Raw genomic sequence first — 216,892 nt, 5'->3', positions numbered from 1 at the left:
TTGTCCGGAACGGCTCGCGCGGCGGGCGAGTTACGCCCCTGAGCAAGGGACGGACCCTCAAATGCAAGTTCGCGAGGACAGGATTTACGAGGAAGCCAGCGCGCTCTGGCGCGAGCTCTTCAACGAGCCGCCGCCGATCCGCGCGGACGGCGCCATGATGCTCGACGTGATCATGAAGAGCCTCCCGGAGAAGGGCTACGAACGTCTGGCGTCGCCCTACCTGCGGCCGTCGACCATCGCAGGCCCGAATATAGATCCCGCTAGCGCCTAGCCGCGCTGCGGGCCGCGGGCTTGGGCGCCGGCTTCGGCACGGGCTTCGGCCGTGGCTTGGTCGCCCTCGAGGCGGGCCTCGGCTCCGGCGCGGGTTCCGCCGCCTCGCCGGCCTTGACCAGCTCGCGCAGCATGGACACCAGCGACTGTCGCTTGGACGCCTCGCCGAGCATCTTCAGGAGCCGCTGGTCGGCGCGCGCCATCTTCGGGCCGGCATCGTCCAGTACGCGCCGGCCGGCCGGCGTCAGGCGCACGGCGTTAGCACGCGCGTCGGCGGCGGAGCGTTCGCGGGCGAGCAGGCCCCGGGCGATCATGCGGGCGGCCATGTCCGCCAGCGTCGAGCGGTCGATGCCGGTCACCCGCACCAGGTCGCTCTGGTTGGCGCCCTCGTAGTCGGCGACCGCCGCCAGCAGGGCGAACTGCCGCTGGGTGATCGAGCCGGGCCCGAATTCCTGCGCATACACGTCAAGCGCGAGTTGCTGCGCACGATGCAGCAACTGGCTTGGCGAGCGATCCAGTGCTCCGACACCGCCTTTGGACGACTTGGCCCTGGCCATCGATCTAGCTCCCACCCGAGTCCCGAGTATAACGCCGTTCCCCGAATCAGCGGCGCCCATTCGGGGGTAGTCGACTGATGTCGGCCGATCGACACTATTCCGACGGCGGAGGCGGGAGTTCGTCCGCCTTCATGTACTTCATAAGTAGGGGCACTTGTGTCAGCGCAAAGGCGACGGTGAGCGCCTGCAGGCCGAAAGATCGGAACAGGACCCAGTTGGCCTCGCTCTGGGTCCGCCACACCAATTCGTTGAGCGCCGCGAGCGACCAGTAGAACAGGCCGAAGCGCAGCATGAGCTTGCGCCAGGCGTCGTCGGGCAGCACCAGCGCGTCGCCCACCACGGCCTTGATGGGGTTCTTCTTCAGCAGCAGCCCGCCCAGCAGGATCGCGCCGAGGGTGAAGTTCAGCACCGTCGGCTTCACCTTCAGGATCCGCGGGTCGTGGAAGATCAGGGTCAGCCCGCCGAAGATCACCCCCATGGCGCCCACGAAGATCGGCAGCGGCGCCCAGCGGCGCTCCACCACCCGGCCCACGATGACCGCCACCAGCGAGATCGCCACCAGGAAGCCGGAGGCCAGCATGAAATCGCGGCCGAAGCCGAAGTAGACCACCGCGAACCCGATCGGTGCCGAGTAGTCGACGAACCAGCGGACCCACTTGCGCTTGTTTGCGGGAGTCGGGCCGCTCATCGGATCGGCTCCGCCAGCCCGACGAGGCTGCGCGCAAAGGCCCGCGCATTGAACGGCTGCAGGTCCTCGATCCCCTCGCCGACGCCCACCAGCTTGATGGGACTGTCCGAGGCCTGGGCCACCGGCACCAGCACCCCGCCGCGGGCGGTGCCGTCCAGCTTGGTCATGACGATGCCCGAGACCCCGATCTGGTTGCCGAAGATGTTCTCCTGAGCGAGCGCGTTGCGGCCCACGGTGGCGTCCAGCACCAGCAGCGTCTCGTGCGGCGCCTCGGGGTCGAGCTTCTTGACCACCCGGATGATCTTCAGGAGCTCGTCCATCAGCCCCTGCTTGTTCTGCAGCCGCCCGGCGGTGTCGATCAGCACCACGTCATAGCCCTCGGCCTTCGCCCGCTCCACGGCGTCGTAGGCGAGCCCCGCCGCGTCCGAGCCGGTCGGCCTCGACATAAAATCGGCCCTGGCCCGGTCGGCCCACACGTGCAGCTGCTCAACGGCTGCCGCCCGGAAGGTGTCGCCCGCCACCACCAGCACCTTTGCCCCGCGGGCGGTGAGGTCGGCGGCGATCTTGCCGAGCGTGGTGGTCTTGCCCGACCCGTTCACCCCGATGAACAGCACGACGTACGGCTTCGGACCCGACAGCGGATCGAAGTCGCCCTCGCGCTGGGCCAGCTCCTCGCCGATGGCTTGGGCGAGCGCAGCCTTGATCTCGGCCTCGTCCACGTCCTTGCCGAACTTCTCCTCAGCGAAGCGCTCGGTGATGCGCGCGGCGGAGTGCGGGCCCAGGTCGGCCTCGATCAGCATCTCCTCCAGCTCGTCGAGCTTGGCCTGGTCGAGCGGCGCCTTGGCGACGAACACCGTGGCGATCTGGTCGCCCATCTGCTTGGAGGAGCGCGACAGGCCCTCGGTGAGGCGCTGGAACCAGCCGCGTTTGGGTTCGCTCATGGGCGGGGCTTCTAACGGCGAGTTTGCGTCCCGTCACGTGCAGCTTACAGCAGGGGCATGGACGGGCTCGCCGCCACCCTGCTGGTTCTTGACTACGCGGCCGTGGCCGTGTTCGCCGTCGCCGGCGCCCTGGCGGCGGCCCGCCGCAAGCACGACATCATCACCTTCGGATTCTTCGCCGCGGTGACCGGGGTGGGCGGCGGCACCCTGCGCGACCTGCTGATCGGCTCGCCGGTCTTCTGGGTGCACCAGCCCACCTATCTGGTCGTCTGCCTGGCGGCAGCCGTCGCGATCTGGCTCTCGGGCTGGGGCCGGGCGCGCGGCCGCCTGCTCCTGTGGTTCGACGCTGTGGGGCTCTCCGCCTACGCGGTGGTCGGCGCGCTGAAGGCGCTGTCCCTGGGCGCCCCGCCGCTCTCCGCCATCGTGATGGGCGTGCTCACCGCCACCTTCGGCGGGGTGCTGCGCGACGTGCTCGCCAACGAGCCGTCGGTGCTGCTCAGGCGCGAGCTCTACGTGACGGCGGCGCTGGTTGGGGCGGCCGTATTCGTCGCCCTGGTGGCCCTGGGCCTGCCGTTCATCGCGGCGGGCGCGGCCGGGTTCCTCACCGCCTTCGTGGTCAGGGGCGGGGCGATCCTGTTCGGCTGGTCGCTGCCGGGCTTTCCGGGCCGAGCGCCGCCCGACCCCTAGGCTTGCGGCGGCCAGGCCTGCGTCTCGTGGTCCGGGTGCTGGTAGGAGACGATGCCGGTGGTGTCGTAGCTCAGCCGGCGTTCCGGGACGGTGGCCAGCTCGTCCACCCACGGCAGGCGCGCGTCGCGCGAGAACTGCCCCGTAGGCTTGAAGGGAGCCGGATCGTCCAGCGAGCCAATCGCGAGATCGACCACACCGGGGACCGCCTCGAAGGTGAGCTGGGTGCCGCACGCTCGGCAGAAACCGCGGCGGACCTTGTTGGAGCTCTGGAACCGCGCCGGCTCGCCGCGGGTCCAGACCACCTCGTGGGCCTTCGCCGAGACGTAGGCGCCGTAGAAGCCGCCGGACGCCTTCTGGCACATCCGGCAGTGGCATATCCCGGGACCGGTCAGCTCTCCGTCCACGCGATACCGCACCGCGCCGCACTGGCACCCGCCCGTAAGGCTCATTCCGCCGCCTCCAGCACCTCCGCGCGGGCGAGCGCGCGCCGTCCGTCATGGCCCGTGACCCGGAGCGCCGCCACCTCGCCCACGGCGGCCTCGCCCTCGAAGGCCACCTCCGTGAAATCCTCGGCGCGCGCCAGCCCCGGGCGCTCCACCAGGCCGTAGATCGTGCGCCCGACCTGACGCTCCAGGTGGCGCGCCAGGGCGGCCTCGCCCGCCGCGCGCAAGCGCGCCGCACGGGCCTTCACCACCGTTTTCGCCACCGGCGGCATGCGCGCCGCAGGCGTCCCTGGCCGCGGGCTGAACGGGAAGACGTGCAGGAACGCCAACCCCGCCTCTTCGACGAGGCGCAGGGTGTTCTCGAACATCTCGTCGGTCTCGGTCGGGAAGCCGGCGATCAGGTCGGCGCCGAAGGCGGTGTCCGGCCGCACGGCCCGGACCTGGTCGACGAGGCGCAGGGCGTCGGCGCGGCTGTGCCGCCGCTTCATGCGCTTCAGGATCATGTCGTCGCCAGCCTGCAGGCTGAGGTGCAGGTAGGGCATCAGCCTGGGCTCCTCGGCCAGGCAGCGCATCAGGTCCGGGTCAATCTCGGCCGCGTCGATGGAGGATAGCCGCAGCCGCGGCAGCTCCGGGACCAGCTTCAGGATCCGCGCGACGAGCTGGCCCAGCGTCGGCTGGCCCGGCAGGTCGGCGCCCCAGCTGGTGACGTCGACGCCGGTCAGCACCACCTCGCGGTAGCCCTGCGCCGCCAGCCGCCGGACCTGCTCCACCACCTCGCCCGCCGCGGCCGAGCGGGAGTTCCCGCGGCCGTAGGGGATGATGCAGAAGGTGCAGCGGTGGTCGCAGCCGTTCTGCACCTCCACGTAGGCCCGCGCCCGGTCCTTCAGCCCGTCGATCAGGTGCCCGGCGGTCTCGCGCACGCTCATGATGTCGTTGACGCGCACCCGCGCCGGCTCGGCTTGGGGCGAATAGGCGCCCGGCGCGGCCTTCTCGGCGTTGCCCAGGACGAGGTCCACCTCGGCCATGCCGGCGAAGGCGGCGGGGTCCACCTGGGCCGCGCAGCCGGTGACGATGAGCTTGGCGCCCGGCCGCTCGCGGCGGGCCTTGCGGATCGCTTGGCGCGCCTGGCGCACCGCCTCGTTGGTCACTGCGCAGGTGTTGAACACCACCGCGTCCGACAGCCCGTCCTCTGCCGCCCGCGCGCGAATGACCTCGCTCTCGTAGGCGTTCAGTCGGCAGCCGAATGTGACGATGTCGACATTGTCCGGCCGGCTCACCATCCCAGCACCACCACGGCGACGTGGGCCATCAGCGCCAGGACGCCCACGAAGTTGATCGTGAAGACCATTCCCCGCAGCCGGACATTGTCCGTCAGCGTCTGCACCAGGGTGTGGATCACCCGCCCGACCAGGAACAGCCAGGCCGCGGCCACGTCGACGCCGGTCACCTCGCCCCGCCAGAGCAGGAACAGGGCGGCGAAGTACGCGAACAGCGGCGCCTCGAACTGGTTGGACAGGTTGCGGGCGATGCGCGCGGCGGCTGGCGGATCGCCATCCACGCGCGCAAAATCGACATAGGCCGCCTGCCCCTGGCGCACCGCAACCCTCCGCGCGGCGGTCAAGGCCACGTAGAGCGCGAGCACCAGACCGAAGTGCAGCAGGAGGGGCGTCAGGAGGGCCGCGGTCACGGGAGCTCTCCCGCAAAATCGACCGCGGCCGGGCCCGTCATGATTACGTGGTCGTCGTGGCGCCAGGCGACGAACAGCTCGCCGCCATCGAGTTCCAGGGTGGCGGCGCGGTCGGTGAGGCCACGGCGGGCAGCGGCGACCAGGGCCGCGCAGGCGCCGGTGCCGCAGGCCTTGGTGAGGCCCGCGCCCCGCTCCCAGACCCGCAGCCGGATGCGGTCGCGGCCCTTCACCTGGGCGAAGCCGACGTTGACCCCCTCCGGAAACATGTCGAGGCGCTCAACCACAGGCCCAACCATCTCGACCGGCGCCGTCTCGATGTCCGGCACGAAGAACACTACGTGAGGATTGCCCATCGAGACCGCCGCGGGGGGCTCCAGCCTATCGAAGTCCGATCCGGCGACATTCAGGCCCAGAAGGTTGGTGTCGTGCTCTTCCGCCAGCGGGATCTCGCTCCACGCGAGCCGGGGCTTGCCCATGTCGACGCTGACCAGCCGCTCCCCGGCGCGGGTGGCGACCAGCCGGCCGGCCTTGGTCTCGATCACCGCCTCGTCCTTGCCGCTGGCCTGCATCACCAGCCAGCCGACACAGCGGGTCCCGTTCCCGCAGGCCGAGACCTCCTCGCCATCGGCGTTCCAGAAGCGCACGCGGGCGTCCACGCCCTCCCCAGGCTCCACCGCGATGAGCTGGTCGCAGCCGATCCCGGCCGCGCGGTCGGCGATCGCGCGCACCTCCTCCGCGCTGGGCGCGAAGGGCTGGCTGCGGGTCTCGACCACGACGAAGTCGTTGCCGAGCCCGTTCATCTTGAGGAACGGACGTCCCATGGGCGCGGACATATAGGCGGAAACGGCCCCGAACGCTAAGACGCGAGGCATGAAGCCGCTCCTCCGCGCCCTCGCCGCCTTTGCGCTCCTCGCCTCCGCCGCCTCCGCCCAGCCGATCCAGGACGATCCATTCCTGTGGCTCGAGGAGGTGGACGGCGCCCGCGCCATGCAGTGGGTGGAGGGCCAGAACGCAAGGTCCGCCGCCAAGCTGGAGCGCGACCCCCGCTATGCCCCGATGCTGGCGCAGGCGCGCGCGATCTTCACCGCCAAGGACCGCATCCCCACGCCTCACTCCCGGGCCGGCGGCATCGACAACCTGTGGCAGGACGAGACCAACACCCACGGCCTGTGGCGGCACACGACCGAGGCCTCTTACCGCAAGGCGGCGCCGGCCTGGCGCGTGCTGCTCGATCTGGACGCGCTGTCGAAGGCCGAGAGCCGCAACTGGATCTGGAAGGGCGCCACCTGCCTGAAGCCTGCGGAGACCACCTGCCTGGTGCGCCTCTCCAACGGCGGGGGCGACGCCGTCGACATTCGCGAGTTCGACGCCGCCGCGGGCCGGTTCGTGGACGCCGGCTTCCGGTTCGGCGAGGGCAAGCAGTACGTCGACTGGCTGGACCGCGACACCCTGGTGGTCGAGCGCGCCTGGACGCCCGAAGAGGTCACAACCTCCGGCTATCCGTTCGTGATGAAGACGGTGCGCCGCGACGGCGCCGTCCGCGAGCTGTTCCGCGGCCAGCAGACCGACGTCGGCGTCAACCACGTGCTGCTGCGCGGCGACGCCGGCCGGGTGGACGGCCTGCTGGCCGCCCGCGGGGTCAGCTTCTTCGAGACCGAGTACTTCCTGCTGGGCGACGGCGCGCCGCAGCGCATCCCCCTGCCCCTGAAGGCGCAGCAGCAGGACTACGTGGACGGCCAGGTGGTGTTTACGCTGCAGGAGGCCTGGGGCGGATTCCAGGCCGGCGCGCTGATCGCCTACGACCTCGCCGAGCTGAAGCGGGGACCCGCCGCCGCCAAGCCGCGGCTGATCTTCCAGCCCGGCCCGCGCCAGGCGATCCAGCAGGTCGCCGCCACGGACGGCAAGCTGGTGGTCGTGCTGCTGGAGGACGTGAAAGGCGCGGTCGACGCGTGGGACTATGCCGCCGGCCGCTGGTCCGCGAAGCGCCTGCCGCTGCCGAAGGACGCCAATGTCACCCTGGTCGACACGGCTTCCAAGGACGACGAGCTGTTCGTCACGGTGGAGGGCTTCCTGGAGCCCACCAGCCTCTGGCTTGCCGACGCGGCATCCGGGCAAGCGGCCAAGGTGAAGGCCCTGCCCCCACGCTTCGGCGCCTCGACCCACATCGTCGAGCAGTTCTGGGCGACCTCGTCCGACGGCGCGAAGATCCCCTACTTCGTGGTGCGCCCGAAGGCGGCCAAGCTCGACGGTTCGATCCCCACCCTGATGTACGGATACGGCGGCTTCGAGGTGGCCAAGCCGCCGATCTACATGCCCGAGGCCGGCAAGCTCTGGATGGAGCGCGGCGGCGCCTATGTCATCGCCAACATCCGCGGCGGCGGCGAGTTCGGTCCGGCCTGGCACCAGTCGGTGTTGCGGGAGAAGCGCCAGCTGTCGTTCGACGACTTCGCGGCGGTGGCCAGGGACCTGTTCGCGCGCAAGATCACCTCCCCGCGACGGCTCGGCATCTACGGCCGCTCCAATGGCGGCGTGCTGACCACCGTCTCCATGACCCAGCATCCTGAGCTCTGGAACGCGATCGTCATCGAGAGCCCGCTGATCGACATGCTGCGCTACCACAAGCTCTCTGCGGGCGCGTCGTGGGTGGGGGAGTACGGCGATCCGGACGTGCCCGCCGACCGGGCCTTCATCGCCAAATACTCCGCCTACCAGAACCTGAAGCCCGGCGTGCGCTACCCGGAGGTCTACATCACCACCAACACCCGGGACGACCGGGTGCATCCGGGCCATGCGCGCAAGTTCGCGGCGCGGCTGGAGGCGATGGGGATCCCCTACCTCTATTACGAGCAGACCTTCGGCGGCCACGCCAACGACGCCGACCCGGAGCTCAACGCGCGGCGCTGGGCGCGCCACTACGTCTACCTGGCCCAGAAGCTGATGGACTAGCCCGCCTTCGCGGCCACGTCCTCGGCCGGCTCGAGCACCTGTTCGATGGCGCCGATCAGCTGCGGCAGCTGGATGGGCTTAGGCGCCAGGCCATCCATGCCGGCGGCGGTGTATTCGGCCACCTGATGGGCCATGGCGTTGGCGGTGAGCGCCACGATCGGGGTGCGGACCAACCCCCTCGCCGCCTCCTCGCGGCGGATCTCGCGCGTGGCGGCCAGCCCGTCCATCTCGGGCATCTGGATGTCCATCAGGACGACGTCCCAGCGACCCTTGCGCCACGCCTCCACGGCCTCGCGGCCGTTCTCCACGAAGGTGGCGAACAGGCCGATCTGCTCCAGCAGCGTCTGCAAGACGAGGCGATTGGTGGGGTTGTCCTCGGCGGCCAGGATGCGCAGGCCGGCGTCCGTCTCCTTCGGCTTGCGCTTCGGCCTGGCCTTGGCAGGCTTGGCGGCCATGCGGGTCGAGGCGGCCTTGGCGGGCTTCACGGCGCCCTGCGCCACCGGCAGATTGATCCGCGCCGTGAAGGTGGAGCCCACGCCCATCGCCGACTCGACGCTGATGTCGCCGCCCATCAGGCGGGCGAGGGCGCGGGAGATGGACAGGCCCAGCCCCGAGCCGCCGTAGCGGCGGGTGGTCGTGGCGTCGGCCTGGGTGAAGCGCTCGAACAAGGTGGCCAGCACCTCCGGCGCGATGCCGGCGCCACTGTCGGTGACCTCGATCACCAGCTCGTCGCCGTTGGCGCTGATGTGCAGGCCCACGCGGCCTTCGCCGGTGAACTTCACCGCGTTGGAGAGCAGGTTGTAGACGATCTGGCGCACGCGCACCGGGTCGCCGCGGCGCAGGCCCTTGGCGGCGTCGGAGACCCAGACCTTCAGGCGCACGCCCTTGGCCTGGCAGATCGGGGCGAAGGCGGCGCCGGCCTGGTCGGCGAGCTCGGCCACGTCGACGAGCCCGTCCTCCAGCTCCAGCCGGTTGGACTCGATCTTGGAGATGTCCAGCAGGTCATTCAGCAGCATCAGGAGCACCTCGCCGGACTGGCGGATGACGTCCAGGCGCTCCTTCTGCTTCGCCGGCAGGGCCTCGGCCTCCATGGCCTGGGCCATGCCCAGCACGCCGTTCAGGGGCGTGCGGATCTCGTGGCTCATGGTGGCCAGGAAGTCGCTCTTGGCCTTGTTGGCCTGGTCGGCGCGCAGGCGGTCGGACTTCGCCTGGTGGAGCGCCTTGCGCAGGGCGGCCGAGGCGCGGTCGTGGCTGCGCACCGAGACCATCAGGTGGCCGATGTAGAGCAGGCCGCCGAGGAAGACGAAGACCATGGCGCCCATGTCGGCGGCCGGATCGAACCGGATGGCGGAGAGCGGCAGGCCCGCGATGGTCAGCACGAAGGGGATCATCGCCGCCACCAGGGCGCGGCGCTCGTGCTGGCCCTGTAGCGCGATGTTGATCATGCCGCCGACCAGGACGATCAGGGCGAACAGCTTGCCCTCAAGGCCGCCGGCGTACCAGCAGTAGGGGGCGATTGCCGCGAAGGCTGCGGCGCTGAGGGCGATGCTCGCCAGGTAGGCGGCCTCGTAGCCGCGCGACGGGACGAGCTCGGGATCCCGCCGCGCCCGCTGGCCGACGGCGATGCTGAGGAACTGCGCGGCCATCACGCCAACCCACCAGACGAGCGGCCCGAGCCCGTCCGTGGCGTAGCAGGCGGCGACGGTGATGAAGACCGCCAGGGCCGTGCGAGCCTTGACGTCCCGCGCCCGCGCAACAGCGATCTCGTGATAGTTGGCGCTCTTCGGCATGCCCGCCCTCAAGGGAGGCATGTTGACCAACCTGAGTTAAGATAACGCTGCGATATCCAAGTATTTGAGCAACTTAGGATGGGCGTCGGCGCAATCGCCAGTTGCCCCTCAGGTCTTTTCGACCGCGGCGGCGGTGTCGTCGATCATGGCGACGATCCGGTCGATCTCCTCCGGGGTGGCGGCGCGGCCGCCCAGGCGATGGCGCAGCGCCATGGAGAGATTGGCCATGGCGCGCTCGATGCGCGGACGGCTGGCCTCAGAGCTGGACGCGGCCTCTTCCATGCGGGCGAAGACGGCCTCGACGGCGGTGCGGTTCTTGTCCAGCGCCTCGCGGCCCTGGTCGGTGATCTCGTAGAGCTTGCGGCCGGTATCGCCACCGGCGGGACGGGCGAACCCCTCGTCCTCGAGCAGTGCGAGCGTGGGGTAGATGACCCCGGCGCTAGGCCTGTAGGCGCCGCCGGTACGCTCCTCGAGCGCCTTGATCAGCTCGTAGCCGTGGCGCGGCTGCTGCTCGAGCAGCGCCAGGATCACGAAGCGAAGGTCGCCGTGCTCCAGGAGCCGGCCGATCCGGCCGCGACCGCGGCCGCGCGGCGGCCCGCCCCAGGCGTGACGGCTGCGGCATTCCCTGTGATGGCGGAACATGTGGTGCATGGTTCGATCCTATTTCGATATGTCTAATCTTTAGATATATCGAACCCAAGTTCGTCGCAACGGCAATATCGATACGCTCTAAATATAGCGGCTAGAGGTCCTTGAGCGTGTCGGCGAGCAGCCGGCCCTCGACCCCGCGGTTGGAGCCGGCGCGCCAGGCGACGACGATCTCGCGGCTCGGATGCTCCGCGTCGATCGGGCGGACCACGACGTGTGCGGCCTCGGTGAGGCCGGCGGTGATCGCCATCTTCGGCAGAAAGGTTACGCCCAGGCCGGAGCCCACCATCTGCACGAGCGTAGGAAGGGACGTGGCCGCGAACGCCGGATCTTCGCCCGGCGGAGCCCGGGGCGGCTTCAGCCCGCAGGCGGCCAGCGCGTGCTCGCGCAGGCAATGGCCGTCCTCCAGCAGGATCAGCCCCTCGCGCTGAAGGTCCTCGGGCGGCGCCTTCTTCAGCTTCGCCAGCGGGTGGTCGGCGGGCAGGGCGGCGACCAGCTCGTCGTCGGTGACGTGCGCCCACTGCAGCCCCGTCATGTCGTAGGGCAGGGCGATCAGCGCCGCATCCAGCTGGCCGGCCTTGAGCGCGGAGATCAGCCGGTGCGTGAGGTCCTCGCGCAGGAACAGCTTCAGCCGCGGGAAGCGTTCGCGAAGCAGCCGCAGGGCCTTGGGCAGCAGGAAGGGCGCGATGGTGGGGATCACGCCCAGCCGGAAACGGCCGGTGAGCGGCTGGCCCGCATTCTTCGCCGCCTCCACCAGCTCCTCGGCCTCGTTGAGGATGGTGGTCGCGCGCCGGAGCGCCTCTTCGCCGACGGCCGTCAGGATCACCCCTGAGCGCGCACGATCGACAACCGCCGCGCCCAGGATCCGCTCCAGCTCCTGTATGCCGGCCGAGAGCGTCGGCTGCGTCACGTGGGCGGCCTCCGCCGCCCGGCCGAAACTGCCCTGCTCGGCCAGGAGCTTCAGGTACTGGAGCTGGCGGATGGTGGGGAGCATCGAAGGTTAGTAAATAGGATACGTCTATCGCAAACTCAAACCCAATCGATTTGATTGCTGGACCCCCGGGCCCTATCTACCTGTCCGAGCGGACGAGACGGGAGCCTGCTTCCGCCCCGTCCGCGGGACTTTCAGCTTCAAGGAGAGATCAATGCTCGGCGTTGGCGAAACCCTGCCGGACTTCAAGGTCGTGGGCGTGAAGCCCAAGTTCATGCGTCACGAGGAGAACGGCGAGAGCGCCTTCGAGACGATCACCAAGGACAGCTTCCCGGGCAAGTGGAAGGTCATCTTCTTCTACCCGAAGGACTTCACCTTCGTCTGCCCGACGGAGATCGCGGAGTTCGCCCGGCTGAACCCGCAGTTCGAAGAGCGCGACACCGTCGTGCTCGGCGGCTCGACGGACAACGAGCACTCCAAGCTCGGCTGGCGTCGCGAGCACCCGGACCTGAACCAGCTCGGCATCTGGAACTTCGCGGACAACTCCGGGAAGTTCGCCCGGGCCCTGGGCGTGCTGAACGAGGATGAAGGCGTCGCCCTGCGCGCCACCTTCGTGGTCGATCCCGACAACACCGTCCAGCATGTCTACGTGACCAACCTCAACGTCGGCCGCAATCCGCAGGATACGCTTCGCGTCCTCGACGCCCTGCAGACCGACGAACTCTGCCCCTGCAACCGTGCGGTGGGCGGCGACACCCTGAAGGCGGCTTAACACACCTCCGCTTTCAGCCATCCGGGAGGGGCGCTTCCTCCCCCCTAGAGCGACCCTCCCGGACACCTTCTTCTTCGAGAATTGGAGCGACCCATGTCTCTCGACGCCCTGCGCGAGACCTTGCCCGCCTATGCCAAGGATCTGAGCCTCAACCTCTCGAGCCTGGCCAACGAGACCACGCTGTCGGACCAGCAGAAGTGGGGCGCGTTCGTGGCTTCCGCCCACGCCGTGGGCCAGCGGTCGGTGGTCAATGCGGTGGAGTCCGCCGCGACGGCCGCCGGGCTGGCGCCGGAAGCGCTGAACGGCGCGAAGGCGGCCGCGGCGATCATGGGCATGAACAACGTCTACTACCGCTCGCTGCACCTGCTCTCGAACCCGGAGTACCGCACCCTGCGCGCCGGGCTGCGGATGAACGTCATCGCCAACCCCGGCGTCGAGAAGGTCGACTTCGAACTGTGGTGCACCGCAGTGTCGGCGATCAACGGCTGCGGCATGTGCCTCGACAGCCACGAGGCCGAGCTGAAGAAGCACGGCGTGCCCGCCCTGCAGATCCAGGCGGCCCTGCGCATCGCCGCGGTGGTCAACGCCGTCAGCCGCGTGCTGCAGGCGGAGGGCGGCGCCGAGGACTAATCCGGCTTGCCGGTCTCCACGCTCTTCTTCAGCCGGGCGAGCTGCTCGCCCAGCACCTGATCGACAGGGGCGGCGAAGGTCTCGGCCAGGCCGCCCTTGGCGTAGCCGCCGACGTTGTAGGTCAGGGTCAGCGTCGTGCCCTGGCCTTCCGGCTTCAGAACGAAGGCCATGTGCCCGCTCGCGCCGGTGAACTGCAGAGGGCCGAGCGCACCGAACAGGCGCAGCTGCGTGTCCTCCTCGGCATAGACGATGGTCATGTGCCGGACCGCCCCGCGCTTCAGCTTCTCGCAGAAGCAGCCGTCGCCATCCATCGACAGGTTCTTCGCATCGCCCGACCAGGTGTGGCCGCTGCTCCACCACCGGTAGGGCCGCATCACCGCGTCCCACACCTTCGCCGGAGGCGCCGCCACCTGGGTGGTGAGCGTCACCTGGAAGCCCGCCGGCGAGCGGTCGGTCACCGCCGCGTTCGCAGCGCCGGCGATGGCCAGCGCCGCCGCGGCGGCCGAGATCGCGAGTTTCATGAAAAAGTCCCCTAAGCCTTCTCGAAGCTTAGCGGGCCTCCCCAGAAGGCCTCAACCAGGCTGTGCTGCGCGCCCGGCTGGCCGGTGGTGAGAAATCTGCGGACGGCGCCGGTCCCGGGGCTAAACTCCGGATGCCGCTCGAAATAGCGCTGCAGCGCGTCGGCCGTCGCCTCCGGCTGGTGGATCACCGGCAAGCCGGCGGGCAGCGCCTCGCGGAACAGGTCGGCCACATATTCATAGTGGGTGCAGCCGAGGATCGCCCGGTCCGGCGAACGCCCGATGCGCTTGGTCAACGCCTGCACATGGCCCTCGATCACCGCCTTCAGCTCCTCGCGGCTCGCGCCGGCCTCGATCATCCGGGCCAGCTCCGGGCAGGGCTCGGAGAACACCGCGACGTCGCCGCGGCGCTTGTCGACCTCGATCTCGTAGACACGGGAGTTGGTCGTGGCCGGGGTGGAGAAGACGCCGATGATCTCCACCTTCTCGATCTTCTCTCCGAGGTCCTCGGGCTCGTGCTCCCAGGGCAGGCCGGTGGCCGCCTCGATGGTCGGCACCACGATGCCCAGCACGTTCACCGGACGTCCGATCTGCTTGCGGTAACCCGGCAGCCAGGTCTGCTGCAGCCGCCGCAGCGCGACGCTCGCCGCGGTGTTGCAGGCCAGGACGACCACGTCGCAGCCTTCGGCGAACAGCCGCTCGCAGCCGGCCCGGGTGAGCGCCACGATCTCCTCGCCGGTCTTGCCGCCGTAGGGGGCGTTGGCCTGGTCGGCCAGGTACACGAAGTCCGCCTGCGGGAACCGTTCCACCAGCCTGTGGTGGACGGTGAGGCCGCCCACGCCGGAATCGAAGACGCCGATCGACATGGCCTCGTGCTTAGCGAGCGGCCGGTCGGCGCGCAAAGCCAATCGCCAGAAGCCGGCATACCGGCGGATTTTACCGCCCGATCAGGTGACGTTCAGCATGCATCTGCCTAAGGTCCCCGCCGACCTGATCGCCTCTTCCGGAGACCCTATGCACCGGCGCACGTTTCTTGCCGCCACCTCCGCCGCCACCGCGGCCTCGATGCTTCCCCTGAACGCCTTGGCCCAGCCCTCCTTGAACCCGCTGCTGCAGCCCTGGACCGGGCCTTTCGGCGGCGTGCCCGCCTTCGACAAGGTCCGGGTCGAGCACTTCAAGCCGGCGCTCGAAGCCGCCATGGCCGAGGAGCTGCGCGAGATCGAGACTATCGCCGACAACCCGGCCCCGCCGACCTTCGAGAACACCATCGCGGCGATGGAGCGCGCCGGCCGCACCGGCAACCGCGTCAGCACGGTCTACGGCGTCTGGGGCGGAACCCTGTCGACGCCCGCCCTGCGCGCGGTCGAGAAGGAGATGCAGCCGAAGCTGTCGGCCCACTCCGACAAGATCCTGCAGAACGCCCGGCTCTTCCGGCGCATCGAGGCGGTCTACAACGACCGCGCGCGCCTCACGCCCGAGCAGCAGCGGCTGACCTGGCTGAACTGGAACCGCTTCGTCCGCGCCGGCGCCAAGCTCTCCCCCGAGGCCAAGGCCCGCGTCGCCGCTATCAACGAGGAGCTGGCCGGCGCCTTCACGACCTTCAGCCAGAACCTGCTGCACGACGAGAACGAGTACGACCTCTACCTGAAGGAGGCCGACCTGGCGGGCCTACCCGCCGACGTGCGCGCCGCCATGGGCGCGGCGGCTGCGGAGAAGAAGCGGCCCGGCGAGTTCGTCATCGTCAACACCCGCTCTTCCGTTGACCCGTTCCTCACCTATTCATCGCGTCGCGACCTGCGGGAGAAGGTCTGGCGGACCTTCTACAACCGCGGCGACAACGGCGACGCCTACGACAACAACGCGGTGATCAGGAGAATCCTGAAGCTCCGCGCGGAGCGGGCGAAGCTCCTGGGCTTCAAGACCCACGCCCACTGGCGCCTGCAGGACAACTCAATGGCCCAGACGCCGGAGGCCACCATGGAGCTGATGATGCGCGTGTGGCCCGCGGCCATCGCCCGCGTCCGCGAGGAGGTGGCCGAGATGCAGGCCATCGCCGACAAGGAGGGCGCGAAGATCAGGATCGCACCGTGGGACTACCGCTACTACGCCGAGAAGGTCCGGGCCGCGCGCTACGACCTCGATATGAATGCGGTGAAGCCGTACATGCAGCTGGAGAAGCTGCGCGAGGGCATGTTCTGGGCCGCCGGCCAGCTCTACGGCTTCAGCTTCCACCCCGTGACCAACGTGCCCGTGCAGCATCCGGACGTCCGCGTCTGGGAGGTGAAGCGCGGGCCCGACCATGTGGGGCTCTGGTACTTCGATCCCTATGCGCGGACCGGCAAACGGTCCGGAGCCTGGATGAACGCCTACCGCGCCCAGGAGACCTTCGACGGCAGGATCACGACGATCGTCTCGAACAACTCCAACTTCGTGAAGGGTGCGCCCGGACAGCCGGTGCTGATCTCCTGGGACGACGCCTCGACCATGTTCCACGAGTTCGGCCACGCCCTGCACGGGCTGAACTCCAAGGTCGCCTACCCGTCGCTGTCGGGAACGCGGGTGTTCCGCGACTACGTGGAGTTCCCCTCGCAGATCAACGAGGCCTGGCTGGCGACGCCGGAGGTGCTCAACCGCTTCGCCCTGCACCACCAGACCGGCAAGCCGATCCCGCGCGAGCTGGTGGAGAAGATCGAGAAGGCCTCCACCTTCCGCCAGGGCTTCGACGTGACCGAGTACCTGGCCTCGGCGCTCATCGACATGAAGCTGCACCTGGCCGGCGACGCCGACATCGACCCCGACGCCTTCGAGCGCGAGGAGCTGACCAAGCTCGGCATGCCCGCAGAGCTGCCGATGCGCCACCGCACCCCGCAGTTCGGGCACATCTTCGCCTCCGACGGCTACTCGGCGGGCTACTACTCCTACCTGTGGTCGGAGGTGATGGCGCTGGACGCGGTCGAGGCGTTCCGCGAGGCGCCGAAGGGGCTCTACGACAAGGCCGTGGCCAAGCGGCTCCACGACAACGTCATGAGCGTCGGCAACTCCATCGACCCGCGCGAAGGCTACCGCCGCTTCCGCGGCCGCGAGCCGGACGTGAAGGCCTACCTGCGCGACAAGGGCTTCCCGACCTGAACCCCTCTGCGATGGGAGGGGCCTCTACTCCGCCGGCTCCGCCTGCTTCTTCGGCTGCGGCACCAGGCGCAGGTAGGGCTTCAGCGTCTTCCAGCCGCCGGGGAAGCGGGTCTTCGCCTCCTCGTCCGACACCGCCGGGACGATGATGCAGTCCTCGCCGTCCTTCCAGTTCACCGGGGTGGCGACCTTGTGCTCGGCGGTGAGCTGGCAGCTGTCGAGCAGCCGCAGCACCTCGTCGAAGTTGCGGCCGGTGCTCATCGGATAGGACAGCGTCGCCTTCACGATCTTGTCCGGCCCGATCACATAGACCGTGCGCACGGTGGCGTTGGTGGCCGCCGTGCGGCCCTGCGAGGTCTCGCCCGCGTCGCCCGGCAGCATGTCGTAGAGCTTGGCGACCTTCAGGTCGTGGTCGCCGATCAGCGGATAGTTGGGCGTATGCCCCGTGCACTCGCCGATGTCCGACAGCCAGCGGGTGTGGTCGTCGACGGGGTCCACCGACAGACCGATCACCTTGGTGTTCCGCTTCGCGAAATCCGGCTCCAGCCTGGCCAGGTAACCGAGCTCGGTCGTGCAGACCGGCGTGAAGTCCTTCGGGTGCGAGAACAGCACGCCCCAGCTGTCGCCCAGCCACTCGTGGAAGCGGATGCGGCCCTTGGTGGTCTCGGCCTCGAAATCGGGAGCCTTGTCGCCAATGCGAAGTGTCATGCGTCTACCCTCTGCCCTAGCTGGCCCTTGGACGGGGATTATCCGCCCGCCGGGGCCCCCACTCAAGCAAAGAGGGCGCTCAAGCGGAGACGGCGGAACGGCGCTCCACCCGCTCGCGCCACAGCGCCAGCAGCGGCGTCACCGCGATCTCCATGGAGAGCGGGAAGTAGTCGCCGGCGTCGCCGCCCTGCTGCACCACCGCGGCCAGGCGGGCCAGGCCGCCCATCACCACGATCGCTGCGAGCGGGCGGAAGGTGGCTCCCCGCCGCTCCACGGTCGGGACCATGGCCCAGAAGGTGAGGCCGATGCCCAGCAGCAGGCCGGACAGATAGCGGAAGTGGCTGTTGTCGCTCATCCGCCCCAAGGCGCCCATCAGGCCGCCGTAGACGGGCACGATCCCGCCGACGGCGATCGCAAGCTGCAGAAGCCGGCGCTCCAGGGCCGGGCTCAAGCGAAGAGGTCGGCTTGCGCCGCGGCCTTGGCGCCTTCGATGGCGAGCAGCTTCAGCTTGGTGTTGACGCCGCCTCGGGCGGAGAAGCCGCCGGGCCTGCCGCCCGCGGCCGTCACCCGGTGGCAGGGCACCACGATCGGCCAGGGGTTCTTGCCCAAGGCCTGGCCCACGTCGCGGGCCAGCAGCTTGTCGCCGAGCTGCTCGGCGATCTCGCCGTACGTCAGGGTCTCGCCGGGCGGGATGGCGCGGGCGATCTCGTAGACCCGTGCGTGGAACGCCGGCGTGCGCGACAGGTCCAGCGGCGCGGCCGTCAGGTCCGCCTTCTCGCCGCGCATGAGCGCGCAGATGCCCTCGACGGTCGGGGCAAGCTCCGACGGAAGCGGCGCCTCCACGGCCTCCGGAAAGCGGCGCAGGAAGCCGCGACGGGCGACCTCGGCGTCGCGCTCCGGCAGGTGGACGGCGACGAGGCCGGCCTCGGCCCAGGCGACGCCGGCGAACCCGATGGCGGTCTCGAAAAGGGCGTAGCTGATCATTGCTGGAAGATAGCGCCGTTCGCCCTTGGCTGCTGGCGGTTTTCGGACCTACTGCGCGAGGGCCGCGGCCGGCGCGACCTCCAGCGGCATGCGCAGGGTGAAGACCGTCTCGCCCTCGCTCGAGGCCGCGTCGAGGCGCCCGTCGTGGGCGCGGGCAATCTCCGAGGCGATGTAAAGACCAAGCCCCAGCCCCTCGCGGCGGCCGCCGATGATCGCCCGCGCGAACGGCTGGAAAAGCTTCGCGCGCGCCGCCTCGGGGATCGGCTCGCCCGCGTTGGCCACCGAGAGCTGCAGGACGTCTTCGGCCACGAGGGCCTTCACGCGGATCGGCGCCTGGTCCGAGCCATGGCTGATGGCGTTGGCGATCAGGTTGGAGAGCAGCTGCGCCAGGCGGCGTCCGTCGGCGACGAGCGTCCTGTCCAGGCTGATCTCCGACACGATCTCCACGTCCGGATGGGCCACTCGGAGCTCCTCGACCACCTGCTCCAGGGCCTCGCCGAGGTTGGCCTCGGGCTTGCGCTCCAGCACGAACCCTCCGCCCAGCCGCCCGCGCGCCAGGTCCAGCACATTGTCGATCAGGCCGGCCATACGCACCACGCTCACGTGCATGGCGTCCACCAGCGCGTTGGCCCGAGCGTCCAGCGGCGTCTTGCGCAGCAGCCGCGTGCCGGCGTCGATGGAGGCCAGCGGATTGCGCAGGTCATGGCCGAGCACGGCGATGAACTGCTCGCGCAGCTCCGCCGCCTCCCGCTGGTCGAGCAGGGCGGCCTCGCTGCGGGCGATCCGCTGCTCGGCGTCAAGGTGAGCGGCGACCAGCTCAGCGAAGAGCTCGAACATCGCCTTGACATGGGTGTCCTTCAGGCGCGCCGGCCGCGGATCGATGGCGCAGAGCGTGCCGAAGAACTCTCCGTTGAGGCGGATCGGCACCGAGATGTAGCTTTGGAAGCCGTACCGGGCTGGCGTGTGGTGGGCGCGGAAGGCCGGGTCCTCGGCGACGTGCTCGATGATCACCGCGCGGCCCGAGTCGCGGATCTCGTCGCAGATGGTGGTCGCCACCTCGAGCTCGCCGCCGGGCTTCAGCCCGAAGTCGATCTCGTCGCGCACCGCGCAGGCGACCCAGCGGTCCTCCGTCACCCGGGCGACGGCCGCGAAGCCCATGCCCGTGGTGCGGCAGATCACGTCGAGCATCCGCGGCACCGCCTCGATCCGCGCGATGGCGGCGATGTCGGCTTCGATGGAGGTCGGCAAGGGCAGGCTCCGGGGTGACGATGGCCCCATTGATCCAGATAAGCGCCGCTTTCCGGGCGGAGTCACGTCACGTGTTTGGAACGAGGATATGCAACTCGGGCCGTCACCACACCCTCGGCATCCAGCCTTGGGCCGAGGACCCGAGAGACCGACCTTACGGGCACACCCGGTGCTTCGGGGTGGCGGGGACAGGCCGGCCCATGACGAAGGGCAGGAAAGCTAGGCGGCGGTCTGCGGCTTGAATCTCATGGCGGCCAGTCTGCCTGCCTCTCCAGGTCACTCAAGGACGCGCGAAGCGCGCCGCGGCGCGGCCGGCCGGCGGCCGGTCCTTGACTGACCTGGAGAGGCAGGCTCGCATCTGACCATGAGGTTAAAGGACGGGAAGCGTCTGACGATGCCCGACGGGTGGAGCGTATTCCAGCTGGCCCTGTTCGCGGGCTTTGCCTTCTTTGGTCTTCGGGGATTCTATTTCCTCTTCCGAACAATGGACGGGCGGCGCGCCCGCAATCCTCCCGCGCTTCGCTTGTTTCTCTTTCCATTCTTCGTTTCAGAGGATCTGCTCACGTCGGACGGCCGCCGCGCCTACGGCAAGTTCCAGCAGTCTTGGGGGGCGATGTTCTTGTGTTGGGTGCTCGCGCTGATCACGACCGCCTGGCGCTGATTTCTTGACCTGATCCATCCACAGGCGCATAAGCGCGCCCTTCCGGCCTGATCTCGGTCAGCGCCCTCTACCGCCACGACCCCCAGGCCTTATCTGGGACGAGGGCGGCGAGGCCCCCCGTCGACGCAATCGTCCACGGGGGTCGACTGCGTTTGGGCCATAGGAGTGACTGTTTGTTCGACGCGCTTACAGAGCGGCTGTCAGCCACGTTCGACCGCCTCGGCGGCAAGGGCGTCCTGTCCGAGAAGGACGTGGACGAGGCCCTGCGCGAGGTGCGCATCGCCTTGCTCGAGGCCGACGTCGCCCTGCCGGTCGTCCGCGAGTTCATCGCCAAGGCCAAGGAGCGCGCCACCGGCGAGGCGGTGATCCGCTCGGTGCGTCCGGCCGACCAGGTGGTGAAGATCACCTACGACGGCCTGGTGGAGATGCTGGGCGGCGAGGGCGAGCCCGTGGGGCTGAACCTCTCGCTGAACCCGCCGACCGTCATCCTGATGAGCGGCCTGCAGGGCTCGGGCAAGACCACCACCGCCGGCAAGCTGGCGCTCCGCCTGCAGCGCGAGCGCAAGAAGGTCCTGCTGGCCTCGCTCGACACCCGGCGGCCCGCCGCCATGGAACAGCTGGCCATGCTGGCCAAGCAGGCGCAGGTGGACTCCCTGCCGATCGTGGCCGGCCAGGCCGCGCCCGACATCGCGCGGCGGGCGCTCTCGTCGGCCCGCCTGCAGGGCTACGACGTCGTCATCCTCGACACCGCCGGCCGCACCACCATCGACGAGCAGATGATGGCCGAGGCCGCGGAGATCGCGCGGATCTCCAACCCGTCGGAGACCCTGCTGGTCGCCGACGCGCTCACCGGCCAGGACGCGGTGCGCACCGCCAAGGCCTTCCACGAGCGACTGCCGCTCACCGGCCTGGTGCTGACGCGGGCCGACGGCGATGGGCGCGGCGGCGCCGCGCTCTCCATGCGCGCGGTCACCGGCCTGCCGATCAAGTTCCTCGGCGTGTCCGAGAAGATCGACGGCCTGGACGCCTTCGACGCCCGCCGCGTGGCCGGCCGCATCCTGGGCCAGGGCGACGTGGTCGCCCTCGTCGAGAAGGCCGCCGCCGACATCGACCACGCCAAGGCCGAGGCCATGGCGCGGAAGCTGGCCAAGGGCCAGTTCGACCTGGACATGATGGCCGAGCAGCTCGCCCAGATGAAGCGGATGGGCGGCATGGACGGGCTGATGGGCCTGCTGCCCGGCGTCCAGAAGATGAAGAAGCAGATCGCCGAGAGCGGGGTCACCGACAAGATGGTCGACCGCCAGGCCGCGATCATCAACTCCATGACCAAGGCCGAGCGGAAGAAGCCCGACATCCTGCAGGCCTCCCGCAAGCGACGCATCGCCGCCGGCGCCGGGGTCGACGTCGCCGAGGTCAACCGGCTGCTGAAGCAGCATCGCCAGATGGCCGACGCCTTTAAGATGATGAGCAAGGGCGGCGGCAAGGGCTTCGCCCAGATGGCCCAGATGCTGGGCGGCGGCGGCCAGAACCCGCTGAAGGCGCTGGGCGGCGGCAAGATGCCATCGGAGGCCGAGATCCAGGAGGCCGTCCAGAAGATGCAGGGCGGCGGAATGAAATTACCCGGCCTGGGCGGCGGCATGCCCCCGGGCTTCAACCCCTTCAAGAAATGAACGCAAGGACCGAACTGAAATGCTGAAGATCCGTCTCGCCCGTGGCGGCGCCAAGAAGCGCCCCTACTACTCGATCGTCGTCGCCGACAGCCACTCGCCCCGCGACGGCCGCTTCATCGAGAAGGTCGGCGCGTACAACCCGCTGCTCAAGAAGGACGACCCCAACCGCGTGGTCCTCAAGCTCGAGCGCATCCAGGAGTGGATCAGCAAGGGCGCCCAGCCCACCGACCGCGTCGCCCGCGAGCTGTCCAAGCAGGGCGTGGTGACCTGGACCCCGGGCAACAACCCGAACAAGGGCCAGCCGGGCAAGAAGGCCCAGGAGCGGGCCGAAGAGCGCGCCCAGCGCGAAGCCGACCGCAAGGCCGCCGAGGAAGAAGCCGCTGCGGCCGCCGCCGCGGCTCCGCCGGTGGAAGAGGCTCCGGCCGAGGAAGCTGCTGCGGCTGAAGTGGCCCCGGCCGCCGAGGCCGCCGCCGAAGAAGCCCCCGCCGCTGAGGAAGCGCCGGCTGCCGAAGCCGCTGCGGAGGAAGCTCCGGCCGCCGAAGCCGCGCCCGCCGAAGAGGCCGCCCCTGCCGCCGAAGAGCCCGCCGCCGAGGCTGCTCCGGAAGGCGACGACAAGGCCGAAGGCTAAGACGAACCGGGGGTGGCTGACCGGCTCATCCTCGTCGGCCGCGTCGCGGGCGCCTTCGGCGTCCGCGGCGAGGTCCGCATCACGAGCTACACGGCCGAGCCTGCGGCCTTGCTCGACTACAAGACCCTGCAGCGCGAGGACGGCTCGCCTGGCCTCACCCTCACCTCCGGCCGCCCGGCCAAGGGCGGCCTGGTCGTGCGCGCGACCGAGGTGGAGACCCGCGAGCAGGCCGAGGCGCTTCGGGGCCTCAAGCTCTTCATCCCCCGCGAGGCCCTGCCCGAGCCGGAGGAGGACGAGTTCTACGTCACCGACCTGATCGGCCTCGACGTGGTCACGACCGAGGGCGAGGCCCTGGGCAAGGTCCGCACCGTCCACGACTTCGGCGCCGGCGACCTCCTGGAGATCCAGCCCCCGACCGGCGCCAGCTGGTGGCTGCCGTTCACCCGCGAGGCTGTGCCCGAGGTGCGGATCGCCGAGGGGAAGGTGATCGCCGTCCGCCCGGAAGAGACCGAGTAACCCTCTCCCAAGGGGAGAGGGCAGGGTGAGGGCGGCTCCGCCTGTCCGTTACGCGGCGAGGGGCCGGCAAGCCGCGGGCCCTCGGCCCCTTATCTGAGTTGCGGCGCGTCAGCGCCGCCCTCTCCCCTACCCCTCTCCCTTCGGGCGAGGGGCGCGCATCCGCATCAGGCCTTCCTGGGCGACGCTGGCGACCAGCGTCCCGTCCCTCCGGTAGATGCTGCCGCGGATGAAGCCGCGCCCGCCGGACGCGCTCGGGCTGTCCTGTGAATACAGGTGCCACTCGTTGAAGTTGGTCGGCCTGTGGAACCACATGGCGTGGTCGAGGCTGGCGGACTGGAAGCCCGGCGTCTGCCAGTGGACCTTGTGCGGCCGCATGCCGGTGGACAGCAGGTTCATGTCGCTGGCGTAGGCCATGACCACCTGGTGCATGTGGGGATCCTCGCCGATCGGCTCCTTGGCGCGGAACCAGGTCTGGCTCACCGGCTCCTTGGGCCCATCGAGGAAGTAGCTGCGGGCGTCGGTCGAGCGCATCTCGATCGGCCGTGGCCGCGACATCCACTTCTCGGCTTCCTTGCGGGCGGCCTCAGGCGCGGTCTTCAGCGCCTCGCGCTGCATTTCGGCCTCGTCGGGCAGGTCGTCAGGGCCCGGCCCCTCCGGCATCGGCGCCTGGTGCTCGAAGCCCTCCTCCTCCGTCATGAACGAGGCGGCGAGGTTGAAGATCTGCTGGCCGTGCTGGATGGCCACCACCCGCCGGGTGGTGAAGCTGCCCCCGTCGCGGCTCCGGTCCACGTCGAAGATGATCGGCACGGTCGGGTCGCCCGGCCGGATGAAGTAGCAGTGCAGGGAGTGGCAGACCCGGGCCTCCACCGTCTCGTAGGCCGCCAGGAGCGACTGGGCGATCACCTGACCGCCGAAGATCCGGCCGGGCGAGTTGTCCGGCGTCGTCCCGCGGAACAGGTTCACCTCGATGCGCTCGAGGCCGAGGGTGTCGACGAGATTCTGGCGTTCGCTCATGCGGATTTCCTTGGAGACGGCGCCCCTTACGCGTCAGGCCTGCACGGGGCAAGCGCACCTTGGGCGCATGCCTCGCCGCAGCTCCCCGCCCAGCGTCCTGATCGTCGCCTCCCTTCTCTGGCTGACCCTGACCGCGGCCGCCCTGGCGGCGGACGTCTGGCTCGGGCTCTGGATGATCGTGCTGTTTCCCGCCCTGGCCTTCGCCTGGGTGGGTCTCGTCGCCGTCAGCTTCTGGCGCACGCTGGCCGATGGGCGCCGGGACGCCCTGCTGACGGGCGTCGGCCTGGTGGTCGTGGCGGCGGCCCTGGTGGCCTGGGGCGGCCAGTTGGGGACCATCGGGGTCCGCCTGCGGTTCATGCTTCATCGCGCCGAGTACGAAGCGGTGACCGCGCAGGTCTCGGCCGGGGCCCGGCCGCGGGCGTCCGTCGGCTACCAGGTGGATCCCGGCCCGCCGCCGCGGGTCGCCTTCGTCTGGGACGGCCTCGGCGACAACTGGAACGGCGTCGTCTGGGACCCGAGCGGCGTCGTCGCCACCGCCCGCGGCTGGGGCGAGCGGCCCGGCGACTACACGGCCTCTCCGGAAGCCAAGAAGCTGTTCGGCGGCGACCTGGTGGGCTGCACGCACCTGCGCGGCGCCTGGTACCACTGCGGCTTCACGTGAGGCTCAGAAGTAGTCGGCCAGCTTCAGGGTGCGGCGGCTGCCGTCGTCGAGGGTCAGCTCCGCCGTCTGGCCGGCTGGGCCGTAAATCCAGCGCGACAGCTCGCTGCCCGCGTAGGTGCGGTCCGCCTTCTGGCCGTTCACCGCCACGATTCGGTCCCCGACCCGCCAGCCCGCCGCCTGCGCCGGGCTCCCGGCGGCCACGTGGGTGACGCGGATGTGGTCCATGGCCGGCGCGACGGAGAGGCCCGCCCGGTTCTTGCGGAACGGCCGCTCGGCGGCGCCGGGGATCGGCCGCAGCCACAGGCGCTCGCCAGGGAAGTCGATGGTCACCTCGAAGCGGCTGAGGATCTCCAGGCCGACGTTGGCGGGGGCGTGGGTGGCGAGGCCCCGGGTGGCGACGCCCACCACGCGGTCGAACCGGACGCCGCCGACGCTCACCCGGTCGAAGCTCGCGATCAGGCTTTCGCGCGCGCCGTCGGCGCCCACCGAAAGCTGGGTGGAGGTCGGCCGCGTCCTGAGCAGTCCCTGGCGCTCGGCGAAATCGCGGTCGAGAAGCAGGGCGCCGGAGTTGCCCAGGTCGAGGATCGCCTCCGTTTTCAGGCCCTCGATGCTGATCGGGAAGCTGCGCAGGGCGCCCGAGGGCCGCAGCCGCAGCGGTCGCTGGCGCGGCGGCCGGAACTCCGCCCTGGGCGTGAACGAGATTTCCCGGGAGCCGAAATCGATGTCCACCACCGCATCCTGGAAGGCCTCGCGGCCGAGGATCACCTGCACCGGGCGCGGCACCACGGCGGCCACGTCCGAGAGATCCATCACCGCCACGCGACGCACCGGCAGGCCCACGTCGCCGATCTTCACCTGGGCCTGGGACAGCCGCACGCCCGTGACGGTTCCGGCCACGCCCTGGGCGGTGACGGTCTGGCCGAGCGGCAGCCCGATCTGGCGTGCGAAGGCCGCATCCACGATGGTCGCGCTGGCGCCGGAATCCAGCCAGGCCTCGGCGCGGTGGCCGTTGATGGTGATGGGGAAGAGGATCTGCCGCTCGGCCAGGAACTCGAAGGCGACGGTGTGCGCCTTGGCCGGCGCGACGGTGGGCGCCCGGACCTGGGCGGAGGCCGGCGCCGGCGCGAGCGCCAGGGCGAGGACGGCGAAAAGGGCGGCGAAGCGTCTCATCGAACCTGGGAGTTAGCGCGACAGGCTCCGCTTGACGAGGCGGCGGCAAGTCGCCCCTAGGAGGCCATGTCCTTCGACGCGACCGTCCTGACCATGTTCCCCGAGGCCTTCCCCGGCCCGTTGGGCGTGTCGCTGATCGGCACGGCCTGGCGCGAGCAGGGGCTGTGGGCGCTGGAAACGGTGGACATTCGGGCCTTTTCCACGGATAAGCGCGGCTTCCTCGACGACACCCCTGCGGGGGGTGGTCCTGGACAGGTGCTGCGGGCGGACGTGATCGCCTCCGCGCTCGACAGCGTGGAGCGGCGCGACCGGCCGCTTTTGTACATGAGCGCCAGGGGACGCCCCCTCTCCCAGGCGCGGGCGCGTGAGTGGGCCGAAGGGCCCGGGCTGATCGTCCTGTGCGGTCGGTTCGAGGGGGTGGACCAGCGGGTGCTCGACGCCCGCGGGTTCGAGGAGGTCAGCGTCGGAGACGCGGTCCTGGCCGGTGGCGAGGCGGCGGCGATGGTGGTGATCGAGGCGTGCGTACGGCTTGTCCCCGGTGTGTTGGGGCAGGCGCAGAGCTTGAGTGAAGAAAGCTTCGAGGACGGGCTCCTCGAGCATCCGCAGTACACGAGGCCGCGGACGTTCGAAGGGCTGGACATCCCCGAGGTGCTGCTGTCCGGCAACCACGCGGCGATCGCCAGGTGGCGCAGGGAACAGCGGGAGCTGACCACGCGGGAGCGGCGTCCGGACCTCTGGGCGCGGGACTCCGCCAATCAACAGGCAAAGGGCGAGTAAAGCCCAGTAAGGATGAAGACCATGAACGTGATCGAACAACTCCAGAAGGAAGAGCTCGACCGGCTCGCCCGCAAGATCCCGGAATTCCAGCCCGGCGACACCGTGCGCGTGAACGTGCGCATCAAGGAAGGCGAGCGCGAGCGGGTCCAGGCCTACGAGGGCGTCTGCATCGCCCGCGCCGGCAAGGGCATCGACGAGAGCTTCACCGTCCGCAAGATCTCCTTCGGCGAAGGCGTGGAGCGCCTGTTCCCGGTGCACTCGCCGATGATCGAGTCCATCGAGGTGAAGCGCCGCGGCGTCGTCCGCCGCGCCAAGCTCTACTACCTGCGCGACCGCCGCGGTAAGTCGGCCCGCATCGCCGAGCGCCAGATGTCCGCCGCGGCCAAGGACGAACCCTCCGAGACCCCGGAAGCCTGAGGCTTTCCGACCTCACGGAATTCGAGCGGCGGCCCAACGGGCCGCCGTTTTCGTTTCAGCCGGCCTCCGCCGCGTAGGCCGTCAGGCTGGCGGCCAGGTGGTCGAACATCAGGCGCATGCGGCGCGAGCCCTTCAGGTTCTCGTGCATGCAGATCCAGATATCCATGCGGAAGGCGAAGGTCCCCGTCAGCACCGGGACGAGGCCCGAGCGGCGGCCGACCTGGTGCTGGCACACGCCGATGCCGAAGCCGGCGCGGATGGCGGCCAGCGCCGCGGCGTCGTTGTCGGTGCGCAGGGAGAACAGGTCGCGGGTGATCGCCCGGCCGATGTCGAGCCCCGGCGCCGTCGGCGGCTGGGCGCGGTCGAAGCCCACCAGGGTGTGGGTCTGAACCTCGTCGAGCGACTGCGGCGTGCCGTGCCGCGCCAGGTAGTCGGGGCTGGCGTAGAACCCGAAGCCGACGTCGCCGACCTTCTTCGCCACCAGGGAGTTCTGGGTCGGCCGGGCCATCCGGACGGCGACGTCCGCCTCCCGTCTCGTGAGGTCCTCCACCCGGTTCGAGACGGTGAGCTCGACGTCGATGGTCGGGTGCTGCTCGCGAAAGTCGGTGAGGATCGAGGGCAGGACCTCGACGCCCAGGATCTCGGCCGCGGTGACCCGCACCACCCCGCCGCCGCCGTCGGCGCTCTGCGAGACGTCGCGGATGGCGGCATTGGCGGCGGCGGCCATGTCCTCCAGGTGGGGCTTCAGCGCCAGCGCCAGATCGGTGGGCTGCAGGCCGCGCGGCGAGCGCAGGAACAGCGGCGCGCCGAGCTGGCGCTCCAGGCTGTCGATGTGGCGCCCGAGCGTCGGCTGGGTCAGCCGCCGCGACTTGGCCGCCGCCGAGAGCGTGCCGGCGGCGAGCACCGCGTGCAGGCTCTGGAACAGGTCCCAGTCGGCGTCAGGCATGCGCCACTCTTTATCTCAAGAGCTTGGCCGTGGGCAGAAAATTGCTGCAACCGCACCTGAAATGCGGCGTCGCAGCACTAGACGTGCGCGGGGGCCCGCCCCTACATGGCCGCCATGCCCGGCAAGACGCTCTACGACAAGATCTGGGACGCCCACTTGGTCGCCGAAGAGGGCGGCGAGGCGATCCTCTATATCGACCTGCACCTGATCCACGAGGTGACGACCCCGCAGGCCTTCGCAGGCCTCCGCGCCAACGGCCGTCCGGTCCGTCGCCCCGACCGCACCCTGGCGGTCGCCGACCACAACGTGCCCACCGAAGGCCAGCGCCTGGGCGTCGGCGCCGTCGCCGACGAGGAGGCGCGGCTGCAGCTCCAGACCCTGGAGCGCAACGTGAAGGACGCCGGCATCGAGTTCTTCCCGATGGGCGACATCCGCAACGGCATCGTCCACGTGGTGGGGCCCGAGCAGGGCCGCACCCAGCCGGGCATGACCATCGTCTGCGGCGACAGCCATACCTCCACGCACGGCGCCTTCGGGGCGCTGGCCCAGGGGATCGGCACCTCCGAGGTCGAGCACGTCCTGGCCACCCAGACCCTGCGCCAGAAGAAGTCGAAGAACATGCGGGTGACCATCGAGGGCGAGCCCGCTCCGGGCGTCGGCGCCAAGGACTTCGCGCTCGCGGTGATCGGGGCGATCGGCACCGCCGGCGGCACGGGCTATGTCATCGAATATGCCGGCTCGGCGATCCGCGGCCTTTCCATGGAAGGGCGCATGACGCTCTGCAACCTGACCATCGAGGCCGGCGCCAGGGCGGGGCTGGTGGCGCCGGACGAGACCACCTTCGAGTACCTGCGTGGCCGTCCCGCCGCGCCGAAGGGCGGGGCCTGGGAGATGGCGCTCGCCTACTGGAAGGGCTTCTACTCGGAAGAGGACGCCTATTGGGACCGCGAGATCCTGATCGACGCCGCCGAGATCCCCCCGCTGGTCACCTGGGGCACCAGCCCGGAGGACGTGGTCGCGGTATCTGACCTCGTGCCCTCCCCTGAGGGCTTCCCGACGCCGGACAAGCGCGCCGCCGCCGAACGCGCGCTCGAGTACATGGGGCTGCAGCCCGGCCAGCCGATCACCGACGCCAGGGTCGACGTGGTGTTCATCGGCTCCTGCACCAACAGCCGCATCGAGGACCTGCGCGCCGCCGCGAAGGTGGTCGAGGGCCGCAAGGTCGCCGAGCACGTGCGCGCCATGGTCGTCCCGGGCTCGGGCCTGGTGAAGGAGCAGGCGGAGGCGGAAGGCCTCGACGTCGTCTTCATCACTGCCGGGTTCGAGTGGCGCGAGCCGGGCTGCTCCATGTGCCTGGGCATGAACCCCGACCGGCTGAAGCCGGGCGAGCGCTGCGCGTCGACCTCCAACCGCAACTTCGAGGGCCGCCAGGGCCGGGGTGGACGCACACACCTGATGAGCCCGCCCATGGCCGCGGCGGCGGCGGTCGCCGGCCACATCGCCGACGTCCGGGATTTCCTCTGATGATCAGCGGCCTGGACCACGTCGCCGTCGCCGTTCGCGACTTCGACGCGGTCGCCGACGGCTACCGCCGCCTGCTGGGCGTCGAGCCGGAGCTGGAGCCGGGCGATGGCGCAGTGCGGGCGTGGTTCCGCTTCCCTAACATGGCCCTGGAGGTGATCGGGCCCGACGGTGAGGGCGCGGCGGGCGACCGGGTCAGGGCCCAGCTGGAGGCCAGTGGCGACGGCGTCTGGATCGTCGCCTTCGCGGTCGAGGACGTCGACGCCGCCGCGCGGCTGGCGGAACGGCGCGGGCTTTCGGTCGCCGTCCGCACCCCGCGGGCCGCCCTCATCGACGTCGCCGGCGTCCGGGTCTCGCTGATCGCAGACGGCAATGCGAGATCAGGCGCCGCCGGCGCGGTCGCGGCTCTCGACCACGTGGTGATCCGCACGCCCGACATCGACCGCGCCGTGGCCAACTACGGCGGACGGCTCGGGCTCGACCTGCGCCTCGACCGCGCCAACGAGGCCTGGGGTGCGCGGCAGCTGTTCTTCCGCTGCGGCGACGCGGTGGTTGAATTCGGCGCCAGCTTGAAGCACCCGCCGTCGGACGGCCCCGACAGCTTCGGCGGCCTGGCCTGGCGGGTCACCGATCCCGACGCGGCGCACGCGGCGATGGCGGCCGCTGGATTCGACGTCTCCCAAGTCCGCACCGGCCGCAAACCTGGCACCAAGGTCTTCACCGTCCGCGACGCGCCGGCCGGCGTGCCCACCCTGATGCTCAGCGCCGAACCTGCGAAGGAGCCCGCCTGATGGAAGCCTTCACCCGACTGGACGCCAAGGTCGCCCCGCTGCCGATGGCCAACATCGACACCGACCAGATCATCCCCAAGCAGTTCCTCAAGACGGTGGAGCGGGAGGGGCTGGCGCGGGGGCTGTTCTACGATTTCCGCTTCGATGAAGGCGGGAACGAGAAGCCGGACTTCGTGCTGAACCGGCCGGAGTACAAGGGCGCAGGCGTGCTGGTGGCGGGCGACAACTTCGGCTGCGGCAGCTCGCGCGAGCACGCGCCCTGGGCGCTGATCGACTTCGGCATCCGCTGCGTAGTGTCCACCAGCTTCGCCGACATCTTCTACAACAACTGCTTCCAGAACGGCCTCCTCCCCGTGGTGCTCAAGCCTGAGGAGGTGCAGCAGTTGATGGACGAGGCCCGCGGCGGCAACCACGTGGTCAGCGTCGACCTGGAGGCCCAGACGGTCGTCTCCCCGTCCGGCGCGACCTTCCGCTTCGACATCGACCCGAAGCGCAAGGAGAAGATGCTGAAGGGGCTTGACGCCATTGGCGAGACGCTGACCCGCGCCGTCGACATCGACGTCTTCGAGTCCAAGCGCGCGCTGGCCCAGCCTTGGATGGAAGAGGCGTGAGCGTCATCATCGCCGGCACGGTGCGCGTGCCGCCGCAGAACATCGCGACGTTCAAGCCGCACATGGAGAAGATGCTGGCCGCCTCGCGCGCCGAGGACGGCTGCGTCGCCTATTCCTACGCGGTGGACGTGGAGGACCCGGGCCTGATCCGGGTCTTCGAGGCCTGGCGCGACCAGGCGGCGCTGGATGCCCACTTCAAGACCGCGCACCTGGCCGAGTGGCGCGCCGCCTGGCCGGAGTTCGGGGTTTCCGACCGAAGGCTCTTCGCCTACGAGGTCGCCTCCGAACGACCGCTCTAGACGGGGGCCCAACGTGACCGACCTGCTTCTCCTGCCCGGCGACGGCATTGGGCCCGAGGTGACGGCGGAGGTCCGCCGTGTTGCCGAGCGCCTGTGCCCGGACCTGACGCTCGACGAGCGGCCGTTCGGCGGCAAGAGCTACGATATCGCCGGTAGTCCGCTGACCGAGGAGACCCTGGCGGAGGCGAAGGCGGCCAAGGCGGTGCTGATGGGCGCCGTGGGGGGCCCGAAGTGGGCCTCTGTCCCGCGCGACAAACGGCCGGAGGCGGGGCTGCTCGGCCTGCGCGCCGGCATGGGCGTATTCGCCAACCTGCGGCCCGCGCTCTGCTTCCAGCCGCTCGCCGACGCCTCGACCCTGAAACGCGAGGTGGTCGAAGGCCTCGACATCATGATCGTGCGCGAGCTGACCGGCGGCATCTATTTCGGCAGCCCGCGCGGCATCGAAGTGCTCACGGCCGGCGGCAAGCGCGCGGTGGACACCCAGGTCTACACCACCGCCGAGATCGAGCGGGTGGGCCGGGTCGCCTTCGAGCTGGCCCGCGGCCGGCGCAACAAGGTGACCTCCTGCGAGAAGTCCAACGTGATGGATTCCGGCCTGCTCTGGCGCGAGGTGGTCACCGAGCTGCACAAGGCGGAGTACGCCGACGTCACGCTCGAGCACATGCTGGCGGACAACGCCGCCATGCAGCTGGTGAAGAACCCCCGCCAGTTCGACGTGATCCTCACCGACAACCTGTTCGGCGACATCCTGTCCGACGAGGCGGCCCAGCTCACCGGCTCGCTCGGCATGCTGCCGTCGGCGGCGCTGGGGGCGCCCGGCGCGCCGGGGCTCTACGAGCCGATCCACGGCTCGGCGCCGGACATCGCCGGGCAGGGCGTCGCCAATCCGCTGGCGGCGATCCTGTCGTTCGAAATGGCCCTGCGCTGGTCGCTGGGCCGCGCCGACCTCGCCGACCGGCTGTTCGCCGCCGTGAACCGGGCGCTGGAACAGGGCGCGCGCACGCCCGACCTTGGCGGTAAGCTCGGCACCCGCGAGATGGGCGACGCCGTTCTGGCTGCCCTCTAGGGGAGGCGCCAGATGGCCCAATGGCTGGTGAAGTCCGAGCCGGACACCTACAGCTTCGAGGACCTGCAGAAGGACGGGAAGACCGTCTGGGACGGCGTGCGCAACAACGCCGCCGCCCTGCACCTCAAGGCTATGAAGGCCGGCGAGGAGGTGCTGTTCTACCACTCCGGCGAGGGCAAGTCCGTGGTGGGCGTCGCAAAGGTCGTGAAGGCGGCGTTCCCCGACGCCAGCGATCTCACCGGGCGGTTCGTGGCGGTGGAGCTTGCGCCGGTGCGGCCCGTGAAGCGGCCGGTCACGCTCGCCGAGATGAAGGCAGAGCCGGCGCTGGCGGGCCTGGAGATGATCCGCCAGTCGCGCCTCTCGGTATCGCCGGTGAAGCCGGACGAATGGGCGGCGATCCTGCAGATGGCCGGCGGCTAGCTGCGCGCTCCCGCCGCACCCGCGGAAAGCCCCTGTTAACCGCAATTGCGTCTACGGTTCAGCTGAGAACCCGCGTTCCCCACCCACCGCCAGACCCCAAGCCCCCCGCCCCATGGCGCTCGATCCCGCCTCCCGGTCCCGATACAACCTCGAGAACGCCGCGGTGATGCTCGTGGACGACACGCCGATGGGCATGGCGATCCTCGTGCAGATCGTCACTGGCCTGGGCGCCAAGAAGCTGTTCCGCTGCGACTCCGTCGAGATGGCCCAGCAGGTGGCCGCCAAGCACGAGATCGACCTGGCCATCGTCGACGGCATGGCCGAGGGCAAGGGCTACGACTTCGTCAAGTGGATGCGCACCACCTGCCAGGAGCCGAACTGCTACACCCCGGTGCTGCTGACCACGGCCCACACGCCCGCCAGCCACGTGGTCCGCGCCCGCGACTGCGGCGGCCACATCATCGTCAAGAAGCCCTTCGCCCCGATCGTCATGCTCGAGCGGATCATCTGGATGGCGAAGGAGGGCCGCCCCTTCCTGTTCTCCGAGAACTACGTGGGTCCGGACCGGCGCTTCCGCGACGACGGGCCGCCGGACGGCGTCGGCCGGCGGCGCGAGGACAAGGTCGGCCAGGCCGCGGCCGCCGCGGTGGAGGTCGTCGACGAGCACAAGCAGAAGGCCGCGTCATGAGTGAAAGCGTACGCTTCGTCTTCCCGAAGCCGAAGCTGGCCAAGCTGCTGCAGCAACCCGGCGGCCTGCCCGTCGCCGAAGCCCTTGAGCGCGCCCAGAACAACCTGGAGGCCATCAAGCCCACCTGCCTGGCCGAGCTCCAGGCGTTGCTCGAGCTGACCGAAGCGCGCTTCGAAGCCATGGGCGGCGAGTTCGAAGAGGCCCCCCTGGCCGAGCTCTACGCCATCGCCGTGCGCGGCATCGGGGGCGGCGAGGTGTGCGGCACGCCCGGCGTCGACCAGGCGCTCACCAGCCTCTGCGACCTGCTCGACAACCTGCGCACCAGCCAGCGCTACGACCGCGCCGCCATCGGGGTGCATGTGCAGGCCTGGCGCCTGCTGCTGGCGCCGGAGAACTCGCTGGAGGCCTCGCGCGTCGTGGTCGAAGGCCTGCGCAAGGTCAGCGCCCGTTACGCCGCCTAGGGCTCCACCGTCATCTGGGTCTGGGTGACGAGGGCCAGCAGCTTGCCCTCGGGCGCGGTGATGCGCGTCTGCCAGACGCTGGAGCGCCGGCCGATGTGCAGCGGCGTCGCCTCCCCGAAGACTACCGTGCCCACCTTGGCCGAGCCCATGAAGTTGGTCTTGGATTCCAGCGTCGTGGTCCGCGCGCCCGCGGGCAGGTTCAGGAAGCCGCCGATCGCGCCCAGGGTGTCGGCAAAGGCCATGTAGGCGCCGCCGTGCAGGATGCCGCCGGCGGTGCACAGGTCATCGCGCACCTGCATTCGCCCGCGCACCCGCTGCTTCGTCCGCTCCAGGATCTCCACCCCCATCAGCGTGGGGAACGGCGTGCCGGGCGGCAGGACCTCTTCGTTCGACATGAACCCTCTCCCTGCCCTCTCCTGCGGGAGAGAGTTGCGTTGCGGCGGCCGGCCCCCATCTCCGACGCTTGGAGGCGCGCTGATGGCCGCATCAGCATCCCTCGCCTTGCTTCGGGACCCGCCGGAGAGTAACCGGACGCTCCCCAGCTATTTAGGAGAATACCGATGGGTTACCGGGTGGCCGTAGTCGGCGCCACGGGCAATGTGGGCCGCGAGATGCTGAACATCCTCGAGGAAGTGAACTTCCCCGTGGAGAAGATTCACGCGATCGCGTCGCGCAAATCCATTGGCCTGGAAGTCGCCTTCGGCGAGCAGATCATCAAGTGCGAGGACATCGAGCAGTTCGACTTCTCGACGGTCGACCTCGTGCTGATGTCGGTGAGCGGCGCCTTCTCCAAGGAGTGGGCCCCGAAGATCGGCGCGGCCGGCGCGATCGTGATCGACAACTCGTCGGCCTGGCGCATGGACCCCGACGTCCCGCTCGTCGTGCCGGAGGTGAACCCCGACGACGTGGAGTGGGCGGACCGCAAGAACATCATCGCGAACCCGAACTGCTCGACGGCCCAGCTGGTGGTGGCGCTGAAGCCGCTGCATGACCTCGCCCGCATCAAGCGGGTGGTCGTGGCGACCTACCAGTCGGTCTCGGGCGCGGGCAAGGAAGGCATGGACGAGCTGTTCGACCAGACGAAGAACGTCTTCGTGCTCGGGGCCACGCCGCCCAACAAGTTCCCCAAGCAGATCGCCTTCAACGTCATCCCCTTCATCGGCTCCTTCCGCGACGACGGCTTCACCGACGAGGAAGCCAAGATGTGGAACGAGACGCACAAGATGATCGACCCGGAGATCAAGCTCACGGTCACCTGCGTGCGCGTGCCCGTGATGGTCGGGCACTCGGAAGCCGTGAACATCGAGTTCCACGATCCAATCGACGAGGACGAGGCGCGCGACCTGCTGCGCGAAAGCCCCGGCCTGATCGTCATCGATAAGCGCGACGAGAAGGGCTACATGACGCCTAAGGAGGCCCAGGGCGAGTTCCCGGTCTTCGTCTCGCGCATCCGCAAGGACCCGACGGTCGAGAACGGCCTGTCCCTGTGGGTCGTCGCCGACAACCTGCGCAAGGGCGCGGCGCTGAACGCCGTGCAGATCGCCGAGCTGCTCCACGCCCGCGGCCTGATCCGCCAGAAGCAGCTGGCCTAGGCCTTATGGCGACGTCTTCAGCGCAAGGCGGTGAAGCCCGCCTCGCGCTGGGCGCCGCCGTCGGCTGCTATCTCATCTGGGGCTTCGTGCCCCTCTACTTCCAGGCGCTGGGCCGCATGGGCGTGGGCCCCTGGGAGATCCTCGCCCAGCGCATCGTCTGGTCCATCCCGGCGGCCGCCGTCTTCGTCCTGCTCGCCAAGCAGGGCCGCCAGGTGCTGCGGGTTCTCCGCCAGCCGAAGGTGCTGGCGTGGCTGGCGCTCTCGTCGGTGCTGATCGCCGCCAACTGGGTGGTCTTCATCTGGGCAGTGACATCCAACCGGCTGCTGGAGACCAGCCTCGGCTACTACATCAATCCGCTGGTGAGCATGGCCGCCGGCGCGCTGCTGTTCCGCGAGCGCATCGACCGGATCGGCGCTGTGGCCATCGCCCTCGCCCTGGTCGGCGTCTGCGTCCAGACTGCCGCGCTGGGACACCTGCCGTGGGTGTCGCTGGTGCTGGCGCTCAGCTTCGGCGGCTACGGCGTGGTCAGGAAGCAGGTGGCCGCCGACGCCCAGACCGGGCTGTTGGTGGAGACCCTGATCGTCGGTGTTGTCGCGGCCGCCTACATCGCCTGGCTGCAGGCGCAGGGTCAGGGCCACTTCGGCGACCCGCTCACCGCCGCCTGGCTGATCGGCTCCGGCCCGGTCACCGCCGTCCCCCTGGTGCTGTTCTCCTGGGCCGCGCGTCGCATCCCGCTCTCCTACATGGGTTTCCTGCAGTTCATGTCGCCCACCATCAGCTTCGCCATAGGCCTGGCGCAGGGCGAGCCGTTCACGCCGCTGCGGGCGCTCTCCTTCGTGTTCATCTGGGGCGGTGCGGCCGTGTTCATCTATGCGGCCTGGCGCCGCTCGCGCTCCGTGGCGCGCGCGGAAGAGATCATCGAGGCACCGGCCGAGTAGCCGCTCGTCGCGCGGCTTCGCACGTTAGCCGCAGGCCCTTCTCGGCCGCGCCACGGCCGCGCTTAGCTGGCGTCATGATCGCATTGCTCCTGCTGGCCATGACGGCCGACCCTTCGCAGATGGACCGGGTCTTCGCCCGCGAGACCCTGCAGGTCGCCCCGCGGGTCCACCTGATCCACAAGCCGGCCGTCACCGACCCCCCCTTCGAGGGCAACGTCACGGTGATCGAGCAGCGGGACGGCCTGGTGCTGGTGGACGCCGGCGGCGCGCCGCCCTCTGGGCGCGCGGTGGTCGCGCAGGTGCGCAAGCTCTCGAGGAAGCCGGTGAAGTGGATCGTCTACACCCACTATCACGGCGACCATAACCTCGGGGCCGGCGAGGTCCTGAAGGCTTGGCCGCAGGCGGTGGTCGTCTCGACCGCCAAGACCCGGGAGAACATGACCGGCGCGCCGATGGCCTATGTGGCGGGCTACGCAAAATCCTACGGCGACATGGCCGACCTCGCGGCGACCCAGGCTGCGGACGCCAAGCTGCCGGAGGCCCTGCGCGCCGGCTGGCGGCGCACGGCCGCCGCGGGACCCGGCATGATCGCGGGCTACAGCGGCATGGCTGCCGTCCCCGCGAGCCGCACCTTTACCAACCGGTTCTACATCGCCGACGCCGACGCACCCGTGGAGGTGATGTTCCTGGGCCGCGGCAACACCGATGGAGACGCCGTGGTGTGGCTGCCGAAGCAGAAGGTGCTGGCCTCCGGCGACCTCGTGGTGGCGCCCATCCCCTATGCCGCCCACACCTATCCCGGCGAGTGGATCGCCACGCTCAAGAAGCTGCAGGCTATCGACTTCCAGGTCCTGATCCCCGGCCACGGCGCGCCGCAGGGCGACCGCGCCTATGTCGGCAAGCTGATCGCCGCGCTGGAGACGGTCCGCGGCCAGGTCGCGCCGTTGAAGGACCTGCCTCTGGCGGAGGTGAGGAAGCGCGTGAACCTGACGTCCGTCAAAGCGGGCTTCACCGGCGACGACCCCTGGCTCGGATTCCTCATCGATGCGGTCTTCACCGGCGACCTGATCTCCAACGCCTGGAGGGAGGCGCGCGGTGAGCACGTCGTGCAGGGGAAGAGCTAGTGTCTAGTCGTCAGACGAGTCTAGCCTCGGGCTCGGACAGGAGGGCAGATGGCTGCCACTTTCTTGGTGCTTGCGGCCGTCATGGCCGCGGAGCCAGCAGCGGCGGGAAAGCTGGAATGGCTGAGCCGCCCGCGGGCCCGTGACATCGCCGAGTGCATCCCCGGCGTTCTTCCTCGTGGCGACCATGCCATTCAGCTTCATTGCGTGACCGCACCTGGTGACCGGCTGGAGAACTGCCGCGTCGAGGCTGCGACTGGGAAGGTTCACCCGAAGGTGGAGCGCGCAGCCCTCTGCTCGGCCAAGTACTTCAGGATGCGTGCGACGGACCGCGATGGCCAAGTGGTCTTGGGCGCACCGGCATCGGTGCCGCTCAATTTTTCGCGACCCTAGAGCGCGGCGTAGGCCGCCTCGATAAGCCGCTTCGGACGTTCGTCGCCCATCAACTGGGTGGACTGCTTGTTCATGACATAGGCGCCGCCGAGCCTCCGCTCCGGGTCGGCGAAGGCGCAGGAGCCGCCCCAGCCGGAGTGGCCGAAGGTCTCGTTGCCCGGACCCCAGGGATGCTCGACCTCGTTACGCATGAAGCCGGCGCCCCAGCTCATCACAAACGGCAGCACCAGATCCTGCCCGCGGATGCGCTCACGCGTCGCCTGGGCGATCAGTGCGGGCGACAGGATCTCCTCGCCGTCCAGCCAGCCGCCATCCGCCAGCGCGCCCATCAGCCGGGCCAACCCCTCGGCGGTGGCGTGGCCGTTGGTCGACGGGATCTCCATTGACCGCCACTCCGCCGGGCTCTTGCCGGCGGCCGCCGACCAGGGCGTCAGGAAGGCGGCCTTGGTGGGTTCGTTGATCTCGCCGAAGTTCGGCAGAGCGCTCGGCCGCTGGATCTCGGCCACGCGGCCGTGCTCGGCCTCGGGGAGGCCGATCCAGACGTCGAGGCCGAGCGGTCCGGACAGGTCCTCGCGCAGCGCGGTCCCCATGCTGCGGCTGTCGACGCGCCGGAAGATTTCGCCGCTAATGTAGCCCACGGTGATCGGGTGATAGCCGCTGGCCGTCCCCACCGGCCACATCGGGGCCATGGCGGCGAGCTTGGCGCAGATGCGGTCCCAGTCGAACCACTCCACCGGCTCCATCGGCTCCGGGAATCCGGGCAGGCCCGCCTGGTGCGAGATCGCCTGCTCGATCGTGACCGCGGGCTTCCCGGCCTGGCCAAACTCCGGCCAGACGGAAGCGACGGTCTGGCCATAGTCAAGCCGGCCCTGGTCGACGAGGCGCGCGATCATCAGGCTGGCGACGGCCTTGGTCGTGGAGAACACGGTGGCAAGGGTCTTCTCGTCGAATGGCCGAGTGCGCTTGCGGTCCGCGAAGCCGCCCCACAGGTCGACCACCGTCTCGCCGGCCTCCACCAAGGTGAAGCGCGCGCCCAGCTCCTCGCCGGCTTCGAAGCTCCTGGCGAAGGCGTCCTTCACGGCGGCGAAGCGCGGCTGGGCGTGACCCTGAAGCTCGATCTTCACACCGTCGCCCTTTCCTCGAAGCCTTCGCTGCTGTCGTCCTCAGCCGGCGCACGGATGACGGCGCTCACCTCCGCAGCGCGAGGGCCTTGCCGGCACAACTCAGCCAACCGCTCGATGACGTCCGCCTCACCGATCGCCAGCAGCTCCACCGAGCCGTCGCCGAGGTTGCGGACCCAGCCACACAGCCCCAGCCGGCGCGCGGCGCCGACCGCCCACCAGCGGTAGCCGACGCCCTGCACGCGGCCTTCGATGCGGAAGCTCTCTGCGCGCCTCACAGGCGCTCTATACGCACCTCGGCGGTCGGACGCACCAGCCGCTGCCCGAGCGCCACGATCGGCAGCTCCGGCGCGTTCCAGGCATGGCCCGCCTTCACCGTCTCGGCGGCGGCGCGAGCCGCGCGTTCGGCGGCGGCGAGCGGATCCAGCCCCTCCACGAGCCCCGCCCCGAAGCTGGCGGTCACCAGGTCGCCGGTGCCGTTGGGCGCCTGGTCGAGCCTAGGGTGTGCGAACAGGGTGGCGCGGCTCTCGTCCACATAGAGCAGGCCGATCTCATCGGGGCCAGCGGGCGCGGAACTCACCAGCGCCTTGCGTCCGGTGGCGCGCACGGCGTCCACGATATCGTCCAGGCTGCGGAGGTCGCGGCTGGCCAGGTGGCCGAGCTCCCACACGTTGGGCGTGATCCAGTCCGCCAGTGGGACCAGCCGTTCGGCGACCGCCGCGGCGACCTCCGGCTTCACGTAGAGCCCGCGCGGCGCATCGCCCATGATCGGGTCCACCACCACCACCGGCTTGCCCGAGAAGGCGCCGTCCCGTTCAGCCTGACGCACGCGCTCCAGCACGCCGGCGGCGATCTCCACCTGCTCCGGCAGGGAGAAATGGCCGGTGATGACGAGGTCCACGAGGCCGAACAGCGCGTCGGCCTCGATGTCGCCGAGCATGCGGCGGAAGATGTCCGGCGGCGTCACCTCGCCCTCCCCGCCCTTCGCAGGGCTGCGGCCGAACATGACGGTGGGGGCCAGGACGGGGTCGATCTTGTGCGCCGCCAGCACGTACTGCTGCGCGGCCCCGCCGATGCGCGAGGCGGACACGAAGGATGACATGATCAGGGCGAGCGGCACGACCGGAAGCTTTATCCCGGCCGCGCCCTCAACCCAATGTGGTTCGCTCCCGACGGGAAACGAAACCTAGTAGCGGTAGTGCTCGGGCTTGAACGGACCCTGCGGCGTCACGCCGATGTAGTCCGCCTGCTCCTTGGAGAGCTTGGTCAGCTTCGCGCCCAGCTTGTCGAGGTGCAGCATGGCCACCTTCTCGTCGAGGTGCTTGGGCAGGGTGTAGACCTTGGTCTCGTACTTGGCGCCGTTCTGCCAGAGCTCGATCTGGGCGAGGGTCTGGTTGGTGAAGGACGCGCTCATCACGAAGCTGGGGTGGCCGGTGGCGTTGCCGAGGTTCACGAGGCGGCCTTCCGACAGGACGATGATCTTCTTGCCGTCCGGGAATTCCACGTGGTGGACCTGGTCCTTGATCTTGTCCCACTTGAAATTGCGCAGGCCCGCGATCTGGATCTCGGAATCGAAGTGGCCGATGTTGGCCACAATGGCGTTGTTCTTCATCGCCCGCATGTGATCGACGGTGAGCACGTCCTTGTTGCCCGTGGCGGTGACGAAGATGTCCGCCTTGTCGGCGACGTCCTCGACCGTGACGACCTCATAGCCTTCCATGGCCGCCTGCAGGGCGCAGATCGGGTCCACTTCGGTGACCATCACCCGCGCGCCCCCGTTCCGCAGCGAGGCCGCCGAGCCCTTGCCCACGTCGCCGTAGCCGAGGACCACCGCGACCTTGCCCGAGAGCATCACGTCGGTGCCGCGGCGGATGGCGTCCACCAGGCTCTCCCGGCAGCCGTAGAGGTTGTCGAACTTCGACTTCGTCACGCTGTCGTTGACGTTGATCGCCGGGAACGGCAGCTCGCCGCGCTCGGCCATCTGGTAGAGGCGGTGCACGCCCGTGGTGGTCTCTTCGGAGACGCCGCGGCAGGCGTCACGGATGGCGGTGTAGAAGCCGGGCTTCTCCTTCAGGTAGCGCTTCATCACCTCGTAGAGCGCTTCCTCTTCCTCGTTCTGCGGCTTGTTCAGGATCGAGGGATCCTTCTCGGCCTTGGGGCCCAGCACGCAGAGCAGGGTGGCGTCGCCGCCGTCGTCGAGGATCAGGTTCGGGTACCCGCCGTCGGACCACTCGAAGATCCTGTGGGCGTATTCCCAGTACTCGATCAGGGTCTCGCCCTTGATGGCGAACACCGGCGTGCCCTTCACGGCGATGGCCGCGGCGGCATGGTCCTGCGTGGAGAAGATGTTGCAGGAGGCCCAGCGCACGTCGGCGCCCAGCGCCTGCAAGGTCTCGATCAGCACCGCGGTCTGGATGGTCATGTGCAGGGAGCCGGCGATGCGGGCGCCCTTCAGCGGCTGGTCCTTGCCGAACTCGGCGCGCACGGCCATCAGGCCGGGCATCTCGGTCTCGGCGATCTCGATCTCCTTGCGGCCCCAGTCGGCCAGGGAGATGTCCTTCACGACGTAGTCGGTCATCGGTCTCTCGGATTCTCGGATTTCGGTCGCGGCTCTATAGCGGCGGGCGGGCGCCGCCGCAACGATCATATAAAGAAATCTTTATATCAAGACTTGAGGAGCGCGCGCCCCTGCGACGACTTGCTCTCGAAGGATAGCTTCAAGGGCGCGGCCCGGCGCAGCTCGCGGGCGAGCGCGAAGAGCGCCTTGCGTGGCCCGGACTTCAGCTCCAGCTCAAGCTCGCTTATCGGGCGGGTGCGCCCTTCGGCCTCTACCTCGCCGAGGTCAGCGGCGAGCTCGATCTCGGCGCCCTCGTAGCGCACCAGCCGCTGGCGGCGCGTGATCCGCACCTCCAGCGTCGGCGTCAGCGTCGCGCGCTGCGGCTCAGACAGGAGCTCCGGCAACGGGCCGAAGGTGGGATCGAAGAATTCCACCGGCGCCTCGTGCTCCTCACGGCTGACGCCCTTGCCGCGCTTCAGCGTCTGCACCCGGCAGCCGTCCCACTCGCGAATCCGCAGGCTCGCCCCGGCGCGCGCGAGCGCCCCGTCCGGCGTGTCGAAATAGACGCTGGTCAGGTGGCGGGTCTCGTCCTCGCCGGCCGGCGCGGCGGCGAGCACCACGGCCATGTCGGCCGGCGCGCACAGGAACTTCAGCTCGATCTCGCGAGAGCCGCTCATGTTCCGCGCTCCTGCCGTCCCAGGCCGATGCGTAACTAGCAGGTCCATCGAAAGGCGCCAGCGGCCTGTCGGCTCGGCCCTAGCTTAACCGTCCTCGGGGTCCTATCTCGGAGGCGCGGAGGGGCGCACTTGCAGCCGATCATATCCATCGAGGGCCTGTCGAAGACCTATGCCGGCGGCTTCCAGGCGCTGAAAAGCGTCGACCTGGACATCCGCCGCGGCGAGATCTTCGCCCTGCTGGGCCCGAACGGCGCCGGCAAGACGACGCTGATCAGCATCGTCTGCGGGATCGTGAACCCAACCGGCGGGAAGGTGACCGCCGACGGCCACGACATCCAGCGCGACTACCGCGCCGCCCGCACCAAGATCGGGCTGGTGCCGCAGGAGCTCTCCACCGACGCCTTCGAGACCGTCTGGGCGACGGTGAAGTTCTCCCGCGGGCTGTTCGGCAGGCCGCCGAACAACGCCTACCTGGAGAAGGTGCTGAAGGACCTCAGCCTCTGGGACAAGAAGGACGCCAAGATCATGCAGCTCTCGGGCGGCATGAAGCGGCGGGTGATGATCGCCAAGGCGCTCTCCCACGAGCCCTCGATCCTGTTCCTCGACGAGCCCACCGCCGGCGTCGACGTCGAGTTGCGGCGCGACATGTGGGAGATGGTCCGGGGCCTGCGCGAGAGCGGCGTGACCATCATCCTGACCACCCACTACATCGAGGAGGCCGAGGAGATGGCCGACCGGATCGGCGTGATCTCCAAGGGCGAGCTCATCGTGGTGGAGGAGAAGACCGCGCTCATGCAGAAGCTGGGGCGCAAGCAGCTGACGCTGTCGCTGCAGGAGCCGCTGGCCGCCGTGCCGGCCGACCTGACCGGCTACCAGCTGGAGCTGGCCGCCGACGGCCATGAGCTCGTTTACACCTTCGACGCCCAGGCCGAGCACACCGGCATCGCCGAGCTGCTGCGCGAGCTCTCGAAGCGCGGCGTCGACTTCAAGGACCTGAAGACCGACCAGAGCTCGCTGGAGGAGATCTTCGTCAGCCTGGTGAGGAGCCGCCCATGAACCTCCACGCGGTCCAGGCCATCTACCGCTTCGAGATGGCGCGCACCTTCCGCACAATCGTGCAGTCGATCGCGGCGCCGGTGATCACCACCTCGCTCTATTTCATCGTGTTCGGCTCGGCGATCGGCTCGCGGATGCAGAGCATCGACGGGGTGAGCTACGGGGCCTTCATCATCCCGGGCCTGATCATGCTGTCGATCCTGACGGAGAGCATCTCCAACGGCTCGTTCGGCATCTACATGCCCAAGTGGTCGGGGACGATCTACGAGCTGCTCTCGGCGCCGGTCTCGGCGGTGGAGATCGTGCTGGGCTATGTGGGCGCGGCGGCGACCAAGTCGGTGCTTATCGGCACGATCATCCTGATCACGGCGCGGCTGTTCGTGGACTTCTCCATCGCCCACCCGCTGGCCATGCTGGCCTTCCTGGTGCTGACCTCGGCGACCTTCAGCCTGTTTGGCTTCCTCACGGGCATCTGGGCCGACGGCTTCGAGAAGCTGTCGATCATCCCGATGCTGGTGATCACGCCGCTGACCTTCCTGGGCGGCAGCTTCTATTCGATCAGCATGCTGCCGCCGGTCTGGCAGAAGATCGCCCTGTTCAACCCGGTGGTCTATCTGGTGAGCGGCTTCCGCTGGAGCTTCTACGGGGTCTCCGACGTGGACGTGGGCATCAGCCTGGCCGCCACCCTGGGCTTCCTCGCCGTCTGCCTGGCGGCGGTCTGGTGGATCTTCCGCACCGGCTGGCGCCTGAAGACCTGAGCGGATGAGGAACGTCCTCTTCGTGTGCTCGGCCAACCGGCTCCGAAGCCCGACTGCCGAGCAGGTCTTCGCAGACTACCGCGGCATCGAGGTCGCCTCGGCGGGACTGGACGCCAGTTGCGGGAACCCGGTCTCGTCCGAGGCTCTCGAATGGGCGGACATCGTGTTCGTGATGGAGCGCGCCCACAGGAACAAACTCTCCAAGCGGTTCAAAGAACACCTGAAGAAAGCCAGGGTGATCTGCCTGAACATTCCGGACGAGTACGAATTGATGGACCCGCAACTGGTCGCCCTACTGAAGGCGCGGGTCACCCCGCACCTACCCTAGGCTACTCGTCCTCCTCGAAGCGGCCCTGAACCAGGGCCGTGAGCGCCTCGATGGCTTCGGCGGCCTGAGGCCCCTCCGCTTCGATGTCGATGCAGCAGCCGGGGCTGGCGGCGAGCATCATCAGGCCCATGATCGAACGGGCGTCGACGGTCTGGCCGTCTTTGGTGACCCGGACCTCCGCGTCGTAAGTGGCCGCCATCTTCACGAACTTGGCCGAGGCGCGCGCATGCAGGCCGCGCTTGTTGATGATCTCGACGGTGCGGGAGACCTGTTCGCTCACTTTTCCCCAGCGAGCACGTAGGAGGCGACGGAGATGTACTTGCGGCCGGCCTCCTGGGCGCAGGCCACGGCGTCCTCGAGAGTCTGGCGACTGCGCACGGAGGCAAGCTTGATCAGCATCGGCAGGTTCAGCCCGGCGATCACCTCGGCGCGGGTCTGCTCCATCACCGAGATGGCGAGGTTGGAGGGGGTGCCGCCAAACATGTCCGTCAGCAGGATCACGCCGGAGCCGGTCTCGACCCGGGCGCAGGCCTCGAGGATGTCCTTGCGGCGGCGTTCCATGTCGTCCTCGGGCCCGATGCAGATGGACTCGACCGCAGCCTGCGGCCCCACCACGTGCTCCATGGCGAAGACGAACTCCTCCGCCAGCCGCCCGTGCGTCACGATCACGAGCCCGATCATGCGAACTGTCTCAAGGGGGATCCCCACCCGGCCCGCAACATCCCGCGGGCGGGCCTAAATACGCCTGTTGGCCGCCCCGTCAAAGCGTGCGAGCGCGTGACTCAGTTTCGCAGGCGCGGAGGGCTCGCGGGGATCGAGATCGATCGCCGGCAGGGTGACGTCCAGGATGGTCTCGGTCCGGGGATCGGGGAGGCGCTCAGGCGCGGCGCAGCGGACCACCAGCGCCACTTCGCACAGGGGCAGGGGGTCGAGCCGGACGACGTCCAGCCCGCGCACCTCCAGGAGGCCGGCGAGCGTGTCGGGCGCGCGGCCGAACAGGCGGCCGCCCGAAGTCCAGAGCACCACCCGGTCGTCGGCGACGAGGCGGTATCCGAGGGACAGCGCCCGGATCGCCAGGTCGCTCTTGCCCGCGCCGGACGGGCCTTGGATCAGCACGCCGCGCCATGAGCCATTCGCGCGCGCCGCGATGAGACCGGCGTGGCGGATCATGTACCGGCGGCGGGCAGGACGAGGATGAAGCTGGCGCCCACGATCTTGCCCCCCCGATCCACCCGGTTCGCGGCTCGCAGGGTGCCGCCGTGCGCCTCTGCGATTTGCCGGGCGATGGAGAGCCCCAGGCCCGAGTTGCCCCCGAACGCCGCGCCCTTGGGCCGCGAGGTGTAGAACCGCTCGAAGACGGTCTCCAGGTTCTCCGGCGGGATGCCGGGGCCCTCGTCGGAGACGGTGGCCACCACCTCGTCGCGATGGCGGGCGAGCGCCACCACCACCTCCTTGTCGGCGGGCGAGAAGGAGCGGGCGTTGTCGATGAGGTTGCGGAAGATCTGCGACAGCGGGCCCTCGCGGCCGTTCACCGTCATCGGCATCATGCCGCCGGAGCTCTCCAGGCGCACCCCCACCTCGCCGGGCTTCATCGTCGCCTGGTACAGCGCCACCACGTCGGTCATCAGCCGCTCTAGGTCGATGGGCTTGGGCGAGTCGCGGGAGAGCTCGGCGTCCAGGCGCGAGGCGTTGGAGATGTCGGTGACCAGCCGGTCCAGGCGCTGCACGTCGTTCTTCAAGATCTTCAGCAGCCGGTCGCGGGCGGCGGCGTCCTTCACCAGGTCCAGGGTCTCGACGGCGGAGCGGAGCGAAGTCAGCGGATTGCGGATCTCGTGCGCCACGTCGGCGGCGAAGCGCTCGATGGCGTCCATCCGCTCGGAGAGCGCATGGGTCATGTCCTGCAGCGATCGGGTGAGGTCTCCGAGCTCGTCCTCGCGGCCCGCCAGGTCGGGCAGGCTGATGGCCCGGGCGCGCGACATGCGCACCCGGTCGGCGGCGCGGGCGAGCCTGAGCACCGGCTGGGCCACCAGGGTGTTCAGCAGCAGGCTCGACAGCAAGGTCACCCCGATGGCGATCAGGATGAAGGGGATCAGGGCCATGCGCTCGCGGGCGATGATCTCGTCCACGTCGCGGGCTTCGAGCGTCAGCACTCCCAGCACCGCCTGCACGTGCTGGATGGGGATGGAGACCGAGACCACCCGCTCGCCGTCGTCGCCGCGGCGCATCCCCGTCGGCCGGCCGCCGCGCATGGCGGCCTGCACCTCCTCGGCCAGCTCCTTGCGGGCGTCGGCGGGCGTGGGCTTGCCCCGGCCGGGCAGGTCCAGCTTCAGAGCGCCCTGCTCCTCGCGCGGGCGGGCCGGCGGCAGCTCGCGCTGCTCGACGCGGTCGGCGACCCAGTCGGAGTCGGCGATCACCCGCCCCTCCTTGTCGAACAGGCGCGCGCGCTGGTTCTGCGGGTTGGCGAGCATCTGCAGCAGCAGGCTCGCGTAGGTCGCATCCATCGCCGGCTCCGGCTCGCCAACCGTGGCGGCCTGGTCGATGATGGTGGCGATCAGCTCCCCTTGCGTAGTCAGGCTGTCGATCCGCGCCTCCACCAGGCCGCGGCGCAGCTCGTTGAGGATCAGGGCCCCGCTGATCAGGATCGCCAGGCCAAGCACATTCAGCGCGATGATCAGCCGGCCCAGCCGCGTGCCCGGCAGGCGCAGCCTCAGGCCGCGCCGCTCCCCCCGCTCGGACGGCCGCTCGGCCGCGGCGGGCTCAGCTCTCGCGGTATCGGTAGCCGACGCCATAGAGGGTTTCGATAGCGTCGAACTCGGGGTCCACGTCCCTGAACTTCTTGCGCATGCGCTTGATGTGGCTGTCGATGGTGCGGTCGTCGACATAGACCTGGTCGTCGTAGGCCGCGTCCATGAGGTTGTCGCGGCTCTTTACGAAGCCGGGCCGCTGGGCGAGCGACTGCAGCAGCAGGAACTCGGTGACCGTCAGCTTCACAGGCCGGCCTTCCCACAGACAGTCGTGGCGGGCGGGGTCCAGGGTGAGCTTGCCCCGTTTTATGGCGCGCGAGCCTTCGGCGCCTGCGACCGCAGGCGCCCCGGGGACCGGCTCCTCGCCGTCGATCCCGGCCCGCCGCAGCACGGCCTTCACCCGCTCGATGAGCAGGCGCTGGCTGAACGGCTTGTGGATGTAGTCGTCGGCGCCCAGGTTGAAGCCGAGGATCTCGTCGATCTCCTCGTCCTTGGACGTCAGGATGATCACCGGCAGGTCGGAGGTCCGGCGCAGGCGGCGCAGCACCTCCATCCCGTCCATCCGCGGCATCTTCACGTCGAGGATGGCGAGGTCCGGCGGATCGTTCTCCAGCGCCGCCAGACCAGCCGCGCCGTCGTAGTAGGCCTTGATTGTGTGGCCGTGGCTCTCAAGGGCGAGGCTCACGGACGTGACGATGTTCTCGTCGTCGTCCACCAGGGTGATCTTGGCCATCGGGGTTTCGAAGTCTCCTCCGGAAGAAGGGTCAAGCTAGTCGTCGCCGTCCGTGGCCTCAATGGGGCGACCGCCTACGACCCCGCCGCGAGGCAACGCGCCCTTAAGTTGTTTGGGGCACAGTTCCGCGGCTCTCCAGGGGAAGTAAATGGATAACGGGCGCGTACATTTCGAGGTTTTTGTCCGGAAAAATCCCTCTTCGCCCTGGAAGCTGGAGATGGCCACCGACAGGCGTGACCTGGCGGTCAGCACCGCCGAGGAGCTCCTGAAGGAGGGCCAGGTCGCCTCCGCCAAGGTGACCAAGGAGACCCTGGACATCGAGACAGGCGAGTTCGCCACCGTCACCGTCTTCCGCGGCGGCGCCGAAGAAGCCCCCAAGAAGCGCCGCGCCACCGAAATGCCGGCGGAGCCCCTCTGCGTCACGGCGGAGGACCTCTATTCGATCCATGCGCGGACCCGCATCGGCGAGTTGCTCGAGGACTGGCTGATGCGCAAGAAGGCGACGCCCTTCGAGCTGCTGCACCGCCCGGACCTCGTGGAGCAGCTGGAAGCCGCGGGCAGCGAGCTGCAACACGCCGTCCAGAAGGTCGCGGTTCCGGAAGCCACGGCGCGCGGCCTTAACACCCACGAGCTTATGCGCGTGTTCCACCGGCTCGTGGACCGCGCCATCGACCGCCTGCGCTCCAGCCACAAGAAGGGGCTGGTCCCCTCGATCCGCCAAACCTCCGACTTCCCGGCCGCCGCCCAGCGGCTCGTCGGCCAGCCCGACGCCGCCTTCCTGCTGGGCTCCGCCGTCGCCGTGGCGATCGCGGACGGCAAGGACTGGACCGAGAAGCTCAACCACCTGCTGGACCTGGCGGACGCTGCGCCCGCCGAGGCCGGCCCTGCCCGCAATCTCGCCATGACCGTGCTGGAGCAGCCGCTGGCCGAAATCCTCGGCTCCCGCGCCGGCCTGGACGGCATCGTCGGCAAGAGCGCCCACCTGGGCGGCTCCCTGGCCGCCCTGACCCGCTTGGCCGCAGCCGAGGCGGTGGAGCTGCTGATCAAGGTCGAGCGCTCGGTGTCGCGCGTGATGCCGGAGTTCTCGCCGGAGGCCCAGCGCCTCGGCAGATGGCTGGCGTCGGAGGACTTTAACGAGGTCCGCACCGCGCTCGGCAAGCGCATCGTGGCCGAGCTGAACGGGCCGCGTCGCCTTTGCCCCGGCGACGCCGAGACCGAGATTCACGTGCTGCGGGCGCTCGCCATGTCGCTGACCGCCGCGGCCGGCAAGCTCCTGGCGGCCGAGGACGTGGCCGCCGCCTTCTCCGTACGCTCCAAGATGCTGATCGCCGGCGATTTCGTGGAAGCCTACCTCGGCCCGGGTAAGACCGCCCGCGAGGAGGCCGAGGCTCTGGTCTGGCTGGCCGAGAATGTCATCGGCGCCGCCAACAAGCGCCACGCGGCCCGCTGGCTGCACGCCGTCATCGTCAACCTGCGCTTCGAGAAGGAGGCGCTCGGCAACCTTGAGACGCCCCCCGTGCGTCTGCAGGGCCTGGCCGCGCTGCACCGCGCCGTCGGCCGCTGCGGCCTGGCGCCGGAGGACTCCGGCCCGGTCCGGGACTACCTGGGCGAGCTGGGCGGCCGCATCGAGGCCGAGGCCCGGCTGATCGCCGCCCTGGCTGCAGCCAGCGCTCCGGCGGTCCAGAAGCTTTCCTACCTGCTCCGCCTCGCCAGCGGCGAGACCGCCCCGCCGGGGCCTGCGGCCGATCGTGCGCGCAACGAGGCGCTGAAGCTGGTCCGCGACGACGGCCTGCGCGCCGAGCTTTCCAAGGACGCCGCCCAGATGGAGGCCGTGCGCGAGCTCATCCATAGCGCCGGCCTGGCGGCCTAGACCCAGATGGACCCGCTCGTCCACTACGAGGTCTTCATTCGCACGAGCCCGACGTCACGTTGGGCCCTGGAGATCGCGACCGATCAGCCGCACATCGCGCTCTCGACGGCCGAGGACCTGGTGAAGAGCGGCCGCGTGGCCGGAGCCATGGTCACCAAGGAGACCTTCAACGAGAAGAACTGCACCTTCCAGTCCGAGACCCTGTTCAAGGAGGCGGTGGAGGGCGCCACGCGCAAGGCGACGCTGGGAGACTGGGACCCACTCTGCGGCAGCCCGGACGACCTCTACACCGATCGCGCCCGCGAGCGCATCGCCGGTCTGATCGAGAGTTGGCTGGCGCGCAACCACGTCACCCCCTTCGAGCTGCTGCACAATGCCGGCGTGGTCGAGCAGCTGGAGGCCGCCAGCACCGAGCTGCAGCACGCCATCCAGAAATTCGCCATCGCCGAGGTGCAGATCCGCGGAGGCGTCACCCACGAGATGATCCGACGGGTGCAGGGCCTGCTGGCCGGGGCCGGCAGCCGGCTGCGGCGCCACGCACAAGCCGGCGTCGTCAAGGCCGAGCCCGGCGGCTTCGGCGCCCTGGCCATCTCGCTGGCTGGCAAGCCCGAGGACGAGTTCCTGCTGGGCCTGTCGGTCGCCGCCGCCAGCGCGGGCGCCGGATCGTGGCGCGAAAAGGCGAAGATCCTGCTCGACCTGCTGCAGGCCGCACCCGTGGAAGGCCCCGGCCGCGACCTGGCCCTGTCCGTCCTCGACCAGCCGCTGGCCGAGATGCTGACCTCCAGCGCCGCCTTACAGGCCCTGGTGGGCGATTGCGACGACCTCGGCGGGGCGCTTATCGCGCTGGCCCGCCTGATCATTCCCGAGGCCGTCGAACAGGCTGCGGAAACCGACCCGCAGATACGCCGCGTCATCCCGCAGCTCTCGGCCGAGGCCGCCCGCCTGGCCGCCCTGCTGACCGCGGACGAGCTCAAGAGGGCCCGCGCCGCGGCCGCGAAGCGGGTGCTCGGCGACCTGCACGGCCACAAGCGGCTGCGGCCGTCCAATGCCGCGGACGAGATCATGGTGCTTCGCGCACTGGCCATGTCGCTGACCGCGGCGGCCGGGGCCCTGCTGCCCGAGGAGGACCTGCTGGCGGCGCTGGGTTCGCGCTCGCGCACCCTGCTCTCCAGCGACTTCCTCGACGCCTACCTGGGCGAAGGCCGCTCGGCCCGGCACGAGGCGGAATCCCTGCTCTGGTTGGCGCAGAACGTCATCGGCACGGCCAACAAGCGGCGCGCCGCGCGTCTCCTGCAAGGTTCGGTCTTCGGCCTGAAGTTCGAGACAGAGACGCTCGCCGCCGCTCAGGGGCCCGCGGCGCAGCTTGCCAGCCTCGCCGCCCTGCAAAGGGCGGTGGCCGCCAGCAGCCTCCCGCGCGCCGACGCCAACGCCATCGAACAGAAGCTGGGGCAGCTCGGCGGCAAGCTGGAGGCCAAGGCCAACCTGGTGGCCGCTCTGGTCCGCTCGAACGTCTCGGCGGTCCAGAAGCTCACCTATCTGCTGCGGCTCGCCGCCGGCGAGACGGCGCCGCTGGGCCTCGCCTCCGACCGCGCCCGCACCGAAGCCATGAAGCTCGTGCGCGAAGACGAGCTCCGCGCCGAGCTTTCACGCGACGAGGGGCAGGTAGCCGTGGTCAGGGACCTGATCCAGCAGGCCGGCCTGGCGGCCTAGAGCCCCAGCGCCTCTTTCAGCGCCGCGACCACCGTCGCCACGTCCTCGTCGGCCATGCCCGGATAGAGCGGCAGGGTCAGGCAGCGCGCGTACCAGGCTTCTGCGCCCGGCAGCTCCAGGGGGCCGTAACGCGCCCTATAGTACGGCTGGCGGTGGACCGGGATGTAGTGGACCTGGCTGCCGACGCCGCGCGCCTTCAAGGCCTCGACCACCTCGAGCCGGGTGCGTCCCGCGGCCTGGAAGTCGATCAGCACGGTCATCAGGTGCAGGACGGGGTCGCTCCAGCCTGGCGAGGCGGCGGGCCTGACCAGCGGCGCCAGCGGCGCCAGCGCGGTTTCGTACCGCTTTGCGATCTCGCGCCGGCGCGCGGCGAACCTCGGGAGCTTGGCCAGCTGCGAGAGGCCTAGCGCGCAGAGGATGTCCGGCAGGCGGTAGTTGAAGCCGGGCTCCGGCATCTCGTACCACCAGGGCTCGCAGCCCTGCGGCCGCACCATGCCGTGGCTGCGCATCACCCTCAGCCGTTCGGCAATCGCCGGATCGCTGGTGGTGACCATTCCACCCTCGCCGGTGGCGATGGTCTTCACCGGGTGGAAGGAGAAGGTCGCCATGGCCGAATGGCGCACATCGCCGACAGTCTCCGTCTGATTGCCGAAAGTCATCGTCGTTCCGAGCGCGTGGGGCGCGTCCTCGACGAGCACGGCCCCGGCGTCGCGGGCGACCCCCGCCAGACCCGGCAAGTCGCAGGCGTCGCCGCGCAGGTGGACCGGCAGAACGGCGCGCACCTTGCCGACACCAGGGCGGCGCAGGGCGTCCCGCAGGGCGTCGGGCGTCATCAGCCCGGTGTCCGGGTCAACGTCGGCGAAGATCACCTCGCCGCCGACGTAGCGAGCGCAGTTGGCCGTCGCCAGGAAGGTGATTGAGGGGACCACCACGTGCTCGTCCGGCTGCAGGTCGAGCGCCAGCATGGCCAGGTGCAGGGCCGCGGTGCCGTTGGCGCAGGCCACGGCGTGCTTGGCCCCCACCGCCTCCGCGAAGGCGGCTTCGAACCGGTCGACCAGCGGCCCGGTGGTGAGGAAGTCCGCCTGCAGCGCCTCGGCCACCGCCGCGATGTCGTCGGCCTCGATGAGCTGTCGGCCGTAGGGGATCATGCGTCGCTGGCGCGGCGGCGGCGCTGCACCGGGGCCGCCTCGCCCAGCAGCTTCAGCAGTCCCTCGCCCGAGAGCCACTCGTCGTTGGTGTCCGACGCGTAGGAGAAGCCCTCCGGCAGCGGCTTGCCGTCCAGGTGCTCGCGCGCGTACTCGGCGAACGCCGGCTCGATGGCGTAGCGGTCGCCGAGGTCCACGGTTGTGCGCGCGTCGTCGGCCGAGATCATCATCTCGTGCAGCTTCTCGCCGGGGCGGATGCCGATCACCTTGATCCGGCACCCCGGCGCCATGGCCTCGGCGAGGTCGGTCATCCGCATGGAGGGGATCTTCGGCACGAAGATCTCGCCGCCGCGCATAATCGACAGCGACGACAGCACGAACTCCACGCCCTGGTTCAGGGTGATCCAGAACCGCGTCATCCGCTCGTCGGTGATCGGCAGCTCCGTCACGCCCTTGGCGATCAGCCGCTGGTAGAGCGGGGCGACGGAGCCCCTCGAGCCCACCACGTTGCCGTAGCGGACCACGGCGAAGCGGGTGCCGATGTCGCCGGAGAGGTTGTTGGCCGCCACGAAGGTCTTGTCGGAGGCGAGCTTCGTGGCGCCGTAGAGGTTGATCGGGTTGCAGGCCTTGTCGGTGGAGAGCGCCACCACCTGCTTCACCCGATTGTTCAGGGCCGCCCAGACCACGTTCTCGGCGCCCATGATGTTGGTGTGGATGCACTCCGATGGGTTGTACTCGGCGGCCGGCACCTGCTTCAGGGCCGCGGCATGGATGACGATGTCGACGCCGCGCAGCGCCAGGGTCAGCCGCTCGCGGTCGCGCACGTCCCCCAGGAAGAACCGCATGTGCGAGAGCGCGTCGCCGCCGAACCGCTCGGCGAGGTCCATCTGCATCTCGCTCTGCTTCAGCTCGTCGCGGGAATAGACGATCAGCTTCCGCGGCTTGGCGCGGCAGAGAACGGTTTCGACGAAACGGCGGCCGAACGAGCCGGTGCCGCCGGTGACCAGCACCACCTTGCCGTCGAGGTCGAGTTTAGTCGGGGCGAATCTCATCTGGAGGGCAGTGTCGGCCGTCGGACGTAAAGAGAGCGCTAACCATGTTTGGGCAGTCTTGCCGCATGGACCGCCGCCTGTTCCTGGCCTTCGCCATGGCCGCCCTGCCCGCGCTCGCCCACGCCTGGGGCGGCGAGGACCCGAAGAAGCGCGGCGGCGGCTCGAGCTACCTGGTCGTCCAGACCCTGGTCGGCACGACCATGAAGGGCGCCAAGCGGGGCGTGCTGACGGTGGAGTGCGGCCTCGACGTCCAGGACGGCAATCTGCGCGAGCGGGTGAAGCAGTCCATGCCCAGGCTCCGCTCGGCCTACGCCAGCACCGTTCAGACGTACGCGGCCGGGCTCACCCCGGGCGTCCCGCCCAACGCCGACTTCCTGGCCCGCACACTGCAGAAGGACACCGACGCCGTCCTCGGCCGGCCCGGCGCGAAGCTGCTGGTCGGCGCGATCCTGGTGAACTAGCGCCTCACATCGCGCTGATGCCGCCGTCGAGCTTCAGCTCGGCGCCGGTCATGAACTTGCTCTCGTCGGAGGCGAGGTAGAGGACCGCGTTGGCGATATCGTCGGGCTCGCCGATGTGCCCGAGCGGGATCTGCCGGGCGAGCTTGGCGTCGGCCACTTCCTTGCCGAACTGCTGGCGCAGCGGGTCGAGGATCGGCGTGTCGATGAAGGTCGGGTGGATCGAGTTCGACCGGATGTCGAGGCCCTGCTTGGCGCAGTGCAGCGCGATGCCCTTCGAGAGCAGCCACACCGCGGCTTTCGAGGCGTTGTAGGCCGGCGAGTTGTGGGCGGCGATCAGGCCCGCGATCGAGCTGATGTTGATGATCGAGCCGGGCTGGTTCTGGCGCAGGTACTTGAGCGCGTACTTGGTCCCGAGGAAGACGGAGTCCTCGTTCACGGCCTGCACGAGCTTCCAGTCCTCGTAGCTGAGCTGCTCGATGTTGCCGCCGCGGCTGATGCCCGCGTTGTTCACCAGGACCGAGATGCCGCCCATGGCCGCGTCGGCCTCCTCCAGGGCGAAGATCCACTGGTCTTCCTTGGTGACGTCGAGCGGGAAGGCGAACGCGGTCCCCGCCCCGTGCGCGGCGTCGATCTCGGCGGCGACGGCCCTGGCGCCCTCGTGGTTGATGTCGCCGATGGAGACCTTGGCGCCCTCCGCCGCCAGCTTGCGCGCCATGGCGGCGCCCAGACCCTGGGCCCCGCCGGAGATGAAAGCCTTCTTGCCCGCGACCCGTCCTGCCATCCGATCCTCCCTCAGCCTCCCGCCGCCTCGTCCATGAAGCTCGCCAGCGTGACGTCCAGCTCGGTCACCCCGTCGGCGTCGTGGGTGGCGAGCGTCACCTCGACCCGATTGTAGACGTTGAACCATTCCGGATGGTGGTCGAGCTTCTCGGCCATCAGGGCGACGCGCGTCATGAAGCCGAAGGCGGCGTTGAAATCCTTGAAGCGGTAGCTGCGGGCGATCGCATCGCGGCCGCCCTCCACATTGGTCCAGCCGGGGAGCCGCGCAAGCGCCGCTTCGGCGCCGATCTTCTGCGGCCGGCTCATGCGCCAGCCTCGGCGTCGAAGGTCAGGCCCGTGGCGGCGGAGAGCTCGGCGAGCGTCTGGTCGACATCGACCACCTTGATGGCCTTCATACCCAGCTGGGCGGCCGGCTTGCAGTTGATGCCGAGGTCGTCGAGGTAGACGCAGGCGGCGGGCTCCACGGCCAGCAGCTCGCACATCATTATGTAAATGCGCGGGTCCGGCTTGCGGACGCCAGCCTTGCTGCTCTCGATGACGGCGTCGAAGTAGGGCAGCACCTGGCCCATGGCGCCGGCCGCCTGCTGGACCTCGTTCTGGCCGGGGCTGTGCATCGAGACCACGTTGTTGGTGATGCAGCCAACCTTGAAGCCTGCCGCCTTGCAGGCCTTCAGCGCGGCGACCATCCGCGGCCGCAGCTCCCCCGACAGCTTCGGCAGGACATCGGCGCCGCGGATGCCGAAGCCCAACGCCGTGGACTCCTCGAGGAACAGCTGGTCGAAGCGCTCCGGGTCGATCTCGTTGCGCTCGAAGAGGGCCCAGGCGTTGTCGTGGTGGTTCGTCGCGTTCACCCGGCGGATGTGGTCCTTCGGCGCGCCGAGCTCCGCCTCCAGACGATTGAAGGCCTCGAACGGCGAGGAGGTGAAGACCCCGCCGAAATCCCAGATCACCGCCTCGACCGCCATCGCGCACTCCGAACCTGCGGCCGCGGACGCTAGAGACGCCGGCCGGAGCGTGCAAGTAAGGGCGCGATGCTGCCCCACAGGCTTCCCCGTCCCCTGCGCCTGGCGCTCTATGCGCTGGCCAGCGCCGTGCTGCTCTACATCTGCCTGGCGCCCACTGACGCGCTTCCCCAGCCGAACCTCAGCGACAAGGTGGAGCATGCGGCCGGCTGGTTCGTCCTGACGGCCCTGGGCCTCACGCTGAGCCCGAGGCGGCCGCGGGCGATCGCCGCCTACAGCCTCGGGCTGGCGCTGGCGATCGAGATGCTGCAGGCGATCATGCCGCTCGGCCGCAACGGCGACTGGCGCGACTTCGTCGCCGACGCCATCGGGGTGGCCGCCGCCTTCCTGGCCGCTGCAGCGGTCCGGGCCATCCTGGGGTCGCGGATTCCATGAGCCCTCCGCCCTTCATCTTCCTCGCCACGCCCTGCCATGGCGGTCAGGTGGCGATCCACTACCTGCGCTCGACACTGGGCCTGCAGGGCGCCTGCCGCGCCCGCGGGGTTGGCCTGCACGTGGAACTGCTGGACAACGACCCGCTGGTGGTCCGCGCCCGCAGCCGGCTCGCCGCCCGCTTCCTCGCCCACCCGCACGCCACCCATCTGCTGTTCTGCGACGCCGACATCGGCTTCGGCCCGGAGAACGCCTTTCGGCTGCTGGACAGCGGCAAGGACGTCGCCGCCGCCGTCTGTCCCGTGAAGCACATCGACTGGGAGAAGGTTCGAGCCGCGGCGCAGGGCGGGGCCGCCGACCTGATGGCTGCGGGTCTCGGCTACGTGGTCGGCTTCCTGCCGACGCGGGACAATTCGGTGGAGATCGAGGATGGCCTGGCGAAGGTAGCCTACGGCGGCACCGGGTTCCTGATGATCCGCCGGGAGGCGCTGGAGCGGGTGGTCGAGGCTCATCCCGAGCTGATGACGCATATCGGCGACGTGGAGCCCGCGACACCGACGGTCCCGATGGTGTTCGAGACCATGGTCGAGCCCGAGACCGGCCGATATCTCTCGGAGGACTACGCCTTCTGCCGCCGCTGGCGCGACCTTGGCGGAGAGATCTGGGCCGACGTTGAGGCCAGGCTCACCCACGTCGGGCTCGCGGCCTACGAGGGGCAGCTCAAGGCGCGGCTGAGGCCCGCCTGACTACTCCGCCGGCGCCGTCGCGGCCACGTGACCTCCACCCTCACGCCGCGCGGCCAGCGCAGCGCGGGTAGCCTCGTAGCTCTGCCGACTGATGTTGTACTTGGCGTAGAAGATGATCGCGAAGAACCCCGGGATCATCGCCACGGCGCTGTCCGCCCAGGCGAGGTTGGTGAGGGTCTCCGGCGGGATACTACCGGGCTTGGCCTTCTCCGGAAAGGCGATCACCGACAGCACGACCCCGACCAGCGCCGTGCCGACCGCCTGATCGATCTTCGCCGCCAGGGCGCGGGTGGAGTAGAGGACGCCCTCCTGCCGGTGGCCGAACCTCAGCTCGTTCTCGTCGGCAATGTCGGCGAGCGCCGAGGTGGTGCTGATCTGCAGCACGCTGATCGCGCCGTACTGCACGGCGGCGAATGCGATGAGGATCCACAACAGACCGGGGGTCTCGGGCGTCAGGATGCCGGCGATCCCCAAGAACAGCGGGATGGGGGGAACGATGGTGTAGGCGGCGACGGCCCAGATGATCGTCCGCTTCTTGTCGATCTTCCCGTGCAGACGGGGCGCGATCAGGAAGGCGGTCGCGTAGCCCACGAAGCTGCCGAGTATGAACAGGCTGATCTCGTTGGAGTTCAGGCCCCAGTAGAAGGTGTAGACGAACAGGCGCATGCCTTCGCGCAGCCCGATCATCATCATCAGGAAGAAGTAGCCGATCAGCAGCCAGACGTAGTTGATGTTCCGCAGCGCCTTCCAGACGTCGCGGATGAACTCCCTGGGGCTGAAGCCGGGGTGGTCGGCGGCCGGCTTGGGCAGCAACGGGATACGGTCCTTGGTGAACCAGGCCGAGGCGAACAGGATGACCAGCGCGGCCGCGGAAATCGCGAAGGCGAAGCTGGGATAGGGGTCCGGATTGAGGACGCCGCGGGGGAATTCCGGCGTGGCCTTGAAGAAGATTCGCAGGGCGAGGAAGGTCGTGAGCGCCCCGCCGGCCCAGTAGAAGAAGCTGTTGTAGGCCATCACCTTGGACCGCTCGGTGTAGTGCGGCGACAGCTCGCCGCCGAGCGCCAGGTGCGGCGTGTGGAAGAAGGTCATCGCCTGGCGCAGCAGGATCACCGCGCCGGCCAGCCAGATCGCCAATCCCGTCTCTCCCAGCCCCTTCGGCGGCGCGAAGATGGCGAAAAGGCAGAGCGCCACCGGCAAGGGCGCGAAGTACATGTAGACGTGGCGCCGCCCCCATTTTGAGCGGGTGCGGTCCGACAGCGAGCCCACGACCGGGTCGGAAAGGGCGTCGAAGAACAGGCTGGCCGAGAGCGCAAGCGTCACCCATCCGGCGGGGACCCCCAGCACCTGGTTGTAGAAGAGCAGGGCGAAGCTCGACACGGAGTAGAGCGCGAGCGACTCGGCCGCACTGCCGATACCGAACGCGAGCTTGGTGCGCAGCGGCAGGCGCTCGGCGGGCGCCGCGGGGCTTTTAGCCACCATCCTGTTCCTCCCAAATGCGCTCTCGAGGGCGCTTGGGGACGAAGCGAGCCCTAACGCCGGGGAAGCGTCAAGGGATGGTGTCTTTCAGGCCTGCAACGCGGAGGAGGACCGCTGGCGCACCCGACACGATTCGAACGTGTGACCTTTGCCTTCGGAGGGCAACGCTCTATCCAGCTGAGCTACGGGTGCCTTCAGCGGACCGTGTCTCTAGCGGAAACGGCCGCGGGCCGCAAACGGCGCGGCGGATTTCACGCGGGCAATCAGCGCGGAAGCCTGCGCGGCTAGCTTCCGCCGCAAATCTCGGCCATCGAAAGGCCGGTATGTATCTGGGGAAGCGTCGATGAAGTCTTGGGTTCGTTGGGCGGCCGGCGGCGGCGGCGTTGCGGCGGTCGCGGCCTCTGTGGTGGTGGCGGGCGCGGTTTTGGGCGGCCAGGCCCAGGCCCAGGCGACCGACGATCCGGGCAAGGCCGTCTACGATCAGTACTGCGCCTCGTGCCACAACAACCCCGAACCCGGCAGCCGCGCGGCGCCCGTCGCGGGCCTGCGCCGGATGAGCGTCCAGACCATCACCACGGCGCTGACCTCCGGCGTCATGAAGCCCATCGGCGACCAGCTCGACCGGCGCCAGATCCAGGCCGTCGCCAACTACCTCGCCGCCCCGGCCGGGCCGCAGGGCACGGGCTGGATCGACGACAACCGCTGCTCCGCCGACCGCGCCAAGGTGGACTTGTCCGCCAAGCCGGCCCAGATCGGCTACGGAGTCGACCACGACAACTCCCGGCGGATGACCGCCGCCCAGGCGGGCCTCAAGACCGCCGACGTCGCCAAGCTGGAAGTGGCGTGGGCCTTCGCCATTCCGGGTGCGTCGGGCCTGCGCGGCCAGGGCGTGGTGGTGGGGAACACTCTCTTCTATCCGGCCGGCCAGGCGAGCCACGTGCTGGCGCTGGACACCAAGACCGGCTGCGTGAAATGGGCGACGCGGACCCCGGCGCAGATCCGCGCCAGCCTCACCTATGGCCGGCTCGGCCCGAACGGGCCCATGGCGCTGGTGGGCGGCGACTCCAGCGGCCAGCTGACGGCGCTCGACGCCCAGACCGGCAAGATCCTCTGGCGGGCCGATCCGCGGCACGACAAGCAGGTGCCGCTCTCGGGCACGCCGCTGTTCGCGGGCGACAAGATTCTGGTCCCGATTTCGGCGTCGGACGTGAGCCTCGCCATGCGCGCCGGCTACGCGTGCTGCAAGACCCACGGGGCGCTCGCCGCGGTGAGCGCGGCCGACGGCAAGCTGCTGTGGACCTGGCACACGATGGAGGACGCCAAGCCGCTCGGCCGCAAGAACTCGGCCGGCGTGGAGATGTTCGGCCCCTCCGGCGCGCCAATCTGGTCCAGCCCCTCGGTCGACCTGAAGAAGGGCGTGGCCTACACCTCCACCGGGGAGAACACCTCTCCGCCGGGGACCAACACCTCCGACGCCTTGGTGGCCGTCGACCTGGCCACCGGCCGGCAGAAGTGGGTGTTCCAGGCGCTCGCCAACGACATCTGGCACATGGCCTGCCCGGTCGGCGCGCCCAGGCCGGGGCAGACGGTGAACCCCAACTGCTTCTTCGCCGGCGAGGGCAGCGTGCTGCTCGACCACGACTTCGGCGGCGGGCCCGTGATCTGGCGGGGGCGTGGACGGGAGCTGATCCTCGGCGGGCAGAAGTCCGGCGACGTCTGGGCCGTCAACGCGGCCAACGGCAAGCTCGTCTGGCACAGGAAGTACGGCGAGGGCACCCCCCTGGGCGGCGTCCACTGGGGCATCGCCACCGACGGGGTGCGGGTCTTCGCCCCGATCGCCGACCCGAACGTTCCGGCCGAGAAGACCGCGGCGGGCATGTACGCCATCGATGTCGCGACCGGCAAAGAGGTCTGGCGCTGGAAGGCCCAGGCCGACTGCGCGAACGACCGCCAGAAGCGCGCGCCGGTCTGCGCCAACCGCTACGGCATCTCCGCGCCGCCGCTGGTGATCGACGGGGCGGTCGTGGCCGGCTCGCTGGACGGGAAGCTGTGGGTGTTCGACGCCGCCACGGGCAAGGTGCTGGCCGTGCACGACACCACCGGCGAGCACAGGACGGTCAACAAGGTCCCCGGCAAGGGCGGCACCATCGACGCGGCCGGCCCGTTCGCCGGCGACGGCATGGTGTTCGTCAGCTCCGGCTACGGCTCGTTCGGGCAGATTCCGGGCAACACGCTGATCGCCTACCGGCCGAAGCGCTGATCTCCCTTCCCTGAAGGGGAGGGCCGGGTGAGGAAGTGTGGGGCAGGAACTGGAGGCGGCGCTTGAACGCGACTCCCCCTCCCTGACCGCTTCCGGGTCTATCGCTCCCGAGAAGGGAGGGAGACGGCGCCGCTTAGGCCCCTGTGACTTCTTCCCAGAAGCGCTTGGCCTTGCCGAGGAAGCTGGCGGACTTGGGGTGCTGCTGTTCGGAGCAGCCGTCGGCGAATTCGCGCAGAAGCTCCTTCTGGCGGGCGGTGAGCCGGGTGGGCGTCTCGACGAACAGCTCGACGACCAGGTCGCCGCGCTCGCGCGAACGCAAGGACGGCATGCCGCGGCCCTTCACGCGCACGGTCTTGCCGGTCTGGGCGCCCTCGGGCACGCGGACCGGGATCTTGCACTCGCCGTCGCAGTTCTCGCCGCCCATCAGGCAGGGCGCGTCGATCTCGCCGCCCAGGGCCGCGATGGCCATGGGAACGGGCACGGTGCAGAGCAGGTCGAGGCCGTCGCGCTCGAAGAGCTCGTGCGGACGCACGGACAGGAAGATGTAGAGGTCCCCGCGCGGGCCGCTGCGGGCGCCGGAATCGCCCTCGCCGGCCAAGCGGATGCGGGCGCCGTCGTCGACGCCGGCCGGGATGCGCACCGACAGCGTGCGCTCGCGGCGCACCTGGCCCTGGCCACGGCATTCGGAGCACGGGTCCATGATCATCCGGCCCGAGCCGCCGCAGCGGGGGCAGGCCCGCTCGATGGAGAAGAAGCCCTGGGTGGCGCGCACGCGCCCGGCGCCCTGGCAGGTGGTGCAGGTGGTCGGCGAGGTGCCGGGCTTGGCGCCGGAACCTTCGCAGGCCTCGCAGGTCATAGCCGCCGGGACGGTGATCTCGACCTCGGCGCCTGCATAGGCCTGCTCGAGGGTGATCTCCAGGTCGTAGCGCAGGTCGGCGCCGCGGGCGGGCCCGCGGTTCTGCTGCTGACGGCCGCCGCGGCCGCCGAACATGTCACCGAAGACGTCGCCGAACACCTCATTGAAGATGTCGTGCACGTCGTGGAACTGGGCGCCGCCCGGTCCGCCGCCGCCCATGCCGTTCACGCCGGCATGGCCGAAGCGGTCGTAGGCCGCCCGCTTCTGCGGGTCAGAGAGGACCGAATAGGCCTCGTTGATTTCCTTGAACCGGCCCGCCGCCTCCTCGCAACCGCCGTTGCGGTCGGGGTGGTGGACCATCGCCTGCTTGCGGAACGCCGCCTTCAGGGCTGCGTCGTCGCAGCCGCGTTGAACGCCCAGGATCTCGTAATAGTCCCGCATCGGATCAGACGATCATCACTGACTTGTACTGGAGGTGGGATGGCCCCCGCCCGGCTGCAAGGTTTGTGACCGAGCGAGCGGGGGCCTCTAGTACCGCGAAGACGGCGGCGACGACCCCGATGGCGTCTTCGCATCTGAGGTGCGAGGTCGCCATGGGGCGGGTTGTCACGCCGACTTCTTCTCGTCGCCGTTCACTTCCTCGAATTCGGCGTCGACGACGTCGTCCGAAGAGGCGTCGGCCTGGCCTTCGGCACCCTGGTCCTCCGTGGACCCGGAGTCCTGCTGGGCCTTGTACATGGCTTCGCCCAGCTTCATCGAAGCCTGGATCAGGGCCTGGGTCTTCGCCGAGATGGCGTCGGCGTCGTCCAGCTCCGTCGCCTTCTTCAGGTCGTCGAGCGCGCCTTGGATGTCGGCGCGCTCGGTCTCGCCGACCTTGTCGCCGTGGTCCTTGAGCGCCCGCTCGGCGGTGTGTATCGCCGAATCCGCCTGGTTGCGGGCGTCGACCAGGGCCTTGCGCTTCTCGTCCTCGGCCCGATTGGACTCCGCCTCGCGGACCATGGCCTCGATGTCGCTGTCCGAGAGGCCGCCGTTGGCCTGGATGCGGATCGACTGCTCCTTGGAGGTCGCCTTGTCGCGGGCCGAGACGTTGACGATGCCGTTGGCGTCGATGTCGAAGGTGACCTCGACCTGCGGCACGCCCCGCGGGGCCGGGGGGATGCCCACCAGGTCGAACTGGCCCAGCATCTTGTTGTCCGCCGCCATGGGGCGCTCGCCCTGGAAGACCCGGATCGTCACGGCCGACTGGTTGTCGTCCGCGGTCGAGAAGGTCTGGGAGCGCTTGGTCGGGATTGTCGTGTTGCGCTCGATCAGCGGGGTGAACACGCCGCCCAGCGTCTCGATGCCGAGGGTCAGGGGGGTCACGTCGAGCAGCAGCACGTCCTTGACGTCGCCCTGCAGCACGCCGGCCTGGACCGCGGCGCCCAGCGCCACGACCTCGTCCGGGTTCACGCCGGTGTGCGGCTCGCGGCCGAAGAACGCCTTCACGGTTTCGACGACCTTGGGCATGCGGGTCATGCCGCCGACCAGGATCACCTCGTCGATGTCGGTCTTCTTCAGGCCGGCGTCCTTCAGCGCCTGCTCGCAGGGGCCGATCGTCTTGGCGATCAGGTCTTCGACCAGGGCTTCCAGCTTGGCGCGCGACAGCTTGATGTTGAGGTGCAGCGGGCCGGACGCGTTCATAGAGATGAAGGGCAGGTTCACCTCGTACTGGGTGGTGAAGCTGAGTTCCTTCTTGGCCTTCTCGCCCTCTTCCTTGAGGCGCTGGAGGGCCAGCTTGTCCTTGCGCAGGTCGACGCCCTGCTCCTTCTTGAACTCGTCGGCCAGGTAGTCGACGACGCGCATGTCGAAGTCCTCGCCGCCGAGGAAGGTGTCCCCGTTGGTGGACTTCACCTCGAACACGCCGTCACCGATCTCGAGGATCGAGACGTCGAAGGTGCCGCCGCCCAGGTCGTAGACCGCGATCTTCTTGCCGTCGTTCTTGTCGAGCCCGTAGGCCAGCGCCGCGGCGGTCGGCTCGTTGATGATCCGCAGGACCTCGAGGCCGGCGATCTTGCCGGCGTCCTTGGTGGCCTGGCGCTGGGCGTCGTTGAAGTAGGCCGGGACGGTGATGACCGCCTTCTCGACCTTCTCGCCGAGGTGCTGCTCGGCGGCTTCCTTCATCTTCTGCAGGATGAAGGCCGAGACCTGCTGCGGGGAGTAGTCCTTGCCGTGCGCCTTGACCCAGGCGTCGCCGGTCGGACCCTTGGTGATCTCGTAGGGCACCATGGCGCGGTCCTTCTCGACCATCGGGTCGGAGAAGTTGCGGCCGATCAGGCGCTTGATCGCGAACAGGGTGTTGGAGGGGTTGGTGACCGCCTGGCGCTTGGCCGGCTGGCCGACGAGGCGCTCGCCGTCTTCCATGAAGGCGACCACCGAGGGCGTCGTCCGAGCGCCTTCGGCGTTCTCGATCACCTTCGGCTGCTTGCCGTCCATGATGGCCACGCACGAGTTCGTGGTGCCCAGGTCGATGCCGATGATCTTGCTCATTTAGAGTCTGCTCGCTCCTAGTTGGCGGACGTCTTGGGGAAGCCTTCGAGTGAAGCGCTCATGGTGCGACGTCCCCGTCGATCGAACTTGCGCCGCCTTCCCTCCGGGAAGCCAGCGTCGCCAGCCGATATGGGGAAAGTTCCACACCCTGCAAGGGCGAATGTCCCTAATGCCGGCAAGGACATGACCGCTCAGCCCCGCCGCCAATGGGACTGCGCTCGGGCGTAGAGCTCCGGCGGGTGCGGGGCGCGGCCGCCGCGGGCGGATAGGAAGGCATGCTGCACCACCATGGCCTGCTGCTCGATGTTGAGCCCCGCGAACTCGGCGTCGCCGGTCAGGTCATAGGCGTACGAAGCGTGGCTGTCGCCCGCCTTGACCTTCGACAGGAGCAGGGAGACGCCGTTCTGGGCCTGCCACACATGGGTCAGCTCGTGGACGAAGACGCCCTGCACGGAGAGAGGCGCCTGGCTGAAGTCGAGGGGCGCGTCGGCCGCCGGCCAGACGATCAGGCCGGGGCCGGCCACAAAGGCGCGATTCCAGGCCGGAATAGCAAGGATGCGCACCCGGCCGGCGTCCAGCCCCTCCCCGAACACCTCGGCGGCGAGCGCCTGCTCTCCCGCGGTCAGGCGGCGCAGGCGCATCGGCTTCATGCGGGCCAGGGGCGCGTCCATTCCGCCTCAACGCACGAAAGCCCAAGCTGGGCTTTGCCGTCAGGTCAGAACGGCGGATCTTCGGGGGGCGGCGGAGCCTTCTCGGCCGGGGTCGGCGGGGCCGGTTCCGCGGCGGGAACCGGCGTGGCGGGCGTGACGGTCGTCTCGGCGGCCTTGACCTGCTCGGCCTCCAGCCTGGCCAGCCGCGCAGCTTCGGCCTTGGCCTTGGCGTCCGCCTCCTGCTTGGCCTTCTCTTCCGGGGTCAGCTCCGGCGGGGGCGGCGGGCCCTCGATGCGTTCCTGGCTGAGGGGCGTGGCCTCCATGGCCTGGAGGGCGCCGGCGCCGGACTTGCCCCGCGGACCTTCGCCCGGGAGGCGGCCGGGGGGCGAGGCGTTGTAGAGCGCCAGCGAGAACGAGCTCAGCGCGCCCAGGCCGATCAGCCAGGCGACGGCGCGCAGCATCGGGCGGGGCATCGTCCATTCCATGGCGCGAACCTAATCCGCCCGCCGCCGCGGCGGAAGTGGGAGGCATAGTAAACGCCCATTAACCCGGCCCGCGCGAAAGATGCCTTCAACTGACCCAAACGGAGGCGGCATGGCGCGGGTGGCGCGGAAAACGGGCGTGGAGCTCTTCTGGCACATCGCCGGGCTCGCCTGGGCGCATCCCCATACCGCGCGGCTTCGCGGCGGGGTGCTGACCGCCGCCGGCGTCGCCCTGGCGGTCGCCTTCGCCACCTACAATCCCGCCGACCCCAGCCTGAACGCCGCCAGCGCCGCGGAGCCCGCCAATGCGCTGGGCGGCCCAGGCGCCGTGCTGGCCGATATCGCCGTCCAGTCGCTGGGCCTCGCCTGCGGGGTCGCGGCGCTGTTGATGGTGGTGCTGGGCCTCGCGCGCGTCACCGCCCACGATCCCGACGAGAGCCGCGGACACCTACGTCTGCGCGCCGCGGTCGGCGTGCTCGGCCTCCTGGCGCTGGCGGGCGCCCTGGCCCTGCCGGTCCCGCCCGCCGCCTGGCCGCTCGCTAAGGGCCTGGGCGGCTTCTGGGGCGACGCCCTGCTGCACGGGCTGGCCGGCCTGCTCGCCTATGCCCACGTCCCCTTCGCCAAGGCGATCTCGGGGATCGCCCTGGCCCTCGGCGCGGTCGCGGCCGTGGGCTACGGCCTCGGCCTGTCGCGGCTCGACTTGCGCGGCGCGGCGGACTGGGCGCACGCGGCCCTGCAGCCGAAGCCGAAGCCCGTGGCGAAGCCCGAGCGCGCCGCTCGCGTCGCCCGTCGCGAGCGCGGAGACGGGATCCCCGACGCGGCCTTAGACGCCCAGGAACCTGCGCCGGCCGCGGCCCGCGAGCTAAAGGTCAAGGCGCCCAAGGCGCCGAAGGAAAGCGCCAAGGAGGCCCGCGAGGCGCAGGCCACCTTCGAGTTCGTCCGCCCCGCCTCCGGCTTCCAGTTGCCCGAGCTGTCGATGTTGGCCAAGCCGAAGCCGCGGGCCGCGCAATTCGACGAGGGCGCGCTGCGCCAGAACGCCCAGCTGCTGGAGAGCGTGCTGGCGGAGTTCGGGGTGCGCGGCGCGGTCGACCAGATCCGCCCGGGCCCCGTCGTCACCCTCTACGAGCTGGTCCCCGCCGCCGGCGTAAAGTCGGCCCGGGTCGTGGCGCTCTCCGACGACATCGCGCGGTCCATGAGCGTCGCCGCCTGCCGCGTCTCGGTGGTCCAGGGCCGCAACGCCATCGGCATCGAGCTGCCCAACCAGAAGCGCGAGACGGTCTACCTGCGCGACCTGCTGGCCTCCACCGAGTACGAGCGCGGCGGCCAGACCCTGCCCATGGCGCTGGGCGAGACGATCGGCGGCGAGCCCTACATCGCCGACCTCGCCAAGATGCCCCACCTGCTGATCGCCGGCACCACCGGCTCGGGCAAGTCGGTGGGCGTCAACGCCATGATCCTGTCGATCCTCTACCGCCTCGCGCCCGAGCAGTGCCGGCTGATCATGATCGACCCGAAGATGCTGGAGCTCTCGGTCTACGACGGCATCCCGCACCTGCTGGCGCCCGTCGTCACAGACCCGAAGAAGGCGATCGTCGCCCTGAAGTGGACCGTGCGCGAGATGGAGGACCGCTACCGGCGGATGTCCAAGATCGGCGTGCGCAACGTCGCCTCCTACAACGAGCGCGCCAAGGAGGCCGCGGCCAAGGGCGAGCACTTCGAGCGGACCGTCCAGACCGGCTTCGACGAGGCCGGCCGGCCGATCTACGAGAGCGAGAAGATCACGCCTGAGCCCATGCCCTATCTCGTCGTGGTCATCGACGAGGTGGCCGACCTGATGATGGTCGCCGGCAAGGACATCGAAGGCGCCGTGCAGCGCCTGGCGCAGATGGCGCGGGCCGCCGGCATCCACCTGATCATGGCCACCCAGCGGCCCTCGGTGGACGTGATCACCGGCACCATCAAGGCCAACTTCCCGACCCGGATCAGCTTCCAGGTCACCTCCAAGATCGACAGCCGCACCATCCTGGGCGAGCAGGGCGCCGAGCAGCTGCTGGGCCAGGGCGACCAGCTCTACATGGCCGGCGGCGGCCGCATCACCCGCCTGCACGGGCCCTTCGTCTCCGACGGCGAGGTGGAAGCCGTGGCCAGGTTCCTGCGCGAGCAGGGCCAGCCGCAATACCTCGAGGAGGTCACCGCGGGGGGCGAGGAGGAGGCGGAAGCCGGCGAACTTGGCTTCGGCGGCGACGGCGAGGGCAACGACCTCTACGACCGCGCCGTGGCCGTGGTCACCCGCGACGGCAAGGCGTCGACCAGCTACATCCAGCGCCGGCTGCAGATCGGCTACAACCGCGCCGCCTCGCTCATCGAGCGCATGGAGCAGGAAGGCGTCGTCGGCCCCGCCAACCACGCCGGCAAGCGCGAGATCCTCGTCAGCGCCGCGCCCTAGCGCTTACCGCCGGCCGGCTTGTGGCCCCTGGTCATGGGGTCTGGCTTCTTCGGCAGCCGCCGCGCCCCTTCGGACGCGTAGCGCTCCTGGCTCGACCCCAGTCCCATGCGCCCCGGCTGCTGCTCGCGGATGTTGGACTCGCCGCTCTGGATGCGCGCGATGGCGTCGCGGAGGGCCGCGGCGGTCTCGAAGTCCTGCGCCTCTACGGCCTCGTTCATCCGCCGTTCCAGGTCGGCCAGTATGCTCATGATCTCCGGAACGGCCGCGGAAGCTTCGGCGTTGCAAGCGCCCTGAAGCAGCCCTAATGCCGCCCCCAATGCCGACACGGCCGCTTGCGATGGAGTTTCGATGAGCCTCACCCGCCGCAGCCTGAGCATCGCCCTCGCCGCCAGCGCGTTTGCGCCGTCGGCGCTGGCGCAGAACGCCGCCCTCTCCGCTGACGACAAGGCGCTGGTGGACCGCGCCGTCGCCTACCTGCAAGGGATGACGGAAGCCAAAGGCCGCTTTGTCCAGACCGACGCCCGCGGCCGCAACAGCCAGGGCTCGATCTACCTGAAGCGCCCCGGGAAGGCCCGCTTCGCCTACGACCCGCCCTCCGGTCTGACCGTCGTCTCCGACGGCGCCGCCGTGCTGGTGAAGGACGACCGGCTGAAGACCTTCGACCGCTATCCGTTGGCTTCGACGCCGCTCTCGCTGTTCCTGGCCAAGCAGATCCGCCTCGATCGCGGCGTCTCGGTCACTCGGCTGGCGCGCCACGCCGACGGCTTCACCATCACTGCCCGCGACGGGACCAAGAAGACCGCCGGCCAGATCTCGCTGACCTTCACCAATGCGCCGATGCAGCTCACCGGCTGGGCCGTGGTCGACGCCCAGGGTCGTCAGACGCGGGTCAAGCTCGTCGGCCTGGAGCGCGCCTCCGGCCTCGACGCTGGCCTCTTCACGATGAAGAACCCGTTCCGCCAGACACAGAAGGGGCCGGGCCGGGTGTGACAATCGCGTGACGGTCAAGCGTTAACGAACGACCGCTTTGACATGGGCCGGCGCCTGTAGCCATAATGCCTCATCTCGCCTGAGCGCAGCGTTGCGCTCCAGGCGGGCCGTGCCGGAACCTATCCCCTCCCGGCCGCGGCATGAGAGACCACTGATACGCCCGGGCTTTCTCCAGTGCCCGGGCGTTTCTTTGCCGCGTTCCCAACGCTTGCCCGCCGCCCTATGTGAGCGCCCATGCGCCTTCGGATCTGCACTTGGAACGTCAACTCCGTGCGCCTGCGCCATGAGCAGGCGGCGAAGTTCGTGCGCGAGCATGATCCGGACGTGCTGTGCATGCAGGAGATCAAGTGCCGGGAGGGCGAGTTCCCCCGCGAGGCCTTCGTCGAGATGGGCCTGCCCTACCTGAAGATCGCCGGCCAGAAGGGCTGGCACGGCGTGGCCATCGCCTCGCGCTTCCCCATCGAGGAGGCCCCGGCGCTGCAGGTCTGCCGCGAAGGCCACGCCCGCTGCGTAGGCGGCAAGATCGCGGGCGTCGAGGTCCACAACTTCTACATCCCGGCGGGCGGCGACACGCCCGACCGCGACGCGAACCCGAAGTTCGACCACAAACTCGACTTCTACGAGAAGCTGACGGCCGAGCTGGCCCGCCGCGATCCGCAGGACCCCATCGCCATCGTCGGCGACCTCAACGTGGCGCCCGGCGAGTTCGACGTCTGGAACCACCGCTACATGTCGAAGATCGTCAGCCACACGCCGGTGGAGGTGGAGGCGTTCGGCAAGCTGATGGGCTCGCTGGGCTTCATCGACCTGCTGCGCGAGACCACGCCCGAGCCCCAGAAGCTGGCCTCCTGGTGGAGCTACCGCGCCCAGGACTTCCGCCTCTCCAACCGCGGCCTGCGCCTGGACCACATCCTGGTGACGCCGGGCCTGCGCGACGCCGCTTTCCGCCTGGGTGCGGCGGCCTGCCGCGTCCACGACGACGTCCGCGCCTGGGAACGCCCCAGCGACCACGCCCCCGTGACGGCCGACCTGGTGCTCTAGGGCGCCAGCCGGTACCCGCCCGCTTCAGTCAGCAGCAGCCGCGCGTTGGCAGGGTCGCTCTCGATCTTCTGGCGCAGGCGGTACACGTGGGTCTCGAGCGTGTGGGTCGTCACCCCGGCGTTGTAGCCCCAGACCTCCGCCAGCAGCTCCTCGCGCGAAACCGGCTTCTCGCCGGCGCGGTAGAGGTACTTCAGGATGTTGGTTTCCTTCTCCGTCAGCCGGATCTTCTTCTGGTGATCGTCGACCAGCAGCTTGGCGGCGGGACGGAACTCGTAGGTCCCCAGCCGGAAGACCGCGCCCTCGGAGTGCTCGTGGCTGCGCAGCTGCGCCCGGATGCGGGCCAGCAGGACGGCGAACTTGTAGGGCTTGGTGACATAGTCGTTGGCCCCGGAGTCCAGGCCCTGGACCGTGTCGTCGTCCGTATCCGCCGCGGTCAGCATGATCACCGGCGAGGCCACGCCGCCCTGACGCATGCGCCGGCAGGCCTCGCGGCCGTCCATGTCGGGCAGGTCGACGTCCAGCAGGATGAGGTCGGGCTTCTTGTCCTGGGCCAGGTTCACCCCGTCGCCGGCGGTCGCCGCCTCCAGGGTGATGAAGTCTTCCGCCTGCAGCTGTTCGGCCACCGCGCCGCGAAGGTCCGCGTCATCGTCGACGATGAGGAGGGTCTTACGTTGAGGCATGATTAGAACATGCACCCTATCCTGGCCGCGGGGCAAAGCCCCTTTTTGAGAGTCTGGTCTTGAACTTCGTCGCCACCGCGGACGGACAGCTCGATATCGGAAGCCGCAAGGTGCGCTGCGCCCTGGGTCCGGCAGGCGTTGTTCCGGCCGCGGAGAAGCGCGAAGGCGACGGCGCCTCACCGGCCGGCGTCTGGCCGATCCGCAGGGTGCTTTACCGTCCGGACAAGGGCCCGCCGCCCCAGTCTTACTTCGAGGTCGAGCCGATCTCGGAGGACGACGGCTGGTGCGACGACCCGGCGGACGACGCCTACAACCGTCCGGTCAAGCTGCCGTACCCGTCCAGCGCCGAGCGCCTGTGGCGCGACGACGGCATCTACGACATCGTCGTCATCCTCGGGCACAACGACGACCCGCCGTTCCCGGGGGCCGGCTCGGCCATCTTCCTGCACCTTAACCGGCCGGGCTACACGCCAACCCAGGGCTGCGTGGCCATCGCCCGCGAGGACCTCGAGGAGCTGCTGCGCCACGCCCGCCCGGGCGACGCGGTGGAGATCAGGTCCTAGTCCCGAAGATCGCCGAGCCCACCCGCACGCTGGTGGCCCCGAAGCGGATGGCCGTCTCGAAGTCGTCGCTCATCCCCATGGAGAGCTTCGCAAGGCCGTTGCGCGCGGCGATCTTGGCCAGCAGGGCGAAATGCGGCCCGGGCGGCTCGGCCAGCGGCGGGATGCACATCAGCCCCTCCGGATTGAGGCCGTAGCTCGTTCGGCAGGCGGCGATGAAGCCGTCGGCGTCTGCCGGGAGCACGCCGGCCTTCTGCGCCTCCTCGCCGGTGTTCACCTGCACATAGAGGCGCGGCAGCCGCCCCTGCCGCTGCACCTCCTCGGCCAGCACGCGCGCCAGCTTCTCGCGGTCGAGGCTCTCGATCACGTCGAAAAACCCCACCGCCTCCTTGGCCTTGTTGGTCTGCAAGGGGCCGATCAGGTGCAGGGCGAGCCCGTCGGCTTCGCCCGCCCAGCGCGCCATGGCCTCCTGCACCCGGTTCTCGCCGAACACCGTGTGGCCGGCCGCCAGCACCGGGGCGATCGCCTCCCACGGCTGCTGCTTGGAGACGGCGACGAGGGTGACATCCGCCGGATCTCGGCCGCAGGCTTGCGCCGCGCGGGCGATCCGGGCCACGACGTCGGCATAGGCAGGAGGAGCGGCGGCCATTCCGGTGAGCTTCTGGACCCTGAGGCGGACAGCCGCGCTCTTAAAGCGCCCCGCGTCCGCGCGGAAGCTGCCGCGGCTGCTGTTCTTCACCGATGCGGAGCGGACGCCAAACGCCGAGGCCGTCGCCGCAACCCTGCCGCCCGACAGCGCCGTGGTGTTCCGCGCCTTCGGGGCGGCGGACGCGGAGGCGCAAGCCCGCCGCCTGCTCGCCATCTGCCGCGCCGGCCGCTGCAAGCTGTTGATCGGGGCCGACCACAGCCTTGCCCTTAGGATCGGGGCAGATGGCGTCCACCTGCCCGAGCGCCTGGCGCACCGCGCCCGCGCCGTCCGTCGCCACGGCTGGATCGTCACCGCCGCCGCCCACTCGGAACGCGCCGCGCGCGGGGCGCTCGCCGCGGGTGCGGACGCGGCGGTGGTGTCGGTGATCTTCCCCAGCCGCAGTCCGTCCGCAGCACGCGCCATGGGACCGTTGCGCCTTGCGCGGCTTGCCCGCGGGGTGCCGGGGCAGCTCTATGCTTTGGGAGGAGTCGGCAATGAAACGGCCCGCCGTCTGAAGGACGCGGGCCTTGTGGGACTAGCGGCAGTGGAGGGACTGGCGGGCTCTAGAACTTGAACACCGACTCCAGGCGGACCCGCGGCTGGCCGTCGGCGGGATCGGGCTTCTTCGGGCCGGGGACCACCTTCTGGTCGCCCAGGGCCACCGAGCCGCCGACCCGAAGCGACGGGGTGATGCGGTAGTAGGCGCCGGCCGCCACGTCGTTGGCGGTGGACGGGCGCGCGTCAGACTGGCCGAGGTTGAAGGTCAGGCCCCATTTCCGCAGGCGGGCGTCCCAGGTCAGGGTCTTCGATCCCGTAAGCGAACCCGGGCTATCCTGGCGGACGGTGAAGTCGACCTTTGGCTTCGGCTGCGCGTCGGCCGCCGTCGCGCCGAAAAGCGCGGCCGCGGCGATCAGGAAAGCGATCCGGCGAGCCGACATAACCAACTATATAGCCCCTAAGCCCCGCATTTTGAGTCCTCAGGTGGAGAGCCCATCACGGTTGAGCTCGATTAGAGACCCCCATAACGCGCGGTCAACCGACTCCGTGGCCGCGCCACACCGATGATCTTGCGCCTGTGGCGACAAGGCCACGCGATTCCTGTTTGGCGTAGGCGGGGCCGTTGTTATACAGGCGCCGGCGCGGGGCGGCGCCGTGGCGCGGCGCGCCACGGGGATATCGTTGGAGCTTTACAGAATGCCGTTTGTGCGCAGGTCCTGGTTGCGTGGCGTTTCCTATGGCGTGGTCGCGGCGAGCGTCCTGGCGATGGGTGGGTGCGGCGCCCTGCCGAAGTTCGGCCGCGGCGGGGATCAGCCCAAGTCGTCCTCCGCCAACGCCCCGGCGATCGGCGTCAACGGCTACCTGTGGCGCGCGACGCTGGACACCCTGTCCTTCATGCCGCTGGCCTCGGCCGACCCGTACGGCGGCGTGATCATCACCGACTGGTACTCAAACCCCGAGAAGCCGGACGAGCGCTTCAAGGCCACCGTCTACATCCTGGACTCGCGCCTGCGCGCCGACGGCCTGAACGTCGCCGTCTTCAAGCAGAACCGCGACGGCGGCGGCAACTGGATCGATGCGCCGACGGCCGCTCAGACCGAGACCGACATCGAGAACGCCATCCTGACCCGCGCGCGCCAGCTTCGACTTTCGAACATCCGGGGCTAGTCCCCGAGGTCCGTTAAGTCGACGCGCCGCTTCTCCTTTTAGGCCGTTGACCGGAAGCCGAACTCCTGTCCAAAGGCCCTGCGATGGCCCGCTACAACCCGAAAGAGACAGAGCCCAAGTGGCGTAAGCGCTGGGACGAGGCGCAGGCGTTCAAGGCGCAGATCCGCAAGGACGCGCCCAAGTACTACGTGCTGGAGATGTTCCCCTACCCGTCGGGGCGCCTGCACATGGGCCATGTGCGCAACTACAGCCTCGGCGACGTGATCGCCCGATTCAAGCGCGCCCGCGGGTTTTCGGTGCTGCATCCCATGGGCTGGGACGCCTTCGGCCTGCCGGCGGAGAACGCCGCCATGGAGCGCGGCGTCGACCCCAAGGGCTGGACGTACGACAACATCGCCCGGATGCGGGACGAGCTGAAGCAGCTGGGCCTGTCCATCGACTGGAGCCGCGAGTTCGCCACCTGCGACGTGGAGTACTACGGCAAGCAGCAGGCCTGGTTCCTGGAGCTGTTCAAGCGCGGCTTGGTCTACCGCCGCGAAGCCACGGTGAACTGGGACCCGGTGGACCAGACCGTGCTCGCCAACGAGCAGGTGGTCGAGGGCCGCGGCTGGCGCTCCGGGGCGGTCGTGGAGAAGCGCAAGCTGAACCAGTGGTTCCTGCGCATCACCGACTATGCCGACCAGCTGGTGGACGACCTGAAGACCCTGGACCGCTGGCCGGACAAGGTCCGCGTCATGCAGGAGAACTGGATCGGCCGGTCCAAGGGCCTGCGGATGACCTTCCCCTTCGCGGGCGAGGCGCCGGCCGGCGCGGGCGATGGCATCGAGGTCTACACCACCCGCCCCGACACCCTCTTCGGCGCCAGCTTCGTCGGCATCGCTCCGGACCATCCGCTGGCCGAGCAGCTGGCCGCCTCCGATCCCAAGGCCGCCGCCTTCATCGCCCAGGCCCGCAAGGGCGCGGTCTCCGAGGCCGAGATCGAGACCGCCGAGAAGATCGGCTACGACACCGGCCTGAAGGTGAAGCACCCGTTCGATCCGAACTGGGAGCTGCCGGTCTGGATCGCCAACTTCATCCTCATGGACTACGGCACCGGGGCGATCTTCGCCTGCCCGGCCCACGACCAGCGCGACCTGGACTTCTCGCGCAAGTACGGCCTGCCGGTGAAGGAGGTCGTCCTGCCGCCGGGCGCCGATCCGGCCAGCTTCGAGGTCGGCGACGAGGCCTATGTCGGCCCCGGCACGATCTTCCGCTCCGAGTTCCTGGACGGTCTGGACGTGGAGACCGCCAAGGCCGCCGCGATCGACCGCATCGAGGCGTTGGGCCTGGGCAAGGGCGCGACCGTCTACCGCCTGCGCGACTGGGGCGTCGCGCGCCAGCGCGGCTGGGGCTGCCCGATCCCGGTGGTCCACTGCGAGACGCACGGGGTGGTGCCGCTGCCGAAGGAGGCCCTGCCCGTCGCCCTGCCGGACGACATGGAGTTCGGCAAGCCCGGCAACGCGCTGGCCCGCCATCCGACCTGGAAGCACACCACCTGCCCGACCTGCGGCGGCCCGGCGCAACGCGAGACCGACACGCTGGACACCTTCGTGGACAGCTCCTGGTACTTCGCACGCTTCGCCAATTCCGACGCGGACGAGCCCATCGACAAGGCCGCGGCCGACTACTGGCTGCCGGTGGACCAGTACATCGGCGGCATCGAACACGCGGTGCTGCACCTGCTCTACGCGCGCTTCGTCACCAAGGCGCTGGCCGACGAGGGCGACCTCTCCGTCCGCGAGCCGTTCGCGGGCCTGTTCACGCAAGGCATGGTCACCCACGAGACCTACCGCCGGCAGAACGGCGAGTGGGTCGAGCCGCGCGAGGTGGAGATCGAGGCGGAGGGCAAGACCCGTCGCGCCAGGCTCGTCGAGACCGGCGAGCCCATCGTCATCGGCGACGTCGAGAAGATGTCGAAGTCGAAGAAGAACACGGTGGCGCCGGAGGAGATCTTCGACGTCTACGGCGTCGACGCCGCGCGCCTGTTCGTGCTCTCCGACTCCCCGCCCGAGCGCGACTCTCAGTGGTCGACGTCCGGCGTCCAGGGCGCCTGGCGCTTCGTCAACCGCGTCTGGGACGAGTTCGACAGCCATGCCGCCGCGGTCGATTGGCCGGACGTGCTGCTGGAGAAGACCGGCGCGGCCCATGAGCTGCACAAGGCCACGCACCGCACGATCAAGGCGGTGACGGAGGCCATCGAGACCTTCCGCTTCAACTCGGCGATCGCACGGCTCTACGAGTTCCTCAACGTGCTCAAGGCCAACCCGCCGGTGGACGGCGATCCCGTCATCCTGGCCGCCCGCCACGAGGCGCTGCAGGCCTTCGCGCGGCTCATGGCCCCGTTCACGCCGCACCTGGCGGAGGAGTGCTGGGCCCGCATCGGCGGCGCGGGTCTGGTGGTCGACGCCCCCTGGCCGGAGTTCGATCCCGCGATGGTGGAGGAGGCGATCCGCGTCCTGCCCGTGCAGGTGAACGGCAAGCGCCGCGGGGAAATCTCCGCGCCCGCCGGCGCCGAGCCGGCCGAGGTGGAGAAGATCGTGCTTGACGATCCGGAGATCGCGAGGCGCCTTGAGGGCCTGACCATCCGCAAGGTGATCGTGGTCAAGGACCGCATCGTCAACATCGTGGCGGCCTAGGGGGGCGGAGTTGAGGAAGACGCTGGTTCTTGCCGGCCTCATGGCGGCGGCCTCCACCGGGCTTGCCGGATGCGGGTTCACGCCGCTCTACGCCCAGCCGGGCCTGGCCTCCAACCTGGCGTCCATCGAGGTGGTCGCGCCGGAGGGCCGCACCGGGTACCTGCTGCGCCAGCACCTGGACGACGCGCTCGCGAAGAACCGCGCCGGCGCGCCGGCCTACCGCATGGACCTGCAGATCGGCGAGCAGCGCTACCCGCGCGGCATCCGCATCGACAACGTCGCCACCCGCTACGAGTACGTGCTCACCGCCAGCTACCAGCTGGCGTCCCTGCCCTCCGGCGCGGTCGCCAAGCGGGGCTCGGTGCGGGTGACACTCACCTACGACTCGGCCGACCAGCCGTACGCCGCCATCGCCGCCCAGCAGGACGCCCAGGACCGCGCCGCCGAGCAGGCCGCCCGCGAGATCCAGCTCGAGCTCGCCGTCTGGCTCGCCAACGAGGGGCGCCGCGGCGCGTAAGGGGTGATCCTCTCCAAGCGCCCCGACATCGAACGCTTCCTGAAGTCGCCCGATGCGGCGATCCGCGCCGCCGTGATCTACGGCCGTGATCTGGGCGTCGTCCGCGACCGCGGCCACCAGCTCGCCGCCAGGATCGCCAAGGACCCGGACGATCCCTTCGATGTCGCCCAGCTCACCGACGGCGACATCGACGGCGACGCGGGCCGCCTGGAGGGCGAGCTCGCCGCCCAGTCCCTGATGGGCGGCCGCCGCCTGGTTCGGCTGCGGCTGACCACCGACAAGGCCGGCCCCGACAAGGTCGCCGCCGAGGCGCTGACCCGCCACGCCGCCGGCGAGCTCAACCCCGACGCCTTCCTGATCGTCGAGGCCGGCAACCTCGGCAGGGACTCGGCGCTGCGGAAGGCCGCGGAGAAGGCGCCGGGCGCGGCCGCCATCCCCTGCTACGAGGACGAGCCCGGCGACGTGGCCCGCCTGGTCCGCGAGACGCTCGCCAAGGACAACGTCAGCCTAAACGCCGATGCGCTGTCGCTGTTCGTCGCCCGGATGCCGAAGGAGCGCGGCGTCGCCCGCGCCGAGATCGAGCGGCTGGCGCTCTACCTCGGCCCGGGCTCGAACACCGTGGCGACGCCCGCAGACCTGGAGCCCTTCCTCGGCGTCGAGCCCGAGGCCTCCCTCGCCGACGCCGCCTCCGACGCCTTCGGCGGCCGCCTCGCCGACGCCCAGGCCGGCCTGCGCCGCGCCGCACAGGAAGGCGAGGCCGGCCCCGCCGCGGTCCGCGCCATCGGCATGCACCTGGGCCGCCTGCGCCGCACGCTCACGCTCGCCAAGAGCGGCGCGGGCCTGCAGGAGGCGGCCAAGGCCTCGGGCGTGTTCTGGAAGCAGGAGCGCGAGTTCCTGCGCCAGGCCCGCACCTGGACCCTGGACGAGCTGGACAGGCTGCAGCCCGACGTGCTCGCCGCCGACAAGGCCTGCAAGACCGCGGGCTCCCCCGATCAGCTGATCGCTGAGCGCCTGGCGCTCACCGTCGCCGGCCGCGCCCGGCGCCTGGGCCTCTGAACGGCGAAATTCGGCGGAAATGAATTGATGGCGTAACCTTAGGGCAAGCGGGCCACAGACGCCCGCGGGGAGGACTATCGATGTTCAGCCGCTTCCTGGCCGCGGGCGCCCTCGCGATCCTGCTGTCGAGCCCAGCCCTGGCCCTCGACAGGGCTCCGAAGCCGCCGCCCACCAGCTACAAGGCGCCGCGCGCCGCCGACGGCCACCCGGACCTGCAGGGCACCTGGACCAACGCCACCCTCACCCGCCTGGAGCGAGACGCGAAGTTCGGCTCACGCATTGAGCTGACGCAGGCCGAGGTGGACGCCCTGGAAGGGCGCAACAAGCAGCTGATCGAGCTGGGCAACCGCCCCACCAATCCCAACGCCACGGTCGCCGACCTGCCGGCCGACTGCTCGGGCGGGCGCGGGCGGGACTGCAACTACAACGCCGCCTGGACCGATCCGGGCACGGTGGTCATGCGGGTGGCCGGCAAGCCGCGCTCGGGCTTCATCACCACCACGCCCAACGGCCGCATCCCGGCGATGACCAAGGAAGGCCAGGCCCGTATGCAGGCGGCCATGTCCCGCCGCGGCCGGGGAAGCATCAACGACAATCCCGAGACCCGCTCCCTCGGCGAGCGCTGCATCCTGTCCTTCGGCAACTCCGCCGGGCCGGTGATGCTGCCGCTGCTGTACAACAACACCTACGAGATCGTGCAGACCAAGGACCACGTCGCCATCGTGGTGGAGATGGTCCACGACGTGCGCAACGTGCGCATGAACGCCAAGCACCTGCCCGCCTCGATCCGCCCGTACATGGGCGACTCCATCGGCTGGTGGGAGGGCGACACCCTGGTCATCGAGACGACCAACTTCCACCCGGCGCAGAACTTCCGCGGCGCGTCCGAGAACCTGAAGGTCACCGAGCGCCTGACCCGGGTCGCCCCGGACCGGATCCACTATTCCTTCTGGGTGGAGGACCCGACCACCTGGGTCGAGCCCTGGGGCGGGGAGTACGAGTTCGGCAAGTCGAACGGCGCGCTCTACGAATACGCCTGCCACGAGGGCAACTACGGCCTGGAGAACATCCTCTCCGGCGCCCGGAGCGAGGAGCGCACGGGCGTCAAGACCGCCCCCACGAACATCGACCAGGCTGGCGGCGAAGACGGCGGCGACGAGAGCTAGCCACGCGCAGGAACCCTCTCCCAACGGGAGAGGGTAGGGTGAGGGCGGCTCCACGCCTCGGCTGACTGGAAGAGGGGACGGGTACCCCTTCCTCAGCCGCTCCCGCTATGCCTTCCGCCTTGGACGGGTTGACGGTACTTGGTGTTCTCCTATTGTTCTCACATGGCCAAGGTCCGCAGCACCCGCTCCGCCCTGCTGCTAAAGCGCGCCCGCTCCATGCGTCGGGAGCCCACCCGAGCCGAGGCCCGCCTCTGGGAAGCGTTGCGAGGCAAGCGGCTCGGCGAGTTGAAATGGCGACGCCAAGCGCCGGTCGGACCGTTCATCGCCGACTTCGTCTGCTACGCCGCCCGGCTCGTCGTCGAGCTCGACGGAGAAGCGCACGAAGGGCGCGCGACCGGCGACGCGGATCGAACCATGGTGCTGGATACGTTCGGTTTTCGCGTCGTTCGCTTCAGCAATGACGAGGTGCTCGGTGACCTCGGTGGCGTCTGCGAGCGCATTCTCACGGCGTGTGGCGGGGAGCGCCCGCCCCTCGGCGGGGTAGCGGCCACCTCGGCGCCGCCCTCCCCCTGCCCCCTCCCGTTGGGAGGGGGTGTCTGACGCTAGATCCGAGTCAGCTTACGGCAGAGCTCGTCGAGCTGCTCGAGCGTGGCGTACTTGATGCGCACCTCGCCCGCGCCGCCGCGGTCGGCGATGTCGACGCTCATGCCGAGCACGTCCTCGAGGTCCGCCTCGAGCGCCGCGGTGTCGGTGTCCTTCGGCGCGCGGCGGGGACCGGAGGCCTTCTTCGGCCCGGCCGCCTTGGCGCGCACGAGGTTCTCGGTGTCGCGCACCGACAGCCCGCGGGCCACCACCTGCTCGGCGATGGCCTCCTGGTCGTCCGACGCCAGGATCGCGCGGGCATGGCCGGCGGTCAGCCGGCCGTTCAGCACGTGCTCCTGCACCGGCTGCGGCAGCTGCAGCAGGCGAAGCGTGTTGGCCACGTGGCTGCGGCTCTTGCCGACGGCGGCGGCGGCCTTCTCCTGGGTGTAGCCCATCCGGCCCATCAGTTCGTCGTAGGCGCGGGCCTCCTCCATGGCGTTGAGGTCGCTGCGCTGGACGTTCTCGACGATGGCGATCTCGTAGGCGCGGTGGTCGTCCAGCTCCCGCACCAGGGCCGGGATCGCCCCGACGCCCGCCCGCTGGGCCGCCCGCCAGCGGCGCTCGCCGGCGACGATCTCGAACTCGCCGGCCTTCGAAGGCGATGGCCTCACCAGGATCGGCTGCAGCACGCCCGAGGCGCGGATCGAGGTCTCCAGCTCCGCCAGCTCGGCCTCGTCGAAGTGCTGCCGCGGCTGGCCCGGATTGCGGTGGATCAGTTCGATGGGGATCTCGCGCGCGCCCTCGGTGGGGCGGCCCTCGACGGCGGCGACGGCCGGCGCGTCCTCCTCGCCCAGCAGGGCCGACAGCCCCCGTCCAAGTCCCCTGCGGCCCTCGGCCATCTTCGTCCCTCTCCTCAGGCGGCCTGCTGGCGGCGCGCGCGCTCGCGCAGCACCACCTCGCGAGCGAGCTTCAGATAGGCCTGGCTGCCCGCGCACTTCAGATCATACACCAGCGCCGGCTTGCCGAACGACGGCGCCTCCGAGACCCGCACGTTGCGGGGGATCACCGTCTGGTAGACGGTCTCCCCGAAGTGGCCGCGGACGTCGCGCGCCACCTGTTCCGACAGGCTGTTGCGGCGGTCGTACATGGTCAGAACGATGCCCTGGATCTCCAGGTTCGGATTGAGGCTGCCCCGCACGAGGTCGATGGTGCGCATCAGCTGGGTCAGACCCTCCAGGGCGAAGAACTCGCATTGCAGGGGCACCAGCACCGCGTCGGCCGCCGCCATGGCGTTGACGGTCAGGAGGTTCAGCGACGGCGGGCAATCGATGAGGACGTAGGTGTAGGCGTGGCTCTCCCGCACGGGATTCAGCGCGTCGCGCAGCTTGAATGAGCGCCGGGGCGCGTTGCCCAGCTCCAGCTCGATGCCGGAGAGGTCCGGGTCGGCGGGCACCAGGTCCAGGCCCGGCAAGGCGGTGTGCACCACCGCGTCGGCCACCGGCCGCTCGCCCATCAGCACGTCGTAGAGGGTGGTCTTGCGCTGCGCGCGGCCGACGCCGAGGCCGGTCGACGCGTTGCCCTGAGGATCGGAGTCGATCAGCAGCACGCGCTCGCCGACCGCGGCCAACGCCGTGCCCAGGTTGATGGCGGTCGTCGTCTTGCCGACGCCGCCCTTCTGGTTGGCGACGACGAGCACGCGCATGGGGCGCGTGTTTTGGGGGCGGTCAGACTTGCCGGGCACGCCTCAGCCTCCTCACCCGCACGATACGGCCTCTCTCGTCGCTCAGGGAGGGGACGACGTCCGCCTCCATCTCCCAATATGTTGTAGCCTCTTCCAGTTCCGACGCAACATCTTGACCTTTCAGGAAAAGACCCGTCGCGCCGGCCTGCAGGTATGGCCGGGCATACCCGAGCAGGCGGTGAAGGGGCGCACAAGCCCGCGCCGTCACGATGTCCACAGTGAGCTTCAGGTTTTCCGCCCGTTCGTTGTGCACCGTCGCGGGCAGCTGCAGTTCGCCGACCACTTCGGAGAGGAAGCGGCAGCGCTTGGCCATGCTCTCCACCAGATGGACGTGGAAACCGTCGCGCCCCTTGCCCAGGATCGCCAGCACCAGGCCGGGAAAGCCGGCCCCCGCGCCGAGGTCGGCCCAGGTCCCGGCGTCCGGCGCCAGGGGCAGCAGCTGGGCGGAATCCCAGGCGTGCCGGTTCCAGAACTCGGGCAGGGTCTTGGGCCCGACCAGGTTCATCTTCTCGTTCCAGTCGGTGAGGATCGCCAGGAACCGCTCCAGGTCAACGACTTGGCTGTCCGTCGCCCCGGTTGCCGCGGCAAAGCTCTCGCGGTCGGAGACCTCCACGGCCTCAGGCCGCGCGGCGGCGGACATGGGCGAGCAGGGCGGTGAGCGCTCCCGGGGTGACGCCTTCGACCCGCGCGGCCTGGCCAAGCGTCAGTGGCCGGACGGCGGCCAGCTTCTCGCGCACCTCGTTCGAGAGGCCCCCGACGGTTCCGTAGTCCAGTTCCGCCGGCAGCCGCAGGTCCTCGTCGCGGCGGAAGGCCTCGGCGTCGGCCGCCTGGCGGTCCAGGTAGCCGGCATAGCTGGCGTCGATCTCCACCTGCTCGCGCACCGCCGGGCTCCAGCCGGCGATCTGCGGCCACACCCGCGCCAAGTCGTCGAAACTGATCGTCGGATAGGCCAGGATCTGGGTCAGGTTGCGGCGCTGGCCGTCCGCCTTCACCGGCAGCCCTGCCTTCTGCGCCTCCGCGGGCGTGAGCGTCAGCGTGGCGGCCTCGGCGCGCGTCGCGGCAAGCTCGATCGCCTTCGTCTGGAACGCCTTGGCCCGCTCAGGTCCCACGACGCCGAGCGCGATCCCCTTCCCCGTCAGCCGCTGGTCGGCGTTGTCCGCCCGCAGCGTCAGGCGGAACTCGGCCCGGCTGGTGAACATGCGATAGGGCTCGGTGACCCCGCGGGTCACCAGGTCGTCGATCAGCACGCCGATATAGGCCTCGTCGCGGGCGAACTGCGCCGGCTCGTGCCCGGCGGCCGCGCGCGCGGCGTTCAGCCCGGCTACCAGCCCCTGGGCGCCGGCCTCCTCGTAGCCCGTCGTGCCGTTGATTTGGCCGGCCAGGTAGAGCCCCGGCAGCGCCTTCACCTCCAGCGTCGGGAAGAGCTCGCGCGGATCGACGTAGTCGTATTCGATGGCGTAGCCGTAGCGCTTCACCCGCACCTGCTCGAGGCCGGGGATGGTGCGCAGGAACAGGTCTTGGGTCTCCTCGGACACCGAGGTCGAGATGCCGTTCGGATAGACGGTGTCGTCGTCCAGCCCCTCCGGCTCCAGGAAGATCTGGTGGCTGGTCTTGTCGCGGAAGCGCACCACCTTGTCCTCGATGGACGGACAGTAGCGGGGGCCGCGCCCGGTGGCGCGCCCGCCGTACACCGCGGATTCCGTGAGCCGTTCAGCGATGATCCGATGGGTCTCTTCGGTCGTGTAGGTGATCCCGCATTTCACCTGGGGCGTCGTGATCTTCTCCGTCAGGAAGGAGAACGGGACGGGCTCGTCGTCGGCCGGCTGCATCTCGAGCCGGTCCCAGGCGATGGTCGAGCCGTCCAGCCGCGCCGGCGTGCCGGTTTTCAGCCGGCCCATCCTCAGGCCGAGCGAATAGAGCCGGTCGGAAAGGCCGATGGCAGGCGCGTCGCCGACCCGGCCGGCGGGGATGCGCTCCTCGCCGCGATGGATGACGCCCTTCAGGAAGGTGCCGGTGGTCAGCACCACGCGGCCCGCGCTGTACGCCGCCCCGCTGGCGCCGACGACGCCGGCCACCCGGCCGTCCTCGACGATCAGGTCCTCCACCGCCTCGGCCACGATCTCCAGGTTCGGCGTGGCGGCGAGTTCCGCCTGCATGGCCTCACGGTAAAGCTTGCGGTCGATCTGCGACCGGGGACCCCGCACCGCCGCGCCCTTGGACCGGTTCAGCATCCGGAACTGGATGCCGGCCCTGTCGGCCAGCCGGCCCATCAGGCCGTCCAGCGCGTCGATCTCCCGGACCAAGTGGCCCTTGCCGAGCCCGCCGATGGCGGGGTTGCAGCTCATCTCGCCGATCGTCTCGATCTTGTGCGTGAGCAACAGGGTGCGCGCACCGACCCGGGCGGCCGCAGCGGCCGCCTCGCATCCGGCGTGTCCGCCGCCGATGATGATCACGTCCCAGGTCAAAACGGGTCTCGGCGCTCGAAAGAGCGGCTCATATAGGCGATCGGGAGGCCCGCGTCACCGACTGCGGCGCGCGGAACGAAGGCAGCGGCTACAGTCAAGTTGCTGCGCCGCACAACCTGCGATGTTTCACGTGAAACATTGTCGCAGGGGCGCGCACCTGGCGGTCATTTTCCGATGCAGAAAGTTGAGAAGATCCGCCCGAGCACCGCCTCCGGATCGATGCGGCCCGTAATGCGGTCGAGCGCCCGAGCCGCCAGCCGCACATCTTCGGCGGCCAACTCCAGCGATTCCTCGTGCCGAAGCGCACTGTGCAGGCGCTCGGCGGCCTCCTCCAGCAAGTCGCGATGGCGCAGGCGGGTCGCCGCAGGGGGCTCGGAGCCGGCGAGGCGCTCGACCACCCGCTCCGCCAGGGTCGCCTCCAGCCAGCCGAGGTCGCTCGGCCCTCGGGTGGTGAACTCCGCCGACGGGATGCGCAGCCGCCTGGCCTGTTGCGCCGCCCACGCGCCGGCGGGTCCGTTGGCGAGGTCGCGCTTGGTGATCAGGCAGAGGTCTCCCTCTCCCAGCTCCAAGGGGACCGTGGGGATTTCCCCGCTCGAGCCGTCCACCAGCCACAGCCGCAGGTCGGCCGCCGCCGCCCAGGCCCGCGCGCGCCGCACGCCTTCCGCTTCGATCTCGTCGAAGGTCTCCCGCAGGCCGGCGGTGTCGGCCATCAGCACCTTGTAGCCGGCGAACACCATCGGGACCTCGATGACGTCGCGCGTTGTGCCCGGCGTCGCCGTGACGATCGCCGCCTCCCGGCGCGCCAGCGCGTTGAGCAGGCTGCTCTTCCCCGCGTTCGGCGCGCCCAGCAGGGCGATCCGGAAGCCCTCGCGCACCCGCTCGCCGCGCTCGGCGTCGGCTGCGGCCGCCTCCAGTTCCTTGAGCAGCCCCTGCAGGATCGGGCGCGCGCGGCCGGCGACGTCCGCCGGGACCTCCTCGTCGGGGAAGTCGACGGCGGCCTCGAACATCGCCAGCGCCTCTTCCAGCGCCTCGCGCCAGCGGGCCTGCACCTCGGACAGCCGCCCGCCCAGCTGGTCCAGCGCCTGGCGCCGCTGCGCCTCGGTCTCGGCGTTGACCAGGTCCGCCACACCCTCGGCCTGGGCCAGGTCCAGCTTGCCGTTCTCGAAGGCGCGCCGGGTGAACTCCCCCGGTTCCGCCAGCCTCAGCTCCAGGGCGGCGAGCGCCGCGACCAAGGCGCCCACCACGGCCGGCCCCCCGTGCACGTGGAACTCGGCGGAGTCCTCGCCCGTGTAGCTGCCCGGCCCCGGAAACCAGAGCACCAGCGCCCTGTCGATTTCGCGGCCCCTGCCGTCCACGAGGCGGCGCACGCTCGCGCGCCGAGGCTCCGGCACGTCGCCGGCCAGGGCGCGCACCGTCTCCTGCGCCTTCGGCCCCGAGATCCGCATCACCGCCACGGCCGAGCGGCCGGGAGCCGACGCGGGCGCGAAGATGGTGTCGCTCATTCCTTCGGCCGGGCGCCGCCCATGCTGCCTTCCATCATCCGCCGGAACTGCTCCTGCGCCCCCTGCCCCATGGCCAGCCAGTTCTTCAGGAAGTCCTCGGGGTTGAGCAGGCTGATATTGGCGTCGACGCGCTTCTGCATCTCGCCGACCAGGTGCTCGTTCAGCGGGGTGATGTCGGGCAGGCCCATGAACCGCCGGGCCTCCTCGGGCGTGCAGTCCACCTCGATCGTCATCTTCATGGCCGCGCCTTTTTCAATTCTTGTGGCCGCCTGCCGGCCTCTCTGGCTAGTAGCGCAGCACGTCGCGTCTTTGAACGGGAGAGGCTCCACATGGGCGAACGGATCACCATCACCACCCCGGACGGGGCATTCGAGGCCTATCTTGCCAAGCCTGCGAGCACCCCTGCGCCGGTGATCGTCGTGATCCAGGAGATCTTCGGCGTGAACGCGGTGATGCGCGAGATCACCGACGGTCTCGCGGCCCAGGGGTTCCTGGCCGTCTGCCCTGACCTGTTCTGGCGGATCGAGCCCGGCATCGACATCACGGACCAGTCGGAAGCCGAGTGGAAGCGGGCCTTCGAGCTGTTCAACGCCTTCGACGTCGACGCCGGCGTTCGGGACATCCAGGCCACCATCGAGGCGGTGCGCGACCGGCCGGACTGCACGCGACGCGTCGGGGCGGTGGGCTTCTGCCTCGGCGGGCTGCTTGCCTTCCTGACCATCGCGCGCACCGACGCCGACGCCAGCGTCTCCTATTACGGCGTGGGCATCGAAAACCGGGTGGGCGAAGCCGTGAAGACGGCCAAGCCGCTGCTGCTGCACATTGCCGAGGAGGACCAGTTCGTGCCGAAGGAGGCCCAGGCGGCTATTCGGGAGGCGCTGAACTCCAACCCGATGATCACGATCTTCTCCTATCCGGGCCGCGACCACGCCTTCGCCCGGGTGGGCGGCCAACACTACCACGAGGCGGACGCCCGGCTCGCCGGTCAGCGCACCCTCGAGTTCTTCAAGACGCAGCTGACTGCCTGATGCGCGCCGTCCGCTTCGAACAGACCGGCGGTCCGGAGGTCCTCCAGCTCGCCGAGGTCGCAACCCCGCAGCCCGGTCCGGGTCAGATCCTGATCCGTCACCAGGCGATCGGCATCAACTTCATCGACACCTACCACCGCACCGGCCTCTACCCGGTGAAGCTGCCGTCCGGCATCGGCATGGAGGCCGCCGGCGTGGTGGAGGCGGTGGGCGAAGGCGTCACCCGGTTTCGGGCGGGCGACGCCGCGGCCTACAACGGGGTGATGGGCGCCTACGCCGACTTCGCCGTCGTCCCCGCGGCGCGCGCCGTGAAGCCGCCGGCCGGGGTGGACTCCCACCGCGCCGCCGCCGCCCTGCTGAAGGGGATGACCGCGGAGTTCCTCCTGCGGCGGTGCTACCGGATCGAAGCGGGCGACACGATCCTCGTCCACGCCGCGGCCGGCGGCGTTGGCCAGATCATGGTGCAGTGGGCGAAGGCCCTCGGCGCGAAGGTGATCGCCACGGTCGGCGACCAACGGAAGGCGGAACGGGCGCGCGAGCTGGGCGCCGACCACACCATCCTCTACCGCGAGCAGGACGTGGCCGCCGAAGTCCGCCGGCTGACCGACGGCAAGGGCGTGCCGGTGGTCTACGACAGCGTGGGCAAGGACACCTTCGAGGCCAGCCTGGCGAGCCTCGCCCGTCGCGGCATGCTGGTCAGCTTCGGCAACGCCTCCGGCCCGGCCCCCGCGGTGGAGCCCTCGCGGCTGCAGCGGGGCGGCTCGTTGTTCCTGACCCGGCCGACCCTCTTCGACTACACCGTCACGACCGAGGAGCTGGACGAGAGCGCCAGCGCGCTTTTCGAGATGATCGGCTCGGGGAAGGTGCAGATCGAGATCGGCCAGACCTTCCCGCTGGCCGAAGCGCGGCGCGCACACGAGGCCCTTGAAAGCCGTCAGACCATCGGGTCGACCCTGCTCATCCCGTAGGGCCAAGCGCGCCTAAACGCACGAGAGGCGGTAGTGTTTCACGTGAAACACGGTAGGGCCGAAAAAAACATGATCAGGCGGGTGTTCGTCACGGCGGCAGGCGCACTGCTCGGAGCGGTTGGACTGAAGGCGAAAGCCCAGCTGGCGACGCCCTGGTCCGTGCCGGCTGACGCCGAGATCCGGCGTATCCTGGTCGAGCGGATAGATACCCAGAAATCCGGCGTCGGGATCGTCGTCGGCGTGACCGGTCCGACCGGCCGGCGGCTGGTGAGTTATGGCGTCCGGGCTCCCGGTGACGCTGCTTCGCTCGACGGCCGGACGGTCTTCGAGATCGGCTCGATGACCAAGGTCTTCACCTCGCTGCTGCTCGCCGGCATGGTCCGCAAGGGCGAGGTGGCGCTGGACGATCCCGTGGCGAAATACCTGCCGCCGGACGTGAAGGTCCCCCAGCGCGGCGGCAAGCAGATCACCCTCGTGGACCTCGCCACCCACACCTCGGGGCTCCCGAGCGTACCGCCCGATTTCAGCCCCGGCGACGGCGACAACCCCTATGCCGACTTCACCGTGGAGAAGCTCTACGCCTTCCTCGGCGCTTACGAGCTGCCGCGGGACATTGGGGCCCTCTACGCCTACTCCAACATTGGCGCCGGCCTGCTGGGTCAGGCGCTCGCGCGCCGCGCCGGGTCGGATTACGATACGCTGGTGAAGCGCCGGATCACCGGGCCGCTCGGTATGGCCGACACGGCCATCAGGCTCACGCCTTCCATGCGCAGCCGCCTGGCCGCGCCGTTCGATGGCGCCCTGCAGCCGGCGAAGAACTGGGACCTGCCGACGATCGCCGGGGCTGGCGCCCTGCGCTCGACGGCGGACGACATGCTGACCTTCCTGGAGGCGGCTATCGGGATGAAGCCCTCGCACCTGAAGCCCGCCTTCGACGACCAACTGAAGGTTCGCCGACAGGCGTCGCCCAACATGGACGTGGCGCTGGGCTGGCACGTGGCCAGGAGCCCGCGCGGCGAGATCGTCTGGCACAACGGCCGCACGGGCGGGTACCGCAGCTTCATGGCCTTCAACCCGGCGACGCGCGAGGGCGTGGTGGTGCTGACCAACGCCGCCACCCTGCGTGGCGGCGACGACATTGGCATGCACGTGCTGGCCGGGGCGCCGCTGGCCCCTGCCCCGCCGGCGCCGGTCGCGCGCAAGGTCGTGCCGCTGACTCAAGCCCAGGCCGAGGCCCTCGTGGGGCGGTACCAGCTGGCGCCGGGCGTGGTGGTGACGGTGACGCGGGAGGGCTCCCGGGTGTTCGCCCAGCTCACCGGCCAGGGCCGCGCCGAGATCTACCCGGAGAGCCCGACGCGGGTGTTCTGGAAGATCGTCGACGCGCAGGCCTCGTTCGAGCTCGGCCCCGACGGCCGCGCCGCCCAGCTGACCCTGCACCAGAACGGGCGCAACACCCCTGCCCCGCGCATGCCCTGAACCGCGCGGACTGTTTCTCGTGAAACAGCCCGCGCTTCAGGGACTTAGGTATTCATCGACTGGAAGAAGTCGTCGTTGTTCTTGGCGTTGCGGAGCTTGTCGAGCAGGAACTCGATGGCGTCCTGGGCGCCCATCGGGTTGAGGATCCGGCGCAGGATGTAGGTCTTCTGCAGCTGGTCCTTCGGGGTGATCAGCTCTTCCTTCCGGGTGCCGGACTTCAGCACGTCGATGGCCGGGAAGATGCGCTTGTCGGCCACCTTCCGGTCCAGGATGATTTCCGAGTTACCGGTGCCCTTGAACTCTTCGAAGATGACCTCGTCCATCCGGCTGCCGGTGTCGATCAGCGCCGTGGCGATGATGGTCAGCGAGCCGCCTTCCTCGATGTTCCGCGCCGCGCCGAAGAAGCGCTTCGGACGCTGCAGGGCGTTGGCGTCGACGCCGCCGGTGAGCACCTTGCCGGAGGACGGGACCACCGTGTTGTAGGCGCGGCCCAGGCGGGTCACGGAATCCAGCAGGATCACCACGTCACGCTTGTGCTCGACCAGGCGCTTGGCCTTCTCAATGACCATCTCGGCCACCTGCACGTGACGGGTCGCCGGCTCGTCGAAGGTCGAGGAGATGACCTCGCCCTTCACCGTGCGCTGCATGTCGGTGACTTCTTCCGGGCGCTCGTCGATCAGCAGCACGATGAGGTAGCACTCGGGGTGGTTGGCGGCGATCGACTTGGCGATGTTCTGCAGCATCACCGTCTTGCCGACCCGCGGCGGGGCGACGATCAGGCAGCGCTGGCCCTTGCCGAGCGGCGCCACGATGTCGATGACGCGGCCCGAGCGGTCCTTCAGCGTCGGGTCGTCGATCTCCATCTTCAGCCGCGCGTCGGGATAGAGCGGCGTCAGGTTGTCGAACAGCACCTTGTGCCGGACGTTCTCGGGCGGCTCGAAGTTGATTTGGTCGACCTTCACGAGCGCGAAGTAGCGCTCGCCTTCGCGCGGGGCGCGGATCCCGCCTTCGACACTGTCGCCGGTGCGCAGGCCGAACTTCCGGATCTGCGAGGGCGAGACGTAGATGTCGTCCGGCCCGGGCAGGTAGTTGGCCTCCGGGCTGCGCAGGAAGCCGAAGCCGTCCTGCACCACCTCCAGCGTCCCGGAGCCCGCGATCTCCACGCCTTCCTCGGCGAGGGTCTTCAGGATCGCGAACATCATGTCCTGCTTGCGCATGGAGTTCGCGTTCTCGATCTCCAGCGTCTCGGCGAAGCTGAGCAGGTCGGCCGGCGACTTGTCCTTCAGCTCCTGCAGGCTCATGCGGGTGAGCCCCATGGCCGCGATGGCCTTGGAGAGGTCGGTGGGCTCGTCGGAGCCCTCGCCGTTGTCCGCCGCATCGGCGGCTTCCGCGGCCTCGGCTGACTCCGGAGCCTCGATCGCATCCGGCGCAGCCGCCTCGGGCCCCTCGCGCGTCAGGTCTTCGGTCGGGGTGTTGTTGTCGTCTTGGTCTTGCATGGGGGTCTCATAATCGGCCGCTCAGGCGGACGGAGTCCCCCTGCGGCCTGGTCAGATGAAGGCGCCTGGATGGGCGCCGTTGTTAGTCTCTCGTGGGGACCGGCCTTAGGGCGCGAGGACCGCGCGGCCGGAGGAAAGGCGGGGCGCGCCGGGATGCCGACGCGTGCCTGATCGGAACCACGGACCAGCCGTGGGGTCAAGCGCGACCGATTAGGTGGGTCACCGCGCGCCGAACTGCAAGGTCACCGCCAGGACGGCGACGACGGCCGCCAGGAACGGGATCTCGTTGGTGGCGCGCCAGAACTTCGCCGTCTTCGGCCGCTCGCCGGCCTCGATCTGGCGGCGGGCCTTGGACAGGAAGCCGTGCCAGCCGGAGAGGAAGATCACGGCGGCCAGCTTCACCATCATCCAGGGCTGGGCGAGGAAGCCCCACCCCTCCTCCATCTGGTCGATGTGGTACCAGATCAGCGTCAGCCCCAGGATCCAGGTCAGCCCCATGGAGGGGTTGATGATGATCCGCATGAGCTTGGCTTCCCACCCCTTGAAATGCGCGTCGAACTCGCTGCCGGGCGGCGCGGTCTCGGTGTGGTAGGCGTAGAGCCGGGGCAGGTACATCATCCCCGACATCCAGGCGATGACCGCGATGATGTGCAGGCCCCGCAGCAGGTCGTACCAGTTCATCTGTCGAATTCCCCCTCGCGGCAGGCGCATTTGGCCAAGCCGGATGGGCAAAGCCAAGGCCCGAATGGCCGCGCATCCCCCACCCGCCCGAGCGCCACGAGCACCGCCTCGGCCAGGCTGTCGATGAAGCCCTCGTGCACGCCCGGCGCCGGCGCCCGCAGATAGGGCCGGCATCCGACCTCGCGGGCCAGATTGGCATATTCATGGTCCAGCTCGACCAGGGTCTCCACATGCTCGGAGACGAAGGCGATCGGGCTCACAAGCACGCCCTTGCCCTCCGCGCCCGCGCGGCGAACCTCGTCGTCCGTGGAGGGCTCCAGCCACTTCAGCCGGCCCACCCGGCTCTGATAGCACACCGTCCAGTCGGGTAGCTCCGGAAGCTGGGCGGCCACCGCTGCGGCGGTGGCCTTGATCTGCGCCTGGTAGGGATCGCCACCCTCGATGATCTTCTGCGGAAGGCCGTGGGCGGAGAACAACAGCCTGATATTGCTGGGGCTTCCGCCCGCTTGCCAAGCCTTCCGGATGGCCGCCACGTGGGCCTCCACCAGGCCAGGCGCAGTGGGGTAGCAGCAGATCGTCCGCGTACGGCCGGGTCCGCGGTAGGCCTTTTCCCAGTCCTTCACGGAGGAGGCCGTGGTGGTGGTCGAGTACTGCGGGTAAAGCGGCAGGAGCACGACCTGGTCGGGGCCGAAGGCCTTCACCTCGGCGGCGGTTTCCTTCGCCAGCGGCTCCCAGTAGCGCATGCAGATGAAGGCCCGCGCCTCGACCTCCGGCGCCCTGCCCTTCAGCGCCGCCTCGAGCGCCGCTGCCTGGGCCTGGGTTTCCGGCAGCAGGGGCGAGCCGCCGCCGATGATGGCGTAGTTGGCCCGCGCGACCTTGGTCCGCGTGGTCGAGATCAGCGCCGCCAGCGGATAGCGGGCCGCGGCCGGCAGCTGGATGATCGCCGGGTCGCGGAACAGGTTGAACAGAAACGGCCGGACCGCCGCCGGCCCGTCGGGCCCGCCGAGGTTGAAGAGGACAACGGCGAGCTTCACGCCGCCATCTCGGCGGCGACCTTCTTGCCGGTCACGCGCTCGACCACACGGGCGATGTGCGCAATGGGCGTGTCGGGCATGACGCCGTGGCCCAGGTTGAAGATGTGCGGACCGCCCTCCCACTGCTCGAGGATCTGCTCGACGCGGGCGTCCAGGGCCGGTCCGCCGGCGCGCAGGAGCAGGTTGTCCAGCGCGCCCTGTATGCACTTGCCATTGCGTTGCAGGCGCCGGCCCTGCTCGGCGCTGGCCTGGGTGTCGAGCGCGACGCCTTCCACCGGCACGCCGGCGGCATAGTTGTCCACCAGGGCGCCTGCCCCGCGCGGGAAGCCGATGAAGGGCACGGTGACGCCGGCCGCCCTCACCCGCTCGACGATCCGGCGATGCGGCTGAATCACGATGCGCTCGAAGACGTCCTCGGCCAGCTGCTCGGCCCAGCTCTCGAAGATCTTCAGCGCCTGCGCCCCTGCCCTCGCCTGCATGACCAGGTAGCGCGCGGTGGACTCCACCAGCACCTCTAGCAGGGCGTCGAGGACCTCAGGGTTCTGATAGGCGAAGGTCCGGGCCGCTTCGCGGTTCGATCCCTTGCCTTCGATCATGTAGGTGGCGACGGTCCAGGGCGCGCCGGCGAAGCCGATCAGCGCCCGCTCGGGCTCCAGCTCGCCGCGCACCCGGCTGAGCGTCTCGCCGATCGACGAAAGCCGGCCGGTGGAGGCCTCGATCTCCCGCTCCAGGGCGGCGATCTCCGGCAGCGGACCCAGCCTCGGCCCCTCGCCCGCCTCGAACCACACCTCCTGGCCGAGCGCGCGCGGGATCAGCAGGATGTCGGCGAAGACGATGGCGGCATCCAGCGGGAAGCGGCGCATCGGCTGCAGGGTGGCTTCGGCAGCCATTTCGGGATCGTGGCAGAAGGCGATGAAGTCCTTAGCGCGGGTCCGGAGCTCGCGGTACTCCGGCAGCGAACGCCCTGCCTGGCGCATGAACCAGATCGGCGGCCGCTCCAGGGTCTCCCCGGCCAGGGCCCGCAGCAGGCGGGGCGTCTCGGGGCTGGTCGGCTCAGGACTGCTCATGCGGGCCATAAAGCCGCTCAGGCCTTCAGGCTCAAGCCCACCCGGCATGATCGGTCCCGCCCTGCCCTTCTTCCTTCCAAGAAGAGTTTTGAAAAGGATTGGGGAAGACAGGGGTAGGGCCTGTCGACGGTGGGGAAAACTCAGGCCGTCCCTGCGACAACCCGAACCTTTTCCCCAGCCGGCGCCCGGACGCGCGGACCCCTTGTCCCGCCCCTGTGGATAGTGGGGAGATCGCGCCAAGCCCGCCTGGCGCCTTAAGGTTTCATTAACCCTCACGGGGACGGACCCGGCCATACCGGCGGCCGTACCGGGCCTGTCGACATCCCGCGGGCCTGGGACCCCGGGCGGGCGCAGCCGGTGAGTTAACAAGGCGTAAACGGCCCGATTCGTCCCGGCTCTTCACCGGCCTCCGGCCGAAGCCCCCGGATCACGCGATCTATCCCCATTGGCGCGCGCCTTCGCTAAGAGGGGTTCCACAGACTTCGTCCCCAAGTGCTTTTTGACGCAGGCGAGATCGAGGAAGACGTGCCAACCACCGCGCCCACACGCCTTGCGACCTACTTTCACATCCACCTGGTGTCGGACTCCACCGGCGAGACCCTGAACGCCCTGGCCCGCGCGGTCTGCGCCCGCTTCGACAACGTCCTGCCCATCGAGCACATCTACGCCCTGGTCCGCTCCAAGCGGCAGCTGGACCGGGCGCTGGGCGACGTCGAGGAGGCGCCCGGCATCGTCATCCACACCATCGTGGACCCTCAGTTGCGCGCCGCGCTGGAGGAGGGGTGCCGCCGGCTCGACATGCCCTGCATCCCGGCGCTGGACCCGCTGGTGGGGGCGATGAGCCGGTATCTGGGCGCCTCGACCACCAGCCGGGTGGGGGCCCACCTGCGGCTCGACAACGACTACTTCAACCGCATGGACGCGCTGAACTACGCCATCGGCCACGACGACGGGCAGGGCGGACAGGACCTCGACCAGGCCGACGTGGTGCTGGTGGGCGTCTCGCGGACCTCGAAGACGCCGACCTGCATCTATCTCGCCCACCGCGGCGTGCGGGCGGCGAACGTCCCCCTGGTGCCGGGCCGACCGATCCCCGACCGGCTGTTCCACCTGAACCACGCCCTGATCGTCGGCCTGACGATCTCGCCGGACCGGCTGATCCAGATCCGCCGCAACCGCCTGCTCTCCCTGAAGGAGAACCGCGAGAGCTCCTACATCGACGTGGACGCCGTGCGCGACGAGATCGTCCAGGCCCGCCGGCTCTACGAGCGCCACGGGTGGCCGACCATCGACGTGACCCGCCGCTCGGTGGAGGAGACGGCCGCCGCGGTGCTCAACCTGCTCTACGGCGGCCACGGCCAGGTGGAGGTGCTCGGGTGATCGTGCTGGCCTCGAAGAGCGTCGCGCGCCGGGCCGTGCTGGAAGGCGCGGCCGTGCCCTTCGAGGTGGCGGTCGCCGGGGTGGACGAGGACGCGGTGAAGGCCTCGCTGCTGGGGGAGGGGGCCACCCCCCGAGACATCGCTGACGCCCTGGCCGAGTTGAAGGCCGTCCGCGTCTCGGCCAAGCGGGCCGGCTTGGTGATCGGCTCGGACCAGACGCTGGAGTTCGAAGGCCGCCTCTACGACAAGGCCGAGACGGTGGAGGCTGCGCGCCAGCGGCTGAAGCTGCTGCGCGGCAAGCCGCACAGGCTGCACTCGGCCGTCGTGGTGGCCAAGGACGGCGCCCCGATCTGGCGCGAGGTGGTGTCCGCCACCCTGACGATGCGCGACTTCTCCCATGCCTTCCTGGAGGCCTACCTGGCCGCGGAAGGGGAGGCGGCCCTAGGCTCGGTGGGCTGCTACCGCCTGGAGGGACCGGGCGCGCAGCTCTTCTCGAACATCGAGGGCGACTACTTCGCCATCCTGGGCCTGCCCCTGATGGGCTTGCTGGACCTGCTGCGCCGCCATGGAGAGCTGCCCGCATGAGACGGATCACCGGCGCCACCATCGTGGCGGGTGTGGCCGGGTCTCCCGTGACCCACTCGCTCAGCCCACTGATCCACAACGCCTGGCTCGACGCGGCCGGGATCGACGGCGTCTATGTGCCGTTCCAGCCCGCCGGCGATCGGTTCGACCGGTTCGTCGAGGGCCTGCGCGGCGGTGCGGTGAGGGGGATCAACGTCACCATCCCGTTCAAGGAGGTGGCGCTCTCCATGGCCGACGAGGTCTCCAAGCGAGCTCATGACGCCGCGGCCGCCAACGTCCTGGTGTTCGAGCCGGACGGCACGATCGTGGCCGACAACACCGACGGCGTGGGCCTGCTGGGGGCCATGAAGGCCCAGGCGCCCGGCTTCGAGATCGCGGCGGGGCCGATCGCGCTGCTGGGCGCAGGCGGGGCGGCGCGCGGGGCGGCTGCGGCGCTGGTGACGGCGGGGGCGCCGGAAGTCAGGATCCTCAACCGCACCCTGGCCAAGGCGGAAGCCGTCGCCGGCGCGCTCGGCGGGGGCGTCAAGGCCTGTCCGCTCTCCGCGGCGCCGGAGGCCTTCAAGGGGGTGACCGCGGTGATCAACGCCACCTCGGCCGGCCTGAGCGGGGAGGGGACCCTGGACGCGCCGCTGGAGCTGACGCCGGAGACGGCGGTGGTGATGGACATGGTCTACAAGCCCCTCCTCACGCCGTTCCTGAAGCAGGCGCAGGACCTCGGCCGGCGCACCGTGGACGGGCTGGAGATGCTGATCCGCCAGGCGGTCCCCTCGTTCGAGACCTTCTACGGCCGCACCCCGCCCGAGCTGGACGTGCGCGCCTTGGCCCTCGGGGTGCTGGGGGAGGGGAGATGATCCTGATCGGCCTGACCGGCTCGATCGGCATGGGCAAGTCCACCACGGCGGCCATGTTCCGCGACGCCGGCGTGCCGGTCTATGACGCCGACGCGGCGGTGCACGACCTCTACGACGAGGGCGGGGCCGCCGTGGGTCCTGTGGGCGAGGCCTTCCCGGGCGCGGTGAAGGACGGCCGCGTCGACCGCGAGGCGCTGCGCCAGGCGGTGCTCGGCAAGCCGGACGAGCTGAAGCGGCTCAACGCCATCGTCCACCCGCTGGTGGGCCGCGACCGGGTGAAGTTCTTCGCCGACGCCGAGGCCCGGGGCGCCGACATGGTGGTGCTCGACATCCCGCTGCTGTTCGAGACCGGCGGCCACGCCAACATGGACGCCGTGGTGGTGGTGACCGCACCGGCCGAGATGCAGCGCGAACGGGTGCTGGCGCGGCCCGGCATGACGCCCGAGCGCCTCGAGGCCATCCTCGCCCAGCAGATGCACGACGCCGAGAAGCGGGCCCGCGCCCACTTCGTCGTCGACACCAGCCGCGGCCTGGAGCCGGCCCGCCAGCAGGTGGCCGAGATCATCGCGGTGATGCGCGATCCACAGAAGAGACCTGCCCGCGACCGCACGGCCGGTTGAGGCCGTCGGCGAACCGCGCCAGAAGAAGACCATGGCGCGCGAGATCGTCCTCGACACCGAAACGACGGGCTTCGATCCCCTGACCGGGGACCGGCTGGTGGAAATCGCCTGCATCGAGATCGAGGACTTCGTGCCGACGGGCCGGCACTTCCACCGCTACATCGACCCCTGCCGCGACATGCCGGCGGAGGCCGAGAAGATCCACGGCCTGTCGACCAGCTTCCTGCGCGGGAAGCCCCGGTTCGAGCATCCGGAGGTGGTCGAGGAGTTCCTCGACTTCGTGGGCGACTCTCCGCTGATCGCCCACAACGCCACCTTCGACCGTAACTTCGTGAACTACGAGCTCGGGCTGTGCCGCCGCGAGCACCTGCACGAGCACCGCTGGATCGACACCCTGGCCCTGGCGAAGCAGCGCTTCCCCGGGATGCACAACTCCCTGGATGCGCTGTGCAAGCGCTTCAAGATCTCGCTCGCCGAGCGCGAGAAGCACGGCGCCCTGATCGACACCAAGCTGCTGGCCGCGGTCTACCTGGAGCTTAGGGGCGGGCGCGAGCGGCGCCTCGAGCTCACCAGCTCGGTCATGGTGCAGGCCGTCGCCGCGGCGAAGAACAATTCCTACGGCGCGCGGCCTCGTCCGCTCGGCCCGCGCTCCACCGAGGAGGAGCGCGCCACCCACGCCAGCTTCATCCGCGACGTGGTGAAGTCGGAAGATCTCTGGAAGAAGTTCGGGATCTGACTTCCCCCCCCCGACGCGGAGGGAAAAGCTTACGCGTGGCCGATCTGCTCGGCGCCGCCCTGGGCCTTGCGCGCAGCGTAGACGCCGGCGAAGTCGATGGGGTCCAGCAGGAAGGGCGGGTAGCCGCCTTCGCTGGTCACGTCGGCGATGATCCGCCGGGCGAACGGGAACAGGAAGCGCGGGCACTCGATGAGCAGCACCGGCTCCACCTCTTCGGCGGGCACCCCGGCCACCTGGAACACGCCGCCGTAGAGCAGCTCCACGACGAACAGGGCGCCGTCTTCACGCGTCGCCTTGGCCGAGAGCTTCAGGTCCACTTCGAAGAGGCCGTCTTCGCGCCCGCGGGCGTTCATCTCGACGCCCAGGTCGATCTGCGGCTGCGCGCCGCCTTGGCGCAGGGTCTCCGGCGCGCGGGGGTTCTCGAACGAGAGGTCGCGGATGAACTGGGCGAGCACCCGGATGCCGGGGCCTTCCTGCTGGGCGGGATCTAGCGCGCCGGACGCAGCGTCGGTGTCGGTCATGGAACTGGAAAATCCGTGGTGGAAAGGGCGCAATCGCCGCCTAATCGGTGGCGCGGGCTATCATGCGGACCCATTGGATGCAACGCCGCCCCTGACGGGGGCGTTCGGTAAGCCTATATTGCATCGCGACACCTAAGACGCAGACGTCTGGAAGGCCAAGGTTGCAAGTCCTGGAGCTCATCATCTTCGCCGGCCTCGCGGCCATCGTGCTGTACCAGCTCTACTCGGTGCTGGGCCGGCGCGTGGGCCGTCAGCCCGAAGACCAGCCGGCCGCCGCCTCCGCCACGCCGGTGCGCGCGCCCGACCGCCCGCTCGACGTCGAGGCTGACGGCGTGGCCCTGACCGGACTGGCCGCCGTGCGGTCCAAGGACCCCAGCTTCGACGTGAACCGCTTCCTCTCCGGCGCGAAGTCCGCCTACGAGATGATCGTGAAGTCGTTTGCCGCCGGCGACCGCGCCACCCTGCGCAACCTCCTGGCGCCGCAGGTGATGGCCAGCTTCGACACGGCGATCGCCCAGCGCGAGGCGGAGGACCGCACCGAGACTGTCGAATTCCTGCACCCGCCGCGCGCCGACCTGGAGAAGGCCGAGGTGGTGGGCGCCGACCTCGCCCGCCTGACCGTGCGGTTCCTGGCCGAGTTCCGCTCCCGCACCAAGGGGCCGGAAGGGGAGGCGGTGGACGACCGCCGCACCGCCGAGCTGTGGACCTTCGAGCGAAACCTGAAGAGCCGCGACCCCAACTGGATGCTCGTCCACGTGGACGCCGCGGAGGCTTAACGGCCTCCCACTGGACATGAAGCGGCCGCTGAAGCCCGAGGAGCTGCGTGTCTGGAGCCGCGTGGCCGGAACCGTGCACCCGCTGCCGGGGCGCATCCTTCCCTCCCCTCCAGGGGAGGGACAGCCCGCCACGGGCGGGCCGGGTGAGGAAGTCGCGATCAAGCGCAGACCTCACAATCCTGTCCCCACGCCGCCTCACCCTGGCCGCCCCGCGGCCGGTCCCTCCCCAGGCGGGGAGGGGAAGCCGATCGAGCCCAACCGCAAGCACCGCATCGCCAAGGCCCGCGAGGAGATCGGCGCCCGCCTCGACCTGCACGGCCTGGACCAGGACCGCGCCCGCGCCACGCTGGAGGCCTTCCTGCACCGCGCTTGGGACGAGGGCTTCCGCGCCGTGCTGGTGATCACCGGCAAGGGGGTGCAGGGCGACGGAATCCTGCGCCGCCGCGTCCCGGAGTGGCTGGCGGCGCCGCACCTCATCGCCATCGTCGCCGGGATCGCCGAGGCCCACCGCCGCCACGGGGGGGAAGGGGCGCTCTATGTGGCGCTGAAGCGCAAGCCGCGGACTTAGTCGTTCCGTTAGGGCGCAGCCGCCGATTCGGCGCCTGGCTTTTCCCACGATGCTGGGCCCCAAGGCGGCGGGCCAATCCGGAACTTCGCCTGATAGCTGAACCTGCGACCTGCCGTGGGAGAGCTATCCTTGGCCTGCGGACCAATGCGGAAGGTCGAGACCATCTTCAGCGCAGCGCCTCCGAAGCCTTGCTCGGTTGGCGTTTCGCGCACCACCTCGCAGTCCGCCAGCCTGCCGTTTCGATCGATCGTGCAGAGCACCTGGGCCATGCCTTCGATGCCGGCCCGCTGTGCCTTAGGGGGGAAGAAGCGCTGCAACTGGGGATCGGTGTATTTGACCTGGACGTCGCGCGCAGTGAGAGGCGTCGCCTCGGGCGCGCTTTCCGCGACCGCCAGAGCAACGAAGGTCAACCACAGAAGCATTCGGTGATGCTAAGCTGCGGCGTAGGGGCCGGCAACGTCAGCCGCGCGAGGCCTTCTCCGCCAAGCCCGAGGTCCCCTCTCTGGCCTCCAGCTTGGCCGCGACCTCATCGAGGCTCACCCCAGCCGCCGCCAGCACCACGAGCCAGTGGTAGATCAGGTCGGCGCTTTCCGCGGCGAGCGCGTCGGTATCGGCTTCGAGCGCGGCGATCACCGTCTCGACGGCTTCTTCCCCGAGCTTCTTGGCGGCCTTGGTGGGGCTGGCCAGCAGCTGGGCGGTGTAGGAGGCGCCCGCATCTGCGGCCTTGCGGCTCTCGATCGTCGCGGCCAGCCGCTGGACGACCTCTGCGAAGCGGCTCATGCGGCGGCCTCCGTAATCCGGACCGGCAGGCCCTGCGCGGCCATGGCCTGCTTGACCTCGCCCACCGACACCTCGCCGAAGTGGAAGATGGAGGCTGCGAGCACGGCGTCCGCGCCCCCTTGTTTCACGGCATCGACCATGTGCTGGGCGTTGCCCGCGCCGCCCGAGGCGATCACCGGCACGTTCACCGCCGACGTCACCGCCTTCAGCAGCTCCAGGTCGTAGCCGGTCTTCGCCCCGTCGCGGTCCATGGAGGTCAGCAGGATTTCGCCCGCGCCGCGCGCCACGACGTCGGCGGCGTAGTCCACCACGTCGAGCCCGGTGTCTTCCCGCCCGCCGTAGATGAACACCCGCCAGGTCTCGCCCACGCGCTTGGCGTCGATCGCCACCACCGTCGCCTGGGACCCGAACGCGTCGGCGCAGGCGGTAACCAGGTCGCGGTTCTGCACGGCCGAGGTGTTGATGGAGATCTTGTCGGCCCCGGCCAGCAGCAGGCGCCGCGCATCCTCTACCTGGCGGATGCCGCCCCCCACCGACAACGGCATGAAGCAGACGTCGGCCGTCCGGGCCACCACGTCGAGGATGGCGCCCCGGTTCTCGTGGCTGGCGGTGATGTCCAGGAACATCAGCTCGTCGGCGCCGGCGGCATCGTAGGCGCGGGCCTGTTCCACCGGATCGCCGGCGTCGCGCAGCGAGACGAACCGCACGCCCTTCACCACGCGTCCGTCCTTCACGTCCAGGCAGGGGATGACGCGGACGTTGAGCATCTAAGCCGCCGCTTGCAGGGCTTCGGCCGGGGCGATGGCGCCGTTGTAGAGCGCCCGGCCCAGCACCGCGCCGGCGATCGGCGTGCCCGCGCGGGCCTTCAGCTTCACGATGTCGTCCACAGTGGCCAGGCCGCCCGCCGCGATCACCGGGATGTCCACCGCGTCCGCGATGGCTCCGAAGGCGTCGACGTTGAAGCCCATCACCGTCCCGTCCCGGTCGATGTCGGTGATGATCAGCGCGCCGACGCCCACGTCCTCGAACCGCTTCGCCACCGTCACCGCGTCCAGGTCGGAGCTCTCGGTCCAGCCCTGGGTGGCCACCTTGCCGGCGCGCACGTCGACGCTGACGGCGATCTGCTCCGGCCATTTGCGCGCCGCCTGCCGGACCACCTCAGGCTCGGTGACCGCGACGGTGCCGAGGATCACCCGGCTCACGCCCGCCTCGATCCAGCGCTCGACGTCGGCCAGGCTGCGGATCCCGCCGCCCAGCTGCACCGGCACCGAAACCGCGCCCAGGATGGCCTCGACCGCCGCCTCGTTCACCGCCTTGCCCTCGACCGCGCCGTTCAGGTCGACCACGTGGATCCAGTGGAAGCCTCCGGCCGCCCAGGCGCGGGCCTGGTCGGCCGGGGAGTTGTTGAACACGGTCGCCGTCGAGAGGTCGCCGTGCAGCACGCGCACGCACTGGCCGTCCTTCAGGTCGATGGCGGGATAGAGGATCATGGCCGCCACTCCAGGAAGCGCGCGAGAAGGGAAAGGCCCGGGCCCTGCGACTTCTCCGGGTGGAATTGTACGCCGGCCAGGTTGCCCCGCGCCACCGCCGCGGGGAAGCGCCCGCCGTGGTCGACCCAGGCCATTACGTCGGTGTCGTCCTTCGGGAAGATGGCGAAGGAGTGGGTGAAGTAGACGTCGCGGTCCCCGACGCCCTGCATCACCGGATGGCCGGTGGCCTCCACCAGCCTGTTCCAGCCCATGTGCGGGACCTTGGCGGCCGGATCGGCGGGCTCGATCCGCCTCACGTCCCCGGAAATCCAGTCGAGGCCGGCGGTCTCCCCGAACTCCAGGCCGCGGGTGGCCATCAACTGCATGCCGACGCAGACGCCCAGGAACGGCGCGCCCCGGATCCGCACTGCCTCGGTCATCGCCTCGATGAGCCCCGGCCGCGCCTGCAGCGCCTCCATGCAGGCGGCGAACGCGCCCACGCCCGGCAGAACCACCCGGTCGGCGGCGACCACGGTCTCGGGATCATGGGTGACCACGATCTCACTGGTCCCGTCCGCTGCGCGGACGAGGGCCTTTTCGGCCGAGCGCAGGTTGCCCGACCCGTAGTCGATCAGGGCGACCCTCTGCATGGAGATTTCCTAGAGGACGCCCTTGGTGGAGGGAGCGTGGCCTTGGGTCTTGGGGTCGAGCTCCACCGCGTGGCGGAGCGCCCGGGCCAGGGCCTTGAACCCGCTCTCGGCGATGTGGTGCGAGTTCGTCCCGTAGAGGCACTCCAGGTGCACGCAGGCGCCGGCGTTCATGGCGAAGGCGTGGTGGAATTCCTTGAACAGCTCGGTGTCCATGTCGCCGACCTTCGGCGTGCGGAAGTCCACCTTCCAGATCAGGTATGGCCGGTTCGAGAGGTCGATGGCGCAGCGGCTGAGCGTCTCGTCCATGGGGATGTAGGCGTGGCCGAACCGGCGCACCCCCTTGAACCCGTCCAGCGCCTGCTTGAACGCCTGGCCGATGACGATACCGGTGTCCTCGACCGTGTGGTGCATGTCGATGTGCAGGTCGCCCTTGGTCTCGATCTCCATGTCGAAGCCGCCGTGCCGGGCGAAGCTCTCGAGCATGTGGTCAAAGAAGCCGACGCCGGTGGTGACCTTGCACACGCCGGTCCCGTCCAGGTCCACATGGACGCGGATCTGGGTCTCCTTGGTGTTGCGGACAACTTCGGCAGTGCGGCTCATGGCGCGTCAGTATCCCTTGGACTCGGCCAGTTCCTTGAGGGAGACCTGCGGCCGCGGCCCGTAGTGCGAGATCACCTCGGCGGCGGCGAGGGATGCGAGCTTGCCGCACTGCTGCAGCGGCCGCCCCCGCGACAGGCCGAACATGAACCCGGCCGCGTATTGGTCGCCCGCGCCGGTGGTGTCCACGACTTTCTCCACCGGCTCGGCGGCCACGGTCAGGCGCTCGCCCTTGGAGAGGATGACCGAGCCCTGCGCGGCGCGAGTGACGGCGGCGAGCTCGACGCGCTCGCGCAAGGCGGACACCGCCTCGTCGAAGTCGGTGGTCCGGAACAGCGCGCAGACCTCGCTCTCGTTGGCGAACAGCAGGTCCACCTGGCCCTCGATGAAGCCAAGCAGGGCCTCGCGGTGGCGCTCCACCACGAAGCTGTCGGAGAGGGTCAGCGCGATCTTCCGGCCCGAGCCGTGCGCCAGGGCCGCGGCCTTGGCGAAGGCCCGCCGGGCGAGTGGAGCGTCGAACAGGTAGCCCTCCAGGTAGACGATCTTCGCGCTCTCGATGACGTCCTTGTCGACGTCCTCGTCGGCGAAGGCGGTCGACGCGCCCAGGAAGGTGCACATGGTGCGCTGGCCGTCGGGCGTGACGTTGATCATCGACACCGCCGTCGCCTTGCCGCCGACCAGCGGCGCGTTGGCGAAGTGGGCCCCGATGGCCTTCATGTCGTGGGTGAAGACCGCGCCCAGCTGGTCGTCGGCCACCTTGCCCAGGAAGGCGCCCTTGCCCCCGAAGCTGGCGAGGCCCGCGATGGTGTTGGCGGCCGAGCCGCCCGAAGCCTCCACGCCGGCCTGCATGCGGGCGTAGATCCGCGCGCTCTGGTCCTCGTCGACCAGCATCATCGCGCCCTTCGTCAGGTGGTTGAAGGCCAGGAATTCCTCCGTGGCCGGCGCGATCACGTCGACGATGGCGTTGCCGATCGCGGCGACGTCGTAGAGGTCTGGCATAGTTCAGGAATTCCCCGGGCAGGCCGGGGGCGTGTAGCGGAAATCGCGCGGCGGGGCTAGGCGCGGGCGCTCAGGCGGCGAAAATCCAGCCTTCGGCGTCGACGCAGACCACCGGCGCTCCGCCGAACTTGGACAGCACCGGCTCAGGCTCCGCCACCGGCGCGGTGTGGGGCAGGCTCGCCCACTGCTCCAGCGCCGAGCCGTCCATGTGGATGGCGATCGGCTCGGGAACGCTCACGCCGTCCAGGCCGATGGAGACGAACCCGCGGTGCAGCCACCGCGTGAAGCCGAAGCTCTCCTCGATCCCGCCCTCTTCCGGGCCCAGCAGTCGCAACGCAGCCATGGCTCAGCTCTCCTAGCGGCGCCGTAAACCGTCGAGGAAGCTGCGCAGTTCCCGCCTAGCCGCCCCAGCGGCCGCCGCTGTAGCTGCGGTTGCTCATCCGCCCGCCGAAGCCGCCGCGCGACAGGACGGAAGTGCGGGTCTGGGCCTTCGGCGGGGCGATGGTGTCGGGGGCGTCGAAGCCGCGGGCCGCCACGCGGGTGCGTCCGGTGGAATAGTCCCGCCACACCGGAGCTCCGGAGGCCGTGTAGTAGCCGCCGCTGCGCCAGTCGCGGTAGTAGCCGCGCCCGCCCCAGCCGCCGTCCAGCATCCGGCCGACGATGAAGCCGGTGATCAGCGGGCCCCAGATGGAATGCCCGCCGTTCGCCGCCTGCCGCGGCACGCACTGGCCTTCGCCATGGACCTCCTCGCAGCTCTTCTGGTCGTTCCAGCTGGCCGACTTGGCGTCGTCCTGCAGCGCTGCCTTCTCGGCCGTCTCACAGGCCGCGTCGGGCACCTCGTCCTTGGACTTGCACTCGGCCAGCGACTGGTAGGCGTAGGCGTCCACGGACTGGCCAGGTTGCTCGATCCGGACATTGTCCGGCGTGGAGTCGCAGGCGGTGAGGGACAGGCCCCCCGCCGCCATCAGGGTGGTCAGCGCAAGCGAGCGTGAGCGTTTCATGGCCGGGCCTCAGGTGGTCATGCAGGCGGCGTTCAGCACGCCGACGGCCAGCGAGATCATCAGGACGTAGACGGCGGCAGACATCTCGCCGCGCTCGATGCGCGCGGAGAGGTCGGGCAGCGCCAGGCGCCGAACGGCCCAGAAGGTCACGATCTGCACCACGCCGGCCACCACCGCCCAGGCGACGAACTCCGGCAGGCTCACCGTGTGCGCCAGGGCCGAGGCCAGCGGGATCACGTAGCCCAGCACCGCCCCGCCCAGCGCCACGGCGGCCGCGGCGTTGCCCTGGCGGATCAGCGCGCCTTCGTTGTGCGGCGTGATCACCTGGTAGATCGCCTTGAAGATCAGGGTGAAGCCGCCGGCGGCGAGGAAGGCGAGCGCGAAGTTGAGCGCCCCGGCCCCGAAGGCGTTGGTGTCTAGGATCATGCCTCGAATTCTCCTGTGTGGAGGGGGATGCCGACCATCACCTCATGGGTGAGGTCGCCGCCTTCGGGCTCCATCTCGAGGGCGAGAAGCAGCTCGCGGCCTTCGTCCGGGAGGTCCCGGGCAAACAGCATGCAGGTCTGGTAGATGCGCCGGGCGCTCGACATCTGGCGGTCGTCGTAGACGCTCTCCCAGAAGCTCACCGGGTCCTGCCGCTCGTCGGCCTCGCCGAACCAGAAGCGCCGGTACTCCGGCAGGCCCTCGTCCGTGAAGGTCCGCGCCCGCAGCCGGTCGATCCATCGCCGCTTGGCCGCCGCGTCGGGGGGATAGGCGCTCGACCAGGGCGTAAAGAGGGTGAAGTCCTCGGCGCCTGCGCCCGCCCGGTCGGGACTGACCATCTGCAGCATGACGTCGTCCTCCGTATAGAAGCGGTGGACGAAGCCGTCCGCGGTCTCGATCAGGCCCTGCGCCACGACGGCCAGCACGTCGGTGTCGATCCGGAAGCGCGCGCCGCCGCCCAGCCTGCGCCAGGCCAGCGGGTCCAGCCGGACGCTGCGGCCGATGGTGACGTTGCGGACTACGGGAAGCGGGTCCGCCTCGGACCTGCCGCCTCGCCCGAACAGTTTCCTGAACATCAGGCCGTCTTCCCCATCGCCCAAGGATCGCGCCTCGCGGACCCTATTGTCAAGCATACATGTATCGCATACATGTACCTTCATGCCGCCGCGAACGCCGAAGCCGCCCGTCGACAAAGCCCGAGAACGCACCCGGGCATGGCGGGAGGAACGGCGCAAGCTCGGCTTGGTGAAGTTGGAGCTGTGGGTCCCGGAATCGGCGAAGGCCGATGTCCAGGCCGCGGCCAGATCGATCGTCATGGCGTCGAGCCGCGGACCGACGCTGATCAACAACCCTCTTCCGCCCGAAGGATCGTTCGAGATGGACCACGTGATCGATACGGATTGGACGGTGAAGGGCCTGGCTCAGGCTCTGACCGAGACCCGCCTGGCGCGGGAGGGCGAGATGACCGTCCGCGTGCTCGAGGGCGCCGAGCCGGTGCTGCAGATCACCATGCACGAGCAGGGCGACCTGCCGATCTACCTCTCCATCGGAGCCGAGCAGATCGTCGTTTCAGCCCTGCTGTGGCCGTGCGACGAGCAGGCCGACCGCGCCGCCTTCAACGAGTTCCTGCTGAAGGCCCAGAAGCTGGTGCCGCTCTCCAACTTCGGCATCACCACCGTCAGCGGCCGCGACTACTACGAGCTGTTCGGCGAGATCTCCTGCAAGACCACCCTGCAGACCGTGCTCATCGAGTTGCGCATGCTGGCCGAGAACTCGATCCGCGCCGCGTCCGACCTGCGCGAGAACTTCTCGCGCGCCGCCTGATCCCAGTCCCTTCAAAGGAATAGCCCATGTCCATGTGGAGCAAGCTGATCACCATGCTGCGCGGCGGCGCCTACGAGGCCGGCGAAGCGGTGGTCGACGCCAATGCGCTGCGGATCCTCGACCAGGAAATCCGCGACGCCGACAACGCGCTGAACCGCGCCCGCGACGACCTCGCCACCCTCGTCGCCAAGCGGCGGATGATGGAGAAGGAGCTGCAGAACCTGCAGGACCAGGCGCGCCGCTACGAGAGCTCGGCCCGCGCGGCGCTCGCCAAGGGCGACCAGGCCCTGGCCCGCGAGGTCGCCCAGCGGATCGCCGACCTCGAGACCGAGGCCAACACCAAGACCCCGCAGCTCGCCGACATGCGGGTGGCCGAGGAGAAGATGCACCAGACCATCGCCACGACGCAGCAGCGGGTGGAGAACCTTCGCCGCGAGATCGACGTGGTGAAGGTCAACGAGAGCGTCCAGCGCGCCCAGGCGGCGGTCGCCTCCCGCGGCTCCGGCGCCCAGGCGACCCTGGGCTCGGCCGCCGACAGCCTCAAGCGCATCAAGGAGCGCCAGGCGGTCCGCGACGAGCGCTTCAAGGCTAGCCAGGAGCTGGAGGACATGCGCACCGGCGCCGACCTTGACGCCAAGCTGCAAGCGGCCGGCATCCTGCCCGGCTCGTCATCCGCCGACGACATCCTGGCCCGCCTCTCGGCGCCCGCCGAGGAGCCGCTGCAGATCGAGGCGCCGCGCCTGCAACTCGAGCAGCAGCCCACGGCCGTCCCGCGGTCGGAGACCTGAGGCGCCCGTGAAACGGATCGTCACGCCCGAACGGGCGGGGTGGAAGGACAAGGCCGAGAAGCTCGGCTTCACCTTCCATCACCTGGACGGCGCCCGCTACTGGGACGAGCGCGCCTACTACGCCTTCAGCCTCGAGGAGGTGGAGGAGGGGATCGAGGCGCCCGCGGCCGAGCTCCACGCCATGTGCCTGGAGCTGGTCGACGAGGTGACCAGGAGCGAGGCGCTGATGGAGCGCCTGGCGATCCCGGAGGCGTCGCGCGACGACGTGGCCGAGAGCTGGGCCCGCAAGGACCCGTCGCTGTACGGCCGCTTCGACTTCGCCTACGACGGGACCGGCCCGGCCAAGCTCTTCGAGTACAACGCCGACACACCCACGAGCATCTACGAGAGCGCCGCCTTCCAGTGGCTGTGGCTCGAGGACCTGATCGCCGAGGGTCGGCTGCCGAAAGAGGCCGACCAGTTCAACAGCCTCTACGAAAAGCTGAAGGCCCGCTTTGCCGAGCTCTTCCCGAACGGCGGCTTCGTGCACTTCGCCGGCGTCGAGGACAGTGTCGAGGACCGCCAGAACCTCCGCTACCTGGAGGACATCGCCTCGCAAGTGGGCATCGAGCCGAAGTTCGTCCCCATCGACCAGATCGGCCTCGACGCCGACGGCAAGCTGGTCGACCAGGACAACTACATCGTCCACGCGCTCTTCAAGCTCTACCCGTGGGAGGAGATGCTGCGGGAGGACTACGCCAAGGCCATCAAGGGCTCCGGCGTGCGGTTCCTGGAGCCGGCCTGGAAGGCGGTGCTCTCCAACAAGGCCATGCTGCCGCTCCTGTGGGAGCGCCACGCCGGGCACCCGAACCTGTTGCCGGCCTTCTTCGAGGACGACCCGCGCTCAGCCGAGCTGGGGAACAGCTATGTGCGCAAGCCGCTGTTCTCGCGCGAAGGCGCCAATATCGAGCTCGTCGACGACGGTCGCCGCGCGCCGGTGCTGGACCAGGGCTACGGCGAGGAGGGCTGCATCCGCCAGGCGCTCCATCCGCTGACCCGGTTCGACGGCCACTACCCGGTGGTCGGCGCCTGGATGGTCGGCGACGAGCCGGCCGGCGTCGGCATCCGCGAGGACCGCAGCCGGGTGACGAAGAACATGAGCCGCTTCGTGCCCCACGCCATCGTCTAGCGAGGGACGAACAGATGCCGGCTCGGGCAGAGGTCGGCGACCGGGCACTCCTCGCACTTCGGGCGGCGCGCAGTGCAGGTGTAGCGGCCGTGCAGGATCAGCCAGTGGTGGGCGCGGCTCTTCTGAGGGTCCGGGACGATCGCCATCAGGTCCTGCTCGACCTGGTCCGGAGTCTTGCCCGACGACAGGGCCAGCCGGTGCGAGACGCGGAAGACGTGGGTGTCCACCGCGATGGCTGGCTCGACCCGCAGCTCGTTCAGCACCACCGAGGCCGTCTTGCGCCCCACGCCCGGCAGGGCCTGCAGCTTCTCCCGCTCCAGCGGCACCTCGCCCGCATACTGCTCCACCAGGATGCGGCTGAGCGCGATGACGTTCTTGGCCTTGGAGTTGTAGAGGCCGATCGAGGAGATGAAGGGCTTCAGCCCGTCCTCGCCCAGCGCCAGCATGGCCTGCGGGGTGTTGGCGACCTTGAACAGCTTGTCGGTCGCCTTGTTGACTGAGACGTCGGTGGCCTGGGCCGACAGCGCCACGGCCACGACCAGGGTGAAGGGGTCCTGGTACTCCAGCTCGGTGGCCGGATCGCTCTCCAGCGCCTCAAAACGGTCGAAGATCTCGGCGATCCGGGCCGCTTCCGCCGGCTTGAGGCGCTTCTTCTTCGGCAGGGGCTTCTTCGGCATGGGCGGCGGAAGATGGCCTCAGCCACCCTCTTCGCCAAGGCGATTTCCGGACGTATCCTGCACCCCATGAGCGCCTCGCTCTACATGGACGCCGAGATCCGCCCGCATCGGAGCCTCTCCGAGCGCGGCTTCATCGTGCTGATCTCGCTGGTGACGGTGGCCAACTGCGCCAGCGCCGCGGTGTTCCTGATGATGGGGGCGACGCTGGTGCCCATCTTCCTGGGCTTCGACATGCTGGCCATCTTCGTGGCCTTCCTGGTCAGCTTCCATGCCTCAAAGACGGTGGAGCGGGTGCAGGTCTCGGCCCTCGACGTGCGCGTGGTGCGTGAGACGCCGAGGGACAGCGTCGTGGTCTGGGAGAGTCCCACGGCCTTCACCCGCATCGCGGTGGAGCGGGACGAGGACCGCGTGGTGGGCGTGAAGCTGGCGCTGTCCGGGCGCGAGACGCCGGTGGGCTCGGCGCTGAGCCCCCGCGAGCGGGCCGAGTTCGCCAAGGCGCTGGACCGCGCCATCTGGAAAGCCAAGCGCGGCGGCTAGGCCGCGGCGGCCACCGCGGCCTTCAGCTCCGCCAGCCGCCGATCGTCCGCCGGATGGGTGGAGAGCGCCTCGATAGGCTTCGAGGTCGCCGCCTGGCGCTCGGTCATGCGGGTCCAGAAGGTGACGGCCGCCTGCGGATCGAAGCTCGCGCGGCGCATCAGCTCCACGCCCACACGGTCGGCCTCCAGCTCGTGCTTGCGCGAGTAGGGCAGGAGCACGCCGTAGGCCGCCCCGAGTCCCAGCGCGCCCGCGATGGCCGGCGCGGCGTCGGGGTTCTCCCCCTGCGACAGCACCATCTCCACGAGGCCGACGCCGGCCTGCAGGGCGAGCTGCTGGCTCACCCGCTCGGCAGGGTGGCGGGCGACCAGGTGGCCGACCTCATGGCCCAGCACCGAGGCCACCTCATCGTCGCTGCGGGCCAGGCTGAACAGGCCGCGGAAGAAGCCCACCTTGCCGTTGGGTAGGACGAAGGCGTTCAGGTCGGGAGAATCCAGCACCACGAACTGCCACGGCATGCCGCCCAGCCCCGCCGCCTGGGCGATGCGCCCGCCGATGCGCGCCAGGCGCCGGTGAGGCGCGGGGTCCCGGACCGGTGGGACCTGCCGGGTGATCTCGCTCCAGGTCTGGTCGGAGAGCTGCATCAGCTGCCCCTCGTCCACGACCACCAGCTGCTTGCGGCCGGTCTGGGCGTTCTCGCTGCAGCCGGCAAGCCCGGCGGCCCCGAGTCCGGCGAGCACGAAGCGGCGTGAGAGGCAGATCCGGCACATCCTACAGGATGAACCGCGACAGGTCGGTGTTGCTGGCCAGCTCGCCCACCCGGTCCTTCACGTAAGCCGCGTCCACGGTGACGGTCTCGCCGTCGCGGTCGGCGGCGTTGAAGCTGACCTCCTCCAGCACCTTCTCGAGCACCGTCTGCAGGCGGCGCGCGCCGATGTTCTCGACCGCGCCGTTGACGGTCACCGCCGCGTCGGCCAGCGCCTCGACGGCGTCGTCGGTGAAGGTCAGGGTCACCCCCTCGGTGGCGAGCAGCGCCTGGTGCTGGCGGATCAGGTTGGCCTCCGGCTCCGTGAGGATGCGGCGGAAGTCCTCGCGCGTCAGCGCCTTCAGCTCCACGCGGATCGGCAGGCGGCCCTGCAGCTCCGGCAGCAGGTCCGACGGCTTGGCCACGTGGAAGGCGCCCGAGGCGATGAACAGGATGTGGTCGGTCTTCACCGGCCCGTACTTGGTGGCGACGGTGGTGCCCTCGATCAGCGGCAGCAGGTCGCGCTGCACGCCCTCGCGGCTGATGTCCGCCCCGTGCCGCTCGCGGCTGGAGGCCACCTTGTCGATCTCGTCCAGGAAGACGATGCCCTGGTTCTCGGCCAGCTCCAGCGCCTCCTGGGTCAGCGCCTCCTGGTCCACCAGCTTGTCGCTCTCCTCGGCGATCAGCGGCGCCCACGCGCCGGCGACGGTGGTCTTGTGGGTCTTGGTCCGGCCGCCGAACGCCTTGCCGAACATGTCGCCCAGGTTCAGCACGCCCATCGACCCGCCGGGCTGGCCCGGGATCTCCATGGCCCCGAACGGCGAGGCGGTGTCGGCCACCTGCAGCTCCACCTCCTTGTCGTCCAGCTCGCCGGCGCGGAGCTTCCGGCGGAAGGACTCGCGGGCGGCGGTGGAGCCGGGGCCGGTGAGGGCGTCGAGGATCCGCTCCTCGGCCGCGCCTTCCGCCCGGGCGCGCACCGCGGCGCGGCGCTTCTCGCGCACCATGCCGATGGCGCTCTCCACCAGGTCGCGGACGATCTGGTCCACGTCGCGCCCGACGTAGCCCACCTCGGTGAACTTGGTGGCCTCGACCTTCAGGAACGGGGCCTGGGCCAGCCGCGCCAGCCGCCGCGCGATCTCGGTCTTGCCGACGCCGGTGGGCCCGATCATCAGGATGTTCTTCGGCGTCACCTCGTCGCGCAGGTCGTCCGGCACGCGCTTGCGCCGCCAGCGGTTGCGCAGCGCCACGGCCACGGCCCGCTTGGCCTCTGGATGGCCCACGATGTAGCGGTCCAGCTCGGAAACGATCTCTCGGGGGGAAAACTCGGTCATGTGGGGCGCTACATAGGCGCCCCGACCCCTGGCGTCACGGCCCTGACGTCACGAGTGCGGCGGCGCGGTCGCGGGCGGCGCGGCCAGGAGTTCGTCGAACAGCAGCTTCCAGCCGGCCTTGTCGTTGCGCCAGATGCGCACGTAGTGGCCGCGCTGCGCCGCCCCGTCCTTGCTCCAGCTGGCTTGGCCGTAGGTCCAGGCGAGGTCGCCGGCCGAGGAGGCCTGGCCGCCTAGCGGCGCGAAGGTGATCGAGGCCGGCCGGGTGGCGAGCTCCGCTTCCAGGGCGGCGCGGTCCGCCGGCGGCTTGGCCCGCGAGCCGACGACCCGGCCGTCCGCGGCGACGTGGGCCAGGTAGGCGGACTTCACATCGGTCTTCGCCGCCTGCGCCAGCGCGGCCTCCGCCTGCGACACCTCGGTCATCGCCTTCGACGGAGAGCCCGCGCGACGCTCGGCCATCCTGGCATAGGCGACCGGCGAGCCCTGCGGCGCGGCGCCCGTCGGATCGCTCGGGGGTCCGCCGTCGAACAGCCACTTCCACGAGCCGTCCGGCTGCTTGGCCCAGACCGTGAAGTACCAGGCCCGCGGCTTGCCATCGAAGGAATAGGGGCCGGTGGTGAAGCCCAGGTCGCCGGAGTGCGAGATGCCGGCCCACAGCGGCCACCAGACCAGCGCCGGCCCCTTCGGCTGCGGCGCGGAGAAGACCGCCTTGGCGAGCCTGGGCTCCGGCTGCAGCACGATCCCCTCGGGCGCGGAATGCTTCAGGAAGCTCCCCTGGATGCCCAGCGCCAGCCCATCGGCCGCGAAGGCCCGCTCGGCGGCCACCACCGGAGCGGGGTCCACCTTGGGTGCGGCGAGGGCAGGGGAGGCGATCAGCGCAAGGGCGAGGGCGAAACGCATGGCGGAACTCATAGGAGCGGAAACTGCCGCGCCCAGGCTTCTGCGGCAAGCGGCCGGACCGCCGCGGCTAGAGGACTTCCACGGTCAGAGACCCGTTCGTATAGACGCAGATCTCCGCGGCGATCTTCATGGCCCGGCGGGCGACCTCCTCGGCGTCGTAGTCGGTCTCCATCAGCGCCTTGGCGGCGGCCAGGGCGAAGTTGCCGCCGGACCCGATGGCCGCGACCCCGCCGTCCGGCTCCAGCACGTCGCCGACGCCGGTGACGGTGAAGATGGCGTCCTTGTCGGCCACGATCAGCATGGCCTCCAGCCGGCGGAGGTAGCGGTCCGTCCGCCAGTCCTTCGCCAGGTCCACGCAGGCCCGCGCGAGCTGGTCGGGATACTGCTCCAGCTTGGCCTCGAGCCGTTCGATCAGGGTGAAGGCGTCGGCGGTGGCCCCGGCGAACCCCGCGACGACCCGGCCGCCCGCCAGAGGGCGCACCTTGCGGGCATTGCCCTTGACCACCGTCTGGCCCATCGAGACCTGGCCGTCGCCGGCGATCACCGTGCGGCCCCCTTTGCGGACGGCCAGGATGGTGGTCCCATGCCAATCGGGAAACGGCGCTGTATGGGTGGACATGCCCCGCGATGTGGCGGGGCGTCCCCAAGAGGTCAAGGCGTGAGAGGTCGAGCCGCATGAGCTTCACGGACGAGGAGGTCGAGCGCTACGCCCGCCATCTCGTGCTGCGCGAGGTGGGCGGCCCGGGCCAGCAGAGGCTCAAGACCGCCAGCGCCCTGATCGTCGGCGCGGGCGGCCTGGGCGCGCCGGCCTCGCTCTACCTCGCGGCCGCCGGCGTGGGCTCGATCTTCCTCGCCGACCCCGACCTCGTCGACGTCTCCAACCTGCAGCGCCAGGTGATCTACACCGAGGACGACGTCGGCGACCCCAAGGTGGAGGCCGCCGCCAACCGGCTCCACGCCCTCAACCCCTACGTTTTCGTGGGCGGCTACAACGGCGCCTTCGACGAGGCTTCGGCCGACGAGCTGGTCTCGGACGTCGACATCGTGCTGGACGGCACCGACGACTTCGCCACCCGCTTCTGCGTCAACGACGCCTGCGTCCGCCACGGCAAACCCCTGGTCACCGGCGCCATCGGCCGCTGGACCGGCCAGGTCGGCGTCTTCTCGGGCCGCCCCTGCTACCGCTGCCTGGTGCCCGAGATCCCCCCGGAAGCCGAGACCTGCTCGGTTGTCGGCGTGGTCGGCGCGCTCGCCGGCGTCATCGGCTCGATGATGGCCCTGGAGGCGATCAAGCTCATCACCGGAGCCGGCGAGCCGCTGACCGGCCGCCTCTCCATCTACGACGGGCTGGCCGGGGAAAGCCGCACGGTGAAGGTGGGCGCCGACCCCGAGTGCCCGGTGTGCGGAAATTCCTCTCCCGACGGGAGAGGGTAGGGAGAGGGCGGCTCCGTCTTGAAGCGGGCAGGGCGAGGGGACGCGTCGATCCCCGCATCCGCCCGTCCCCGCGCATCGATTGTGGCGACGCCGCGCCGCCCTCCCCCTGCCCCCTCACGTGGGGAGGGGGTGCGCCCTACAGCATCGCCGGGATCACCCGGTCGGGCGGCTTGTGGCCGTCCATCCAGGTGCGGATGTTGATGATCACCTTCTCGCCCATGTCGATGCGGCCCTCGATGGTGGCCGAGCCCATGTGGGGCAGCAGGACCGCGTTGGGCAGCTTCAGCAGCTTCGGGTTGATGCTGGGCTCGAACTCGAAGACGTCGAGGCCGGCGCCGGCGATCTTCCCCGTCTTCAGGAGCTCGGCGAGCGCATCCTCGTCGATGATCTCGCCGCGGGCGGTGTTGATGACGATGGCGTGGGGCTGCAGCAGCTTCAGCCGCCGCGCCGAGAGCAGGTGGTAGGTGGCGGGCGTGTGCGGCGAGTGGACCGAGATGATGTCCATCCGGGCCAGCATCTGGTCGAGGCTCTCCCAGTAGGTGGCCTCCAGCTCGTCGCCGATGCGCGAGGAGACGGGCTTGCGGTTATGGTAGTGGATCTGCAGGCCGAACGCCTTGGCGCGCCTGGCCACGGCGGTGCCGATCCGGCCCATGCCGATGATCCCCAGCCGCTTGCCGGTGATCCGTCGGCCCATCATCCAGGTGGGGGTCCAGCCGGTGAAGCCGCCCGCCTGCACGACGTTGGCCCCCTCCACCAGCCGGCGCGCCGTGGCCATGATCAGGGCCATGGTCAGGTCCGCGGTGTCCTCGGTGAGCACGCCGGGCGTGTTGGTGACGGTAATCCCCCGCGCATTGGCGGCGGCCACGTCGATGTGGTCCACCCCGGCCCCGAAGTTGGCGATCAGCTTCAGCCGATCGCCCGCCTTCTCCAGCAGTTTCGCGTCGATCTTGTCGGTGATGGTTGGCGCCAGCACGTCGCAGCGCGTCACCGCGTCCTCCAGCGCCGCTGGGCTCAGCGGCCCGTCGGTGAGGTTCAGCTCGGTGTCGAACAGCTCCCGCATCCGGGTTTCCACCGGATCGGGCAGCTTGCGCGTGACGATGACTTTCGGCTTGCGGACGGCCATTGCTTATCGGGGCGAACGGGGCGAACTGACGGAGACGTTTCCTGCGCCAATTGGTCGGCGCGTCGTTTGTTGTCGAGACCTGTAGCAAAGGGTCCATGGGCGGCCAAGGCGAGGCGATGCGAATGCGGAAAACGAAGGCCCCGGCGCTGAAAAGCGGTGCGCTGGCGCTGGTTTTCGCCTTCGGGCTGGGCGCAGAAGCGCTAGCCGCCGATCGTCCGACCCCGTCCGGCCTGCCGGTTCCCCGCTACGTAACCCTGAAATTCGGCAAGGTGAACGCCCGCGCCGGCCCCGGCGACGACCACCGGCTCCTGTGGGTCTACCGGGTGAAGGGCCTGCCCGTGCAGGTGGTGGCCGAGACGTCCGAGTGGCGGCGCGTGTGCGATCCGTCCGGCGGCCTGGCGTGGGTGCACAAGCGCACCACCGACGGCCGTCGCAACGTCGTCAACCTCCACGCCCGGCCGATCCCCCTCTACCGCAGCCCCAAGCCCAAGGCTGGCCCGGCGGCGTTTTTGAACTCCAAGGCCATGGCGGCGTTGGTCCGTTGCGAGAAGGGTTGGTGTCGTGTGCGCGCCGAAGGCGCCACGGGCTGGGCCCGCCAGTCCGAGGTCTGGGGCGTGGCCGAAGCGCCGCAATGCCGTTGAGCCGGTAAGGCGGCTCTGCTAGGCCCACCCCTCAAAGGGACGGAAACCGGCGAATGAGCCCGATCAAGGCCAAGAACCAGTACGACTTCGAAGAGCTGATGAGCTGCGCGCGCGGCGAGATGTTCGGCCCCGGCAATGCCCAGCTGCCGGCGCCGCCGATGCTGCTCTTCGACCGCATGACCCACATCGACGACACCGGCGGGGCCCACGGTCTGGGCTACATCGAAGCGGAATTCGATATCCACCCGGGCCTGTGGTTCTTCGATTGCCATTTCATCCGCGATCCGGTGATGCCGGGCAGCCTGGGTCTCGACGCGCTCTGGCAGCTGGTCGGCTTCTACCTCGGCTGGATCGGCGGCAAGGGCCGCGGCCGCGCGCTGGGCTGCGGCGAGGTGAAGTTCGCCGGCGAAGTGACTCCGGACATCAAGAAGGTCACCTACAAGGTCGACATGAAGCGGGTCATCAACCGCCGCCTGGTCATGGGGATCGGCGACGGGGTGCTCGAGGCCGATGGGAAGCCCATCTATACGGCGGCCGACCTGCGCGTCGGCCTCTACCAGCGGCCCTGAGCCGGCAAGTCGGGAAGGAAGCATGCGCCGCGTCGTCGTCACCGGGATGGGCATCGTCTCGTCCATCGGGAACAACGCCAACGAAGTCCTGGCCTCGCTGCGGGAGGCGAAGTCCGGCGTCATCGCCGCTCCGGAATACAAGGAGCTGGGCTTCCGCTGCCAGGTGCACGCCGCGCCGCAGATCGACTGGGAATCCATGGTCGACCGGCGCGCCGCGCGGTTCCTGGCTCAGGGCACCGCCTACGGCCACATCGCCATGGACCAGGCGATCGCCGACGCCGGGCTGGAAGAGTCCGACGTCTCCAGCGAGCGCACCGGCCTGATCGTGGGCTCCGGCGGGCCGTCCACCCGCGTCATCGTCGAGGCGGCCGAGACCACCCGCACGAAGGGCCCCAAGCGCATCGGGCCCTTCGCCGTGCCCAAGGCCATGAGTTCCGGCCCGTCGGCCGTGCTCGCCACTTGGTTCAAGATCCGCGGCCACAACTATTCCATCTCCTCGGCCTGCGCGACGTCGGCCCACTGCATCGGCAACGCCGCCGAGCAGATCCAGATGGGCAAGCAGGACGTGATGTTCGCCGGCGGGGTGGAGGAGCTCGACTGGACGCTCTCCAATCTGTTCGACGCCATGGGCGCCATGAGCTCGAACTTCAACGAGACGCCGCACAAGGCCAGCCGCGCCTATGACAAGGACCGCGACGGCTTCGTGATCGCCGGCGGCGCCGGAATCCTGGTCCTGGAAGAGTATGAGCGCGCCAAGGCCCGCGGCGCGAAGATCTACGCCGAGATCGTGGGCTACGGCGCCAACTCCGACGGCTACGACATGGTCGCCCCCTCCGGCGAGGGCGCGGCGCGCTGCATGAAGCTCGCCATGGCGACGGCCGGCGGGCGCAAGATCGACTACCTCAACCCGCACGGCACCTCGACGCCGGTGGGCGACATCAAGGAGATGGAGGCCGTTCGCGCCGTGTTCGGCAACGACGCCCCGCTGATCTCGTCCACCAAGTCCCTGACCGGCCACAGCCTGGGCGCCGCCGGGGCGCAGGAGGCGATCTATTCCCTCCTGATGCTCAATAACGGCTTCGCCGCCGAGAGCGCCCACATCGAGAACCTCGACCCTGCGTTCGAGGACCTGCCCATCGTCCGCAAGCGCGACGACCGCCAGCTCGAGACGGTGATGTCCAACAGCTTCGGCTTCGGCGGCACCAATGCGTGCCTGATCATGGCGCGGGTCTAAGAACCCTCTCCCAAGGGGAGAGGGCAGGGAGAGGGCGGCTCCGAATATCCACCCGCAGTGAGAGGGGGCGCGTCGGGCGCCTTCCCGTCCCCTCGCCACAGCTGTTCCTTCGCCGCGCCGCCCTCTCCCCATCCCTCTCCCAAGGGAGAGGGTGACACCACGGGTCGGATCGTCCAAAAACCCGCCAAACTGACGGGAGATCACACGTGGCCGACGACTATCAGATGCCCAAGGGCGAGCTGATGAAGGGCAAGCGCGGGGTCATCACCGGCGTGGCCAACCACCAGTCGATCGCCTGGGGGATCGCCTCGCAGCTGGCGGCGCAGGGCGCGGAGCTGGCGTTCTTCCACCTGCCGGGGATGGAGCGCCGCGTGACGCCGCTCGCCGAGAGCGTCGGCGCGAAGGTCATCGTGCCGGCCGATGTCACCGACGACGCCTCCATGGATGCTGCCTTCGGCGCCGTGCAGCAGGCCTTCGGCCAGATCGACTTCTTCCTCCACGCCATCGCCTTCGCCAACAAGGACGAGCTGAAGGGCTCCTTCGTCGACAACACCACCCGCGACGGCTTCCTGCGGGCGATGAACATCTCGGCTTTCAGCTTCGTGGACTGCGCGCGCCGCGCCGCCGCGATGATGCCGGAGACCGGCGGCTCGATCGTGACCCTGACCTACATGGGCTCGGAGCGGGCGATCCCGAACTACAACACCATGGGCGTGGCCAAGGCCGCGCTTGAGGCGGCTGTCCGCTACGCCGCCCGCGACCTGGGGCCGAAGGCCATCCGCGTGAACGCGGTCTCGCCGGGCGCCATGAAGACCCTGTCGCTGGCCGGGATTTCCGGCGGCCGCGGGATGCTGGCCAAGGGCCGCTCGCTCAGCGCCATGAAGGAGGACACCTCCATGGAGGGCGTAGCCGGCTGCGCGCTGTGGCTGCTGTCCGACCTCGGCAAGTCCACCACCGGCGAGGTTATCCACGTGGACGCCGGCTTCCACATCATGGGCTTCTCGGACGACGAGGGCGGCGAGGCCTAGGCCGCGTAGGCCCGCATGAACCGCGCGCTGGCCTCACGCGCGATGCGGTCGATCTGCGGCTCCGTGAGCGGTCGCTCGACGCCCAGCAGGGCCGCGGTCTGGTAGGAGCCGATCGCCATGCCGGCGAAGAACTCGGCGGCCTCCAGCGGGTCGGGGCAGGCGAGGCGGCCGGCTTCGGTCTCCAGCCTCAGGAAGTCCGCGAGCCTGCGCCGCGACTCCCGCGGGCCGGCCTCGTAGAGCGCGCGGGCGATGTCGGGCGCCTCGAAGGCGCCCATCATCGCCATCCGCCAGAACCCGGCGCCCCGCGCATCCAGCAACTTGCCGAGCAGCACCCGGGCGAAGGCGGCGAGCGCCTGGGCCGGATCGGCGATGCCTTCCGGCGTCTCCAGCATGGCCGTCATCTCGCCGACGCGCCGCTGGCAGAGCGCCTGCACCAGCTCGGCCTTGGAGCCGTAGTGGTTGTAGATCGTCTGCTTCGACACGCACGCGCGGCGGGCGATCTCCTCCATCGAGGCGCTCACCCCGCGCTCGCCCAGCACGTCGACGGCGGCGTCGAGGATGGCCTCGTTCTTCGACAGGTCGATCTGGCCGGCGACGCGGGGCATCAGTGGCCTCCCTGGGCGACGGCGCCGGGCTTGCCCGGACGCGCGAAGAAGGCCAGCACGACGGCCGCCCAGCAGCCCAGCGCCAACGCCGCGAAGGCGTCGCCGAAGGCCAGCACGGTGGCCTGGCGGTTCAGCATGGCGCCGAACGCCTTGCGCGCCGCGCCCTCCGGATCGGGAGCGCCGCGTCCGGCCATGATGGCGGTGAGGTTGTCGAGCATGGCCGCGCTCGTGGCGTTGGCGGTGCTCGCCGCCGCGGCGATGTCGGCGTAGTGAACCGCCGTCTGGTGGCCGATGACGGTGGTGAGCAGGGCCAGGCCGATGGCGCCGGCCACGTTGCGGATCAGGTTGATCAGCCCCGAGGCGTCTTTCATCATGCTCACCGGCAGGGTCGAGACGCTCATCTGCTGGGCGGCGATCATGGCCACCATGATCCCGAGTCCGCGGGCCACCTGCAGGGTGAAGAACTCGGCAAAGCCCCACTCGTCGGTGACCCGGACGCCGAGCTGGATCGCCCAGGCCGCCAGCGCGAAGCCCAGCACCATCGAGATCCGCGCGTCCACCATCCGCACGACGCGGCCCGCGATCGGCGCGGACAGGAACATGGTCAGGCCCGAGACCAGCATGACGGTGCCGACCTCGGCCGAGGAGAAGCCGCGCACCTGCCCCAGGAAGATCGGCAGCAGGAAGGTGCCGCCGAACAGGCTCACGCCGGTGACGAAGGTCATCACGATCCCGAGGGAGAAGTTCACGTCCCGGAACGGCTTCAGGGAGACGATGGGCTGCCAGTAGCTGAGCTGGCGCCAGATGAAGGCGGCGCCCGTCAGCAGGGCCAGCACCGAGAGCCACAGGATCACGTCGTCCTGGAACCAGCTCTCGGTCGCGCCTTCCTCCAGCACGTACTGCATGGAGAGCAGGAAGACGGTCATGAGGCCTAGGCCCCACCAGTCGATGCCCTTCGAAAGGCTCGGGTCCGGCTTGTCGAAGTTGGCGTAGCGGCCGACCAGGAAGATCACCAGGAAGCCGACCGGCACGTTGATGAAGAACAGCCAGCGCCAGGACAGCGCCTCGGTCAGGTGGCCGCCGAGCGTCGGGCCGATGGTGGGGGCGAGCGTCACGATAAGCCCCACCAGCACGTTCGCCGTGAGCCGCCGCTCGGGCGGGAAGACGGTCATGGCGGTGGCGAAGATCGGCGGGATCATCGCGCCCGCGAACACGCCCTGCGCGGCGCGGAAGAAGATCATCATGCCGACGCTGGTCGAGAGGCCCACCGCCACGGAGGTGACGCTGAACCCGATGACGGCGACCACGTAGAACGGCCGCGTGCCCCACATCTTCGTCAGGTAGGCGGTGAGCGGCATGATCACGACCTCCGCCAGGAGGTAGATGGTCTGCACCCAGCTGATCTCGTCGGCGGTCGCGCCGATGCCCGCCTGGATCTGGGTCAGCGAACTGGCGACGATCTGGATGTCCAGCATGGCCATGAACTGGCCGATGATCATCCCGCCGAAGCCCAGGAAGACCATCATCCACGGCACGGGACGCCCGTCGGCGTCGATGAAGCTGCCGCTCGGCGGAGCGGCCGCGGGCGGGCTCGCGGCGCGGTCTCCTGGCAGGGTGGCGTCGGACACGGCGGTTACTGTGTCGCGCCGCGCCTGGCGTACTGCGCCGCCGGCGTCCCGACCTCGGCGAAGCTCGGGCCGGTGTTCTCGCGCACGTCCACCTTCACCTCGACGGAGAGGCCCGGCCGCAGGGCGTCGGCCAGCGGCTGGGTCCGGTCGACGGCGATCTTCACCGGCAGGCGCTGTGCGATCTTGGTGAAGTTGCCGACCGCGTTCTCCACCGGGATCAGGGCGAACTCCGCCCCCGTCGCCGGGGCGAAGCTGTGCACCCGGCCCTTGATGGTGCGCTTGCCGAACGCGTCGGTGCGGATCTCCACCGGCTGGCCCAGGCGCAGGCGGGCGACCTGGGTCTCCTTGAAGTTGGCGATGACATAGGCCTCGCCCAGAGGGACGAGGCTCATCATGGTCCCGCCGGGGCGCACGTACTGGCCGACCCGGACGCCGCGGGCGCCGACCACGCCGGCCACCGGCGCGCGGATTTCGGTGCGGGCGAGATCCAGTCTCGCCTGCTCGACCGCCGCGCGGGCGGCGTCAGCCTGGGCGACGGTCTGGGCGCGCGCCGACCCCAGCGAGGCGGCGGTCTGGCGCTCGGCTTCCAGGGCGGCCTGGGCCTGGGCGACCCCGGCGGCGGCCTGCTCCTGCGCGGCCCGGGTCGTCTGGGCGCGCTGCGGCGAGACCCAGCCCTGCTTGGCGAGGGCGCCGTAGCGGTTGAGCTCGGCGGCGGCCAGCTGCGCCTGGGCGCGGGCGCTCTGCACGCCTGCGGCCCGCTGGGCGATCATCGCCTGCTCGAGGCGGGCCTTGTCGTCCACCTGGGCCACCGCGGCCTGCAGCGCCGCGGCGTTCGCCTCGGCCTGGGCGAGGCGGGCCCTGATGGTCGCCGGATCGATGCGGACCAGCAGCTGGCCGGGCTGGACCGCCTGGTTGTCCTCCACCAGCACCTCGGCCACATAGCCTTCGATCTGGGAGGCGATGGGCGCCTTGTCGGCCTGTACGAACGCGTTGTCCGTGCGCTCGTACTTCTGCTTGTTGCTCCACCAGACGGCGCCGCCGGCGCCGACCGCCACCACGGTCAGGCCGCCCACGACCAGAGGAACCAGACGCTTCCTGGAAAGCCCCGCCATCGATACGCCCCTGGGAAACTTGGACCCACTGGTCCATCCAATTCTCAGGTAGCCGCCTGCCGGCCGCCGCACAAGTGAAACCTGGACCACCGCGTCCAAGAATAGCAGGCTCTAGTCAAACTGGATGCTCTTGTGGCCTATCGGCCCATGGCCGCAGACCACGACTACGACGTGATCATCGCCGGGGCCGGCATCGCCGGGGCGACCCTGGCGCTGGCGCTGAAGCAAGCCGGCCTCGAGCCGGTGCTGATCGACCCTGTGGTCTTCGACGCCCAGGTGGCGCCGACCTTCGACGGCCGCGCCTCGGCCATCGCCTTCGCCGCCTACCGGCAGTGGCGCGCGCTGGGGCTGGAGCCGGCGTTCGCGCCGCACGTCCAGCGCATCGAGCAGATCCTGGTCACCGACGGCCGCAGCCCCGGCGCCTCTGCCGGGACCGCCTCGCCCTTCTACCTGCGCTTCGACGCCGCCGAGATCGCCGACCGCTGCGAGGGCGAGCCGCTGGGCTACATGCTCGAGAACCGCCGCATCCGCGCGGGCCTGGCCCAGGCGGTGCAGGACGCCGGCATCCAGGTGCTGGCGCCCCAGCGGGTGGAAAGCGCCGACTTCACCCCGCGCGCCGCGGTGGTCGGCCTCGCCGACCTCCGCACCCTGCAGGCCCAGCTTGTGGTGGGCGCCGAAGGCCGCGGCTCCACCATCCGCAAGGCCGCCGGCATCGGCGAGGTCGGCTGGGACTACAAGCAGGTCGGGGTGGTGGCGACCGTGAAGCTCGAACGCGGCCACGGCGGCGTCGCCTACGAGTACTTCCTGCCCTCCGGCCCCTTCGCCATCCTGCCGCTGACCGACGACCGCGCCAGCCTGGTCTGGACCGAGAGCCCGGCCCGCGCCGCCGCGCTCAAGGCCGCCCGCCCGGAGGTCCTGCACGCCCACCTGCAGCGCCGCATCGGCGACCACCTCGGCGAGGCCATCGTCCAGGGCCCGGTGTTCACCTACCCCCTCTCCCTGCAGCTCGCCGAGCGCTTCACCGCCCCGCGCGTCGCCCTGCTCGGCGACGCCGCCCACGGCGTCCATCCCATCGCAGGCCAAGGCCTGAACCTTGGCCTGAAGGGCGCCGCCGCCCTGGCCGAGGTGATCGTCGAGGCCGCCCGCAACGGCGAGGACATCGGCGCCGACGCCGTGCTGGAGCGGTACGCCGCCTGGCGCCGTTTCGACACCGTCACCCTGTCGGCCGGCATGGACGCCTTCGTCCACCTGTTCTCCAACGACAATCCGCTGGTCCGGCTGGTGCGCGGCGCCGGCATGGCGGCGGTGAACCGGATCGGGCCGGCGCGGCGGTTCTTCATGCAGGAAGCCGGCGGCGCGGTGGGGGACCTGCCGCGCTTGCTAAGGGGCGAGGCCCTCTAGCCGCCGACCAGGCTCTCCATGGTGAAGTTCGCGCCCTTGGCGCAGCGCGGCTCACCATCCTGGATGAACACCGTCGCGGGCTGGCCCACGCCCACCACCCACAACCGCTCGCCCGCCTCCGTGCGGGCCGAGAGCGCCGCCGGGCTGGTGAACTGGCAGGCGGGCGTGGTCCGCAGTCCCAACGGGCCGTCCTTCAGGGCGGCGCAGTCGGCGTGGCCGGCGGCGCGCCCGAACTCGACGCCCTCGTAGACGAACTTGTTGCGGATCTTCAGCCGCCGCGCGGTGAACTCCGCCTGGGTCAGCTGCTCACACGCGGCGCCGGCGAAGTCGAACGATCCCGCCCGTTGCGCGGCCTTCTGCTGGTCGCGCCAGTAGGCGTAGCCATAGAAGCCGGCGACCGCGAGGGTGGAGAGCACCGCCACTGCCAGCAGAACGCCGTGCAGGGGCCGCATGCGAAGGCCGCCGTAGTCGCGGGCCACTAGTCCTCCAGCGCCCGGGCTTCTTCGGGCAGCATGATCGGCACGCCGTCGCGGATCGGATAGGCGAGCCGGGCGCCGCGGCTGACCAGCTCGCCGCGGGCACGGTCAAGCTCCAGCGGCCCGTGGGTGACGGGGCAGACCAGGATCTCCAGCAGCCGCGGATCGACGTCGACTTCGGCCGGTGTCTGGGGGACGAGAGGCTCGCTCATGGCTCCCGACTTCTACTGCAGGGAATGGCCCTCGTCATCGCCGTCGTCCATGGCGTCGATCTCCAGCAGCGCGGTGAGCGTGTCGAACCGCCCGGTGAGGTCGGCGGCTTCCAGCAGCGCCTGCTTCTCGGCCGGGTCGAAGGGCAGGCCCATAGCCAGCGAATTGACCAGCGCCTCCAGCGGGGCCTGCGAGGCGGTCTCCCAGTCGATGTCGAGCTCGCGCCGGTTCAGGTAGCGCTTAAGCGCGTGGGCGAAGCGGGTGCGGGCGTCCTCCGCGGCTTGCGCCCCCTCGTCCTCGGCGAGGTCGGCCTCGAAGCGGTCATAGCTGGCTCGGACCTGCCGGTAAGGGGTCTTCAGGTTCAGCTCCTCGCCCGCCTCGAAGCGGCAGACGCCGGTGAGCGTGATCAGGTATCGGCCGTCGGAGGTCTCCGCATAGCTGGTGATCCGCCCGGCGCAGCCCACGTCGGCCAGCTTCGGCCGCGCCTTGTCGCCGCCGCGGGTCTGGATCATGCCGATGATCCGGTCCCCGGTCATGGCGTCGTCGACCATGTTCAGGTAGCGCGGCTCGAAGATCTGCAGGGGCAGCTCGCCGCCGGGCAGCAGGAGCGCCCCGTCGAGCGGGAACACGGGGATCAGCTGCGGCAGGTCGCTGGCGCGCCGGTATCCCGGCATGGAGGCTCCTCTAGCTGAACAGGATGGCGGAGAGACGCCGGCGGCCGTTCTTGGCGACCTCCGAGGTGTGCCCCGCGGCCTCGAAGATGGTCAGCAGCTGCTTGCGCGCGGCCTGGTCGTTCCACTCGCGGTCGGCCTCGATGATCGCCAGCAGGTGGTCGACCGCCGCCTCCATCTGCCCGCGGCCGGCCAGGGCCTTGGCGAGCTCGAAGCGGGCCTCGTGGTCGGCGGGGTCGCTGGTCAGGCGCTGCTCGAAGGCGGCGGTCTCGGACGTCGCCTCGGCGGCCAGCGCCAACGCGGCGCGCACGCTGTCGAGCTCGCCGTCCTTGGCGTCCGGCGGGACCATCTCAAGGATCTCGCGGGCCCGGTCGGGGTCGCCGCTCGCCACATAGACCTTCGCCAGGCCGGCCAGCGCCTTGACGTTCTGCTGGTCCTCGCGGAGCACCTCGGCGAAGGCCTGGGCCGCGCCGCCGAAGTCGCCGAGCTCGAGGGACTCGCGGCCCAGGTCGAGCAGGTCGTCCACCGGTGAGCCGCCGGCGCCGCCGCCCTTCTTCGCGAGCCGGTCGATGAACTGCTTCACCTGGCTGTCGGGCAGGGCGCCCATGAAGCCGTCGACGGGCCGGCCGTCCACGAACGCGAACACCGCCGGGATCGACTGCACGCGCAGCTGGCCGGCGAAGGCGGGGTTCTTGTCGATGTCGATCTTCACCAGCTTCACCGCGCCCTTGGCCGCGGCGACGTGCTTCTCGAGGCTCGGACCCAGCTGGCGGCACGGGCCGCACCAGGTCGCCCAGAAGTCCACGACCACGGGGGTGGTCTTTGAGGCCTCCACCACGTCGGCCATGAAGCTGGCGTCGGTGCCGTCCTTGATGAGGTCGGCGGCGGGAGGCTTGCCGGAGGTTTCGCCGATCAGGGTCATCTGGTCACTCGCGGGCTTGGAATGCTGTAACGCGTCGGGCCAAACATGGTCGCTTCAGCCCAGGTCCTCAACCACGGCCATGGCCTCGAAGTCCACCACCAGCGGCTGCACGCCGATCGCCGTCAGGAACCTGCGGAAGCCGTCGCGGGTGACGGTGGTGGTGGCGGTGTTGGTCAGCGGATGGAAGTTGACCCGCGGGGCCTCGGCCAGTGTGCGGTCCAGGACGAACCTCACCCGACGCTCCCTGTCGTTGACCAGCCCGAAGGCTGTCACCGAGCCCGGCGAGACGCCCAGCGTCTGCGCCATCAGGGCTTCGTTGCCGAACGACAGCCGGGCCGAGCCGATCACATGGTGCAGCCGCTTCAGGTCGATCACCGCATGGCCTTCGGCCGAGATCAGCCACAGCTGGTCCTTCGCATCCTTCAGGAACAGGTTCTTGGTGTGGGCGCCGGGGATGCGCGCCTTGATCTCCTCGCCCTCCTCGACGCGGAAGACGGCGGGGTGTTCGTGGTTCTGCGGCTCCGCCCCGATTTCCTCGAGGAAGGCCAGCAATTCGTCGGGGGTCATGCCAGCGCTCAGCATGCCTGCCCTATAGCGGCGTCTGGACGGGGAACGCACGCCTCGCTTTAAGGAGGCCCGTCAAGGAGCGCGCCAGATGGAACTCGAGTGCTACCCCACGGTCCCGCGGGACGTGACGCCGCCGGAGATCGTCCCCGGCCGGCAGCAGCGGGCCTGGATGGACCACTTCTCGGCGCGCCACCCCTACCGCTGTCTGCCGTTGAACATGGCCAACACCTCCGGCTGGGAGATCCTCAACCCGGTGGCCTTCACGGCCGAGTGGAACGGCGGGCTCTTCCAGGAAGACATCAAGATCACGCCGGACCGCCCGCACCCGCACCTGCACCACTACGTGAAGAGCCACTTCAGCCATGGGGTGCTGACCTTCCACACCGGCTACATGTTCCGCACGCCGCCGGGCTGGTCGATGCTCGCCCAGGGCGCGCCCAACCACATCAAGGACGGCATCCAGGCCCTGGCGGGCGTCGTGGAGACCGACTGGCTGCCCTTCCCCTTCACCATGAACTGGCTGTTCACGCGGCCGGGCCGGGTCCGCTTCGAGAAGGGCGAGCCCTTCTGCTTCATCACCCTGCTGCAGGACCGCACCCTGCACGAGATCCAGCCGGTGGTCCGCTCGCTCGACCGCAATCCCGAGCTGCGCCACCAGTACGACGTCTGGGAGAAGCACCGCACCGAGTTCAACCAGAAGATCTTCCGCGGCGACCCGGAGGCCACCAAGGAGGCCTGGCAGCGCTACTACTTCAAGGGCGAGTTCCCCGAGGACATCGCCCCGGCCCCCGAAGGCCACGTCAACAAGCGCCGGCTGAAGACCCCGCGGATGGGCTGACGCGAAGCGCGCTCGGCCGGCTTGCAAAGCCCCGGACCGTCTGCCATAAGCCGCCTCTCGATTTTTCGGGGCGGCTTCCTACCTAGCCGGAACCGAGGAGCGCGGGCGTAGCTCAGGGGTAGAGCACAACCTTGCCAAGGTTGGGGTCGTGAGTTCGAATCTCATCGCCCGCTCCAGAAAGAAGCTGTGAAAACAGCAATCTAGCGCCGCCCTTCGGGGCGGCGTTTTGCTTCCGTGGGTCGCGCGGCTGCGGCGCGGAAGCACCTTGGAAGCAGCTGAGGGCGCATATCGGCGCGCGGCGTCGCACGGCCGGCGGCTCCTACGAGTTCGCGGACCAGACTCGCAGAGATCAGGCCTGCAGATCAACCGCACTGCAAAGTGCCTGCCGGTAAGCGAATTAGGCGCTGGGCCCTAGAGTGATCGCTCCGAACGTCGGCTATGGGTGGAAAGCGGACGCTCGACCTGGAGCAGCCGCCGTCCAGTCATCTAAGCCAGAGGGAGAGGGGCCTAGTATCTAGCGAGCTGTCCCGCGTCGGCGCCTTTGACGACAAGCCACAGGGCCAACGAAGCCTCACCTACGAGACAAGGAAGCAGAATCCACGGGAAGAGCAGCGTAGCGATGCCCGGAGCCACAGTGGTGGACAAGGCGCCCACTAAATAACAGGCGCCAGCCAAGACCATCATCACCCCGACCGGTCGAGGGGCCAACCGTGATCGCAAGATGATCACGCCGGTTGCCGCGCAGAAGCCTGAGAAGAAGAGAAGAGCGAAGCCGAAGCCTGCTTCGTAGAGCCGGACAGCCAGATAAATGACTGCTTCTGTGTTCCCCGGCCCAAGGGCAGCGACGCCCCGGGCGTTCTCCATGATAGCGAGGGGAACATAGAGCTGGAGAAGGGCGGCGCCCTCGACCGCCGCCGAAACAACTGCGAACACCAGGGCGAGGAGCGCAAACGTCGGCTGCGCGCGCCTGAAGAGTCGGTAGAGCAGCACGTACATCACGAGGGCTGCGCCGCCGAGATAGATGAAGTGGACTCCAAGCCCCCAGCGCCAAATGGTTTCGTTGTTTGCGATCGCGCGCGCAGTCGCCGCGGCGTCGCCCGCCACAGTGAGGGGCCCGAGAACCACACCCTCCGCGAACAATCCCCCGGCAATGACGATCAAGTAGAGCGCGCCCGCAATCCTCGCCTGGGCGCGCACAGATAGGCTGTGTGGGGTGTCAGCCTCGCGGCTCCTTGCGGGCATCGGTGCTGAGCTGTCTGCCGTCATCGGTTCTACCTCTGAGGTCGCGGCGTCTCGCAGGACCCGCGAATTGTTGGTGGTGCCGCGATGCAAAGTCGGCGCGCGCTCGCCTAGGGCTGGGATGCAGTTTCCACAGAGGGCGGGATGGGCTCTTGCAGCGTGCTTCTGGTCCACGGGTCTCCCGGTCGGGCGATGTAGTTCGTCCAGACGTACCCCCACGGTATGGCGAGCGGCATGACGACGACGCCCACGAGGCAGTCAATGACCGTGGCCCAAGTGCGCTCGTCCATTCGGTCGCCGGACCAAATCGGAAGCGCCACTGCGATAAGCCAGATGGATTTCCAAATCAGCTCGAACAGCAGAACCGGCAGCATCTGCAGGGGGTAGCGAAGCCCCCAGGCGGCCAGGACAGACACTCCGGCGAGTAAGCTGCTGACGACACTGTTCATCAGCGGCCACGATTCCGAGTGCCTGAGGATCGTGGGCCAGATGGTGAACCCGAGGCCCACGACGACGAACAGGTAGGCGGCTCTCAAGACATAGAGTCGGAGTAGGGATACGTGAGTCACGCCGGAAATTCCTTCTTGTCCTGCAGTTACAAGCCTGGACGTGGAGCCGTGATCGCGTTTTCTGAGCTCAAGCCGGCGAACATGCCGCCTATTGTTAAGCTTGCCCAGTCTTCAACTCGGCGCGAACGATTTCCAATCCTGCGTCGGCGGATCCTTGGAGAGCATGTGGGCGCGTTGATCGCCCGGCTGCAGGTACCTAGCTCCCCCCCGCCGCGCCGCCCATGACACGGAGGGACATTGACATAACCTGACGCACCACAGTCGAAGCCGCACCCGGCCGCGCCACGCTCAACGTCCACAAGGGGGCGAAGGCGACGTTCGCTTAAGCCGGATTCTGCGAAGTTCGGCTGAGCGCCGGTGAGCCGCTTGCCCGGGGCCTGAGGGCAGACGCTTCCATCGTCAGCTATGGGTGAAAGCCGCCTTCGGCTGCGGCCCCACACGGCGGGTCTTGCCCCTCAGGCGGGGCAATACCTTCGTAGGTTTCCTGGTGTGACTAGCAGCACGCGTCAGAGGAGCTTCGCTCGCAAAAGGTCTTTGGGGCGGCCGAATGACAGCATGATCTCCCGAAGTTCGAGAGATGACGGGGTAAACAGTTCTCGGCCTGCGATGTGGAAGCTCCGCCGGGTGGTCGGAAGGACTTCATCCCAACCGCTTTCCGTGAGGAGCCTAAACCCGGCCATAATTTCGACGGGTAGCGGCGGCTTCCGCCACACGCCGAACACCGAGGACCGGAAGTGGCTGTGCGGCTTGCCGTCCAGGCGTTCAGCACCAGCGCGCTGCAGTGCTGCCTCGGCATCGGCGACGCTCATGAGCACATCCACGTCGCGGACATCGGCGACTTCCCCAGCGTGAAGCGCCACCGCCGCACTTCCGATTATCCACCAGGGCTGTTCGGCGCCCGCCATCAGATCGGCGACCTCAATCAGAGTGCATTCGAGAGATGAGCCTGGACGCATATCGCAATCTGATAGGGGGCTGGCCGTCCCCCTGCAACGGGTTGGAGGCCCACATCAACTGTCCAGCTAGGAGCGGACCTTCCGTACGTCCACTACCGTTCGATGCGGCTTTCGTCCATGTCGATGGTCCTGGGCGAGATGGGCCTCCTGCGCCGGCCGAGGATCCGGCCGCTGCGGGCGTTCTCAAGATACCAGTCGCACACCTCTCCCACCGTGAGGCCCTCTCGGATGGAGCGCCGCACCTCTGACGGGTCCTTGCCCTTGGCGACTGCGCCGAGCTGCTGCTCGCAAGCTTGCGCGCCTGCTCGGGCGTGAGCGGGCCATGTCGGCCGAGCGCCAGCTTGCGCGTGCGGCCCTCCTCGTTGCAGTACTGCACGATGTAGGTCTTGGCGCCGCTGGCGCCGAGGCGGACGCCGAACCCCCTGAGCTCGCTGTCCCACAGGTAGGTCTCGCGCCCCTCGCGGGCGGTCAGGGCGTCCACCGCCCGCTTGGTGATCCTGGCCAATCTCTTCTCCATCCGACTCGAACCTTCAGACGCATCTGCTTCCGAGCGCCCCTGACGGGCCGCTCGGAAGCAATTCGGAAGCAGTTGGAAGGAAGTCGACGGCGGTCCGGTCGCGCGGGGTCGTAAGCCGGCCCCGGAAGAATGCCAGTCAGAACAGAAGCTTAGCTGGTAGCGTCGCGCAGCGACGTGCGGCGGCGAATTTAACCCGGGCCAATTGCCAAGGTTGGGGTCGTGAGTTCGAATCTCATCGCCCGCTCCAATAAGATCGACCGCTAGACCACCGCACACGCCGCCCGCCCGGGCGGCGTCTTGCTGTCAGCCGCCGGCCAGCACCGCCACGGCCGGGCACACGGCGAGCGAGCGGGCCGCCTGGCAATAGGCGAAACGCAGCGCCCGGGCCGTATCGGCGATCGGGGTCCAACCCCGCACGTCGCCGCTTGCGGCCGGCTCAGGCGCGGCCGCAAGGCCAAGTCCGTCCCTCAGCGCGCGGTGGGCGCGGTCGCGACTGCTCTGCAGCAGGAGCCCGTGGTCCAGGTCTGGGCAAAGGGTGACCGACGCCCCGCGCCGGCGAGCGAGCCAGCGGGCGGCCGGCCCGAAGTTCGCCTCGTGCTCGTCCCAGTATTCGTCATGGTCGCCGATCAGCGCCTGCAGCTGGCCGCCGCGGGCCAGGAAACGCTCGATGCGCGCGCGCACCTGCCGGGCCTCCGCACTTGGTCGGGCGGGGATCAGGGACCGCGCCCGACGGCTCAGGGCGGCCGCCAGGCGCCGTGCGGCGATGCCGAGCGGGATCTCGCCGCGGAGCAGGCGCCGCCAGGGCTCGGCCCGCCCCAGCGAGCTCAGCCGCGCGCGCGGCGGCTCGGCCTCGTTGGGGATCAGTCGCGCCCCGGGGGTCCACGACAGGCGCGGGTTGAAGGCGATGATCTTGCCGATGCGGGGGTCGCCCAGGGCCGCCTCCAGGGCGTGGTAGGCGCCGGAGCAGACCCCGGTCATGGCGATCCTGCCGCAGCCGAGGCCTCGCAGCAGGTCGACCGCATGGGTCAGCTCCGCCGTGCGCGAGCTTTCGAACACGTGGCTGCGCCAGGCGTCGACGGACGGGCTCTCGCCCAGCCCGGCGAAATCGAGGCGCAGGACCGCCAGGCCGTCGCTGGCGAGCTCACGCGCCGCGGTCGCTGCGAAGCCGCCGATACCGGCTCGCGGGTCGGCGCCTGTGTTGCAGAAGATCGCCCCGTCCGACAGGGGCGCCCGTGCGGGAAGGGTCAGGATGGCGCGCTCGCCGCCCGGCAGGACGATCGCCTGCTCCTCCCAGTCGGACGTGACCAGCGCTGCGGCCTCGAGCGCCGGCGGCTCGGCGGCCGATCGCTCGGGGAAGTTCGCCGCGAGCCAGGTCTCGATCTGGTCGAACAGCTCGGTCGGAAGGTCGTTGACGTGCGCCTCCTGGAAGAGGCCGGCATAGCCCGGGAAAGGCGCGCGCTCGACGGCTGGGCTGGCGCCGGCGAGGGCGGCGTCGTGCTGCTGGGCGGCATAGAGGATCCGTCCGGCCCGCAGCTCCGCGGACGCCAGGTTGAAGCCGCCGAGGCTCGCGGCTGTCGCCGCCGACAGGTAGAGGCCGTCGATCTGCAGGTCGCCCGGCGCGCCGCCCTCCGCCGATTGCCCGCCGAGCTGCATCTCGCGCAGCCAGCTGCGCCCCCGGACGATGGGCGCCAGCAGGACGAGCCCGGCGGGGTCCACCTTCTCCGCGGCCAGGCCTGCGAGGCTGGCGCCCAGCCTGAGCCCGGCAAGCACCAGGGTCCCGCGTCCGGAAGCGTGCCGCGCGAAGGCGGCCGCCCGCTCGACGCCGCGCACCCAGCAGGCCCACCGGTCCCCCTCGACCGCCACCGGAAGCGAGTCGCCTTCGCCGAGGTGGTCGTAGCGCAGAACCGTGTAACCCTGCCGCGCCAACCGGTTCGCCAGCAGGAACAGCGCCCGATAGGCGCGGCGCCCCTCGCCGCCGAGCGGCGGACACAGAAGCACGGCAGCGTCTCGGCGGCCGGCGGCCACCGGCCGGTGAAGCGTGCCGAAATGCCCGTCGAACGTGACCGCCTGCAGCGCCACCCCTTCGTCACAGGGGCGCGCCGCCGCCGGCGCGCGAGTGGCCTCGCCCGGATCCTTAAGCATACAACCTCCACAGCCGAGCTGCCCAACCGTTGCTGCGCTGAGAGGTTCCCATGCCCTTGAAAAGTCTGGCCTAGCCGCTCTCCTGCAGCACTTTGGTCCCGCGGCGCAGGACTAGGCGGCGGCCCAGGTGCTCGGTCTGGGCGGCGGCGAAGATGGCGCGGGCCAGGACGATGCTTGCGGCCTGACCGACCACCTTCTCAGTCTCCGTCTTCGACAGGTTCCAGAGCTCGATCGTGTAGGGCAGCCTGGCCGATCCCACCGCCGCGGCGCTCAGCTGCACGACCTTCGACTCGTCTTGGCCCTTGATCATCTGGGCCGGCCGCTCAGTGGGCGCGGCCCGTCCAGCGGCTGATGACGCTGGACTTGTGGCGCAGGGTGATCGACCGGCCGGGGAACTCCCGCGTCGCGGCATAATAGGCCGCGTAGCCGATCGCGGGGCTGACGCTGACGGCCACCACCTGCTCCACAAACGCGCCGCTCTCGTCCCAGACCTCGACCTTATAGGGCAGGTCTTCGCCCTCTGTCGGGAACCCACCCAATGGTGAAGCCGTTCCGCCGTCGTCATCGGGCGGATCGGCGGGGCAATGGAACTGATGAACGCCGTGGATCATGCGGCCTCCGTCACTCGGGCGGGGACCTTTCGCATGCCTGACGGCTGTGTCAATTCGCCAGCGTTTTCGTTGTCCTACGGGATAACGCGTCTTAAATGGGCCGCCACCGACCGCAGTACGCGCTCGGGCCCGAGTGGAGCTCCATGACGGCCACGCCGAAGACCCACCTCGACGTCAACACCCTCCACTATCTGGTGGAGTCGGTCACCGACTACGCGATCTACATGCTCGACGTGGACGGCCGGGTGCTGACCTGGAATCCGGGCGCGTCGCGTCTGAAGGGCTATTCGGCGGAAGAGATCGAGGGCGAGCACTTCTCGCGCTTCTTCACCCTGGAGGATCGCCGCGCAGGCGTCCCGGAGCGCCTGATGGCGCGCGCCGCCGCGGAGGGCCGCACCGAGAGCGAAGGCTGGCGCCTGCGCAAGGACGGCAGCCGCTTCTGGGCCATGGGCTCGTTGCACGCCGTGCGGGGCGAGCACGGGGACCTGATCGGCTTCGCCAAGGTCACCCGCGACATGACCAGCGCGCGGGCTGCGCAGGAAGCGCTCATGGAGAGCGAGCGGCGCTTCCGCCTGCTCGTGGAGGGCGTGGTCGACTACGCCATCTACATGCTCGACGTGAACGGCACGATCGTGAACTGGAACAAGGGCGCCGAGCGGGCGAAGGGCTACCGCACCGCCGAGGTCGTCGGCCGGCACTTCAGCCTGTTCTACACGCCCGAGGATCGGCAGTCCGGCCTGCCCGCCCGCGCCCTGTCCACGGCGCTTCGCGAAGGCCGCTTCGAGGCCGAGGGCTGGCGTGTGCGCAAGGACGGCAGCCGGTTCTGGGCCTCGGTGGTGATCGACACGATCTACGACGAGGACGGCCGCCACCTCGGCTTCGCCAAGATCACCCGCGACATCAGCCAGCGGAAGGCGGCGGAAGAGGCGCTGGCCGAGAGCGAGCGGCAGTTCCGCCTGCTGGTCTCCGGCGTGGTCGACTACGCGCTCTACATGCTGGACCCGAACGGCATCGTCACCAACTGGAACGCCGGCGCCCAGAAGATCAAGGGCTACATGGCGGAGGAGATCGTCGGTCAGCACTTCTCGCGCTTCTACACCGACGTCGACCGCGCCGCGGCCACGCCGATGAAGGCGCTTTCCACCGCCATGGAGACCGGCCGCTACGAGGCGGAAGGCTGGCGGGTTCGCAAGGACGGCAGCCTGTTCTGGGCCAGCGTCGTGATCGACGCGATCAAGGACGAGGAGGGCCGGCTGGTCGGCTTCGCGAAGATCACCCGCGACGTCACCGAGCGGCGGAACGCCCAGCTCGAGCTGCAGCGGGCGCACGAGCAGCTCGGCCAGTCCCAGAAGATGGAGGCGTTGGGCAAGCTAACCGGCGGCGTCGCCCATGACTTCAACAACCTCCTGATGGTGGTGAGCGGCCAGGCCCAGCTGCTCAAGAACCGGGTGGGCGACGACGCCCGCGCGCTGCGTGCCCTCGACGCCATCGAGGCGGCGGCCAAGCGCGGCGAGGACCTGACCCGCCACCTGCTGTCCTTCGCGCGGCGCCAGCGGCTGCAGCCCACCGCCGTCTCCCTCACCGAGAGGCTGCCGGCGCTGAAGGAGCTGATCTCCGCCAGCCTGCCGCCCAATATCGAGCTCCGCCTCAACCTGCCCAAGGCGCTCTGGCCGGTGGAAGCCGACCCCAGCGAGCTGGAGCTCGCGCTCCTCAACCTGGCGGTGAACGCCCGCGACGCCATGCCGAGCGGCGGCACCCTGTTGCTCAGGGCCGAGAATGCGCGGATGGAGGAGAAGGGCGACCAGGGCCTGACCGGCGACTTCGTGGTGCTCAGCATCAGCGACACCGGCGTGGGCATCCCGCCGGATATCCTGCCCCGGGTGTTCGACCCCTTCTTCACCACCAAGGAGGTGAACAAGGGCACGGGTCTTGGCCTCTCCCAGGTGTATGGCTTCGCCCAGCAGTCGGGCGGGCGGGTCACGGTCGAGAGCGAGCTGGGGCGAGGGACGACCTTCAACTTCTACCTGCCGCGCGCCACCAGCCAGCCGGCCGAGCTCGCCGACGACGCACCCGTGGCCGCCGTCACCGGCGCCCGGATCCTGGTGGTGGAGGACAATCCCGAAGTGGCCGAGGTCGCCGCGGGACTTCTGGAGCAGCTCGGCCACAAGGTGAAGGTAGCGATCAGCGCCGACGCTGCCCTGCGCAGCATCGAGGCCGATCGGCCCGACCTGGTGTTCAGCGATGTGGTGATGGCTGGGGAGCTGGACGGCGTCGACCTCGCCCGCCGACTGCGCGAGGCGTACCCCGGGCTGCCGGTCCTGCTGGCCACTGGCTATAGCCAGGCGGTCGAGCGGCTGGGCGACGAGTTCCCCCTGTTGCGCAAGCCGTATCAGCTTCCCGCGCTGTCGCGCTCCGTGAACGCGCTCCTGGCGCCGCCGCCCGACCCGGACGGGAAGCTGGTGCCGATCACGCAGGCTCGCCGCGCGCGGGCGCGCAACTCGGCGACCTGACCGGAAAGGAAGAGGGGCGGCCCCGCTCTCCAAGGACCGCCCCGCACCCGGCCGGACGAAGGCGTGCGCCATGGGCGGGCTTCACTGGAACAGGCCCGGCTCCGAAAACCCCATCGCGACGACGGCGCAGAGCGGGATCGCGGCCATGATCACGTTGGCCAGGCCGATGAAGAAGGACGAGTGGAACATCTTGGCTCTCCAGGCTGTGGTACGCCGCCGAAGCGGCCATGGCGCATGGATGCCTTTTTCCGCGTACGGACGCGGTGACGACCGTCACACTATGGTCACGCTTGTTTCGGGACCGCCCCGATGACCTCGGCGACGACCGGGTCCCAAGCTCCGCTGGCGGCCTGGCGGAAGATCCGCACCGAGCGATACCAGGGCATGGAGGCCCCTGCCGCGCCGTAGCGCCACTCGGGCCGCACCGGGACCATGGCGAAACAGGTCTTGCCCAGGGCGCCGCAAAGGTGGACCAGCGCCGTCTGCACCGAGACGACCAGGTCGAGGTTGGCGACCAGCCCCGCCAACTGCTCGAAATCGTCGATCTCCGCCGGGGCGAAGGCGCGGATGTTGCGCCCGGCGAGCTCCTCGGCGACGTCGCCGTACTGCAGGCTGATGAACTCGCAGTCCGGCCGCGCCAGCAGCGGCTGAAGCTGGTCGAGCGCCATGGAGCGGCGATTGCGGCCGGTCCGTTGCGTGCCGCCGCGCCACGAGATGCCGATGCGCAGGGCGCCGGACGTCGCGCCCAGCCGCTCCGCCCACGCCTGTACGACCCTCGCCCGCGGCGCTACGAATGGCTCGCCCGGGAACTCCGCGGTCGAGCGCCGGTAGGCGCCGCCCAGGCTGCCGGCGGCCAGCACCCGCTCGAAGCCGGCCGGATCGAGCCACTCGTCCCGGCGGTCCAGGAGGCGCACCTGCGGGTAGCTGGCGGACAGCAGCCCGTGCAGCCGTCGGTCGCAGACCCAGGTGACCTCCGCCGCATCCTCCAGCAGGTCCGGCAGCATGCTGGCGTGCATCAACTGGTCGCCGATCCCCTGCTCGGCCACCACCAGCAAACTGCGGCCGGCGAGGTCGTCCCGCGAGGGGTGCAGGGTCAGGCGGGGGATCAGCTCAGGCGTGACGAACCCGTTGGACGCGGCGTTGAACAGCTGCGTCCGCCAGCGGGCCTCGTTCTCCGGCCACCCGCGGGCGAAGTCGCCGGTCAGTAGCCGAACCATGGAGCGTTCGTAGGCCGCCTGCGCCGACTGGGGCTCGAGCCGCTCGGCCTCGTCGAGAGCCGCGATCGCCTCGTCGTAGCGGCCCAGCGCCTTCTGTGCCGCGGCCATGCCCATGAGCCAGCCGGCCTTGGGGTCGAGCCGGAATGCCGTGCGGTGGCTCTCGAGCGCGTCTTCGAACCGCCCCAGCCCCATCAGGGCGTCGCCTCGCCGCGCCCAGGCGCTGGCCAGGTTGGCGTTGAGCGCCAGGGCGCGCTCCGCCGCCTCCAGGGCCTCGGCGTGGCGGTCGAGCTCGGCCAGGACCCGGGCCCGGTTGGAGTGGGCCTGGGCCAGGCCGGGGGCCACCCCGATGGCCAGGTCGTAACTCGCCAGCGCCTCGGCGGGCCTCCTGAGCTCCTGCAGGAGGTTGCCGCGGTTCACCAGGGCGGCCGCGTGACGCGGGTTGAGAGACAGCGCCCGCTCGTACCCTGCCAGCGCCTCCTCCCGACGCCCTAGCGCGTGGAGGGCGTCGGCGCGCGCAGCCTGCGCCGCCGAGTTCGACGGGTCCGCGTCGAGGGCCCGCTGCGCCGAAACCAGGCCGGCCGTCGCGTCCCCCTGCTGCAGCTGCAGGCCGGCCTTCAGGGCAAGCGCGCCGGCGTCGTCGGGCTTCGAGGCGATCGCCTGGTCCAAGAGGTCGATGGCATCGCCGAAGCGGCCGGATCGCGCCAGCGCGAGGGCGGCGGCTTGCGGGTCGTCGGGCGGGACCATGTCCCATCTAGCCCATGGCCGGCCCCGGACAAGGCGGATGACCTCCGGCCGGGGCCGGAGGTCTGCCGGTGTCCTACCGCGGCGCGGGGTACTGGATGCGCGGGCGCAGGTTCTCCACCACCGCGCGGGCGTCGAAGGCGCGCGGGTCGTCCGCGGGCTTGGCGCCCTTGCCCATCACGACCTCGGCCGAGGCCTCGAACCGCTGCACCGTGCGCACGTCCACGCGGTTGGCCCAGAACGGGTCGCCCCAGAAGGGATCCCAGCTGCGCCAGCCGAAGCCGCGGCCGTAGTACCGCCAGGACGGCCGCCACCACATGTAGCCGGGGCCGTACCACGGCCGGTAGAAGGGGTCCGGTTCGACGTACGTGCGCGCGTCCCGCTCGGTCGCGCGATCGACGATCGTGAACCAGTCGTAGCCGCTCTGCACCGTGAGTTCGGCGGCCCGGAAGAGCAGGTAGCCCTCCACCGTTTCGCGTGAGGTGAGGGTGTTGCCCCGGAAGTTCACCCGGAAGCGGTTGGGCTCCAGGCGGATCTCCGAATAGCCGCCGGACGTCTGCTGCCCGGGGATGTTCGGCTGGTAGGGGGTAGGCGTGGCGCAGGCCGCCAGCGCGGCCGCTAGAGCCGCGGCGATGGCGGAAACGGCCAATCTTTTAGACATCTGACGTCTCGAAACTGTAGCGACGTCCCTCGAGGGACATGTATGCCGCAGAACACTCGGCGGCAATAAGTGGTTGCTCGACCAGCGTTATCACGCGCCCGCCGTCGCCAGCACGTAGGCGGCCTTCCCCAGCGCGCCGAACAGCAGCACGCCGGCCGCCACGGCCTGGATCAGGAACCCCGCCTCCCGCTTCGCCGGGTCGGCGACGTAGCCCAGCGCATAGACGATCCGGCCCACGATCCACACGACGCCCACGGCCGCGGCGACCCATTCCGGCCAGTAGACGGCGAACAGCCACAGCGACGGCAGGAAGATCGGCAGCCACTCCAGGGTGTTCTCGTGCACCCGGATACTGCGCTCCAGCAGCGGATCGCCGGTCATGGCTGGCGCCTTGATGCCGGTCTTTGTGCGGGCCCGGGCCACGCCCAGCCCATCCAGACGTAGGTCAGGAGCGCGACAAGGGTGACGATCGTCACGAGGCTGTGCGGCTGCATGTTTCCCCCGAAGCTTGGCCTTATCGCCGACCTTCGCACGGTTGTGCCGCCGAAAGGAACCACCGCAGGAGGGCTGCGAGTTTATCGTCCGGGAGGGGGGCCCGTTGGGAGAGCGGCCGATGACCGCCGAGTCCACCCCGATCTCGATCGACTACGACCCCGAGCGCGCCAAGCTGCTCGTCGGGCTGGAGAGCGGCGAGCGCTATGTCTACGTCGGCGTGCCCGGCGAGGTGCACCGGTCGTTCGTCGAGGCCGACGCCAAGGACCGGTTCTTCCAGGCCGAGATCCGCGACTGCTATCCGTTCAACCGGCTGGACGCCTAGGCGCCCTTCAGCCGCTTGTCCCGCTGGGCGGTGACCCGCAGGCGCAGCGCGTTGAGTTTGATGAAGCCTGCCGCATCGCGGTGGTCGTAGGCGACCGCGCCCTCCTCGAAGGTGACCAGCTCCTGGTCGTAGAGGCTGTGCGGGCTGGTGCGGCCGACGATGGTGACGTTGCCCTTGTAGAGCTTCACCCGCACCTGGCCGGTCACGTGCTGCTGCGACAGGTCGATGGCGGCCTGCAGCATCTCGCGCTCAGGCGCGAACCAGAAGCCGTTGTAGATCAGGCCGGCGTACTTCGGCATCAGCTCGTCCTTCAGGTGCATGGCCCCGCGGTCGAGGGTGATGCTCTCGATGCCTCGGTGGGCCGCGAGCAGGATGGTCCCGCCGGGCGTCTCGTAGACCCCGCGCGACTTCATGCCGACGAAGCGGTTTTCCACGAGGTCCAGGCGGCCCACGCCATTGTCGTGGCCGAGCTGGTTCAGCCGGGTCAGCAGGGCGGCCGGCGAAAGCTTCTCGCCGTCGATGGCCACTGGGTCGCCCTTCTCGAAGTCGAGGGTGAAGACCGTGGGAGTGTCCGGCGCGGCCTCGGGTGAGATGGTCCGCTGGTGGACGAACTCCGGGGCCTCGACGGCGGGGTCCTCCAGGACCTTCCCCTCGGAGGAGGAGTGCAGCAGGTTGGCGTCGACGCTGAACGGCGCCTCGCCCAGCTTGTCCTTGGAGATCGGGATCTGGTGCTCGCGGGCGAAGTCCAGCAGGGCCTCGCGGCTCTTGAACTTCCACTCCCGCCAAGGCGCGATGACCCGGATGTCGGGCTCCAGCGCATAGTAGCTGAGCTCGAAGCGGACCTGGTCGTTCCCCTTGCCGGTGGCGCCGTGGCAGACGGCGTCGGCGCCCACCTGCCGGGCGATGTCGATCTGGGCCTTGGCGATCAGCGGCCGGGCGATCGACGTGCCCAGCAGGTACTGGCCCTCGTAGACCGTATTGGCCCGGAACATCGGGAAGACGTAGTCGCGGACGAACTCCTCGCGCAGGTCCGGCGTGAAGATGTTCTCCTCCTTCACGCCCAGCATGCGCGCCTTCTCGCGCGCCGGCCCCAGCTCCTCGCCCTGTCCGAGGTCGGCGGTGAAGGTGACCACCTCCGCGCCATACTCGGTCTGCAGCCACTTCACGATGGTGGAAGAATCGAGGCCGCCCGAGTAGGCGAGCACGACCTTCTTGACGGGCTTGTCGGCCATTTCTGCGGGGCGGTCCTTCAAAGGCGGGAGGAAGAGGTCGCGCGCCTTTAAGGGCCAATACCCGGAAGGTTCAAGGCTTAAGCGCGCCTTCCTCGGCCAGGGTCCGCATCGCCGCGGTCAGCCACAGGAAGTGGAATAGGGCCAGCAGCGAGGCCGCAAACGCCCGCACGCCGAAGATCAGGAGCTGCGCGTTCACGGTCTCGGCCAGCCGCGCGGCGAGCAGGAAGGCCAGGCCCACCATCGTCGCCAGCGCCGGCACGAACACCAGGGCGACGTTTCGCGGCGCGCGCCAGCCGCTGGCGCCGAGCGTCATCGGCACCCGCGTCTGCGGTTCGATCCGGCGCATGGCCTGGCGCGAGGCGCCGGCGACCAGCGAGAGCGCCACCACCCAGATGGCGTCGGCGATGTAGACGAGCAGCATCTCAGACCGTGACCTGGGTGCCCATCTCCACCACGCGGCCGGGCGGGATCTTGTAGAAGTCGGTGGGGTTCGCCGCGTTCTTCATCAGGAAGATGAACAGCTTGTCCTGCCACAGCGGCATGCCCGACTGCGCCGACGGCACCACCGAGCGCCGCCCCAGGAAGAAGCTCGTCGCCATGATGTCGAACTTCAGTCCCTGCTTGCGGCACAGCCCCAGCGCCTTGGGGATGTTTGGGCTCTCCATGAAGCCGTAGCTGACGACGATCTTCTTGAAGTCCTCGTTGATCGGCTCGATGCGGATGCGTTGGTCCTCCGGCACCCGGGGGGTCTCGGCGGTGTGCACCGTCAGGATGATGTTCTTCTCGTGCAGCACCTTGTTGTGCTTGAGGTTGTGCATCAGAGCCACGGGGGCGGTGTCCGGGTCCGAGGTCAGGAAGATCGCCGTCCCTGGCGCGCGATAGGGCCCGCGGGCCTTCAGGATGTCGGAGAGCTCGAGCAGGGGCAGGCTGTCGCGGCGGGCCTTCTCGGAAAGGATCTGGGTCCCGCGCTGCCAGGTCAGCATGACCGCAACCAGGATCACGCCCAGGAGCAGGGGCGCCCACGCGCCCTGCGGGATCTTCAGGAGGTTGGCGCCCACGAAGACGATGTCGATGACGCCGAAGAATCCGGCGCCGAGCGCCGCCTGCCACAGCGGCCGCTTCCACAGGTGCCGGATGATCACGAAGAACAGCAGGGTGTCGACCAGCATCGCCCCGGTGACCGCGATGCCATAGGCCGAGGTCAGGTTGTCAGAGGTCTTGAACAGGACGATCAGCCCCAGCACGCCGACCAGCAGCATCAGGTTGATCTGCGGCACGAAGATCTGGCCCGCCTGGGTCTCGCTCGTCCGGCGGATGTCCATCCGCGGCAGCAGGCCCAGCGACACCGCCTGCTGGGTGACCGAAAAGGCGCCGGTGATCACCGCCTGGCTGGCGATGATGGTGCCCACCGTGGCCAGCAGCAGCACGGGCCAGTAGACGACCTCCGGGATCATCTCGAAGAACGGATTGGCGCGGGTCTCCGGATGGGCGAGTACCATCGCGCCCTGGCCGAAGTAGTTGAGCAGCAGGCAGGGCAGGACCAGGAACGCCCATGCGGCCCGCAGGGGGCCCTTCCCGAAGTGCCCCATGTCCGCATAGAGGGCCTCCGCGCCGGTCACCGCCAGGAACACGCCGCCCAGGATGAGGACGCCCAGCACCCCGTTCTGGATCAGCATCAGCACGCCATAATGCGGGGACAGGCCGGACAGGATGCTCGGGTCATCGGCGATGTGCAGCGCCCCGAGCGCGCCCAGGGTGAGGAACCAGGCGACGGTGATCGGGCCGAAGAATTTGCCGACGCTGGCCGTGCCGCGCGACTGCACCGCGAACAGTCCCACGAGGATGCCGATGGAGATCGGCATCACCCACGGCGCCAGCAGGTGGCCGATGCCGGGGGCGACCTTCAGGCCCTCCACGGCGCTCACCACCGAGACAGCCGGCGTCAACACCCCGTCGCCGTAGAACAGCGCCGCCCCGATGATGCCGAGGATCAGCACGAATATGGACCTGCGGCCCTTGATCAGCCGCTGGGCCAGCGCCATCAGCGCCAGGGTGCCGCCCTCGCCCTTGTTGTCGGCGCGCATCAGGAAGATCACGTACTTGACCGTGACGATCATGATCAGCGCCCAGGTGATCAGCGAGACCACCCCCAGCACCGTCAACCGGTCGGCTCCGCCGCTCTGGGTGTTCGCGAGCGCCACGCGCATGGCGTAGAGCGGGCTGGTGCCGATGTCGCCGAACACGACGCCGACCGAGCCCACCGCCAGGGCCCAGAAGCCTTCATGATGTGGGGAGCGGGCGTCGCCCTCCGACGCGCCAGCGGCGTCGACCGTCGGATCAGCCATCCAAGATCTCCGGGAACAGGATAGATCGGTTCCCTTGGGCGGCCCGATGCCGTCACGCGGCCGGCGCGATACACCCAAACCAGACCCCTTTCAATGGGATGGGCTCCGGTGTTTGTTCCACCGGCGAGGGGGAGGGACCAGGCGCATGGACCGCAGACTGGCGCTGGTGACGGGCGCTTCGGCCGGCATCGGGGCGGCGTTGGCGCGGATGTTCGCCAGCCACGGCTACGACGTGGCGATGACCGCGCGGCGCATGGAGCGGCTGGAGGCGCTGGGCGAGGAGATCCGCCTGCGCTGGGGCGTGGAGGCCCTGCCGGTCCCCGCCGACCTGGCCGATCCGGAGGGCCCCGGGCAGATCCTGGATGCGCTCACCGCCCACGGCCGCAGCGTCGACGCCCTGGTCAACAACGCCGGCTACGGCCTGCCCGGGAGCTACGGCGAGACCAGCTGGGCCGACCAGCAGGCCTTCCTGCAGGTCATGCTGACGGCGCCGTGCGAGCTCGCCCACCGGGTCCTGCCCGGGATGATCGCCCGCCGCTTCGGCCGCATCGTCAACGTGGCCTCGCTCGCCGGCCTGATCCCGGGCTCCGCCGGCCACACCCTCTACGGGCCCACCAAGAGCTTCCTGGTTAAGTTCAGCCAGGGGCTGCACCTGGAAGGGCAGCCGCACGGCGTGCACGTCACCGCGCTCTGCCCCGGCTTCACCTATTCCGAGTTCCACGACGTCAACGGCACCCGCAGCCAGGTGTCGAGCGCCACGCCGACCTGGATGTGGATGGGCTCCGACGAGGTCGCTGCGGCAGGCTACGAGGCGGTCGAGGCCAACCGGGCCGTCTGCGTCCCCGGCGCGCCCAACAAGGCCATCGCCGCGCTCGCCAAGCTGGTCCCCGACGAGTGGGCGCTCGCCCTCATGGCCAGCCAGGGCAGCCGCTTCCGGAAGCTCTAGTGGGCCTTCTCGTAGGGCGCCGCGGCGTCGTGGCGGATGAAGCCGCGGGTGGCGTCCGAGAAGCCCGACAGGATGAACTGCACCGCCATGGCGCAGAGGATCAGCCCCAGCACCCGCACCACGATCGAGAGCCCGATCTTCCCCAGGATCCGGCTGATCACCGGGGTCAGTTGGAAGATCACGAAGGTGCTGATGGCGACCGCAGCGATCACGCCCACGCCGATGGCGGCGCCGGGCAGGCCCAGGCTCCGGCCCTGGGTGGCGTAGATGATCACCGTCGAGATCGCGCCCGGCCCGATCAGCAGCGGCATGGTGAAGGGCACGATCATCCGCTCGAACCGCGCGGCCACCGTCTCCTGCCGCTTCGGCTTGGCGCCCTCGGCGTCGGCCTCCTTGCTGGACTGGTGGCCGCGGACCATCTCCAGGCCGGCGATGAACAGGATGATCCCGCCTGCGATCCGGAAGGCGGGGATCGAGATGCCGAAGAACGCCAGCAGGGCCACGCCGGTGAAGTAGAAGAAGGCGAGGAACCCCAGGGCGAACAGCGAGATCAGGGCGGCGATCTGCATCCGCTCGCGGCCGCTCTGGCCGGTCGTCGCGGAAGCGAAGAACGGCACCATGCCGATCGGATCCAGGAGCGCGAACAGCGCCACGAAGAAGTTGACCGCGAAGTCCCACTGGCTCATGCACGGCTCTTAGCCCAAATCGACGTGCGCCGGACACCCCGGCGCCTGCCCGGAGCCTGACCCATGGCCGCCGCTGCGCCCGCGCAAACCCGGCTCCGCGCCGACCCCCGCCTGATCGTGCCGCTCGACGTGCCCACCGCCGACGAGGCGCGGGCGCTGGTCGAGGCGCTGGGGGACACCGTCGGATTCTACAAGGTGGGGCTCGAGCTCTTCGCCTCGGACGGCATGGCGCTGGCCCGCGAGCTGAAGGGCCAGGGCAAGCAGGTGTTCCTCGACTGGAAGCTGCACGACATCGGCACCACGGTGCAGCGGGCCGCGGCGGCACTCGCCGGCTCCGGCTGCGACTTCCTCACCGTCCATGGCGAGCCGCAGGTGATGGCCTCGGCGGTCCGCGGCCGCGGCGCCTCGGGCCTGAAGATCCTGGCCGTCACCGTGCTCACCAGCCTCACCGACGAGGACCTGCAGGACATGGGCTATGCGGAGACCGCCCGCGCCCTCGTCGAGCGCCGCATCCATCAGGCGATCGCCGCCGGCTGCGACGGCGTGGTGGCGAGCCCGCACGAGGCGGCCCTGGCCCGCTCGCTGGGCGGCCGCGACTTCCTGGTGGTGACGCCGGGCGTCCGTCCCGACTGGGCGGCGAAGAACGACCAGGCCCGCGCCGCGACCCCGCTGGAAGCGCTGAAGGCCGGCGCCAGCCACATCGTCTGCGGCCGTCCCATCACCGCCGCCAACGACCCACAGGGCGCCGCGCTCCGCGTGGCAGCCGAGATGAGCCAGGCCGGCTGATTTCCCTCCCCTGATGGGGAGGGACAGCGCGCCTGCGGCGCGCAGTGAGGAAGTGTGGGGAAGGGTCCCAGGCGCCGGCGCTTAGCCCTCACCTCCTCACCCGTCTCGCTTGGCTCGCCGCCCTCCCCTCAGGGGAGGGAAAACAGCGCTCAGAAATCCACCGCGATGCCCTTGCGCTCCCAGTCGCCGAAGCGCGTCGGCTCCAGGCCCCGCGGCCCGCCGTCCTCGGGCGGGCGCTCGGCGGCGTCCGTCGCGCGCCGGCGGGCCTCGGCCTCTTCGAGGGCGCGACGGGCGGCAGGCGTCAGCGCCTTGCCGGGCGCGGCGTTGGGCGGCGTGTGGTCCATGTCTTTGATCTAGGTCGCGGCGCGACCAAGCGCCAGCGTTGCCTTTTCCACGGAACGCTGGTTTTTCCCGGCGCAATCGTTTTCGGGGGAAAACACACAATGTCTCGTATTTCGACCGCCTTCTTCGGCGCCGCGGTGCTGTATGCGCTCGTCGGCATGGGTCTCGGCATGATGATGGGGGCGTCCAACGACCACACGCTCTCGCCGGTGCACGCCCACATCAACCTGCTGGGCTGGGCGAGCCTGGCTATCATGGGCGCCTTCTACGGCATCGCCGGCGCGCGCACGCCCGGCAAGCTGGCGTGGGCCAACTTCGTCGTCTCGAACGTCGGCAACCTGATGTCGCTGCCGATGGTGGCCATGGTGGTGCAGGGCAAGCAACCGATCCTGCCGATGCTGATCGGCGGCGAGGTGCTGATCGTGCTCGGCATGGTGCTGTTCGGGGCCGCCGTGGTGATGGTGGGGGCGAGGTCGCCGGCCGCCGCGGCCTGAACCCTCTTGCGCCCGTCGGCCTGAGAGGGCACGCCCGGCGGCGTGAGCCCTGAACCTTCCGCCGACGTCGCCGGGCTGCCCGCCCGGGCCGCCGCCCTCGCCCTGCTGACCGCGGCGCTCGCCCGCCGCGGCGGTATCGACGAGGGCCTGAGCCATCCGGCGCTCAAGGCGCTGGCGCCGCGCGACCGGGCCTTCGCCCGCGCCCTGGTGATGGCGACGCTGCGCCGGCTGGGCCCGATCGACTCCGCCCTGCAGGCGAGGCTCGCCAAGCCGCCACCGGACCGGATCGTGCAGATCCTGCGCTTGGGCGTGGCCCAGGCCTTCGTGCTGAAGACGCCGGTCCATGCCGCCGTCGGCACCGCAGTCGACCTCGCGGCGGCGGACAATGGGAGCCGGCCCCTGAAGGGCCTGGTCAACGCCGTGCTGCGCGGCCTCACCCGCGAGCCGCCGAGGCTTGACGATCCGGACCAGCTCGCCCCGCCCTGGCTCTACGCCCGCTGGCGCGCCGCGTTCGGCGAGGCCGAGGCCCGCGCCGTGGCTGGCCAGATCGCCGACGAGCCCGCCACGGACCTGTCGCTCAAGGATCCTGCGGAGGCCGACCGCCTCGCGTCCGAGCTCGAGGGCGAGGTGCTTCCCGGCGGCGCCGTGCGCACGGCCCGCGGCGGCGACGTCTCCACCTGGCCGGGTTTCGCAGAGGGCCGCTGGTGGGTGCAGGACGCCTCCGCCGCGGTCCCGGCCCGCCTGCTGGCCGTGCAGCCGGGCGAGACCGTCCTCGATCTCTGCGCCGCGCCCGGCGGCAAGACCCTGCAGTTCGCCGCCGCCGGCGCCCGGGTCACGGCCGTCGACCGCTCCGCCGGCCGCCTGAAGCGCGTCACGGAGAACCTTGCCCGCACCGCGCTTTCCGCCGAGGTAGTCACGGCCGACGCCACCCAGTGGACTGACCGCCGCCGCTTCGACGCCGTGTTGCTGGACGCGCCCTGCTCGGCCACCGGCACCTTCCGCCGCCACCCGGACGTGCTCTGGGCCGCCAAGCCGTCGGACATCGCAACCCTTGCGGCCCTCCAGAGCCGCCTGCTGGACGCGGCGGCCCGCCGGGTGAAGCCCGACGGCCGGCTGGTCTACTGCGTCTGCTCCCTGGAGTCGGAAGAGGGCCAGCCTCAGGTCGAAGCCTTCCTCGCCCGCACGCCCGAGTTCGTGCTCGATCCGATCGCCGCTGGCGAAGGCGGCGCGCCGGACGCCAGCCTGACTCGGGCCGGAACCTTGGCTATCCTGCCGCACCACAGGACCGGCGGGACCGACGGCTTCTTCGTCGCCCGGATGCGCCGCAGGAGCTGAGCATGTTCGCGGCGATGGCGATCGCACTGGTGACGCGGCTGGGCGACCTCTCCGCCTACCCGGAGCTCGCCAGGTACGCCGACCTGCCGCGCGACGTGCGCGTCTTCATCGACCGGCGCATGGGCTGCAACCACTGGCTGGGCGAGGCGGCCTACGACCGCGACCGCGCCCGCGAGATCGACCGGGCGCTGCGCCAGCTCGCCTGCGTCCGCCTGGACCTGGACGAATCCCGTCTCAAGCGCCGCCACTTCCGCTCCCCCCGCGTCTTAAAGGCGCTGGACGAAACCCGCGACCACCTCTGGTAGGCGGGGCCGCATCAGATTATGCGGGGCGCATGGCGGCTCCCGTGATCATCGCGCCCTCCATCCTGGCCTCGGACTTCTCGCGGCTCGGCGAGGAGGCGCGTGCGGTCGAGGCGGCCGGCGCCGACTGGCTGCACGTGGACGTGATGGACGGCCACTTCGTGCCGAACATCACCATCGGGCCGGACGTCGTGAAGGCGCTCAAGCCGCACGTGAAAATCCCGTTCGACTGCCACCTGATGATCTCGCCGGCGGACCCTTACCTCGAGGCCTTCCGCGCCGCTGGGGCGGACGTGATCAGCGTGCATCCGGAAGCCGGCCCGCACCTGAACCGCACGCTGCGCCGCATCCGCGAGCTGGGGGCCAGGGCCGGCGTCGTGTTCAACCCGTCCACCGATCCCGCCTGCATCGAGTGGATGATGGACGACGTGGACCTGGTGCTCGTGATGAGCGTGAACCCGGGCTTCGGCGGCCAGAGCTTCCTGCATTCGCAGCTGAAGAAGGTCGAGCGGTTGCGCCAGATGATCGACGCCTGCGGGCGGGACATCATACTGGAGGTGGACGGGGGCGTGACGCCCGAGACCGCACCGCTCTGCCTGTCGGCCGGCGCCACGGCTCTGGTGGCCGGCAGCGCCGTCTTCAAGGGCGGGCCGGACCGGTACGCGGACAACATCCGCGCGCTGCGCGGCGGCTGATGGTGACGGGCGTGGCCGGTCTCTCCAGCCTGCCCGGAGGGAACGCCGCCGTGGCGCTGGGCGTCGCCGCCCGCCGCCGCCTGACCAGTGAATTCACCGGCACGCCGCTGCACCGCTGGAACTTGGCCTATCCGCGCCCGGAGGGCCTCGCCGCCGCGCCACGCGACCTTCGCCCCACCGACGGAGAGACCGGCCGGCGGATCCTGGCTGGCGCCTTCGTGTTCGGCGGCGCCGGCGTCACGCCCGGCCCGCGCGGCGATCCCTTCGACCGCCCGAGCCCCGACCGCCGATTTGCGGTCGCGCTGCATCGCATGGGCTGGCTGAGGGACCTGCTGAGCTTGGGCGACGCGGGCGCCGACGAAGGCCTGCGGCTGGTTCTCGAGTGGCGTCGCAGCTTCGGCCGCTGGAACGCCTTCGCCTGGAGCCCGGAGGTGCTCGAGCGGCGGGTGTTCAACCTGGCCTGCGCCGCGCGCGCCATTTGCGCGCGGGCCTCCGATGCCGAGATCGCCGTCATCTCCCTCGACCTCGCCCGCCAGGCTCGGTTCCTGTTGCAGGCGGACGAGGGCCCTGCCCGCGCCGCGGAACGGGCCTGCGCCGCCGCCGTGGCCGCGACCGCGCTGGCTGGCCGCGCCGGCGAGCGGCTGCTGGCCCGGGCCCTCAGGACCCTGGAGCGCGCCCTGCCGGTCAGCGTCACGCCCGACGGCGGCCACGCCTCGCGCAGCCCGCAGGCGGCGCTGGAGCTGCTCTTCGACCTGCTGACCCTCGACGACGCCCTGGTGCAGCGCGGCGTGGCGGCGCCGGACGAGGTGATGCGCGCGCTCGACCGGCTGGCTGCGGCCGTACGCTTCTTCACCCTGGCGGACGGCAAGCTCGCAGCCTTCCAGGGCGGCGAGGAGCTGACCGCGTCCTACGTCGCCGCAGCGCGCGCGAACGACGGGATGGAGGATCGGGCGGTCCCCGCCACCCGCAACGGCTACCACCGCCTTGAGGCCCGCTCGCTGCAGGTGATCGCCGACGCCGCGCCGCCCGCCGAGGGGCCGTGGAGCGTCACCGCCTGCGCCCAGCCCTTGGCCATCGAGGTGCTGGCCGGCGCCAAGCGGCTTATCGTCGGCGGCGGCTGGTCCCCGGACGCCCACGCGCCCCAGGCCATGCGGCTGGTGGACGCCGCCTCCACGGTCAGCGTCGGAGACGCCGCTTGCGGCGAGCCGGTGCGGGGCTTCTCCGCGGACGTGCTGGGGCCGCGCCTGGCCGAGACCTACGACGCGGTGGATGCGCGCCGGCACGAGGCGGCCGGCGCCCTGTGGCTCGAGCTCGCCCACGACGGCTGGGTGAAGCGCTTCGGCCTGCGCCACGAGCGGCGCCTCTACATCGACGTCGCGGCCGACGAGCTGCGCGGTGAGGACGTCTTCACCGCCGCGGGCGCGGTGAAGGGCCCGGCCGGCCGCCGCTTCGTGCCCTTCATGGTCCGCTTCCACCTGCACCCCGAGGTGTCCGCCCTGATCGCGCGCGACAAGAAGAGCGTGCTGCTCAAGGCCGAGGGCCAGGAGCACGGCTGGTGGCTGCGCAACGACGCCATCGAGGTCGCGCTCGAGCCCTCGGTCCACTACCAGAACGGCCAGGCCCGCCGCTCGCAGCAGATCGTACTCCGCGGCCAGGCCCGCCTCGACGCGGGGGCCAAGATCCGCTGGAAGCTGAGCGCCGCAGAGTCGCGTTGACGGGCGTTCCGACGCCGCCTATCCGCTCCTCATCCCGCGTGACTGGCGATTGAAGGTGGGCGACCACCGGGGAGCGCGGAGCCGATAGTCCGCCGCTCGCCTGGGCATTCCTCTCACACCGAAGGAGATGCCGTGCCCGCCGCCCCCGACTTCCCCGCCGCGCCCGACAAGGTCGGCATTCGCCGCGCCCTGCTGTCGGTCTCCGACAAGACCGGCCTGGTGGAGGCCGCCAAGCTGCTCGCCGACATGGGTGTCGAGCTGGTCTCGACCGGAGGCACCAAGAAGGCCATCGCCGACGCCGGACTTCCCGTGAAGGACGTGGCCGACCTCACCGGCTTCCCGGAGATGATGGACGGCCGGGTGAAGACCCTGCATCCGGTGGTGCACGGCGGCCTGCTGGGCGTGCGCGACGCGCCCGCCCACAAGCAGGCGATGGACGAGCACGGGATCGGCGCCATCGACCTCGTCTACGTCAATCTCTACCCGTTCGAGCAGACGGTCGCCTCCGGCGCCGACTACGCCACCGCCATCGAGAACATCGACATCGGCGGGCCGGCGATGATCCGCTCCGCCGCCAAGAACCATGGCTACGTCTGCGTCTGCACCGAGCCGTCCGACCTCGCTGAGGTCCTGGACGCCGTGAAGGCCGACGGCGCCACCTCGCTCACCCTGCGCAAGCGCCTCGCCGCCCGCGCCTACGCCCGCACCGCGGCCTACGACTCGGCGATCTCCGGGTGGTTCGCGCAGGAGCTGGGCGAGGGCTGGCCGCAGCGCAAGGCCATCGCCGGCGAACTCGTCCAGACCATGCGCTACGGCGAGAACCCGCACCAGGCGGCCGCCTTCTACCGCTTCCCCCACCCGCGCATCGGCGTCGCTACGGCCCGCCAGCTGCAGGGCAAGGAGCTCAGCTACAACAACATCAACGATACCGACGCGGCTTTTGAGCTGATCGCGGAGTTCGATCCGGCGGCCGGCCCGGCCTGCGCCATCATCAAGCACGCCAATCCCTGCGGCGTGGCCACAGGCGCGACGCTGGAGGACGCCTACCGCCGCGCGCTGGCCTGCGACCCCACAAGCGCGTTCGGCGGCATCGTCGCGCTGAACTCGAAGCTGGACGCCGCGACGGCCGCCCAGGTGCTGGAGATCTTCACCGAGGTGGTTATCGCTCCCGACGCCGACGAGGACGCCGTCGCCCTCTTCCGCAAGAAGAAGAACGTCCGCCTGCTGGTCACCGGCGGCCTGCCGGATCCCCACGCCGAGGGCCGTACCTTCAAGTCCGTGTCCGGCGGCTTCCTGGTGCAGGGCCGCGACAACGCCCGCCTGACGCCCGCCGACCTCAAGGTGGTCACCAGGCGCGCGCCCACCGACGAGGAGGTGCGCGACATGCTCTTCGCCTTCACCATCGCCAAGCACGTGAAGTCCAACGCCATCGTCTACGCCCGCGCAGGCCAGACGCTCGGCGTCGGCGCGGGCCAGATGAACCGCAAGGATTCAGCCCGCATCGCCGCCCTGCGCGCCGCCGACTTCGGCCTCGACCTGAAGGGCTCGGCCTGCGCGTCCGAAGCCTTCTTCCCGTTCCCCGACGGCCTCATCCAGGCCGCCGACGCCGGCTGCACCGCGGTGATCCAGCCCGGCGGCTCGATCGGCGACGAGAAGGTCATCGAGGCCGCCAATGAGCGCGGCGTCGCGATGGTGTTCACCGGCGTGCGCGTGTTCCGCCACTAGCCGCGCTTGCGCCGGCTCCCCGCGTCCATCGCCAGCTCGCGCAGGGCGGCGTTGGCGATGGTGAGCTTGGCGAAGGTCCAGGGGCCGCCGGCCGACTCGATCTCGTCCACCGTGCGGCAGGCGACCTTCGCCTGCTCGCGCCGCAGCGCCGCCCAGGAGCTCACCGCCTCGCGCGCCGAGGCTGCGTCCGCTCCGGCCTGGGCGGAGCCGGCGAAGTCCATGATCGCGCGCGCCAGCTGGGTCTGCTCGGCCAGCATGTCCTCGATCAGCCGGCGCAGCGCGGTGCGCTCGAAGTTGTCGCCGGCCGCGAACTGGCCCGCGGCCGAGCGCAGGCGGTCGAAGGCGAAGGCCGCGCCGGCGGCGTTGTAGAGCCGTGACACGTTCGCCACCGGCCAGCTCGACGCCTCGGCCAGGTCCACCAGGTCGGCGGCCGTAGTCAGCGACTGCAGGATCGCCACGGCGCGCGCCTCGTCCTTCGGCGCTCCGGCCTCCACCAGCTCCCGCGCGCGCGCCTCGATGGAGGTCTTCTCCACCTCGGTGACGGTCGCCGGCGTCAGCTGCTTCAGCGCCTTGAAGCCCGGCGCGTAGCGGCCGATCAGCTCGTCCACCGAGAGCTTCTCGCGGAACGCCCGCCTGGCCAGCCAGAACGTCGCCCCGCGCAGCGCCCGCGACGTCGCGCGGAACAGCGCCATCTGGCCGGCCGCGGGCGCCTTGCCGTCGAGCGCCGCGATCGCCTTCCACAGCGGCTCGATCTCCAGCACCGCCTTGGCCGCCTCGTACCCCGCGGCGAACGCTGCGACATCGCACCCGGCCGCCGCCATCAGCCGCGACGGGAAGCTCGGGCCGCAGCGGTTGATCACGTCGTTGGCGAACACCGTGGCGATGATCTCGCGCCGCAGCCGGTGGCCGCGGATCTGCGCCCGGTAGCGGTGCAGGGGCTTGGGGAAGTACTCCACCAGCCGCCGCTCGAAGAACGGGTCGTCCGGCGCCTGGCTGACGGTCAGCTGGCGCTTCAGCTCCAGCTTGCCGTAGGCCAGCAGCACCGCCAGCTCTGGGCGGGTGAGTCCCTGGCCCGCCGCCTGCCGCTCGGCGATCTGCAACGCGTCCGGCAGGCCCTCGACGGCGCGGTCCAGCCGTCCCTGGACCTCCAGCTCGGTCATGAACTGCGCCTGCGCCTCCAGCTCGCGCGGCGCGTCCATCTCCAGCAACGAGAGCGCCAGCGTCTGGTCGTAGTTGTGCGCCAGCACGTGGGCCGCCACGTCGTCGGTCATCGACGCCAGCAGCGTGTCGCGCCGCCTGCGCGTCAACTCGCCGTTGCGCTCCAGCATGCCGGTGAGGATCTTGATGTTGACCTCGTGGTCCGAGGAATCCACGCCGGCCGAATTGTCGATGGCGTCGGTCTCGACGCGCCCGCCCAGCTTGGCGAACTCGATGCGCCCGGCCTGGGTGAGCCCCAGGTTGGCGCCCTCGCCGATCACCTTCACCCGCAGGTCCAGGCCGTTCACCCGCACCGCGTCGTTGGCCTTGTCGCCGACCTCGGCGTTGGCCTCGTGCCGCGCCTTCACATAGGTGCCGATGCCGCCCAGGTAGAGCAGCTCGGCCGGCGCCTTGAGGATGGCGTTGATCAGCTCCGCCGGCGTCATCGCCGTGGCGTCCACGCCCAGCATGGCGCGGACCTCCTTGCTTAGCGGGACCGACTTCAGCGTCCGCGGGAACACCCCGCCGCCCTTGGAGATCGCCTTGCGGTCATAGTCGTCCCACGACGAGCGCGGCAGCTTGAACATCCGCTCCCGCTCCTTCCACGAGCGGGCCGGGTCGGGATCGGGATCGAGAAAGATGTGGCGGTGGTCGAAGGCCGCCAGCAGCCGGATCTGCTTCGACAGCAGCATGCCGTTGCCGAACACGTCTCCCGACATGTCCCCGCAGCCCACGACCGTGAAGGGCTCCTTCTGGATGTCCTTGCCCAGCTCGCGGAAGTGGCGCTTCACCGCCTCCCAGGCGCCGCGGGCGGTGATGCCCATCACCTTGTGGTCGTAGCCGGCAGAGCCTCCGGACGCGAACGCGTCGCCCAGCCAGAAGCCGTAGTCCTCGGCCATGCCGTTGGCGATGTCGGAGAACGTCGCCGTCCCCTTGTCGGCGGCCACCACCAGGTAGGGGTCGTCGCCGTCGTGCACGACCACGTCCGCCGGATGGACCACCTTACCGGCCGCATCCAGGTTGTCGGTGATGTCCAGCAGGCCGGACAGGAAGGTGCGGTAGGCGCTGATCCCCTCCGCCCGCACCGCGTCCGGCGAGCCGGTCTTCGGCAGCAGCTTCGGGAAGAAGCCGCCCTTCGAGCCCACCGGCACGATCACCGCGTTCTTCACCTGCTGGGCCTTCACCAGCCCCAGCACCTCGGTGCGGAAGTCGTCGCGCCGATCGCTCCAGCGAAGCCCGCCCCGCGCCACCGGCCCGAACCGCAGGTGCACGCCCTCGACGTTCACCCCCCACACGAAGATCTCGCGGTACGGCTTCGGCGCCGGCAGGTCGGCCAGCTCCCCGCTCGCCACCTTGAAGCTGATGTACGGCTTGGCCTGGTAGTAGTTGGTCCGCTGGATCGCGGCGACCAGCAGCGCCAGGCGGCGCAGCACGCGGTCGTCGTCCAGGCTCTCCACGCCTTGCAGCGCCTCGGTGATCCTGCGCATCACCGCCTCGCCCTGCTTCTTCCGCTCCGCCAGGTCCGCGCCTGTCGCCGGGTCGAAGCGGGCCTGGAACAGCTGCAGGATCAGCCGCGTGACCTCGGTGTGCCGCGACAGCGCCTCCTCCTGCACCCGCTGCGTGGGGTCGAGCCCCGACTGCTGGCGGAACTTGGCGAGCGCGCGCACCAGCGCCGCCTCGCGCCAGGGCAGGGCCAGCTCCAGCACCAGCCGGTTGAAGCCGTCGTTCTCGGTCGCGCCCGTCCAGACGGCCACCACCGCGTCCTCGAAACAGGCCTTCACCTGGGCGAACACCAGGTTGGCGCCGCGTGGGTCCTCGATCTCGAAGTCGTGCACCCACACCGGCGGCTCGCCCTCCCGCCCGATCGGGAAGCCGGCCTCGGCCAGGGCCCGCAGGCCCATGTTCTCCAGCACGGGCAGCACGTCCGCCAGCGCGATCGGCTCGCCCGCCCGATAGAGCTTGAATCGGAACTGCAGGGCGGTGTCCTTGGCCGTGCGGTAGGCGCGCACCTTCAGCGGCTCGTCGGGCGCGAACCCGTCGATCACCGCCACGTCCTCCAGCGCCTGCGCCGGGTCGAAGCGGTCGCGGTAGCCCGCAGGGAAGGCGTCGCGGTAGCGCGCCAGGGTCTCGGTCACCGCCTCGGGCTCGCGCCCCAAGGCCCGCACGGTCGCCTCGAAGCGGTCCTCCCACGAGCGCGCCACCTCGGCGATGGCGGCTTCCAGCGCAGGCAGCTTCGGCCACTCGTGCTGTCCCGGCGTGAAGCCGATGACGTAGTGCACGCGGGCCAGCGGCGCGTCCGAGAAGCTCGGATAGTTCGCCGACACCCGCCCGCCATAGGCCTTGGCCAGCAGCCGTCCGGCCTTGGCGGCGACGTCTGAATCGTACTGGTCGCGGGGCAGGAACAGCAGCACCGAGGCGAACCGGTCGAACGGGTCGCGCCGCTCGAACAGCCGCACGCGAGGCCGGTCGTAGAGGTGCAGTATGCCCAGCGACAGCTCGAGCAGCTCGTCCTCGGTCACCTGGAAGAGCTCGTCGCGCGGATGGTTCTCGACGATGTTCTTCAGCCGCTTCTCGTTGTGGCTGTTCTTCGCCATGCCGGCGCGGTGCAGCACGCGCGCGACCTTCTCGCGGATCAGCGGCACGGCGCTGGCCGGCTGGTCGTAGGCCTCGGCGGTGAACAGGCCCACGAAGCGGATCTCGCCGGCCGGCAGGCCCTCGGCGTCGTAGCGCTTGATGGCCAGGTAATCCATGTAGCCGCGCCGGTGGACGCGGCTGCGCACATTGGCCTTGGCCACCGTCAGGGCGGGGTCGTTGAGCAGCCGCTCCTTCATGTCGCGCAGCAGCACCGCGGGCTCGTTGGCGCGGCGCAGCACGGTGCGCTCCGGATCGCGCAGCACGCCCAGGCCGTCCTTAGCCTGGTAGAGCGGCTCCTCCGGCGCGTATTCGCCGCTCGGCAGCTTGGGGTACTCGTAGACCCGCGCGCCCAGGAACACGAAGTGCTCCTCGTGCAGCCAGCGCAGGAAGGCGAGCTCCTCGGCCGTGACCTTGTCAGGCCGGGCCGCGGCTTCCTCGACCACCCGGCCCATCAGCTCGAGCATCTTCGGGAAGTCGTCGACGGCGGCGCGGACGTCCTTCAGCGTCGCCTCCACGCCGCGGACCAGCGCCTGCTCCCGGTCGGCCCCGACGGGGTCGAGGATCACCTGGATCATCGACTCGCGCCTTGCCGCGCCATTGCCTCCGCGGTCGCCGGTGCGCTCGCGCTGCACCTCCACCACCGGGTGGAACATGGCGCGCACCGACAGCCCCTGGTCGGCGATCTCGCCCATCACCGAACCCACCAGGAGCGGCGCGTCGTCCTGCACGATCTCCAGCCGGTCGAGCCCGCCGTGCCGTTCGCCGATCACCGGGACCACCCGGATCGTCGCCCCGCGCCCGCGGCGGCGCGCGGCGAAGCGCCAGAAGTCGAAGAGGTTGGCGGCGATCTCGGCGCTCGTCAGCTCGGGCAGCTCGTCAGGCGCCGCGTCCGCGGCGGCCTGGGCCACGAACGCATAGGCCGCTTCCGCCTGCGGGTCATTGCCGAGCGCCTCGGCGAAGGCCTTCACCAGCTTGCGGGCGGCGGGCGGGGTTGCGGCGCGGGGGGATTTCAGCATGGGAGCGTCCCGGCGCTGAAGGTCCTGGTCCTGAGCGCGAGGACGCCGCCGGAGGAGAGAGTCCGGCGGCGTGCGGACCCGCCGTGGGGGAGCGGCGGTGCGCTTGGTGCTCGCAGCGTCCGCAGGCTAGGGGAGCGGACGCTCCTGCCGTCGGCCTCGTAGCCACGGCACTGCTTAGATAGGAACCGTACGCGCAATTTGAAGGCCCTTCAGGATCGTTTCCGACGCCGGCCGGCAGGTTCTTTCGACACGTTGTGGTCCGGCGTCTGGCCGGGCTCCTTTTCCCGCAGGTGCTGCGGATCGCCATCGGCCGACAGCAGGATGGCGATCCACCGCGTGCCCTTGAACTGCGCCAGGATGACCATGGCCATGACCGTCAGCGGCGTCGACAGGAAGGCGCCCGAGACGCCCCAGATCGCGGTCCAGAACGCCAGCCCCAGCAGCACCGCCACCGCGTCGAGGTTGAGGCTGCGGCCCTGCATCCGCGGATAGATGATGTTGCCGACCACCAGGGTGACGGCCTGCAGCACGGCGAACAGGACGATCGCCTGCCACAGGGTGTCGAACTGGACGAGCGCCATGATCGGCGGCGCGGCCACCCCGATCACGCCGCCGATCACCGGGATGTACGAGGCGATGAAGATCAGGAAGGTCCAGAAGATCGCGTTGTCGAGCCCGACCGCCAGCATCCCGGCCAGCGAGGCGGCCGCGATGATCAGGCCGGTGATCGTCTGGACCCAGAGGTACTGCTCCACCCCGTCGCGGATGCGCAGGAAGGAGGCCACTGCCTCCTGGCGCTCTTCGCGCTCGGGGAACAGGCCAACGACCTTGCGCTCCCAGCCGTGGCGCGAGGCGATGATGAAGCCCAGGTAGACCAGTACGAACGCGGCGTTCGACGCGAAGGTCTGCAGGCCGCGGGCGACCTGGCCGAGCAGGCGGCCGGGGTCGAGCTGGCGAGCCAGCTCCTGCACCGTCGGCGGCACATCCAGGCCCACCCACCCCGCGGCGCGGGCGAGCAGGTTGTTGAGCTTGGGCGTGTAGGTGACCACCTGGCCAGCGAAGTTGGTGGCGTTGTCGGCGATCACGAAGGCCGCCCCGCCGAACAGCAGCACCGAGAGCGCCACCGCGAGCGGCGTCGCCACCCGGCGCGTGATCGGCAGCCGGTGCTCCAGCACGCGGGCGAACCCGTCGATCATCACCGCCAGGAACATGGCCAGCGCCAGCGGCGTCAGGATGGGCGCGAGCCAGTACAGCGCCGCCCCCGTGGCGATGGCGGCCAGGATCACCACGGCGTTGCGGGTGACGGCCGAATGGTTGGCGGTGATGGGCGCGGGGGGCATGCGGAGCTTTCGGGGCGGGCCGTCAATGTCGGCGGCGTCGTCGCCCCCGTCAATCCGGGTGAGCTCTACCCTTGTCGGGCGGAGAATGGGAGCGATTTTGCCCCAGATCCGGGAATTATCACGAACTCTCCGCCAGCAGCGAAGCCGCAGGAATCAACCACGTACCACACTGACCACGCGGCCGCGGTCTGTGCAGGGCCGCGCCGCGGCCTCCGTGTGATCCGTGGTCGGTTCAAATGAACGCCTGCGGCTCGCGGCAGCGTCACCATAGGAACAACCGCCGAGCTTCCCGAGTCTCCCACCGCAACCTCCGCAGCTGGGGAGCTGGACATTGGCCTTCGTCGTCTTCGCCGGGCAGTCGAACACCGGCGGCGCCTATCAGGACGGCTCCACCGTGCCGCACGCGTGGAAGCCTGATCCCAAGACCCTGATCTGGGACGCCGAGCACAAGGCGTGGGTGCAGATGCAGCCGGGCGTGAACACCGGCTTCGGCCACATGCCCGAGGCCTGGGGCCCGGAGGTCCAGTTCGCCATCGCCTTCCGCCAAGCGCACCCGGACGAGACCCTCTACATCATCAAGTCCACTTGGGGCGGCTCGCGGCTCGATTACGACCCCGGCCAGTGGCACTACGACTGGTCGCCGCGCTCAGACGACGAACTCTTCGACCGCACCACCCAGATGATCCACGAGGCTGGCGCCGCCATCGGCGGCGTGCGTCCCGGCGCCGTCTTCTGGGGCCAGGGCGAGGAAGACGCCAACTTCCGCAACACGTCGGAGGCCTACGACGAGAACCTGCCGGCCTTCTTCGCCGCGGTGCGCCAGGAGTGGCTGGCCGACGCCAACGGCAAGATCGGCTTCTTCCGGATCTCCGGGACCCCGGCCTTCGGCGCCGAGGTGCGCCACGCCCAGCTGGTCACCGACGAGGCCGACCCCAACGCCGAGAGCTTCGATTCCCGCCCCTTCCCGCTGATGGCCGACAACGTGCACTTCACGGCCGCCGGCCAGCAGATGTCGGGCGACGCCTTCTTCCGGCTCTACGAGGCCTGGCGCACCGGCGCGCCGCCGCCGCAGGATAACTCCGGCAAGGTGCTCAACTCCGGCGGCCCGGGCGACGCGCTGATGGGCGGGGCCGGCAACGACACCCTCAACGCCAGCCGCGGCGCCGACATCCTGACCGGCGGCGCCGGCGACGACCGCTTCGCCTGGGCAGAAGAGCCCTGGTCGCCTGGCCGCGTCACCGACTTCGACGTCGGCCACGACGTGCTCGACATCTCCCGCCTGCTCGCCAAGGCCGGCTATGCCGGCAATGACCCGGCCGCGGACGGCTACGTCTACCTCTTCGACGACGGCGCGGGCGGGACCAAGGTCCTCTTCGACCATGATGGCCCCGGCGGCGACTGGCCGAACTACATCATCCAGCTCGAGCACCTGCCCGCCGGCGGCCTCACCTGGGCCCAGCTGACCACGGCCTCCGCGCCGCCGCCGCAGCCTCCACCGGCACCGCCCCCGCCGCCGCCCGCGCCGCCTCCCCAGCAAGGCGAGGTGCTCACCTCGACTGGCCCCGGCGACACCCTGCAGGGCGGCGCCGGAGCCGACACGCTCAACGCCAGCCGCGGTTCCGACGTGCTGACCGGCGGCGGTGGCGCAGACCGTTTCGTCTTCGCCGCCGAGCCCTGGTCGCCGGCCGAGATCACCGACTTCACCCCGGGGGCGGACAAGATCGACCTGCGCGCCCTGTTCGACGCGGCGGGCTTCACCGGCGCCGATCCCTTCGCCGCCGGCTACCTCAAGCTGCTCGACGACGGCGCCGGCGGGACCAAGGTCCTCTTCGACCGCGACGGCCCCGGTCCCAGCCCCCAATGGGCGAACTACGTCATCCACCTCCAGGGCGTCGCGCCCGCCGCCCTGACCGGCAGCGACTGGATCGTGCAGTAGCAACCCTCTCCCGCGACGGCGGGAGAGGTAGCGCGAAGGACCTGGTAGCGGCGGCGCCTGCTCGCCGCTAGCTTGCGCGCCCCCGGACCTGCGAGGAGCTAATGACCGAAAACGGCGTCCTGATCGGCATGGCGGATGCGCCCCAGGCGCTGCGTCTCGACCGCGCCAACCGCCACGGCCTGGTGGCCGGCGCCACCGGCACCGGCAAGACCGTCACCCTGCAGGTCCTGGCCCAAGGCTTCTCCGACGCCGGCGTCCCGGTTTTCGCCGCCGACGTTAAGGGCGACCTCTCCGGCATCGCCCAGCCCGGCCAGCCCAACGACAAGATGCTCGCCCGCGCCCAGGGCATGGGGCTCACGATCCAGCCCGCCGGCGCGCCGGTGGTGCTCTGGGACCTGTTTGGCGAGCAGGGCCACCCGATCCGCGCCACCGTCTCCGAGATGGGCCCGCTGCTGCTCGCGCGCATGCTCGAGCTAAACGAGGTGCAGGAAGGCGTGCTCAACGTCGTCTTCCGCGCCGCCGACGAGGAGGGCCTGCTGCTCCTCGACTTCAAGGACCTGCAGGCGGCGTTGACCTACGCCTCGGAGAACGCCAAGGAACTCGGCGCGCGCTACGGCAACCTGGCTCCGGCCACCGTCGCCACCATCCAGCGCAAGCTGCTGGTGCTGGAGGGCCAGGGCGCCGACGCCTTCTTCGGCGAGCCGGCGCTGGAGCTCTCTGACCTAATGCGCACCGACGGCTCCGGCCGCGGCTACGTCAGCCTGCTCGCCGCCGACCGGCTGATCTCCTCGCCCAGGCTCTACGCCACCTTCCTGCTGTGGCTGATGAGCGAGCTCTTCGAGGAGCTTCCCGAGGTGGGCGACCTGGACAAGCCCAAGCTGGTGTTCTTCTTCGACGAGGCCCACCTGCTGTTCCGCGACGTCCCGGATGCCCTCCTGCAGAAGGTCGAGCAGGTGGTGCGCCTGATCCGCTCCAAGGGCGTGGGCGTCTACTTCGTCACCCAGAACCCGGCCGACGTGCCGGAGACGGTGCTGGGCCAGCTCGGCAACCGCGTGCAGCACGCGCTGCGCGCCTACACGCCCCTGGAGCAGAAGGGCCTGCGCGCCGCCGCCCAGAGCTTCCGCCCCAACCCCGCCTTCGACACGGCCGACGCCATCCAGGCGCTCGGCGTCGGGGAGGCTCTCGTCTCCGTGCTGGACGAGCGCGGCGCGCCCACGGTGGTCCAGAAGACCCTTGTGCGCCCGCCCGCCTCGCGCCTCGGCCCGCTCACCGCCCAGGAGCGCTCGGCCCTCATGGCCCGCAGCCCCGTCCGCGGCCTCTACGACGAGGTCCGCGACCGCGAGAGCGCTTACGAGATCCTCCGCAACCGCGCCGAGGCCCGCCTTGCCGAGGAGGAAGAGCCCGAACCCGTGGCGGCCCCGCGCCGGAGGGCCGAGCCTGCGCCGGCCCCGAAGCCGAGAGCCCGCGCCCCCGCCCGCCAGCGCCAGGGCATGGCCGAAGCCTTCGCCAAGTCCATGCTCCGCAGCGCCGGCAACACCATCGGCCGCGAAGTCATCCGCGGCCTCTTCGGCACCCCCGTGCGCCGGCGGCGGCGGCGGTACTAGCGCGGCGCCATGCGGATCGCGCCGTCGAGGCGCACGTCCTCGCCGTTGAAGTAGCTGCACTCGATCATGGTCATGGCCAGCTGGGCGTATTCCTTCGGCACGCCCAGGCGCTTGGGGAACGGCACTGAGGCGGCCAGCGCCTCCTTCACCTGCGGTGGGGCGAACTGCATCAGGGGCGTGTCGAAGATGCCGGGCAGGATGGTGTTCACCCGGATGCCGTCGCCGGCCAGGTCGCGGGCGATGGGGAGCGTCATGCCGACCACGCCGCCCTTGGACGCCGAATAGGCCGCCTGGCCCATCTGGCCGTCCTCGGCGGCCACCGACGCCGTGTTGACGATCACGCCCCGCTCGCCGTCGGCCAGCGGCTCGAGGTCGATCATCCCCTTCGCCGACTTGGCGATGCAGCGGAAGGTGCCCACCAGGTTGATCTGGATGATGAAGTTGAAGGCATCGAGCGGGAAGTGGCGCGCCTCGCCGGTCTGCTTGTCGCGGTAGGCGGTCTTCACCGCATTGCCGGTGCCGGCGCAGTTCACCAGGATCCGCTCCTGGCCGTGCGCCTCGCGGGCCTTGGCGAAGGCCGCGTCCACGTCCTCTTCCGAGGTGACGTTGCATTTGCAGAACACGCCGCCCACTTCACCTGCGACCTTGTTCCCCTTCTCTTCGTTCATGTCGAAGATGGCGACCTTGACGCCCTTGGCGGCGAGCGCCCTGACGGTGGCTTCCCCGAGGCCGGAGGCGCCGCCGGTGACCACGGCCGCGACGGATGAGTTGAGTTCCATGGACGAAGGCTCCCCGAAGTCCTTAGTGTTTGGGTCTGCGAGGCTTTAGCCCGATGAGCGCGAGCGACAAAGCGTCACCCGACGTCAAGGCGGAGTTCGATCCCCGGACTCCCATCGACCCCTCGCGCGCCCTCGTGCCGTCGGTCGTGCAGCTGAACGAGCAGCGGGTGGCGGTCGGCTTCTGGCCGAAGATCAGGAAGGTCGTCGCCCACGTGCCGTTCGCGGCCGAGGCCCTGTCGGTCTGGTACTGCGCCAGGGACGAGGAGACGCCGACGGCGGCCAAGGGCATGATGCTGGCGGCGCTCGCCTACTTCGTCGTGCCCACCGACGTGATCCCCGACTTCATCGCCGGCCTCGGCTACACCGACGACGCGGCCGTCTTCACCGCGCTGCTGGGCGTCGTCGGCCGCCACCTGAAGCCCCGCCACCGCCAGGCGGCGCGCACGGACATCAAGAAGCTCCGCGACGATCGCTGACGCTAATCTTTGGCGCCGCCAGCCACCTGCGATACACTGAAGAGAGGATCTTTCTCTTCGTGAATCAGAGGCTTAGATAAACTCGAGAGTTGTCGCGCTCGGTGATGCAAATAGGCCTGACGCGCAATGTGACATCGCCCGTCAGTCGACGGTGACCACCACCTTGCCCATGGCCTTGCGGCTGGCCAGGTGCTTGATCGCCTCGGCCGCCCGCTCCAGCGGGAAGCGCTCGGAGACGAACGGCTTGATCCGGCCTTGGTCGTAGAGGGCCAGCAGCTCGGCGACGCTCTCCTGGTGCTTCTGCGGGTTCTTGCCGACCCACGCGCCCCAGAACACGCCCACGATATCGCAGCCCTTCAGCAGGGCCAGGTTGAGCGGGATCTTCGGGATGTCGCCGGCCGCGAAGCCCACCACCAGGTACTTGCCCTCCCAGGCGATCGACCGCAGCGCCGGCTCCGCATAGTCCCCGCCGATGGCGTCGTAGATCACGTCGGCGCCGGCAGGCCCCGTGGCGTCCTTGAACTGCTGGGCCAGCTGCTTCTGGGCGTCTCGGTCGAAGGGGCCGCGGCCGTAGACTACGCCCGTCGCCGCGCCGTGCCGCTTGCACAGCTCGACCTTCTCCTCCGACGAGGCCGCGGCGATGACGTTGGCGCCCATCACCTTGCCGAGCTCGACGGCCGCCAAGCCCACGCCACCCGCGGCGCCCAGCACCAGCAGGCTCTGGCCGGCCTTCAGCTGCGCCCGGTCCTTCAGGGCGTGCCAGCTCGTGCCATAGGTCATGATGAAGGCCGCCGCGTCGTCGAACGGCATGGAGTCGGGGATCTTCACCAGCCGGTGGGCCTCCAGCGCCAGTTCCTCGGCCATCCCGCCCCAGCCGGTGTTGCCCAGCACCCGGTCGCCTGGCCGCACGTTGGTCACGCCGTCGCCGACCGCCTTGACGACCCCGGCGATCTCGCCGCCCGGCGCGAACGGCCGCTGCGGCTTGAACTGGTACTTGTCCTCGATGATCAGCACGTCGGGGAAGTTGACGCCGACCGCCTTCACCTCGACCACCGCGAACCCTGGCTTGGCCTCCGGCGAGGGCACGTCCTCCAGCACCAGGGTGTCGGGTCCGCCCACTTCCTTGCTCAACAGGGCCTTCATCGCGCTCTCCCGGGGTCTGGTTGGGCGGCGACCCTAGCCCGCTCGAACGGATGTTTGAAGCCGCCCGATTTGGTTCATTCGGACCTCTCACCTATATTCCGCGGCCCTTCTCGAAGGATCTGAAGACCTTGGGCGTCACGCTCGACCTTTCCCGCGCGCCGGCGATTCCGGCGGCCCCGGCGAAGCCGAACCTTTCGGGCCTCACCCGCAAGGCGCTGGCGGCTGCGCTGGTGGAGCACGGCGTCGTCCCCGAGCCCAAGGCCAAGATGCGCGCCTCCCAGCTCTGGCGCTGGATCCACCACTACGGCGTCACCGACTTCGCGGCCATGACCGACGTGGCCAAGGAGACCCGCGCCGCCCTGGCCGAGGTCTTCAGCCTCGCCCGTCCCGAGGTGGTCGAGCGCCAGGTGTCCAGGGACGGCACGCGGAAGTGGCTCATCCGGATGGCCCCGGGCATCGAAGTCGAGACCGTCTACATCCCCGACGTCGGCCGCGCCGGGGCGCTCTGCGTCTCGTCCCAGGTGGGCTGCACGCTCAACTGCACCTTCTGCCACACCGGCACCCAGGCGCTGGTGCGCAATCTCACCGCCGCCGAGATCGTGGCCCAGGTGCAGGTCGCCCGCGACGACCTCGGCGAATGGCCCTCGCCGAAGGAGGACCGCCGGCTCTCGAACATCGTCTTCATGGGCATGGGCGAGCCGCTCTACAATCTCGACAACGTCGCCGACGCCATCGACATCATCGCCGACAACGAGGGCATCGCCATCTCGCGGCGGCGGATCACCGTCTCGACCTCGGGCGTCGTCCCCGAGCTGCAGGCGCTGGGCGAGCGCACCCAGGCCATGCTGGCCATCTCCCTGCACGCCACCAACGACGCGCTGCGCGAGAAGCTGGTGCCGCTCAACAGGAAGTACCCGCTGGCCGAGCTGATGGCCGCGATCCGCGCCTTCCCGGGCCTCTCCAACGCCAAACGGGTGACCTTCGAGTACGTGATGCTGAAGGGGGTCAACGACAGCCCGGCCGACGCCAAAGCCCTCGTGAAGCTGCTCGCCGGCATACCGGCCAAGATCAACCTGATCCCGTTCAACAAGTGGCCGGGCTCGGACTACGAGTGCTCGGACTGGAAGACCATTGAGGCCTTCGCCGCGATCCTCAACCGGGCGGGCTACGCCTCCCCGATCCGCACGCCGCGCGGCCGCGACATCCTCGCCGCCTGTGGCCAGCTGAAGAGCGAGAGCGAGAAGGTCCGCGCCAGCGTCCGCCGCAAGGCCGCGCAGGCGGCGGCCGAGTAGCTTTCCATTCCGCGGCTGCGCCGTGCTATCAGGCGCACACCTGAGTTCGGGGAACGGGATGCCCACACAGTCGCCGGAGATCCAGGCCTTCGCCACCGGATTCCCGATCACGCTCATGCACGTGGGCGTGACGGTGCTGATCCTGATCGCGGCGGCGGGCCTCTACATCCTGCTCACGCCGCACAAGGAGATCACCCTCATCCGCGAGGGCAATACCGCCGCGGCGCTGTCGCTGGCCGGCGTGCTGGTGGGGCTCGCCCTGCCGCTGTCGGTGTCGATGAAGGCCTCCACCAACGTGATCGAGCTGGGGCTCTGGGGCGTGGCGACCGTGGTGGTGCAGCTGCTGATCTTCCGCCTGGTCGACGTGATCCTGCGCGGCCTGCCCAAGCGCATCCAGGAGGGTGAGATCTCCGCCGCGGCCCTGCTGGTCGGCGCCAAGCTGGCGACCGCGCTGATCGTGGCGGCCGCCGTCTCGGCCTGACGGCCATGCACTTCCCCAAACTCCCGGACTGGCTGATCTACGCCGCTATCGTGGTGGCCCTGCTGATCGCCGCGATCAGCCGCCAGGAGCGGGCCGACGCGCCGGAGCCCCCGCCGCCGGCGCCCGAGGTGGCCGGCGCCACGCTCGGTCCAGCGTCGCCGTTCGATCCCGCCGTTGTGGTCGACGTCCCCGACGAGACGAGCCCCGCCACCGGCACCGCCTTCTCCATCGCCGACTCCGGCGTCTGGCTCACCGCCCGCCACGTCGTCGACGGCTGCCGGCTCACCGCCATCGTCGTGGGCTCCGGCCAGGGCGTGGCGGCGCGGGTGCAGATCGATCCCCGCGGCGAGGCGGCGGTCCTGACCACCGACGGCGGCGCGCCGCCGCTGGCGCTGGGGCTGGCGACGGGGCTCCACCGCGGCGAGCGCGCCTTCCACCCGGGCTATCCGCAGGGGGAGCCGGGCGAGGCCACCTCGCGGCTGATCGGGCGCGAGAATCTGGTGGTGCGCGGGCGCGGCGCGCGCACGGAGCCGGTGCTGGTCTGGGCCGAAACCGGCCGCACCGAGGGGCTGCGCGGAACGCTCGGCGGGCTGTCAGGCGCGCCGGCGCTGGACGCCCAGGGCCGGGTGATCGGAGTGACCATCGCCGAGGCGCCGAGGCGGGGCCGGATCTACACCACCGCGCCGGAGACGGTGCAGGCGACGCTGACCCGCGCCGGCGGGCGGCGCTACGCCGCCCAGCCGCTGGCCCAGACGCTGACGCCGGAGAACTACTTCCGCGTCGCCGACAGCCTCAGGCGGGACCTGCGCGTGGCGCAGGTGGTCTGCCTGCAGGGCGCGACCTAGGCCGCCGCCGCCAGTGCCCGCTGCTCGCGCCGATGGCGCTGGCCCAGCACCAGGCACAGGATCAGCGCCGGGATGCCGACGATCGCGGTGCCGGTGAAGAAGATCGCGTAGGCGGTCATCTGGTCGTACGAGCGGCCCAGCGTCTCCACCGTGGCGCCCGAGAACCCTTTCAGCACCTTGCCGAGCAGGGCGTAGAAGCTCGAGAGCAGGGCGTACTGGGTGGCGGTGTAGCCGAGGCTGGTCAGGCTCGACATGTAGGCCACGAGCGCCGCGCCGGCGAAGCCGGTGGCCACGTTGTCGACGATCAGCACCAGGCTGAGGTTGAGGATGCTGCCGCCGGCGTAGGCCAGCCAGGCGAAGGCCAGGTTCGAGGCCGGCCCGAGGATCGCGCCGAGCACCAGCGTCGGGACGAAGCCCAGCCGGATCGCGCTCAGCCCGGCGAGCGTGATGCCCACGATGGTGGCGATCAAGCCCACGCTCGTGCGCACGCTGCCGACCACCTCCTTGGCGAGGCCAACGTCGACGTAGAGCGGCCCTACCATGGGGCCCATGACGAAGTCCGGAAGCCGATAGAGGCTGATGGCTCCCAGCATGAGGATGGCGACCCCCACCCCGTGCGAGCGGAAGAAGGCGACGAACGGCCCGACGATGGCGTCGAACAGGCCGCGCGGCGTCCAGAGCGCCGGCCCCGCGAGGGCCTTGGCCGCGTCGGGCTTGAGGTTGGCCGGTTCGCTGGCGAAGAGGGTGGCCGTGAGGCCGATCCCGACAGCCAGCGCGCACAGGATATAGGAGTTGTTCCAGCCCAGCTTGGCCGCGGCGATCAGGATCCAGGCGTCGGTGGCCAGGATGGCGATGCGGTATCCGAGCTGGAAGGCGGCGGTGAGCAGGCCGAGGTCCTCGTCGCTCTCCGCCCTTTCGATCCGCCAGGCGTCGATGACGATGTCCTGGGTGGCGGCGGCGAAGGCCACCACCAGGGCGAAGCCCGCGAAGGTCAGAAGCCCACCGTGCGGGCCGATCGCGGCCATGGCGAACAGGCCCGCGGCGATCACCACCTGGGACAGCAGCATCCACCCGCGGCGGCGTCCGAACCTTCCAAGGAACGGCACGCCCACCTTGTCAATGACCGGCGCCCACAGGAACTTCAGCGAATAGGCCAGGCCGACCCAGGACAGGAAGCCGATGGTGGCGAGCTCGATCCCCTCGTCGCGCAGCCAATAGCCGAGAGTATTGCCGGTCAGCATGAATGGCAGGCCGGACGAGAAGCCCAGCAGCAAGGTGATCAGCACGCGCGGCTGGCGCAGCGCCGCCAGCACCTCGCGCCAGCTATGACCCTTGGCCTTACCCGGTTTGGCTTGTGTGGCCATGGACACCCCTTGAGCGCCCCCGCGCCCGGTCAGCGGACCTTGGCGCGCGCCGCGGGTTCCGTCCAGCCGGGCCGCGTCCATCGCGTCAGCATGGCGCGCAACGCGTCCGGCAGCAGCGGCTTGACGAGGAAATCGTCCATGCCGGCGGTCAGGCACGCGCGGCGGTCGTCCTCGAAGGCGTTGGCAGTGAGCGCCACGATCGGCGTGGCCACGCCGCGGGCCCGCAGCGCGCGGGCGGTGTCCTCGCCGGAGAGGCCCGGCATCCGCATGTCCATCAGGATCAGGTCGAAGGCCGAGACGGTGACGGCGGCCAGCGCCTCCTCGCCGCTCTGGGCGTGCTCCACCTCGCAGCCCTCGCGGGTGAGCAAGGCCCGGGCCAGCATGGCGTTGATGGGATTGTCCTCCACCAGCAGCACCCGGGCTCCCGGCGCAGCCGCGGCGGCGATGCGCTCGTCCTCGGGCGCCGCCGGGGCGGCGACGGCGGCGCCGGCGGCGATCAGCACGCGGTCGGCCAGCGAGACGCGGCGAAGCGGCTTGATCAGGTAACCCGCGAACCCGGCCTTGCGGTAGCGGGCGCGGCGGCCGCGCTGCTCCGGCGCCAGCAGGACGATGGCCCGGCGCTCGGGCGGGCAGGCGACGATGGCGCCGGCCCCGGCCAGCGAATCGTCGAGCAGCAGGACGTCCCCGGGCCGGGTGCGCGGCAGCAGCCCCTCGATACTGGTGGCGCTGACCGCCCGGCCCCCGCAGGCCTGGACCTGACGGCGGGCGGCCTCGCGGACGATGGCGTTGGGAGAGGCGATCCCGATGGTGCGGCCGGCCAGAGGCTCGGCCGGCGGCGTCTCGGCCGCCATCGCCGGGAACCCGGCCTCGAACCAGAAGACCGCCCCACCCGAACGGGCGGCTTCGACGCCCACCTGGCCTCCCATCGCCTCGGCGAGCCGCCGCGCGATGGCGAGCCCCAGCCCCGCCCCGCCCAGCTCGGCGTGCGCCACCTCGGTCTGGTGAAAAGCCTGGAAGATCAGCTCCCGGTGGGTCTCGGCGACGCCGGGACCGGTATCCTCCACGGTGAAGCGCAGGCGGTGGGCGTCGCGCACGGCGCCGATCAGGACGCCGCCCGAGTTGGTGAACTTCACGGCGTTGCCGGCGAAGTTGAGCAGGATCTGTCTCACCCGGCTCTCGTCGGCCCGGATGCGGCCGGCGTTGGCGGGCGCCGCCCAGGCGATCTCCAACCCCTTCTCGCGGGCGCGGGGCGACAGCAGCTCGCACACACCTCGCAGCAGGTCCTCGACGTCGAGGGGCGCGGCATGCAGCTCAATCTTTCCTTCGCCGAGCTTGGCGAAGTCGAGCACCTCGTTGACTAGGTTCAGCAGGTGCTGGCCGCTCTCGCGGAGCGCTGCGGCGTACTCGCGCTGCTCCGCCGTGAGCCGGGTGCCCTCCAGCAGGCGGGCCATGCCAAGCACGCCGTTCAGCGGAGTGCGGAACTCGTGGCTCAGGGAGGCCAGCTGCTCGGGGCTGATCTGGGGGCGCTTGGGGCGGCGCTCTGAAATTGGGCGGATCGGCCGACGCATGGAGGCCGGGACATACCGTATACGGCTTAACGGCAGGTCAAACCTGACCCGCCTGCCGTCCGCCGCTCATCTCCTGGACGAGCGCCAGCAGGGCCGAACGGGCCTTGTCGTCCGCGATGGCGTTGAACGCCTTGAGGAGCTCCAGCGCGCCGGGCTGCGAGAGCGCGCGGAACAGCTCCTCGTCGTCGAGGCCGGCCCCGCCCTCCTCGCCGACCAGCCAGGCTGTGGAGACGCCCAGCGCCTGGGCGGCGACCACCAGGGTGGAGGCGGCGACGCGGTTGGCGCCGCGCTCGTACTTCTGCACCTGCTGGAACGAGACGCCGAGCTCTTCGGCGAGCGCGCTCTGGCTCAGGCCAAGCTGGCGGCGGCGCGTGCGCATGCGCGCTCCGATGGCGAGTTCGATGGCGGCCTGACGGCCGGCGTCCTTGGGTTGCATGCCGCGACTCTCCTGGACCGCGAACATCCTTAACGAACCACGCGTTTTCGACTTAAAGTAGACGCAAGCGTCAAGCCGTCGTTTACTAACTTTGCCCATGGCCACGAAGACGAGCACCACGGACGTTCCGGTCGGCCTGCTCACCCAGCGGGAGCGCGAATGCCTGCGCCTCGTAGACCAGCACCTCAGCTCCAAGCAGATCGCCCGCGAGCTGGGCATGTCCAAGACCTCGGTCGACACCTATTGCGACCGGGCCCGCCGCAAGCTCGGTGTGCCGGATCGGTACGAGGCCGCGCGCATCCTGCGCCAGCTCGACGTTAACCCTGTTGTCCTGACTGAATCAGGACAGGACACGATCAGGACAGACACCCGCCCCGAACCCTGGCCGGATGAGCCGGCAACCAGGGAGGCGGCAAATGGGCGACTGGCAGAACTTCGACAATCGCGCGGTGATCGGACGGGCCTTGAGGCTCCGTCGGGAGATCGACGACTTCGAGGCGCGCTGGCCGAACCCGACGGAACGGGACGAATCGATCCCGACCTTCTCCTGGGCGCAGCTGGAGCGGCAGCTCGTCGATCTTTCGGCGACGCGGCAGCAGGCGGATATGGCGAGGCACCTGGTTTCCGCGACCCGGAAGCTGGCGCCTTTCAAGCCGCCGGAAATGGTCTTGCGGGAGATCCTCTGCATGACCTGGGTCCTCTTGGACGAGAACTTCAAGCCCGAGCCCGAGGGACCCGCCGAAATGATCTGAGCCCGGTCGCCCGGATCGCCGCGATCTTTGGCGTCGCCGTGATTACGGCCCTGGCTTTCGGGGCCATGCTCGCGGGGCTCCACGCGCTGAACGATCTGGCGAATAACCTGTTCGGCTGAGAGGCCGGCTTTAACCGTGAGCCTGAACGGCTCCGAAACCAAACATTGATATCTGGACAGACGCGCATCCGCAGAAGATGCGTGCAGGAGAATTCTCATGCTTAAGCAACGCCGCATGGTGGCGGAACAGATCGCCGGCGCCCTCTTCGAAGCCGAGGCGGCCATCGATCAGGCCCTCGCCAAGACGGCCGCCCTGACGGGGGTTATGCCCGCGCTTCGCGGGCAAGCCGGCGCTTCGGCGCTGATCGGGCAGGACGCGGTCGAACGCGCCAGCCAAGCGATCATGGCGCTCGCCGAGGCGCGCCGCGCCATTGTGGAGACTCACAAGGAACTCAGCGTCGCCCAAGGCCAGATGGGCCTGGGCGCGGTGACGCTAGGCGGCGACACCGGCACGACCAAGCCGCCTCCCGAGGGCCTGCAGGCCGAGCGGGTGCGAATGCGGGCGCTGCGGATCGCCTCCTAAAGCGATTATTCTCCAGGCGATCACGATCTGACACAGTAAGGCCCTCGAACTTCTTGAGGGCCCTTATTGTACCAACTGCCGCCATGGGTCTGGCCCACCGCCTTGGGCATCGTTTGCGTGCTGGCGCTTTGGCGGGGACGGTTCGACGAGCGGTCCGCCGCTTTCTGCTACCTCGTGGATTGGTTGTTGACCCGGCTTGCCTACATCGTGAGCGGCCAGGCGGAGGTCGTCGTCCTCGGCATCGACACCGCCCTGTTAGGCGCTCTGCTCTGGATCGCGCTCCGCACCCGTCGGTTCTGGCCGCTATTTTCGGCAGCCTTTCAGTTGCTGGCGATCCTGACCCACCTGGCGCGGCTCGCCGACACCAACGTGAGCCTCTGGGCCTATCTGACGGCGGAGCTCGTTTGGAGCTATCTCGTGATCGGCGCCATAGGTTACGGCGCCTGGACAGCTCCCCGCTACGCCAACGCCGATGCTGTGGCGCCAGCTGACACCCGACGGTAGATCAGCGCCTCCGCCACATGCACGCGCCGCACCGAGCCTGAGCCTTCCAGGTCCGCGATGGTGCGGGCAAGGCGCAGGGTCCGCGTCCAGCCGCGGGCGGTGAGGCCGCCGGCTTCCGCGGCGCGGGAGAGCAGGGTGCGGGCGGGTCCGTCGAGATCGCAGGCGCGGTCAAGGAATTCGCCGTCGGCCTGTGCGTTCAGCACGTCGCCGCGCTCGGCCTGGACGGCGCGCGCTTGCGCGACTCGGGCGGCGGCCTCGGCGGTGCCCTCGACGGGCGGCGGCAGTGCGAGGTCGGCGGCGGTGACCGGCGGGACCTCCACCTGCAGGTCGATGCGGTCCATCAGAGGGCCGGAGACCTTCATCCCATAGTCGAGCTGACAGCGGGGCGCGCGGCCGCAGGCGCCGCGCCCGGGCCCACCGTGGCCGCACTTGCAGGGGTTCATGGCCGCAACCAGCTGCACCCGGGCCGGGTAGCGCACGTGGGCGTTGGCCCGGGCGACGATCACCTCGCCGGTCTCCAGCGGCTGGCGAAGGCTGTCGAGCGCCTGGGCGCCGAACTCGGGCAGCTCGTCGAGGAAGAGGACGCCGTTGTGCGCCAGGCTCACCTCGCCGGGCTTGGCCTTCAGCCCGCCGCCGGTGAGCGCCGCCATGCTGGCCGAATGGTGGGGGCTGCGGAACGGCCGGGCGCGGGTGAGGCTGCCCTTGGCGATCAGGCCGGCCACCGAATGGATCATCGAGGTCTCGAGCAGCTCCTCGGCGGTGAGCGGCGGCAGGATGCCCGGCAGGCGCTGGGCCATCATCGACTTGCCCGAGCCCGGCGGGCCGACGAACAGCAGGTTGTGGCCGCCGGCCGCCGCGATCTCCAGCGCCCGCTTGGCGTTCTCCTGGCCCTTCACCTCCTTCAGGTCAGGGACGCGCTCGCCGTCGAGCATCGGACCGGGCTTCGGCGGCGACAGGATCTGGGTCCCGCGGAAATGGTTCACCAGCGCGATCAGCGAGGGCGCCGCGATCACCCGGGTGTCGCCGGCCCAGGCGGCTTCGGGCCCGGAGGCCTCCGGGCAGATCAGTCCCAGGCCGAGGCCTCCGGCCGAGACGGCGGCGGGAAGCACGCCGGCCACTGGCGTGATGCGGCCGTCCAGCGACAGCTCGCCCACCGCGGCCCAGCCCTCCAGCGCGTCCGGCGGGATGATCCCCATGGCGGCCATGATCGCGAGCGCGATCGGCAGGTCATAGTGGCTGCCCTCCTTGGGCAGGTCGGCCGGCGCGAGATTGGCGATGATCCGGCGAGCGGGCAGCGCCAGCCCCATGCCGGCGAAGGCCGCGCGCACACGCTCACGACTTTCCGAGACCGCCTTGTCTCCGAGGCCTACGAGGAAGAAGGCGGGCTCGCCTGAGGTGAACTGCACCTGGACGTCGACTCGGACGGCTTCGACGCCCCGGAATGCCAACGTCACCACGCCCGCCGCCATGCTCAACCCCTTGTGGGTGGATATGAGTTATCCACAAGATCGCGGGTTCCGCACCAGCTCAGATGGTGAACAAAGACGGAACCTAAGGCGAAGATGCCGCTCCGGCGGCTCCGCGTCAAGCTAGCGGGCGTCGGCGAGCCGACTTTCGATCCGTTCAAAGAGCAGATCGCCGGCGTCGACGCCGGTGAACCGCTTCAGCGCCACGGCGCCGGTTGGCGAGGTCACGTTGATTTCGGTCAGGAAGTCGCCGATCACGTCGATGCCAACGAAGATCAGGCCGCGGCTTTTCAGCTCCGGCCCGATGGTCGCGCAGATCTCCTTGTCACGCGCTGAGAGCTCCACCGGCTCGGCCTTGCCGCCGACCGCCAGGTTCGAGCGGATCTGCCCCTTCTGCGGCACCCGGTTGATGGCGCCCACCGGCTCTCCGTCGATCAGCAGTATCCTCTTGTCGCCCTTGGTCACCGACGGCAGGAACTTCTGCACGATCACCGGCTCTCGGCCGATCTCCGCATGCAACTCCAAGAGGGCATCCAGGTTCGGATCGTCGGCAAGCAGCCGCGCCACGCCCGAGCCGCCGCGGCCGTTCAGCGGCTTCACCACGCAGTCGCCGTGCCGCGCGCGGAAGTCGTAGATCGCCTCCTTGTCCCAGCTGATCAGCGTCGGCGGCTGCAAGCCGGGGAACCTGGTGACGAACAGCTTCTCCGGGGCGTTGCGGACCTCGCGCGGATCGTTCACTACCAGCACCTTCGGGTGCACCGCCTCCAGGAAGAAGGTCGTGTCGATGTAGTGCATGTCGAACGGCGGGTCCTGGCGCAGCAGGACGACGCCGAACTCGGTGAGTTCGGCCCGTCGCCACGGGCCCAGCTTCGCGTGGTCGCCGGCAACCCGCTGAACGGTCACGTCCCGGCCGCGGGCGAACACCCGGCCTTCGTCCATGGCGAGCGTATCGGGGGTGTAGACGAACAGGGCGTGCCCGCGCGCCTGGGCGGCCTCCATCATCAGGAAGGTCGTGTCGCCCTCGATGTTGATCCCTTCGATGGGATCCATCTGCACCGCGACCTTCAAGGCCATGCGCCCGCTCCCGACAGCTCAGATGACGGACATAGGCGGTGCGGAGAAGGAGCGCTAGTTCAGCCGCAGCCGTACCCGCTCGCGCGCCGCGCGGGCGGCGAGCGCGGCGCCGCCGTCCAGCGTGGTGGCGCGGGCCAGCGCCTCAAGCGCGCCGGCCAACGCGCCCTGGCCTTCGCGGGCCGCCGCCACGTCGAGCCAGGGGCGGTGGTCGTTGGGGTCCAGCAGGGCGCGGCGCAGGGCGGCGCGCTCGGCGCGGGGGAAGTCCCGTGCGGCCGTCGCGCGGGCGAAGATGTTGTTCTGCAGCCGCACCAGCACGGCGCGGTCGGGCACCGGCGCCATCAGGCGGTCGAGCCGGTCGGCGACGTTGGGGGTCAGGCCGGCGTGCAGCGCGCGGCGGGTTAGCTCCGACGGCAGCACGACGCGTCCTTCCGAGAACGGATCCAGCGCCAGCGGCCCCTCCTCGGTCTCGATTCGCAGGAGGAAGTGGCCCGGGAAGTCGACGCCCTGGAGGGTCAGGCCGCAGCGGCGCGCCACGTGGATGTAGAAGATGCCCAGCGCCACCGGCAGGCCCTTGCGGCGCTCGGCGACGGCGATGACATCGGCGTTCTCCGGGTCCTCATAGGTGAAGAGGTCGCCGCCCAGCCGCAGGTCGCCGGCCATGGCCTCGGCCAGGGCTTCCTCGGCGCTCTCCCGCTTCATCCGCTGCGACAGCCGATCGACCCCGGCAGCCCCCAGGTCACGGGCCACCTTCGGATCGCGCGTGGGGTCCTCGTGGACCGCGCAGGCGATCGCCGCTTCCAGCAAGGGGAAGTCGCCGTCCTGGGCGGCGCCCGCCTCCAAGAGCGTGTCTTCGGCGTCTTCGCGGGTCATTCGTCCCTTCGGGCGCGCATTCAGCCGCCCTTCCAAGCGTCGGGAATATGCATAGGAAGCCTCCCCGGCGCGAGGGCCATGAGGTCGAGACGTACCGCCGCACCCGCCAGGCTCGGCCGTCGGGCAGCCAACATTGCCCCCGCGCGCCGCAGCCGGGTGCGCTGGTCGAAGGTGACGGTCTCCAGCGCGGTCTGTAGGTCCATCCTGCGTTTCACCTCGACGACGGCGAGCGTCCGGCCGCGCAGGGCAAGCAGGTCGATCTCCGCCTGGGGTGTGCGCAGGCGGAAGCCGAGGATGCGGTAGCCCTTCAGCATCAGCCAGACGGCGGCCAACACCTCGCTGCGGCGCCCCGAGAGGCGGGCGGCGGCGCCGCGGGCCGCGCGATCTGGCCGCACCGGCTTCACCGCGCCTTCAGCTCCATGGCGCGGCGGTAGAGGTCGCGGCGGGGCAGGCCCAACGCCTTGGCCACCTCGGAAGCCGCATCGGCGGGGCGCAGGCGGGTCAGCGCGTCGGCCAGCGCGGCGTCGGCGTCGGCGGCGCTCGCCTGGGCCTCGCGGCCGGGCGCCACCAGCACGACGATCTCGCCCCTCGGCTCGGCGAGCTGTGGGTCGGCCGCCAGTTCGGAGAGGGAGCCGCGATAGACCGTCTCGTACAGCTTGGTGAGCTCGCGGCAGACCACCGCCGGCCGGTCGCCCAGCACCACGGCCATGTCGGCCAGGCTGTCCGCCAGCCGCGAGCCCCCTTCGAAGAACACCAGAGTCGCGCGGATGCCGGCCAGCTCCTCCAGGAAGGTCCGCCGCGCCGCGCTCTTCGGGGGCGGGAAGCCGGCGAACAGGAAGCGGTCGGTGGGCAGGCCAGCCACCGACAGCCCCGCGAGCAGGGCCGAGGCGCCGGGGATCGGGAAGATCGGGTGACCCGCCGCCGCGGCCTCGCGCACCAGCCGGTAGCCGGGATCGGAGACCAGCGGCGTGCCGGCGTCGGAGACCAGGGCCACGCGCCTACCCGCCTCGAGCGCGGCGAGCGCCTTGGGCCGTGTGCGCTCGGCGCCGTGCTCGTCGTAGCGCTCCAGCTTGGCCGAGAGGCCGAACGCGGACAGCAGCTTGCCCGCCACCCGGGTGTCCTCGGCAAGCACCAGGTCGGCGGCGGCGAGCACGTCGAGCGCCCGCAGCGTGATGTCGCGCAGGTTGCCGATCGGCGTCGCCACGACATAGAGCCCTGCCGCCAGCGGCGCGTCGTCGAGGGCAGGCGGAAGGAGCGCGCGGGCCATGGCGGAGGGTTCGCCGCTCAGTCGCCGAAAGGCAAGGGCCGCGCCTATGATGGCTTCAATCGTCACCCTCAAGGAGCGCGAGCCATGAGACGCCCCCTGCCGGACCGCGGCGCGCCCTGGCCTCAGGTGAAGGCCCAGATGCTGGAGTTGGCGCAGGGGGATGTCCGCTGGCGTGAAGGCAAGACCGCCGTCTACGTTTTCAACGCCGGCGCGGACGTGGAGCAGGTGCAGAAGGAGGCCTACGTCCTCTTCATGTCGGAGAACGGGCTTGGCCCGGCCGCCTTCCCGAGCCTGAGGCAGATGGAGGCCGAGGTCGTGGGTTTCGGCCTGGAGCTGTTCCATGCCCCCGCCGAGGCGGCCGGCGTGATCACCTCGGGCGGCACGGACTCCATCAGCATGGCGGTGAAGGCGGCGCGCGATCACGCCCGCAAGGTCCGCGGCGTCCAGGGCCGCCTCAACATCGTCCTGCCGCGCTCCGCGCACCCGGCCTTCGACAAGGCCTGCGCCGTCATGGAGATCGAGGTGAGGCGGACGCCGCTTCATGGCTACCTGGCCGACGCGGCGTCCATGGCCGCGGCGGCCGACGGCTCGACGGTGATGATCGTGGGCTCAGCGCCCAACTTCCCCTACGGGCTAGTGGACCCGATCGCGGCGCTTTCGGAGCTGGCGGTCGAGCGGCAGTTGTGGCTGCACGTGGACGCCTGCGTCGGCGGCTACATCGCCCCGTTCGTGAGGCTGGACGGCGCGGAGATCGCCGACTTCGACTTTGTCCTGCCCGGCGTCCGCTCGATCTCGGCGGACCTGCACAAGTACGGCTACTGCGCCAAGGGCGCCTCCACGGTATTCTTCCGCTCGGCCGAGCTCTTCCAGCTGATGGCGTTCGACGTGCGCGACTGGCCCGGTGGGCGGATGGTGACGCCGACGCTAGCCGGCACGCGGCCCGGCGGCGCCATCGCCGCAGCCTGGGCGGTCATGCAGTTCCTGGGGGTGGACGGCTACCGCCGCAAGCACGCCCTCGTCACCGACGCCCGCAGGCGGATCGAAGCCGGCGTGGAGGCGCTCGGCTTCACGGTGCTCGGCCGGCCGCAGCTCGGCATCGTCGCCTTCACCCGTGAGGACGTGGACTGCGTCGCCTTGTGGGCGAAGCTGCGCGAGCGGGGCTGGTTCACCGGTGTGACCACGGAGCCGAAGAGCCTTCACCTCATGCTGTCGCCCATCCACGCGCAGGTGGCCGACCAGTACCTGGCCGATCTGGAATGGGCGCTGGGGGCAGTCGCGGGCCCGACCGAAGCCGAGGCCCGCTACTCCTGAGGCGGCTATTTCGGCGCTTCGTTCTTGATGCGGATCGTGGCCGTGCCCATGGGGCCCTGGACTTCGAAGCTGTCGCCGGCCTTCTTGTCCTTCGGGTATTCGATGCAACTCTCGTTCGGGTCGAAGTTCGAGGTCGTGCACATCTTGTCGCCGTCGATGCGCCAGGTCCCGGTCACCTGGCCGTCCATGGCGGTGAACTTGCCGTCGGGCGTATACTTCACGTCGATCTCCATGCCCTCGACGACGAGGACCATCCCCTTCGTGGTGATCTCCTGAAGCGTGCCGGCGGCGCCCGGCGTGGCGATGGCGAGGGCCGCGGCCGCGGCGAGCAGGATGCGCATGGTGTTTCCCCGTAAGGACGCTCGTGTGCCGACAGCTTGATCCGATCGCGCGTGCGCAGCAAGCTTCCGTCACCGGCCGCCAGAGCCGGCGCTCCAGGGAGGTGCTGACATGACGCCCCGTTTTCTCGCCGCCGTCGGCGCCCTCGCGCTCGCCGCCGCCATCCCCGCAGCGCCGGCCGCAGCCCAGACCCAGGCCGCGGCGCCCGCGCCTCCGCCGGCCAACTGGAAGGCGCCGCGCAACGCCTTCGGGCAGCCGGACCTGCAGGGGGTCTGGACCAACGCCACCATCACCCGCCTGGAGCGCGAGGCCCGCTACGGCGACCGCCTGGCGCTCAGCGAGGCCGAGGTGGCCGGACTGGAGGGGGCGAACGCCGCCACCTTCGCGGTGCATGCCGCGCCGACCAAGGCCGAGACGAAGGTCGACGATCTGCCCGCCTGCCCGTCGGGCTCCACCGGCCCCACCTGCGGCTACAACATGTTCTGGGTGGATCCGGGCACGCAGGTGATGCGGGTGAAGGGCCAGCCGCGGACCTCGATCATCACCGAGCCGAAGAACGGCCAGCTGCCGTTCACCCGCGAGGCCCTGGCGCGGGCGCGCGGCCGGCAGGGGAACGCCCAGGTCGGCAACTTCGACGGCCCGGAGCGGCGGCCGCTTGCCGAGCGCTGCATCGTCGCGTTCGGCTCCAGCTCGGGCCCGCCCATGCTGCCGGTGCTCTACAACAACCACTACCAGATCGTGCAGTCGAAGGACGAGGTCCTGATCCTCGTCGAGATGGTGCACGACACCCGCATCGTCCGCCTGAACGACAAGCACAAGCCGGGACACGTGCGGCAGTGGATGGGGGACTCAATCGGCCGCTGGGAGGGCGACACCCTGGTCGTGGAGACGGTGAACTTTCGGCCCGAGCAGGCCTTCCGCGGCGCCACCGGGGACCTGAAGGTAGTCGAGCGCTTCACCCGCGTCTCGCCCACCGAGATCAACTACCAGTTCGAGCTGGTCGACCCCGCCACGTTCTCCCAGCCGGTGAAGGGGGAGGAGGCCTGGCGCGCGGCCAAGGGGCCGGTGCACGAGTACGCCTGCCACGAGGGCAACTACGCGCTTCCGGGGATCCTCGCCGGCGCCCGCGAAGAGGAGAGGAAGGGCCGCGAGATGGAGGGCAACCGCGGCGCCGTGCGCGAGGAAGGCGAGGGCGAAGACTAGGCGGCCAGCTCGGCGGTGAGGCGGTCCAGCACCAGCCGGCCCTTCGGCGTGGCGCGCAGCCGGTGGGGATCGTCGGCGAGCAGGCCCAGCTCCACGAGGTGGGCGATCTTGGCCGGCGGCACTTCGAGCGGCGCGATCTCGGCGCGCGGGACGCCCTCGGCGATCCGCAGGCCCGCCAGCACCCGCTCTTCGGCCACGTCGCGGGCGGAGAGGGGCTCCAGCGCCTCGAAGCCGACGCCGGTCTCGGCGACGCGGGCGATGTATGCGGCGGGCCGCTCGGCGGCGAAGGTCGCCTGGCGTGCGCCGCCGATGGTGAGGCGCCCATGCGCACCGGGGCCAGCGCCGACGTAGTCGTGGCCGCGCCAGTAGACGAGGTTATGCCGCGAGCGGGCGGCCTCGCCGCGGGCGTGGTTGGAGACCTCGTAGGCCTCGAAGCCCAGCGACTCGAGGGTCGCTTGGGTGGTGTCGTAGAGCACCGCGCCGGCATCCGGATCGGCGGGCGTGAAGCGGCCGCGGCGGACGGCGCGGCCAAAGGCGGTGCCAGCCTCTATGGTCAGCTGGTACGGCGACACGTGCTCGGCGCCCAGCGCCACGACAGCGCGCAGCTCCTCGGCCCAGGCCTCGGGGATCTGGCCGGGCAGAGCGTAGATCAGGTCCACGGAGAGCCGGGGAAAGGCGCGGGCTGCGGCCTGGGCGGCGCGCACGCCTGCGGCGGCGTCGTGGTTGCGGCCCAGGAACGCCAGCGCCGCGTCGTCCAGCGACTGCACACCGAGCGACAGCCGGTTGACGCCGGCCTGGGCGAAGGCCTCGAAGCGCGCCGCCTCCGCGTCAGTGGGGTTGGCCTCCAGCGAGACCTCCAGGTCGGCGGCCGGCGTCCAGAGGCGGCGGGCGGCAGCGACGATCTCCGCCGACCACGCCGGATCCATCAGGGAGGGCGTGCCGCCGCCGAAGAAGACCGAGACCAGCTCGCGTGGTCCCGTCAGCCGCGCCTGCGCTTCGAGATCAGCGACGATGGCGCGGGCGAGCGCGGCCTGTTCCTGCGTCCGGCCCCGGTCGCGGAAGACGTTGAAGTCGCAATAGGGGCAGATGCGGGCGCAGTAGGGCCAGTGGACATAGACCCCCAGCGGTGGGCTCACAGCAGGGCGGCCTTCAGCTTCTCGAAGGCGCGGAAGCGGTGGCTCATCCGGTCCTTCGCAGCCGGGTCCATCTCGCCGAAGGTCTCGGTGTGGCCCTCGGGGACGAAGATCGGGTCGTAGCCGAAGCCTCTGTCGCCGCGGGCCGGGAAGGTCAGCGTCCCGTCCACCCGGCCCTCCACCACCACGGCCGGTCCGCCGGGCCAGGCGACGGCGAGCGCGCAGGTGAACCAGGCGAACAGGTCGTCGGTCTGCGCCTCCTCCAGCCGCTCCTCGACCTTGCGCATCGCGACTGTGAAGTCCTTGCCGGGGCCGGCCCAGCGGGCGGAGTAGATGCCGGGCTGGCCGTCGAGGGCGCGGACCGAGATGCCGGAATCGTCGGCCAGGGCGACGAGGCCCGAGGCTTCGGCCGCGGTGCGGGCCTTCAGCAGGGCGTTGCCGACGAAGGTGCTCTCGGTCTCGTCCGGCTCCGCCAGCCCGAGGGCGCCGGCGGTGACGACCTCGAAGCGGTTGTCCAGGATCTCGGCCAGCTCGCGGGCTTTGCCGGGGTTGTGGGTCGCCAGGACCAGGCGGGTCCCGGGCTCCAGCTTCAGGGCCATCTAGAGTCTCCAGATAGAGAGGGCGGCGGACCATAGGCCCGCTCTCGTGCTGTTGCATTGCGAAAGTTTAATATCGTTACTCGATATTCATTTGATCGAGAAACGATGCGGCCGTATCGATTGTCGGCATTGGAGCTGCTCAAGCTTCTGCACCGCACAAACACTGGAGACCAAGATGTCCGCTTCCGTCATGTCCACCCTCGACCGCCTGACCCTCACCGTCGTGCTGCTGCTCGGCGCCACCCCCTTCCTGGCCCTCGCCGCGTCCGGCATCTAGGCTCCGGCTCGTGGGGTTCGCCTAGCGCCCGTCCCGGAACGCCCGGGACGGGCCGAGGCGAAGGAGAGGGGACTTATCAAGCATGCGCGCTTTGGGCCCGGGGTCCGTATCCAGTTTCCTGAAGATCATCCTCGACGTGGTCTACGCCGCGCTGTGGATCGGCCTGGCGGCCATCGCGCTGATGGCGCTCGCCGCCCTGCTCTTCAGCTTCAACCCCGACCTGCTGGGCCGGGTCGTGATCGACTCCGAGGAGATCGAGATCGGCAGCCGCTGGCCCGTGGTGACCGGCGGCCTGCTGGCCGGCGCGGTCTATATCGCAGGCGTCCTGGTGATCGTGGGCTGCCTGCGCCGGATCTTCGTGACCCTGACCGCCGGGGACCCCTTCCATCCCGACAACGTCCGGCGCCTGCGCCTGATCGGCGTGATGCTGGCCGCGCTCGAGTGCGGCCGCTACCTGGTGCGCGCCGCCAGCGCCTGGCTGGTGCCCGACATCGAGCGGGTGAACGCCAACTTCAGCCCCACCGCCTGGTTCTCCGTCCTCGTGGTCTTCGTGCTCGCGGAAGTGTTCCGCGAAGGCGCCCGCCTGCGCCGCGAAGCCGAGCTGACGATCTGAAGGCCGTCCACGCATGCCGATCCGCGTCCACCTCGACCGCGTACTACTCGAACGGCGCATGTCGCTGACCGAGCTCGCCGACCGCGTGGGGGTCACCATCGCCAACCTGTCGATCCTGAAGACCGGCAAGGCGCGCGCCGTGCGCTTCTCCACCCTGGCCGCCCTGTGCCGCGAGCTGGACTGCCAGCCCGGCGACCTGCTGCTCTACGAAGCCGGCCCCGGCGACGAGCCGGAGGACGACGGCGGGATGTGACCTGTCGCCGCCGCGGCTTGCCGAACGGCGAGCCGCCGCTGTAGGCAGGCGGCCGCGGGGGATCATGGCCGAGTTCAGCAAGCAGGAGCGCCAGGTCACCCTGGCCGGGGTGATGATCGTCTTCCTGCTGTCGGCGCTCGATCAGACGATCGTGGCCACCGCCATGCCGCGCATCATCGCCGAGCTGAACGGGCTGGCGCTCTATGCCTGGGTCACCACCGCCTACCTGCTGACCTCCACCGTCATGGTGCCGATCTGGGGCAAGCTCGGCGACCTCTACGGCCGCAAGCCCGTCCTGCTGGCGTCGATCGGGTTCTTCCTGGCGGGCTCCTGGCTCTCCGGTATCGCCGGGGAATTCGGCGACCTGCCGATCATCGGCGGCGGCATGACCCAGCTGATCGTCTGGCGGGCGCTGCAGGGGATCGGCGGCGGCGGCCTGTTCACCACCGCCTTCGCCATCATCGCCGACCTCTACCCGCCGAGGGAAAGGGCCAAGCTTGGCGGGCTGTTCGGCGCGGTGTTCGGCCTGGCCAGCACCATCGGGCCGCTGGTGGGCGGCTACTTCACCGACCACGGCACGGTCACGCTCGGGGGCCACGTGGTCGCCGGCTGGCGGTGGGTCTTCTACCTGAACCTGCCGCTCTCGCTGCTCTCGCTGTTCATGATCCTCTTCAAGATGCCGCGGATGTCCCATCAGGCCCGCGGCAAGATCGACTTCGTGGGCGCCGTGCTGATCATCGCCACCTTCGTGCCGCTGCTGCTGGCCCTGACCTTCGGCGGTCACACCCACCCCTGGACCTCGCCGACCGTGCTCGGGCTATTCGCCGGCGCGGCGGTGGGCCTGGTGCTCTACGTGGTTGCGGAGCGCTACGCCTCGGACCCCATCCTGCCGCTGGAGCTGTTCAAGAACCGGGTGTTCACCACCGCCAACCTGGCCGGCTTCCTGGTCTCCATGTCCTTCATGAGCACGGTGGCCTTCCTGCCGCTGTTCATGCAGCTGGGGCAGGGGGTGAACGCCACGGTGAGCGGCCTCTCCACCCTGCCGCTGATGGGCGGGCTGATGGTGAGCTCGATCATCTGCGGCCGGCTGGTCACCCGCACGGGCCGCTACAAGCCCTTCATGCTGTTCGGGGTGGCGGTGACCTTCCTGGGCATCTGGCTGCTGAGCCAGATGGACGCCGCCACCAGTCGGCCGGACCTGGCCTGGAGGATGGCGGTACTGGGGGTGGGCCTGGGCCCCGGCCAGAGCCTGTTCAGCCTGGCGATCCAGAACGCCATGCCGCCCAACCAGCTGGGGGTGGTCACCAGCTCCAGCCAGTTCTTCCGCCAGATCGGCTCGACCATGGGGGTGGCCCTGTTCGGGACCTACCTGACCAACCAGCTCAACTCTGGCCTCGGCCGGATCATGCCGGGGGTCGACATCGGCAAGCTGCAGGGGATGGGCCTCGAGGCCGCGGCCGGCGGCGGGGCCCCGGCGATGCCCCCGTTCGTGCGCGACATCATCACCGGGGCGATCACCGACACCTTCTTCGTCGGCCTCTACGTCATCGCCGCCGCCGCGGCGGTCGTCCTGCTGATCCCGCACGTGCCGATGCGCGACCGCAGCCCGATGGGAGCCCAGGCCTCGCCGGACAAGGACGGCGAGACCGTGATCCCTGGCGAAGCGCACCTCTAAGCGCCGCCTTATTTCGCAATGCAGCAACGGCGTGGCCGCAGCGCAGCGATGCCGCACCCTCTCGACCGAGGAATTCCTTGCATGATGAAATCGGGGCGCCTATATCGCAGCGCAGCAAAGGAGTGCCGTCCCATGATCGCTGCCATCGAACGCTTCCTGGACGCCATGTTCGCCCCGCTCGCCCGCGAGCTGGACCGCCTGCCGCCGTCGGCGGTGCGCGGGATGTTCCACGGCTTCTAAGGGCGCCGGTGCGGGCGGCTCAGTCAGCCGCCCGTCGCCTGCCTCTGCAGGACCACGAGCTCCCCGATCCCCTTGCGCGCGAGGCTGAACAGCGCCTCGAACTCGGCCTCCGAGAAGCCGCGCTTCTCGCCGGTGGCCTGGATCTCCACGATGTCGCCCTTGCCGGTGAGCACGAAGTTGGCGTCGGCTTCGGCGTTGGAGTCCTCCTCATAGTCGAGGTCGAGCACGGGGGTCCCCGAGAACACCCCGCAGCTGATCGCCGCCACCTGGTCGAGGATCGGGTCGCTCGAGATCACCCCTTCCTCCAGCAGGTAGCGGGTCGCCATGCGAAGCGCGACCCAGGCGCCGGTGATCGCCGCCGTGCGCGTGCCGCCGTCGGCCTGGACGACGTCGCAGTCCAGGGTGATCTGCCGCTCCCCGAGCGCCTTCATGTCGACAACCGCGCGCATGGAGCGGCCCACCAGGCGCTGGATCTCCTGGGTGCGCCCGGACTGCTTGCCCTGGGCGGCCTCGCGCCGGCCCCGCGTGTGCGTCGCGCGCGGCAGCATGCCGTACTCCGCCGTCACCCAGCCCTGGCCGCGGCCGCGCAGGAACGGCGGAACGCCCTCCTCCACACTCGCCGTCACCAGCACCTTGGTGTGGCCGAAGCTCGCCAGGCAGGAGCCCTCGGCATAGCGGTTGACGCCGGTATCCAGGGTCACGGGACGCAAGCTGTCGGGGGTGCGCTCGGACGGACGCATGCTCTCGGGAACTCCTTGAACCGCAAGCGCGTCTTGCGCCGCGGGAGGCCGCGCTTATCCTAGATCGTGAAGGTCCAGTCCATGGGCGTAGTCCAGGCGTCTAAGAAAGACCAAGTGAGCAATCCATTCCTCGCCCGAGGCCCCTCGCTGGCCGAGCTCGACGAGCGGGCGCGGGACATCTTCCGCCGTATCGTGGAGAGCTATCTGGAGACCGGCGAGCCGGTGGGCTCCCGCACCCTGTCGAAGGCCGGCATCTCGCTATCGCCGGCCTCCATCCGCAACACCATGCAGGACCTGACCCAGCTCGGCCTGCTGGGCGCGCCACACGTGAGCGCCGGGCGGCTGCCGACGCACGCGGGCCTGCGGCTGTTCGTCGACGGCCTGCTGGAGGTGGGCGACGTCGCCGAGGAGGAGCGCCGCTCCATCGAGGCGCGCCTGAGGGCCCACGGCCGCAACTACGAGGACGCGCTGAACGAGGCCTCGTCGATCCTGTCGGGCCTCGCCGGCGGGGCCGGCGTGGTGGTGACCCCGGTGCGCGACGCCGGCGTCAAGCACGTGGAGTTCGTCTCCCTCTCCGTCGAGCGGACCCTGGCGATCATGGTCTTCGACGATGGCACGGTGGAGAACCGGCTGATCCGGCTGCCGGCCGGCGTCACCCCCTCGGCCCTGCAGGAGGCGTCCAACTTCCTGAACTCGCGGATGCGCGGCCGCACCCTCAACGAGGCCAAGGCCGACCTGCGGGTGGAACTGGACCGCGCCAAGCGCGAGCTGAACGAGACCGCGGCCCGGCTGGTGGAGGACGGCATGGCGGCCTGGGGCGGCGGCGAGGGCGACGAGCGCGCCCTGATCGTGCGCGGCCGGGCCAACCTGCTGGAGGAGGCCGAGGCGCTGCAGGACCTGGAGCGGGTCCGCTCGCTGTTCGAGGACCTGGAGCAGAAGGAGCAGCTGATCCAGCTGCTGGACGGGGTCCGCGACGGCCAGGGCGTGCGCATCTTCATCGGCGCGGAGACGCGTCTCTTCTCGCTTTCCGGTTCCGCCGTGATCGCCGCGCCCTATATGACGGGCTCGCAGCGGGTGGTGGGCGCGATCGGCGTGATCGGCCCCGCCCGCCTGAACTATGCCCGCGTGATCCCGTTGGTGGACTATACCGCCAGGGTCCTGGGCCAGGTGATGAACGCGTAAGCACTGGAAACGAGATGAGCGAAGACAAGACGCCCGGCGACGAGGCCTTCGACTTTGGCGGCGGCGCGGACGGCGCCGGGCTGAGCGAGAACGACGCCGCCCAGTACGAGGCCCTGAAGGCGGAAGCCACGGGCCTGCGCGAGCAGGTGCTGCGCTACGCCGCCGAGATGGAGAACACGCGCCGCCGCGCCGAGCGCGAGGCCAACGATGCGCGCGCCTACGCCATCCAGAAGTTCGCCCGCGACCTGCTGGGCGTGGCCGACAACCTGGCGCGCGCCATGCAGGCGGCGCCCCGCGACACCGAGGACACGGCGGTGAAGAACTTCGTGCTCGGCGTCGAGCTGACCGAGAAGGAGCTGCAGTCGGCGTTCGAGCGCAATGGGCTCAAGCGCATCCATCCCGACCGCGGCGAGAAGTTCGATCCCCACAAGCACCAGGCGATGATGGAGGCGCCGGGGACCGACGTGGCGCCCGGCGGGGTCGTGGAGGTCATGCAGTCGGGCTACGAGCTGCTCGGCCGGCTGATCCGCCCGGCGATGGTGGCGGTGGCGGCCAAGGTGGCCGGCGCGCCTGCGGGCGGCGGCGATGGGGGCGCGAACCCGTATGCGGCGAACGACGGCGGCGAGGGCTCCGGCGGCAGCGTGGACACGCGGGCGTAGTTTCCCTCCCCTCCTGGGGAGGGACAGCTCGCCGTAGGCGAGCCGAGTGAGGAAGCGCCGGCCGGAACAGGGCGTATGGGGTTCAGCTAGTCTTGGGACGGGGGTGTTCTGTCACCAGACTTCCTCACCCTGGCCGCTGCGCGGCCTGTCCCTCCCCATCAGGGGAGGGAAATGGCCGGCGCCGCCCCTCTTCCACCGCCACTGAAAACCGCTAATGTCGCAAGTCCCCTCAGTCGGGGGGCGCGGGGGTCGGGGCTGATTCCTGCGCGGTGAGCCGGGACAAGACATGAAGCTGACGATCGAGCGGGCCGCGCTGTTGAAGGCGCTCGGGCATGTGCAGAGCGCCGTGGAGCGGCGCAACACCATCCCCATCCTGTCGAACGTGCTGCTGAGCGCCGAGCGCGACAAGCTGACCTTCTCGGCGACCGACCTGGACATGGAGATCATCGACGAGGCCATGGCCCAGGTGGACCAGCCCGGCCAGATCACCGCGCCCGCCCACACCCTCTACGAGATCGTCCGCAAGCTGCCCGAGGGCGCCGACGTCTCGCTGTCGTTCACCGGCGAGGACCCGCGCCTGACGGTGGCCGCCGGGCGCTCGCGCTTCAACCTGCCGGTGCTGCCGGCCGGCGACTTCCCGGTGATGTCGTCGGAGGGGCTGTCGGGGCGGATGGGCGTCGACGTCAACGACCTGATCCGGCTGATCGACAAGACCCGCTTCGCCATCTCGGCGGAGGAGACCCGCTACTACCTGAACGGCATGTACCTCCACACCGTCTCCGAGGACGGGGTGCAGAAGCTGCGGGCGGTGGCCACCGACGGCTCGCGCCTGGCGCTGGCGGAGATGCCGGCGCCGGAGGGCGCGGTGGGCTCGCCCGGCGTGATCGTGCCGCGCAAGACCATCGGCGAGGCGCGGCGCCTGCTGGAGGACGCCGGCGAGAGCGTCGAGCTGCAGATCAGCCCGCAGAAGGTGCGCTTCGAGTTCGGGGTCGGCGCGCTGACCTCGAAGGTCATCGACGGCAATTTCCCCGACTACGGCCGGGTGATCCCGAAGGACAACAACCGCATCGTCATCGTCGACGCCAAGCTGTTCGCCCAGGCCGTGGACCGGGTGGCCACCATCTCGGCCGAGAAGAGCCGCTCGGTGCGCATGGCGATCGAAAGCGGCCGCTGCGTGCTCACCGTGCGCAACATGGAGGCCGGCCAGGCCGTCGAGGAGCTGGAGATCGAGTACGACGGCGACGCCTTCGAGCTGTCGTTCAACGCCCGCTTCCTGCTGGACATCACCGACCAGATCTCCGGCGAGACGGCCGAGCTGCGGTTCGGCGGGCCCAACGACCCGGCCCTGGTGCTGGATCCCGCGGACGCGGACGTGCAGTACATCCTGATGCCGCTGAGGGTGTGATCTCCCTCTCGACCCCTAGCTCAGGGTGTCAGTGCCCGTGCGGGCCTTCGTAGACGCCGGGGGCGAGGCGTTCGTCCTCCAGGCCCTCGCCGGCGCCCTGGGCCAGGACGAACCGGCGGTCGCAGTAGGGGCATTCCACGAAGGTCGCCTCGCCCATCTCCAGCCAGACCCGCGGGTGGCCCAGCGCGCCGCCGACGCCGTCGCAGGCCACGCGGCCGGAGCGGACGGCGATCACTTCGGGGGCCGGCAGGTCGGGGGTGAGGGCCGGCCGCGCGGGCATCGGCTCGGGACGGCTCTGGGCCTCGACACCCTTGTTGCGGACTCGGCGAGCCATGACGGGACCTCAGCTTGGCGCGGACGCTGCGCGCGCCTAGGTATGCGAGCGCGCCTTGCGGCGTCAATGAAGCGGACGGGCATGGACCTACCTGATTACGCGATCGAGGCCCGCGGCCTGGTGAAGACCTACGCGGCGACCAAGACCACGCCGCAGATGCAGGCGCTGAGGGGCATCGACCTGGCCATCCCGCGGGGCTCGATCTTCGGCCTGCTGGGGCCGAACGGGGCGGGGAAGTCCACCTTCATCAACATCCTCGCGGGCCTGTGCCGGAAGACCTCCGGCACGGTGAGCATCTGGGGCCGCGACATCGACGAGCGGCCGAGGGACGCGCGCGCCGCCATCGGGGTGGTGCCGCAGGAGATCGCGGCGGATCCGTTCTTCACGCCACTGGAGGCGCTGGAGGTGGCGGCCGGCATGTACGCGGTGCCGCCGAAGGAGCGAAGGAGCCGCGAGCTGCTGGCCGCGCTGGGCCTCGCCGACAAGGAAAAGGCCTACGTCCGCCAGCTCTCCGGCGGCATGAAGCGGCGGCTGATGGTCGCCAAGGCCATGGTGCACAACCCGCCGGTGCTGATCCTCGACGAGCCGACCGCCGGGGTGGACGTGGAGCTCCGCAAGCAGCTCTGGAACTACGTGCTGGAGCTGAACCGCAAGGGGGTGACCATCGTGCTCACCACCCACTACCTCGAGGAGGCCGAGGAGCTCTGCGACCAGATCGCGATCATCAACCGCGGTCAGGTGGTGGCCTGCGAGCCGACCACGACGCTGCTGCGCCGGATGGACACCCGCAAGGTGATCGTGACGCCGGAGGAGCCGGTGGCGCAGGCGCCGGCCCTGCCCGGGTTCGAGACCCAGATGCTGAAGGGCGGCGCGTTCTCGGTGGCCTACCGGACGGGGCAGTCGAGCGTCGAGCAGGTGCTGGCGGCGATCCGCAAGGCGGGCCTGCACATCAAGGACATCTCCACCGAGGACCCAGACCTGGAGGACGTGTTCGTGAGCCTGACGTACGCGGCGCCCGAGGCGGCGGAGATCTGAACCCTCTCCCGATGGGAGAGGGCAGGGTGAGGGCGGCGCGGCTTTCCCCCAGGCAGGATGAGGGGACGGGGACGCGGGGCCTTCCCGTCCCCTCGCTTTCGCAGCGGATATTCGGAGCCGCCCTCTCCCCTACCCCTCTCCCGATGGGAGAGGGAGCGGCCAGGTGTACGCCACCTCGTGGACCAGCTGGCCGCCGGGGCCGGGCTCCTGGCGGGCCGGCTCGGCGAGGCCGCCGAGGTGCTCGTAGAAGCGGCGGGCGGGGTGGTTCTCGCGGAGCACCGAGATCATCAGCGAGGCCGCGCCGCGCTCGGCCAGCGCACGCGCGGTGCGGGTGAGGAGCTCGCGGCCGACGCCGCGGCCCTGGCGGGCGCGGACCACGTAGAGCAGGGAGATCTCGGCCTCGCCGTCGATCCCGCGGCGCGAGGGCCCGCCGGCGGCATAGCCCACGATCCCGGAGCGGTCGGCGGCGGCCAGGGTGACGCCGGCCAGGCCCTGCAGGTCGCGCTGGAAGCGCCGCGTGAAGCCCGGCTCGCTCATCCGCGCCAGGAAGGCGTCGGGCAGCAGGCCCCGGTAGGTCTCGCGCCAGGCCTGCACGTGCACGCGGGCCAGGTCCTCGGCGTCGGCCGGACCTGCAGGGAAGACGACGAAGCTCGGCCGGGCGCCTGTCTCGCTCATCCATCCACAGCTTGGGTCGGGGGTGCGACGGTTCAAGGGGCTGACCGACTCGGGCGGCGATGGTTAACGTCCCGTTTCCCATGAACGCCCCTGCGCCCACAGCCACGCAAGACCCCGCCGCCGGCGCCTCGCCGGTGATGGCGCAGTTCTTCGAGGCCAAGGCGCGCCAGCCGGACGCGCTGGTGTTCTTCCGGATGGGGGACTTCTACGAGCTGTTCTTCGAGGATGCCCAGAAGGCCGCCGCGGCGCTGGGCATCACGCTCACGGCCCGCGGGCAGCACGGCGGCGCGCCGATCCCCATGGCCGGGGTGCCGGTGCATGCGGCCGAGGCCTACCTCGCCAAGCTGATCCGCGCCGGCTTCAAGGTCGCCGTCTGCGAGCAGATGGAGAACCCGGCGGAGGCCAAGAAGCGCGGGTCGAAGTCGGTGGTGCGCCGCGACGTGGTGCGTATCGTCACGCCGGGGACGCTGACCGAGGAGGGCCTGCTGGACGCCCGCGGGGCGAACCGGCTGGCGGCCATTTCGGTACGCGCCGGGAGCGCGGCGGTGGCGAGCGTCGAGCTGTCGACGGGCGAGGTGGAGGTGCTGGCGACCGGCGTCTCCGGTCTCGCCTCCTGCCTGGCCGCGCTGGGCCCGTCGGAGATCCTGGTCCCGGACCGGCTGTTCGCCGACGAGGCGGTGAGCGCGGCGCTGAAGTCGGCCGGCGGGTTCGTGCAGCCGATGGCCTCGGCGCTCGCCGAGCCGGGCGCCTCGGAGGCGCGGCTGAAGCGGCTTTACGGCGTCGAGACGCTGGACGGCTTCGGGACGCTGTCGGGCGCGGAGGTCTCGGCCCTGGGGCTGATCGCGGCCCACCTGGAGACCACCCAGGCCGGCCGGCTGCCGGCGCTGAGCGCGCCGAAGCGGGCCGGCGAGGCCGACGTGATGGCCATAGATCCGGCGACCCGGACGAGCCTGGAGATCGAGCGGGCGACCTCCGGCAGCCGCGACGGCTCGCTGCTGGGGGCCATCGACCGGACGGTGACCGCGCCGGGCGCGCGTCTGCTGGCGGCGCGGCTGGCCCGGCCGCTGCTGGACCCGGCCGCCATCGACGCGCGGCTGGATGCGGTGGCCTGGTTCTGCGAGCAGCGCGGCCAGCGGCAGAGGCTGCGCGAGCAGCTGAAGGGCCTGGGCGACATGGCCCGGGCGCTGTCGCGGCTGGCGCTCGGCCGCGGCGGGCCGCGCGACCTGGGGACCCTGCGGGACGGCCTGGCGGCGGCGGAAGCCATCGTGGCGCTGTTCGCCGACACCCGCCCGCCGCTGGTCAATCCGCCGACGGAGATCGCGCAGGCGCTGGCGGCGCTGAACCCCGACCTGCACGCCGAACTGCTGGCTTTCCGCGACCTGCTGACCGCCGGCCTGGGCTCAGACCTGCCGGCGCTGGCCCGCGACGGCGGCTACGTGGCCGCCGGCGTGCGGCCCGAGCTCGACCAGGCCCGCGCGCTGCGCGACGACAGCCGCAAGGTGATCGCCCAGCTGGAGGCCCGGCTGGCGGCCGAGAGCGGCGTGTCGCTGAAGGTGCGGCACAACGCGGTGCTCGGCTATTTCGTGGAGACCACGGCCAAGGCGGCCGAGCCCTTGATGGCGCCGCCGCACAACGCGGTCTTCATCCATCGCCAGACGCTGGCCAACCAAGTGCGCTTCACCACGGTCGAGCTGGCCGAGCTGGACGCCAGGATCGCCCAGGCGGCCGAGCGGGCGCTGGCCATCGAGGTAGAGACCTTCGAGGCCTGGCGGGAGGCGGCGATCACCGTGGCCGCCGGCATCCAGGCGGCCGCAGAGGCCGCCGCGCGGCTCGACGTGGCGGCAGGCCTGGCGGAATGGGCCGACGACGTGGGCGCGAGCCGGCCGGTGGTGGACCGCTCCACGGCCTTCGAGGCCGAGGCCGCGCGCCACCCGGTGGTGGAGACCGCCGTGCGCCGGGCCGGCGAGGCCTTCACGCCCAACGACTGCCGGCTCGACGGCGCCGGGGCGGGCGGGCCGAGGCTGGCCATCGTCACCGGCCCGAACATGGCCGGCAAGTCGACCTTCCTGCGCCAGAACGCCCTGCTGGCGGTGCTCGCCCAGGCCGGCTGCTTCGTGCCGGCGAAGCGGCTGCGGCTCGGCGTCGTCGACCGGCTGTTCAGCCGGGTGGGCGCCGGCGACGACCTGGCCCGCGGCCGCTCCACCTTCATGGCCGAGATGGTGGAGACCGCGGCCATCCTCACCCAGGCGACGCCGCGCAGCCTGGTGATCCTCGACGAGATCGGCCGCGGGACGGCGACCTACGACGGTCTGGCCATCGCTTGGGCCTGCGCCGAGGCGCTGCACGAGACAAACCGCTGCCGGGCGCTGTTCGCCACCCACTACCACGAGCTGGCGGTGCTGGAGGGCAGGCTCGCCTACGTCGCCAACCTCAGCCTCAAGGCCAAGGAGTGGAACGGCGACCTGATCTTCCTGCACGAGGCGGGCCCCGGCCCGGCGGACCGCAGCTACGGCGTGCAGGTGGCGAAGCTGGCCGGCGTGCCGCCCGCGGTGGTGGTCCGGGCGAAGGCGGTGCTGGAGCGGCTGGAGAAGGAAGCCGCCGGCCCGGCCAACCTCGACGAGCTGCCGCTGTTCGCCGCCACGACGCCGGTGGCCGAGGCGCGTGGCCCCAGCCTCGTCGAGGAGGCGGTGAAGGGCCTCGACCCCGACAGCATGAGCCCCCGCGAGGCGATGGACGCGCTCTACCGCCTGAAGGGCCTGCTAAGCTGAAGCCATGGAACTGGGCCTCTTCCTGACGCTGTATGGCGTTGTGGTGCTCTGGTTGGCCGCCGGCGTCGCCGGGTCGATCATCTATCGTCGGCGCGCGGGCAAGCCGATCGTGCCGAAGCCCCCCAATGGCACGACTTATCTAGAGAAGAACGCCTCCGGCGCGTCGCACCGCAGTCCGCTGACCCGTCTCGGCGGCGCCTCGAACATCCTCATGGTGGCCGTGACCCCGGCCGAGTTGATCGTGCGTCCGAAGTTCCCATTCAATCTGATGTTCCTGCCGGAGATCTGGGGACTCGAGCATGCCGTGCCGCGCCATGCCGTGCAGCGGGCGGAGGCGAAGTCCACCTGGCGTGGCCGCGTCGTCCTGCTCGAGATCCGGGGCAAGCGGCGGGACGAGACGATGGAACTCAAGCTCCGCGACCCGGACGCTTTCCTGAAGGCGCTGCGGAGCTGACGCGCCGCCGCCGCTTCACCTTCACCACGACGGGCGCGCTGGTGCGGCTCACCTTCCTGAGCTTCTGCTTGGCCTCGACCTTGGCCTCCTCCTTGGCCTTGAGGTTCGGCTTCCTGGGCAGCAGTCCGTGACGCTTGCGGACCTGCTCGTCGCGCGCGGCGCTCTCGTCGGCGGAGGCGGCCACGCGCCCGCGCCACCTCTTCCCGGAGGCGGAGGCATAGCCGTTGGCGTTCCACCCGGTCAGGGTCGAGCCGCCCCTGTAGGAGCCCCTGGACATGAGGCGCGGCAACATAGGGGGCTGAGCCGCGACGGGAAGGGCCTGCGCCCCAGCACAAAGAAGCCTATATCCTCGCCTCATGCCGCCCCGCCTACGTCCAACCCGCCTGGAGTACGTCGTCGACGGGGTGAAGCTGCGCTCGCAGCTCTCGGCGGCGGCGCTGGAGCACTCGGGCAGCGAGACGGCGCAACGCAAGGCGGCGCTGGACATCCTCAAGGCGGCCCTGTTCCGCGGGCGCATGATCGCCAAGGAGCGGCTGGAGAACGGCGCCGGCGGGATCGAGACCGCGCGGCTGCTCTCGGGCGTCACCGACGAGGTGGTCTCGGCGCTCTACGACTACACGACGGTGCACGTGTTCCGGGCGCGCAACCCGACCGAGGGTGAGCGGCTGGCGCTGATGGCGGTGGGCGGCTACGGGCGCGGGACGTTGGCGCCCTTCTCCGACATCGATCTGCTGTTCGTGCGGCCCTACAAGCAGACGGCCCACGCCGAGAGCGTGATCGAGTACATGCTCTACGCCCTCTGGGATCTTGGCTTCAAAGTCGGCCACGCCTCGCGGACCATCGACGAGTGCATCAAGCTCTCGAAGGAAGACTTCACGATCCGCACCTCGATCCTCGAGGCGCGCCGGCTCACCGGCGACGAGAAGCTCGCCGCCGAGCTCACCCGCCGCTTCCAGGCCGAGGTGGTGAAGGGCACGGGCGCGGAGTTCGTGGCCGCCAAGCTGAAGGAGCGGGACGACCGCCACGCGCGGGCCGGCGCCTCCCGCTACATGGTCGAGCCCAACATCAAGGAGGGGAAGGGGGGCCTGCGCGACCTCAACACCCTCTTCTGGATCGCCCAGTACCTGCATCCCGGCGAGAGCATCGAGAAGGTGATGCAGCTGGAGATGTTCGACGGCCGCGAGATCCGCACCTTCATCCGCGCCTTCGACTTCCTGTGGGCGGTGCGCAGTCACCTGCACTTCACCACCGGCCGGCCCGAGGAGCGGCTGACCTTCGACCTGCAGCCGGAGCTGGCGCGGCGGATGGGCTACGGCGACCGCGGCGACGCGCCAGCCGTCGAGCGCTTCATGCGGCGCTACTTCCTGATCGCCAAGGAGGTGGGAGCGCTGACCCGCGTCTTCGCGGCCAAGCTTGAAGCTGACAAGGTCAAGGCTTCTCCCAAAGGCATCTCGCGCCTGCTGCCGGGCCGCCGGCTGAAGCGCAAGCCTCTGGACGTGGCGGGCTTCCACGAGGTGGGCGGCCGCCTGGACGTGGAAGGCGCCGACACCTTCGAGGCCGACCCGGTCAACCTGCTGCGGCTGTTCCAGATCGCCGACGAGCGGAACCTGGACCTGCACCCGGACGCCTTCACGCTCGCCTCCCGGATGGCGGGCCTGATCACCTCGGGCGTGCGGCGCGACCGCCATGCCGCGCGGGTGTTCCTGCAGATCCTGGCCCACGGCCGGGACCCGCAGCGCACCCTGACCCTGATGAACGAGGCCGGGGTACTGGGCCGCTTCATTCCGGAGTTCGGGCGCATCGTCGCCCAGATGCAGTTCAACATGTACCACTCGTACACGGTGGACGAGCACACCCTGCGCGCGGTCGGCATCATCGCCGACATCGCCGCCGGCCGCCTGGCGGAGGACCACCCGCTGGCCGCCCAGATCATGCCCCTGATCGATGACCGCGAGGCCCTGTTCCTGGCCATGCTGCTGCACGACACCGGCAAGGGCGGGGCGGGCGGCCAGGAGAAGGCGGGCGCCCGGGCCGCGCGCCAGGCCTGCGAGCGGCTGGGCCTCGACCGCTCGAAGATCGAGCTGGTGGCCTGGCTGGTCGAGCACCACCTGGTCATGAGCGACTACGCCCAGAAGCGCGACATCTCCGACCCGCGCACCGTCTCCGACTTCGCCGCCATCGTGCAGACGCCGGAGCGGCTGCGCCTGCTGTTGGTGCTGACGGTGGCCGACATCCGTGCGGTGGGCCCGGGCGTCTGGAACGGCTGGAAGGGCCAGCTGATGCGCGAGCTCTACGGGGCGACGGAGGCCGTGTTCCGCGGCGGCCGCGGCTCCGACGCCGCCGCCGCCATCCGCCGCTACTACGAGAACCAGGCCTACGACGCCCGGGTCGCCATCGCCAAGGCCGACGCCGCCGCCGAGCGGTGGGTGGACGCCATGGAGGACGCCTACTTCACCGCCTTCACCGAAGCCGAGGTGCTGGGCCACGCCCGCGTGGCCGCCCGCGCTGTCGAGCGCGGCGGGGCCGCGGCGGAGGGGAAGATCCGCGCCGACCGCAACGCCGCCGAGGTGGTGGTGGCCGCCGCCGACCGCCCCAGGCTGTTCGTCGACCTGTCCGCCGCGATCACCGGCGCCGGCGCCAACGTGGTGGGCGCGCGGGTGTTCACCTCCCGCGCAGGTCAGGCGCTCGACGTCTTCTACGTGCAGGACGTGGCCGGCCAACCCTACGGCGCCGACAATGCGCGGGCGCTGACCAGGCTGACCGAGAGCCTGGAGGCGGCGGCCCGCGGGGAGCCCTCCACCCGCGAGCCCCGCCGGATCGCCGACTTCGGACGTGCGGCCGCCTTCTCGATCACGCCGACGGTCATGCTCGACAACGATGCGTCCGAGACCTCGACAGTGGTGGAAGCTTCGGGCCGCGACCGGCCCGGCCTGCTGGCGGCGCTGGCGGGCGCGCTCTCGGACGCCGGCCTGTCGATCCTCTCGGCCCACATCGACGGCTACGGCGAGCGCGCGGTCGACGCCTTCTACGTGGTCGACGCCGAGGGCCAGAAGCTCACCGACGCGCGCAGGCGCAACGCCCTGAAGACCGCCCTGATGGCCGCGCTCACCGCCGGCGAAGAGGACGGCCAACCCGCCGGCCGCCGCGCCCACCTGCAGCGCGCGCGGGCTTCGGTGGCGCGGTAGGGGCGAGGCGGGCGGCCCGGCCGGAGCGCCCCTTACCTGCCTCTCGCTTTGCGCTAGTCTCCTGCTCGAACATTCCGCGGCCCTGGTCCGCGCGACTGCGGCAGGTGCGGAAGGTGGGGAGGATCGGCACACATGTCATCGCGCATTTTCACGGCTCTGCTGATCGCCGGCGCCTGGCTGGCGGCCGGTCCAGCCCTTGGACAGGAGCTCAAGGTCCGACCCGGCACCGCCGCGGTCGAGGGGGCTCCGGGCTCGCTGCAGGATGTGCCCGCCCCAGCGCCGATCCTCGGACCGCGGCTCGCGCCCGGCTTCTCGCCGCCGCGGTTCAACGGCAAACCGGACTTCACGGGTGTGTGGAACAACGAGACCCTGACCGGCATCAACCGCCCCGCCGCTTTCGGCTCGCGCCTTGTGCTGACCGAGGCGGAGGCGCGGATCATCGAGGGCGAAAACGCAACGCTGCTCGCCCGGGCGAACGCGCCCACGGAAGCAGGCGCCACCATCAGGGACATCGAGGCCAAGGACACCTGCTCAGGCGGCCGCTCTGGCGCGGCCCAGGTGTGCAACTACGACGCCGCCTGGACGGCGCCCGGGGAGAAGGTGATGCGGGTGAACGGCCAGCCGCGCACCTCTCTCCTGACCACGCCCGACGGCCAGTATCCCATAGCCAAGCGCCAGGAGACCGCGGCGGAGCGCCAGCGCCGCGCCCGCGCGGCCGTGGCTGAAGGCTCCGCCGGCGAAAGCGCCGCCGAGCGCAACCGCGGACCTCAGAACGACAACCCCGAGACCCGCGGCCTCGCCGAGCGCTGCATCATCGTGCGGTCCGACCCACCGATGTTCGACGGGCTCTACAACAACAACCACTACTTCCAGATGGCCACCGACCACGTCGCCATCGTCACCGAAATGATCCACGACGTGCGGGTCATCCGGCTGAATTCCACCCATCGCGCCGACGGCGTGCGGCCCTGGTTTGGCGACCCCATCGGCTGGTGGGAGGGCGACACCCTGGTCGTCGAGACCACGAACCTGCCGGAAAGCCAGGCGTATCGAGGGTCGTGGGAGCACCTCAAGGTGATCGAGCGGTTCACCATGGTCTCGCCTGAGCGGATGAACTACCGCTTCGAGATCGTCGACCCGACCATGTGGGACAAGCCATGGGGCGGCGAGTACGAGTTGGTGCGCGGCGGACCGATGTTCGAGTACGCCTGCCACGAGGGCAACTACGGCCTGGCCAACATCCTTGCCGGGGCTCGTGCTGAAGACGCTCAGTCGGCGGGACGTGAGTAGACAAGCGCCGGCAGGTGGCAGGCGGCAGTTCCGGCCTGGACGCCGAAACTGACGTTCGAGCGGCGCCACTGCTCAGGCCGGACCGGGCGTGGCCGGGCGAAGCCGAGGTTGCATTTGGCGGCGTCTTGCGGTCCACCGCGCATCGGTTCGCGTTCTTGAGCCGGACGAGACCCTGCGATGCCCTTCCCCGAGACCCATCCCGCCCTGGCGCGCGCGCTCGACGCGCAGGGCTACCGAGAGCCCACGCCGGTGCAGGCCGCCGTTCTGGAGGCGCCGGCCGACCGCGACCTGCTGGTCAGCGCCCAGACCGGATCCGGCAAGACCGTGGCCTTCGGGCTGGCGGCGGCGGGGCCGCTGCTGGGTGGCGCGGAGCGGTTCGGGCGCGCCGCGGAGCCGCTCGGGCTGGTGATCGCGCCGACCCGGGAGCTGGCCATGCAGGTCAGCCGCGAGCTCGCCTGGCTCTATGCCGAGGCGGGCGTGCGGGTGGAGACCTGCGTCGGCGGCATGGACGCGCGGCGTGAGCAGCGGGCGCTGGCGGCCGGCACGCACCTGGTGGTCGGCACGCCGGGACGCCTGCGCGACCACCTGGAGCGCGGCAATCTCGACCTCTCGGCCCTGAAGGTCGTGGTGCTCGACGAGGCCGACGAGATGCTCGACCTCGGCTTCCGGGAGGACCTGGAGGAGATCCTGGACTCCACGCCGGTGGAGCGGCGCACGCTGCTGTTCTCCGCCACCATAGCCAAGGACATCGCCACGCTCGCCCGCCGCTACCAGCGCGAGGCGGTGCGCATCGACACCACGCGCCGCGACGAGGCGCACGGCGACATCGAGTACCGCGCTGTGCGGGTGGCGCCCAACGAGCTGGAGAACGCCGTCGTCAACGTGCTGCGCTATTTCGAGAGCCCCGGCGCCCTGGTGTTCTGCGCCACGCGCGAGCGGGTGCGGCACCTCTACGGCGCCCTGCGCGAGCGCGGCTTCTCGGCGGTGGCGCTGTCGGGGGAGCTGTCGCAGAAGGAGCGGGAGAACGCCCTGCAGGCCCTGCGCGACGGCCACGCGCGCGCCTGCGTCGCCACCGACGTGGCGGCCCGCGGCCTGGACCTGCCGGACCTGGGCCTGGTGATCCACGCCGACCTGCCGGTCAACAAGGCGGGCCTGCTGCACCGGAGCGGGCGCACAGGCCGCGCCGGGCGCAAGGGTGTCTCGGTCCTGCTGGTGCCCTATACGAAGCGGCGCATGGCCGAGCGGCTGCTGGAGGCCGCCAGCATCGAGGCGGAGTGGTCCGGCCCGCCGTCCGCCGACGAGATCCGCGCCCGCGACCAGGTGCGACTGCTGGAGGACCCGATCCTCAACGAGGCCATGTCGCCGGAGGACCTGACGTTGGCCCAGCGCATCCTCGCCGACCGCAGCCCGGAACAGGTGGCCGCCGCCCTGATCCGCATGCACCGCGCCCGCCTGCCGGAGCCGGAGGAGATGTTCGACGACATCCGCGACCGCTCGCCGGATACCCGTCCCGCCCGGGCCGAGCGTCGGCCGGCCTACGATCCGGCGCGGACGGCCGGCGGCGACGGCAGCTGGTTCCGCCTGGCGGTGGGCCGCAGCAACAACGCCGACCCCAAGTGGCTCATCCCGCTGATCTGCCGCGTCGGCCACGTGACCAAGAAGGACATCGGCGAGATCCGCATCTTCGACCGCGAGACGAAGTTCGAGATCAGCGCCGAGGCCGAGCCGAAATTCCGCCAGGCCATCAAGGCGGCCAAGGACGCGGGCGACATGCGCGTGGAGCCCGCCGGCGCGCCCGGTCCGAAGGAGCCCCGCTCCGCGCCGCGCGGCGCCCCCAAGCGCCGCGGACCGCCGCCGGGCAAGGGCGGCAAGCCGAAGCCGAAGCGGCGGACGGCCGACGGATAGCGCCAATTTGGCGCTGCCCAGGCGGCAGGCAGGTGCGCTAGCTTGACGGCCTTCCCGACACAGCCGACCACACCCGCGTGACCGAACTTCCGAGCGATCCGGCCCCGCCAGCCGCTGCGCCCAAGCGCGGGGGGATGCTGCGCTCGTCGGCGATCTTCGCGGGCCTGACGCTGGTGAGCCGGTTCCTGGGCCTGGCGCGGGACCTGGTGATCACCGCCAAGCTGGGGACCACATTCGCCGGCGACGCCTACGTCACCTCGCAACAGTTCCCGAACCTGTTCCGCCGGATGTTCGCCGAGGGCGCCTTCGCCGCGGCCTTCGTGCCGGAGTACGCCAAGCGGCTGGGCGGCGAGGGGGAGGAGGGGGCGAACCGCTACGCGTCGGACGCGCTGGCCACCATGGCGGCCCTGACCGTCGCGCTCACCTTGATCTGCCAGCTGGCCATGCCGTGGATCATGTACGTCTACAGCTACGGCTACGTGGGCGATCCGGCGAAGTTCAAGCTGACGGTGATCCTGACCCAGATCACCATGCCCTACCTGCCGTGCGTGGTGATCGCCTCGCTGTTCGCCGGCGTGCTGACGGCGCGCGGCCGGTTCATCATCTACGGGGCCTATCCGGCCCTGCTGAACGTCGTGACGCTGGCGGCGATCCTGCCGGTGAACGATCCCATCCGAGCCGCCTACGCGGCCTCCATCGCCACGATCGTCGCCGGGATCAGCCAGGCGGCGCTCTGCTGGTGGGGCGCGCGGCGGGCCGGCGCCCGCATCCGTCCGAAGAGCCTGAAGCTGACGCCGGACATGCGCATGCTGGCGCGGCGCATGGCGCCCGGGATCATCGCGTCGAGCGCCACCCAGATCAACCTGTTCATCTCGGCGATTCTGGCCAGCCAGGTGGCCGGCATGCGGGTGTGGCTGCAGGTGGCCGAGCGCTTCTACCAGCTGCCGCTCAGCCTGATCGGCGTGGCCATCGGCGTGGCGCTGCTGCCCAGGCTCGCCACCTCGCTGCAGCGCGAGGACCACGAGGACGCGCAGGCGGCGACCGACCAGGCGGTGGTGTTCGGCCTGGCCCTGTGCCTGCCGGCCGCCGCGGCGCTGGTGGCGATGCCGGGGTTCCTGACCGAGGGGTTCTTCGCGCGCGGCAACTTCAATGACGTGGACGCGGCCAATTCCGGGAAGCTGCTGTTCCACTACGGCTGGGGGTTGCCCGCGTTCGTGCTGATCAAGCTGCTGCAGCCGGCGTTCTTCGCCCGCGGCGATACCCGCCGGCCGATGATCTACTCGATGATCTCGATCGCGGTGAACATCGGCCTGGGCGTGGCGCTGTTCTACGGGCCGGTGGGCTTCCCCGGGATCGCGGCCGCGACCGCCGCGGCTTCGTGGCTGACCGTGCTGCAGATGTGGCTGCACCTGCACCGCACCGGAACCTGGCGGCCGACCAAGCGGGCCCTGGGCAAGATCGTCCGCGTGGCGCTGGCGAGCGGGGCGATGGGCGCGGCGGTGGCGGCGGCGTCCTACTTCCGTCCCGTGCTGGAGGCGCCGTTCGCCCGTCTCCAGCTGGGGCCGCTGGGCGCCAAGGAGATCACGGTCCTGCTGGTCTGCCTGGCCGGCGGCGCGCTCTATCCGGTGCTGCTGTTCGCCTTCGGGGGGGTGACTCCGGCCGAGGCGCGGGCCGCCTTCCGGCGCCGCAAGGGCGACGTGGCGGCCCCGGCGGCGGACTTGTCCTGAGGCCACCCCGCGCGCTAAGTGCGCCCATGGCTAAGACCTGGCGATGGCGCTGACCTTCCGACCCGCCCCGATCCGGGCTTGCGCCCGCACGTCCACTTAGCTTCAAGCCTCATCCCATGACCGACCAAGCTCCGGCCCAGTACCAGGGCCCTCAACGCGTGCTCTCCGGCGTGCAGCCCTCAGGCGCCCTGCACCTGGGCAACTACCTCGGCGCGTTGGTGAAGTTCGCCCGCCTGCAGCACGAGATGGAGTGCCTGTTCTGCGTCGTCGACCTGCACGCCATCACGGTGTGGCAGGAGCCGGCGGCCCTGGCGGCCCAGACCCGCGAGATCGCGGCCGCCTATTTCGCCGCCGGGGTGGACCCGGCGAAGGCCACGGTCTTCGCCCAATCGGCCGTGCCGGAGCACTCCGAACTCGCCTGGATGTTCCAGTGCGTGGCGCGGCTCGGCTGGCTCGATCGGATGACCCAGTTCAAGGAGAAAAGCGGCAAGCACAAGGAGCGCTCGAGCGTCGGGCTCTACACCTACCCCGTGCTGCAGGCCGCCGACATCCTGGTCTACAAGGCCACCCACGTGCCGGTGGGCGAGGACCAGAAGCAGCACCTGGAGCTGACCCGCGACATCGCCGGCAAGTTCAACCACGACTATGACGCGCCGGGCTTCTTCCCCCTGTGCGAGCCGCTGATCCAGGGGCCGGGCGCGCGGATCATGAGCCTGCGGGACGGCGCGGCGAAGATGTCGAAGTCGGACCCCTCGGACTATTCGCGCATCAACCTTACCGACGACGCCGACGCCATCGCCCAGAAGATCCGCAAGGCGCGGACGGACCCCGAGCCGCTGCCGGAGACGGCGGAGGGGCTGGAGGGCCGGGCCGAGGCGAAGAACCTGGTGGGCATCTATGCGGCGCTCTCGGGCGTCAGCGAAGCCGACGTGCTGGCCGAGTTCGCGGGCCAGGGCTTCGGAGCCTTCAAGCCGAAGCTCGCCGACCTGGCGGTGGCCCAGCTCGGCCCGGTGGGCGAGCGGATGCGCGGCTTCCTGGCCGACCCGGGCGAGATCGATCGCATCCTGGCGGCGGGGGCGGCCAAGGCGCGCGAGCTCGCCGCGCCGACGGTCGCCGAGGTGAAGCGGAAGGTGGGCTTCTGGTCGGCCTGAGCTTGCGGTCGGGCCGGAAGCGCCGCACCGTCCGCCCATGAGCCAGCGCAAGTTCCTGGTCATCGCCGACGACACGCCGGAGTTCATGACGGCGCTGAAGTTCGCCTGCCGCCGGGCGCGCTCGACGAGCGGCCACGTGGCGATCCTGCGGGTCATCGAGCCGGCGGTGTTCGAGCACTGGAGCGGCGTGCGCGAGGAGATCGACCGGCAGGCGCGCCAGGAGGCGGAGGCCGTGCTGCAGGAGACCGCCGGCTATGTGCTGGAGGAGACCGGCTATCCGCCGGAGCTGCTGATCGTGAACGCCGACAACACCCGCGCGGCCCTGAAGCAGGTGCTGGCCGACGACCCGGACATCAAGATCCTGGTGCTGGCCGCGGCCACCGGCGGACGCGGGCCCGGGCCGCTGGTGGCCTCCATGGCCAAGGAGGGCGTGAAGTGGGGCGCGCGCAAGCTGCCGGTGACGGTGGTCCCGGGCGACCTCACCGACCAGGAAATCGCGGAACTTGCCTGAGCCGGCGCCAGGGCCCACATCTTCTCCATGTTCATCCAGACCGAGCCCACGCCGAACCCCGAGGTCCTGAAGTTCCTGCCTGGCCGCGACGTCATGGGCGAGGGCACGCGCGACTTCCGCTCCGCCGAGGAGGCCGCCGCCTCGGCGCTGGCCGCGGACCTGTTCGACATCGAGGGCGTGACGCGGGTGTTCTTCGGGCCGGACTTCGTGACCGTGGGCAAGCATCCGTCCTCCGACTGGCCGCACCTGAAGGCGCCGATCCTGGCGGCCATCATGGACCACTTCACCTCGGGCCGGCCGCTGTTCGCGGGCGAGGACAGCGCCGCCGGCGGACACGAGGAGGGCGCCTACGAGGGCGAGACCGCCCAGATCGTGGCCGAGATCAAGGACCTGCTGGACACCCGCATCCGCCCTGCGGTGGCCCAGGACGGCGGCGACATCCTGTTCTCCAAGTTCGATGCAGACACCGGCGTGGTGTGGCTGAACATGCGCGGCGCCTGCTCCGGCTGCCCGTCGTCGACGGCCACCCTGAAGGCCGGCGTGGAGAACATGCTCAAGCACTACGTCCCCGAAGTGACTCGGGTGGAGCAAACGCTCTAAACACCGCGGCGTGATCGTCCTCGGGCTCGACACCTGCCTCAACGCCTGTTCGGTCGCCATCCTCGACGGCGAGCGCGTGCTCGCGTCCGGCTGCGAGGTGATGGCCCGCGGCCACCAGGAGCGGCTGGCGCCGATGGCGCAGCGGGTGATGGCCGAGGCCGCGATCGGCTTCGATCGGCTGGAGCGGGTCGGCGTCACCGTAGGGCCGGGCTCGTTCACGGGCCTGCGCGTCGGCATAGCCTTCGCCAAGGGCCTGGCGTCGGCTCTGGGCGTGCCGGCTGTGGGGGTCGGCACACTGGAGGCGCTTGCCGCCGCCGCCGACGGGCTCGTCTTCGCCGCCCTCGATGCGCGTCGCGACCAGGCCTACCTGCAGGCCTTCGAGGACGGGCAGGCGCTGATGGCCCCCGACGTCCTGCCGTTCGGCGTCGCTGCGGCCCAGATCGCCGACATCGCGGCTGGGCGGTCGTTCAGCATCGTGGGCTCCGGCGGACCGCTGCTGGCGCCCGAGGCGCGGCTGATCCCGGCCGACGGCGCCGATCCCGTCCTCGTGGCCCGGCTCGCCGCCGCGCGCGACCCCGTCCCGCTCACCCCGCTCTACCTGCGCGCGCCCGACGCGCGGCTCCCGGCGTGAACCTCGGCTGGGCCACCGCGGAGGACGCCCAGGCGCTGGCCGAGGCCCATGCGCTCGCCTTCGACGCACCCTGGAAAGCCGACGAGATCGGCGAGATGCTGGCCAGCCCCGGCGTGTTCGGCTTCGTGGCCCGCGAGGCGCGGCCGCTGGGCATGATCCTCTGCCGGGCCGCGGCCGACGAGTTGGAGGTGCTGACGCTCGCCGTCGCGCCGGAGATCCGGCGCAAGGGCGTGGCGAAAGCGCTGATGGCCGCCGCCCTCGGGGCCGCCCGCGAGGCCGGCGCCACGGAGGCCTTCCTGGAGGTGGCGGTGGACAACTACCCCGCCGCCGCCCTCTACGCCGGCCTGGGCTTCCGCCGCGCCGGCGTGCGCCGCAACTACTATGACCGCGGCCCCGCTGGTAAGACCGACGCCCTCGTGATGCGTCTCGACCTTAACGACGGGTCTGCTTAGACCTATCCTGCGCAGGAGGGAGAAGACGCGTGAACGTGCCGGACCGCATCGAGAAGCTCTGCGTCGACAAGGGCATGCGCATGACCGAGCAGCGCCGGGTGATCGCCCGCGTGCTGTCCGAGGCGCACGACCACCCTGACGTGGAAGAGCTGCATCGCCGCGCCCACGGCGTCGACCCGCACATCTCCATCGCCACCGTCTACCGCACGGTGAAGCTGTTCGAGGAGGCGGGGATCATCACCCGCCACGACTTCCGCGACGGCCGATCGCGCTACGAGGAGCATCCGGACGTCCACCACGACCACCTGATCGACATGAAGACCGGCAAGGTGGTGGAGTTCTTCGACCCGGAGATCGAGGCCCTGCAGGAAGCCATCGCCCGCAAGCTCGGGTACCGGCTGATCGACCACCGGCTGGAGCTCTACGGAATGCCGCTGGAGGAGTAGCGGAGGTTGCGCCCGCCGCGCGCGGTGCCCATAACGCGCGCCATGTCCGAGACCGCGCCCACCAAGCGCCTCTACATCAAGACCTACGGCTGTCAGATGAACGTCTACGACAGCGAGCGCATGGCCGACGTCCTTGCGCCGCTGGGCTATGGGATGACGGACAGCCCGGAAGGCGCCGACCTGGTGGTGCTCAACACCTGCCACATCCGCGAGAAGGCCACGGAGAAGGTCTATTCCGAGCTCGGCCAGCTGAAGCGGCTGAAGGCGGAAAAGGCCGGCATGACCATCGCCGTGGCGGGCTGCGTCGCCCAGGCGGAGGGCGAGGAGATCATGCGCCGCCAGCCGGCCGTGGACCTGGTGGTCGGCCCGCAGGCCTATCACCAGCTGCCCGAGTTGATCGCCCGGGCCCACCGCGCCCGCGGCGAGCGGCTGGCCGCCGACTTCGCGCCGGAAGAGAAGTTCGACGCCCTATCCACCGAGCGGCGGCCTTCGGGCGTCACCGCCTTCCTCACCGTGCAGGAGGGCTGCGACAAGTTCTGCACCTTCTGCGTGGTGCCCTACACCCGCGGCGGCGAGTGGAGCCGGCCGCCCGACGCCATCGAGGCCGAGGCCCGCGGGCTCGCGGAGCAGGGGGTGCGCGAGGTCACCCTTCTGGGCCAGAACGTCAACGCCTATGCGGGGGAGGGCGGGCTGGCTGGGCTCGTGCGCCGGCTGGCGAAGATCCCCGGGCTGGACCGCATCCGGTATACGACCAGCCACCCGCGGGACATGGACGAGGCGCTGATCGCCGCCCACGCGGAGGTTCCGGAGCTGATGCCGTACCTGCACCTGCCCGTGCAGGCGGGCTCCGATAAGGTGCTGCGCGCGATGAACCGGGCGCACACCGCCGAGAGCTACGTCCGCCTGATCGAGAAGATCCGCGCCGCCCGGCCCGACATCGCCATCTCGGGCGACTTCATCGTGGGCTTCCCCGGCGAGCGGGACGCCGACTTCGAGGCCACCCTGAGCCTGGTGCGGGAGGTCGGCTACGCCAGCGCCTTTTCCTTCAAGTACTCCCGCCGTCCGGGCACGCCGGCCGCCGCCATGCCCGGCCAGGTGGCGGAAGAGGTGAAGGAGGAGCGGCTGCACCGGCTCCAAAACCTTCTCGACGAGCAGCAGCGGGCGTTCAACGGGGCCCAGGCCGGCAAGACCCTGCCGGTGCTCTTTGAGAAGACCGGCCGCCATGCGGGCCAGCTCATCGGCCGCAGTCCGTATCTTCAGGCGGTGCATGCGACCGCGCCGGATCGACTGATCGGCGAGATCGTTTCGGTGCGTATCGAAAGCTCGGCCAGGAACAGCCTGGCCGGGACGCTCGCGCTGGAACTCGCCTGAAGGAGCCGATTTGGCCCGAACGCCTGAATTCATCCCGCTCTCCGACGAGGCCGTCCGCGCGGTCGCCGGCGCCAACTCGCGCCATGCGGCGCTGATCGAGGACGCCTTCGGAGTGCTCGTCGAGACCCCCGGCGGCGGGGTCTCGCTGTCGGGCGACACCAAGTCGCGCGGCCAGGCCAAGAAGGCCGTGCAGACGATCGCCGACCGGGCCGACCAGGGCCTGGAGATCAACGAGGCCGACGTCCGCGTCGCCATCGGCAACGCCCGCACCGGCCAGACCGCCGGCGGCGGCTCGAACCTGCCGGTCGGCCGCCGCGGCCAGGTGGCGCCGAAGACGGCCATGCAGGCGGAGTACCTGCAGGCGCTGGGCAAGTGCGAGCTCGTGTTCGGCCTGGGCCCAGCCGGCACCGGCAAGACCTTCCTGGCGGTGGCGCACGGCGCGGGCCTCCTGCTTCGCGGCGAGGTGGATCGGCTGATCGTCTCGCGCCCGGCGGTCGAGGCCGGCGAGCGGCTTGGCTTCCTGCCGGGCGACATGAACGAGAAGGTCGACCCCTACATGGCGCCGGTCTGGGAGGCGCTGACCGACATCCTGGGCGCCGACCAGCTGCGGCGCCGGCGCGAGAAGGGGGAGATCGAGGTGGCGCCGATCGCCTTCCTGCGTGGCCGCACGCTCTCCCACGCCTTCGTCATCGTCGACGAGGCGCAGAACGCCACGCGCCTGCAGATGAAGATGGTGCTGACCCGCCTGGGCGAGGGCGCGCGCATGGTGGTGACCGGCGACCCCACCCAGACCGACCTGGCCAATCCGCGGGACTCCGGGCTGGCCCACGCCGTGGGCCTGCTGGAGGGCGTGAAGGGCATCGGCGTCACGCGGTTCTCCTCGGCCGACGTGGTGCGCCATCCGCTGGTGGAGCGTATCGTGCGGGCCTACGACGCCGACGCCGCCATGACCGGACGCAACGTTTGATCGACATCGAGATCGAGGAAGCGGCCTGGAGCTATGCGGAGGCCGACGCCGAGGCGCTGGCCCGGCGGGCCGGCGAGGCCGTTCTGCTGGGCGAAGGCGCCGACGGCGAGCACGTCACCGTGCTGCTGACGGACGACGCCACGGTGCATGCGCTGAACGCCCGCTTCCGGGAGAAGGACGCGCCCACCAACGTGCTCTCCTTCCCCGCGCCGCCGAATCCGGAAAAGCATCTGGGCGACGTCGCCCTGGCGTATGGGGTGTGTGCGCGGGAGGCGGCCGAGCAGGGCAAGCCGCTGGCGCACCATCTGCAGCATCTGGTGGCGCACGGGGTGCTGCACCTACTAGGATACGACCACATGACCGATAGCGAGGCCGAGGCGATGGAAGGTCTCGAGCGCGTCGTCCTGGCCGGACTGGGGGTGCCCGACCCCTATGCGGCCGGCGAGGGAGACCATGGCTGACCCGGACCCGTCCAGTCGTCGCATCGATCCCGGCCGCGGGGGGCTGATGGGGCTCTTGCAGATCTTCCGGAAGCCGCAGGCCGAGCCGGAAACCGAAGCGGCCGAGGCCGAGACGGCCGCGACCGGCGAACTGGTCACCCAGGCCCGCGCCTTCCAGGAGCTGCGCGTGGAAGACGTGATGAAGCCGCGCGCCGACATCGTGGCCGTGGAGCGCGACTGCCCGTTCGCCGAGGTCGTCGCCCGCTTCGTCGAGGCCGAGCACTCCCGCATGCCGGTGTTCCGGGAGACCCTCGACGAGCCGGTGGGCGTGGTTCACGTGAAGGACGTCTTCAAGCTCCTCGCCCGCAAGACCCGCAAGCCGAAGCCGGACGACAAGATCCTGCAGGGCCGCTACCACCTGGTGCGCCCGGTGCTTTATGTGCCGCCGTCCATGCGCGCGGCCGAGCTGCTGACGCTGATGCGCGCGCGGCAGACCCACATGGCGCTGGTGATCGACGAGTTCGGCGGCACCGATGGCCTGGTGACCCTGGAGGACCTGCTCGAGACCCTGGTGGGCCAGATCGCCGACGAGCACGACGAGGAATCGGACCAGGGCTTCAACCCGATCGTCGCCGACGAGCACGGCTGGATCGCCGACGGCCGCGCGCCCCTGGCCGAGCTGGAGGCCGCCATCGGCGACGGCGCCGATCTGGCGCCCGAGGAGGTGGACGAGGAGATCGACACGGTGGCCGGCATGGTCACCACCCTCGTCGGCCGCGTGCCGCAGCGCGGCGAGCGGATCGAGCATCCGGGCGGCTTCCTGCTGGAGGTGCTGTCCGCCGATCCGCGGCGTGTGAAGCGGGTGCGCGTGCGCCGTGCGCCGGCGCGTCCGTCGCAGGCCTGAGGTGAATACGGTCCTTTCGGGCTGGCGCGGCAGGCTCTGGGCGCTGGCCGCCGGTCTGGGCGCGAGCCTCGCCCATCCGCCGTTCGGCTTGCTGCCGGGATTGCTCGGCTTCGCGCTCCTGCTCGCGCTGCTGGAGGCTCCGAGTGCGCGGCCCCTGCGGTCGGCCTTCTTCCGTGGCTGGCTGGCCGGACTGGGTTACTTCGGCCTCGGGGTCTGGTGGATAATCGAGCCCCTCCTCGTCGAACCCGAAAAGCACGGCTGGATGGCGCCGTTCGCCATCGTGCTGGTGCCCGGCGGCCTTGCCCTCTTCTGGGGGCTCGCGGCCCTGCTCTACCGCTGGGGGCGTCCCGCCCCCGGCTCGCCGCTCGGCCTGCTGCGCGTGCTGGTGTTCGCCGGCTGCGTGGCCGCCCTGGAATGGGTTCGCGGGCACATCTTCACGGGATTCCCGTGGAACCTGCCCGGCGAGGCCTGGGCGGCCGGCTCGGCGCCGTCGCAGTTCGCGTCGCTCGTGGGCGCCTACGGCCTGACCTGGATCACCGTCGCGCTGGCCGCATCGCCCGCCGTGCTGTTCGACGACGTCCCCCGCCGTGGACGGATGCTCGCCGGGCTGGTGGCCCTCGGCGCGCTCGCCAGCCTCTACGCCTTCGGCCTCGGGCGCCTGTCCAACGCGGCTGGGCCCATGGCGGGCGCGCCGCTGATCCGCATCGTCCAGGCCGACATCGACCAGAAGGACAAATGGAAGCCCGAGAACCTGGAGGTGATCTTCGACACCTACGTGGGCCTCTCGCGGAAGGCCTCGCCGGCGGCTCCCGACATCGTGATCTGGCCGGAGGGCGCCCTGCCGGCGGTGATCGACGACGTCCTTGCGCCCGGCTCGCCCTACGGCCCCAAGCTCGTCGCCGCCTTCGCGCCCGGCCAGAGCCTGCTGATGGGCGCAAACCGCTTCGAGCCCGGACCGGGCGGCAAGCCCCGCTACTTCAACACGCTCATCGCGCTGCGCCGCGAATCCAACGGGCTGCGGGTGACCGGCGTCTACGACAAGCACCGGCTCGTGCCGTTCGGGGAGTACATTCCGCTCGGCGACCTCGCGGGCAGGCTGGGCATCCGCAGCCTGGTGCACATGCCGGAGGATTTCACGGCCGGGCCGCCGCCGCGGCCCCTGGCGCCCTGGGGGGTGCCGCCGCTGCAGCCGCTGATCTGCTACGAGGCGCTGTTCCCCGGTTTCACCCGCGCGGGGGCGCAGGCGCAGGGCATCCGGCCCGCCTGGATCCTCAATGTCTCCAATGACGCCTGGTTCGGCATGACCAGCGGGCCGCTGCAGCACCTGAACCTCGCCAGCTACCGGGCGATCGAGGAGGGCCTGCCCATCGTGCGCTCGACGCCGACGGGGGTTTCGGCCGTGATCGACGGCTACGGTCGGGTGCTGCCCGACGCGCGGCTGGGGCTGGGGGAGCTCGGGGTTATCGACGCTCACTTACCGCCGGCGCTCAAGCCAACCGTGTACGGACGTGTCGGGGACTTGCCTTTCGTATTTCTGTTGCTAGCTTCCGCGGTCGCCGTTTTGGGACACCGCGTTCGACGACCAAGGTCATCGAGCCGAGTGGCCTGATCTCCTCCACGGTCTGAGACTCCTGGGAGCCGCATGGAAAAGCCCGCCGACCTGGACCGCGGCCCGAATCCTATCGATCGACACGTCGGCCTGCGCATCCGGATGCGGCGCAAGGAGCTGGGCGTGAGCCAGGAGAAGCTGGCGGAGTCCATCGGCCTGACCTTCCAGCAGGTGCAGAAGTACGAGCGCGCCTCCAACCGGGTGAGCGCGTCGAAGCTCTGGGAGATGGCCCGGGCGCTGAACACCTCGGTGGCCTATTTCTACGAGGGGCTGGGCGAGCCCGCCGGCCGCGGCTCCAACGCGCCGAAGGACTCGGTGCACGAGTTCCTGCTGACGCCCGAAGGCATGGAGCTGGCGGCGTCCTTTCCGCGCATCCACCAGCCGCGCCTGCGCCGCAAGGTCCTCGAACTCGTCCGCGTCCTGGGCGAGGACCAGGGCCGGGTTGAGGCCTGACGTCTCAGGGCTCGCGGCCCCGCTTGGCGGGACATAAAGATTTCTTTATAGCCTCTGCGACCTTGAGACAGGCCGCGCCGGGGGCGCGGCCCGCCAGCCTCCCCGGAGCCCAAGCCCTTGAGCCGTTCCAACTACATCTTCACCTCGGAAAGCGTGTCGGAAGGCCACCCTGACAAGGTCGCCGACCGGATCTCCGACACCGTCGTCGACGCCTTCCTGAGCGCGGAGCCCGAGGCGCGGGTGGCCTGCGAGACCCTGGTGACCACCAACCGCATCGTGCTGGCCGGCGAAGTCCGCGCCGGCCGTCCGGGCGCGTCGAAGGCCGAGAACAAGGCGCTTACCAAGGAGATCGTCCGCGGCCTCGAGCCCAAGGTCCGGCAGGCGATCAAGGACATCGGCTACGAGCAGAAGGGCTTCCACTGGTCCAAGGCGAAGTTCGCCTGCTACCTGCACCCGCAGTCCGCCCACATCGCCCAGGGCGTGGACGCCACGGACAAGAAGGACGAGGGCGCCGGCGACCAGGGCATCATGTTCGGCTACGCCTGCGACGAGACGCCGGAGCTGATGCCGGCCACCCTGCAGTTCTCCCACAACATCCTGCGCAATCTCGCCGCGGCCCGCCATTCGGGCGAGTGCGCGGTGCTGGAGCCGGACGCCAAGAGCCAGGTCACCCTGCGCTACGAGGACGGCCGCCCCGTCGAGGTGCTGAAGGTCGTGGTCTCCACGCAGCACAAGAAGCGCATCGGCCTGCACTCGGCGACGCCGAAGCGCCTGCACGACGCGATCCGCCCCTACATCGAGGGCGTCTTCCCCGAAGGCCTGGTCACCAAGAAGACCAAGTGGCTGGTGAATCCCACCGGCCGCTTCGAGATCGGCGGGCCGGACGGCGATGCGGGCCTGACCGGCCGCAAGATCATCGTCGACACCTACGGCGGCGCCGCTCCGCACGGTGGCGGCGCGTTCTCGGGCAAGGACCCGACCAAGGTGGACCGCTCGGCGGCCTACGCCTGCCGCTACCTGGCGAAGAACGTGGTCGCCGCGGGCCTGGCCCGGAAGTGCACCATCCAGATCAGCTACGCCATCGGCGTGGCCGAGCCGCTGAGTTTCTACGTCGACCTGCACGACACCGGCGAGGTCGACCCGGCGAAGCTGGAGCTGGCGCTGCCGGAGATGATCGGCGGGGCCACGCCGCGGGCGATCCGCGAGCACCTGGGCCTGAACCGTCCGATCTACGCCCGCACCGCGGCCTACGGCCACTTCGGCCGCCAGCCGGACAACGAGGGCGGCTTCTCCTGGGAGCGGAACGACCTCGTGGACCAGCTGCGGGGCCTGGCCTGACGCCATGGGACTGAAGGCGTGGGCGCGGACGCTCAGGCGCGACGCCCACGCGCTCTGGCTCGCCGGCCGCGACCCGCGCACGCCCTGGTACGCCAAGGTGCTGGCGCTGGCGGTGGCGGGTTACGCCTTCTCGCCCATTGACCTGATCCCGGACTTCATCCCGGTGCTCGGCTACCTGGACGACCTGATCCTGGTGCCGATCGGGCTGTGGCTCGCGCTCAAGCTCGTCCCGGCGGCAGTGCTGGCGGAGCATCGCGCCACCGCCGACAAGTCGGCCGACAAGCCGGTCAGCAAGATGGCCGCGCTCTGCGTCGTCTGCGTCTGGCTGATCATCACCGGGGTTACGGCGATCGCCGTCCTGGGCTAGAGCCCGCGCCGATGTCCGAGCACCACCCGCCGCTCAGGTCCTACGGCCGGCTGAAGTCGCGCGCCATCAAGCCGCGGCAGGCCGCGCTGATGGAGACCCTGCTTCCGGCCATCCGAGCGCCGGGGGGGCCGTTCGATCCGCGCGCGCTGATGCCGGACGCCACGGAGGCGTGGCTGGAGATCGGCTTCGGCGGCGGGGAGCACATGGCCGCCCAGGCGGCGCGGCGGCCCGACGTCCTGGTGATCGGCGCCGAGCCCTTCCAGAACGGGGTGGCGAGCGCGCTGCGGCACATCGACGAGCAGGGGCTGCAGAACGTGCGCGTGCACGACGGCGACGTGCGCGAGCTGCTGGCCCGCATCCCCGACGCCAGTCTCGAGCGGGTCTTCATCCTCTTCCCCGATCCCTGGCCCAAGGCGCGCCACCACAAGCGCCGGCTGCTGCAGGCCGACCTGGCGGCCGAGCTGGCGCGGGTGCTGAAGCCCCGCGGGCGGCTGCGCTTCGCCAGCGACTGGTCGGACTACGTGGACTGGAGCCTGGAGCGGCTCGGCAAGGCGTTCCGCTGGACGGCGGAGCGGCCGGACGACTGGCGCATGCCGCCCGCAGACCACGTGACCACCCGCTACGAGGAGAAGCGCCTCGGCGACTGCGCGCCGGTGTTCCTGGACTTCATCCGCGACTAGTCGAGCGGCCCGGTCTGGATGCGGGTCTCGGGCGCGAGCTTCATCCAGACCTCCTCCAGCGCGGTGAGGAACCTCGCGTAGGACCACTGCCGGGCGGTTTCGTAGCCGGCCTCCAGCCGCCACTTCAGCGCCGGCCCCCCGGTGGCGACCAGGTCCGCGGCCTGCGCCAGCGCATCTGCGGCGGCGCCGCAGTCGTCCTCCGGGACCCAGAAGCCGTTGGCGGTGGTGGCGAACTCCTGGCCGCCGACACCGGTGAAACCGGCGACCACGCAGCCGCAGGCCATCGCCTCCAGCGGGGTGATGCCGATCGACTCCAGACGGCTAAGGCTGAGGAACAGGGTCGAGGACCTGAAGCCGTCCGCCATCTCCAGCTCGGTGGCGTTCTCCAGCACGGTCCAGGGCAGGCCCGCGTGGCGCGGGTGGAACCTGCGCAGGAAGGCGCGGATGGCGTTGGCCTCGATGGGGCGCTTGCGGGGCGCATAGGCGATCGCGTCGCGCTTGGCGCCGCCGGGCCGGAAGATCCGCTCGTCTGCGAAGCAGGGCGCCAACTCCACCTGCGTGCCCGGCCAGGCCCGGCGGATGGTGGCGGCCAGCCGCTGCCCGACCGCGATGAAGGGCGGCAGCCGCCCCTCCGGGAAGGTCTCCAGCGCCTCGTAGCTCAGGGCGGCGGAGAGGTAGATGCCTTGCGAGAACACGACCGCTTTGAGGCCCATCGACGGTATGCGGCGCAGGGAGTCGTGGGCGTCGTCGGGCAGCACTACGACGTCGTCGGAGCGGAAGTTGGAGTCCGTGAACCGGACCACGTTGTGCTCGAACCAGGTCGGCACCACGTTGTGCGGGCCGGTGCCGTAGTAGGCGTCGAAGCCCAGCCCGCGCAGCGCCTCCACATGGCGGATGATCATCTTCTGCCCGCCCTGCACGGAGCCGCGCGGGAAGGCGAAGTAGATCAGCCGCGCCACGGGTTCAGCCCTTGTAGCGCTCGATGGAGTCGCGGATCAGCTGGGCGGCCTCCTCGGGGTCGGCCCAGCGCACGATCTCGACGCTCTTGCCCTTCTCCAGGTCTTTGTAGTGCTTGAAGAAGTGGGCGATCTGCTCGACCAGGATCACCGGCAGCGAGCGCCACGAGTCGACGCCCATGTAGAACGGGTGGAGCTTGTCGACCGGCACGGCCAGGATCTTCTCGTCGCCACCCGCCTCGTCGCGCATGATCAGCGCGCCCACCGGCCGCGCCCGGATGATGGCGCCCGGCACCACGGGCGTGGGCCCCACCACGATGATGTCCATGGGGTCGCCGTCGTCGGCCAGGGTGTGGGGGATGAAGCCATAGTTGCCCGGATAGAACATCGCGGTGTGCAGGAAGCGGTCGACGAAGATCGCGCCGCTCTCCTTGTCCAGCTCGTACTTCACCGGCTCGCCGCCTTGCGGGATCTCGATGACGGCGTTGACGTCGTACGGCGGGTTCTCGCCGACGGGGATCTTGGAGAGGTCCATGGGAGCCTTCTGAAACACACAAGAGGTAAGTCGGCGCGCTCCCTGCACCATCGGCGTCCCTCAGGGAAGGCCGAAGCGACAGAACGGCGGAATCGCGCCGCGACTGGAAAGGGCTGACAACGCCCCTCGACCCGGCTATATTCCCTAGCAACATCGTCCGTTAGCGCTGTCATGGCGCCTACGAGCGGCGGGCTCCGGCCCGACCGCTTTTTTCTTTGCCGGAGACCAGGGCTCCCATGCGTGGGAAGACCGCCGAAGACCTGAGATTGCTGGAGCTGCTCGACCCCGTGGCCGAGGCGGCCGGGTACGAGATCGTGCGCCTGAGGCTGATGGGCGGCGAGCATGTCCGCCGCCTGCAGATCATGGCCGAGCGGGCCGTCGACGGGGACATGAACGTCGAGGACTGCGCGCGGCTGTCGCGGGCCATCTCCGAGGTGCTGGACGCCGCCGACCCGATCGCCGGCGAGTATACGCTGGAGGTCTCCTCCCCCGGCGTCGACCGGCCGCTGACCCGGCTGAAGGACTTCGAGACCTTCGAGGGCTACGAGGCCCGCGTCGAGCTCGACCGGCTGGCCGAAGGGCGCAAGCGCTTCAAGGGCCTGCTGGCCGGGATCGATGGCGACCAGGTGGCGATCGACCTGGAGGGCGAGGAAGAGACGGCTCTGATCCCGTTCGCCTGGATCAGCGACGCCAAGCTCGTGCTCACCGACGAACTGCTGAAGCGGGGCGCGGAAATCCGTGCGGCCCGCGTCCAATCCGACCAACCGACTTCCGAGTAAGAGGGAACCGCCCCCATGAGCCTGACCGGCATTTCCGCCAACCGGCTTGAACTCCTGCAGATCGCCGAGGCCGTCGCCCGCGAAAAGTCGATCGACAAGGAGATCGTCATCGAGGCGATCGAGGAGGCGATCCAGAAGGGCGCCCGCTCGCGCTACGGCGCCGAGCACGACATCCGGGTGAAGATCGACCCGAAGACCGGCGAGACGACGGTCAAGCGCGTGGTCACCGTGGTCGCCGACGACGCCACCTTCGGCCCGCCGGAAGGCGCCGAGCCGGTGGAGGGCGAGGAGCTCGTCGCCGAGGAGCCGGCCGGCATCATCCGCCTCTCCGACGCCAAGCGCACCGACAAGGACGCCTTCGTGGGCAAGACCTACGAGGAGGTGCTGCCGCCCTTCGAGTTCGGCCGGGTGCAGACCCAGATGGCCCGCCAGGTGGTGACCGGGAAGGTCCGCGAAGCCGAGCGCGAACGCCAGTACGAGGAGTTCAAGGACCGGGTCGGCGAGATCGTCAACGGCACCGTCAAGCGCGTCGAGTACGGCAACGTCGTCGTCGACCTGGGCCGCGGCGAAGGCATCATGCGCCGCGACCAGTCGATCCCGCGCGAGAACTTCAACATCGGCGACCGGATCCGCTGCTACATCTACGACGTGCGGCGCGAGACCAAGGGTCCGCAGATCCTGCTGTCGCGCGCACACGGTGGCTTCATGGCCAAGCTGTTCGCCCAGGAAGTGCCGGAGGTCTACGACGGGGTCATCGAGATCCGCGCCGTGGCGCGCGATCCGGGCAGCCGCGCAAAGATGGCGGTGATCTCCAACGACAGCTCGATCGATCCCGTCGGCGCCTGCGTCGGCATGCGCGGCAGCCGCGTGCAGGCGGTGGTGGCCGAGCTGCAGGGCGAGAAGATCGACATCATCCAGTGGAGCCAGGACGAGGCGACCTTCATCGTCAACGCCCTGGCGCCGGCGGAAGTCTCCAAGGTCGTCATGGACGAGGAGGACGAGCGGGTCGAAGTGGTGGTGCCGGACGAGCAGCTGTCGCTGGCCATCGGCCGCCGCGGCCAGAACGTCCGCCTCGCTTCCCAGCTGACCGGCTGGCAGATCGACATCATGACCGAGAGCCAGGAGAGCGAGCGCCGCCAGCGCGAGTTCGCCGAGCGCACCGCCCTCTTCCAGGAAGCCCTGGACGTGGACGAGGTCATCGCCCAGTTGCTGGTCACCGAAGGCTTCGCCAGCGTCGAGGACGTGGCCTACGTGGACGCCTCCGAGATCGCCGCCATCGAAGGCTTCGACGAGGACACCGCCGAAGAGATCCAGACCCGGGCGCGCGAGTACCTGGACAAGGAAGCGGCCGAATACGACGCCAAGCGCCGCGAGCTGGGTGTCGAGGACGGCGTGCTGGAGATCGAGGGCGTCACCCTGCCGATGGCCGTGGCCCTCGGCGAGGGCGGCATCAAGACGGTGGAGGACTTTGCGGGCCTGGTGCCCGACGACCTGCGCGGCTGGTTCGAGAACAAGAACGGCGAGCGGGTGCGCGAGAGCGGCATCCTCGAGGCCTTCGGCCTTGATCCGCAGGACGCCGAGACCCTGATCATGCGCGCCCGCGTGGCCATGGGCTGGGTCGAGGCGCCGGAAGAGGAGCCGGTCGAGGAGGCGGGCGACGAACCTGTCGGCGAGATCGAAGACACCGAAGCCTTCGCCGAGGCCGAAATGGCC

The 216,892-nt window shown here is 70.2% G+C and carries 233 protein-coding genes, 2 tRNA genes, 1 pseudogene and 1 riboswitch (1 of these 237 only partly in view); of the genes and pseudogenes, 119 read left to right on the top strand and 117 right to left on the bottom strand.

Features of this window, described 5'->3' with window-relative positions:
* The first annotated feature begins 61 nt into the window (after positions 1–61).
* The gene (locus VIL76_RS14550) at positions 62–271 is read left to right on the top strand and encodes a hypothetical protein (protein WP_332045752.1); all 210 of its coding nucleotides are present in this window, start codon (positions 62–64) and stop codon (positions 269–271) included.
* On the opposite strand, the gene VIL76_RS14545 is transcribed toward VIL76_RS14550, so the two are convergent.
* From VIL76_RS14545 to ftsY, 3 genes are all read right to left on the bottom strand, one after another.
* Positions 261–767, bottom strand: a complete 507-nt coding sequence (locus tag VIL76_RS14545; RefSeq protein ID WP_332045751.1) for a MarR family winged helix-turn-helix transcriptional regulator — start codon at positions 765–767, stop codon at positions 261–263. The genes VIL76_RS14550 and VIL76_RS14545 overlap by 11 nt on opposite strands.
* Positions 768–921: 154 nt before the next feature.
* Positions 922–1,515 (bottom strand): inner membrane-spanning protein YciB, encoded by a 594-nt coding sequence (locus VIL76_RS14540; protein WP_332045750.1) that lies wholly within the window; start codon positions 1,513–1,515, stop codon positions 922–924.
* Positions 1,512–2,456 (bottom strand): signal recognition particle-docking protein FtsY, encoded by a 945-nt coding sequence (gene ftsY / locus VIL76_RS14535; RefSeq protein ID WP_332045749.1) that lies wholly within the window; start codon positions 2,454–2,456, stop codon positions 1,512–1,514. Before ftsY ends, VIL76_RS14540 begins: the two co-directional genes overlap by 4 nt.
* Positions 2,457–2,513: 57 nt before the next feature.
* Here ftsY and VIL76_RS14530 point away from each other — a divergent pair, with 57 nt between their 5' ends.
* On the top strand, positions 2,514–3,143 hold the full coding sequence (locus VIL76_RS14530; protein WP_332045748.1) for a trimeric intracellular cation channel family protein: 630 nt from the start codon (positions 2,514–2,516) through the stop codon (positions 3,141–3,143).
* Here VIL76_RS14530 and VIL76_RS14525 read toward each other — a convergent pair.
* From VIL76_RS14525 to dapF, 4 genes are read right to left on the bottom strand one after another with little or no spacing between them, the layout of a single operon-like run.
* Positions 3,140–3,592 carry a GFA family protein gene (locus tag VIL76_RS14525; protein ID WP_332045747.1) on the bottom strand — a complete coding sequence of 151 codons (453 nt, stop codon included), beginning with the start codon at positions 3,590–3,592 and terminating at the stop codon, positions 3,140–3,142. The two genes, VIL76_RS14530 and VIL76_RS14525, sit on opposite strands and share 4 nt — an antisense overlap.
* Entirely contained in the window at positions 3,589–4,866 is a 1,278-nt protein-coding gene (gene mtaB / locus VIL76_RS14520) for a tRNA (N(6)-L-threonylcarbamoyladenosine(37)-C(2))-methylthiotransferase MtaB (protein WP_332045746.1), read from the bottom strand. The genes VIL76_RS14525 and mtaB overlap by 4 nt, the downstream gene beginning before the upstream one ends.
* The gene (locus tag VIL76_RS14515; protein ID WP_332045745.1) at positions 4,860–5,273 is read right to left on the bottom strand and encodes an MAPEG family protein; all 414 of its coding nucleotides are present in this window, start codon (positions 5,271–5,273) and stop codon (positions 4,860–4,862) included. The genes mtaB and VIL76_RS14515 overlap by 7 nt, the downstream gene beginning before the upstream one ends.
* Positions 5,270–6,094 (bottom strand): diaminopimelate epimerase, encoded by an 825-nt coding sequence (gene dapF, locus VIL76_RS14510; protein ID WP_332045744.1) that lies wholly within the window; start codon positions 6,092–6,094, stop codon positions 5,270–5,272. Before dapF ends, VIL76_RS14515 begins: the two co-directional genes overlap by 4 nt.
* A gap of 49 nt (positions 6,095–6,143) precedes the next feature.
* Here dapF and VIL76_RS14505 point away from each other — a divergent pair, with 49 nt between their 5' ends.
* The gene (locus VIL76_RS14505; RefSeq protein WP_332045743.1) at positions 6,144–8,219 is read left to right on the top strand and encodes a prolyl oligopeptidase family serine peptidase; all 2,076 of its coding nucleotides are present in this window, start codon (positions 6,144–6,146) and stop codon (positions 8,217–8,219) included.
* On the opposite strand, the gene VIL76_RS14500 is transcribed toward VIL76_RS14505, so the two are convergent.
* The 3 genes from VIL76_RS14500 to VIL76_RS14490 form a co-directional block, all read right to left on the bottom strand.
* Positions 8,216–10,009 (bottom strand): ATP-binding protein, encoded by a 1,794-nt coding sequence (locus VIL76_RS14500; RefSeq protein ID WP_332045742.1) that lies wholly within the window; start codon positions 10,007–10,009, stop codon positions 8,216–8,218. The genes VIL76_RS14505 and VIL76_RS14500 overlap by 4 nt on opposite strands.
* A 108-nt stretch (positions 10,010–10,117) precedes the next feature.
* Positions 10,118–10,660, bottom strand: a complete 543-nt coding sequence (locus VIL76_RS14495) for a PadR family transcriptional regulator (protein ID WP_332045741.1) — start codon at positions 10,658–10,660, stop codon at positions 10,118–10,120.
* A 91-nt stretch (positions 10,661–10,751) separates the two neighbouring features.
* A complete protein-coding gene (locus tag VIL76_RS14490) occupies positions 10,752–11,651 on the bottom strand; it encodes a hydrogen peroxide-inducible genes activator (RefSeq protein ID WP_332045740.1) in 900 nt (299 codons plus the stop codon).
* A 151-nt stretch (positions 11,652–11,802) separates the two neighbouring features.
* On the opposite strand from VIL76_RS14490, the gene VIL76_RS14485 reads away from it, so the two are divergent.
* Positions 11,803–12,360 (top strand): peroxiredoxin, encoded by a 558-nt coding sequence (locus VIL76_RS14485; protein WP_332045739.1) that lies wholly within the window; start codon positions 11,803–11,805, stop codon positions 12,358–12,360.
* Positions 12,361–12,453: 93 nt separating this feature from the next.
* Positions 12,454–12,990 carry a carboxymuconolactone decarboxylase family protein gene (locus VIL76_RS14480; protein WP_332045738.1) on the top strand — a complete coding sequence of 179 codons (537 nt, stop codon included), beginning with the start codon at positions 12,454–12,456 and terminating at the stop codon, positions 12,988–12,990.
* Here the strand turns inward: VIL76_RS14480 and VIL76_RS14475 are convergent.
* Both VIL76_RS14475 and VIL76_RS14470 read right to left on the bottom strand, forming a co-directional pair.
* The gene (locus tag VIL76_RS14475; RefSeq protein ID WP_332045737.1) at positions 12,987–13,511 is read right to left on the bottom strand and encodes an SRPBCC family protein; all 525 of its coding nucleotides are present in this window, start codon (positions 13,509–13,511) and stop codon (positions 12,987–12,989) included. The two genes, VIL76_RS14480 and VIL76_RS14475, sit on opposite strands and share 4 nt — an antisense overlap.
* A gap of 11 nt (positions 13,512–13,522) precedes the next feature.
* The gene (locus VIL76_RS14470) at positions 13,523–14,374 is read right to left on the bottom strand and encodes a glutamate racemase (protein ID WP_332045736.1); all 852 of its coding nucleotides are present in this window, start codon (positions 14,372–14,374) and stop codon (positions 13,523–13,525) included.
* 148 nt (positions 14,375–14,522) lie between these two features.
* Between VIL76_RS14470 and VIL76_RS14465 the strand changes: the two genes are divergently transcribed.
* On the top strand, positions 14,523–16,637 hold the full coding sequence (locus tag VIL76_RS14465; protein ID WP_332046507.1) for a M3 family metallopeptidase: 2,115 nt from the start codon (positions 14,523–14,525) through the stop codon (positions 16,635–16,637).
* A gap of 24 nt (positions 16,638–16,661) precedes the next feature.
* Here VIL76_RS14465 and VIL76_RS14460 read toward each other — a convergent pair whose 3' ends face one another.
* The 4 genes from VIL76_RS14460 to VIL76_RS14445 all read right to left on the bottom strand — a co-directional run bounded on the left by VIL76_RS14460 (position 16,662) and on the right by VIL76_RS14445 (position 19,574).
* On the bottom strand, positions 16,662–17,342 hold the full coding sequence (locus tag VIL76_RS14460; RefSeq protein ID WP_332045735.1) for a peroxiredoxin: 681 nt from the start codon (positions 17,340–17,342) through the stop codon (positions 16,662–16,664).
* A 79-nt stretch (positions 17,343–17,421) separates the two neighbouring features.
* Complete coding sequence (locus tag VIL76_RS14455; protein WP_332045734.1) at positions 17,422–17,793, bottom strand: DUF4345 family protein; 372 nt, start codon at positions 17,791–17,793, stop codon at positions 17,422–17,424.
* The gene (locus VIL76_RS14450) at positions 17,790–18,326 is read right to left on the bottom strand and encodes a methylated-DNA--[protein]-cysteine S-methyltransferase (protein WP_332045733.1); all 537 of its coding nucleotides are present in this window, start codon (positions 18,324–18,326) and stop codon (positions 17,790–17,792) included. Before VIL76_RS14450 ends, VIL76_RS14455 begins: the two co-directional genes overlap by 4 nt.
* 48 nt (positions 18,327–18,374) lie before the next feature.
* Positions 18,375–19,574: a GAF domain-containing sensor histidine kinase gene (locus VIL76_RS14445; protein WP_332045732.1), complete on the bottom strand. Its 1,200-nt coding sequence runs from the start codon at positions 19,572–19,574 to the stop codon at positions 18,375–18,377.
* A gap of 394 nt (positions 19,575–19,968) precedes the next feature.
* Between VIL76_RS14445 and VIL76_RS14440 the strand changes: the two genes are divergently transcribed.
* The 4 genes from VIL76_RS14440 (at position 19,969) to rimM (ending at position 23,049) form a co-directional block, all read left to right on the top strand.
* Positions 19,969–20,235 carry a hypothetical protein gene (locus tag VIL76_RS14440; protein ID WP_332045731.1) on the top strand — a complete coding sequence of 89 codons (267 nt, stop codon included), beginning with the start codon at positions 19,969–19,971 and terminating at the stop codon, positions 20,233–20,235.
* A 173-nt stretch (positions 20,236–20,408) separates the two neighbouring features.
* The gene (gene ffh / locus VIL76_RS14435) at positions 20,409–21,905 is read left to right on the top strand and encodes a signal recognition particle protein (RefSeq protein WP_332045730.1); all 1,497 of its coding nucleotides are present in this window, start codon (positions 20,409–20,411) and stop codon (positions 21,903–21,905) included.
* 19 nt (positions 21,906–21,924) lie between these two features.
* Complete coding sequence (gene rpsP, locus VIL76_RS14430; protein ID WP_332045729.1) at positions 21,925–22,533, top strand: 30S ribosomal protein S16; 609 nt, start codon at positions 21,925–21,927, stop codon at positions 22,531–22,533.
* Positions 22,534–22,545: 12 nt separating this feature from the next.
* Entirely contained in the window at positions 22,546–23,049 is a 504-nt protein-coding gene (gene rimM / locus VIL76_RS14425) for a ribosome maturation factor RimM (RefSeq protein ID WP_332045728.1), read from the top strand.
* A gap of 126 nt (positions 23,050–23,175) precedes the next feature.
* Here the strand turns inward: rimM and tesB are convergent, their stop codons facing one another.
* A complete protein-coding gene (gene tesB / locus VIL76_RS14420; RefSeq protein ID WP_332045727.1) occupies positions 23,176–24,063 on the bottom strand; it encodes an acyl-CoA thioesterase II in 888 nt (295 codons plus the stop codon).
* Positions 24,064–24,130: 67 nt separating this feature from the next.
* Here tesB and VIL76_RS14415 point away from each other — a divergent pair, with 67 nt between their 5' ends.
* A complete protein-coding gene (locus VIL76_RS14415) occupies positions 24,131–24,724 on the top strand; it encodes a hypothetical protein (protein ID WP_332045726.1) in 594 nt (197 codons plus the stop codon).
* A 3-nt stretch (positions 24,725–24,727) separates the two neighbouring features.
* Here the strand turns inward: VIL76_RS14415 and VIL76_RS14410 are convergent, their stop codons facing one another.
* Positions 24,728–25,894 (bottom strand): aspartyl protease family protein, encoded by a 1,167-nt coding sequence (locus VIL76_RS14410; protein ID WP_332045725.1) that lies wholly within the window; start codon positions 25,892–25,894, stop codon positions 24,728–24,730.
* Positions 25,895–25,960: 66 nt separating this feature from the next.
* Here VIL76_RS14410 and trmD point away from each other — a divergent pair, with 66 nt between their 5' ends.
* Complete coding sequence (gene trmD, locus VIL76_RS14405; protein WP_332045724.1) at positions 25,961–26,671, top strand: tRNA (guanosine(37)-N1)-methyltransferase TrmD; 711 nt, start codon at positions 25,961–25,963, stop codon at positions 26,669–26,671.
* Between the two features lie 21 nt (positions 26,672–26,692).
* Positions 26,693–27,088, top strand: a complete 396-nt coding sequence (rplS, locus tag VIL76_RS14400) for a 50S ribosomal protein L19 (RefSeq protein WP_332045723.1) — start codon at positions 26,693–26,695, stop codon at positions 27,086–27,088.
* 55 nt (positions 27,089–27,143) lie between these two features.
* On the opposite strand, the gene VIL76_RS14395 is transcribed toward rplS, so the two are convergent.
* On the bottom strand, positions 27,144–28,034 hold the full coding sequence (locus VIL76_RS14395; protein ID WP_332045722.1) for a LysR family transcriptional regulator: 891 nt from the start codon (positions 28,032–28,034) through the stop codon (positions 27,144–27,146).
* 114 nt (positions 28,035–28,148) lie between these two features.
* On the opposite strand from VIL76_RS14395, the gene leuC reads away from it, so the two are divergent.
* The 8 genes from leuC to VIL76_RS14355 all read left to right on the top strand — a co-directional run bounded on the left by leuC (position 28,149) and on the right by VIL76_RS14355 (position 33,891).
* The gene (gene leuC, locus VIL76_RS14390) at positions 28,149–29,558 is read left to right on the top strand and encodes a 3-isopropylmalate dehydratase large subunit (protein ID WP_332046506.1); all 1,410 of its coding nucleotides are present in this window, start codon (positions 28,149–28,151) and stop codon (positions 29,556–29,558) included.
* Positions 29,558–30,346, top strand: coding sequence for a VOC family protein (locus VIL76_RS14385; RefSeq protein ID WP_332045721.1), 789 nt, complete (start codon positions 29,558–29,560; stop codon positions 30,344–30,346). Before leuC ends, VIL76_RS14385 begins: the two co-directional genes overlap by 1 nt.
* Entirely contained in the window at positions 30,346–30,957 is a 612-nt protein-coding gene (gene leuD, locus VIL76_RS14380; RefSeq protein WP_332045720.1) for a 3-isopropylmalate dehydratase small subunit, read from the top strand. Before VIL76_RS14385 ends, leuD begins: the two co-directional genes overlap by 1 nt.
* Positions 30,954–31,256: a putative quinol monooxygenase gene (locus VIL76_RS14375; RefSeq protein ID WP_332045719.1), complete on the top strand. Its 303-nt coding sequence runs from the start codon at positions 30,954–30,956 to the stop codon at positions 31,254–31,256. The genes leuD and VIL76_RS14375 overlap by 4 nt, the downstream gene beginning before the upstream one ends.
* A gap of 13 nt (positions 31,257–31,269) precedes the next feature.
* On the top strand, positions 31,270–32,322 hold the full coding sequence (gene leuB / locus VIL76_RS14370; RefSeq protein WP_332045718.1) for a 3-isopropylmalate dehydrogenase: 1,053 nt from the start codon (positions 31,270–31,272) through the stop codon (positions 32,320–32,322).
* Between the two features lie 12 nt (positions 32,323–32,334).
* Positions 32,335–32,742 carry an EVE domain-containing protein gene (locus VIL76_RS14365; protein ID WP_332045717.1) on the top strand — a complete coding sequence of 136 codons (408 nt, stop codon included), beginning with the start codon at positions 32,335–32,337 and terminating at the stop codon, positions 32,740–32,742.
* A 112-nt stretch (positions 32,743–32,854) separates the two neighbouring features.
* A complete protein-coding gene (locus VIL76_RS14360; protein ID WP_332045716.1) occupies positions 32,855–33,430 on the top strand; it encodes a response regulator in 576 nt (191 codons plus the stop codon).
* Positions 33,427–33,891: a hypothetical protein gene (locus tag VIL76_RS14355; RefSeq protein ID WP_332045715.1), complete on the top strand. Its 465-nt coding sequence runs from the start codon at positions 33,427–33,429 to the stop codon at positions 33,889–33,891. Before VIL76_RS14360 ends, VIL76_RS14355 begins: the two co-directional genes overlap by 4 nt.
* On the opposite strand, the gene VIL76_RS14350 is transcribed toward VIL76_RS14355, so the two are convergent.
* Positions 33,888–34,286 (bottom strand): PaaI family thioesterase, encoded by a 399-nt coding sequence (locus VIL76_RS14350; protein ID WP_332045714.1) that lies wholly within the window; start codon positions 34,284–34,286, stop codon positions 33,888–33,890. The genes VIL76_RS14355 and VIL76_RS14350 overlap by 4 nt on opposite strands.
* Before the next feature lie 165 nt (positions 34,287–34,451).
* Between VIL76_RS14350 and VIL76_RS14345 the strand changes: the two genes are divergently transcribed.
* From VIL76_RS14345 to VIL76_RS14330, 4 genes are all read left to right on the top strand, one after another.
* On the top strand, positions 34,452–35,483 hold the full coding sequence (locus VIL76_RS14345; protein WP_332045713.1) for an aspartate-semialdehyde dehydrogenase: 1,032 nt from the start codon (positions 34,452–34,454) through the stop codon (positions 35,481–35,483).
* 5 nt (positions 35,484–35,488) lie between these two features.
* A complete protein-coding gene (gene rarD / locus VIL76_RS14340) occupies positions 35,489–36,421 on the top strand; it encodes an EamA family transporter RarD (protein ID WP_332045712.1) in 933 nt (310 codons plus the stop codon).
* A 74-nt stretch (positions 36,422–36,495) separates the two neighbouring features.
* Positions 36,496–37,545: an MBL fold metallo-hydrolase gene (locus tag VIL76_RS14335; protein WP_332045711.1), complete on the top strand. Its 1,050-nt coding sequence runs from the start codon at positions 36,496–36,498 to the stop codon at positions 37,543–37,545.
* A 48-nt stretch (positions 37,546–37,593) separates the two neighbouring features.
* Complete coding sequence (locus VIL76_RS14330) at positions 37,594–37,935, top strand: hypothetical protein (RefSeq protein ID WP_332045710.1); 342 nt, start codon at positions 37,594–37,596, stop codon at positions 37,933–37,935.
* Here VIL76_RS14330 and VIL76_RS14325 read toward each other — a convergent pair.
* From VIL76_RS14325 to VIL76_RS14305, 5 genes are all read right to left on the bottom strand, one after another.
* Positions 37,932–39,059, bottom strand: a complete 1,128-nt coding sequence (locus tag VIL76_RS14325) for a serine hydrolase domain-containing protein (RefSeq protein WP_332045709.1) — start codon at positions 39,057–39,059, stop codon at positions 37,932–37,934. The genes VIL76_RS14330 and VIL76_RS14325 overlap by 4 nt on opposite strands.
* A complete protein-coding gene (locus VIL76_RS14320; protein ID WP_332045708.1) occupies positions 39,056–39,334 on the bottom strand; it encodes an acylphosphatase in 279 nt (92 codons plus the stop codon). The genes VIL76_RS14325 and VIL76_RS14320 overlap by 4 nt, the downstream gene beginning before the upstream one ends.
* A complete protein-coding gene (locus VIL76_RS14315) occupies positions 39,331–40,176 on the bottom strand; it encodes a PfkB family carbohydrate kinase (RefSeq protein ID WP_332045707.1) in 846 nt (281 codons plus the stop codon). The genes VIL76_RS14320 and VIL76_RS14315 overlap by 4 nt, the downstream gene beginning before the upstream one ends.
* Positions 40,177–40,242: 66 nt before the next feature.
* A complete protein-coding gene (ahcY, locus tag VIL76_RS14310; RefSeq protein WP_332045706.1) occupies positions 40,243–41,634 on the bottom strand; it encodes an adenosylhomocysteinase in 1,392 nt (463 codons plus the stop codon).
* Positions 41,635–41,720: 86 nt separating this feature from the next.
* Positions 41,721–42,290, bottom strand: a complete 570-nt coding sequence (locus VIL76_RS14305) for a CYTH domain-containing protein (protein ID WP_332045705.1) — start codon at positions 42,288–42,290, stop codon at positions 41,721–41,723.
* A 129-nt stretch (positions 42,291–42,419) separates the two neighbouring features.
* Between VIL76_RS14305 and VIL76_RS14300 the strand changes: the two genes are divergently transcribed.
* Genes VIL76_RS14300 through VIL76_RS14290 form a run of 3 tightly spaced genes read left to right on the top strand, consistent with a single transcriptional unit; the run spans position 42,420 to position 44,432 of the window.
* On the top strand, positions 42,420–43,346 hold the full coding sequence (locus VIL76_RS14300) for an ABC transporter ATP-binding protein (RefSeq protein ID WP_332045704.1): 927 nt from the start codon (positions 42,420–42,422) through the stop codon (positions 43,344–43,346).
* Positions 43,343–44,104, top strand: a complete 762-nt coding sequence (locus tag VIL76_RS14295) for an ABC transporter permease (protein WP_332045703.1) — start codon at positions 43,343–43,345, stop codon at positions 44,102–44,104. Before VIL76_RS14300 ends, VIL76_RS14295 begins: the two co-directional genes overlap by 4 nt.
* Positions 44,105–44,108: 4 nt before the next feature.
* Positions 44,109–44,432 (top strand): low molecular weight protein tyrosine phosphatase family protein, encoded by a 324-nt coding sequence (locus VIL76_RS14290; RefSeq protein WP_332045702.1) that lies wholly within the window; start codon positions 44,109–44,111, stop codon positions 44,430–44,432.
* 1 nt (position 44,433) lies between these two features.
* On the opposite strand, the gene VIL76_RS14285 is transcribed toward VIL76_RS14290, so the two are convergent.
* The 5 genes from VIL76_RS14285 to VIL76_RS14265 are packed head-to-tail and all read right to left on the bottom strand — an operon-like array spanning position 44,434 to position 47,909.
* Positions 44,434–44,712 (bottom strand): HPr family phosphocarrier protein, encoded by a 279-nt coding sequence (locus VIL76_RS14285; RefSeq protein WP_332045701.1) that lies wholly within the window; start codon positions 44,710–44,712, stop codon positions 44,434–44,436.
* Complete coding sequence (locus VIL76_RS14280; protein ID WP_332045700.1) at positions 44,709–45,113, bottom strand: PTS sugar transporter subunit IIA; 405 nt, start codon at positions 45,111–45,113, stop codon at positions 44,709–44,711. The genes VIL76_RS14285 and VIL76_RS14280 overlap by 4 nt, the downstream gene beginning before the upstream one ends.
* A gap of 54 nt (positions 45,114–45,167) precedes the next feature.
* Complete coding sequence (locus tag VIL76_RS14275; RefSeq protein ID WP_332045699.1) at positions 45,168–45,602, bottom strand: HPr kinase/phosphorylase; 435 nt, start codon at positions 45,600–45,602, stop codon at positions 45,168–45,170.
* Positions 45,599–47,221, bottom strand: coding sequence for a stimulus-sensing domain-containing protein (locus VIL76_RS14270; RefSeq protein ID WP_332045698.1), 1,623 nt, complete (start codon positions 47,219–47,221; stop codon positions 45,599–45,601). Before VIL76_RS14270 ends, VIL76_RS14275 begins: the two co-directional genes overlap by 4 nt.
* The gene (locus VIL76_RS14265) at positions 47,190–47,909 is read right to left on the bottom strand and encodes a response regulator transcription factor (RefSeq protein WP_332045697.1); all 720 of its coding nucleotides are present in this window, start codon (positions 47,907–47,909) and stop codon (positions 47,190–47,192) included. The genes VIL76_RS14270 and VIL76_RS14265 overlap by 32 nt, the downstream gene beginning before the upstream one ends.
* Before the next feature lie 217 nt (positions 47,910–48,126).
* Between VIL76_RS14265 and VIL76_RS14260 the strand changes: the two genes are divergently transcribed.
* The gene (locus VIL76_RS14260) at positions 48,127–49,779 is read left to right on the top strand and encodes a hypothetical protein (protein ID WP_332045696.1); all 1,653 of its coding nucleotides are present in this window, start codon (positions 48,127–48,129) and stop codon (positions 49,777–49,779) included.
* Positions 49,780–49,785: 6 nt separating this feature from the next.
* Positions 49,786–51,489: a hypothetical protein gene (locus VIL76_RS14255; protein ID WP_332045695.1), complete on the top strand. Its 1,704-nt coding sequence runs from the start codon at positions 49,786–49,788 to the stop codon at positions 51,487–51,489.
* Here VIL76_RS14255 and pseC read toward each other — a convergent pair.
* Positions 51,486–52,637, bottom strand: coding sequence for a UDP-4-amino-4,6-dideoxy-N-acetyl-beta-L-altrosamine transaminase (pseC, locus tag VIL76_RS14250; RefSeq protein WP_332045694.1), 1,152 nt, complete (start codon positions 52,635–52,637; stop codon positions 51,486–51,488). The two genes, VIL76_RS14255 and pseC, sit on opposite strands and share 4 nt — an antisense overlap.
* The gene (pseB, locus tag VIL76_RS14245) at positions 52,634–53,686 is read right to left on the bottom strand and encodes a UDP-N-acetylglucosamine 4,6-dehydratase (inverting) (protein WP_332045693.1); all 1,053 of its coding nucleotides are present in this window, start codon (positions 53,684–53,686) and stop codon (positions 52,634–52,636) included. The genes pseC and pseB overlap by 4 nt, the downstream gene beginning before the upstream one ends.
* A 65-nt stretch (positions 53,687–53,751) precedes the next feature.
* On the opposite strand from pseB, the gene VIL76_RS14240 reads away from it, so the two are divergent.
* The gene (locus VIL76_RS14240) at positions 53,752–54,147 is read left to right on the top strand and encodes a Tat pathway signal protein (protein ID WP_332045692.1); all 396 of its coding nucleotides are present in this window, start codon (positions 53,752–53,754) and stop codon (positions 54,145–54,147) included.
* A gap of 4 nt (positions 54,148–54,151) precedes the next feature.
* On the opposite strand, the gene VIL76_RS14235 is transcribed toward VIL76_RS14240, so the two are convergent.
* Genes VIL76_RS14235 through VIL76_RS14225 form a run of 3 tightly spaced genes read right to left on the bottom strand, consistent with a single transcriptional unit; the run spans position 54,152 to position 55,892 of the window.
* Entirely contained in the window at positions 54,152–54,928 is a 777-nt protein-coding gene (locus tag VIL76_RS14235; RefSeq protein WP_332045691.1) for an SDR family oxidoreductase, read from the bottom strand.
* An 11-nt stretch (positions 54,929–54,939) separates the two neighbouring features.
* Positions 54,940–55,233 (bottom strand): 4a-hydroxytetrahydrobiopterin dehydratase, encoded by a 294-nt coding sequence (locus VIL76_RS14230; protein ID WP_332045690.1) that lies wholly within the window; start codon positions 55,231–55,233, stop codon positions 54,940–54,942.
* Positions 55,230–55,892 (bottom strand): HAD-IA family hydrolase, encoded by a 663-nt coding sequence (locus tag VIL76_RS14225; protein ID WP_332045689.1) that lies wholly within the window; start codon positions 55,890–55,892, stop codon positions 55,230–55,232. The genes VIL76_RS14230 and VIL76_RS14225 overlap by 4 nt, the downstream gene beginning before the upstream one ends.
* Before the next feature lie 66 nt (positions 55,893–55,958).
* On the opposite strand from VIL76_RS14225, the gene VIL76_RS14220 reads away from it, so the two are divergent.
* Both VIL76_RS14220 and VIL76_RS14215 read left to right on the top strand, forming a co-directional pair.
* A complete protein-coding gene (locus VIL76_RS14220; RefSeq protein WP_332045688.1) occupies positions 55,959–56,324 on the top strand; it encodes a VanZ family protein in 366 nt (121 codons plus the stop codon).
* Positions 56,321–57,067 (top strand): hypothetical protein, encoded by a 747-nt coding sequence (locus VIL76_RS14215; protein WP_332045687.1) that lies wholly within the window; start codon positions 56,321–56,323, stop codon positions 57,065–57,067. Before VIL76_RS14220 ends, VIL76_RS14215 begins: the two co-directional genes overlap by 4 nt.
* Here VIL76_RS14215 and VIL76_RS14210 read toward each other — a convergent pair whose 3' ends face one another.
* Both VIL76_RS14210 and VIL76_RS14205 read right to left on the bottom strand, forming a co-directional pair.
* The gene (locus tag VIL76_RS14210) at positions 57,068–58,546 is read right to left on the bottom strand and encodes an MFS transporter (RefSeq protein ID WP_332045686.1); all 1,479 of its coding nucleotides are present in this window, start codon (positions 58,544–58,546) and stop codon (positions 57,068–57,070) included.
* Positions 58,547–58,658: 112 nt separating this feature from the next.
* Positions 58,659–58,735: transfer RNA gene (locus tag VIL76_RS14205), tRNA-Arg, on the bottom strand.
* 151 nt (positions 58,736–58,886) lie between these two features.
* Between VIL76_RS14205 and VIL76_RS14200 the strand changes: the two genes are divergently transcribed.
* Positions 58,887–60,803, top strand: a complete 1,917-nt coding sequence (locus VIL76_RS14200) for a PQQ-binding-like beta-propeller repeat protein (protein ID WP_332045685.1) — start codon at positions 58,887–58,889, stop codon at positions 60,801–60,803.
* Positions 60,804–60,936: 133 nt separating this feature from the next.
* On the opposite strand, the gene dnaJ is transcribed toward VIL76_RS14200, so the two are convergent.
* From dnaJ to VIL76_RS14180, 4 genes are all read right to left on the bottom strand, one after another.
* A complete protein-coding gene (gene dnaJ / locus VIL76_RS14195; protein ID WP_332045684.1) occupies positions 60,937–62,100 on the bottom strand; it encodes a molecular chaperone DnaJ in 1,164 nt (387 codons plus the stop codon).
* A 165-nt stretch (positions 62,101–62,265) separates the two neighbouring features.
* On the bottom strand, positions 62,266–64,185 hold the full coding sequence (gene dnaK, locus VIL76_RS14190; RefSeq protein ID WP_332045683.1) for a molecular chaperone DnaK: 1,920 nt from the start codon (positions 64,183–64,185) through the stop codon (positions 62,266–62,268).
* 191 nt (positions 64,186–64,376) lie between these two features.
* Complete coding sequence (locus VIL76_RS14185; RefSeq protein ID WP_332045682.1) at positions 64,377–64,856, bottom strand: hypothetical protein; 480 nt, start codon at positions 64,854–64,856, stop codon at positions 64,377–64,379.
* A gap of 44 nt (positions 64,857–64,900) precedes the next feature.
* Complete coding sequence (locus VIL76_RS14180) at positions 64,901–65,308, bottom strand: hypothetical protein (RefSeq protein ID WP_332045681.1); 408 nt, start codon at positions 65,306–65,308, stop codon at positions 64,901–64,903.
* A 121-nt stretch (positions 65,309–65,429) separates the two neighbouring features.
* Here VIL76_RS14180 and VIL76_RS14175 point away from each other — a divergent pair, with 121 nt between their 5' ends.
* Complete coding sequence (locus VIL76_RS14175; RefSeq protein WP_332045680.1) at positions 65,430–67,763, top strand: FtsK/SpoIIIE family DNA translocase; 2,334 nt, start codon at positions 65,430–65,432, stop codon at positions 67,761–67,763.
* Here the strand turns inward: VIL76_RS14175 and VIL76_RS14170 are convergent.
* On the bottom strand, positions 67,760–68,011 hold the full coding sequence (locus tag VIL76_RS14170) for a UvrB/UvrC motif-containing protein (RefSeq protein ID WP_332045679.1): 252 nt from the start codon (positions 68,009–68,011) through the stop codon (positions 67,760–67,762). The genes VIL76_RS14175 and VIL76_RS14170 overlap by 4 nt on opposite strands.
* 100 nt (positions 68,012–68,111) lie before the next feature.
* Between VIL76_RS14170 and VIL76_RS14165 the strand changes: the two genes are divergently transcribed.
* Positions 68,112–68,753 (top strand): LolA family protein, encoded by a 642-nt coding sequence (locus tag VIL76_RS14165; RefSeq protein ID WP_332045678.1) that lies wholly within the window; start codon positions 68,112–68,114, stop codon positions 68,751–68,753.
* Between the two features lie 234 nt (positions 68,754–68,987).
* On the top strand, positions 68,988–69,794 hold the full coding sequence (xth, locus tag VIL76_RS14160) for an exodeoxyribonuclease III (protein ID WP_332045677.1): 807 nt from the start codon (positions 68,988–68,990) through the stop codon (positions 69,792–69,794).
* On the opposite strand, the gene VIL76_RS14155 is transcribed toward xth, so the two are convergent.
* A complete protein-coding gene (locus VIL76_RS14155) occupies positions 69,791–70,474 on the bottom strand; it encodes a response regulator transcription factor (protein WP_332045676.1) in 684 nt (227 codons plus the stop codon). The two genes, xth and VIL76_RS14155, sit on opposite strands and share 4 nt — an antisense overlap.
* Positions 70,475–70,533: 59 nt before the next feature.
* Here VIL76_RS14155 and VIL76_RS14150 point away from each other — a divergent pair, with 59 nt between their 5' ends.
* Positions 70,534–71,037, top strand: a complete 504-nt coding sequence (locus tag VIL76_RS14150) for a L,D-transpeptidase family protein (RefSeq protein WP_332045675.1) — start codon at positions 70,534–70,536, stop codon at positions 71,035–71,037.
* On the opposite strand, the gene VIL76_RS14145 is transcribed toward VIL76_RS14150, so the two are convergent.
* Positions 71,027–71,683: a YggS family pyridoxal phosphate-dependent enzyme gene (locus VIL76_RS14145; RefSeq protein ID WP_332045674.1), complete on the bottom strand. Its 657-nt coding sequence runs from the start codon at positions 71,681–71,683 to the stop codon at positions 71,027–71,029. The two genes, VIL76_RS14150 and VIL76_RS14145, sit on opposite strands and share 11 nt — an antisense overlap.
* Before the next feature lie 4 nt (positions 71,684–71,687).
* Here VIL76_RS14145 and VIL76_RS14140 point away from each other — a divergent pair, with 4 nt between their 5' ends.
* The gene (locus VIL76_RS14140; protein ID WP_332045673.1) at positions 71,688–72,296 is read left to right on the top strand and encodes a thiamine phosphate synthase; all 609 of its coding nucleotides are present in this window, start codon (positions 71,688–71,690) and stop codon (positions 72,294–72,296) included.
* Here VIL76_RS14140 and VIL76_RS14135 read toward each other — a convergent pair.
* Positions 72,286–72,660 (bottom strand): NtrZ family periplasmic regulatory protein, encoded by a 375-nt coding sequence (locus VIL76_RS14135; RefSeq protein WP_332045672.1) that lies wholly within the window; start codon positions 72,658–72,660, stop codon positions 72,286–72,288. The genes VIL76_RS14140 and VIL76_RS14135 overlap by 11 nt on opposite strands.
* Before the next feature lie 256 nt (positions 72,661–72,916).
* Here VIL76_RS14135 and VIL76_RS14130 point away from each other — a divergent pair, with 256 nt between their 5' ends.
* The 6 genes from VIL76_RS14130 (at position 72,917) to VIL76_RS14105 (ending at position 79,401) form a co-directional block, all read left to right on the top strand.
* Positions 72,917–73,387 (top strand): DUF3576 domain-containing protein, encoded by a 471-nt coding sequence (locus tag VIL76_RS14130; RefSeq protein ID WP_332045671.1) that lies wholly within the window; start codon positions 72,917–72,919, stop codon positions 73,385–73,387.
* Between the two features lie 83 nt (positions 73,388–73,470).
* Complete coding sequence (gene leuS / locus VIL76_RS14125; protein WP_332045670.1) at positions 73,471–76,062, top strand: leucine--tRNA ligase; 2,592 nt, start codon at positions 73,471–73,473, stop codon at positions 76,060–76,062.
* Positions 76,063–76,072: 10 nt separating this feature from the next.
* Positions 76,073–76,579, top strand: a complete 507-nt coding sequence (lptE, locus tag VIL76_RS14120) for an LPS assembly lipoprotein LptE (RefSeq protein ID WP_332045669.1) — start codon at positions 76,073–76,075, stop codon at positions 76,577–76,579.
* A gap of 3 nt (positions 76,580–76,582) precedes the next feature.
* Positions 76,583–77,635 (top strand): DNA polymerase III subunit delta, encoded by a 1,053-nt coding sequence (gene holA / locus VIL76_RS14115; RefSeq protein WP_332045668.1) that lies wholly within the window; start codon positions 76,583–76,585, stop codon positions 77,633–77,635.
* A gap of 80 nt (positions 77,636–77,715) precedes the next feature.
* The gene (locus VIL76_RS14110; protein ID WP_332045667.1) at positions 77,716–78,801 is read left to right on the top strand and encodes a hypothetical protein; all 1,086 of its coding nucleotides are present in this window, start codon (positions 77,716–77,718) and stop codon (positions 78,799–78,801) included.
* Between the two features lie 162 nt (positions 78,802–78,963).
* Positions 78,964–79,401, top strand: a complete 438-nt coding sequence (locus VIL76_RS14105) for an endonuclease domain-containing protein (RefSeq protein WP_332045666.1) — start codon at positions 78,964–78,966, stop codon at positions 79,399–79,401.
* A 2-nt stretch (positions 79,402–79,403) separates the two neighbouring features.
* On the opposite strand, the gene VIL76_RS14100 is transcribed toward VIL76_RS14105, so the two are convergent.
* The 6 genes from VIL76_RS14100 to VIL76_RS14075 all read right to left on the bottom strand — a co-directional run bounded on the left by VIL76_RS14100 (position 79,404) and on the right by VIL76_RS14075 (position 85,330).
* The gene (locus VIL76_RS14100; RefSeq protein ID WP_332045665.1) at positions 79,404–80,282 is read right to left on the bottom strand and encodes a ParB/RepB/Spo0J family partition protein; all 879 of its coding nucleotides are present in this window, start codon (positions 80,280–80,282) and stop codon (positions 79,404–79,406) included.
* Between the two features lie 14 nt (positions 80,283–80,296).
* Entirely contained in the window at positions 80,297–81,085 is a 789-nt protein-coding gene (locus tag VIL76_RS14095; protein WP_332045664.1) for a ParA family protein, read from the bottom strand.
* A gap of 22 nt (positions 81,086–81,107) precedes the next feature.
* Positions 81,108–81,764, bottom strand: coding sequence for a 16S rRNA (guanine(527)-N(7))-methyltransferase RsmG (gene rsmG, locus VIL76_RS14090; RefSeq protein ID WP_332045663.1), 657 nt, complete (start codon positions 81,762–81,764; stop codon positions 81,108–81,110).
* Positions 81,742–83,589 (bottom strand): tRNA uridine-5-carboxymethylaminomethyl(34) synthesis enzyme MnmG, encoded by a 1,848-nt coding sequence (gene mnmG / locus VIL76_RS14085; RefSeq protein WP_332045662.1) that lies wholly within the window; start codon positions 83,587–83,589, stop codon positions 81,742–81,744. Before mnmG ends, rsmG begins: the two co-directional genes overlap by 23 nt.
* A 164-nt stretch (positions 83,590–83,753) precedes the next feature.
* Positions 83,754–85,091, bottom strand: coding sequence for a tRNA uridine-5-carboxymethylaminomethyl(34) synthesis GTPase MnmE (gene mnmE / locus VIL76_RS14080; RefSeq protein WP_332045661.1), 1,338 nt, complete (start codon positions 85,089–85,091; stop codon positions 83,754–83,756).
* The gene (locus VIL76_RS14075) at positions 85,088–85,330 is read right to left on the bottom strand and encodes a DUF6489 family protein (protein WP_332045660.1); all 243 of its coding nucleotides are present in this window, start codon (positions 85,328–85,330) and stop codon (positions 85,088–85,090) included. The genes mnmE and VIL76_RS14075 overlap by 4 nt, the downstream gene beginning before the upstream one ends.
* A 90-nt stretch (positions 85,331–85,420) precedes the next feature.
* On the opposite strand from VIL76_RS14075, the gene VIL76_RS14070 reads away from it, so the two are divergent.
* From VIL76_RS14070 to VIL76_RS14060, 3 genes are all read left to right on the top strand, one after another.
* Positions 85,421–86,119, top strand: a complete 699-nt coding sequence (locus tag VIL76_RS14070) for a dienelactone hydrolase family protein (RefSeq protein ID WP_332045659.1) — start codon at positions 85,421–85,423, stop codon at positions 86,117–86,119.
* A complete protein-coding gene (locus VIL76_RS14065; RefSeq protein ID WP_332045658.1) occupies positions 86,119–87,087 on the top strand; it encodes a quinone oxidoreductase in 969 nt (322 codons plus the stop codon). The genes VIL76_RS14070 and VIL76_RS14065 overlap by 1 nt, the downstream gene beginning before the upstream one ends.
* Positions 87,088–87,156: 69 nt before the next feature.
* Positions 87,157–88,563, top strand: a complete 1,407-nt coding sequence (locus VIL76_RS14060; RefSeq protein ID WP_332045657.1) for a serine hydrolase — start codon at positions 87,157–87,159, stop codon at positions 88,561–88,563.
* Positions 88,564–88,607: 44 nt separating this feature from the next.
* Here the strand turns inward: VIL76_RS14060 and rho are convergent, their stop codons facing one another.
* The 4 genes from rho to hemE form a co-directional block, all read right to left on the bottom strand.
* The gene (rho, locus tag VIL76_RS14055; RefSeq protein WP_332045656.1) at positions 88,608–90,059 is read right to left on the bottom strand and encodes a transcription termination factor Rho; all 1,452 of its coding nucleotides are present in this window, start codon (positions 90,057–90,059) and stop codon (positions 88,608–88,610) included.
* Between the two features lie 219 nt (positions 90,060–90,278).
* The gene (locus VIL76_RS14050; protein WP_332045655.1) at positions 90,279–90,740 is read right to left on the bottom strand and encodes a CopD family protein; all 462 of its coding nucleotides are present in this window, start codon (positions 90,738–90,740) and stop codon (positions 90,279–90,281) included.
* Complete coding sequence (hemH, locus tag VIL76_RS14045; protein WP_332045654.1) at positions 90,737–91,774, bottom strand: ferrochelatase; 1,038 nt, start codon at positions 91,772–91,774, stop codon at positions 90,737–90,739. Before hemH ends, VIL76_RS14050 begins: the two co-directional genes overlap by 4 nt.
* Entirely contained in the window at positions 91,771–92,841 is a 1,071-nt protein-coding gene (gene hemE, locus VIL76_RS14040) for a uroporphyrinogen decarboxylase (protein ID WP_332045653.1), read from the bottom strand. Before hemE ends, hemH begins: the two co-directional genes overlap by 4 nt.
* Positions 92,842–93,366: 525 nt before the next feature.
* Between hemE and VIL76_RS14035 the strand changes: the two genes are divergently transcribed.
* From VIL76_RS14035 to dnaQ, 5 genes are read left to right on the top strand one after another with little or no spacing between them, the layout of a single operon-like run.
* The gene (locus VIL76_RS14035) at positions 93,367–94,221 is read left to right on the top strand and encodes a pyruvate, water dikinase regulatory protein (protein ID WP_332045652.1); all 855 of its coding nucleotides are present in this window, start codon (positions 93,367–93,369) and stop codon (positions 94,219–94,221) included.
* Positions 94,218–94,805, top strand: a complete 588-nt coding sequence (locus VIL76_RS14030; protein ID WP_332045651.1) for a Maf family protein — start codon at positions 94,218–94,220, stop codon at positions 94,803–94,805. The genes VIL76_RS14035 and VIL76_RS14030 overlap by 4 nt, the downstream gene beginning before the upstream one ends.
* Positions 94,802–95,656, top strand: a complete 855-nt coding sequence (gene aroE / locus VIL76_RS14025) for a shikimate dehydrogenase (protein ID WP_332045650.1) — start codon at positions 94,802–94,804, stop codon at positions 95,654–95,656. The genes VIL76_RS14030 and aroE overlap by 4 nt, the downstream gene beginning before the upstream one ends.
* Positions 95,653–96,276, top strand: a complete 624-nt coding sequence (gene coaE / locus VIL76_RS14020; protein ID WP_332045649.1) for a dephospho-CoA kinase — start codon at positions 95,653–95,655, stop codon at positions 96,274–96,276. The genes aroE and coaE overlap by 4 nt, the downstream gene beginning before the upstream one ends.
* Before the next feature lie 31 nt (positions 96,277–96,307).
* The gene (dnaQ, locus tag VIL76_RS14015; protein WP_332045648.1) at positions 96,308–97,012 is read left to right on the top strand and encodes a DNA polymerase III subunit epsilon; all 705 of its coding nucleotides are present in this window, start codon (positions 96,308–96,310) and stop codon (positions 97,010–97,012) included.
* Positions 97,013–97,041: 29 nt separating this feature from the next.
* Here the strand turns inward: dnaQ and secB are convergent, their stop codons facing one another.
* Entirely contained in the window at positions 97,042–97,533 is a 492-nt protein-coding gene (gene secB, locus VIL76_RS14010) for a protein-export chaperone SecB (protein WP_332045647.1), read from the bottom strand.
* A 161-nt stretch (positions 97,534–97,694) separates the two neighbouring features.
* On the opposite strand from secB, the gene timA reads away from it, so the two are divergent.
* Together timA and VIL76_RS14000 are read left to right on the top strand one after the other, a co-directional pair.
* Complete coding sequence (gene timA / locus VIL76_RS14005; protein WP_332045646.1) at positions 97,695–98,309, top strand: TIM44-related membrane protein TimA; 615 nt, start codon at positions 97,695–97,697, stop codon at positions 98,307–98,309.
* Positions 98,310–98,325: 16 nt separating this feature from the next.
* Positions 98,326–98,877 (top strand): Smr/MutS family protein, encoded by a 552-nt coding sequence (locus VIL76_RS14000; RefSeq protein WP_332045645.1) that lies wholly within the window; start codon positions 98,326–98,328, stop codon positions 98,875–98,877.
* Between the two features lie 8 nt (positions 98,878–98,885).
* Here the strand turns inward: VIL76_RS14000 and VIL76_RS13995 are convergent, their stop codons facing one another.
* The 11 genes from VIL76_RS13995 to VIL76_RS13945 all read right to left on the bottom strand — a co-directional run bounded on the left by VIL76_RS13995 (position 98,886) and on the right by VIL76_RS13945 (position 105,431).
* A complete protein-coding gene (locus VIL76_RS13995) occupies positions 98,886–99,299 on the bottom strand; it encodes a TonB family protein (protein ID WP_332045644.1) in 414 nt (137 codons plus the stop codon).
* Positions 99,300–99,336: 37 nt separating this feature from the next.
* Complete coding sequence (locus tag VIL76_RS13990; protein ID WP_332045643.1) at positions 99,337–99,657, bottom strand: phosphoribosyl-ATP diphosphatase; 321 nt, start codon at positions 99,655–99,657, stop codon at positions 99,337–99,339.
* Positions 99,654–100,424, bottom strand: coding sequence for an imidazole glycerol phosphate synthase subunit HisF (gene hisF, locus VIL76_RS13985; RefSeq protein ID WP_332045642.1), 771 nt, complete (start codon positions 100,422–100,424; stop codon positions 99,654–99,656). Before hisF ends, VIL76_RS13990 begins: the two co-directional genes overlap by 4 nt.
* Positions 100,425–101,147 (bottom strand): 1-(5-phosphoribosyl)-5-[(5-phosphoribosylamino)methylideneamino]imidazole-4-carboxamide isomerase, encoded by a 723-nt coding sequence (hisA, locus tag VIL76_RS13980; RefSeq protein ID WP_332045641.1) that lies wholly within the window; start codon positions 101,145–101,147, stop codon positions 100,425–100,427.
* Positions 101,144–101,776, bottom strand: coding sequence for an imidazole glycerol phosphate synthase subunit HisH (gene hisH / locus VIL76_RS13975; protein WP_332045640.1), 633 nt, complete (start codon positions 101,774–101,776; stop codon positions 101,144–101,146). The genes hisA and hisH overlap by 4 nt, the downstream gene beginning before the upstream one ends.
* A gap of 9 nt (positions 101,777–101,785) precedes the next feature.
* Positions 101,786–102,376 carry an imidazoleglycerol-phosphate dehydratase HisB gene (gene hisB, locus VIL76_RS13970; protein ID WP_332045639.1) on the bottom strand — a complete coding sequence of 197 codons (591 nt, stop codon included), beginning with the start codon at positions 102,374–102,376 and terminating at the stop codon, positions 101,786–101,788.
* A 6-nt stretch (positions 102,377–102,382) separates the two neighbouring features.
* Positions 102,383–103,372 carry an adenosine kinase gene (locus VIL76_RS13965; RefSeq protein WP_332045638.1) on the bottom strand — a complete coding sequence of 330 codons (990 nt, stop codon included), beginning with the start codon at positions 103,370–103,372 and terminating at the stop codon, positions 102,383–102,385.
* Positions 103,373–103,442: 70 nt separating this feature from the next.
* A complete protein-coding gene (locus tag VIL76_RS13960; RefSeq protein ID WP_332045637.1) occupies positions 103,443–103,715 on the bottom strand; it encodes a hypothetical protein in 273 nt (90 codons plus the stop codon).
* A gap of 55 nt (positions 103,716–103,770) precedes the next feature.
* Complete coding sequence (locus VIL76_RS13955; protein ID WP_332045636.1) at positions 103,771–104,373, bottom strand: DUF1190 domain-containing protein; 603 nt, start codon at positions 104,371–104,373, stop codon at positions 103,771–103,773.
* A gap of 9 nt (positions 104,374–104,382) precedes the next feature.
* Positions 104,383–104,799, bottom strand: a complete 417-nt coding sequence (locus VIL76_RS13950) for a DUF350 domain-containing protein (RefSeq protein ID WP_332045635.1) — start codon at positions 104,797–104,799, stop codon at positions 104,383–104,385.
* A complete protein-coding gene (locus VIL76_RS13945; RefSeq protein ID WP_332045634.1) occupies positions 104,796–105,431 on the bottom strand; it encodes a DUF2491 family protein in 636 nt (211 codons plus the stop codon). Before VIL76_RS13945 ends, VIL76_RS13950 begins: the two co-directional genes overlap by 4 nt.
* A gap of 169 nt (positions 105,432–105,600) precedes the next feature.
* Here VIL76_RS13945 and VIL76_RS13940 point away from each other — a divergent pair, with 169 nt between their 5' ends.
* The 3 genes from VIL76_RS13940 to VIL76_RS13930 are packed head-to-tail and all read left to right on the top strand — an operon-like array spanning position 105,601 to position 108,135.
* Positions 105,601–106,179 carry a YjfI family protein gene (locus tag VIL76_RS13940; RefSeq protein WP_332045633.1) on the top strand — a complete coding sequence of 193 codons (579 nt, stop codon included), beginning with the start codon at positions 105,601–105,603 and terminating at the stop codon, positions 106,177–106,179.
* A gap of 26 nt (positions 106,180–106,205) precedes the next feature.
* On the top strand, positions 106,206–106,967 hold the full coding sequence (locus tag VIL76_RS13935; protein ID WP_332045632.1) for a PspA/IM30 family protein: 762 nt from the start codon (positions 106,206–106,208) through the stop codon (positions 106,965–106,967).
* A 7-nt stretch (positions 106,968–106,974) separates the two neighbouring features.
* Positions 106,975–108,135, top strand: a complete 1,161-nt coding sequence (locus tag VIL76_RS13930; RefSeq protein WP_332045631.1) for a glutathionylspermidine synthase family protein — start codon at positions 106,975–106,977, stop codon at positions 108,133–108,135.
* Here VIL76_RS13930 and nth read toward each other — a convergent pair.
* Positions 108,132–108,812 (bottom strand): endonuclease III, encoded by a 681-nt coding sequence (nth, locus tag VIL76_RS13925; protein WP_332045630.1) that lies wholly within the window; start codon positions 108,810–108,812, stop codon positions 108,132–108,134. The two genes, VIL76_RS13930 and nth, sit on opposite strands and share 4 nt — an antisense overlap.
* Before the next feature lie 12 nt (positions 108,813–108,824).
* Between nth and VIL76_RS13920 the strand changes: the two genes are divergently transcribed.
* On the top strand, positions 108,825–109,349 hold the full coding sequence (locus tag VIL76_RS13920; protein WP_332045629.1) for a DUF2244 domain-containing protein: 525 nt from the start codon (positions 108,825–108,827) through the stop codon (positions 109,347–109,349).
* On the opposite strand, the gene VIL76_RS13915 is transcribed toward VIL76_RS13920, so the two are convergent.
* The 4 genes from VIL76_RS13915 to hslV all read right to left on the bottom strand — a co-directional run bounded on the left by VIL76_RS13915 (position 109,346) and on the right by hslV (position 112,938).
* Entirely contained in the window at positions 109,346–110,086 is a 741-nt protein-coding gene (locus tag VIL76_RS13915; protein ID WP_332045628.1) for a M48 family metallopeptidase, read from the bottom strand. The genes VIL76_RS13920 and VIL76_RS13915 overlap by 4 nt on opposite strands.
* A gap of 31 nt (positions 110,087–110,117) precedes the next feature.
* Complete coding sequence (hslU, locus tag VIL76_RS13910; RefSeq protein ID WP_332045627.1) at positions 110,118–111,422, bottom strand: ATP-dependent protease ATPase subunit HslU; 1,305 nt, start codon at positions 111,420–111,422, stop codon at positions 110,118–110,120.
* A 48-nt stretch (positions 111,423–111,470) separates the two neighbouring features.
* Complete coding sequence (locus tag VIL76_RS13905) at positions 111,471–112,319, bottom strand: DUF4440 domain-containing protein (RefSeq protein WP_332045626.1); 849 nt, start codon at positions 112,317–112,319, stop codon at positions 111,471–111,473.
* 67 nt (positions 112,320–112,386) lie between these two features.
* Complete coding sequence (gene hslV, locus VIL76_RS13900) at positions 112,387–112,938, bottom strand: ATP-dependent protease subunit HslV (RefSeq protein ID WP_332045625.1); 552 nt, start codon at positions 112,936–112,938, stop codon at positions 112,387–112,389.
* Positions 112,939–112,994: 56 nt separating this feature from the next.
* Here hslV and VIL76_RS13895 point away from each other — a divergent pair, with 56 nt between their 5' ends.
* A complete protein-coding gene (locus VIL76_RS13895; protein ID WP_332045624.1) occupies positions 112,995–113,753 on the top strand; it encodes a molybdopterin-synthase adenylyltransferase MoeB in 759 nt (252 codons plus the stop codon).
* 136 nt (positions 113,754–113,889) lie between these two features.
* On the opposite strand, the gene VIL76_RS13890 is transcribed toward VIL76_RS13895, so the two are convergent.
* A complete protein-coding gene (locus VIL76_RS13890) occupies positions 113,890–114,876 on the bottom strand; it encodes a D-glycerate dehydrogenase (protein WP_332045623.1) in 987 nt (328 codons plus the stop codon).
* 122 nt (positions 114,877–114,998) lie between these two features.
* On the opposite strand from VIL76_RS13890, the gene VIL76_RS13885 reads away from it, so the two are divergent.
* The 4 genes from VIL76_RS13885 to VIL76_RS13870 all read left to right on the top strand — a co-directional run bounded on the left by VIL76_RS13885 (position 114,999) and on the right by VIL76_RS13870 (position 118,348).
* A complete protein-coding gene (locus VIL76_RS13885) occupies positions 114,999–115,517 on the top strand; it encodes an SH3 domain-containing protein (protein WP_332045622.1) in 519 nt (172 codons plus the stop codon).
* A gap of 53 nt (positions 115,518–115,570) precedes the next feature.
* Entirely contained in the window at positions 115,571–116,086 is a 516-nt protein-coding gene (gene fabA, locus VIL76_RS13880) for a 3-hydroxyacyl-[acyl-carrier-protein] dehydratase FabA (RefSeq protein ID WP_332045621.1), read from the top strand.
* A 22-nt stretch (positions 116,087–116,108) separates the two neighbouring features.
* Positions 116,109–117,320 carry a beta-ketoacyl-ACP synthase I gene (fabB, locus tag VIL76_RS13875; RefSeq protein WP_332045620.1) on the top strand — a complete coding sequence of 404 codons (1,212 nt, stop codon included), beginning with the start codon at positions 116,109–116,111 and terminating at the stop codon, positions 117,318–117,320.
* Positions 117,321–117,526: 206 nt separating this feature from the next.
* Entirely contained in the window at positions 117,527–118,348 is an 822-nt protein-coding gene (locus tag VIL76_RS13870) for an enoyl-ACP reductase (RefSeq protein WP_332045619.1), read from the top strand.
* On the opposite strand, the gene VIL76_RS13865 is transcribed toward VIL76_RS13870, so the two are convergent.
* From VIL76_RS13865 to VIL76_RS13855, 3 genes are read right to left on the bottom strand one after another with little or no spacing between them, the layout of a single operon-like run.
* A complete protein-coding gene (locus VIL76_RS13865; RefSeq protein ID WP_332045618.1) occupies positions 118,345–118,953 on the bottom strand; it encodes a TetR/AcrR family transcriptional regulator in 609 nt (202 codons plus the stop codon). The genes VIL76_RS13870 and VIL76_RS13865 overlap by 4 nt on opposite strands.
* Positions 118,953–120,581, bottom strand: coding sequence for a DHA2 family efflux MFS transporter permease subunit (locus VIL76_RS13860; protein WP_332045617.1), 1,629 nt, complete (start codon positions 120,579–120,581; stop codon positions 118,953–118,955). Before VIL76_RS13860 ends, VIL76_RS13865 begins: the two co-directional genes overlap by 1 nt.
* A gap of 5 nt (positions 120,582–120,586) precedes the next feature.
* Entirely contained in the window at positions 120,587–121,693 is a 1,107-nt protein-coding gene (locus VIL76_RS13855) for an HlyD family secretion protein (RefSeq protein WP_332045616.1), read from the bottom strand.
* Positions 121,694–121,840: 147 nt separating this feature from the next.
* On the opposite strand from VIL76_RS13855, the gene VIL76_RS13850 reads away from it, so the two are divergent.
* Positions 121,841–123,094: a UbiH/UbiF/VisC/COQ6 family ubiquinone biosynthesis hydroxylase gene (locus tag VIL76_RS13850; RefSeq protein ID WP_332046505.1), complete on the top strand. Its 1,254-nt coding sequence runs from the start codon at positions 121,841–121,843 to the stop codon at positions 123,092–123,094.
* Here the strand turns inward: VIL76_RS13850 and VIL76_RS13845 are convergent.
* The 5 genes from VIL76_RS13845 to VIL76_RS13825 are packed head-to-tail and all read right to left on the bottom strand — an operon-like array spanning position 123,091 to position 125,940.
* Entirely contained in the window at positions 123,091–123,573 is a 483-nt protein-coding gene (locus VIL76_RS13845; RefSeq protein WP_332045615.1) for a hypothetical protein, read from the bottom strand. The two genes, VIL76_RS13850 and VIL76_RS13845, sit on opposite strands and share 4 nt — an antisense overlap.
* Complete coding sequence (locus VIL76_RS13840; RefSeq protein ID WP_332045614.1) at positions 123,573–123,782, bottom strand: Trm112 family protein; 210 nt, start codon at positions 123,780–123,782, stop codon at positions 123,573–123,575. The genes VIL76_RS13845 and VIL76_RS13840 overlap by 1 nt, the downstream gene beginning before the upstream one ends.
* Positions 123,783–123,794: 12 nt before the next feature.
* Positions 123,795–124,454, bottom strand: coding sequence for an LON peptidase substrate-binding domain-containing protein (locus VIL76_RS13835; protein WP_332045613.1), 660 nt, complete (start codon positions 124,452–124,454; stop codon positions 123,795–123,797).
* Between the two features lie 10 nt (positions 124,455–124,464).
* Complete coding sequence (locus tag VIL76_RS13830) at positions 124,465–125,373, bottom strand: co-chaperone YbbN (protein WP_332045612.1); 909 nt, start codon at positions 125,371–125,373, stop codon at positions 124,465–124,467.
* 54 nt (positions 125,374–125,427) lie between these two features.
* A complete protein-coding gene (locus VIL76_RS13825) occupies positions 125,428–125,940 on the bottom strand; it encodes a prolyl-tRNA synthetase associated domain-containing protein (RefSeq protein ID WP_332045611.1) in 513 nt (170 codons plus the stop codon).
* An 88-nt stretch (positions 125,941–126,028) separates the two neighbouring features.
* Here VIL76_RS13825 and VIL76_RS13820 point away from each other — a divergent pair, with 88 nt between their 5' ends.
* Both VIL76_RS13820 and VIL76_RS13815 read left to right on the top strand, forming a co-directional pair.
* Positions 126,029–126,778 carry a DUF6065 family protein gene (locus VIL76_RS13820; RefSeq protein ID WP_332045610.1) on the top strand — a complete coding sequence of 250 codons (750 nt, stop codon included), beginning with the start codon at positions 126,029–126,031 and terminating at the stop codon, positions 126,776–126,778.
* Positions 126,779–126,879: 101 nt separating this feature from the next.
* A tRNA-Gly gene (locus VIL76_RS13815) sits at positions 126,880–126,954 on the top strand.
* 331 nt (positions 126,955–127,285) lie between these two features.
* On the opposite strand, the gene VIL76_RS13810 is transcribed toward VIL76_RS13815, so the two are convergent.
* From VIL76_RS13810 to VIL76_RS13785, 7 genes are all read right to left on the bottom strand, one after another.
* A complete protein-coding gene (locus tag VIL76_RS13810) occupies positions 127,286–128,044 on the bottom strand; it encodes a DUF4386 domain-containing protein (RefSeq protein WP_332045609.1) in 759 nt (252 codons plus the stop codon).
* A gap of 83 nt (positions 128,045–128,127) precedes the next feature.
* Positions 128,128–128,553: a hypothetical protein gene (locus VIL76_RS13805; protein ID WP_332045608.1), complete on the bottom strand. Its 426-nt coding sequence runs from the start codon at positions 128,551–128,553 to the stop codon at positions 128,128–128,130.
* A 539-nt stretch (positions 128,554–129,092) separates the two neighbouring features.
* Entirely contained in the window at positions 129,093–129,491 is a 399-nt protein-coding gene (locus VIL76_RS13800) for a hypothetical protein (RefSeq protein ID WP_332045607.1), read from the bottom strand.
* Positions 129,492–129,504: 13 nt separating this feature from the next.
* Positions 129,505–130,059 (bottom strand): Arm DNA-binding domain-containing protein, encoded by a 555-nt coding sequence (locus VIL76_RS19780; protein ID WP_414695436.1) that lies wholly within the window; start codon positions 130,057–130,059, stop codon positions 129,505–129,507.
* A gap of 303 nt (positions 130,060–130,362) precedes the next feature.
* The gene (locus VIL76_RS13795) at positions 130,363–132,201 is read right to left on the bottom strand and encodes a serine aminopeptidase domain-containing protein (protein ID WP_332045606.1); all 1,839 of its coding nucleotides are present in this window, start codon (positions 132,199–132,201) and stop codon (positions 130,363–130,365) included.
* 70 nt (positions 132,202–132,271) lie between these two features.
* Positions 132,272–132,511: a hypothetical protein gene (locus VIL76_RS13790; protein WP_332045605.1), complete on the bottom strand. Its 240-nt coding sequence runs from the start codon at positions 132,509–132,511 to the stop codon at positions 132,272–132,274.
* Between the two features lie 13 nt (positions 132,512–132,524).
* Positions 132,525–132,812 carry a hypothetical protein gene (locus tag VIL76_RS13785; protein ID WP_332045604.1) on the bottom strand — a complete coding sequence of 96 codons (288 nt, stop codon included), beginning with the start codon at positions 132,810–132,812 and terminating at the stop codon, positions 132,525–132,527.
* Positions 132,813–132,907: 95 nt separating this feature from the next.
* Between VIL76_RS13785 and VIL76_RS13780 the strand changes: the two genes are divergently transcribed.
* The gene (locus VIL76_RS13780; RefSeq protein WP_332045603.1) at positions 132,908–135,322 is read left to right on the top strand and encodes a PAS domain S-box protein; all 2,415 of its coding nucleotides are present in this window, start codon (positions 132,908–132,910) and stop codon (positions 135,320–135,322) included.
* 284 nt (positions 135,323–135,606) lie between these two features.
* Here VIL76_RS13780 and VIL76_RS13775 read toward each other — a convergent pair whose 3' ends face one another.
* From VIL76_RS13775 to VIL76_RS13765, 3 genes are all read right to left on the bottom strand, one after another.
* A complete protein-coding gene (locus tag VIL76_RS13775) occupies positions 135,607–137,283 on the bottom strand; it encodes a tetratricopeptide repeat protein (protein ID WP_332045602.1) in 1,677 nt (558 codons plus the stop codon).
* Positions 137,284–137,356: 73 nt separating this feature from the next.
* Positions 137,357–137,941: a CC0125/CC1285 family lipoprotein gene (locus VIL76_RS13770; protein ID WP_414695435.1), complete on the bottom strand. Its 585-nt coding sequence runs from the start codon at positions 137,939–137,941 to the stop codon at positions 137,357–137,359.
* A 90-nt stretch (positions 137,942–138,031) separates the two neighbouring features.
* Positions 138,032–138,322: an MAPEG family protein gene (locus VIL76_RS13765; protein WP_332045600.1), complete on the bottom strand. Its 291-nt coding sequence runs from the start codon at positions 138,320–138,322 to the stop codon at positions 138,032–138,034.
* A 232-nt stretch (positions 138,323–138,554) separates the two neighbouring features.
* Between VIL76_RS13765 and VIL76_RS13760 the strand changes: the two genes are divergently transcribed.
* Positions 138,555–138,758 (top strand): KTSC domain-containing protein, encoded by a 204-nt coding sequence (locus VIL76_RS13760; protein ID WP_332045599.1) that lies wholly within the window; start codon positions 138,555–138,557, stop codon positions 138,756–138,758.
* Here VIL76_RS13760 and VIL76_RS13755 read toward each other — a convergent pair.
* The 3 genes from VIL76_RS13755 to VIL76_RS13745 all read right to left on the bottom strand — a co-directional run bounded on the left by VIL76_RS13755 (position 138,755) and on the right by VIL76_RS13745 (position 142,335).
* Positions 138,755–139,990: an argininosuccinate synthase gene (locus tag VIL76_RS13755; RefSeq protein ID WP_332045598.1), complete on the bottom strand. Its 1,236-nt coding sequence runs from the start codon at positions 139,988–139,990 to the stop codon at positions 138,755–138,757. The two genes, VIL76_RS13760 and VIL76_RS13755, sit on opposite strands and share 4 nt — an antisense overlap.
* A 70-nt stretch (positions 139,991–140,060) precedes the next feature.
* Positions 140,061–140,411: a hypothetical protein gene (locus tag VIL76_RS13750; protein ID WP_332045597.1), complete on the bottom strand. Its 351-nt coding sequence runs from the start codon at positions 140,409–140,411 to the stop codon at positions 140,061–140,063.
* A gap of 1 nt (position 140,412) precedes the next feature.
* The gene (locus VIL76_RS13745) at positions 140,413–142,335 is read right to left on the bottom strand and encodes a potassium transporter Kup (RefSeq protein ID WP_332045596.1); all 1,923 of its coding nucleotides are present in this window, start codon (positions 142,333–142,335) and stop codon (positions 140,413–140,415) included.
* A gap of 145 nt (positions 142,336–142,480) precedes the next feature.
* Here VIL76_RS13745 and VIL76_RS13740 point away from each other — a divergent pair, with 145 nt between their 5' ends.
* Entirely contained in the window at positions 142,481–143,281 is an 801-nt protein-coding gene (locus VIL76_RS13740; protein WP_332045595.1) for an SDR family oxidoreductase, read from the top strand.
* Here VIL76_RS13740 and VIL76_RS13735 read toward each other — a convergent pair.
* Positions 143,278–143,967, bottom strand: a complete 690-nt coding sequence (locus VIL76_RS13735) for a MarC family protein (RefSeq protein WP_332045594.1) — start codon at positions 143,965–143,967, stop codon at positions 143,278–143,280. The genes VIL76_RS13740 and VIL76_RS13735 overlap by 4 nt on opposite strands.
* A gap of 63 nt (positions 143,968–144,030) precedes the next feature.
* Between VIL76_RS13735 and pyrF the strand changes: the two genes are divergently transcribed.
* Positions 144,031–144,753, top strand: a complete 723-nt coding sequence (pyrF, locus tag VIL76_RS13730) for an orotidine-5'-phosphate decarboxylase (protein ID WP_332045593.1) — start codon at positions 144,031–144,033, stop codon at positions 144,751–144,753.
* A gap of 149 nt (positions 144,754–144,902) precedes the next feature.
* Here the strand turns inward: pyrF and VIL76_RS13725 are convergent, their stop codons facing one another.
* Entirely contained in the window at positions 144,903–145,097 is a 195-nt protein-coding gene (locus VIL76_RS13725; RefSeq protein WP_332045592.1) for a DUF1674 domain-containing protein, read from the bottom strand.
* Positions 145,098–145,196: 99 nt separating this feature from the next.
* Here VIL76_RS13725 and VIL76_RS13720 point away from each other — a divergent pair, with 99 nt between their 5' ends.
* The 6 genes from VIL76_RS13720 to purH all read left to right on the top strand — a co-directional run bounded on the left by VIL76_RS13720 (position 145,197) and on the right by purH (position 151,361).
* Positions 145,197–145,589, top strand: a complete 393-nt coding sequence (locus VIL76_RS13720) for a hypothetical protein (RefSeq protein ID WP_332045591.1) — start codon at positions 145,197–145,199, stop codon at positions 145,587–145,589.
* A 42-nt stretch (positions 145,590–145,631) separates the two neighbouring features.
* Positions 145,632–146,924 carry an RsmB/NOP family class I SAM-dependent RNA methyltransferase gene (locus VIL76_RS13715; protein ID WP_332045590.1) on the top strand — a complete coding sequence of 431 codons (1,293 nt, stop codon included), beginning with the start codon at positions 145,632–145,634 and terminating at the stop codon, positions 146,922–146,924.
* A 2-nt stretch (positions 146,925–146,926) separates the two neighbouring features.
* Complete coding sequence (locus VIL76_RS13710) at positions 146,927–147,229, top strand: hypothetical protein (RefSeq protein WP_332045589.1); 303 nt, start codon at positions 146,927–146,929, stop codon at positions 147,227–147,229.
* A 29-nt stretch (positions 147,230–147,258) separates the two neighbouring features.
* Complete coding sequence (rpe, locus tag VIL76_RS13705) at positions 147,259–147,921, top strand: ribulose-phosphate 3-epimerase (RefSeq protein WP_332045588.1); 663 nt, start codon at positions 147,259–147,261, stop codon at positions 147,919–147,921.
* An 11-nt stretch (positions 147,922–147,932) separates the two neighbouring features.
* Positions 147,933–149,636, top strand: coding sequence for a heparinase II/III family protein (locus tag VIL76_RS13700; RefSeq protein WP_332045587.1), 1,704 nt, complete (start codon positions 147,933–147,935; stop codon positions 149,634–149,636).
* A gap of 28 nt (positions 149,637–149,664) precedes the next feature.
* Positions 149,665–149,749: riboswitch (ZMP/ZTP riboswitch) on the top strand.
* A 19-nt stretch (positions 149,750–149,768) separates the two neighbouring features.
* The gene (gene purH / locus VIL76_RS13695; RefSeq protein WP_332045586.1) at positions 149,769–151,361 is read left to right on the top strand and encodes a bifunctional phosphoribosylaminoimidazolecarboxamide formyltransferase/IMP cyclohydrolase; all 1,593 of its coding nucleotides are present in this window, start codon (positions 149,769–149,771) and stop codon (positions 151,359–151,361) included.
* On the opposite strand, the gene VIL76_RS13690 is transcribed toward purH, so the two are convergent.
* Positions 151,358–156,208 (bottom strand): NAD-glutamate dehydrogenase, encoded by a 4,851-nt coding sequence (locus VIL76_RS13690; protein ID WP_332045585.1) that lies wholly within the window; start codon positions 156,206–156,208, stop codon positions 151,358–151,360. The two genes, purH and VIL76_RS13690, sit on opposite strands and share 4 nt — an antisense overlap.
* A 209-nt stretch (positions 156,209–156,417) precedes the next feature.
* Complete coding sequence (locus VIL76_RS13685; protein WP_332045584.1) at positions 156,418–157,548, bottom strand: AI-2E family transporter; 1,131 nt, start codon at positions 157,546–157,548, stop codon at positions 156,418–156,420.
* 331 nt (positions 157,549–157,879) lie between these two features.
* On the opposite strand from VIL76_RS13685, the gene VIL76_RS13680 reads away from it, so the two are divergent.
* A complete protein-coding gene (locus VIL76_RS13680) occupies positions 157,880–159,484 on the top strand; it encodes a sialate O-acetylesterase (protein ID WP_332045583.1) in 1,605 nt (534 codons plus the stop codon).
* A 101-nt stretch (positions 159,485–159,585) separates the two neighbouring features.
* Positions 159,586–161,088, top strand: coding sequence for a helicase HerA-like C-terminal domain-containing protein (locus VIL76_RS13675; RefSeq protein WP_332045582.1), 1,503 nt, complete (start codon positions 159,586–159,588; stop codon positions 161,086–161,088).
* On the opposite strand, the gene VIL76_RS13670 is transcribed toward VIL76_RS13675, so the two are convergent.
* Positions 161,085–161,867 (bottom strand): SDR family NAD(P)-dependent oxidoreductase, encoded by a 783-nt coding sequence (locus tag VIL76_RS13670; protein WP_332045581.1) that lies wholly within the window; start codon positions 161,865–161,867, stop codon positions 161,085–161,087. The genes VIL76_RS13675 and VIL76_RS13670 overlap by 4 nt on opposite strands.
* A gap of 53 nt (positions 161,868–161,920) precedes the next feature.
* On the opposite strand from VIL76_RS13670, the gene VIL76_RS13665 reads away from it, so the two are divergent.
* Positions 161,921–162,343, top strand: a complete 423-nt coding sequence (locus VIL76_RS13665) for a YkvA family protein (RefSeq protein ID WP_332045580.1) — start codon at positions 161,921–161,923, stop codon at positions 162,341–162,343.
* Positions 162,344–162,484: 141 nt separating this feature from the next.
* Here VIL76_RS13665 and VIL76_RS13660 read toward each other — a convergent pair whose 3' ends face one another.
* On the bottom strand, positions 162,485–163,486 hold the full coding sequence (locus VIL76_RS13660; protein ID WP_332045579.1) for an NADPH:quinone oxidoreductase family protein: 1,002 nt from the start codon (positions 163,484–163,486) through the stop codon (positions 162,485–162,487).
* Between the two features lie 128 nt (positions 163,487–163,614).
* Between VIL76_RS13660 and rlmN the strand changes: the two genes are divergently transcribed.
* From rlmN to VIL76_RS13645, 3 genes are read left to right on the top strand one after another with little or no spacing between them, the layout of a single operon-like run.
* Positions 163,615–164,778 carry a 23S rRNA (adenine(2503)-C(2))-methyltransferase RlmN gene (gene rlmN, locus VIL76_RS13655; RefSeq protein ID WP_332045578.1) on the top strand — a complete coding sequence of 388 codons (1,164 nt, stop codon included), beginning with the start codon at positions 163,615–163,617 and terminating at the stop codon, positions 164,776–164,778.
* Positions 164,779–164,836: 58 nt separating this feature from the next.
* The gene (locus tag VIL76_RS13650; RefSeq protein ID WP_332045577.1) at positions 164,837–165,259 is read left to right on the top strand and encodes a DUF350 domain-containing protein; all 423 of its coding nucleotides are present in this window, start codon (positions 164,837–164,839) and stop codon (positions 165,257–165,259) included.
* A 5-nt stretch (positions 165,260–165,264) separates the two neighbouring features.
* Positions 165,265–166,104 carry a serine protease gene (locus tag VIL76_RS13645; RefSeq protein WP_332045576.1) on the top strand — a complete coding sequence of 280 codons (840 nt, stop codon included), beginning with the start codon at positions 165,265–165,267 and terminating at the stop codon, positions 166,102–166,104.
* Here the strand turns inward: VIL76_RS13645 and VIL76_RS13640 are convergent.
* From VIL76_RS13640 to VIL76_RS13630, 3 genes are read right to left on the bottom strand one after another with little or no spacing between them, the layout of a single operon-like run.
* A complete protein-coding gene (locus tag VIL76_RS13640; RefSeq protein WP_332045575.1) occupies positions 166,101–167,468 on the bottom strand; it encodes an AmpG family muropeptide MFS transporter in 1,368 nt (455 codons plus the stop codon). The genes VIL76_RS13645 and VIL76_RS13640 overlap by 4 nt on opposite strands.
* A 29-nt stretch (positions 167,469–167,497) precedes the next feature.
* On the bottom strand, positions 167,498–169,036 hold the full coding sequence (locus VIL76_RS13635; protein ID WP_332045574.1) for a response regulator: 1,539 nt from the start codon (positions 169,034–169,036) through the stop codon (positions 167,498–167,500).
* A gap of 37 nt (positions 169,037–169,073) precedes the next feature.
* A complete protein-coding gene (locus VIL76_RS13630) occupies positions 169,074–169,472 on the bottom strand; it encodes a helix-turn-helix domain-containing protein (RefSeq protein ID WP_332045573.1) in 399 nt (132 codons plus the stop codon).
* Positions 169,473–169,569: 97 nt separating this feature from the next.
* Here VIL76_RS13630 and VIL76_RS19775 point away from each other — a divergent pair.
* The 4 genes and pseudogenes from VIL76_RS19775 to VIL76_RS13615 all read left to right on the top strand — a co-directional run.
* Positions 169,570–169,761: pseudogene (locus VIL76_RS19775) on the top strand (response regulator transcription factor); the annotation flags it as partial.
* A 127-nt stretch (positions 169,762–169,888) separates the two neighbouring features.
* A complete protein-coding gene (locus tag VIL76_RS13625) occupies positions 169,889–170,224 on the top strand; it encodes a hypothetical protein (RefSeq protein ID WP_332045572.1) in 336 nt (111 codons plus the stop codon).
* A gap of 216 nt (positions 170,225–170,440) precedes the next feature.
* On the top strand, positions 170,441–170,806 hold the full coding sequence (locus VIL76_RS13620) for a hypothetical protein (RefSeq protein ID WP_332045571.1): 366 nt from the start codon (positions 170,441–170,443) through the stop codon (positions 170,804–170,806).
* Between the two features lie 66 nt (positions 170,807–170,872).
* Positions 170,873–171,310, top strand: a complete 438-nt coding sequence (locus tag VIL76_RS13615) for a hypothetical protein (RefSeq protein ID WP_332045570.1) — start codon at positions 170,873–170,875, stop codon at positions 171,308–171,310.
* Here VIL76_RS13615 and VIL76_RS13610 read toward each other — a convergent pair.
* The 5 genes from VIL76_RS13610 to rsmI all read right to left on the bottom strand — a co-directional run bounded on the left by VIL76_RS13610 (position 171,265) and on the right by rsmI (position 175,987).
* The gene (locus VIL76_RS13610; RefSeq protein WP_332045569.1) at positions 171,265–172,779 is read right to left on the bottom strand and encodes a YifB family Mg chelatase-like AAA ATPase; all 1,515 of its coding nucleotides are present in this window, start codon (positions 172,777–172,779) and stop codon (positions 171,265–171,267) included. The two genes, VIL76_RS13615 and VIL76_RS13610, sit on opposite strands and share 46 nt — an antisense overlap.
* A 120-nt stretch (positions 172,780–172,899) precedes the next feature.
* A complete protein-coding gene (gene gshB, locus VIL76_RS13605) occupies positions 172,900–173,850 on the bottom strand; it encodes a glutathione synthase (protein WP_332045568.1) in 951 nt (316 codons plus the stop codon).
* Positions 173,851–173,904: 54 nt separating this feature from the next.
* Entirely contained in the window at positions 173,905–174,720 is an 816-nt protein-coding gene (locus VIL76_RS13600; RefSeq protein WP_332045567.1) for a transglutaminase family protein, read from the bottom strand.
* Positions 174,721–174,740: 20 nt separating this feature from the next.
* The gene (locus VIL76_RS13595; RefSeq protein ID WP_332045566.1) at positions 174,741–175,115 is read right to left on the bottom strand and encodes a YraN family protein; all 375 of its coding nucleotides are present in this window, start codon (positions 175,113–175,115) and stop codon (positions 174,741–174,743) included.
* A 5-nt stretch (positions 175,116–175,120) separates the two neighbouring features.
* On the bottom strand, positions 175,121–175,987 hold the full coding sequence (rsmI, locus tag VIL76_RS13590; protein ID WP_332045565.1) for a 16S rRNA (cytidine(1402)-2'-O)-methyltransferase: 867 nt from the start codon (positions 175,985–175,987) through the stop codon (positions 175,121–175,123).
* An 84-nt stretch (positions 175,988–176,071) separates the two neighbouring features.
* Here rsmI and VIL76_RS13585 point away from each other — a divergent pair, with 84 nt between their 5' ends.
* Positions 176,072–177,298 carry a pyridoxal-dependent decarboxylase gene (locus tag VIL76_RS13585; RefSeq protein WP_332045564.1) on the top strand — a complete coding sequence of 409 codons (1,227 nt, stop codon included), beginning with the start codon at positions 176,072–176,074 and terminating at the stop codon, positions 177,296–177,298.
* A gap of 5 nt (positions 177,299–177,303) precedes the next feature.
* On the opposite strand, the gene VIL76_RS13580 is transcribed toward VIL76_RS13585, so the two are convergent.
* Entirely contained in the window at positions 177,304–177,639 is a 336-nt protein-coding gene (locus tag VIL76_RS13580) for a hypothetical protein (protein ID WP_332045563.1), read from the bottom strand.
* 109 nt (positions 177,640–177,748) lie between these two features.
* On the opposite strand from VIL76_RS13580, the gene VIL76_RS13575 reads away from it, so the two are divergent.
* Positions 177,749–178,840: a hypothetical protein gene (locus VIL76_RS13575; protein ID WP_332045562.1), complete on the top strand. Its 1,092-nt coding sequence runs from the start codon at positions 177,749–177,751 to the stop codon at positions 178,838–178,840.
* Here VIL76_RS13575 and hemW read toward each other — a convergent pair.
* Positions 178,837–179,976 (bottom strand): radical SAM family heme chaperone HemW, encoded by a 1,140-nt coding sequence (hemW, locus tag VIL76_RS13570; protein WP_332045561.1) that lies wholly within the window; start codon positions 179,974–179,976, stop codon positions 178,837–178,839. The genes VIL76_RS13575 and hemW overlap by 4 nt on opposite strands.
* The gene (gene rdgB / locus VIL76_RS13565) at positions 179,973–180,572 is read right to left on the bottom strand and encodes an RdgB/HAM1 family non-canonical purine NTP pyrophosphatase (RefSeq protein ID WP_332045560.1); all 600 of its coding nucleotides are present in this window, start codon (positions 180,570–180,572) and stop codon (positions 179,973–179,975) included. The genes hemW and rdgB overlap by 4 nt, the downstream gene beginning before the upstream one ends.
* Positions 180,573–180,931: 359 nt before the next feature.
* Here rdgB and VIL76_RS13560 point away from each other — a divergent pair, with 359 nt between their 5' ends.
* From VIL76_RS13560 to VIL76_RS13550, 3 genes are all read left to right on the top strand, one after another.
* Entirely contained in the window at positions 180,932–181,462 is a 531-nt protein-coding gene (locus VIL76_RS13560; RefSeq protein WP_332045559.1) for a DUF2975 domain-containing protein, read from the top strand.
* A 13-nt stretch (positions 181,463–181,475) separates the two neighbouring features.
* On the top strand, positions 181,476–181,715 hold the full coding sequence (locus VIL76_RS13555) for a helix-turn-helix transcriptional regulator (protein WP_332045558.1): 240 nt from the start codon (positions 181,476–181,478) through the stop codon (positions 181,713–181,715).
* Between the two features lie 64 nt (positions 181,716–181,779).
* Positions 181,780–183,390, top strand: a complete 1,611-nt coding sequence (locus VIL76_RS13550) for an MDR family MFS transporter (protein WP_332045557.1) — start codon at positions 181,780–181,782, stop codon at positions 183,388–183,390.
* Positions 183,391–183,653: 263 nt separating this feature from the next.
* Here VIL76_RS13550 and rph read toward each other — a convergent pair whose 3' ends face one another.
* Positions 183,654–184,370 (bottom strand): ribonuclease PH, encoded by a 717-nt coding sequence (gene rph, locus VIL76_RS13545; RefSeq protein ID WP_332045556.1) that lies wholly within the window; start codon positions 184,368–184,370, stop codon positions 183,654–183,656.
* A gap of 114 nt (positions 184,371–184,484) precedes the next feature.
* Between rph and hrcA the strand changes: the two genes are divergently transcribed.
* The 3 genes from hrcA to dnaN all read left to right on the top strand — a co-directional run bounded on the left by hrcA (position 184,485) and on the right by dnaN (position 187,616).
* A complete protein-coding gene (gene hrcA, locus VIL76_RS13540; RefSeq protein ID WP_414695434.1) occupies positions 184,485–185,552 on the top strand; it encodes a heat-inducible transcriptional repressor HrcA in 1,068 nt (355 codons plus the stop codon).
* Between the two features lie 14 nt (positions 185,553–185,566).
* Positions 185,567–186,211 carry a nucleotide exchange factor GrpE gene (gene grpE, locus VIL76_RS13535; RefSeq protein ID WP_332045554.1) on the top strand — a complete coding sequence of 215 codons (645 nt, stop codon included), beginning with the start codon at positions 185,567–185,569 and terminating at the stop codon, positions 186,209–186,211.
* 286 nt (positions 186,212–186,497) lie between these two features.
* The gene (dnaN, locus tag VIL76_RS13530; RefSeq protein ID WP_332045553.1) at positions 186,498–187,616 is read left to right on the top strand and encodes a DNA polymerase III subunit beta; all 1,119 of its coding nucleotides are present in this window, start codon (positions 186,498–186,500) and stop codon (positions 187,614–187,616) included.
* A gap of 28 nt (positions 187,617–187,644) precedes the next feature.
* Here the strand turns inward: dnaN and VIL76_RS13525 are convergent, their stop codons facing one another.
* Complete coding sequence (locus VIL76_RS13525; RefSeq protein WP_332046504.1) at positions 187,645–187,896, bottom strand: zinc-finger domain-containing protein; 252 nt, start codon at positions 187,894–187,896, stop codon at positions 187,645–187,647.
* A gap of 135 nt (positions 187,897–188,031) precedes the next feature.
* On the opposite strand from VIL76_RS13525, the gene VIL76_RS13520 reads away from it, so the two are divergent.
* On the top strand, positions 188,032–188,985 hold the full coding sequence (locus tag VIL76_RS13520) for an ABC transporter ATP-binding protein (RefSeq protein ID WP_332045552.1): 954 nt from the start codon (positions 188,032–188,034) through the stop codon (positions 188,983–188,985).
* Between the two features lie 129 nt (positions 188,986–189,114).
* Here the strand turns inward: VIL76_RS13520 and VIL76_RS13515 are convergent, their stop codons facing one another.
* Positions 189,115–189,660 carry a GNAT family N-acetyltransferase gene (locus VIL76_RS13515; protein WP_332045551.1) on the bottom strand — a complete coding sequence of 182 codons (546 nt, stop codon included), beginning with the start codon at positions 189,658–189,660 and terminating at the stop codon, positions 189,115–189,117.
* Positions 189,661–189,740: 80 nt separating this feature from the next.
* On the opposite strand from VIL76_RS13515, the gene mutS reads away from it, so the two are divergent.
* Together mutS and VIL76_RS13505 are read left to right on the top strand one after the other, a co-directional pair.
* On the top strand, positions 189,741–192,428 hold the full coding sequence (mutS, locus tag VIL76_RS13510) for a DNA mismatch repair protein MutS (protein ID WP_332045550.1): 2,688 nt from the start codon (positions 189,741–189,743) through the stop codon (positions 192,426–192,428).
* Between the two features lie 4 nt (positions 192,429–192,432).
* Positions 192,433–192,882 (top strand): hypothetical protein, encoded by a 450-nt coding sequence (locus VIL76_RS13505; protein ID WP_332045549.1) that lies wholly within the window; start codon positions 192,433–192,435, stop codon positions 192,880–192,882.
* Here VIL76_RS13505 and VIL76_RS13500 read toward each other — a convergent pair.
* Complete coding sequence (locus VIL76_RS13500; protein ID WP_332045548.1) at positions 192,836–193,174, bottom strand: hypothetical protein; 339 nt, start codon at positions 193,172–193,174, stop codon at positions 192,836–192,838. The two genes, VIL76_RS13505 and VIL76_RS13500, sit on opposite strands and share 47 nt — an antisense overlap.
* Positions 193,175–193,238: 64 nt before the next feature.
* Here VIL76_RS13500 and VIL76_RS13495 point away from each other — a divergent pair, with 64 nt between their 5' ends.
* The 19 genes from VIL76_RS13495 to trmB all read left to right on the top strand — a co-directional run bounded on the left by VIL76_RS13495 (position 193,239) and on the right by trmB (position 212,909).
* Positions 193,239–196,067 (top strand): [protein-PII] uridylyltransferase, encoded by a 2,829-nt coding sequence (locus VIL76_RS13495; RefSeq protein ID WP_332045547.1) that lies wholly within the window; start codon positions 193,239–193,241, stop codon positions 196,065–196,067.
* A 132-nt stretch (positions 196,068–196,199) separates the two neighbouring features.
* Positions 196,200–197,357: a hypothetical protein gene (locus tag VIL76_RS13490; protein WP_332045546.1), complete on the top strand. Its 1,158-nt coding sequence runs from the start codon at positions 196,200–196,202 to the stop codon at positions 197,355–197,357.
* A gap of 177 nt (positions 197,358–197,534) precedes the next feature.
* The gene (locus VIL76_RS13485; RefSeq protein ID WP_332045545.1) at positions 197,535–199,262 is read left to right on the top strand and encodes a DEAD/DEAH box helicase; all 1,728 of its coding nucleotides are present in this window, start codon (positions 197,535–197,537) and stop codon (positions 199,260–199,262) included.
* 77 nt (positions 199,263–199,339) lie between these two features.
* Positions 199,340–200,989, top strand: coding sequence for a murein biosynthesis integral membrane protein MurJ (gene murJ, locus VIL76_RS13480; protein WP_332045544.1), 1,650 nt, complete (start codon positions 199,340–199,342; stop codon positions 200,987–200,989).
* 116 nt (positions 200,990–201,105) lie between these two features.
* On the top strand, positions 201,106–202,140 hold the full coding sequence (gene trpS, locus VIL76_RS13475) for a tryptophan--tRNA ligase (protein WP_332045543.1): 1,035 nt from the start codon (positions 201,106–201,108) through the stop codon (positions 202,138–202,140).
* Positions 202,141–202,177: 37 nt separating this feature from the next.
* Positions 202,178–202,651 carry a universal stress protein gene (locus tag VIL76_RS13470; RefSeq protein WP_332045542.1) on the top strand — a complete coding sequence of 158 codons (474 nt, stop codon included), beginning with the start codon at positions 202,178–202,180 and terminating at the stop codon, positions 202,649–202,651.
* A gap of 27 nt (positions 202,652–202,678) precedes the next feature.
* Entirely contained in the window at positions 202,679–203,251 is a 573-nt protein-coding gene (locus VIL76_RS13465) for a NifU family protein (protein ID WP_332045541.1), read from the top strand.
* 13 nt (positions 203,252–203,264) lie between these two features.
* On the top strand, positions 203,265–203,882 hold the full coding sequence (tsaB, locus tag VIL76_RS13460; RefSeq protein ID WP_332046503.1) for a tRNA (adenosine(37)-N6)-threonylcarbamoyltransferase complex dimerization subunit type 1 TsaB: 618 nt from the start codon (positions 203,265–203,267) through the stop codon (positions 203,880–203,882).
* Positions 203,879–204,334, top strand: coding sequence for a GNAT family N-acetyltransferase (locus tag VIL76_RS13455; protein ID WP_332045540.1), 456 nt, complete (start codon positions 203,879–203,881; stop codon positions 204,332–204,334). The genes tsaB and VIL76_RS13455 overlap by 4 nt, the downstream gene beginning before the upstream one ends.
* A gap of 74 nt (positions 204,335–204,408) precedes the next feature.
* Positions 204,409–204,780, top strand: coding sequence for a Fur family transcriptional regulator (locus tag VIL76_RS13450; protein WP_332046502.1), 372 nt, complete (start codon positions 204,409–204,411; stop codon positions 204,778–204,780).
* 42 nt (positions 204,781–204,822) lie between these two features.
* Positions 204,823–206,151, top strand: coding sequence for a tRNA (N6-isopentenyl adenosine(37)-C2)-methylthiotransferase MiaB (miaB, locus tag VIL76_RS13445; protein ID WP_332045539.1), 1,329 nt, complete (start codon positions 204,823–204,825; stop codon positions 206,149–206,151).
* Positions 206,152–206,161: 10 nt separating this feature from the next.
* Positions 206,162–207,118 (top strand): PhoH family protein, encoded by a 957-nt coding sequence (locus VIL76_RS13440; RefSeq protein WP_332045538.1) that lies wholly within the window; start codon positions 206,162–206,164, stop codon positions 207,116–207,118.
* A complete protein-coding gene (gene ybeY / locus VIL76_RS13435) occupies positions 207,115–207,579 on the top strand; it encodes an rRNA maturation RNase YbeY (protein ID WP_332045537.1) in 465 nt (154 codons plus the stop codon). The genes VIL76_RS13440 and ybeY overlap by 4 nt, the downstream gene beginning before the upstream one ends.
* Entirely contained in the window at positions 207,572–208,462 is an 891-nt protein-coding gene (locus tag VIL76_RS13430) for a hemolysin family protein (protein WP_332045536.1), read from the top strand. The genes ybeY and VIL76_RS13430 overlap by 8 nt, the downstream gene beginning before the upstream one ends.
* Before the next feature lies 1 nt (position 208,463).
* Positions 208,464–210,071, top strand: a complete 1,608-nt coding sequence (gene lnt / locus VIL76_RS13425) for an apolipoprotein N-acyltransferase (protein WP_332045535.1) — start codon at positions 208,464–208,466, stop codon at positions 210,069–210,071.
* A gap of 33 nt (positions 210,072–210,104) precedes the next feature.
* Entirely contained in the window at positions 210,105–210,524 is a 420-nt protein-coding gene (locus tag VIL76_RS13420) for a helix-turn-helix transcriptional regulator (RefSeq protein WP_332045534.1), read from the top strand.
* Between the two features lie 117 nt (positions 210,525–210,641).
* On the top strand, positions 210,642–211,862 hold the full coding sequence (gene metK / locus VIL76_RS13415; RefSeq protein WP_332045533.1) for a methionine adenosyltransferase: 1,221 nt from the start codon (positions 210,642–210,644) through the stop codon (positions 211,860–211,862).
* Between the two features lie 4 nt (positions 211,863–211,866).
* Positions 211,867–212,229, top strand: coding sequence for a YkvA family protein (locus tag VIL76_RS13410; protein ID WP_332045532.1), 363 nt, complete (start codon positions 211,867–211,869; stop codon positions 212,227–212,229).
* An 11-nt stretch (positions 212,230–212,240) separates the two neighbouring features.
* Complete coding sequence (trmB, locus tag VIL76_RS13405) at positions 212,241–212,909, top strand: tRNA (guanosine(46)-N7)-methyltransferase TrmB (RefSeq protein WP_332045531.1); 669 nt, start codon at positions 212,241–212,243, stop codon at positions 212,907–212,909.
* Here trmB and VIL76_RS13400 read toward each other — a convergent pair.
* Both VIL76_RS13400 and ppa read right to left on the bottom strand, forming a co-directional pair.
* Positions 212,906–213,868, bottom strand: a complete 963-nt coding sequence (locus VIL76_RS13400; protein ID WP_332045530.1) for a glycosyltransferase — start codon at positions 213,866–213,868, stop codon at positions 212,906–212,908. The genes trmB and VIL76_RS13400 overlap by 4 nt on opposite strands.
* Positions 213,869–213,872: 4 nt before the next feature.
* Positions 213,873–214,400: an inorganic diphosphatase gene (ppa, locus tag VIL76_RS13395; protein ID WP_332045529.1), complete on the bottom strand. Its 528-nt coding sequence runs from the start codon at positions 214,398–214,400 to the stop codon at positions 213,873–213,875.
* A 236-nt stretch (positions 214,401–214,636) separates the two neighbouring features.
* On the opposite strand from ppa, the gene rimP reads away from it, so the two are divergent.
* Complete coding sequence (rimP, locus tag VIL76_RS13390; protein WP_332045528.1) at positions 214,637–215,179, top strand: ribosome maturation factor RimP; 543 nt, start codon at positions 214,637–214,639, stop codon at positions 215,177–215,179.
* 15 nt (positions 215,180–215,194) lie between these two features.
* Positions 215,195–216,892 carry the 5' portion of a transcription termination factor NusA gene (gene nusA, locus VIL76_RS13385; RefSeq protein WP_332045527.1) on the top strand. The gene runs 21 nt beyond the window's last position, so the window shows 1,698 of its 1,719 coding nt (coding positions 1–1,698); its start codon is at positions 215,195–215,197; its stop codon lies off the right edge, out of view.

Source organism: Phenylobacterium sp., from assembly GCF_036563285.1.
GTDB lineage: Bacteria > Pseudomonadota > Alphaproteobacteria > Caulobacterales > Caulobacteraceae > Phenylobacterium.
The sequence above is the reverse complement of the archived record's forward strand: the minus strand, read 5'-3'. Positions and strand labels throughout refer to the sequence as shown.

Bases quoted from the DNA above. Each gene is read 5' to 3' on its own strand.
- VIL76_RS14550 (WP_332045752.1), top strand. From the start codon at position 62: ATGCAAGTTCGCGAGGACAGGATTTACGAGGAAGCCAGCGCGCTCTGG.
- VIL76_RS14540 (WP_332045750.1), bottom strand. From the start codon at position 1,515: ATGAGCGGCCCGACTCCCGCAAACAAGCGCAAGTGGGTCCGCTGGTTC.
- ftsY (WP_332045749.1), bottom strand. From the start codon at position 2,456: ATGAGCGAACCCAAACGCGGCTGGTTCCAGCGCCTCACCGAGGGCCTG.
- VIL76_RS14530 (WP_332045748.1), top strand. From the start codon at position 2,514: ATGGACGGGCTCGCCGCCACCCTGCTGGTTCTTGACTACGCGGCCGTG.
- VIL76_RS14525 (WP_332045747.1), bottom strand. From the start codon at position 3,592: ATGAGCCTTACGGGCGGGTGCCAGTGCGGCGCGGTGCGGTATCGCGTG.
- mtaB (WP_332045746.1), bottom strand. From the start codon at position 4,866: ATGGTGAGCCGGCCGGACAATGTCGACATCGTCACATTCGGCTGCCGA.
- dapF (WP_332045744.1), bottom strand. From the start codon at position 6,094: ATGGGACGTCCGTTCCTCAAGATGAACGGGCTCGGCAACGACTTCGTC.
- VIL76_RS14505 (WP_332045743.1), top strand. From the start codon at position 6,144: ATGAAGCCGCTCCTCCGCGCCCTCGCCGCCTTTGCGCTCCTCGCCTCC.
- VIL76_RS14500 (WP_332045742.1), bottom strand. From the start codon at position 10,009: ATGCCGAAGAGCGCCAACTATCACGAGATCGCTGTTGCGCGGGCGCGG.
- VIL76_RS14495 (WP_332045741.1), bottom strand. From the start codon at position 10,660: ATGCACCACATGTTCCGCCATCACAGGGAATGCCGCAGCCGTCACGCC.
- VIL76_RS14490 (WP_332045740.1), bottom strand. From the start codon at position 11,651: ATGCTCCCCACCATCCGCCAGCTCCAGTACCTGAAGCTCCTGGCCGAG.
- VIL76_RS14485 (WP_332045739.1), top strand. From the start codon at position 11,803: ATGCTCGGCGTTGGCGAAACCCTGCCGGACTTCAAGGTCGTGGGCGTG.
- VIL76_RS14480 (WP_332045738.1), top strand. From the start codon at position 12,454: ATGTCTCTCGACGCCCTGCGCGAGACCTTGCCCGCCTATGCCAAGGAT.
- VIL76_RS14475 (WP_332045737.1), bottom strand. From the start codon at position 13,511: ATGAAACTCGCGATCTCGGCCGCCGCGGCGGCGCTGGCCATCGCCGGC.
- VIL76_RS14470 (WP_332045736.1), bottom strand. From the start codon at position 14,374: ATGTCGATCGGCGTCTTCGATTCCGGCGTGGGCGGCCTCACCGTCCAC.
- VIL76_RS14465 (WP_332046507.1), top strand. From the start codon at position 14,523: ATGCACCGGCGCACGTTTCTTGCCGCCACCTCCGCCGCCACCGCGGCC.
- VIL76_RS14460 (WP_332045735.1), bottom strand. From the start codon at position 17,342: ATGACACTTCGCATTGGCGACAAGGCTCCCGATTTCGAGGCCGAGACC.
- VIL76_RS14450 (WP_332045733.1), bottom strand. From the start codon at position 18,326: ATGATCAGCTACGCCCTTTTCGAGACCGCCATCGGGTTCGCCGGCGTC.
- VIL76_RS14440 (WP_332045731.1), top strand. From the start codon at position 19,969: ATGCCCGACGGGTGGAGCGTATTCCAGCTGGCCCTGTTCGCGGGCTTT.
- rpsP (WP_332045729.1), top strand. From the start codon at position 21,925: ATGCTGAAGATCCGTCTCGCCCGTGGCGGCGCCAAGAAGCGCCCCTAC.
- tesB (WP_332045727.1), bottom strand. From the start codon at position 24,063: ATGAGCGAACGCCAGAATCTCGTCGACACCCTCGGCCTCGAGCGCATC.
- VIL76_RS14415 (WP_332045726.1), top strand. From the start codon at position 24,131: ATGCCTCGCCGCAGCTCCCCGCCCAGCGTCCTGATCGTCGCCTCCCTT.
- VIL76_RS14410 (WP_332045725.1), bottom strand. From the start codon at position 25,894: ATGAGACGCTTCGCCGCCCTTTTCGCCGTCCTCGCCCTGGCGCTCGCG.
- trmD (WP_332045724.1), top strand. From the start codon at position 25,961: ATGTCCTTCGACGCGACCGTCCTGACCATGTTCCCCGAGGCCTTCCCC.
- rplS (WP_332045723.1), top strand. From the start codon at position 26,693: ATGAACGTGATCGAACAACTCCAGAAGGAAGAGCTCGACCGGCTCGCC.
- VIL76_RS14395 (WP_332045722.1), bottom strand. From the start codon at position 28,034: ATGCCTGACGCCGACTGGGACCTGTTCCAGAGCCTGCACGCGGTGCTC.
- leuC (WP_332046506.1), top strand. From the start codon at position 28,149: ATGCCCGGCAAGACGCTCTACGACAAGATCTGGGACGCCCACTTGGTC.
- VIL76_RS14385 (WP_332045721.1), top strand. From the start codon at position 29,558: ATGATCAGCGGCCTGGACCACGTCGCCGTCGCCGTTCGCGACTTCGAC.
- leuD (WP_332045720.1), top strand. From the start codon at position 30,346: ATGGAAGCCTTCACCCGACTGGACGCCAAGGTCGCCCCGCTGCCGATG.
- VIL76_RS14365 (WP_332045717.1), top strand. From the start codon at position 32,335: ATGGCCCAATGGCTGGTGAAGTCCGAGCCGGACACCTACAGCTTCGAG.
- VIL76_RS14360 (WP_332045716.1), top strand. From the start codon at position 32,855: ATGGCGCTCGATCCCGCCTCCCGGTCCCGATACAACCTCGAGAACGCC.
- VIL76_RS14355 (WP_332045715.1), top strand. From the start codon at position 33,427: ATGAGTGAAAGCGTACGCTTCGTCTTCCCGAAGCCGAAGCTGGCCAAG.
- VIL76_RS14350 (WP_332045714.1), bottom strand. From the start codon at position 34,286: ATGTCGAACGAAGAGGTCCTGCCGCCCGGCACGCCGTTCCCCACGCTG.
- VIL76_RS14345 (WP_332045713.1), top strand. From the start codon at position 34,452: ATGGGTTACCGGGTGGCCGTAGTCGGCGCCACGGGCAATGTGGGCCGC.
- rarD (WP_332045712.1), top strand. From the start codon at position 35,489: ATGGCGACGTCTTCAGCGCAAGGCGGTGAAGCCCGCCTCGCGCTGGGC.
- VIL76_RS14335 (WP_332045711.1), top strand. From the start codon at position 36,496: ATGATCGCATTGCTCCTGCTGGCCATGACGGCCGACCCTTCGCAGATG.
- VIL76_RS14330 (WP_332045710.1), top strand. From the start codon at position 37,594: ATGGCTGCCACTTTCTTGGTGCTTGCGGCCGTCATGGCCGCGGAGCCA.
- ahcY (WP_332045706.1), bottom strand. From the start codon at position 41,634: ATGACCGACTACGTCGTGAAGGACATCTCCCTGGCCGACTGGGGCCGC.
- VIL76_RS14305 (WP_332045705.1), bottom strand. From the start codon at position 42,290: ATGAGCGGCTCTCGCGAGATCGAGCTGAAGTTCCTGTGCGCGCCGGCC.
- VIL76_RS14295 (WP_332045703.1), top strand. From the start codon at position 43,343: ATGAACCTCCACGCGGTCCAGGCCATCTACCGCTTCGAGATGGCGCGC.
- VIL76_RS14290 (WP_332045702.1), top strand. From the start codon at position 44,109: ATGAGGAACGTCCTCTTCGTGTGCTCGGCCAACCGGCTCCGAAGCCCG.
- VIL76_RS14280 (WP_332045700.1), bottom strand. From the start codon at position 45,113: ATGATCGGGCTCGTGATCGTGACGCACGGGCGGCTGGCGGAGGAGTTC.
- VIL76_RS14275 (WP_332045699.1), bottom strand. From the start codon at position 45,602: ATGATCCGCCACGCCGGTCTCATCGCGGCGCGCGCGAATGGCTCATGG.
- VIL76_RS14270 (WP_332045698.1), bottom strand. From the start codon at position 47,221: ATGGCGTCGGCTACCGATACCGCGAGAGCTGAGCCCGCCGCGGCCGAG.
- VIL76_RS14265 (WP_332045697.1), bottom strand. From the start codon at position 47,909: ATGGCCAAGATCACCCTGGTGGACGACGACGAGAACATCGTCACGTCC.
- VIL76_RS14260 (WP_332045696.1), top strand. From the start codon at position 48,127: ATGGCCACCGACAGGCGTGACCTGGCGGTCAGCACCGCCGAGGAGCTC.
- VIL76_RS14255 (WP_332045695.1), top strand. From the start codon at position 49,786: ATGGACCCGCTCGTCCACTACGAGGTCTTCATTCGCACGAGCCCGACG.
- pseC (WP_332045694.1), bottom strand. From the start codon at position 52,637: ATGATCCCCTACGGCCGACAGCTCATCGAGGCCGACGACATCGCGGCG.
- pseB (WP_332045693.1), bottom strand. From the start codon at position 53,686: ATGAGATTCGCCCCGACTAAACTCGACCTCGACGGCAAGGTGGTGCTG.
- VIL76_RS14240 (WP_332045692.1), top strand. From the start codon at position 53,752: ATGGACCGCCGCCTGTTCCTGGCCTTCGCCATGGCCGCCCTGCCCGCG.
- VIL76_RS14235 (WP_332045691.1), bottom strand. From the start codon at position 54,928: ATGGCAGGACGGGTCGCGGGCAAGAAGGCTTTCATCTCCGGCGGGGCC.
- VIL76_RS14230 (WP_332045690.1), bottom strand. From the start codon at position 55,233: ATGAGCCGGCCGCAGAAGATCGGCGCCGAAGCGGCGCTTGCGCGGCTC.
- VIL76_RS14225 (WP_332045689.1), bottom strand. From the start codon at position 55,892: ATGGCGGTCGAGGCGGTGATCTGGGATTTCGGCGGGGTCTTCACCTCC.
- VIL76_RS14220 (WP_332045688.1), top strand. From the start codon at position 55,959: ATGCTGCCCCACAGGCTTCCCCGTCCCCTGCGCCTGGCGCTCTATGCG.
- VIL76_RS14215 (WP_332045687.1), top strand. From the start codon at position 56,321: ATGAGCCCTCCGCCCTTCATCTTCCTCGCCACGCCCTGCCATGGCGGT.
- VIL76_RS14210 (WP_332045686.1), bottom strand. From the start codon at position 58,546: ATGGTGGCTAAAAGCCCCGCGGCGCCCGCCGAGCGCCTGCCGCTGCGC.
- VIL76_RS14200 (WP_332045685.1), top strand. From the start codon at position 58,887: ATGAAGTCTTGGGTTCGTTGGGCGGCCGGCGGCGGCGGCGTTGCGGCG.
- dnaJ (WP_332045684.1), bottom strand. From the start codon at position 62,100: ATGCGGGACTATTACGAGATCCTGGGCGTTCAACGCGGCTGCGACGAC.
- dnaK (WP_332045683.1), bottom strand. From the start codon at position 64,185: ATGAGCAAGATCATCGGCATCGACCTGGGCACCACGAACTCGTGCGTG.
- VIL76_RS14185 (WP_332045682.1), bottom strand. From the start codon at position 64,856: ATGGACGCGCCCCTGGCCCGCATGAAGCCGATGCGCCTGCGCCGCCTG.
- VIL76_RS14180 (WP_332045681.1), bottom strand. From the start codon at position 65,308: ATGCCCCGCCCGATGCTGCGCGCCGTCGCCTGGCTGATCGGCCTGGGC.
- VIL76_RS14175 (WP_332045680.1), top strand. From the start codon at position 65,430: ATGGCGCGGGTGGCGCGGAAAACGGGCGTGGAGCTCTTCTGGCACATC.
- VIL76_RS14170 (WP_332045679.1), bottom strand. From the start codon at position 68,011: ATGAGCATACTGGCCGACCTGGAACGGCGGATGAACGAGGCCGTAGAG.
- VIL76_RS14165 (WP_332045678.1), top strand. From the start codon at position 68,112: ATGAGCCTCACCCGCCGCAGCCTGAGCATCGCCCTCGCCGCCAGCGCG.
- xth (WP_332045677.1), top strand. From the start codon at position 68,988: ATGCGCCTTCGGATCTGCACTTGGAACGTCAACTCCGTGCGCCTGCGC.
- VIL76_RS14155 (WP_332045676.1), bottom strand. From the start codon at position 70,474: ATGCCTCAACGTAAGACCCTCCTCATCGTCGACGATGACGCGGACCTT.
- VIL76_RS14145 (WP_332045674.1), bottom strand. From the start codon at position 71,683: ATGGCCGCCGCTCCTCCTGCCTATGCCGACGTCGTGGCCCGGATCGCC.
- VIL76_RS14135 (WP_332045672.1), bottom strand. From the start codon at position 72,660: ATGTCGGCTCGCCGGATCGCTTTCCTGATCGCCGCGGCCGCGCTTTTC.
- VIL76_RS14130 (WP_332045671.1), top strand. From the start codon at position 72,917: ATGCCGTTTGTGCGCAGGTCCTGGTTGCGTGGCGTTTCCTATGGCGTG.
- leuS (WP_332045670.1), top strand. From the start codon at position 73,471: ATGGCCCGCTACAACCCGAAAGAGACAGAGCCCAAGTGGCGTAAGCGC.
- VIL76_RS14110 (WP_332045667.1), top strand. From the start codon at position 77,716: ATGTTCAGCCGCTTCCTGGCCGCGGGCGCCCTCGCGATCCTGCTGTCG.
- VIL76_RS14105 (WP_332045666.1), top strand. From the start codon at position 78,964: ATGGCCAAGGTCCGCAGCACCCGCTCCGCCCTGCTGCTAAAGCGCGCC.
- VIL76_RS14100 (WP_332045665.1), bottom strand. From the start codon at position 80,282: ATGGCCGAGGGCCGCAGGGGACTTGGACGGGGGCTGTCGGCCCTGCTG.
- VIL76_RS14095 (WP_332045664.1), bottom strand. From the start codon at position 81,085: ATGCGCGTGCTCGTCGTCGCCAACCAGAAGGGCGGCGTCGGCAAGACG.
- rsmG (WP_332045663.1), bottom strand. From the start codon at position 81,764: ATGTCCGCCGCCGCGCGGCCTGAGGCCGTGGAGGTCTCCGACCGCGAG.
- mnmE (WP_332045661.1), bottom strand. From the start codon at position 85,091: ATGAGCGACACCATCTTCGCGCCCGCGTCGGCTCCCGGCCGCTCGGCC.
- VIL76_RS14075 (WP_332045660.1), bottom strand. From the start codon at position 85,330: ATGAAGATGACGATCGAGGTGGACTGCACGCCCGAGGAGGCCCGGCGG.
- VIL76_RS14070 (WP_332045659.1), top strand. From the start codon at position 85,421: ATGGGCGAACGGATCACCATCACCACCCCGGACGGGGCATTCGAGGCC.
- VIL76_RS14065 (WP_332045658.1), top strand. From the start codon at position 86,119: ATGCGCGCCGTCCGCTTCGAACAGACCGGCGGTCCGGAGGTCCTCCAG.
- VIL76_RS14060 (WP_332045657.1), top strand. From the start codon at position 87,157: ATGATCAGGCGGGTGTTCGTCACGGCGGCAGGCGCACTGCTCGGAGCG.
- rho (WP_332045656.1), bottom strand. From the start codon at position 90,059: ATGCAAGACCAAGACGACAACAACACCCCGACCGAAGACCTGACGCGC.
- VIL76_RS14050 (WP_332045655.1), bottom strand. From the start codon at position 90,740: ATGAACTGGTACGACCTGCTGCGGGGCCTGCACATCATCGCGGTCATC.
- hemE (WP_332045653.1), bottom strand. From the start codon at position 92,841: ATGAGCAGTCCTGAGCCGACCAGCCCCGAGACGCCCCGCCTGCTGCGG.
- aroE (WP_332045650.1), top strand. From the start codon at position 94,802: ATGAGACGGATCACCGGCGCCACCATCGTGGCGGGTGTGGCCGGGTCT.
- coaE (WP_332045649.1), top strand. From the start codon at position 95,653: ATGATCCTGATCGGCCTGACCGGCTCGATCGGCATGGGCAAGTCCACC.
- dnaQ (WP_332045648.1), top strand. From the start codon at position 96,308: ATGGCGCGCGAGATCGTCCTCGACACCGAAACGACGGGCTTCGATCCC.
- secB (WP_332045647.1), bottom strand. From the start codon at position 97,533: ATGACCGACACCGACGCTGCGTCCGGCGCGCTAGATCCCGCCCAGCAG.
- VIL76_RS14000 (WP_332045645.1), top strand. From the start codon at position 98,326: ATGAAGCGGCCGCTGAAGCCCGAGGAGCTGCGTGTCTGGAGCCGCGTG.
- VIL76_RS13995 (WP_332045644.1), bottom strand. From the start codon at position 99,299: ATGCTTCTGTGGTTGACCTTCGTTGCTCTGGCGGTCGCGGAAAGCGCG.
- VIL76_RS13990 (WP_332045643.1), bottom strand. From the start codon at position 99,657: ATGAGCCGCTTCGCAGAGGTCGTCCAGCGGCTGGCCGCGACGATCGAG.
- hisF (WP_332045642.1), bottom strand. From the start codon at position 100,424: ATGCTCAACGTCCGCGTCATCCCCTGCCTGGACGTGAAGGACGGACGC.
- hisA (WP_332045641.1), bottom strand. From the start codon at position 101,147: ATGATCCTCTATCCCGCCATCGACCTGAAGGACGGCCAGTGCGTGCGC.
- hisH (WP_332045640.1), bottom strand. From the start codon at position 101,776: ATGCAGAGGGTCGCCCTGATCGACTACGGGTCGGGCAACCTGCGCTCG.
- hisB (WP_332045639.1), bottom strand. From the start codon at position 102,376: ATGAGCCGCACTGCCGAAGTTGTCCGCAACACCAAGGAGACCCAGATC.
- VIL76_RS13965 (WP_332045638.1), bottom strand. From the start codon at position 103,372: ATGCCAGACCTCTACGACGTCGCCGCGATCGGCAACGCCATCGTCGAC.
- VIL76_RS13960 (WP_332045637.1), bottom strand. From the start codon at position 103,715: ATGGCTGCGTTGCGACTGCTGGGCCCGGAAGAGGGCGGGATCGAGGAG.
- VIL76_RS13955 (WP_332045636.1), bottom strand. From the start codon at position 104,373: ATGAAACGCTCACGCTCGCTTGCGCTGACCACCCTGATGGCGGCGGGG.
- VIL76_RS13950 (WP_332045635.1), bottom strand. From the start codon at position 104,799: ATGATCCTAGACACCAACGCCTTCGGGGCCGGGGCGCTCAACTTCGCG.
- VIL76_RS13945 (WP_332045634.1), bottom strand. From the start codon at position 105,431: ATGTTCAGGAAACTGTTCGGGCGAGGCGGCAGGTCCGAGGCGGACCCG.
- VIL76_RS13935 (WP_332045632.1), top strand. From the start codon at position 106,206: ATGTCCATGTGGAGCAAGCTGATCACCATGCTGCGCGGCGGCGCCTAC.
- nth (WP_332045630.1), bottom strand. From the start codon at position 108,812: ATGCCGAAGAAGCCCCTGCCGAAGAAGAAGCGCCTCAAGCCGGCGGAA.
- VIL76_RS13920 (WP_332045629.1), top strand. From the start codon at position 108,825: ATGGCCTCAGCCACCCTCTTCGCCAAGGCGATTTCCGGACGTATCCTG.
- hslU (WP_332045627.1), bottom strand. From the start codon at position 111,422: ATGACCGAGTTTTCCCCCCGAGAGATCGTTTCCGAGCTGGACCGCTAC.
- VIL76_RS13905 (WP_332045626.1), bottom strand. From the start codon at position 112,319: ATGCGTTTCGCCCTCGCCCTTGCGCTGATCGCCTCCCCTGCCCTCGCC.
- hslV (WP_332045625.1), bottom strand. From the start codon at position 112,938: ATGTCCACCCATACAGCGCCGTTTCCCGATTGGCATGGGACCACCATC.
- VIL76_RS13895 (WP_332045624.1), top strand. From the start codon at position 112,995: ATGAGCTTCACGGACGAGGAGGTCGAGCGCTACGCCCGCCATCTCGTG.
- VIL76_RS13890 (WP_332045623.1), bottom strand. From the start codon at position 114,876: ATGGCCGTCCGCAAGCCGAAAGTCATCGTCACGCGCAAGCTGCCCGAT.
- VIL76_RS13885 (WP_332045622.1), top strand. From the start codon at position 114,999: ATGCGGAAAACGAAGGCCCCGGCGCTGAAAAGCGGTGCGCTGGCGCTG.
- fabA (WP_332045621.1), top strand. From the start codon at position 115,571: ATGAGCCCGATCAAGGCCAAGAACCAGTACGACTTCGAAGAGCTGATG.
- fabB (WP_332045620.1), top strand. From the start codon at position 116,109: ATGCGCCGCGTCGTCGTCACCGGGATGGGCATCGTCTCGTCCATCGGG.
- VIL76_RS13865 (WP_332045618.1), bottom strand. From the start codon at position 118,953: ATGCCCCGCGTCGCCGGCCAGATCGACCTGTCGAAGAACGAGGCCATC.
- VIL76_RS13855 (WP_332045616.1), bottom strand. From the start codon at position 121,693: ATGGCGGGGCTTTCCAGGAAGCGTCTGGTTCCTCTGGTCGTGGGCGGC.
- VIL76_RS13850 (WP_332046505.1), top strand. From the start codon at position 121,841: ATGGCCGCAGACCACGACTACGACGTGATCATCGCCGGGGCCGGCATC.
- VIL76_RS13840 (WP_332045614.1), bottom strand. From the start codon at position 123,782: ATGAGCGAGCCTCTCGTCCCCCAGACACCGGCCGAAGTCGACGTCGAT.
- VIL76_RS13835 (WP_332045613.1), bottom strand. From the start codon at position 124,454: ATGCCGGGATACCGGCGCGCCAGCGACCTGCCGCAGCTGATCCCCGTG.
- VIL76_RS13830 (WP_332045612.1), bottom strand. From the start codon at position 125,373: ATGACCCTGATCGGCGAAACCTCCGGCAAGCCTCCCGCCGCCGACCTC.
- VIL76_RS13825 (WP_332045611.1), bottom strand. From the start codon at position 125,940: ATGACCCCCGACGAATTGCTGGCCTTCCTCGAGGAAATCGGGGCGGAG.
- VIL76_RS13820 (WP_332045610.1), top strand. From the start codon at position 126,029: ATGGAACTCGAGTGCTACCCCACGGTCCCGCGGGACGTGACGCCGCCG.
- VIL76_RS13810 (WP_332045609.1), bottom strand. From the start codon at position 128,044: ATGACGGCAGACAGCTCAGCACCGATGCCCGCAAGGAGCCGCGAGGCT.
- VIL76_RS13800 (WP_332045607.1), bottom strand. From the start codon at position 129,491: ATGGCGGGCGCCGAACAGCCCTGGTGGATAATCGGAAGTGCGGCGGTG.
- VIL76_RS19780 (WP_414695436.1), bottom strand. From the start codon at position 130,059: ATGGAGAAGAGATTGGCCAGGATCACCAAGCGGGCGGTGGACGCCCTG.
- VIL76_RS13795 (WP_332045606.1), bottom strand. From the start codon at position 132,201: ATGCTTAAGGATCCGGGCGAGGCCACTCGCGCGCCGGCGGCGGCGCGC.
- VIL76_RS13790 (WP_332045605.1), bottom strand. From the start codon at position 132,511: ATGATCAAGGGCCAAGACGAGTCGAAGGTCGTGCAGCTGAGCGCCGCG.
- VIL76_RS13785 (WP_332045604.1), bottom strand. From the start codon at position 132,812: ATGATCCACGGCGTTCATCAGTTCCATTGCCCCGCCGATCCGCCCGAT.
- VIL76_RS13780 (WP_332045603.1), top strand. From the start codon at position 132,908: ATGGGCCGCCACCGACCGCAGTACGCGCTCGGGCCCGAGTGGAGCTCC.
- VIL76_RS13775 (WP_332045602.1), bottom strand. From the start codon at position 137,283: ATGGTCCCGCCCGACGACCCGCAAGCCGCCGCCCTCGCGCTGGCGCGA.
- VIL76_RS13770 (WP_414695435.1), bottom strand. From the start codon at position 137,941: ATGTCTAAAAGATTGGCCGTTTCCGCCATCGCCGCGGCTCTAGCGGCC.
- VIL76_RS13765 (WP_332045600.1), bottom strand. From the start codon at position 138,322: ATGACCGGCGATCCGCTGCTGGAGCGCAGTATCCGGGTGCACGAGAAC.
- VIL76_RS13760 (WP_332045599.1), top strand. From the start codon at position 138,555: ATGACCGCCGAGTCCACCCCGATCTCGATCGACTACGACCCCGAGCGC.
- VIL76_RS13755 (WP_332045598.1), bottom strand. From the start codon at position 139,990: ATGGCCGACAAGCCCGTCAAGAAGGTCGTGCTCGCCTACTCGGGCGGC.
- VIL76_RS13750 (WP_332045597.1), bottom strand. From the start codon at position 140,411: ATGCTGCTCGTCTACATCGCCGACGCCATCTGGGTGGTGGCGCTCTCG.
- VIL76_RS13745 (WP_332045596.1), bottom strand. From the start codon at position 142,335: ATGGCTGATCCGACGGTCGACGCCGCTGGCGCGTCGGAGGGCGACGCC.
- VIL76_RS13740 (WP_332045595.1), top strand. From the start codon at position 142,481: ATGGACCGCAGACTGGCGCTGGTGACGGGCGCTTCGGCCGGCATCGGG.
- VIL76_RS13735 (WP_332045594.1), bottom strand. From the start codon at position 143,967: ATGAGCCAGTGGGACTTCGCGGTCAACTTCTTCGTGGCGCTGTTCGCG.
- pyrF (WP_332045593.1), top strand. From the start codon at position 144,031: ATGGCCGCCGCTGCGCCCGCGCAAACCCGGCTCCGCGCCGACCCCCGC.
- VIL76_RS13725 (WP_332045592.1), bottom strand. From the start codon at position 145,097: ATGGACCACACGCCGCCCAACGCCGCGCCCGGCAAGGCGCTGACGCCT.
- VIL76_RS13720 (WP_332045591.1), top strand. From the start codon at position 145,197: ATGTCTCGTATTTCGACCGCCTTCTTCGGCGCCGCGGTGCTGTATGCG.
- VIL76_RS13710 (WP_332045589.1), top strand. From the start codon at position 146,927: ATGTTCGCGGCGATGGCGATCGCACTGGTGACGCGGCTGGGCGACCTC.
- rpe (WP_332045588.1), top strand. From the start codon at position 147,259: ATGGCGGCTCCCGTGATCATCGCGCCCTCCATCCTGGCCTCGGACTTC.
- VIL76_RS13690 (WP_332045585.1), bottom strand. From the start codon at position 156,208: ATGCTGAAATCCCCCCGCGCCGCAACCCCGCCCGCCGCCCGCAAGCTG.
- VIL76_RS13685 (WP_332045584.1), bottom strand. From the start codon at position 157,548: ATGCCCCCCGCGCCCATCACCGCCAACCATTCGGCCGTCACCCGCAAC.
- VIL76_RS13675 (WP_332045582.1), top strand. From the start codon at position 159,586: ATGACCGAAAACGGCGTCCTGATCGGCATGGCGGATGCGCCCCAGGCG.
- VIL76_RS13670 (WP_332045581.1), bottom strand. From the start codon at position 161,867: ATGGAACTCAACTCATCCGTCGCGGCCGTGGTCACCGGCGGCGCCTCC.
- VIL76_RS13665 (WP_332045580.1), top strand. From the start codon at position 161,921: ATGAGCGCGAGCGACAAAGCGTCACCCGACGTCAAGGCGGAGTTCGAT.
- VIL76_RS13660 (WP_332045579.1), bottom strand. From the start codon at position 163,486: ATGAAGGCCCTGTTGAGCAAGGAAGTGGGCGGACCCGACACCCTGGTG.
- VIL76_RS13650 (WP_332045577.1), top strand. From the start codon at position 164,837: ATGCCCACACAGTCGCCGGAGATCCAGGCCTTCGCCACCGGATTCCCG.
- VIL76_RS13645 (WP_332045576.1), top strand. From the start codon at position 165,265: ATGCACTTCCCCAAACTCCCGGACTGGCTGATCTACGCCGCTATCGTG.
- VIL76_RS13640 (WP_332045575.1), bottom strand. From the start codon at position 167,468: ATGGCCACACAAGCCAAACCGGGTAAGGCCAAGGGTCATAGCTGGCGC.
- VIL76_RS13635 (WP_332045574.1), bottom strand. From the start codon at position 169,036: ATGCGTCGGCCGATCCGCCCAATTTCAGAGCGCCGCCCCAAGCGCCCC.
- VIL76_RS13630 (WP_332045573.1), bottom strand. From the start codon at position 169,472: ATGCAACCCAAGGACGCCGGCCGTCAGGCCGCCATCGAACTCGCCATC.
- VIL76_RS13625 (WP_332045572.1), top strand. From the start codon at position 169,889: ATGGGCGACTGGCAGAACTTCGACAATCGCGCGGTGATCGGACGGGCC.
- VIL76_RS13620 (WP_332045571.1), top strand. From the start codon at position 170,441: ATGCTTAAGCAACGCCGCATGGTGGCGGAACAGATCGCCGGCGCCCTC.
- VIL76_RS13610 (WP_332045569.1), bottom strand. From the start codon at position 172,779: ATGGCGGCGGGCGTGGTGACGTTGGCATTCCGGGGCGTCGAAGCCGTC.
- gshB (WP_332045568.1), bottom strand. From the start codon at position 173,850: ATGGCCTTGAAGGTCGCGGTGCAGATGGATCCCATCGAAGGGATCAAC.
- VIL76_RS13600 (WP_332045567.1), bottom strand. From the start codon at position 174,720: ATGACCCGCGAAGACGCCGAAGACACGCTCTTGGAGGCGGGCGCCGCC.
- rsmI (WP_332045565.1), bottom strand. From the start codon at position 175,987: ATGGCCCGCGCGCTCCTTCCGCCTGCCCTCGACGACGCGCCGCTGGCG.
- VIL76_RS13585 (WP_332045564.1), top strand. From the start codon at position 176,072: ATGAGACGCCCCCTGCCGGACCGCGGCGCGCCCTGGCCTCAGGTGAAG.
- VIL76_RS13580 (WP_332045563.1), bottom strand. From the start codon at position 177,639: ATGCGCATCCTGCTCGCCGCGGCCGCGGCCCTCGCCATCGCCACGCCG.
- VIL76_RS13575 (WP_332045562.1), top strand. From the start codon at position 177,749: ATGACGCCCCGTTTTCTCGCCGCCGTCGGCGCCCTCGCGCTCGCCGCC.
- rdgB (WP_332045560.1), bottom strand. From the start codon at position 180,572: ATGGCCCTGAAGCTGGAGCCCGGGACCCGCCTGGTCCTGGCGACCCAC.
- VIL76_RS13560 (WP_332045559.1), top strand. From the start codon at position 180,932: ATGCGCGCTTTGGGCCCGGGGTCCGTATCCAGTTTCCTGAAGATCATC.
- VIL76_RS13555 (WP_332045558.1), top strand. From the start codon at position 181,476: ATGCCGATCCGCGTCCACCTCGACCGCGTACTACTCGAACGGCGCATG.
- VIL76_RS13550 (WP_332045557.1), top strand. From the start codon at position 181,780: ATGGCCGAGTTCAGCAAGCAGGAGCGCCAGGTCACCCTGGCCGGGGTG.
- rph (WP_332045556.1), bottom strand. From the start codon at position 184,370: ATGCGTCCGTCCGAGCGCACCCCCGACAGCTTGCGTCCCGTGACCCTG.
- grpE (WP_332045554.1), top strand. From the start codon at position 185,567: ATGAGCGAAGACAAGACGCCCGGCGACGAGGCCTTCGACTTTGGCGGC.
- dnaN (WP_332045553.1), top strand. From the start codon at position 186,498: ATGAAGCTGACGATCGAGCGGGCCGCGCTGTTGAAGGCGCTCGGGCAT.
- VIL76_RS13525 (WP_332046504.1), bottom strand. From the start codon at position 187,896: ATGCCCGCGCGGCCGGCCCTCACCCCCGACCTGCCGGCCCCCGAAGTG.
- VIL76_RS13520 (WP_332045552.1), top strand. From the start codon at position 188,032: ATGGACCTACCTGATTACGCGATCGAGGCCCGCGGCCTGGTGAAGACC.
- VIL76_RS13515 (WP_332045551.1), bottom strand. From the start codon at position 189,660: ATGAGCGAGACAGGCGCCCGGCCGAGCTTCGTCGTCTTCCCTGCAGGT.
- mutS (WP_332045550.1), top strand. From the start codon at position 189,741: ATGAACGCCCCTGCGCCCACAGCCACGCAAGACCCCGCCGCCGGCGCC.
- VIL76_RS13505 (WP_332045549.1), top strand. From the start codon at position 192,433: ATGGAACTGGGCCTCTTCCTGACGCTGTATGGCGTTGTGGTGCTCTGG.
- VIL76_RS13500 (WP_332045548.1), bottom strand. From the start codon at position 193,174: ATGTTGCCGCGCCTCATGTCCAGGGGCTCCTACAGGGGCGGCTCGACC.
- VIL76_RS13495 (WP_332045547.1), top strand. From the start codon at position 193,239: ATGCCGCCCCGCCTACGTCCAACCCGCCTGGAGTACGTCGTCGACGGG.
- VIL76_RS13490 (WP_332045546.1), top strand. From the start codon at position 196,200: ATGTCATCGCGCATTTTCACGGCTCTGCTGATCGCCGGCGCCTGGCTG.
- VIL76_RS13485 (WP_332045545.1), top strand. From the start codon at position 197,535: ATGCCCTTCCCCGAGACCCATCCCGCCCTGGCGCGCGCGCTCGACGCG.
- trpS (WP_332045543.1), top strand. From the start codon at position 201,106: ATGACCGACCAAGCTCCGGCCCAGTACCAGGGCCCTCAACGCGTGCTC.
- VIL76_RS13470 (WP_332045542.1), top strand. From the start codon at position 202,178: ATGAGCCAGCGCAAGTTCCTGGTCATCGCCGACGACACGCCGGAGTTC.
- VIL76_RS13465 (WP_332045541.1), top strand. From the start codon at position 202,679: ATGTTCATCCAGACCGAGCCCACGCCGAACCCCGAGGTCCTGAAGTTC.
- VIL76_RS13450 (WP_332046502.1), top strand. From the start codon at position 204,409: ATGCGCATGACCGAGCAGCGCCGGGTGATCGCCCGCGTGCTGTCCGAG.
- miaB (WP_332045539.1), top strand. From the start codon at position 204,823: ATGTCCGAGACCGCGCCCACCAAGCGCCTCTACATCAAGACCTACGGC.
- VIL76_RS13430 (WP_332045536.1), top strand. From the start codon at position 207,572: ATGGCTGACCCGGACCCGTCCAGTCGTCGCATCGATCCCGGCCGCGGG.
- VIL76_RS13420 (WP_332045534.1), top strand. From the start codon at position 210,105: ATGGAAAAGCCCGCCGACCTGGACCGCGGCCCGAATCCTATCGATCGA.
- VIL76_RS13410 (WP_332045532.1), top strand. From the start codon at position 211,867: ATGGGACTGAAGGCGTGGGCGCGGACGCTCAGGCGCGACGCCCACGCG.
- trmB (WP_332045531.1), top strand. From the start codon at position 212,241: ATGTCCGAGCACCACCCGCCGCTCAGGTCCTACGGCCGGCTGAAGTCG.
- ppa (WP_332045529.1), bottom strand. From the start codon at position 214,400: ATGGACCTCTCCAAGATCCCCGTCGGCGAGAACCCGCCGTACGACGTC.
- rimP (WP_332045528.1), top strand. From the start codon at position 214,637: ATGCGTGGGAAGACCGCCGAAGACCTGAGATTGCTGGAGCTGCTCGAC.